The following is a 230,686-nucleotide window of genomic DNA, read 5'->3' as shown; positions in this document are numbered from 1 at the left end:
TCGACAGATCGCGCGAGTCGAAAAAGCGTTCCAGCAGGTTCAGAAAGCGGCTGCGGTCGAAAACGTCGTCCTTCTCGGCCTTGCCCAGATCACGGTCAAACCCCTCCCAGGACACTTCGCACCTGCGGTAGGGCGTGAAGGCGTCCAGTTCGGACTTGATACGGAACCGGGACACGCCGGTCAGGGTGATCAGATAGCGGCCATCCTCAGTCTCGGAGAATTGCGTGACGCGACCGGCGCAACCGATCCGATGCAGCTTTGTGTCATCGCTTAGCGAGGGGTTCGGCTGAACCATTCCGATCAGCCGCTCCTTTGTTTTCAAGGCATCGTCAAGCATCTGCAGGTAGCGCGGCTCGAAGATGTGCAACGGCAGTCGCGACCGAGGCAGCAGCAGCGCCCCGGGCAGTGGAAACACGGATATCGTATCCGGCAAGTCGGCGGGATGAATCATAGACCCGAGTCTAGCTCTGATCCGAAATTAGGCAAATATCATCGAGCTGAGTTTGCGCCGGCCGTTCAGAACAATTGGATCGTTGGGCTTGAGCGCGTCGAAGATCGTGAACAACTGCGTTTTGGCAGCGCCCTCGTTCCACTCACGATCGCGGCGGAACAGCTCCAACAGCTGTGTCACGGCCTCTTCTACATCGCCATTGGCATGCAGGGCCTGCGCCAGATCGAACCGAGCCTGATGATTGTCGGGATCGGCCTCAACCGCTGCGGTCAACTCGGCCACCGGGCCCGCATCCGCCGCCTGCTTGGCCAGCTCCAACTGGGCATGGGCAGCTTCGAGTTCCGGAGTGCTTGAGATTTCGGCAGGCGCACCGTTCAGGATTGCCTCGGCCTGTTCCAGATCGCCCGAGGCAATATGCGCGCGCACCAGACCACCATAGGCAGCGGCATGGTTGGGGTCCTCGCCCAGAATCGCGGCAAAGGTTTGCGCCGCATCTACGGCTGCACCTTCTGCCAGCATTTCCTCGGCCGCCTGCACGGCGTCCTCCAGTTGACCACCGGGGCTTTCGCCACCTGCCGCCTCGATCACGCGGTCGATAAAGGCCTTGATCTCGGACCCCGGCAAAGCGCCTTGAAAGCCGTCCACCGGCTGACCCTTGAAGAACGCATAGACGGTCGGAATCGACTGAATGCGCATCTGAGACGCGATCATTTGCGCCTCATCTACGTTGATTTTGACCATTTTGACCGCGCCTTTTGCCGCGGTCACCGCCTCTTCAAGCGCGGGCCCAAGCGTCTTGCAAGGCCCACACCAAGGTGCCCAGAAATCTACGATCACCGGAATTTCCTGCGACGCCTCGACAACATCCTCCATAAAGGTGGCTTCGCTGCTGTCCTTGATCAGATCGGTGGCTGAGGTGCTTTCCGCGCCGCTCAGAAGGTCCATGGCATTCACTCTCCGGTTCAAACGTGCGCCCTATATGCAGTCCCTTGCTGCAGAAACCAAGAGCCGAGTTGCAAGTCTAAAGGTCGAAACTGGCGAAAACGGGGGCGTGGTCGCTTGGTTTTTCCCACCCGCGCGCATCGCGCAGGACACGGCTGGAATGCCCCGCGTTCGAGATATCCGGCGTGGCCCAAACGTGATCCAGTCGCCGGCCCTTGTCAGCAGCGTCCCAATCGCGCGCCCGGTAGGACCACCAACTATAAAGCTGCCCTTCAGGGATGTCCTGCCGGGTGATATCGATCCAACCGCCCGCATCTTGTGTTTCAGCCAATGCCTCAACCTCGATCGGCGTGTGTGAGACGACCTTGAGCAGTTGTTTGTGCGACCACACATCATCCTCGCGCGGGGCGATGTTCAGATCACCAACTAGAATGGATTTCTCGGGCTTCTCAGTGTGGAACCAGTCGCGCATATCTCTGAGATAGTCGAGCTTTTGCCCGAACTTCTCGTTCACCTCACGATCCGGTACATCCCCGCCTGCTGGGACGTAGAAGTTTTGGATGGTGACGCCATTTTCCAACCGCGCGGCGATGTGACGAGCATGGCCGAGACCGGCAAAATCCTTGTCGCCGACCTCTTCCATCGGGACGCGCGACAGAATGGCGACACCGTTGTATCCCTTCTGCCCACGGGCCACCATGTGAGTATAACCCAGCTCAGCAAACCCTTCGGTCGGAATCTTTTCAACCGGAGACTTGCATTCCTGCAAACACAGCACATCCGGAGCCTCTTCCTGCAGCAATTTCAGCACGATAGGCTCGCGCAGGCGGACCGAGTTGATGTTCCAGGTGGCAAGGGTGAAGGGCATAATAGGGGAATCCTTTGTCGAAGCCGGGCTTGGCGTGGCACGGCGTTGGGCGCCACGAGAACAGGCCATAAACGGCTAGGGTTCGTCAATGACTGCTATGCAGGCGATACGAGCTTTTGATGCGCTCAGTACGCGTCGCCGAAATAGACGAAACTCATTTTGTTGCCATCAAGGTCTCGGACGTAAGCTCCATAGAAGTCAGGGCCATATTGCGGGCGTGGTCCCGGCTCCCCTTCGTTGGTTCCGCCAGCAGAGAGAGCCGCCGCATGGGCTGCCTGCACTTCTTCTTCGCTTTCGCACAGCAAACCGACCATATTCCCATTGCCTGGCGTTGCTGCTTCCTTGTTGTACGGCGGAGCGACCCAAATCCGCCCACCACCGCGCAGACCATAGCAAAACCCATGGGGCATGAATTCCATGACCACCGTTCCACCAATCAGGGGCAAGACGGCATCGAAGTAATCCCTCGCCTTTGCTACATCGTTTGAACCGATCATCACGTAATTTAGGGACATAGTATACCTCGCGAAAAATATGGAACATATCGGGAACAAATGACATTCCGTCGACCGTAGTGCAACCCCTGAATTGCGGAGATCGCAAAAGGACCCATACCTCAGACACTGGTTCAACTGACGCATCTTGCCGATTGAACAAACATTTTCTGAGCGGGTAGTGATAGGCAGCCCAACGCCGGGGCATGAGCGATTGTGGACACGCTCAACGAAAAAAAGCCGGGCCATCTGGCCCGGCAGTCCAACAGGGAGGTACATGTCATTACCCGGACATGCACGGGTTGGGAGTAACCTAATTATGACTTCAGCGTATCACTTTGATCCAAATCAATCCACCTCGGATCAAGATACCAGTCGATATCCACCTGACTCTGTGACCAAAAGGCGAGCATTTGACGGATCAGGCTCGATTTTCTGACGCAGGCGGTAGATGTGCGTCTCGAGCGTGTGGGTCGTCACACCCGCGTTATAGCCCCAGACCTCATGTAGCAGGACGTCGCGCGCCACTACGCCATCGGTCGAGCGGTAGAGGAACTTAAGGATGTTGGTTTCCTTCTCGGTCAGACGGATTTTCCGGTCTTCCTCGGTGATCAGCATCTTCATTGCAGGCTTGAACGTGTAGGGGCCAAGTACGAATACGGCGTCCTCGGATTGCTCGTGCTGACGCAACTGCGCGCGGATGCGGGCCAGCAGAACCGGGAATTTGAACGGCTTGGGGACATAGTCATTGGCACCGGCATCAAGACCCAGGATCGTGTCGGCGTCACTGTCATGGCCCGTCAACATAAGGATCGGGCTTTTGACGCCCTGCTTGCGCATCAGGCGGCACAGCTCTCGTCCGTCCGTGTCGGGAAGACCCACATCCAGAATCACGAGGTCATAGATCGCTTCGCGCGCGCGCTCCATCGCGGACGCTCCATCAGAGGCTTCGAACACGTCGAAATCCTCAGTCATCACAAGTTGCTCGCTGAGCGCCTCGCGCAGGTCCTCGTCATCATCCACTAATAGGATTTTCTTGAGCTGAGCCATTCTTGGGTCCTCCAAAGCCTTTCCCATCACTTGCGTGTGGAATATGCAATCAACAAGATTTACTGCAACCGTCTCACGCCTTCGTGTCAGACGCAGCGGAAATGTTTCACAATTCCAGCCGAAAGCGCTAGGAAAAGGGTCGAACGTTATAGGGTAACATAGATGAGTCTCATCCCCGATATCACCGAATTGCTGGCGCGCGCGCGGGCTGACCTGCGGATGGGCGTGCCAATCGCGCTGGTGGATGACAATGGCGGCAGCGTTCTGGCCATCTCGGCCGAAACCATCACGCCCCAGAGACTGGCAGATCTGCGCAGTTTGGGTGGGGCACCTGTTGTGGCCATCACCGGGCGACGGGCGGAAACGCTGAAAGCGCGCGCTTACGATGGCGATCTGGCGCGGGTGTTGATCCCTGCAGATGCAGACATGGCATGGGTTCAGGCCGTGGCGGACCCATCGGACGATCTGAATGCGCCGATGAAAGGCCCCCTGATGACCGAGAGGCAAGGCAATGCCAATCTGCACCGCATTGCTATCGCGCTGGCCAAATCCGCCCGATTGCTGCCTGCCGCCGTGGTGCTGCCGGTCGAAGACGGTCGTAATTTCGTGGCAACCCACGGTTTGACTTGCATAGATCACTCCCGGGCCGCGCCGCATCTGGCAGATCGCAGCGCCCTGCACCCGGTTGTCGCCGCGCGCTTGCCGATGGAGGTGTCCGAGGCCGGTCGGTTGCACGTTTTCCGCCCTGAAGACGGCGGGGAAGAGCACTACGCGGTCGAGGTCGGGCGACCGGATCGCAGCAAGCCCGTCTTGGCTCGGCTTCATTCGGCGTGTTTTACAGGCGACATCATGGGCAGTCTGAAATGCGACTGCGGCCCTCAGCTGCGCGGCGCGCTAGCTCAGATGGGTGCCGAGGGAGCCGGAGTGTTGCTCTATCTGAACCAGGAAGGGCGCGGAATCGGGCTGGCCAACAAGATGCGCGCTTATTTCCTGCAAGATCAGGGCTTTGACACGGTCGAAGCCAACCACCGCCTTGGGTTTGAAGACGATGAGCGCGATTTCCGCCTCGGGTCGGATATTCTGAAATCGCTGGGCTTCAGCTCGGTCCGGTTGCTGACCAACAATCCCGCGAAGATCGCCATGATGGAGCGCACGGGGATCGCCGTCGCCGAGCGGGTTCCGCTGAAAGTCGGGGAAACCGCCCATAACCGCGGATATCTTGAGACCAAGGCCGTGAAGTCCGGGCATTTGCTGTGACACCCGAAGATTTGGTGCTGACCCCGCGGGGCGTTCGGTTCCGGGGACGGTCCTTTCCCTGCTCAATCGGGAAAGGCGGGCGGAGCACCGCCAAACGCGAAGGCGATGGCGCCACGCCGGTCGGCGTCCATCGCATCGTCGGAATGCTCTACCGCGCGGATCGGATCTCGGCGCCTGCGTCATGGGCCCTTCCGATCGGCCCGCAAGACCTGTGGTCGGACGAATCGAACGACAGCCGCTACAACCGACTGGTCACTGCCCCCTACACGTTCAGCCATGAACGGCTGCGCCGCGCGGACCCTCTCTATGACTTGGTGTTGTTGACCGATTGGAACTGGCCGAATGCGGTGCCGGACAAGGGCTCGGCAATCTTTCTTCACCAATGGCGGCGACCGGGTTATCCGACCGAGGGCTGTGTCGCCTTCCGTCGCGACCACCTGCGCTGGATAGCCGAGCGGATCACGCCCGGCACCCGCCTGATCATTCCTGAGGTCTGACCCGTTCGCCAAAGATGGCCGAGCCGACGCGCACATGGGTGGCCCCCAGCGCTATCGCCTGTTCGAAATCGCCGCTCATACCCATCGAAAGACCCTCGAGGTCATTGCGGGCAGCAATCTTCGCCAGCAAGGCAAAATGCAGCGCGGGTTCTTCCTCGACCGGCGGGATGCACATCAGACCGCGTATGGGCAGGTCCAGCGCCCGGCATTCTGCAATGAACCCATCCGCAACTGCAGGAAGGATACCGGCCTTCTGTTCCTCTTCCCCCGTATTGACCTGAATGAAGAGGTCCGGACAGGACCCAAGCTCCTGCGCCAACCGTGCCAGAGTTTTCGCCAGTTTCGGGCGATCGACCGAGTGGATAGCGTCACAAAGCTCCATCGCCTGACGGGCTTTGTTGGTTTGCAGCGGGCCGATGAGGTGAAGATCAACGCCTTCGAATTGCTCCTTGAACGCGGGCCATTTACCGGCCGCTTCCTGCACGCGGTTCTCGCCAAAGCACCGGTGGCCCTGTTCCAGCACATCCTGCACACGCTCGTTTGGTTGCACTTTAGATACGGCGATCAGCTTCACCAACCCCGCAGCCCGCCCGGCTTTGGCTTCGGCTTTTGCGATACGGGCGGAAATCTCTGACAGCGACATAGCGATCCTTAAATCTGGTTTGCAGCGAGACAAACACCAAGTCGGCGCAAAAGAAAAGGGCGGGTCCGAAGACCCGCCCTAGAACCGTGTGGTTCAGATCAACTTAGAAGTTGAACTGGGCACCAAAGTCGGCGCGGACATAGCTGTCTGCTTCACCTTCTTTGATCTGGCCGATACCACCGCGCAGCGATACACCGCCGCCCAGGTCGTAGTGAGCGCCGATACCAACGTTGCGGGTATCGCCATCAGCCGAACCGTCACCGTAGACGAACTGGATGGTGGTCGCAGCGCCAACGTTGTAGGCAACCGACAAACCGTATGCAGTGCCGTCGGTGGCATCTACTTCGGTGTTATCGTCTGCAACAAACAGAGTACCTGCGAAGTCACCGAACTCAGCACCCAAGGTGAAAACGAGCAGGCTTGGGTCGTCGCCATCACCACCGTCGGTCTGACCGTAGGCCAGAGCGGCAGTAACGTTGTCGAAGGTGTAGGTCGCGCTGATGTCCCAACGGTCTGCGTCAGTGCTGACGATCGTTGCAGGAGCAGGATCAGCAGGAGGAACAGTACCAGTACCGGTGACTGTTGCCACAGTGGTGGCCGCTTGGTCGTAGGACGCGCCAAACGCGAAGTCACCAACAGCGTACTGGAAGAAGACGCCGTTTACGCCTTCGCCGGTCGAGCTGTACGCTGCGAAGCCATAGTCAACACCCGAGTACTGACCCAGGAATGTTTCCAGACCAACTTCGTAGCCGTAGTAGTTTGCAAGGTTGTCGAACGAACCGGCGATGTTGCCGGCGTCAACACGCAGACCACCGAAGATGACCGAGTAACGCGCGCCGTTCAGGGTTGCCTGATCCTCTGCGGCTTCACCCAGAGCATCGTCGTCGGCTTGCAGACGGATACGACCCTCGAAGCGGACACCAGCGTCGGTTTCAGCGATTGCGTCGATGTTCAGACGGAAGCGCGAAACCAAAATGGTGTCGTCAACGTCTTCATTGACACCTGACGCGAAGACGTCATCGGCAGTTCCATTGACACCGTCTGCACCAGGGCCGGTGAAGGTTTGGGTTTCAGTGCGGTCTTCCTGGTAACCAATACCAAAACGACCATAACCGCTGAAGTTCACTTCAGCTGCTGCAACGCCTGCGGTCGCTACCAGCGCCGTCGTTGCAAAGAGAACTTTTTTCATCTTGTTTCCCTCGGTTTCAAAAAGTTTTTCTACTCGACACATGCAAAGCATATGTCTCAGCACGGACATCGTTTCGCTCTTTTCCCCCCCTTTGTGCAAGGTTGGCCTAAATAACGGGACCGCATTGAAGTTGGATTGGTGCAAGGATGCCACAGTCCTGATCACCGCCCTGTAGCGCGGATATAGTGGGATTTGATAAGAATAGGCTTGTTGCGCAAAGGGTCCTTGGCTAGGAGTAGCTTCCAATGACCGCAATTATAGCGAAACAGGACCGACCAACGATGCGCTTGCCGACGACTTTGGGTTTGATCTTTCTGACTGCCACTCTTGCAGCATGCGGACAGAATCGCAGCGCCGTCACCAACCCGGATTTGCTGAGCACCGGCAGCACCCGCACGGAAGAGCGCGAACTGGATGATCCGGAACGTACAACCATCTGGGACGTCTTTGGCCCCAACAATGCCGAACAGACCACCAACGTGAACCGTTACCTATGGGCGGCGTCTCTGGATGTTCTGAATTTCCTGCCCGTGCAAGAGGTTGATCCCTTTACCGGTGTAATCGTAACGGGTTACGGCACCCCTCCGGGCGGTGGCCGGCAGTATCGCGCCACCGTGCATATAAGTGACCCGGCGCTTGCGGCGCGCTCCCTTTCGGTTGCGCTGCAGTCCAGCGGGGGCTCTCCGGTCAGCGCCGCAACCACCCGCGCGGTTGAGGATGCGATCCTCTCGCGCGCAAGACAGCTACGGATTGCAGACAACAAGTTCTAGCAACCCGATCAAAATCGCACTAAAGACCACGCCGGGTTCCTACCCGGCGTTTTCAGTTACGAAGGACCGCATGATGTCGCGCTACTCGGCCAGTGAAATCGAAGCAAAATGGCAAGAGGCCTGGGACAAGGCCGGAATCTTCACCGCCGACCACAAGGCGGACAAGCCGAAATACTACGTGCTTGAGATGTTCCCCTACCCGTCTGGCCGAATCCATATGGGTCACGTGCGCAACTACACGATGGGCGACGTGATCGCGCGGCACAAGCTGGCAACCGGCCATAACGTCCTGCATCCGATGGGGTGGGACGCGTTCGGGATGCCGGCCGAAAACGCCGCGATGGCGATTGGCGGCCACCCCAAAGACTGGACATACGGCAACATCGCCGACATGCGCGGGCAGATGAAGCCTCTGGGCCTGTCGATCGACTGGTCGCGGGAATTCGCCACCTGTGACCCCGAATATTATGGCCAGCAGCAGGCGCTGTTCCTCGATATGCTCGAGGCCGGTCTGGTCTACCGCAAGAACGCCGTCGTGAACTGGGACCCGGTCGATATGACCGTTCTGGCCAACGAGCAGGTCGAAAACGGGCGCGGCTGGCGCTCGGGCGCGCTGGTGGAACGGCGCGAGCTGACGCAATGGTTCTTCAAGATCTCGGACTATTCCGAGGAACTGCTGGACGCCCTGGACACGCTTGAAAACTGGCCCGCTAAAGTCCGCCTGATGCAGGAGAACTGGATCGGCAAGTCGCGTGGCCTGCAATTTGGCTTTGAACGCACCGATGGAGGTGAGCCGATCACCGTATACACGACTCGCCCCGACACCCTGCTGGGCGCGTCTTTTGTCGGTATCTCACCAGATCACCCGATTGCCAAACAGCTTGAGGCTGAAAACCCAGAAGTCGCTGAATTCGTTGCTGAATGCCGCAAAGGTGGCACCACAGAAGAGGCCATCGAGACTGCCGAGAAGCTGGGCTATGACACTGGCATCAAGGTCAAGCACCCTCTGGACCCGAACTGGGAACTGCCGGTCTGGATCGCAAACTTCATCCTGATGGATTACGGCACCGGCGCGATTTTCGCCTGCCCGGCCCATGACCAGCGCGATCTGGATTTCTGCCGCAAATACGGCCTGCCCGTGGTCGATACGTTCTTTGCGCTGGATGATGAGTCTCCGGTCGACAAGCTCGCATTCGTTCCGCCAAAAACCGAGAAAGTCCGCTGGGTCAACCATTTTGCGGGTCTGACCGAGGCAACCGGCGAAGAGGCCATCAACGCCACCGTCGATTTTGCCGAAAAGGCCGGTTGGGGCGAAGGTGTCACCAAATTCCGCCTGCGCGACTGGGGTCTTAGCCGCCAGCGCTACTGGGGCTGCCCGATTCCCGTGGTTCACTGCGAAAAATGCGGCACGGTGCCCGAGAAGAAAGAGAACCTGCCGATCGAGCTGCCGTATGATGACGGCAACGGCAAAGCAATCGACTTCTCGATCCCCGGCAATCCGCTCGACCGCCACCCCAGCTGGCGGGATACGCCCTGCCCGTCCTGTGGCGCTCCGGCCAAGCGTGAAACCGATACGATGGATACGTTCGTCGATTCGTCGTGGTACTACGCCCGTTTCACCGCTCCGCGCGCTCAAACCCCAACCGATTTGGCTGAGGCCGAGTACTGGATGAATGTCGACCAGTATATCGGCGGCATTGAGCATGCGATTCTGCACCTGCTCTATTCCCGCTTCTTCGCCCGTGCGATGCAGATCACCGGCCATCTGCCGAAAAAGGCCATCGAGCCGTTCAATGCACTGTTCACTCAGGGCATGGTAACGCATGAGATCTACCAGACGCGCGACGCCAATGGCCGCCCGGTCTATCACCTGCCCGAGGACGTGACCGACGGCAAATTGGCGGATGGCACCGAGGTCGAAATCATCCCTTCGGCCAAAATGTCGAAATCCAAGAAAAACGTCGTGGACCCAGTCAGCATCATCTCGGCCTTCGGCGCAGATACTGCCCGTTGGTTCGTCCTGTCCGATTCGCCGCCCGAGCGGGACGTGGAATGGACGGCCTCCGGCGCCGAGGCCGCGTTCAAGCACCTTAGCCGTGTCCATCGCATCGCGTCCGAGATCGCCGAGTCGGACATACCTGCCAACGGTGAAGACGAAACCCTGCTGCGCGAGATGCACAAAGCGATCCATGATGTGTCGGGTGGTGTCGAATCCTTTGGCTTCAACGCCTCGATCGCCAAGCTTTATGCCTTCACCAACACTCTGGCGAAGTCGAAAGCAGGGACCGAGGCCAAGCGCGAAGCCGCTAAGACTTTGGCACAGTTGATGTCGCCGATGACGCCGCACCTGTCCGAGGAACTATGGCAGCTGCTGGGTGGTGAGGGGCTTGTGGCAACTGCTGCTTGGCCGGTCGCGGATGAGGCGATGTTGGTCGATGATACGATCACCCTGCCGATCCAGATCAACGGCAAACGCCGCGCGGAAATCAGCGTGCCCAAGGATATGCCCAAGGATGAGGTTGAAAAAATCGCGCTCAGCACCGAAGCTGTGCAAAAGGCGTTGGAGGGAGCCGCGCCAAAGAAGGTGATTGTTGTCCCGGGCCGGATCGTGAATGTCGTCGTTTAACCGCAGAAATTTTTTGTTTGCCCAGCTGGCTGCCTGTTTTCTTGGGGCCGCCTGCGGGTTTGAACCGATCTATGCGCCCGGTGGGGCGGGCTCGGAACTCTTTGGCAAGGTAGAGGTATCGGCCCCGAACACGGTCGAGAGTTACCTGCTGGTTCAAAACCTCGAACAAAAGCTGGGGCGCAGCGCGACCTCAGGCAATGCCTACCGTCTGGATGTCCGTGTTGAGACCGCCGTCCAGGCTGCTGCGATCACGTCCACCAACGAAATCAACCGTTTGTCCATCGACGGGCGCGCCGAATACACGCTGAAATCGAATGAAACTGGTCAAATCCTGGCCTCGGGCGAAGTCACTGATTTCGTGGGCTATTCGGCAGCAGGCTCGACCGTTTCGACCCTTGCGGATGAGCGCGACGCCCGAGAGCGCCTGATGGTGATTCTGTCCGACCAGATCGTCAATCGACTCTATGCGACGCCGGGCCTGACCTCATGAAGTTGAGCCCGCGCGAGGCTGACGGGTATTTTGCCAGACCGGACGCGGACAAAACCGGGCTTCTGATCTACGGCGCCGACACGATGCGCGTGGCTTTGAAGCGCCAACAGGTGCTGACCGCGCTGCTTGGGGCAAATGCCGAAGAAGAGATGCGTCTGACCCGAATGCCTGGCAGCGATCTGCGCGGCGACCCGGCGCAATTGCTGGATGCGGTCAAAGCGGTTGGTTTTTTCCCCGGCCCGCGCGCGGTGTTCGTGGAAGAAGCAACCGATACCGCCGCGCCCTCGATCCTCGCCGCGCTTGAGGATTGGACCCCCGGAGATGCTCAGATCATCGTGACTGCGGGGCAATTGAAAGCCAGCTCGAAAATTCGCAAGGCCTTCGAATCGCACCCGGCGGCCTATGCGGTGGGCATTTATGACGATCCGCCCTCTCGGGCCGAGGTCGAACGGATTCTGACACAGGCCGGATTGCAGAACATCCCACGCGACGCGATGTCGGCGCTGGGAGAGTTGGCGGCCAGCCTCAGCCCCGGAGATTATACCCAAACGGTCGAGAAACTGTCGCTGTACAAACGCGGCGACGATAGCGAACTCAGCCTTGAAGACATCGAAGCCTGCGCGCCCCACTCGACCGAGGCCGCGCTGGATGATGTATTGAACGTGGTCGCCGAAGGCCGCGCCGGAGAAATAGGCCCGCTGATCCGTCGCCTGCAAGCGCAGGGCACCAACGGGGTGACGCTGTGTATCGGCGCGACCCGGCATTTCCGAACGCTTTATGCCTGTGCCTCCGACCCCGGTGGGGCGGCGCAAGGGATCGGCAAGTTGCGCCCGCCCGTCTATGGGAAACGACGCGACCGTATTTTGCGACAGGCTCAAGGGTGGGGTGCGCCAAAGCTACAGACGGCACTGACAGTGCTGACAGATACCGACCTGTCGCTACGCTCGGCCGGACAAACGGCGCCTGCGATGGCCTTGGTCGAACGCGCGATGATCCGGCTGGCGATGCTGGCCCGGTCGCGTTAGCGGTTCAACCAGTCGCCCGCAGCCCGTCCGGCCCAGCGCCCCGTCGCCAGACAGGCCGTGAGAAGGTAGCCTCCGGTGGGTGCCTCCCAATCCAACATCTCACCGGCACAGAATACACCGGGCATCGCAGTTAGCATCAGGTCGTCGGTCATGGCAGCGCGTGGGATTCCTCCGGCGGTTGAGATCGCCTCATCAATCGGGCGCAATCCTGCGTGGCATATCGGCAGGGCCTTGATCAACGTGGCCATCTCGTCGGGTGCGTCTGGAAGGGGGCGGGCGAACTCCATCAGCAACGCAGTTCGCACCGGTCCAAGTTTCAGAGCTTTGCGCAGGTGATTGGACAAGCTCATCTTGCCGCGAGGTTTTGCCAGACGCGCGGCTACTTCTGAGGTCGACAGGTCAGGCATCAAATCGATCGTCAGGGGCGCACCCTCTCGCACGGGCTTGCAGATGGAGTAGACGCCCCCGCCTTCCAACCCGCGGGCGGAGATCACCGCCTCGCCCCTCGTGCGCTGGGGTCCAGCTTGCAGCGCGACCCCTTTGATCGGCGCGCCGAAATGCGCGGTCATGTGATCCGACCAATCGACCAAAAGCCCAGCATTTGCAGGTGCAAACGGTGCGGGTTGCACGCCTTTCTCTGCCAGCCATGGAGCCCAGGCCCCGTCCGAGCCCAACCGCGCCCAGCTGGCCCCGCCCATGGCAAGCACGGTTGCGTCTGGCTGCAAGCGCTGCGGGCCATCCGGAGTATCAAACACCAGCGCTTCCCCCTCCCAACCGGTCCATCGCCAGCGGGTTCGGATCTCGACACCGCGATCAGCCAGACGCGCCAGCCATGCACGCAGCAAGGGTGAGGCTTTCATAACGGTTGGAAAAACACGGCCTGTTGAGCCGGTGAAAAGCTTTTGCCCCATTTCGCGCGCCCAGTTCTGTACGGCCTGCGCGTCGAACTCGGTCAGCATCGGGCGCAACCAGTCTGAGGCTTCATCATAGGATTGGATCAGGGTCTCGAACGGCTTATCCTTGGTCAGGTTCAAACCCGACTTGCCGGCCATCAGAAACTTGCGCGCGACCGAGGGCTTGGCCTCGGCCACCAGAACCGAGTGACCGGCAAGGGCAAGCTGCTCGGCCGCCATCAACCCGGCCGGTCCTGCCCCGATCACCACTGCCTGCGCCATCTTCGCCCTCTTGCCTTCGCCGCCCGCAGGCGCATCATTCCCAACCATGACGATCAGCGATCCGATCTGCCCGCTTTGCGACCGCCCCATTCCCGATGGCGGCGGCAGCCTGCATCATCTGATCCCAAAACTCAAAGGAGGCAAGGGCGGACCTACCGTTCTGCTGCACCAGATCTGCCACAAAGAGGTTCACGCCACCCTGTCAGAGGCAGAGCTGGCGCGCAGCTTCAACACGGTCGAGGCTCTGCGCGCCCATCCAAGGCTTGCGAAATTCCTAAGTTGGGTGCGCAAACGCCCGCCCGGTTTCCGTTCGAAAGTTCCGGGCAAACGGCGCGGGCGCTGATCAGCTAGGCAGAACCGGATCGCCAAACGCATCCGAAAGCGCGGAGGGCAGACCCTCGACCTCGATCCCCTGATAATCGGGAACAGGCGCAAATTGGGCTCCTTGCACATGCTGGAACTCGAGCGTTGTGTAGGGTCGTTTCCAGAGCCATTCGCGATTCTCGACCGCCCAAAGGTCAGGATCAGGCGGAGCCTCTTGCGTGAAGGTATAGAAATGCAGGTCAAACCCATAGGCCGCCACATCCTGCATCGACAGAAGCTTCATACCCTGAGCACGACAGAACGCATCCTCGGCGGCGATATCACCTGTGCGCAAGGTGATCTGACCCACGCGCGCCTCGGCGAACGGGGCCGCAGGGTCGGCGGCATTTTCCGGGCGGTTGCCTTCAAAATCGTGCTGCAAAAGCTCGATCACAAAGCCCTCGGGGTCGCTCAGATGCGCCATATACCCAATATCGAGGAATTGACGCGGCTCACTGACAGCATAACCTTTGGCCCGCAGCGTATTTGCCGCCAGATCGACATCGGGCAAAGTGATCCCGATCTTCCAATAGCGATGCCCCTGATCGTGGGAATACCCCCTGCCCCCTTGTAGCAGCAGTAGATCAGCATCTTCACCGGCGTATCCTACACGCCGGGATTCACCGATTTCCTGCACCGACATACCCAAAACATCCCGATAGAACCCGGCCAGTCGAGCCGGATCAGCGACGCGCAGTCTGACTGCGGACAGTCTCAGCGACAAAGCTCTGCAATCCCCGCTGCGATCTCAGGTTTGGCCGCCAGGCTGTCGGCCACCAGCGCGCGCGCCGTCGGCATCAAATCGTCCGGCGAGGCGATGCGATCCACCAGACCGAACGCAAAAGCCTCCTCAGCCGAGATCTTTTGGCCCGACATCAGAATCAGCTTGGTGCGCGCCGGACCGATCAATGCGGCCATGCGCTTGGGGTCGGAAGGTTGTGGCAGAAAACCCAGCTTCATCACCGGATAGAAGAACTTGGCCGAAGGCACCGCGATTCGAAGATCGCAGGCCAAGGCCATGCCGTTTGCACCGCCCGCCAGCGTTCCGTTCAGTGCCGCAACGGTCAGGCAGGGCAGCGCCGCGATTGCACCCGACAACCGCTCCCAGACGTCCGAGGTTGCAAGCCCCGCGCGGGCTTCCTCCAGATCAGCACCAGCGCTGAAGACCTTGCCAGCGCCGGTCAGGATCAGGGCGCGCGCCTCGGTTGCGGCCTCGGCGATTTCGGCCAGTTCGGTCAGCATCGCGCCTGTCAGTGCGTTGGCCTTGCCCGGATTGTTTATCGTGACGGTCCACAACCCGTCTTCCTTAGTCAGTTCAATCACGTCAGACCGATCCTTCGGCGAATGTCGTCCTGGCGCAGGGAAATCTCGGCCCCTAAATATTCGTCGGCGTCCGAAGAACACATCCACAGCAGTGCCTTTGCGGGCCAATCCGCCGGGATGTGAACATCCCAGTCCAGCTGGCTGACGGGGTTGATGCCGCTGGCCTTGATGACGCGCTGCATATCGGTTGCCACTGTTCCTGGCGACAGACCCATGGCGCGGATGCCGTTGTGAGCCTCTTCCAGATGCAGACATTCCGTCAGCATTTTCGCGCCGGCTTTCGAGGCGCAATAGTGGCTCCAGGCCTCAACCGGGTTCGAGGCAGCGCCTGAGGAGACGGTCAGAACGGTCCCACCGCCCGCCGCCCGCATCACCGGCAGAGCGGCACGCATTCCGTAGAAAACACCCTTCAGGTTAATATCTATGGCCTGGCTCCACGCACTGACATCGGCATTTGACAGGTGAAAGATCGGCTCGATCACACCGGCGTTGCCGATCAGAACGTCCAAACCGCCGAAACGCGCGACGCAATCGGCCACCGCCTGTTCGACCTGCCCGAAATCGCTGACGTCGCAGGCCAGTGCCATCGCATTGTCGCCCAAAGCGGCCGCAAGCGCGTCAATCTGATCATGACTACGGGCCACCAGCGCGACATTCGCCCCCGCTGCGGCAAACACGCGCGCGGCCTCGGCACCGATTCCGCGGCTGGCCCCTGTTATGAGTACTGTTTTTCCCTGCATTTAACGCTCCTCACGTCTTGGGCTGACCTTTGGCTACAGGCGTAACGCGGAAACGGGGAAAGGGTCCAGCCCTTGCCCCCTTGACGATGCCTGCCACAAGCCCGACCATGCGCGCAAATTGATCAAGAAGGGTTACCTTATGTCTGTTTTCATCCGCCGCAGCTGTGGCGCCGCTCTGGCCTATGCCGTCGCAACTCAAGGTGCATATGCCGACCTGACTGCAAATGACGTCTGGAACGACTGGCAAGAGTATTTCCGGTCCGTAGGTTACACGGTCGAGGGCGAACCCAGCAGCGCTGGCGATGTCATGACCATCAACGATATGACCCTGTCCATGGACTTCCCCGAAGAGGACGGACAGTTCCAGATGACCATGCCCGAGGTCACACTGACCGAAAACGGCGATGGCACCGTCAACGTCGGCTTCCCTGGTAGCTTTCCGATGGTCATTTCGGGCGGCGTCGAAGATGAAAAGTTCACAGCAAACCTGACCTACAGCCAGACAGATTTGGAAATGGTTGTGTCAGGTGATCCGTCCGACATGACCTATGACTACTCGGCAGCAGCCCTCGGGATTGTGTTGGATTCGATCGAGGGCGGAGACGAGCCAATTCCCGAAGATGCGTTGGAAGGCGGTATCGAATTTAAGGATATGGCTGGCACATCGCGCATGCTGATCGGCGACAATCGCGAGATCACGCAGACCCTAGACGCCGACCAAATGGCCTATAAGTTCAGCTTCAAAGACCCTGAAACCGGGGAGTCGGGGTTGATTGATGGGGTACTGAACGGCCTGACATCCAGCGGCGACAGTGTCCTGCCTTCTGGGTTTGATCTGGCCGACCCGCAGGCACTCTATGACGCAGGCTTCGCCTTTTCCGGCATGGTCGCCTATGGCTCGGGCAAGACAGACATCAGCGGCGTCAGCGAAGGTGAGCAATTCACCATGGCAAGCTCGTCACAAGGTGGCCGGCTTGAGGCCAGCGTAGATGGCGAACGTGTGGCCTATGACCTTGAACAGAATGACGCGAAACTGGCAGTGACCACCGGTGACCTGCCCTTCCCGATTGAGATCGCAATGGCGAAGGCGGGTCTGAACCTGGACATCCCAGTGCAAGAATCGGAGGAAGCTGCGCCCTTTGCCTTTGGCCTGAACCTGACCGATTTCACCATGTCTGACGTCCTTTGGAGCATTTTCGACCCGGCGGGCAACCTACCGCGCGATCCAGCCACCATTTCGCTGGACACGACCGGCACGGCGAAAGTTCTGTTGAACATCTTCGATCCGGAACAAGCTGCTGCGCTTGAAGAAGAAGGCGAAGTCCCTGCCGAGCTGCACTCGCTGAAAATCAACGAATTGCTGGTCTCGATGGTTGGCGCGCGCTTGACCGGGGATGGTGATTTCACGTTGGACAACGAGAACCTCGACGAATTCGGCATGCCCATTCCGACGGGCGTTGCGAACCTGCAATTGGTTGGGGCCAACGCGCTGATCGACAAACTGATCGGCATGGGCCTAATGTCCGACAACGACGCCTTGGGTGCGCGTATGATGATGGGCATGATGGCTGTTCCGGGCGATGAACCCGACACGCTGAATTCGACAATCGAGTTCACTGAAGACGGTCAGATTAAGGCCAATGGTCAGCGCATTAAGTGAAGATATCCGGGAGGGCCGCAGGTGATCGGCCCTCCCACACAATACCGTCAGGGTCTTGCGAGAGGCGCGGTGCAAGGCTAGGTCCTTGGCAACACATCCGGAGGCCGCATGACCCGCACACCAGAAGAAATCAGCCAGCAATTGCTTGACGCCGCAAACCTCGCCGGGGCCGAGGCGGCAGATGCCATCGTGATCGACGGATCCTCCGTTTCGGTCGAGGTACGTGGCGGCGCGCTGGAACATGCGGAACGCTCAGAGGGCACCGATCTGGGGCTGCGGGTGTTTCTGGGAAAGCAGCAGGCCATTGTTTCAAGCTCTGACAGCCGTCCCGAAACGCTGACGGCCATGGTCGAACGGGCTGTTGCCATGGCGCGCGAAGCGCCTGAGGACCCTTTCACCGGTCTGGCGGCCAGCGAGGAATTGACCAACAGCTGGGATCTCGACGCGCTTGAGCTGTTTGATCCCTCCCCCGAACCCACCGCCGAAGCGCTGATGCAAGATGCGCTGGCGGCTGAGGCTGCCGCTTTGGCTGTATCCGGTGTATCGCAAGTCTCAGATGCGGCGGCAGGTTATGGCACACATCGGGTGCATCTGGCGGCCACCAACGGCTTCTCGGGCGGGTATGCGCGCAGCAGCCGGTCAACATCCTGCGTTGCGATCTCGGGCAAAGGCACCGGGATGGAGCGGGACTATGACGGCGACAGCCGCACCTTCCAAGCCGACCTGCGGGACGCCAAGGAGATCGGGCGGAAGGCCGGGGAACGCGCGGTCGAACAGGTTGGCGCGCGCCAGCCCGCAACGGGCAGTTTTCCGGTACTGTTTGACGAGCGCATTTCATCCTCACTGATCGGGCACTTACTGGCCGCCAGCAACGGCGCAGCGATCGCGCGAGGGGCGTCGTGGCTGCAAGATTGTCTGGGCGAACAGGTATTGCCCGAGCATCTGTCGTTGATCGAAGACCCGCACCGCCCACGTATCTCAGGCTCGCGCCCATTTGACGCCGAAGGGCTGGCAACGCGCCGCCGGGCAATTGTCGAGAACGGAGTGCTGACCGGCTGGACGCTGGATCTAGCCAGCGCCCGTAAGCTTGGCATGAGCTCAACGGGCAATGCAGCGCGCGGTGTCTCGGGGCCGCCATCGCCAAGCAACTGGAACCTCAGCTTGACCCAGGGCACCCAAAGCCGCGCCGACCTGGTGCGCGATATGGGTACCGGGTTGCTGGTGACCTCGATGATCGGATCGACGATCAATCCCAATACCGGGGATTACTCGCGCGGGGCCTCTGGCTTTTGGGTCGAGAATGGCGAAATCACGCATCCGGTCAATGAATGCACCATCGCGGGCAACCTGCGCGACATGCTGAAACGGATCATCCCGGCCAATGACGCGCGCCCTTATTTGTCGCGCGTTGTGCCCTCGGTGCTGATCGAAGGGATGACCCTTGCCGGCAACTGACCTGCCACTCCTGATTGAAGCCGCACGCAAGGCCGGAGAGATCGCAACCCGTTTCTCGGGCGCGCAGGCCCAGCGTTGGGACAAGCCAGACGGTGCCGGACCGGTGACCGAGGCCGATCTGGCCGTCAACGACATGCTCGAACGGATGCTGCCGACGGCGCGGCCCGACTATGGCTGGCTCAGCGAAGAGACCGAGGATAGCCCGGAGCGCCTGTCGCGGGACCGCGCCTTCATTATCGACCCGATTGACGGCACCCGCAGCTTTGCCGAAGGCTCGCGCACCTGGGCACATTCGTTGGCCGTTGCTGAGCACGGAGAAGTCACCGCAGCTGTGATCTACCTGCCCCTTCGCGACCTGTTCTATGCGGCGGCGAAAGGTCAGGGCGCCACCCTGAACGGTGCGCCAATCCGCGCCTCGGAGGCTTCGACGCTTGGGGCTGCCACAATTCTTGCTGCCAAGCCCAACATGAACAGCCACCATTGGCGCGGTGGCGAGGTGCCGGAGTTTGACCGTGCCTATCGCCCGTCGCTGGCGTATCGCATGGCCCTGGTCGGTGAGGGGCGTTTTGACGGCATGTTGACCCTGCGACCCAGTTGGGAATGGGATATCGCGGCGGGCGACCTGATCATTCGCGAGGCCGGAGGGGTCTGCACTGATCGCGCAGGCCAGCCCCTGCGGTTCAACAACGCGCAGCCACGGCTAAACGGCGTTCTCGCCGCGGCGCAGGATATCCACAACCAGCTTTCGTCCCGGCTTGATCCGAACGGCCCTGGCATCGCCCCATGAGCAAACCGCGATCTCTGAGCCTTGCGGCCTACCGGGTCCTGTCCTGGGGGGGTGCGCAGCAAAGCATCCGACCGGATCAGCCCCGCCCGGACGGAGAGCTTGTCTGGGTTCACATCGCAACCCGCGACCGCCTGCGTGCGATCAGTGACTTTTGCCTCAGACTACAACAGGCCCGACCCGGCCTGTCGATTCTGCTGAGCACCCCGCCCGAGATCGACCTGAGCCGCTGGACCAGAAGCCCCTTTCCCATGGTCAACCTACCCGCCGAACAAACCGGCGCGGCGCGGGCTTTTCTGGACCATTGGAAACCCGATCTGGGTCTTTGGGTCGGAGGGGGATTGATGCCCAGCATCATCACCCGCGCGGAAGAGCGCAAAATCCCGATGCTTCTGATCGAGGCGCAGTTGGATGTCGTCTTGTCCCGCAATGCGCGGTGGTTGCCGGATATCAGCAGATATACGTTCGATTGCTTCGAACATATCCTCACCTCCACCGACGAAACGGCCCGCCAGATCCGACGGATGGGGGTTGCCTCCTCCAAAGTTCGCAAAGCGCCCCCACTGCAGTTCAGCCCGAATCCTCAACCCTGGCCCGAGGACGAATTGATCGAGACCAACCACGCCCTTGCCGGACGTCCGGTCTGGCTGGCGGCGCGGGTTCAGGCGAAAGAGTTCATCTCGGTCCTCAGTGCCCATCGGCAGGCTCTGCGCATTCTGCCGCGTTTGGCGTTGATCCTGCACGTGGCAGACCGGGCCGAGGCCGCGCCGCTGCAGCGACGGCTTGAAACCATGGACTTGCGCTGTTCCAATTGGGATGACGGCGGCCCTATCGAGGACACGACGCAGGTGATTGTCAGCTCTGAGCCCGAAGATCTTGGCCTTTGGCAACGCGTTTCACCGGTGTCCTTCATGGCCAGCTCGCTGGAACGCGGCGCGGGCGGGCAGGACCCGCTGGATGCTGTCGCGCTGGGATCGGCGGTTATCTATGGCCCTCATATCGACATCTATCAGTCGGTTTATGCCCGCCTTGCCGAGGCCGGTGCCGCCCATCCGGTCAAAACCGCGACCGAGCTTGGAGATGCGATCGTCGCCCTTCTTGCGCCGGATCGCGCAGCGGGGATGGCACTGGCGGGATGGCAGGCCATCACCGAAGGGGCCCCTCAGGCCGAGCGGCTAGTCGACATGCTGCAGGACCTTCTGGACCAGCGGAGTAAGCACGATGCGCGCCCCTGACTTCTGGAACTCGGACCCCGCGCGCCCGGCGCTGCGTGCCCGGCTGCTCAGCCCATTGGGGCGGCTTTACGCAGCGGCGACGGCGCGCCGGGTCAGCTCTGATCCCGGACTGAAGCCAGGAGTGCCAGTTATCTGCATCGGCAACCTGAATGCTGGCGGAACCGGCAAGACCCCCACGGTGATCTGGGTGCTAGAACAGCTGCGCAACGCCTGGCATGAGCCGTATGTCGTCACGCGTGGTCATGGTGGATCGCTGGAAGGCCCGGTGCGGGTTGACCCCACCAAACACAGCGCCGCGCAGGTCGGGGATGAGCCGCTTCTGCTGGCCATGTTCGCCGAGGTCTGGGTTTCCAAGGACCGTGCCGCAGGCGCGCGCGCCGCGGCCGAGGCGGGCGCAAGCGTGATCGTTCTGGATGATGGCTTCCAAAATCCGGCGGTGGCGAAGGATTTCTCGATCATCGTAGTGGATGCCCAGCGTGGGTTCGGCAACGGCCTGTGCCTGCCAGCCGGTCCCCTGCGCGAACCCGTAGAGGTCGGCTTGAAACGCGCTGATCTGGTTCTGTCATTGGGCGATGCACAAGCGCAAGGAAGCTTCGTGGCGCAATGGGACCACAAGCTATCAGTGCCTCATGCAACGGGCGTTGTCGCGCCGTTGCAAACCGGTATGGACTGGGCTGGATCGCGGGTTCTGGCCTTTGCTGGGATCGGCCACCCTGAGAAGTTCTTTCAAACCCTGCGCCAGCAAGGGGTCGAACTTTTGCGTGCCGAGGCACTCGACGATCATCAACCGCTAACCCCGGCTCTGATGACCCGGCTTGAAAACGAGGCCCGCCTGCTTGGCGCTCAGATGGTTACAACGGAAAAAGACGCAGTGCGCTTACCGCAAGCTTTTCGCAACAAGGTCGTCACCCTGCCCGTCCGGCTGCAAGTGAACGACCCCGAGCGGGTCAAAGAGATGATCCTGAAAGCGGCCCCATCTCCTAAGTGACGGAAATGGTCGGCCCGAGAACAGGCCGACCAATAGGCAATTAGCTGCCCAATTCGTCTTCGATCAGTTTCTTGAAGTCCTCATAGGACTGGTTCGAAACCTTCTTGCCGTTCACAACAAAGGACGGGGTGCCCGTCACGTCATCACGCTCGGCATTTTCCTGATACCACGCCACCAGAGTCTGGGCGCGCGTGCCGTCCTGCAGGCAGGCCTCAAGTTGGTCATTGTCGATACCCGCCAGACGGCCGATCTTGCGCAGCTCGTCCACGATCTCGGTTGGACCACCTGCTTGGGTCCATTCGGACTGGCCCTGATAGATCAGATCGGTAATGCCAAAAAACTTCTCAGGCCCTGCGCAGCGCGCAACCATCGACGCCCACAGGCCATAGCGGTCAAAGTAGACCTCACGATAGATGAACTTGACCTTGCCGGTGTCGATAAAGTCCTTCTTCAGCTGTTTATAGGCGCCCTGATGGAAGGTGGCGCAATGTGGACAGGTATATGAGGCATATTCGATGATCTCGACCGGCGCGTCCTCGGCGCCCTGCACCATTTCGATGATCGTAGAGGTGTCCAGGTTGGCCTCTTGCGCGATGGCGCTGCCGACCAGAGGATTGACGGAGGTCGTGTTGGAAGCTGTCATCCAATACCCACCAGCGGCCACGGCGACAGCCGCACAAATTACGGTTGCAATACGGCTCATTCTCAGCCCTTTCTCAGCGTTTCTGCTTGGATAAAACGTTGCGGCCCAGACGTTCAAGAGCCGCACGCAAATCTTCATCATGGACATCCTGCGAGACTCTGCCCGCTTCGGCCATGATTTCAGGTTTGATCTCTGGTTTCGCTTGTTTCGGCTTGTGCTCGAAACTGGCTTGCCCCTCGGCAAATCCGGTCGGAGCGGTCTGGGTGATGCGCACACGGCTGATCGCGTTGTAGCCGTAAACGGCGTTCACCTTCCCGCGCAGTTGTTCTTTCTGCATTTCCAGCATTGGGGCCTGTGGCCCGGTTGTCAGCACAGTCAGGGTCGCCCCCATTCCGTTCCTGCCATAGCCCACATTCACGGGTCTTGCGATGGCGGCAGTGTCCTGGCCCACGATCTCAGCCCAGTGAGTCAGAAGGCGCGAAACCGCAAAGCCCCGGCTTTCGCCGGCGCGCCTGATCTGATCGTTCAGCAATGTCGCGGTGCGTTTGAACCCGCGGGTCGAAGAACGTCTGCGCTGCATCTGGTTTCCAACTCCTGCACCGCTATTGTAGTAGGCAGGCCAGCAGGCGCCAGCGAAACCCGACAGTGAGATAGATAAAACTTGCGTGACAGCCCCGAATTTAACCTGAGCGCTGAATTGCTCGACTGGTATGACCGCCACGCGCGTGAGATGCCATGGCGTGTCGGCCCTGCCGATCGCGCCGCAGGCGTGGTGCCGGACCCTTACCGGGTCTGGCTGTCCGAGGTCATGCTGCAACAGACAACCGTCGCCGCTGTGCGGGACTATTTCACCCGCTTCACCACGCGCTGGCCGACCGTGCAGGCGCTGGCCGCAGCCCCCGATGATCAGGTCATGGGGGAATGGGCGGGCCTCGGATACTACGCCCGCGCCCGCAATCTGCTGAAGTGCGCCCGTGTTGTCGCGGAGAAGCACGACGGACAGTTCCCCGACACCCATGACGCGTTGTTGGAGCTGCCGGGGATCGGCCCCTACACCGCCGCCGCGATCTCGGCCATTGCGTTTGACCGGCCCGAAACCGTCTTGGATGGCAATGTCGAGCGGGTGATGGCACGGCTTTTCGATATTCACGACCCGTTGCCCGGATCAAAACCTGTTCTGAAAGAGAAAGCGGCTGCGCTGACACCGCAGCTGCGCCCCGGAGACTACGCCCAGGCCGTGATGGATCTGGGAGCCACAATCTGCACACCCAAATCCCCAGCCTGCGGAATCTGCCCCGTGCAAACCCCCTGCCTTGCCCGCGCTGCAGGCACGCAGCCGGAGCTGCCGAAGAAGACCCCCAAAAAGCCGAAACCTTCGCGATTCGGCCATGTCTACATCGCGCAACACCCAAACGGAGCGTTCCTGCTGGAACGCCGCCCCGACAAGGGTCTGCTGGGTGGTATGTTGGGATGGCCCGGCTCGGATTGGTCCGAGACCCCGCCCGAGGCCCCTCCGTTTTCGGCAGAGTGGCGCGCGTTGAACGGCGAGGTACGCCATACGTTCACGCATTTCCATCTGGTGCTGCGAATCTGGACCGCGCCGCTGCCCGATGGCACCGAACCCGACGGGCTGACCCTATTGCCCAAGCATGACTTCAAACCCAGCGACCTGCCTACGGTGATGCGAAAAGCCTACGACCTTTGGCGGGGGCAATAAGCCCGCTGGGCAAGCCCGATCCGTCCGGCTAGGGTGCATCTGCCTATTCGGAGCATCTAGGATGATCGCGACTCAAACCCTCTCGCGCTGGCAAGCCGCCCTGCCCTATTGGGTGTCCTTCTTGCTGATCCCGCTGATCTGGGCAACGGCCTTTGCAGGGGGGTGGTGGGTTTTGCTGATCCCCCTCTCCACATGGTGGGCCTTTGCGGTTCTGGACCGCCTGATCGGCCTCAACCTGCAAAACGCCGACACTGAAACCCCGGATGATGCGCTGCATTGGTATATCCTGCTGACCAAGCTCTGGGCGCCTGTCCAATTCCTCACGCTGTTTGGCCTGATCTGGTACGCAACCCATAGCGATCACCTGTCGAGTTGGTCGAAGATCGGGCTGTTCTTCGGTATGGGCGTCATTTCGGGCACGATCGGGATCAACTACAGCCACGAGCTGATGCACCAGAAATCCCGCTCTGAGCGTTGGCTGGGCGATATCCTTCTCGCGATGGTCCTCTATTCTCATTTCCGGTCCGAGCATCTGCTGGTCCACCACCGTCATGTCGGCACCCCACGCGACCCGGTCACGGCGCGCTACAACGAAGGCTTCCACCGCTTCTACCCTCGTGTCCTGAGGCAATGCCTGATCTCGGCCTTCCGGGCCGAACGCGACAAGCTGGCCCGCAAGGATCGTCCGTGGACTGACCGTTCGAACCCGTTCTGGTGCTACTGGGCGCTGCAAGGCGGCATGCTCGCTCTCGCCGCCCTGATCGGAGGATGGCCCGGCCTCGCCCTGTTCCTGCTGCAAGCGGGCGTCGCAATCTGGCAGTTAGAGCTGGTCAACTACGTGGAACACTACGGGCTGACCCGAAAACACTTGGGCGAGGGAAAATACGAACACGTTCTGCCACGGCACTCCTGGAATGCCTCGCAAAAGGCGTCGAACTGGCTGCTCATCAACCTGCAGCGACACTCGGACCACCACTACAAACCCAATCGACGCTTCCCGCTGCTGCAGAACCACGCGCAGGAAGACGCACCGCAACTGCCCTACGGCTACCCGGTCATGACCGTCGCCGCGATGATCCCGCCCTTTTGGCGCCGCGTCATGAACCCTCGCGTCCGCGCCTGGCGGCGGCACTACTACCCCGAGATCACCGACTGGCACCCCTACAACAAAGCACTGAACCCAGGCCCAAGGGCGTGACAGCAGCGCGCACCGAGCGCTGCCCGGCCCAACTGGAGGGGCTGCATCTTTGATGCTGCCCAAACAGGCGGGAGCCGTTCACAAAACCCAGATATCCATAGGGGTTTCAACTCCGCGAACGGTCTGGCCCTGGCGTTTCTGAAACCCATCCATCAATGCTCCGCCATTCGGATTCTCGCGCAATGCCTGCTCCCGCAACGCGTCACTGACCACGATCCGGGCGTTAAAATCACGGGTCATCGCCTCCAACTTGGCCGAGACATTCACTGCATCTCCAATCACAGCAAATTCCAACCGGTTGGCCCCGATATCCCCCAGAACGACCGAACCAAAATGCACGCCGATCCCGACATGGATATCATGCTCTCCCGCATGAAGCCGTTCCTGGTTCCAATCGTCGATGACGCCAACCATCGCGCGCGCGCAGCCCAGCGCATTGCTTGCGTCCAAAGGCGTTGCGACCGGAGTGCCAAAAGTCGCCATCAGCCCGTCACCCAGATATTTGTCCAACGTGCCATGGTGACGGAACACTTCGGCCTCCATCCGAGCATGAAACCCGCGCAACACCTCGATCACCTCATAGGGGTCCCGTCCGGCCGCAAATTTCGTAAAGCCCACAATGTCTATGAACAGCACCGCGATGTCCGCCTTGCGCACCTGCTTTAGCGGCTCGTCATTCTGGCTGAGCTCATCGACCACATTGGGCGAGAAGTAACGCGACAGATTCGCCCGCTCCCGCTCCAAACCCGCGTTGCTCATCAACAAGCGATTTAGCCGTCGCATCGACACGCCAAGCGTCACCGCGACCATGACAAACACGATCACCTGCTGAATGCGCTGCGGGATGTCAAAACTGTTTGGGTCTAGCAACTCCGCCACGTCCGGATAGCCCTGCAAAGCCGCCGCCACCTTCTGGCTGATCCCCGGAATCGGCGTGGCCACCCACCAGGCGATGATCCAACCCGCCGTCCAGATCAGGGCCGTCCAGGAGCCAATCGCGACAACCGTGCGCCACGAATAGGCCAGCGTACCTGCGGCCAGAATAATGAAGAAATATTGAAAGTTGTCGAACCGGTACTGCATGGCCAGCGGCCGCACATCATCGCTGAACGGGTTCGGAACAATCATCCCAAGCGTCATGATCAGAAGATCGACAAAGATCAGCAACAGCTCGGTTCGCGATTGCCCAACCCGCCCTGCGCGCCGGATCAACCAACCATTGGCGCAGATGAGAAGCAGGATGAAATGATACCACAGGACCTCCCATTGCGGGTTCAAAAAGATCAACAAAACCCCAGTCAAGGCCATGGCGATCCAGCGTGCGCGGACGGCCAGTTCAAGGCCCTCCTGCTTGTGCCGTTGCATTGCGGCTTCGGTGTATTTGTTGTCCAGATCCACAACATCCGGCTGTGTGACGGCGAACCGTTCCAGTCTGGATGGGCTGGCAGTTATCTCGCTCATGACAGAAACCTCTGAGGCGGTGCTGGCGACGCGCCCATGCAATCACCTATGACCGGAAAACAAAAGACCCCGCCGAGAACGGCGGGGCAAGGCGTAGTGCCTTGTGTCAGGCCACAGGCACCGGCGGTTTTCGTGATATCAGTTGTGCATCTCGGCCCGGATCTGCTGGCGCAGAACGTCGATCGGCACCGTTTTGCCATCGCGCTTGAAGCACCAATAGGTCCAGCCGTTGCAGGAGGGGGCGTTCTCAAGATGTGCGCCAACCTGATGGATCGAGCCTTTGACGTTGTCGCCAACCAACGTTCCATCCGCGCGAACCTTGGCTTTATGGCGCTGGTTCATCGAGTAAAGCTCTTCGCCCGGGCGCAGCATCCCACGTTCGACCAGTTGACCGAAAGGAACACGCGGTTCGGCGCGTTTGCTAGCGCTGACCTCCAGCGCCTCGCGGTCGAACTTACGCACCTTCGAGATGCGCTTCTCAGCCACTTTACGATAGCTTTCCTCGCGCTCGATGCCGATGAACTCACGGCCCAGCATCTTGGCGACAGCCCCTGTTGTGCCTGTGCCAAAAAACGGATCCAAAATCACATCACCCGGATTGGTCGAGCCAATCAGAACGCGGTGCAGCAGAGACTCGGGCTTCTGTGTCGGATGCGCCTTGTCGCCGTTTTCGTCCTTGAGGCGCTCATGCCCGGTGCAGATCGGCAGAACCCAGTCACTGCGCATCTGTACGCCCTCGTTCAGCGCTTTCAGAGCTTCGTAGTTGAACGTGTATTTCGCGCCTTCGCGCTTCGACGCCCAGATCATCGTTTCATGCGCATTGGTGAACCGCTTGCCGCGGAAATTCGGCATCGGGTTCGACTTGCGCCATACGACGTCGTTCAGAATCCAATATCCCGCATCCTGCAGGGCCGAGCCCACGCGGAAAATGTTGTGGTACGAGCCAATCACCCAGATCGCGCCGTTCGGCTTGAGCAGACGATGCGCCGCCTTCAACCACTCACGCGTGAACTGGTCATAAGCACCGAAGCTTGAGAATTGATCCCAGTGATCGTCGACCGCATCCACCTGGCTGTTATCGGGGCGATGCAACTGGCCTTTTAGCTGCAAATTATAGGGCGGATCCGCAAAGATCAGATCAACCGACGCCTCGGGGAGACTGTTCATCACATCGATGCAGTCCCCAGATAGAATCGTGTTTAAAGGGAGCGCTTTTGCGCCCTTTTTGGTGGTCGTTGTCATATCACTGCCTCAAGTATCCACGGCGCTTTTGCGCTCATTTGGTTGAGACAAGGATGAGTCAAAGACGATTCGCCGTCAATTTCTTTTTTGAATCAGCGACTTACGATTTACTCTTGATACAAGATATTGTGTACCGTCTTGAACGAACGCCTATGATGTGGGGTCACGCCAAGATTTTGCAGCGCCTCACGGTGCTGTTTTGTCGGATATCCGGCGTTTGCCTCCCAGCCGTAGCCGGGATGCTGTTGCGCTAAATCCACCATCAGCAGATCGCGCCAGTTTTTCGCGATGATCGAAGCCGCCGCAATCGACACAGATTTGCCATCCCCCTTGATCACGGCCTCGGACGGGATCTGCAGGTCATTGGGAATCATATTCCCGTCGATCAGAAGGTAATCGGGTGTCGGATCCAGCGCCTGCACCGCGCGCACCATGGCCAGATGCGAGGCGCGCAGGATATTGAGCTCATCGATCTCGGCGACCGAGGCCTCTGCCACGGCGATCTCGGCCCGGTCTCGCAACTCTGCCTCCAAAGCTGTGCGTCGCTTGAGCGAGAGCTTCTTGGAATCGTTCAGCCCCTCGGGAATATCGTCTGGGTTCAGGATCACGGCAGCCGCAACCACGGGTCCGGCCAACGGGCCGCGCCCGACCTCATCCACGCCTGCAACCCGGACGTAGCCCCGCGCGTGCAGCCCCTGTTCAAGTTCAAAAGTCGGTTTTGTCATCCCTTCGGAAAACCGCGTTTTCACAGCCGCCGCAACAAAAAAAGAGAGGGCAGCTTGCGCCACCCTCTCTCAGCGCGGTGCTGTTTCGCACCGCTCCTGCTCGACCGTGTTACTTGTAAACGACGCGGTATCCGTGATGGCGCAGGCATGCAGGTTCATATGCCCGCTTTACCTTGTTGCCATTCCAGAACCCGACCTTGCACTCTTGCGGCAGGCTGTTGGTATGTTTGTAGTGTTTGTTGAGGCAATTTGTTCCCAGCAGCGGACGCTGCCCGTAATTGTCATGCTGGCGCAGGCAGCGTTGTGGCAGGTCATAGCGTGCCACGTGTCTGGGCAAAGGCTTTACCTTGGGATGCTTGACCTGAGGCGCAGTTTGCACGTGGTTGTATTGCCGCGCGGCTTTCTCACGATCCTTGCGCTTTTCCTTGCTATAGTAATGCACCCCTGCGCCAATGATCGCGATCGCGGCCAGCCCCCCGAGGATATCCCCCGTATCCGCAGCACGCGCCTTTGAGGCCGATACGCCGGTAATCGCCATAGCCGTCGCGATGATCAGAGCGATGAATTTCTTGTGCATGATGCCTGTCCTTTCCGAGATTTTTGGCGACCCCGTGATGGACCGCGTCTTTGATGCCTCAACACTGGGTCCACCCCCCTCAGACAAGCAATATCGGCCCCGTGTTATTGGATATCAGGTGCCGCAAACCCCTTTGGACATTGAATATCAGCCCAAGCCATGCGCAGGATGCAGCTTATGAAACAGATCTTCTCTTCTCTGGTCGCAGCTGCGCTGATATCGGTGGCCCCGGTGGCGTTGGCCGCGGAATGTTATGCCGACTACAAGGCCAAACAGGACAACCCGCTGCGTCTACACTACGGCGTGATGCAGGTGTCGTCCTGCGACAAGGGGCAGGCAACGAGTGAAGTCGCCCAGCGCCTTAGCGGTTCTGGGTGGACCCTGCTGAATGTCCAGTCCGTCTTCGGGCCGGAAGGGTTGGATCAAAGGAAGGCCAATGCCGGACAATTCTATCTCCGTTTCTGAGGCGCGACGCTCGGGCGTGCGTCTTGTCGTTCTGGGCATTGCCGCCATTGTCGTGATCCTGATCACCGCCGCGCTGTTCCTGTTCTGGACACTGCCCGATGCCAATGCCTTCAATGCCCGTGTGGAACGGCTTTTTGTCGAGGCGGATCTGACCTCACAAACCGAAATTCGGTTGCTTGAGATTCTGGCCCAATCGGGAACGGCCTTTGCCGATACGCTGTCCAGCTACCGCATGGTAATCTATGTGCTGCTGGTCTTTGCCTGCGCAATGATGATCTCGGCCTTGGTGTTTCTGGTGATGCTGGCGTTGCTGAACCGGCGCATGGCACAGATCGAACGCACCGGCATCCAGGTGACATCCCTGCTGATCAGCCGCGAAGAGAACACCGTCTACCTCAACAACATGGATTTCAAACTGACCCCCGCGGCGATGGAGACCCTCTCGGTTCTGGCAGAATCCCGGTTGGATGATGAGGTCCTGTCAGGCGCGCAGATCGAGGCGACGATCTCGGGTCGCGATGCCGCCGATTGTGACGAGGCCGCAGGCGCCACCCGAATAAAACGGCTGCGCGACGCCTTGGGCAATCAGATGGTCAGTGAGTTGCTGGTCAAAAACATCGCCAAAAAGGGCTATATGCTTTCGATCGAAAAAGACGTCATCCAGATGGTTTAGAATCCGCGCCCCTCTTGGAATGCCCGGCCAAAACGCCCATTCTATAGAGACCCCGGGCAAGGGAGGGATGGCGATGAACGTCCACACCACACCAAAATCCAACGGTTATGACATCTCAGTCGAACATCTGTCCGACAGGATCGCGATTTTTCGCGATGGCCTTCTTTTGGCCGAAAGCCAGAATGCCAAGGTGATGTATGAAACCCGGCTGCCGCCGACGATCTACGTCCCTCGTTCGGATGTTTGCGTCGACCTGAGCGGTGAAACCGGCCTGCAAACCTTTTGCCCCTTCAAAGGAACCGCGACCTATCACGATATCAACCTGCCCGGAGATCGCCTGGCCAATTCGGTATGGGCCTATGACGACGCCCTGCCAGAGAGCGCTGCAATTCGGGGACATATTGGGTTCATGCCCAGTGCCTATACGGATATCGACCTCGGCAAGAACCAACTGCGTGACACCGAAGACACCAATATCAGCGGCCCGCTGATTGACTGGCTGATGCGTGGGGCGTCCCTGTCGGATACACCAGAAGCGTTCACCAAGGCGTTGGCCGAAAAGATGCTGGAACACGGGATAGCGATCCAACGCCTCAGCATTCTTGCATGGTCCTTGCATCCCCTAATCGCCGGCAAACACTTCATCTGGGAAAAGGGCGAGGATGAGATCCTGACCCGCGCGCCCACCTATGAAATCTACGACCACCCTGCGTTCATCAACAGCCCGTTGCGCCACGTCTCGAACGGATTGGGCGGCGTGCGCCAAAGGGTAAATGACGAAAACCCGCATAACAGCTTTCCCATCATCGAGGATTTACGGGCCAAAGGGGCCACGGACTATGTCGCCATGCCGCTGCCTTTCTCGGACGGTCGAACAAACGTGCTAACGCTCAGCTGCGATCATCCCGATGGGTTCACGACAGAGAACTTAGGGCTGGTGTTCGAATGCTCTGCCGTGATCGCCCGTTTTTACGAGGTGTTTATGCAGCGCGAAAACGCACAGGTTCTGCTGGAAACCTATGTTGGCAAACGCTCAGGCGCGCGCGTGCTGGGCGGAGAGATCCGACGCGGCGACGGGGATGAGATTGATGCGGCCATCATGTTCTGCGATTTGCGCAACTCGACCAGCCTGGAAGAAAGTCTTAGCCGGGATGCCTATATCAATCTGCTGAATGAGTTCTTTGAGACGGTCTCGGGTATCGTGGACGAAAACGGGGGCGAGGTTCTGAAATTCATAGGCGACGCCGTTCTGGCCGTTTTCCCAGCGGGTGCGGAACCCGCGCAGGCCCGCGCGAATGCCCAACAGGCGGCAACAGAAATCGTCGAAAAACTCGCCGAACTGCGTTCAGCGGATCCTGATATCCACTGCGACTGCTCAATCGGCGTGTCCTATGGCCGGGTGACCTATGGCAATGTCGGCTCGCGCGAACGGTTGGATTTCACCGTTATCGGACAAGCCGCCAACGTCGCTGCACGTCTGGGTGAGCATAGTAAATCGACCGGGTACCGCATTGTCGTCTCGCAAGACATTGAGCCCGCATGCTGCAATGCAATCCCCCTCGGCGATATCAAACTGCGCAACGTGTCCCAGCCAGTCACGTGTTTTGCCCTGCGAACGGCGGCTGATGTTGAGGTCGGTGGTCCAGCTTAACCTTGGCGGTTTGTCAAACTCGCTGTGTTTGATCTGCTTCGGCAAAATGGTGTGCATAGTAAGCTGGGACCCGTCCCGCCACCCTGTCGATTGGCGCAAAATGTACAATTTTTAGACCGTGCCCAACAAGATCAAAGCGGTCTGCGCCGGTGATATGGTGCTTTGCAGTTCCGCGATCTGACTGCGGGCCAGATACGTGTCCGTCAGTTTCTGAATGGCTTCAGCCTCAGTGAATTGGGCCAGATCATCCGATCCAGTTAAGGCTGACAAACGGTCCTTGAACACCTCAAGCTGCCTGTCCAGATTGAGCTGCGAAAACGAGGATGGCAGGCCAAGTGCAGTCTCCATCATGCTGCGCAAGGGTGGCAAGCCCATCAAATCGAACCATTTCGTATTCGCGCTGCTGGCACCGGCAGCCAGTTCATCAAGCGCATGTTGCGCGTAGAGGGAAATCCGCATTGTCTCATTCGTCTCACCCACGGAAACTTCGAAACGGGACACCAGATTGTCTTCGGCGATCTGCTCCATATTCGTGATCAGTCCGGTCTTGCGCACCTCTCCGGGGCCAAAACCGAAGGCTTGAGAAAACTCGCGATACCGCTTGTCGGACAATCGGTTGGACAGGGCATCATCGGCTCTGGTTCCATCCTCCAAAATCTTTTGGATAAAGAACCGATTGTTGATGTCCTCTCCCAACCCGAAGGCGCCCAAGGCCACCTGTAGCAACCGGCGATCCGACACCAGATCTTCGGCGGATTGAACCTTGCTTATGTTTTCCAGAAAATACTGCCTGTCCCTCTGGTTGACGCTGGAGTTCGTAAAGCTCTCCAGCTGCGCCTCATAGGTCCGCTGCAAAAAACGCCAGCCGACAATACCGCCAGAGGGTATGACAGGCTGGAACGTCATTGTCGGTACGCCATCAGCCGCTCTTCCCGTGGCAACAAAGAGCGGAGGGACTTGAGGCATTTATAGTATTGCTCGGCCACCAGTGCTTCGGTCGCCTCGCTCAGAGCACGACGACTGTCTGAATCCGTGAACACCTGGCTTAGTTCCTCAACCCGGCGCAGCAATTTCTGGCGCGCCTGATCAGGCTCCATATCACCAGACAGCACTAATTGAGCAGCGTAGCAAACGCGGCGTACGGGCGTTGTGACTTCGTCCGGGTGGATCGCATCGCGCAGTCGCAAAACGTTGGCTTGCGGTGTCATGATCGAAAACCGGCTGCGGCGGTCTCCATTTTCGATCACTACACCATTGATCAACACACGCTCTTTCGGGGCAAGTTTCAGGACCAGGCCACTCATCCGGCGGCCCTCATGTGTCGTAGACCCCGCAGAACGGCCATGTTGATCTCCAGCAAAGGTTCTACCGTCGCGGTGTTCCCCAAAACCTGTGCGCTGTGCTGCTCCGTAAATTCGGCCAGGTAGAAAATCCGCGCGCGCAAATCCTTCGGCAGCGAGTTGTCCGAGTCCGCCACGCCGGTCGCCAGCACTGTCCACAACCGCCGATTTTCATGCAGTGCCTGAACAAATCCGGAAAAATCCGTCGCCTTCCGGGCTGCTGCTGCTTTGAGCCGATGCGTGATTTTCGAGATCGCCTCATACTCCGTATCCCGCGGCGTGCGGGTCGGAGCGGCAGATTGCGCATAGGCGCGTTGAGCGTAGCTTTGCGGTGTCACTTGAAATCCTTCCAATAGTCCGTCTTCAGGCAGTCAGGACCGGGGCGTGGTGTTCACGCCCCGACCGGGTTCCGAGTTTAACGGAACAGAGACAGGATCGACTGCGGCGCTTGGTTGGCAATCGACAGCGACTGGGTGGCCAGCTGCTGTTGCACCTGCAGCGCCTGCAAACGGGCCGAGGTTTCTTCCATATTGGCGTCCACCAGAGAGCCGATGCCCGATTTGAACGAGTCCGACAGGTTCGAGATGAACTCTTTTTGTGTCTCGATTCGACCCTGCGCCGAGCCAAAGGAAGCCGAGGCGTCGATCGCTGTGTCGATCAGACCCTCAATGGTACCCAAAGCAGCCAGTGCCCCTGCGTCGGTCGAAACGTCGATCGAATCCAGAGCACCAAGACCCCCCGCACCGGCATTTGTGAATTGGGCCGCGATGGTCACATCACGGTCGGCATCAGCACCAGCCGTTGCAGTACCGGTCACAAAACTCAGGGTTCCCGGGCTGCCGGAGTCATAGTCGATCGCGACACCCGTGATGCCCAAAGAGTCGATCTTATTCTTCAGACCTACGGCGACGATCGCATCCGTGTAAGCGGCATCATAGGTACCCGAGGGATCGAGATCAGAGTCTTGAACGGTATAGGTCGCAACCTGATCACCCACCGCAATCGAAATCTTGTCGCCCGCTTCGAAGTTGTCGGTCGAGCTGTCGATCACGATGTCACCGCTGCCACCAGTCTTATCCATGGTGAAACCAGCAGTGTCGTTGTCAGTTGTCACGTTGTCCGAACCTGCCAGAACACCCTTGGCGGTGTAGCCACCAACCGAAAGATCCTGAGCAGCGACGCTGATCGAAGACGCGGTCACGTCACCCGCCGCATCACGATCCAGAGACGCCAGTATCGACGCCGGGCCCGACGACCCGTTCACCAGGTTCAGACCGTTGAACTGAGCCGCACCAACAACAGATTCGATCTGATCCTTAAGCGCGCTCACGTCAGCGTTGATCTTGGCACGATCCACGTTGTCTTCCTGCGCCCCAACGATCTTTTCCTTCATCTGGGTCAGAAGGTCGGTGACAGTTTCAGACGCGTTCCGCGCAACGGCTACCGTCGATTCACCCAGCGAGAGGCTGTCTTTAATCGCGTTGAAGCCTTTGACGTCCGATTCCATTACTTTGGAAATCGCCCAGACGGCCGAGTTGTCTTTTGCTGTTGCGACATCCTTGCCGGTGGAGATCGCGTTCTGGGTCATCTCGAGGTTTTTGTTGACCGATTTCAGGGTCTGCAGCGCAACCATCGCGCCGTTATTTGTCAGAATACTGGACATAGTTCCATCCTTTTGCGTTAGGGCTTCAGCGCCCAAGATCACCCCGCCAGACAAGCGGGCTTTGGTGTCTTTCTGACCTGTGCGATGCGCCGTCCGGCCCGTCGCGCCACCCGCTGTTTCAGGTGCAGAACCACCTTTGACCTTGATCCCCTAACGGAGTGCTAAAGCGGCCCAACTCGAAATTTCAGATTTGAATCAACTCTGGTCCTATGCGCGTTTTTCCAACTTTGCCTGACCTCGTACTGTAAAACCATTGCGCTGCCCGTCGGCCCCATAGGTGCTGAATTCCTGCCGGACGCGACGCAACTCGGCCATGCGGGTGGCAACCGCGCGAATCCCCTCGGCCGCGCTGTTCAGCAGCGCCTGATTCCGCTCCACCTTTTGATGGACGCGAAGCAGATCATCGCTGCTGAGCACCTGAAGATCGTTGATCGCACCGATCAGTTTCTCTTTTTCAGGGATCATATGATTGAGACGCTCAAGATCACCGTCCACAAGCGCGGCGCGCTCAAGATCAAGAACCTCTTCCAGTGATTTGATCAGAAGATTGGGTTCATGTGTCATCGGAATTCTCCATCAAGGATTGGAACAGAAGTTCGGACAGGCCAACGCCACCGGATTGCGCCATTTGCCGGGCCTGTTGCTGCACAAGAAAGGACGAGAACTGGTCCTCTCCGGCGCCGCCACCGAACGAATCGCGTGCTTTTCCCAAGCCTGCAGATTTCAGCATTTCGACCAGAAACGCCGCCTCAAGCTCAACCGCGGCGGCTTGCAGGCGGTCATGGGTTGAGGGCGGCGGCGGCATCGACTGGAGGGGAGGGATTTTCATCGGCTTCTCCGAAAATTGCATCGAACTTTCTTGATCAAAGACGAAAGCGGTTAAAATAAACGTAACCTCCTTTGGGCAGTTTGACCGTCAACCACGACGGAGCCGGAGCAAAATGCCTAACCCTCTTACGCTGATGACACCCACGCAAAACACGGCCACGAAACCGGGGACGCGCGAAACCACATCGGAGACGTCCACGCGCTTTCAGGATGTTCTTGAGGAAGAAACGCCGCAGCCTGAAGTCGAGGTAGCAGCCGAGGATGAAACCGCCATTGCACGGGACATTGTGCCGGAGGATTCTGCCCTAGAAGAGGTTCTTGCAGACCCTCTGCCAACCCAGCCTGACGCTCCTGAGGAACACGTGTTTGGGGACTTGGCCGCACTGCCAGTGCCGAGCGAGACGCAGGTAACGCAAGGGTCTGAAACTGTACCTATTCAATCGAAACTCGAGGGTGCAGAAGCACCTAAGACCGACTCTGGCGCAATGCATAAGGTTTCAGTTGCTTCACCGCAGCGGCTTGAGGTCGAAAACAAGCACAATTCACCTGTTCAGCCACAACCCAACACCGTCCAAACGGTCTCAACCAAAGCCTCAGACGGTCACGTCCTGTCTGCGAAGCCGATTGCGGGGCAGCCTGTTCCAACTGAGAGGGCACAAACCTTGGCTGTGATGCAACCTACTGAACCGGCCGCTGCCCCCCAGAACAATGCAGTGACAACTGCGCCTCAGCCCTCCAAACCCACACCAACTCTCGCGCAGATGCAGGTGATGGCGTCTGTGCGGAACGCAGATTCCGAAACTGCCACAGAGATCCGCGAAACTGACGGCGTGATTGCCACGCGCGAAGAGCCCTTGTTTCAGAACGTCCGCGACACGGCTTCGGTTGCGCATCCAGCCACACAGGCTGCCAAGGCTGAAATCACCCGAACCATCGCCGGGCAGATGGCGGCAGCGATTCAGGTTCGCGCGGGTTCCGGTACGATCGAGATTGCACTCAGCCCCGAGGAACTGGGGCGGGTCTCCATTACGCTCAACGGTCGCGAGGATGGGATGGTTCTGACCATAGCCGCCGAGCGCCCCGAAACACTGGACCTGATGCGCCGACATCTCGCCGTTTTGGAGGCTGAACTCCTAAGCCTTGGATATGGCGACATTTCGTTTGATCTAAGCACATCGGACGATGCGCAGGATGATACTGCAACCCCGAAGGCAAGCGACTATGGTCCTTCCCATTCGAATGAACTGGATTCGCCAAACGCTCCAATCATTCCCCGAAACCTCTCGGGTCGTGGCATTGATATGAGGCTTTGACCAATGATCACTCCTACAAGTACCGCCCAGGCTGCGGCACAGGCCCCGACTTCGACCGCATCGAAGGCGTCCAAGCTGACCTCGGATTTTGAGACCTTTCTGCTGATGTTGACCGCACAAGCGCGAAACCAGGACCCGCTGGAGCCTATGGATTCCTCGGAATACGCCTCTCAATTGGCTCAGTTTTCGATGGTTGAACAGCAGGTTCAGACCAATGATCTGCTGTCTTCCCTAAGCACGGCGCTGGGCGGGCAAAAGCTGAGTGAGCTGTCCAATTGGGTGGGCGTTGATGTTCGATCAGCTTCGGCTTTTCGATTCGAGAACCAGCCGGTCACTCTGTTTGCTCAGGCCGATGCAACAAGCGATGAAGCCATCATGGTGATCCGCAATGAAACCGGCACCGTGATTGACCGCATTCCCGTCAATCACACAGACACCGAATTTCTCTGGGCCGGAACCGACGTTTCGGGCAATCCGCTAAGCCAGGGCACGTATTCCGCTACGTTGGAGAGCTACAAGGATGACGAGCTGTTGTCGCAACGTCTGGCCGCCAGCTACCACCGCGTGGTTGAGGCGCAAATTGCTGATGGGACGGTGCATCTGTCCCTGCAAAGCGGCGCCATTGTGCGCTCGGATGAGGTGACGGCGATCCGAACGGGTGCTTGATCTGATCGGGCTGGCAGTCCAAACCTTGGCAAATCACGATTCCCTTGCTGAGCGGTACGTCCCCTGCCCCATGTCAACGCGCCTCTACCAGACCTGATTGACCAGCTGCGCACGCGCGGGCTGATCACGGGGCCCGTGCAGTTCGAACCTCTGTTTGGGGGTAGAACCAATCTGGTGTGGAAAGTTCTGGGGGAAAGTGGCGACACGGTATTGAAGCTCTACCGAACCAAACTGCGCAACCCGATGTTCCGCAATGACGCCCAACTCGAAGCGCTGTGTCTGCGCGCATTTGAGCAAGAAGGGTTCGTGCCCCGATTGCAGGCAACAGGGCAGCATAAGGGCGACGCCTGGGTTCTGTACGATCACGCGCCGGGTCGCCCGTGGGAAAGTGACACGGCTCAGGTCGCCTCTTTGCTGCGCAGATTGCATTGCGCGACGGTCGATTTGCCGCTGCCTACAGGACGGAACGGCAGCGCTGACTTGGCCCACCACGGGGCCGAGCTTTTGGCGTTATGTTCCTCGGACTTTAAAGATCGCGTCACCGCGATGCGGCCTAAGGACCCTGTGCCGCCAACAAAAAGAACGTGTCTGATCCACGGCGACCCTGTGGCCGGGAACATTCTGGTGGATGGCTCCAACCTGACCCTGATCGACTGGCAATGCCCGGCAATTGGCGATCCCTGCGAGGATCTGGCCCTGTTCCTATCGCCTGCCATGCAGCACCTCTATCGCGGCGCGCCACTGAACCCAGATGAGCACGCGCAGTTCCTAACCGCGTATGGCGAGCACGAAACAGTTGCCCGCTACGAAGCATTGCGTCCGTGGTATGCATGGCGAATGGCGGCCTATTGCCTGTGGCGGTTTGAGAACGGATCAACAGACTATGAAAAGGGCCTGCAGCTTGAGCTAAAGGCCCTTGAGGACCACGCTATTTCTGAATGACGGCGTCTTCCCAGGCCGTCAGAAATTTCTTGCGCTTGAGCGTGTCGAGATACGTCAGTAAAGCAGGTTCCAGCGTAATTACCGCGCTTTCTTGCACCTGCAGTGACGTGAGCAAGGGCAAAGGTGCCAGCTCAGGCCCTGCAACGATCAGATGGCGGACAAACGCCTCGGCGGCGGCAGGATATTGCGTGTTTTTCACCACCATCGCCGTTCGCATCATGGTGGTCTGAAAATCGCTGGGCAGAATGACCTCGAGCGCTTCTTTGCCGTCGACCCGCGCCGTTGCGTAGCTGCCAAGCACGTTATAAGCGACCGCGATTGAACCGCTTGTCAGATCGTCAATCATGTCGCCCGAGCAGCAATATAGACGCAGGTCCAGTCCGCCCATGACCTCCATCAGACGCCAAAAGGTCTCAGACGCGCGGGCATCTTGCGTCGCAAACAAATAACCCAAGCCGGATTGCCGGATATCATAGGTGCCGACCTTACCACGGAAGGCTTCGGGGCGCGCGCGCAGGGCCTCGATCAGTTCCTGCCGGGTTTGCGGAACGGGATACCCTGCGAAGGCCGCACGGTTGATGACGATGGCCGCCGGTTCCTGGGTAAAAGCAAACAGGCTGTCATGCCACTGGGCCCAATCCGAACCGGGCAAATTATCAAGCGGCATTGCAAACCCATCATTGGCAAGTTTCAGCTGCAGATCCATCGCGCTGGAAATGACAATATCAAACGCCTCAGGCGCAGCCCGCACACGCGCATCCAGATCGGCGGTTCCCGTCACCAGATACTCGACGGAGACATCTGGATTTTGCGTCAGGAACCCCTCGATCAACGGCGCGAAAAGCGCAGTGTCGGTGCTAGAGATGATACGCAAACGCGGACCATCAGCGGCAGCGTTGAACACCCGCTGGTCTTCCCACTCCTCTGCCGTGCAGGCCGAGGCCAGAAGCGTGACGATCAAAGCAATAAGGTAACGCATGCGCCTGCGCCTTTCCGGTTGGTCAGGATCAGATCGCCACCATGAGCCTTTGCGACATCCTGAACGATGGTCAGGCCAAGCCCTGAGCCAATGGTCCCGGCCGCATTCTTACCGCGCTCGAACCGCCGGGTGAGCGTGTCAATTTCACTTGGTGGAAAGCCCGGCCCCTGATCCCGTACGCTGATCTGGGCTTGCGCCCCTTGCGAGACCTCGATCTCGACTACGCTTTCGGCAGGGGCATATTTTAGCGCGTTGTCGACCATGTTGCGTACCGCATTCTGGATCAGGATCGGATCGCCCGAATAGGTCACAACAGGGTCCCCGACCAAGGTCAGGGAAAGGTCCTTCATCTCGGCAATGGGTGTGAGGCGCTGAACCAGATCGCGGACGAGAGCGACTAGATCAATCTCTTCCCGCTCCAGATGATCGGCGCGAAAGGTGATCATCGCGTGATCCAGCAATTGCCCCGCCGCCCGAGAACTTTCGTCAATCGCCCGTACCATCGAGCGCAAAGCCTCTCGATTTTCTTCCTTTTCAACGCGTTGCAACGTCGCGTCCGCATAGGACCGAACCGTTGCCAATGGCGTCCGAACCCGGTGCGCCGCCTCGGCTATAAAATCCTCGGACTGGCTGAGCGACTGATCCAAACGCCCCATCAAAGAGTTCAACGACGACACAAGCGGGGCCATTTCCCGTGGCACCGGCTTTCTGAACGGGCTGAGGTCCTGAGGGCCACGGCGAGTCACCGACGTCGTCAGCTTGTTTAACTGTCCGATTGTGGCTGACGTTGCCCAGAACGATAACCCGGCGACCAGCGCGAAGAAGCCGATCCCCAGATACGCCGCGTTTCGTGAAATCTGCCTGAGGGTTTCGGCCAATGCGTCTTGCGTTTGACCAAGGGCTACTTCGACTTCGGTCCGGGTTCCCAAACCCACGAGAGTGCGACTGGCGCTGACCTGGCGAATGGTCTCTCCGCGCACCTCGCCCGATTGAAAAGTCCATTCGCCATTGGGCGTTCCATTCGTGGCTGAAAGATCGTCGTAGCCGGACAACAGTTCTCCGTCCTGAAAGATGGCGTAAAACACCCGATCATCCGACGGCGTACTTAGCATCGAGAAGGCGGCGTAGGGGATGTCGACCTCAAGCTCTCCGTCCCGCAGAGCGACGGCATCGAGGATCGAGGTGACGGAGGCACCAAGGATATTGTCCTGCCCTTGCTGCGCGACGCGAGCGGCATAACTGCGCACCGTAAAGAACAAAAGCAACGCCAGAATGGCCGCGCCGCCAATCAGGGTCAGCACCAGACGATTACGAAGAGATCCTGAAACCGCGGGGCTAGCTGACATGATCCAGCCTGTAGCCCAGGCCACGCAACGTGGTAATTTTCAACTCCGAACGCTCGAGATGTTTGCGCAGGCGGGCGACATACACCTCGATAGCATTGTCCGAGACATCGTCATCGTAAGAAAACAGCCTGTCCGCCAGTTTTTGTTTCGAGAACACCTGACCGGGCGCATTGATGAAGAACTCCAACAGGCGCAGTTCCCGGTTGCGCAGCGACAGCGTCTCACCGCCGACAATCAGGTGACCGGCAACCGGGTCGAAAACGATACCGCCGATCTCGATCGTCGTTTTGGCGATCCCGGATTTGCGGCGCAAAACGGCGCGGCAGCGGGCCTCGAGCTCTGCGTGATCGAAGGGTTTGGTGACGTAGTCGTCGGCCCCCAGATCCAGCGACCCGATTCGATCCGAGACTTGGCTGCGCGCGGTCAAAACGATGACAGGTGTGTCCAGATGACTTGCACGGTGGCGTTTGAGGAAATCGCGCCCATCCCCATCGGGCAGCATGATGTCCAACAGGATCAGGTCATATTCCTCAGCCTCGACAAACGCGGTCGCATCGTCCAAAGTTGCAGCATGATCAACGACATGGCCGTCCAGTCGCATCCGCGAACCGATAGCGTTCGCGAGGTCCATATTGTCTTCGACCAGCAGGAATTTCATAGGGCGTTCGCAGTATTTTCGCGCATGAAAGGTTGATGTCAGGTTGATGTGTTTTCTTGATCTCAATCTGTGCCGCCAAGCGGCCAGTTGTCAAATGGGAGGACATCATGACAACTTTCAAACTGGGCCGTCGCGCCCTGATCTCGGCTGTGGCCGCTGTTGGTCTTGCGGGACCTGTTCTGGCTGACGGCCATGAAGTCGTGGACAGCATCCACTTCCTGATCCCCGGCGGCGCAGGCGGCGGTTGGGACGGCACTGCACGCGGCACCGGCGAGGCGCTGACCAAGGCAGGGCTTGTGGGCACAGCGTCCTATGAGAACATGTCGGGTGGCGGCGGCGGTAAAGCCATTGGCTATCTGATCGAGAACGCCGACAGCAACCATGGCACGCTGATGGTGAACTCGACCCCCATCGTGATCCGCTCACTGACGGGTGTTTTCCCGCACAACTTCCGCGACCTGACGCTGGTCTCGGGCACAATCGGCGACTACGCGGCCATTGTTGTCGGTAAGGACAGCCCGATCAATTCGATGGCGGACCTGCTGGCCGCCTACGACGCGGACCCGGGTGCAACAGCAATCGGCGGCGGCTCGGTTCCGGGCGGTATGGACCATCTGGTTGCGGCCATGGTGATGGAAGCAGCGGGTAAGGACGCGCTTGGCGTCAAGTACATTCCTTATGACGCAGGCGGCAAAGCCATGGCAGCCTTGCTGTCGGGTGAGATCGCAGCGCTTTCCACCGGCTTCTCGGAAGCGGTTGATCTGGCCAATGCAGGCGAGGTGAAAATCATCGGTGTGACTGCGGATGAGCGTGTAGACGCAGCGCCCGACGCACAGACCATGAAGGAACAGGGCATCGACACCACCTTCGTCAACTGGCGCGGTTTCTTCGCAGCGCCCGGCCTGCCCGAAGACAAGCTGGCCGCTTACCAAGACGCCATCGCCAAGATGTATGACACCCCCGAGTGGGAAGAAGTACGCGCGCGCAATGGTTGGGTGAACATCCACAACTCGGGCGACGATTTCTCGACCTTCCTCGAGCAGCAAGAGCAGCAGATCAGCGATCTGATGAAAAAACTGGGCTTCCTCTAACCACCACTCACGGCAGAGCGGCCCGCCCGCTCTGCCACAATCAACAAAAACACGAGGGAGGGGATGTCATGGCGCTGGATCGCTGGATCGCGCTTGTTTTGCTTGGGGTCTGTCTGGCCTATGGCTACGCCGCCTGGTTTACGATGGATGGCAGCCTGCCCCCCTTCATGCAGCGCAACCCTATTTGGCCAAGCACCTTCCCCAAAGTGCTGTCTGTTCTGGGCATCATCGCCTGCACGATCATCCTGCTGGGCTTCGAAAAATCCGAGCCGAAAGCGGCGGATATCGACTACCGACGTCTGGGTGACTACCACCTTGATCAAGCTTTGATGCTATTGGCCCTGATGGTGATTTATGCCCTGTGCCTGCGGCCCGTCGGCTTTCTGATCTCGACTTCTGCCTTCCTGATCCTTGGCTCCTTCATTCTGGGCGAGCGCAAGTGGCACATCATGCTGCCGGTTGCATTCATCGCCACAGGCGCGGTCTGGTATCTGGTTCAGGAAGTCCTGGGCATCTACATGCGCCCCCTGCCGGGCATTTTCGGAGGCTGACATGCTTGAAGGACTTCTGATCGGCCTGCAAACGGCATTCTCAATTCAAAACCTGCTGATGGTCATTGCTGGCTGTCTGATCGGCACCTTCATCGGCATGCTTCCGGGCCTCGGCCCGATGTCGATCATCGCGATCATGATCCCAGTTGCGATTTCTATGGGCGATCCGTCAGCGGCGTTGATCCTGCTGGCAGGCGTCTACTACGGCGCGATTTTCGGAGGCTCGACTTCGTCCATTCTGCTGAACGCACCGGGGGTTGCGGGCACGGTTGCCTCCAGCTTTGATGGCTACCCGATGGCGCGGCAAGGCAAGGCGGGTAAGGCGCTGACCATCGCGGCCATTGCCAGCTTCGCGGGCGGCACGCTTGGCGCCATTCTGTTGATGGTCTTCGCGCCAGCACTGTCCTCGGTCGCACTGCTGTTCCATTCGGCAGAGTACTTCGCCCTAATGGTTGTAGGACTGTCCGCAATCGCGGCATTTGCGGGATCGGGTCAGGTCGCCAAAGCAATGATCATGACGATCCTCGGCCTGATCATGGCAACCGTGGGCGAAGGCGCTTTGTTCAACCTGCCCCGCTTCACCATGGGGATCATGGACCTGCAATCAGGCTTCGGCTTCATTACGCTGGCCATGGCCATGTTCGCCCTACCCGAGGCGCTGTTTCTCGTCCTGAAGCCCAAAGACCTGAAAGGCGACGACGGAGAGATCAAGGACCTGCGCATCACCAAGGATGAGGCAAAAGCAATTGCCCCAGTCATTGGCCGTCAGTCCGTTCAGGGCTTTTTCATCGGCGTATTGCCTGGGGCTGGGGCGACAATTGCCAGCTTCCTTGGCTACGCGGTCGAACGCAATATTGCACCGAAGCAGGAACAGGAAGAGTTTGGCAAAGGCTCGATCAAAGGTCTGGCCGCACCGGAATCTGCCAACAACGCGGCCTGTACCGGGTCATTCGTACCACTGCTAACGCTGGGCATCCCGGGGTCGGGCACAACGGCCATCCTGCTAGGTGCATTGATCGCGCTGAACGTGACACCCGGCCCGCGCCTGATGGTGGATGAGCCTCAGATCTTCTGGGCCGTCATCATGTCGATGTTCATCGGCAATCTGGTGCTGCTGATCCTGAACCTGCCGCTGATCCCCTACATCGCCAAAGTGCTGGCCGTACCGCGCAATTTCCTGATCCCGTTCATCCTGTTCTTCACCCTGATGGGCGCCTATATCGGCCAGAACAACGCGACCGAGCTACTGCTCCTCGTGGGTTTCGGCATCTGCGCCACCGCGTTGAAATTCGCGGACTACCCCCTCGCCCCGCTTCTGATCGGGTTCATCCTTGGCGGGATGATGGAGGACAACTTTGCCCGCTCGATGCAGCTCTATGACGGGATCGCCTTCATTTGGGAGCGCCCGATGACTCTCGGCCTGCTGGTGATCGCCGTCCTTCTGGTGCTGCTGCCGAGCTACCGCGCGCGCCGTGCGCGGGCACGGGCTGCGGGGATTGCGGATGGGGACTGACCCTCTGGCCGGCATTCGCGTTCTGGATCTGACGAACGTGCTTGCCGGCCCCTATTGCTGCTATCAACTCGCATTAATGGGCGCCGAGGTGATCAAGGTCGAACGCCCCGGCTCGGGCGATCTAGCCCGTGTTTTGGGCGCTGACCCTGATCGCAACAAAGCTGGCATGGGGATCAGCTTTCTGGCGCAGAATGCTGCTAAGAAATCCATCACGCTGGATATGAAACATGAGCACGGCAAAGCGCTGCTGAAAAAGCTTGTCCGCACCGCCGATGTTCTGGTCGAGAATTTCAGGCCCGGCGTTATGGATCGATTGGGTCTGGGCTATGAAACCCTGAAAGCTGAAAACCCGCGACTAATCTACTGCGCGATCAGTGGCTTTGGGCAGAACGGACCCCGCCGCGATGATCCCGCTTATGACCAGATCGTTCAAGGGGTCAGCGGTGTCATGTCGATCACCGGCGCGCCAGATACGGCGCCCTACCGCGTTGGCTACCCACTGGCGGATACGGTCGGTGGCCTGACCGCAGCATTCGCCATCTCATCCGCCCTGAACGCGACCCCACGTGGCGCGTTTCTGGATGTTGCTATGACCGACGCGGTTATTTCTACGATGGGTTGGGTCGTCTCGAACCACCTGATCGGTGGCGTTACGCCTGCCGCGCATGGGAACGAAAACACAACCTCGGCCCCCTCGGGCACCTTTGCTACTGCAGACAGTCCGATCAACATTGCCGCCAACCGCGATGAACAATGGCAGGCGCTTGCTCAGCATCTGGGCCGGGACGACCTGCTGGACGATCCAGCCTACACAACACGAGAGGATCGCAAGACCAACCGTCACGCCTTGCGCGCGGAATTGGAGCACACGCTGACCACGCGACCGGCAAAGGAATGGGTTCGAGAGTTGAATGATATTGGAGTGCCCACCGGGCAGGTTCTAACCGTCTCCGATGCGCTCGACGACCCGCAATTATCTGGGCGGGGTTTGATCGGTACGCTGGACATTCACGGTGAAGACCTACAGCTCGCTGGCAGCCCTATTGTCATGGACGGCGCGCGCAGACATCCTGGGACTGCACCGCCGGAATTGGGCGCAGACAATTCCGCAATCTGGTCTGAACTCGGGCTGTCGCAGGATGAGATCGATGCCTTGAAAAAGGGGGGCATCATATGAGCGATGTATCCGATTGGTGGCAAACCTCGATCATCGACATGGAGCCTGGCCGGATACACCTGCGCGGAGAGCCAATCCAGGATTTGATCGGCAATTTGAGTTTCGTCGAAATGATCTGGTTCATGCTGCGCGGCGAGAAACCGACCGCAGCACAAGCTCGTTTGTTCGAAGCCGCTTTGGTTGCGGCCGTTGATCACGGCCCGCAAGCGCCCTCAATCGCTGCCGCCAGAATGGCCGTAACCTGCGGTCTGCCCCTGAACAACGCGATGGCCAGCGCAGTCAACATGCTGGGCGATGTGCATGGCGGGGCCGGAGAGCAGGCGGTGCAGCTCTATCACTTTGTTGCAGGGCATTCGGGCGATTTGGGGCAAGCGTTGGACGCATGGATCACCACTCACGGAAAGATCCTGCCGGGCTTTGGCCATCGCTTTCACACCCCGACCGATCCGCGCGCCCCGCGCCTGATGGCGCTGGTCGCCGAAGCCGTCGATCAAGGGGCATGCAGCGGTGATTTCATGCGGATCGGGCAGGCGATTGAGACCGAGCTGGCCCGTCGCAAAGGCAAACCCGTCCCCATGAATATCGATGGCGCGACGGCCGTGATCTATGCCGAGCTAGGCTTTGCCCCACCATTGGCGCGCGGGTTGTTTTGCTTGTCCCGTTCTGTCGGCATCCTGACTCACGCATGGGAGCAGATGGAGCAAGGTGGCCGCAACAAGGGACCGACCCCGCCCGCCTATCGCTGGACCTATGTGGACCCCAAAACCAAGACCTAAACGCCCAGTCCTTCGGTCGACAGATCATCAAGTCGCGGCATCAGGTGCAATAGTTCCTTGGCGTAGTCCGTCTGCGGGTTGGCGAACAGGGCATCGGTCTCTTGGATCTCGACCATCTGCCCTGCCTTCATCACGGCAACGCGGTCGCACATCTGCCGCACGACCGGCAGGTCGTGGCTGATGAACAGCATCGTCAGGCCCAGGTGTTCTTGCAGGTCCTTCAGGATGTTCAGGATTTGCGCCTGGATCGAGACGTCCAGCGCGCTGGTCGGCTCATCGCAGATCAGAAACCGAGGCTGCGTCGCCAAGGCGCGCGCGATGGAGATACGCTGACGCTGCCCGCCCGAGAACTCATGCGGGTATTTCAGGCCCGCTTCCGAACCCAGACCCACCTGATCCAACAGCTCATCCACCCGACGTTTGACGTCTGAACCGCTCATGAGGCGGTGATGACGGATCGGTTCTGCCACGATCTCGTCCACGCGCATTCTGGGGTTCAGCGAGGAATAGGGATCCTGAAAGATCATCTGGATGTTCTTGCGGTACGCGTCCTGCACAGCTTTGTCGCCCAGATCGCTGACCAACTGCCCGTCAAACGTGATCGAGCCGCCATCGACCGGGTACAAGCCAGCAATCATCCGCGCCACGGTGGACTTGCCCGAGCCGGACTCACCCACCACGCCGAACACCTCGCCCGCACGGATATCAAAGCTCACGTCATCGACCGCGGTGAAATAGGTCCGATCCCAAGGCAAAAGACCGCGACGTTGCAGGAAGCGTTTGGTCAGGTTGCGGATTTCGAACACGGGCTTGGACGTGTCATTGTCCACTTTCGGCCAATGGCGCGCCATATCCTCGATCGCGAAGCGCGTCTCACGCCCGCCATAGCTAATCTGCGGGAACCGGTGCAGTTTGAGCGTCGGCCGTGGCACCGCCGCGATTAGAGACCGCGTGTATTCGTGTTGTGGCTGTCCCATCACCTGCGTGGTTGTTCCGGTTTCGACAACCTTGCCAGCATACATGACGGTCACGCGGTCGGTTGTGTCGGCGATGACACCCATGTCATGGGTGATCAGAATGACGCCGACTTGCCGTTCCCGCGCCAATTCCTTGATCAGGTCCAGAATCTGCGCCTGCACCGAGACATCCAGCGCCGTGGTCGGCTCATCCGCTATGATCACATCCGGTTCGGTACACAGCGCCAAGGCGATCACCACCCGTTGGCGCATCCCGCCCGAGAATTGGTGCGGATATTGGTCCAGACGCGTATCAGGATCTGGGATACCCACCCGGTCGATCAGGTCGCGGGCGCGTTGATTGGCCTCGGCGTCGGTGCAACCCAGATGGGCCAGGATGGTTTCGGTCAGCTGCTCTCGGACCGTGAACAAAGGGTTCAGAGAGGTCAGCGGGTCCTGAAAGATCATCGAGATCTTCTTGCCGCGCAGGCCGCGCATCGCCTCGGCATCAAGGCCACTGATCTGTTCTCCGCCCAGCTTGATCTGGCCGCTGGCGATCCGTCCGGGACGTTCCAGCAGCCCCATGACAGCCGCGCCGATGGTGGATTTGCCTGCACCGGATTCGCCCACCAAACCGTGGATTTCACCCGGCTCGACGGACAGGTCTGCGTGATCCACCGCAGTGAACAGCTTGCGGCGGGTCGGGAATTCGACGGTGAGGTCTTGGATGGTCAGAAGGCTCATGAAATCACCGCAGTTTTGGGTTCAGCGCATCGCGCAGCCAGTCGCCCAGCAGGTTCACGGACAGAGCGAGGGCCAGAAGGGTGCAGGCAGGGAAGAACAGAATCCACCACTCTCCTGAGAACAGGAACCCCTGCCCGATACGGATCAGCGTGCCCAGCGAAGGCTGGGTTGGAGGCGCACCTACACCAAGGAAGCTCAGCGTCGCCTCGGCGATGATGGCCAATGCCAGCGAGATGGTCGCGATGACCAGAACCGGGCTGAGGACATTAGGCAGGATGTGACGGAACATGATCGGGATCGAACCGCGACCGATCAGCCGCGCCGCCTGCACGTATTCCTTGTTCTTCTCGACCAGAGCAGCCCCGCGGACGACGCGCGCAAACTGCACCCAGTCTGACAAGGCGATGGCGATGATCAAAACGTAGATTGCCATCTCATCGCGATATTCCGGCGGGGTCACGCCTTTGGCGATGCCAAAGATCAGCATAGCGACCAGAATGGCTGGAAAGGTCAGCTGAACGTCGGCGATCCGCATGATCAACGTCTCGACCCAGCCGCCAAAATAGGCCGCGACCAGCCCCAGAACGACTCCGATGATCAGAGCCAGCAATACGGCGGCAGCCCCCACGAACAAGGAAATGCGCAGCCCGTAGAGTATGGTCGAGAACACATCCCGGCCCTGATCATCCGTGCCCAGCAGGAAGGTCTCCTGCGTAAACGCATTCGGTGTGCCCGGCGGTGTGAAGCCGTTCATCAGGTTCAAAGTCGCCGGATCGAATGGATTGTAAGGCGCGATCAAGGGCGCGAAAATGGCACAAAACACAAGGATCAGCACAACGGCCGAGGCGATGACAGCCACGGGCGAATGCCGGAATGACCAAGCGAAATCGCTGTCCCACGCTTTTGCAAAGCGCGACTTGGAGGCGGGTTGCGGGGTTTCGATCGTTTCGGTCATGTGGCCCTCGCGTCGACACGCAGGCGCGGGTCAATGGCATAGTAGAGAAGATCGACGATCAGGTTGATCGTCACGAACATTACCGAGATCAGCATCAAATAGGCGGCCATGACGGGAATATCGACGAACTGGATCGCGTTGATGAACAGCAGTCCGACGCCGGGCCATTGGAACACGGTCTCAGTGATGATGGCAAAAGCGATGATCGAGCCCAATTGCAGACCTGTGATCGTAATCACCGGCACCAGCGTGTTTTTCAGCGCGTGGCGGAAGTTGATCACCCTGTCCGAAAGCCCTCGGGCGCGGGCGAAACGGACGTAGTCGGCGCGCAGGACCTCAAGCATCTCTGACCGCACCAGACGCATGATCAAGGTCATCTGATACAGGCCCAGCGTAATCGCGGGCAGGATCAGTGCCTTCAGGCCCGAGGTGGTCAGAAACCCAGTTGACCAGCCTCCGATCATGACTGTCTCACCCCTGCCGAAACTGGGTAAGAGGTCAAGTTCGACCGAGAAGATGTAGATCAGCAATATCCCGATCAGGAAGGTAGGCAGAGAGACCCCGATCAGACTGACTGTCATGATGATATTCGCCGCCACCCCTTGTCGTCGGATCGCGGTGAAGACGCCCAGCGCAATGCCCATGGTGATGGCGAGAAAGCCTGAAACGAAGGCAAGCTCCAACGTCGCGGGCGCACGTTCAGCGATGATGGTCGAGACCGGACGGCCCTGACGGTAGGACACTCCGAAATTGCCCTGAACCGCGCCTTGCAGGAACTTGGCGTATTGCACGATGAATGGCTGATCGAGACCCAGTTCCGTCCTCAGTCGGTCGATATCGGCCTGTGTGCGTTCCTGACCCAGCATGTTGTCGATCGGATCGCCGACAAAACGAAACATCGAGAACGCGACCAGACCCACGACCAGCAAAACGATCACGGATTGGAACATCCTTCGAACAATATATGCGAACATTCAGAATCCCCGGTTGATCGGCCTGTCTAAGCCGCGTCTGACCAAATGGTCAAGATACCGCTAACGAAACAGGGGCCAGAACGACCCGGCCCCTTGAACAGCGTTGTCAGTTTACGGTCACCCACCGCAGGATGAAGAAGTTATCCGGGCGTTGGGTCAGCTCGATATTGCTGCGCGTCCCCCAGACCAGAGGTTGCACATACATCGGGACATAGACCTGCTCATCCTGAATGATGCTGGTGACCTCGTCCAGCATGGCCTGACGGGCGCCTTCGTCCAGCTCGGACTGAATCTGCGGCAGCAGTTCATCGACACGCGCGTTCGAGAAGCCTCCGAAATTCCAGCTGCCCAGCTTTTTCTCTTCGTTGGGTGTCGCGACCAGAAAGCGCACGGGGTGTTCGGCGTCGAACGTGCCCGGGCTCCAGCCCAGCAGGTACATGTCGTAATTGTCTTCGCGCAGCTCTGGCCAGTAGTTGCGCACCGGCATCGCGTCCAGTTCGGCTGTTAGGCCGATCTGCGCGAGCATGCTGACAATCGCCTGACAGACGGCCTCGTCATTCAGATAGCGGTCATTGGGGCATTTGAGGCCGAACGAGAATCCATCCGCGTATCCAGCTTCGGCCAACAAGGCCTTTGCGGCCTCGACATCGTATGCGGGGCGCTCTGCATTGGCCGCCGAGTAACCGCTCATGGCAGGGCTTACGAGCTGTGAGGCCGCCTCGGCATTGCCGCGCATGATCGTGGCGAGGATGGCATCGACATTCACCGCATGCGCCACGGCCTGGCGCACACGCGCATCCCGGAACGGGTTGGGTTTGCCAGCATCGTCGGTGTATTTCAGAGCCTCGGCCTGATGATCAAAGCCCAGCATGATCACGCGGGCCTCAATCCCCTGAATGACCTCGACCTCGTCATTGCCCTGAAGGCGCGCCACGTCCTGAATCGGAACGGGCTCAATCATATCTACATCGCCGGACAGCAAGGCCGCGACAGCGGTAGCAGAGTTCTGGATCGGGTTGAATTCGGCGCGGGCAATGTTGTGCTCTGCCTCACCCCACCAATCTTCAAAAGGCTCCAGAACAGTGCGCAGACCGGGCTCACGCGCGGTGATCTGAAACGCGCCGGTGCCGTTGGCGTTCAGCGTCGCGTAATTCCCGGTTTCCTTGTCGGGCAGAGCCGCCTCATTCGCCTCAGCCCAGCCCTGATCCATGATCATCCAGTTTGCGATGGACGACGGGAACAACGGGTTGGGTGCAGTGGTCATGAAATCGACGGTGTAGTCATCGACCACCTTGACCTCGCTGATCGGTGCAAACCAGCTGCGGGTATCCGAAACTTCGTCCGAGGCGCGTTGATAGCTGAACAGAACGTCCTGCGCGTCGAATGTGCTGCCATCGTGAAACGTCACGCCCTCGCGCAGGGCGAACCGCCAGCCTTCGCCGTCTCCAATCGGTTCCCAACTGGTGGCCAAAGCAGGCTCAACGCTCATGTCCTTGCCGCGGCGGACCAGCCCTTCGTAGACATTGTTGAGGAAGCCAAGAACAGCAGCCGAATTGACGGCATGCGGGTCCATGGTCTGTGGATCGGTGGTCGAGGCCCATTTGAACTCGGCTGCCTGAGCAGCGCTTGCGGCCAAAAAGGCCAAACCGATGGCTGTTGCCTTGAAGGTCATGGCGATACCTCTCTGTTTTGGGTGAACAGTCGTGAAACACCAAATGACAGGGCGCTGGTCTGCGCCCTGCCCTGTCTTGGATCCTGAACCTTAGTTCATGGTGAAGTATTTGATCTTCGGCGAATCTTCCGGCTCAACAATTGTGCCGACATTCGACCTCATACCCCAGTTCAGCACCTGATGGTGAATCGGGATATACAGCTGATCGTCCTGCACCACCTGCCAGATTTCGGCGATCTGGGCGTCGCGCTTCGGAAGGTCCGTTTCAGAGGCCAGCCCCTGGATCTTGGCGTCCAACTCTGGGTTGTTGTAGCGGGTCGCATTCCACGAGCCGTATTTCTCACCCTTGGTGTGCACCAGGAAGTTGAAGATATACTCGGAATCGTAGGTCGGAACGCCCCAGCCCAGCATGTAGAAGTCGGTCTCGAGGTTCGAGAGCAGCGGGAAATGCTGCGCCTTGGGTTTGGCATCCAGATTCACGGTGACACCAATCTGCGCCAGCATGCCAACGGCAGCCTGACAGATCGCTTCGTCGTTGACATAGCGGTCGTTGGGGCAGTTCAGCGTGATCGAGAACCCATCCGGATATCCGGCCTCGGCCATCAGCGCCTTGGCCCCTTCGATATCGGTCGTGGAGGAACTGTCCATGCCCTCATCCCAACCGTTCACGAAAGGCGGTGCGATCATGCCAGCAGGGGCCGATTGGCCGCGCATAACGACCTGCTTGATGGCATCCCGGTTGATGGCCTTGGACATGGCCTGACGCACTCGTACGTCGGCCAGCGGGTTCTTCCCGTCCACATTGTCCGAGCCCAGATCCGCATCACCCATGTTCATGCCGAAGAAGATCACCCGGTTCTGAGGCGCAGTCCGTACGTCCAGGCCATCGGTATCCGCAACGCGGGCCAGATCCTGAACGGGGACGTCCTGAATGAAATCGACCTCCCCCGACAGCAAAGCAGCAACCCGGGTCGCGGCGTTCTGGATCGGGGTATAGATGATCTCGGTCACTTCCAGGGGGAACTCATCCTTGCCCCAGTAGTTCTCGTTCGCGGTCAGGACGGTTTTCACGTCCGGTTCACGGCTGACCAGCTTGTACGGGCCAGTACCGTTTGCGTTCTTGGCGGCAAATGTATCCTCGCCTCCTTCATAGTCCTGCACCTTCACGGCGTTGTTCGCCTCGGCCCAGGCCTTGTCCATCATAAACATGTTGGTCAGGTTGTTAGGCATGATCGGGTTCGGACCGTCGGTTTCGATCTCAACCGTGTATTTGTCCGGCGCGCGCACCTCTTTGACCGAGGCGAGCAACTCTTTGTAGTCGGAATCCGGCGTCATCGCGCGGTTGAGCGAGAAGACAACGTCTTCGCTGTCGAACTCAGCGCCGTCATGGAAGGTCACGCCTTCACGCAGTTTGAACACCCATACGTTCGGGTTTTCCTCAGACGGGGCCCACTCGGTCGCCAGCGACGGCACAAGCGCCCCGGAATGGTCGCGCATCACCAGCGTTTCCATGATCTGATGCGCCATGGCCGAGGTCGGACCCTCGTTCTGGGCATGCGGGTCCATCGTCAGCGAGTCGCCCGCGCGTGCCCAGCGCAGCGTTTCCGCAGAGGCAGTACCAGCCAAAAGGGCCATGGCACTGGCTGCGACCAGCAAGTGTTTCACTTTCATTGTAATCTCCCCAATTCTTTTTTAACCCGCTCGGATGGCGGGTGATCAACGAAGCGCGATCAACGTGCCCTTGATAATCCAAATCATTCTGAAACTTGCAATGCCTAATTGGGGTGCTGGACCTTAGGGGAACCTGCCAGATTTTAGCCGTTTGGCCGGATTTCGCTGGTCCTTTGACGATCGAGTTGCATACCCTAACTCTTTCTTCGAGACTCGGTTCGCGGTAAAAAAACGTAGCCGCATCAGGCTGGACATCGTGTCGGGGACATTGATTTGAAACAGACAAACCGCAAACCGCCCAACCCGAGGCGAGAGCTTCAGAGCGTGCGCAACCAGAGCGTATCGTTTCTGGGTGTCGCGTTTCTATTCAGCATCTTCGTCAACCTGCTGATGCTGACCGGGCCGCTGTTTATGCTGCAGGTCTATGACCGGGTTCTCAGTTCGCGCTCGGTCGAGACGCTTACGGCGCTGTTTCTGCTGGTCGGGCTGCTCTACGGCCTAATGGCCATGCTGGACTACGCACGCGGCCGGATTGTGGCGCGGTTCGGGGCCAAGTTCCAATCCTCGCTGGACGAGAGGGTTTTTGACGGAACCATTCGGCGGGCACTGTATCCACAGATCCGCTCGGCACCAGCAACGGCCTTGCGCGATCTGGAGGCCGTTCGGTCGCTTTGCGCGTCGCCTGTTTTCCTCGCCGTTATGGATATCCCGTGGACGCCTGTTTTCCTGGCCGCGATCTTCCTGTTTCACCCGTTGCTCGGCTGGCTGGCGGTTGCTGGTGGTAGCTTGCTGATCGTCATCGCCTTGCTCAACCAGATCCTGACCAAACAGAAAGTGGCCGAGGCGCAGGTTGCCTCAGGCCGGGCCAATGCCTTTGCGGAACAAGCGCGGCAAGCCGCCGAAGTTGTACGGTCGCAAGGCATGCAGGGCGACGTTGCGCAGCGCTGGTTGACACAGCGCAGCAGCGCCTTGTCACAGAGCATCTCGGCCAGCGACTGGACCGGCAGTTTCACGTCTTTGACCAAATCGCTGCGCCTGTTCCTGCAATCCGCGATGTTGGCGCTTGGCGCTTGGCTGGTGTTGCGCAACGAGATGACAGCAGGGGCCATGATCGCAGGTTCGATCTTGCTGGGCCGCGCTTTGGCACCTGTGGAAATGGCGGTGGGCCAATGGGGGCTGATCGAAAACGCGCGAACCGCATGGTCTCGTCTTGGCACCTTCCTCGATGAAACCCCTCCCGAGCAGGCCAAAACCAAGCTGCCGGTGCCCGAGGCGCGTCTCGTCGCAAAAGGGCTGACGGTCATTCCGCCCGGCGTTCAAAAGCCAACCCTGCGCAATGCCTCGCTGCTATTGGAACCCGGCAAGGCGCTGGGTGTGATCGGCAAAAGTGGCTCGGGCAAGACAACTCTGGCCAAGGCGCTTTTGGGTCTGCTGACCCCCGCAGCGGGTGAGATTCGCTTGGGTGGCGCGACACTGGACCAATATGCCGCAGATGATCTGGGCCACTACATCGGTTACCTGCCGCAGCAGGTCACACTGTTCAACGGAACGGTAACTGAGAACATCGCCCGGATGTCGCAACAACCCGATGACGCCGCTGTTGTCGCCGCCGCCAAAAAGGCCAACGCACATGAGCTGATTATGTCTTTGGAGAAGGGTTACGACACCTTTCTAGAAGGCAATGACAGCCAGTTGTCCGGCGGTCAGAAACAACGGATCGCGCTTGCCCGGGCGCTATATGGTGATCCTGTTCTGCTGATCCTGGACGAACCGAACTCGGCCCTGGATGCCGACGGCACTGAAGCGCTGAACCGCGCGGTGCGCAGCCTCAAGAAAAGTGGCAAGGCCGCGATTATCATGACGCACCGCCCGCAAGCGATTTCGGAATGTGATGACCTGATTGTGGTCGAGAAAGGCCAGATCGTCAAAGCAGGCAGCCGGGACGAGGTTCTGGGTTCGATGGTCCAGAATGCCGGTGCGATCAAACGACACCTCAATAAAGTGGGTGAGAAATGAGCAACCCTCCTGCGCGCCGCAGTTGGCGCATAACCTTCCCCGCAACTGTGGGCTTTTTTGCGCTGCTCATCCTTGTTGTGGGCATCGGCATCTGGAGCGTTCGAACCCAACTGGCCGGTGCGATCATCTCACAAGGCGTGATCGAGGTGCAAAGCAACCGTCAGGTGGTAGAGCATCCCGATGGCGGGGTCGTCGGTGAGATTTTTGTGCGCGATGGGGATCTGGTGGAAAGCGGTGAACTTCTGCTGCGTCTGGATGATACGTTTCTGGCTTCGGAAAAGACTGTGGTCGAGACGCAATTGTTCGAACTGCTCAGCCGTCAGGCCCGGCTGGAAGCGGAACGCGATGGCGCCACCTCCGAGGAGTTGGCAGCAAAACTGCGCGAGGTTCAAGATCGGGAATCTATCAGTCCCAACCTCATCGCTGGTCAGCAGCGCTTGTTTGACGCCCGCGCAGAAACTCTGGCGCAGAAAACCGAACAGTTAAATCGGCAAAAGACCCAAATCGAAAGCGAGATTGACGGTACGCAAGCACAACTGACCGCAGCGCGCGCACAGGTTGAGCTAATCAGTGAAGAATTGAAGGATCAGGAAAACCTGCTGGAGCGCGGCCTGACACAAGCCAGCCGTGTTTCTGCCCTGCAACGGGAAGAGGCCAACCTGACCGGTGCCATCGGGCGGCTCGAGGCGACCATCGCCCGGCTCAAAGGGCAGATCGCCTCGACCGAAATCCAGATATTGGAGCTGAACGCGGCCCGCCGGGAAGAAGCGATCACAACGCTGCGTGACGCACAGACGCGCATCGCCGAGCTTGCTGAACGACGCCTCTCGCTGACCGAGCGCCTTTCGCGTCTGGATATTCGCGCGCCCGTTTCTGGAACCGTTTATGACAGTCAGGTTTTCGCCCTGCAGTCGGTCATCCAACCGGCTGAACAGATGATGTATGTGGTGCCTCAGGATACGCCGCTTCTAGTGGCAGCCAAGGTCGATGCGATCCATGTGGACCAGCTGTTTCGTGGGCAAGAGGTCGCCCTGCGCTTTCCCAGTTTCAACCAGCGGGAAACCCCGGAACTGGATGGCCATGTTATCAATGTCTCAGCGGACACATTCACCGACGAGGGCACAGGCTTTACCTTCTATCGGGCTGAACTGGTCCCTGATGACGGTCAGCTGGATCGCCTGAATGGGCAAACTCTTCTGCCGGGCATGCCGGTCGAGGCAATGATCAAAACGGATGAGCGTACCCCGCTGTCCTACCTGACCAAGCCGCTGACCGACTACTTCACGCGGGCGTTCCGGGAGTAACACATCGCGCCTGGGGCAACCTGTCCCAGGGTCGTGACTTGCAATCCCATCTGATTTAGTATACCGCCGCATACAAAGAAGATCCGGGCGTCAGATCCATGTCTGAGACCGGGACCTCAAGCACCTTCTAACGCCAATACGTCGGGATAGCCATGAGCCTGTATACAGATTACCTTGCCGAGATCGAAACACGCAAAGAGCAGGGGTTGAACCCCAAACCCGTCGACGACGGTGCCCTGACAAAAGAGATCATCGACCAGATCCGCGACTCTCAAAACGAACACCGCGCGGACTCGCTGCATTTCTTCATCTACAATACCCTGCCTGGCACAACCAGCGCCGCGGGTGAGAAGGCAGCGTTTCTGAAAGAGATCATTCTGGGTCAGGCCGATGTCGAAGAAATCTCGCAGGATTTCGCATTCGAGCTGCTGTCGCACATGAAAGGCGGCCCTTCGGTTAAGGTTCTGCTGGATCTGGCATTGGGCGACGATGCGACAATTACGGGCAAGGCGGCTGAGGAACTGAAGACTCAGGTGTTCCTCTATGACGCGGATACAGACCGGCTGAAAGCTGCGCTCGATGCAGGCAATGCGGTCGCGAAAGATATCCTTGAAAGCTACGCCAAAGCCGAGTTCTTCACCAAACTGCCCGACATCGACGAAGAGATCGAAGTCGTCACTTATGTCGCCGCCGAGGGTGACATCTCGACCGACCTGCTGTCGCCTGGCAATCAGGCACACTCGCGCGCGGACCGTGAATTGCACGGTAAATGCCTGATATCCGAGACCGCACAACAAGAGATCGAAGCGCTGAAGCTGAAGCATCCTGGCAAGCGCGTCATGCTGATCGCTGAAAAAGGCACCATGGGTGTGGGCTCGTCCCGTATGTCGGGTGTGAACAACGTGGCGCTATGGACCGGCAAACAAGCCAGCCCCTATGTGCCCTTCGTCAACTACGCCCCCATCGTTGCAGGCACCAACGGCATTTCGCCGATCTTCCTGACCACCGTCGGCGTGACCGGCGGCATCGGGTTGGACCTGAAGAACTGGGTCAAAAAGGTAGATGAGGATGGCAACGCAATCCTCAACAATGACGGCAACCCGATCCTGGAAGAGAAGTACTCGGTCGCCACTGGTACGGTTCTGAAGATCAACACCAAAGACCACAAACTGCTGAGCGAAGATGGCGAAGAGCTGGTCGACGTGAACTCGTCCTTCACGCCGCAAAAGGTTGAATTCATGAAGGCAGGCGGTTCCTACGCCATCGTCTTTGGTAAGAAACTGCAGACATTCGCAGCCGAGGCACTGGGCGTCGAAGCGCCGCTGGTCTTTGCTCCGTCGAAAGAAATCAGCCACGAGGGCCAGGGCCTGACAGCGGTTGAAAAGATCTTCAACAAGAACGCCGTTGGAACCACACCCGGCAAAACTCTGCATGCCGGATCGGACGTGCGCGTCAAGGTCAACATCGTCGGCTCACAGGACACAACCGGCCTGATGACCATGCAAGAGCTTGAGTCGATGGCGGCAACCGTTGTCTCACCCATCGTCGATGGGGCGTATCAGTCCGGCTGTCACACGGCCTCTGTGTGGGATGCGAAGGCGCAAGCCAACACCCCCCGCCTGATGAAGTTCATGAATGACTTCGGCCTCGTCACCGGGCGTGACCCGAAGGGCGTCTACCATTCGATGACCGACGTGATCCACAAGGTGTTGAACGACATCACCGTGGATGACTGGTCGGTCATCATCGGCGGCGACAGCCACACTCGTATGTCCAAAGGCGTGGCCTTCGGGGCCGACTCGGGCACTGTTGCTTTGGCGCTGGCCACAGGTGAGGCCTCGATGCCGATCCCTGAATCGGTCAAGGTGACCTTCAAAGGCAAAATGGCCGAGCATATGGATTTCCGCGACGTAGTGCATGCCACTCAGGCGCAAATGCTGGAACAGCATGGCGACAACGTGTTCCAAGGCCGCGTGATCGAGGTTCACATCGGCACGCTGCTGGCCGACCAAGCCTTTACCTTCACCGACTGGACTGCCGAGATGAAGGCCAAGGCTTCGGTCTGTATTTCGAATGACGAGACCTTGATCGGTTCGCTGGAACTGGCCAAGTCGCGCATCCAGATCATGATCGACAAAGGCATGGAGCATGAGAACGGCATGCTGCAAAAGCTGATCAACATCGCCGATGCGCGCATTGCCGAGATCAAGTCGGGCGAAAAGCCAGCGCTGCGCCCCGATGACAACGCAAAATATTTCGCCGAGGTTGTCGTCGATCTGGACCAGATCGTTGAACCGATGATCGCCGACCCGGATGTCAACAACGCCGACGTCTCGAAACGCTATACCCACGACACGATCCGCCCGATCTCGTACTACAATGCCGAAAAGCATGTGGATCTGGGCTTTGTCGGGTCCTGTATGGTGCATAAGGGCGACATCAAGATCGTGGCCCAGATGCTGAAGAACCTTGAAAAGGAAACCGGTAAGGTCGAGTTTCAGGCCCCGCTGGTCGTGGCAGCCCCGACTTACAACATCATCGACGAGTTGAAGGAAGAAGGCGACTGGGAAGTGCTTGAGAAATACTCAGGCTTCGAATTCGATGACCTGTTCCCGAAAGAAAAGGCGCGGACTGAGTACGAGAACATCCTGTATCTCGAACGTCCCGGCTGTAACCTGTGCATGGGCAACCAGGAAAAGGCCGCCAAGGGCGACACGGTTCTGGCCACCTCGACCCGCCTGTTCCAGGGCCGCGTCGTGGCAGATGCGCCAGACAAGAAGGGTGAATCGCTGCTGGCCTCGACCCCGGTTGTTGTCCTGTCGGCCATTCTGGGCCGGACGCCCACGATCGAGGAATACAAAGCCTCGGTTGAAGGGATCGACCTGACCAAGTTCGCCCCGCCGGTTGCGAAAAACCCGGCCACTCAATCGGCGCATTTCTAACGACGCATTTGACACGTTTTTCCTGCGCGCGGCCGTTTATCGGTCGCGCGCAGTGGTTTTTTTGGGGGCGAAGCTAGCGCAGTTCGGCCTCGGTATTGCCACCGTCGACTGTGATGACGTGTCCCGTGGTACGCTCCATCAAGGCCAGATTGACAAAAGCCTCGGCGACATGATGCGCCTCAACCTCGCGGCCCAGAAGGTTGCCGCCCATATAGACCTCTTCGCTGACCCCACGCGCGGCGGCGCGTTCCTTGATGAACGCATCCGTCAGCAGACCCGAACGTATCTTGTCGGCATTGACCCCGTTGACCCGAATACCAGACCCCGCCAGTTCCAGCGCCAGTTGCCGCATCAGGAACATCGTGGCGGCTTTGGGGGTTCCATAGGCCCCAAGGTTGCGACCAGGATTGACCGCCTGTTTTGAGATATTGAACAGAATCTGTCCACCCCGCCCCTGATCCTGCATCAGCTTGGCAGCGGCGGTGGCAAAGGCCTTATGCGCGAAAAAGTTCAACTCGAAAGCCGCGCGGAAGGCTTCATCCGCCAGCTCGACCAGAGCGCCCCCTGTGGCCGTACCCGCATTGGACACCAGAATATCTAGCCCCCCGAAGGCGGTGACCGCAGCGGTCATCGCGGTTTCGGCAGCGTCAGCTTGCGTGATGTCGAGCGCGCAGGCCGCATGCCAGCGACCCAACTGGGATAGGGCGGCATCCAGAGCCGCTTGATCCCGGTCCACCAGAACGACATTCGCCCCTTTGGCGGCGAAGGCTTTGGCGGTAGCCAGACCAATCGCGCCTGCCCCTCCGGTCACCATGACGACCCGGCCCTGAAACGGCGGAGGGGTGCCTTTGCCCAACTTTGCTTGCTCCAACGACCAATATTCGCAATCGAACATGTCCTTTTCACCGATGGGATAGAACCCGCCCCCATCTTCTGCGACAGCGCGCACGCGGATGTTCTGTTCAGCAAGATCAGCCGAGGCTGAGGCCGCCTTAGCGTTCACCCCAATCCCCAGCACGCCGATCCCTTCGATCCACGCATGTTTGGGATCAGGGGTCAGCATGGTCTTGGGTTCCGCGGCCTGAGGGGCCTGACGGTCGAAATAGGCGCGGTAATCCACAGCGAAGGCTTCGACCTTGGCCTTGATGCTCTCTCGGTCGGTTAGGTCCGCCTGTTTCAGCACCAGCGGCCAGCCCTTGGTACGCAGCACGTGATCCGGTGAGGCCATGCCGCGAGTCGCCAGCGCGTCCACATCGCCGCGCGCCATAAACGCATGTGTCGCGGGGCCATTTCTCAGATCAAAGACAGGCATCGGACTGTCCTGATCCGCAGTGACCTCAGCGATCACGCCACGCAAGACGGGCAACATGTCCAGCCCGTTGGCAGGCAGACGTTCACCAATTGGCGTCAGGTCTGTCAGGCCGAGATAGTCCGCGACCTCATTGGTATGCTGAACGATCTTGTCATAGCTTTCCTGCGCGGTGGCGCCAAAGGCGAAATGACCATGTTTAAGGAGCAGCAGCCCTTCAACATCAGGGTTGGCGTCGTACACATCCGCCGCTGCTTTCGCGAGGCTAAAACCGGGCATGATGTAAGGCACGATCCCCAGCCGGTCGCCGAAAATCTCGCGACAGACCTCCTCGGCATTGGGCAAGTCGGCGAGGATCAGAAACGGCGTCGCGTGGGTGTGATCGACGTATTTGTGTGGCAGGAAGGCATGCAGCAGCGTTTCCACTGACGGGTTGGGCGAGGCCGAATTCAGCAGGCTTGAGCGCTGATAGTTCACCATGTCTTCATCCGACAGCTTATCGAGCGCGCGCAGCTTCAACAGCGGCTCTTGCCAGACACCGGGCAGTCCGGGCGCTTCGATCGTGTCCAGATCCCAGCCCGAGCCCTTGACGTGCAGAACCGGCCGCATCTCGCCGAACAGATCGGGGCGCTCTAGCTTGACCGAGGTATTGCCACCGCCATGCATCAGCAGATCCGGGTTCTGACCGATGAGGCGCGAAGTGTAGACCCGCTCTGACAATTCCTGATCAGCCGGATCGGCGCCGGCAGCCGCACGCCAGTCTGCGGCGGCCTGCGCCTTATACATGTTTTCGATCATGTCTTTGGTATCCTTGTCGTTCTGCGCTCAGGCGGCTTGGCCAACCTTTTCAGGGAACATGGCCGCCAGACCTTCGGCACTGGCGTCACAAACGCCCCGCTCGGTGATCAAACCGGTGACCAGACGGTTCGGCGTAACATCAAAGGCCGGGTTGCCCACAGCCGAGCCATCGGGGACGACACAGACCTCTCCAATGCCGTCCTCTGTCATGCCAAACACGTGCGAGATTTCGCGGTCCGAACGGTCCTCGATCGGGATCTCGGCGACACCGTCCCGCAGCGTCCAATCGATGGTGGGTGAGGGCAAGGCCACATAAAACGGCACATTGTTGTCATGCGCGGCCAGAGCTTTCAGATAGGTGCCAATCTTGTTGCAAACATCACCGGTCGAGGTTGTTCGATCCGTCCCGGTGATCACCAGATCGACCAGACCATGCTGCATCAGGTGACCGCCTGCATTGTCGACGATGTATTGATGGCTGATGCCATGTTCTCCCAGCTCCCAAGAGGTCAAGGCCCCTTGGTTCCGGGGGCGCGTTTCATCAACCCAGACATGGATCGGCAAGCCAGCGTTATGCGCCTGATACATCGGGCTGGTCGCAGTGCCCCAATCTACGGTGGCCAGCCACCCGGCATTGCAATGGGTCAACAATCGCACCGGCTCACCCGCTGGTTTGCGGGCAGCGATGTCGCGGATCAAAGCGAGCCCGTGTTCTCCGATCCGGCGATTGATCTCAATATCCTCTTCGCAGATCTCGTCCGCCAGCGCCCAGGCTGCGGCGGCACGTTGATCGGGCGGCAGAGGCAGCAGGGCCTCCCGGCAGCGCTGCAACGCCCAGTTCAGGTTCACCGCCGTTGGGCGGGTCGCGTTCAGCACCGAGGCTGAATGTTCAAAACTCTGATCAGACGGGTCCCGAGACATCGCCTCCGCCATACCATAAGCAGCGGTCGCCCCGATCAGAGGTGCACCACGCACCCACATCTCGCGGATCGCGGCCTCAAACTCGGCCAGAGAGGACAGGATGGCGATCCGGAAATCATGCGGCAGCCAGCGCTGGTCGATGATCCTGACCTCGCCGCTTTCAGCGTCGCGCCAGATCGAGTGGTAGTGAACACCGCCTATCTTCATCTTCTGCCCTCCGGTCGGGTTTCATGGGGTTTGCCACACGTTCCAGTATTTTCACGCAGGCCTCAAGCTCCGATGGGTTGTTTCCGCACGGCTATTACAAGCGGATTACAGATCGGCCAGTCCCATAGCGGCATAGGCTGGCGGCATCAGGGCTCGCCGCCACCGGCCCAAAGGAAAGCGCCGGGCGGTCTCGGACATGACCTGTGGCAATCCGCTGGTCTGGCCCAGCGCCAACCGCGCCAGGGCCCGGCCGCTATAGGTGCCCATGGCGACTCCGTTGCCATGATAGGCAAAGCCCGCGAACATCCCTGCCTGACCCGGAACCGGCCCGACAAAAGGCACCAGATCGCGCGACATGCATACCATGCCCGACCAGATATGAGTGACGTCCACCTCGGACCACGCCGGGAACATACGCTTGAAGTCGCGCTGCACCTGCATGCGGATCGCCGCCTCGGCTTTGGGTGAGGACTGCAGCCCGCCCCGCATGCCAAACAGGAACCGACCATCCGGCATCAGGCGGAAATAGTGCAAAAGATTACGCGTATCGTAGGACATCTGATCCGAGGTCCAACCCTGCGCCGCCTTCTCGTCCGGTGTCAGAGGACGAGTGACCAGCACCGTGGATTGGGCAGGCATGTAGCGCGCCGACATCCAGGACGGGATATCTTCGCTGGAGTACCCATTGGTGCAGACCAACACCTTGTCGGCTCGGATTTGGCCTTTTGGTGTTTGTATAGCAAAGCCTGACGCAGTCTTCTCAATGCTCAGAACGGGGCTGTTCTGAAAAAACAATGCGCCTTTGGCCTGCGCGGCTTGAGTTAGGCCAAAAAGGTATTTCCGAGGATTCAGGCCGAACCCAACTGGAGTTGTGTATCCACCGTGAAATGGCCCGTTCAGACCTAGACCAGATAAATCAACGGCTTCATGCAGTATGCCCTTCTCATCGGCATTGCGCCTCAGCGCCTCCATCGCTCGGCGGGAATGGGCCAGTTGCGTCTCACCTTTTGAATGCCGATCCACATCGATCCCGTAGCGGTTCAGAAGGCTTTCAACGAGTTGCACCGCGTCGCTTTCAGCCTCGAAATAGGCTTGCGCCGAAGCCTCACTATAGCGACGACACATGGCCTTGTAGCTGAGTTTTGATCCCCCCAGACAACAGAACCCACCATTGCGTCCCGAAGCCCCCCAACCGGGTGTTTCGGCTTCACACACTGCGACGGACACGGCGGCATCCGCCAGATGCAGTGCAGCCGAAGCTCCGGTGAAGCCGCCGCCGATGATGGCAACATCCACCTGCAAATCACCCTGCTGTTCAGGCCAGTCGGGGGCGGCGATCGTTTCGTCCCACCAGCACCCCTGCCTTGGCCCATCACCATATGTGTAGTCTGGAAATATCCGTTTCATTCGGCGCGCACGGCGGCCATCTCATCCTGCTTTTGCCGCATCATGGCGCGTTTGGTCACCAATGAGGCGGTGATGACGCCGATCGTCACAACCGCGATCATGAGGGTCGACAGCGCGTTAATCTCAGGGCTGACACCAAGCCGCACGGCCGAGAAAATCTTGATCGGCAAGGTCGTGGCAGACGGACCCGAAGTAAAGGACGCGATCACCAGATCATCCAGCGACAGAGTAAAGGCCAGCAGCCAGCCCGAGATCACCGCCGGCGCGATGATCGGCAGGGTCACCAGACGAAACGCTTGCGCGGGTGAGCAGCCAAGGTCCAAGGCGGCCTCTTCCAGCGATTGGTCAAAGGTCACAAGGCGCGAGGAGACAACCACCGACACAAAGCACATCGAGAATGTCGTATGGGCCAGAACGATGGTCAGGATCCCCCGGTCCAATCCGATGCCGATGAAGAGCAGCAACAGCGACAGACCTGTGATCACCTCGGGCATGACCAGCGGCGCATAGATCATTCCCGAGAACAGGGTGCGGCCAAAGAAGCGCCCTCCGCGTACCAGGACATAGGCCGCGGCGGTGCCCAGAATGGTTGCCAATGTCGATGAGAACACCGCCACCCGGATCGTCACCCATGCCGCGTCCAGAAACGCTTCGTTCTGAGCCAGCTCTCCGTACCATTTGGTTGAGAATCCGGCCCAGACAGTCACCAGTTTGCTTTCGTTGAAGCTGAAGATGATCAGGATAATCATCGGGATGTACAGGAACGCAAACCCCAGTGTCAGGGAAACCGTATTGAACCAGCTTAACCTGTTCATTTCTCAGCCTCCGCCTGTTTCTGCTGATTGCGCTGGAACAGCACAATCGGCACCACGAGGATCAGCAGCAGAACCACCGCCACCGCGCTTGCGACCGGCCAGTCACGGTTTGAGAAGAACTCCTCCCACAGGACCTTGCCGATCATCAGGGTGCCCGAGCCGCCCAGAAGCGAGGGGATCACGAACTCACCGATCACCGGGATCATCACCAGGAAACAGCCCGCAATTATACCGGGGCGCGACAAGGGTATTGTCACCAGCCAGAATGCCTGCAGGCGCGAGCACCCCAGATCCTCGGCGGCTTCGATCAGCGACTCGTCCATGCGCTCCAACGAGGAATAGATCGGCAGGATCATGAACGGCAGATAGGTATAGACGATCCCGATATAGACCGCGGTATTGGTGTTCAGAATCGTCAGTGGAGTCGAGATGATACCCGTCCACAGCAGCAGCTGATTCAGATACCCTTCGTTCGACAGGATCCCCATCCACGCGTAAACGCGGATCAGGAATGAGGTCCAGAACGGCAGGATCACCAGCATCATCAGTGTCGGGCGCCATTCGGCCGGTGCGCGCGCCATGCCATAGGCAATCGGGTATCCCACCAGCAGCGTGAAAAAAGTTGAGATCACAGCGATCTTCAGGCTGGAGAGGTAGGCCTTCCAATACAGGTCATCCTCGGTCAACCAGACGAAATTCTCAAAATCCAGCTGGCTGAAGAAATCCTTGATCCCGGCCCAACCCTGCGACAGGTCCAAGGTCGGCGTGTACGGCGGGATCGCCAGTTCCGTGTCCGAGAGCGAGATTTTTAGGACAATGAAAAACGGCACCAAAAACAGCGCCAACAGCCAGACATAAGGAACTGCGATCAGCAGCGCGCGGCGCATCAGCTTGCCAACAGGACCGCAGCCGTCGCTGTCCAGGACAGCCAGACCGGGTCTTCCCATGTGAATGACCGACGCGAGATGCGGCGAGTATTGGCCGTTTGCGCCTTGATGATCGTGCCGTTCGGCAGTTCGACATGATAGGTCGAGAGGTTGCCCAGATAAGCGATATCCAACACCTTGCCCTGCACGGCATTGATTGCCTCGGCAGGGCGGTCGGTTGAGATCGTCACCTTCTCGGGTCGGATCGCCAGATGGCAGGCCTGACCCTCCGAGAAGCCGTTCGCCGAGGTTGCCGTCAGCGGAGCCTGCCCTTCGGCCCAGTCGATCCGATAGGTTTCCTCACCATTCGCGGTGGCGTGGCCTTCGATGATGTTTACGTCGCCGATAAAGTCAGCGACATAGACCGAGTTCGGGTTTTCATAGATGCGATCGGGCGTGGCGACCTGCATCAAGCGACCTTGATCCATTACCGCCACGCGGCTGGCGACGGTCATGGCTTCCTCCTGATCGTGGGTAACGATCACAAAAGTCGTGCCGGTCTTCTCCTGAATATCCATCAGTTCGAACTGCGTGTCCTGTCGCAGTTTCTTGTCCAACGCACCCAGAGGTTCGTCCAAGAGCAACAGCTTAGGCGCCTTCGCCAGCGACCTCGCCAGCGCGACCCGTTGCCGTTGACCGCCCGAGATCTGATGTGGCTTACGGCGCGCGAATTGCTCGAGCCGGGTCAGGCGTAGCATCTCTTCCACCCGATCCTCAAGGTCATGCTTGGGCATGTTGTCCCGGCGCAGACCAAAGGCGATGTTTTCCCAGATGCTGAGATGCGGAAACAGCGCGTAGGACTGGAACATCATGTTCACCGCCCGCTTGTTGGGCGGGATCGGGTCAATGTCCTGACCGCCCAGAATGATGTGCCCTTCTGTCGGCGTTTCGAATCCTGCCAGCATCCGCATCATCGTGGTCTTGCCGCAACCCGACGGACCGAGCAGGGCAAAGAATTCTTTCTCGAAAATGTCCAGAGACAGATTGTCTATGGCCGTGAAATCTCCAAACCGTTTGGTGACATTCTGGAATTGGATCAAGGGTTTCGCCTGCGGGTCATCCCACGGCGCAAAGACGTCAGAGTTCAAAACGGCCCCCGTTCGACAATCTGGAAGTGGGCGCAAGGCGATACCCGCCGCCTTGCGCGAAATCGGATCAGGTTCCCGATTTGATCTTGGTCCACATACGGGTCACAACCCGCTGTGTTTTTGCCGGGTAAGGCGTCGTGATGTAGAGGTTCTGCATCGTCGCATCATCCGGATAGATCGCCGGATCACCGATCACGTCTTCCTCAAGGAACTCTTGCGAGGCCTTGTTGCCGTTTGCGTAGTACACATAGTTCGACGCCGCCGCCATGTTGTTGGCATCAAGGATGAAGTTCAGGAACTTATGCGCGCCTTCCGGGTTCGGAGCGTCCGCCGGAATAGCCATCTGGTCGAACCACATAAGCGAGCCTTCGGCGAAGGGGTGGTATTCGATCTCAACGCCGTTGTCGGCCTCGGCCGCACGGTCACGGGCCTGCAGAATGTCACCCGACCAACCAACTGCCACGCAGATATCGCCATTGGCCAGCGCGTTGATGTATTCCGAGCTGTGGAATTTCTGGATATAAGGGCGCACGCCGGTCAGTACTTCCTCGACCTTCTTGATGACGTCCGGGTCATGGCTGTCCGGGTCCTCACCCAGATATTGCAATGTCATCGGGATCATTTCGGCGGGAGCATCCAAGAAATGCACTCCGCACTCGGCCAGTTTCTCCATATTTTCGGGTTTCAGCACCAAGTCCATGCTGTTCAGCGCAACGTCATCCCCCAGCGCTTCTTTGACTTTGCCGACATTCACACCAATGCCAGTGGTGCCCCACATGTAGTTGATCGAATAAGCATTGTTCGGGTCGTATCCGGCAGTACGCTCTTGGATGACATCCCACAGGTTGCCAGCATTGGACAGCTGAGCTGTATCCAGTTCCCGGAACGCTCCGGCCTGAATCTGGCGCTGAAGGAACGTACCCGAGGGCACCACGACATCATAGCCCGACCCACCGGCCAGCATCTTGGTCTCCAGCAACTCGTTGCTGTCGAACACGTCGTAGATCAGGGTCAGCCCTGTCTCTTCCTCGAACTTCGTTAGAAGCTCCTCGTCGATATAGTCCGACCAGTTATAGACTCGCACCTCTTCGGCGAAGGCCGCCGAAGTCCCCAATGCGAGAACCGCTGTCAGTGTCAGCGTCTTGAACATCATTTTTGTTCTCCCTGCGATTATGGTGGGTATTGTCCCGTTTTTTTGGATTTGATCAAGTTTTGCGTTTTTCGACTTTCTGAACTATGGTTCCAAAAGGTCAACAGCCCGGCAAGTCGGCACCCATCGAGACAAGGCAAACCAATTGGATTTGATCAAAAATAAGGCATCTAAGCCCAATATTGACGCCGGGAAACGGCCCGCGCACGAACAGGTCTACCACACCCTGAAATCCATGATCATGTTCGGCGAGCTGGTACCAGGTCAGCCCGTCACTATTCAGGGCCTGACTGATTCGCTCGGCGTCGGCATGACCCCCGTGCGTGAGGCGATTCGTCGTCTGATCTCGGACGGCGCATTGGTGTTTCAGGGCAATCGCAGGGTCAGTGTGCCCCTGTTGTCCAGCGGTGATGTTGAGCAAGTGATCTTCGCCAGAATTGCCATAGAATCAGAGCTTTCAAGGCGATCCACCGCCAAAATGTCCACCAGCGACATTGATCAACTGGAATCAATCGACCAGCAATTGGACCAGATGATCGCGGATGGTGACGTTCATGGCTACCTGCATCTCAACCACAGATTCCACGAAACGCTATATGCACATGCCAATGCGCCCGTTCTGAGCGATCTGGCCGAGCGTCTGTGGCTCCGATTCGGGCCATCCTTGCGTGTGGTCTGCGGCCGCTTCGGCACTCAAAGCCTGCCTGATCGCCATAAGGACATCATCGCAGGGCTGCGCGCCGGGGATGCGGAAAACGTGGCGAAAGCGACCGCTCAGGATATCGAGCAAGGCATGGAACTGATGATCGACGCTGCCCCGGACATCTAGCAAACACCGATTCGATTGACAGGAAATAATTTGATCATATTGTGACTCGCAACCACCGTTGCAGGAGTCTTTCGGATGTCCACGATCACAAACCACATGCCCACCGCGGAATTGCAGGCGCTGGACGCCGCCCACCACATGCACCCGTTCTCCGCCAACGGAGCGCTGGGTAAAGAGGGCGCGCGCGTTATCACCCGCGCCAATGGCGTCTATCTGACAGACAGCGAAGGCGAACAGATCCTGGACGCGATGGCCGGCCTGTGGTGCGTGAATATCGGCTACGGGCGCGATGAGCTGGCCGACGCCGCCGCCCGCCAAATGCGCGAGCTTCCGTACTACAACACCTTCTTCAAAACGACCCACGTGCCTGCAATTGCACTGGCCAACAAACTGGCCGAGCTTGCCCCAGGCGATCTGAACCACGTGTTCTTCGCCGCTGGCGGGTCCGAGGCGAACGACACCAACATCCGTCTGGTGCGCACTTATTGGGCCGAAAAAGGCCAGCCCGACAAGAACATCATCATCAGCCGGCACAATGCATATCATGGCTCGTCAGTGGGCTCCGCTTCGTTGGGCGGAATGGCCGGAATGCACGCACAGGGCGGTATTCCGATCCCGAACATCCACCATATCAATCAACCCAACTGGTGGGCCGAAGGCGGTGACATGACGCCCGAAGAGTTCGGCCTCGCCCGCGCACGCGAGTTGGAGGATGCCATCCAAGAACTCGGCGAAGACCGCGTCGCGGCCTTTATCGCCGAGCCCGTACAAGGCGCAGGTGGTGTTATCGTTGCGCCCGAAACCTATTGGCCCGAAATCCAGCGCATCTGCGACAAATACGACATCCTGCTGATCGCCGATGAAGTGATCTGTGGCTTTGGCCGTACTGGCAACTGGTTCGGATCGCAAACCGTTGGCATCAAACCGCATATCATGACCATCGCCAAGGGCCTCAGCTCGGGCTATGCCCCCATCGGCGGGTCAATCGTCAACGACGAAATCGCCGAGGTGATCGGCGGCACCGAGTTTAACCATGGCTACACCTATTCCGGCCACCCGGTCGCAGCGGCTGTGGCGCTGGAAAACCTGCGCATCCTCGAAGAGGAAAAGATCGTCGAGCATGTCCGCGACGTAGCAGCCCCCTACCTGAAACTGAAATGGGAGGCGCTGGCCGATCACCCGTTGGTGGGCGAGGCCAAGATCGTCGGCATGATGGCGTCGATCGCGCTGACCCCCGACAAAGCCAGCCGCGCCAAATTCGCCTCGGCCCCCGGCACGGTGGGCTATATCTGCCGCGACCGCTGCTTTGCCAACAACCTGATCATGCGGCATGTCGGCGACCGGATGATCATCTCTCCGCCTCTGATCCTTACTACTGCGGACATCGACGAGATGTTCGTGCGCATCCACAAGTCCCTGGACGAAGCACAAGCCGAGATCATCGCGCAGGGTCTGATGAAAGCGGCCTCCTGATCCGCCCTTCATCTGGCTGAAAATATCCCGGTGGAGACGCCGACAGGCGGCGGGGGCAGAGCCCTTAGCCCGCTCGTTAGTTGCACTTTCAGTTGTGGTCGACAAGTTATCACCGCTGATTGCGATCCCTTTGGCATTGCCCAAGCACTAACATCAAAATCGGCCCAAGGCGGCCATTTGCGTCGGCCGCATCGAAAGTCGGCTTATAGCCCAGGGCGGACCTTTGTCTTACTATTGGAGTCGCAGGAGCAACGAAGAACCACATACCTACCTACACAATCCGGCGTCGAAAACGGCCATCATTGCGCTTCGCAGGTGAGCAATATCTTCGTCCACTGAAGCGGAGTGATCGTATTTAAGTGACGGCAATACCTCGACCCGGATCGTTCCGCTTTTGGGCAAGTGTTTGTCGCGCGGCATGCTTTTGTAGGATGCGTGAATTACGACGGGTCGTGTTGTTCGGCCGTTGGTGCGCGCTACTATTATAGCTCCTGCCTTGAACTTGCCGAGGCTTCCGGAGTTAGTGCGCGTACCCTCTGGGAAAAGCACGACATAACGGCGCGCGGGCATGGCTTGAACAAAAGCAGTGAGTGTTTCGATCGCCACATTGCCACTTTTCCAGTCAATCTTCACCGGCCCTACACACTTGATTCCGTCGCGTTGGATAACCGCGTCGCAAAGTTCCTTTTTGGCGGCGAAGGTGATCCACTTGGCGTCGGACACCACGTCAATCAGAGTGAAACCATCCAGGTGGCTGCGGCGGTTGATCACGATAATTGTGGAACGTCACAGATCTTTGACTTAATCGATGGCCAAAACCTCAAGGAATGATTGCATCACGTCATTCATGTCTGACCCAAACATCAAGCATTTCTGACCCAAAACACCTATCGACCATACGTAAGCACTGCTGCCAATACTTCAAACTTCCTCAAATCGTCGGAAGGCCAAGGCAATTAAACCGGCGATGGCCATGTAAACCAACGCAAGCAACAGCAGGGGCTCGTAGACCACAAATGTGTCTGCTCGAACCCGGGACGAAACCGCATATATCTCGACCACTGTGATCGTTGCTACGAGTGGCGTTGCTTTGAGCTGCAAGATGGTTTCTCCGCCCAAGGTGGGCAGAACATTGCGTACGGCTTGGGGTAGCCAGATCCGGCGGAACATTGTGAAACGTGGCATCCCGAAAGACTTTGCAGCCTCCAACTGGCCTTTTGCCACACCAGAGAACGCGCCACGCATGACCTCGCCCTCATATCCCGCAAAGGACAGTGTCAGCGCTAGGACGGCGTAGGGCCAAGCCTGACGCAGGTAGGGCCAAAGCTCAGACGACCGTATCCAGGGAAACTGCGGAAATAACGAACCAAGCCCGTAGTATAGCAACCAGATCTGCAACAGCAGCGGTGTGCCTCGAATTATCGTGCAGAAAACCCGGGCGGGCGTAGCCAAGTACCACGGACCCACTGCCTGCGCCAATCCTAGAGGCACAGCCATTAGAAAGCCTAATACGGTTGTGACCACCAAGAGCCAGATTGTGGTCCAGAGACCTTGCAACGCCAAAGGGGCATATTTTGGAATCCAATCCCAACGCAACGAGAACGCACACCAGATCACCAATGCTGCAAACAGCAACATCATGACGATACGGTGCGGTTGCATAAGAGCTTTTACAGTGATCATGCCGAGCCACCCTTCAACGAAGGTTGACCACGCCGCGCCCATTTCTCAATGCGCGCAAAAACGACCCCTGAGAAAAGAGTCACCATCAGGTATAAGAAACCTGCAGCCAAAAAGAAGGTGAAGTAGGCGCGAGTACTGCTGGCCGCCTGTCGTGTTTCCAGCGTCAACTCACTGAACCCGACGACAGCGAGCAAGGCCGTGTCCTTGGTGGCGATAAGCCAAAGATTGGCCAGCCCGGGCACCGCAAATCCCATCATTGCTGGTATGGTCACCCGACGCATGATCATGAAAGCGGGCATTCCATAGGACTTCGCCGCCTCGATCTGCCCGACGGGCACCGCCTTTATGGCGCCTCGCAGAACCTCGGTGGCATAGGCCCCTTGTACAACGCCCAGCACCCAAATACCGGCGGCCACACCGTTGATCTCAACCCGGCCGCCTCCGACCGCCTCAGAGATCTTGTTGATGATATCACTGCCGACATAATAGAGGATCAGGATCAGCACCAGTTCAGGCACAGCCCTGATCACTGTTGTGTAGATGGCAAGAAGGTCACGCGTGACCTTCCCGCCGTAGAGTTTTCCGTAGGCCCCGAACAGCCCGATAACCAGCCCCATTCCAAATGCGCCGAAGGCGATTTGCAGGGAATTGGCAAGCCCGCGCAACAGGTTGCCACCCCAACTAGACAGCGACAACAACTCCATGCTGGTGCCAAGGCCCAGTGTCTCTAACAGTCCGGTCACAGCAACGCCCTAGTAGATGCTGGTGGTGAAATAACCCGAGGTGATTTTCTCGTGGGTCCCATCCGCCAAGATCGCAGCGATCCCTTTGTTAAGCGCTTCAAGAAGTTCGGTGTCGCCCTTACGCACACCTGCACCGACGCCACGGCCCAAGATTGCGGGGTCATCCTCGACAGCACCTTTGATTTCGCAACAGCTGCCATTGTCCGAATTCACAAAATCCGCCATAGCGATGCTGTCGGCCTGAGTAGCATCGATGCGACCCGCGAAAAGGTCTTGGTTGGCCTCATCCTGAGTCTGATAGACTTTCAGTTCGGAATCCTTGAAGTATTCCTGGGCATAGGCTTGGTGGATGGTCGAGGCTTGGATCCCGATGATCTTACCTGCGAGGGATTCTGCGGTGGGCTCGATATCCATCGACTTGTCTGCCACGATCACTGCGGGTGTGTTGTAATAGGCATCACTGAAGTCGATAGTCTTCAGCCGTTCTTCGGTGATCGACATCGACGCCATGATCGCGTCGATCTGCTGGCCGGTCAGCGATGGAATGATACCGTCCCAGGCGACAGGGGTGATCACGCAGTCAAGCTCGGCTGCGGCGCAGACGGCATTGATCACCTCGATCTCCCATCCGACCCAATTGCCCGAGCTGTCGGGTGACGCAAATGGGGGATAGGGTTCGGCGGCGATACCGATCTTGACTTGTTCAGCTGCGGCAGCGCCTGCAGTTAGAACGGCTGCGGCTGTTGCTGCAGTCAGAAGTGCTTTCAGTTTCATTAGGAGTCTCCCGGTTGGTTTTATTTGGTGTTTTGATGCTATCCGACGGATCTGAGGAATTGCTTCAGCCGTTCTGATTGTGGATTTCCAAAGAGGTCGGCAGGTGGTCCCTGCTCTTCAATGCGCCCCTGGTAGAGGTAGACGACATGGTTCGCCACTTCGCGCGCGAACTTCATCTCATGAGTAACCAATAACATGGTTCGCCCTTCGGCAGCCAGATCACGGATCACCGTCAGCACTTCGCCCACGAGTTCCGGATCCAGTGCGGATGTTGGCTCGTCAAAGAGCATGGCGGAAGGATCAACCGCCAGTGCCCGAGCAATAGCGGCCCTCTGCTGTTGGCCCCCGGATAAATATGCTGGGAAGGTGTCCTCCTTGCCGCCCAGGCCAACCCTGACCAGCAATTCGCGCGCGCGTTCGATCGCCTCGGGTTTGGGCACCTTCAACACATGTACCGGAACCTCGATTACATTCTCAAGAAGAGTGCGGTGGGTCCACAGGTTGAATTGCTGGAACACCATCGCCAGCTTTGTCCGAATGCGCTCTATCTGCTTTTGGCTGGCCGGGCTTCCATCCGCCCGCATGGCCACTTCCTCGCCTCCGATTACGATTTTGCCGGAGGTCGGTGTTTCAAGGAAATTGATGCATCGCAGCATGGTCGACTTGCCAGACCCCGAGCCACCAATGATCGCTACGACATCGCCCTGATGTGCAGTGAGGTCTACGCCTTTTAGCACCTCGAGATTTCCAAAAGACTTATGCAAGTCTTCAACGCGGATCGCCTCTCGGCGCGTATCCGGTCGTTCAGCGACTGCGTCAGCGGCGGCTGTGTCCATTTTTCTTTGACCCCAACTTTCTGATTGCAGTAAGCCGTGAGCATAGTAATTATGCAAGTGTATAATTACGGCATCCGCAAAAAAGGACCAATCGTGAGCGAAGACCGCAAGAAATTTAAGCGTGAGTCGGCCGAAGCCAGACAGCACGCACTGATTCTCGCGACGCTTGATTTGGTGGCGGAGCAGGGCGTCCGCGGCGCCACAGTGCGGGGAATCGCAGACCGCGCAGATGTGACGCAGGGGCTCATCCGCCATTATTTCAACTCCAAGGAGGAGCTGATCGTCGCGGCGTATGAGCACCACATGAACTCGATGACAGATCAGACATTCGCGCCCGCGAACGAAGTCGAAGCCAGCGCCCAAGCCAAGTTGGCAGCTTTCGTGAAGGCGTCGTTGACGCCCCCGGTTGTCGACCCCCGTGCTATCGCTCTTTGGGCCAGTTTTTTGAACAAAGTTCAGCAGGACCAGCAAATGAAGGCGACCCACGAACGAACATACGGCTATTTTCGGGACCAACTTGAAGGGTTGATCGCGGCCTCGCTGAAAGAAGCGAACCGCTCGGCATCGCCTGTCCAATTGCGGCAGCTGGCTATCGCTTGCAACGCGGTCATCGACGGTCTGTGGCTGGAAGGCGGCGCCTTGCCCGATGCCTTTGAGCAGGGTGAACTGGTTGAAATCGGGCTGCAATCCGTTTCCGCCATTATCGATTTGGATCTAACGCAGGAGAGCGAGCCCCTATGAGGTTGACAGCAATTACTGACCGGCTGGCCGGATTGGGTGGCGGCAAGTGGGAAGTACACTTGAAGGCGCGCGCAATGGTTGAGGCAGGCGCCGATCTGGTGGAAATGACAATCGGCGAGCCGGACGTGCCAACGCCACAAGAGCTATGCGACGCCGCTGCCTTGGCGTTGCAGGCGGGCCGTACCGGCTATTCCAACGGCCGCGGAGAGGCCGGGCTTTGCGCAGCCTTGGCAGAGTCGTATACAAAAAGCCGCGGCCGGCAGTTCTTGCCCGAGAACATTCTCTGTTTTCCCGGCACACAGACCGCGCTTTATACGGTGATGCAAGGCGTCGCCGAAGCCGGTTCCGAAGTGTTGGTCGGTGACCCGATGTATGCCACATACGAGGGCGTGATCCGCGCATCAGGAGCCGAACCCGTGCCGGTGCCACTCCGCCCTGAAAACGGTTTCCGGTTGCAGGCCGAAGATATTGCCGAGCGCATCACCCCGCGCAGCCGCGCTATACTTCTGACGACTCCACATAATCCGACAGGCGCGATCCTGACCGCTGAAGATGTACGGAAAATTGGCGAACTTGCGATCAAGCACGACCTCTGGATCATCTCGGACGAAGTGTACGAGCATCTGGTGTTTGAAGGAGCAGAATTTGTATCTCCGCTTTCGGACCCGGACCTGGCCGATAGGGTCATCGCCGTGTCGTCGATTTCCAAATCTCACGCAGCCCCTGGCTTCCGCAGCGGTTGGTGCGTTGGCCCAGCCGCGTTCTGTACTGCGTTACTACCCGTCTCGGAAACGATGCTGTTTGGCAACCAGCCCTTTATCGCAGACATGACTGAAAAAGCTGTGCGACACGGATCTTCGGTCGCTGCAGGCATGGCATCGCGTTTTGCAGCCCGCGCCGGTGTTCTGGAACGCCGCCTTCATAGTGAAACGCCTCTGACCGTCCACCAACCGGATGCGGGCATGTTTGCGCTGGTCAACGTATCGGGCATTGGGATGGATGGTGACACCTATGCCTGGGATCTGCTGGAACACGGCGTTTCGGTGATGCCCGGCTCGGCCTTTGGTGAAAGCCTCAAAGACTGGGTTCGGGTCGCCCTCACCATCGACGACAGCCAATTCGCGACGGCGCTGGACCGCATCGTCGCCCACGCAAACCTCAGCAAACGGAATGTTGCATGACCAACCAAACAGTGGGCGAGGCACTGGTCGCCGAGTTGAAGCAAAGGGGCGTGTCTTGCGTGTTCGGTATTCCCGGCGTGCACACCGTTGAGCTTTATCGCGGGCTTGCCGCCTCGGGCATTCAGCATGTGACCCCAAGGCACGAGCAAGGTGCAGGTTTTATGGCTGACGGCTATGCGCGCGTTTCAGGCAAGCCGGGCGTTGCCTTTGTCATAACAGGACCCGGCCTGACAAATACGCTGACGCCGATGGCGCAGGCCCGTGCGGATTCCGTTCCGATGCTGGTGGTTTCCGGCGTCAACGAAAAGAGCACTCTTCACAAGGGTCTTGGCCATTTGCATGAACTGCCCGACCAACATGCGCTGGCCAAATCTGTAGCGCTGGTGTCCGAACATGTAGACCAGCCCGGTGATCTGAGTGCTGCATTGGATCGCACGTTTGCCCCCTATTCCACTGGACGACCGGGTCCCACCCATATCCAAATTCCGCTGGATGTGGCGGGACTGGTCGCGGAAAGCGCCCTGACTTCGAAAGACCATCCCCATCAGGCACTGGACAGTGACTTAGTCCAACAAGCTGCAGTCCGGCTGTCAGCCGCGCGAAAAGTCGTCATCTTGGCGGGGGGCGGAGCGAAAACGACCGGAGAAGATCTACAAATTCTCGCTGAGCGCCTCGATGCGCCTGTCGTACAAACCGTAAATGCGCGCGGTATGATGCATGGGCACCCACTGACTGTTCCCGCTAGTCCAAGCTTGAAAACCGTCCGGGCATTGATCGAAGAAGCCGATTGCGTCCTCGCTTTGGGGACCGAGTTGGGCCCAACGGACTATGACATGTATGCCACCGGAGATATGGCCTCTATGTCAGGGCTCATACGAGTGGATATTTGCCCGGATCAATTGACCCGTCACGAAGCTGCAATAGCCATAGAGGGTCGCACCGGTCAGGTTGTTTCGTCTTTGCTGTCGGCATTGCCCGGAAAATCCAACCGACGAGATGGAAAGGATCGCGCTGAAAGAACCCGCGCTGCGGCGTTTGAAGAGATAGGTTCGGACTACCGCGCTCAAGTCGGGATTCTCGCGGCCATGCGCGCCGCAGTCCCGAATGCGCTCATGATCGGAGATTCCACTCAGCCGATTTATGCGGGCAATCTCTACTATGATCACGACCGTCCCGGTGGTTGGTTCAATGCGGCCACAGGGTACGGAGCGCTTGGCTACGGTATTCCCGCCGCCATCGGTGCCGCGATAGCCGACCCTGAGGCGTCCGTGATTTGCATCGCCGGGGACGGTGGTGCCCAATTCTCACTGCCCGAGATCATGGCCGCAGTGGAGCAAAACCTGCGTATTACCTTTGTTCTTTGGAACAATCATGGCTATGGCGAAATCGCCACGTCCATGGAGGGCGTGGGCGTCGAGGTGATCGGTTGCGACCCAACCCCACCTGACTTTGCTGCCACTGCTGCCTCGTTTGGCGTCCCCTACAAACGCGTTCGGCAAGATCCAACAGCTGTTGCCGCTGCACTGACAGAAGCCGATGCCCAAAACGGCCCCTCTATTCTGGAAATTAATGCTGCCGGGCGCCGCTCGGATCAGGAGTGACTCATGCGAAACCCGACCTTTGAATTTACCCGTGCCATAACGCGCAAGCCTGCCTCGACCATTGCAGACGGCCTGCGTGCCGAGGATATAGGCAATCCCAGCCTCCAGGGTATGCTGGCTGCGCATTCGGCCTACGTCAGCGCTCTGCGGAGCACCGGAGCAGAAATTATCGAGCTAGACCCGCTGGAAGCGTACCCGGACGCCCAATTCGTCGAGGACACTGCGCTATGCCTGCCGCAAGGTGCCATCCTGATGCGCCCTGGCGCGCCCTCCCGCCTGGGTGAGGTGACAGAAATTTCGTCGACGATCCGTGCCTGCTACGACGACGTCCGCAAGATCAAAGGCCCCGGCCATGTCGAAGGCGGCGACATCTTGGTGACCGGAAAGGAAATCCTCGTCGGCCGCTCGGATCGAACCGACGCTGCAGGCGTGGCCGAACTGGCAGAAATCGCCAATGAGTGGGGCCATGCTTTGCGCGAGGTGTTCACGCCTGAAGGCGTGTTGCATTTCAAGACCGATTGTTCGCTGATGGATGCCGAAACCATCCTTTCAACCAAGCGCCTGGATGCGTCCGGGTGTTTTGAAGGCTACCGGGTTCTGCATGTTGCCGACGGGGAGGAAGCGGCGGCCAATGCAATACGTTTCAACAATCTGGTACTCATGGCGGCTGGTTTTCCGCGCACTGCAGATGTTTTGGACAAGGCTGGGTACGAGGTGGTCCAAATCGACAACACCGATTGCGCCAAGTTGGATGGCGGCATGTCATGCCTGTCTCTGAGGTTTTGATGGTAGCGAAGGATCATCAGGCAAAATAACCGAGTTCAGCTGGAGTGCCGAGGCTGTCCGCATGCGCGCCGCACCTGCTTCCGTCCAGCCAACGAGCGCAAAAGAGCAGTCCGCGCCGCCCAAACACCCTAAACACGATTAGCATGCAATCGCGTTTTTCGCCTTAGCGCTCGGCTAAGTGCGAGAGCACCAAGGTATTTGGCCCAAGCTGGCTAGTGCGAGGCAATACCAAACAATAGTGCAATCGACAGCTTGGCAGCGCCCCCCTCCCCTACCTCAACCGCTCAAGCAAACGAATGGACGCATAGCCATCTGGCAGCAGTCCTTGAGCCAGCTGGTAGGCCCGCACCGCATTCACCGTATTCGGCCCGGTGCGCCCATCTATGCCCTGAGTATCAAACCCGGCCTGCGTCAACCGCGTTTGCAATTCCTTTTTCTCGGTAAAACTCAGCACCCGGTCGCCACGCGGCCAACTGGCCTGAAACGGAGCATCTCCACTCAGACGATCCGACAGGTGACCGATCCCGATCACATAGGCATCCGCACCGTTGTACGCCTCAATCACACTGAAATTGTCGAAGATCATAAGCGCCACGCCCTGCCCGCCTGCGGGAAGCAAGATCGCAGCTTGACCGTGGTCTCGCACCGGTTTGCCATCCAGCCCGACCACACCAAGTGCCGCCCAGTCAGACGGCATCAGAGTGTAATCCCTCTTGGCCGTCGCATAGTCGAACCCCTCGGGCAGACGCACCTCGACGCCCCAGGGCTGCCCCTTGGTCCACCCATGCCGGGCAAGATAAGCTGCAGCCGAGGCCAGCGCATCTGTCGGATCTTCGGACCAGATGTCGCGTCGCCCATCGCCATCGAAATCAACCGCGTGATCCAGATACGAGGTCGGCATGAATTGCGTATGCCCCATGGCGCCAGCCCAACTGCCAACCATACGACCCGCACTTACATCCCCGGCCTGAATGATCCGCAAAGCAGCAATCAACTGGGTCTCGAAAAACGAAGCTCGACGGGCATCAAAGGCCAATGTCGCCAGCGAGCGAATCGTTTGGTTGCTGCCACGATAGGACCCAAAGGAGGTCTCAAGGCCCCAAATGGCGGTCACGACCTCTTTCTCGACGCCATATTGCGCCTCGATCTGCCGCAGGACTTTCCGATGTCGGTCCAAACCCACGCGACCATTAGCGATACGCGTGTCCGAGACGGCCGCGTCGAGATACTCCCAGATCGGCTTTGAGAACTCTGCTTGATTGCGATCCCGTTTGATGACCATTTGGTCATAGCTAAGCCCGGCCAGTGCGTGATCCAATGTCTGCTGAGTGATCCCCTGCGCAACCGCCCGCCGCTGAAACGCGCCAAGCCATGCCTGAAAGCGGGCATTGCCTTCTACCGACACCCGAACGACCTCAGCCGAAGGTCGCGGCACCGGCCGGAGGGAGACCACCACATCCGCCGAAGCCAGTTGAATCGTATTGTCCAAAAGTCGATTTTCTGACCTTTTGGAAGTTTCTGCTAAACCTGCCTGCATCATGGATGCCCACAATGCGGCGGTCATGACGCCGCCTATGCATTTACGCATTCCGTTATTTCCTGATTACTGCTCTGGCGCAGAATAGCGCAAAATGGGCGGTTTTCAAAGCACGCAGACCGGTTCTGCCGATAGGGTCATCCGAGGATTTTCTGGCCGTTCTGCCAGACGGCCAGCAGATCCCCCTCAGGACCGATATGCAAGACATGTGCCAGCGCGCCTTTGACCAGACGTCCGATCTGGCGATTGCCGATCAAGTTCGCGGGCACAAGGCTGGCCATCTGCAGGGCCTTAGCAAACGGCACATCGACCTGCGTGGTAAGATTCCGCGCCGCCTGCAACAATTCCAGATGCGCGCCGGCCAATGTTCCGTCGGCCAGCGTTAGCCGATTGTCCTCCCGGTGGATTTCGCGGCCATTGAGCTCAAACACGCAGATATCCGACCCTGCCGTCGCCATGGCATCGCTGACCAGAAAAATCTCACCGGGTCCTTTCTTGGCATTCAGCGCATTGCGGATCATGGCGGGATGCACATGGATCATGTCCGCAATCAATCCCGCCGAGAAATTCCCCTCTGCCAACGCCGCGCCAACGGTTCCCGGCGCGCGTCCTTGCATCTGGCTTTGCGCATTGAACAGATGCGTTACACAGCGCGCACCAGCTTCGGCGGCAGAAACGCAGACCTCATAGCTGGCGTCCGTGTGCCCCAAAGAAACCAGCACACCCGCCGCCGTCAGCGCTTTAATCTGGGTGTTCGTAACGCTTTCGGGTGCCAGCGTCACTTTAAGCGCCGGCAGTTGAGCTGCGGCTTCAAGCAGACCCGCAACATCCGCATCTTCCATCGGACGGATAAAGGCGGCGTCATGCGCGCCTTTACGGGTCACGGCCAGATGCGGGCCTTCCAGATGCAGGCCAACGATCCCCGGAACGCCTTGCCGCACGGCCTTAATCGCGGCCGAGATGGCGTTTGCGGTGACCTCGGGCGAATCCGTGATCAAGGTCGGCAGGATCGAGGTCGCCCCGATCTGCGCATGAGCCCCAGCCATGATCTGCAGCGCGTCAACATCCGGCTGGTTGTTGAACATCACCCCGCCACCACCATTGACCTGCAGATCGACGAAACCCGGCGCGAGAAGTCCACCCTCCAGCGTGACAAGCACATGCCCAGAGCCAAGTTCCGACATGGGAATGACGCCATCAACCAGCCCACCCCGATGCAACAGCGCGTGGTCTTTCACGATGCCGTCCGGCGTCAGAATATCCGCTCCGATGAGGGCGTGGGTCGTCTCCGTCATACCGTCTCCGTCACCTTCTTGAGGTGCCGGGGGGCATCCGGGTCAATACCGCGCGAGGCGGCGAAAACCTCGACCATGGAGTAAAACGAAACGATCAGGCTCAGCGCGTCGGTCAATGGGTGCAAGGTGCGGATATGGTCCACTGGCGACGCAGATTTGACCTTGATCGTGGTCGCAAAAACGCGGGCCCCTTTGGCGCTGATCGCGTCGGCGACCTCGGACAACGCGGGTTCCGCAGCATCGGCAGCAGCAAAGCTGAGGACAGGAAACCCTTCTTCGACAATCGAGACCGGCCCATGCAGCACTTCGGCCGAAGAATAGCTCTCCGCGTGCAATTGGCAGGTCTCTTTGAACTTCAATGCGGCCTCGTTGGACATGGCGAGCACCTGCCCGCGCCCCAAGGTGAACAGCGACGGGTTCGCCCCAATCGCAACCCGTACCTCAGGCCAGTCGATACGCGCAGCTTGCGCCAGCCGTTCTGGCAAATCGCGAATGGCCGCCAAAAGCGCCTCATCCCGCGCCCATTCGGCCAACACCCACAGGCCAGCCACAGCCGAGGACACAAATGTCTTGGTCGCGGCCACACTTAGTTCGGGGCCTGCCTGTATATCAATCGTATGGGCGCAGGAAGCCGCCAATGGAGAGGCCGCGTCATTTGTCAACCCGATGGTCAGTGCGCCATCACGATCCGCGCTACGTACCATCGCAAGGATATCCGGGCTTTGCCCGGACTGGGACACGGCCAGACACAGGCTGTTTTGCAGCCGGAGCGGCGCATTGTAGATCGACGCGACAGAAGGGCCGACCGAGGCCACCGGCAGGCCCAACAGGATTTCCGACGCGTATTTGAGATAGGTGCAGACATGATCCGACGACCCGCGCGCCACGCTCGTCAGAAAGGCGGGATCGAGGGTCCGGGCGACCTCGGCCGTGGACGCGATGTCCTTTTGACCTCGACTGAGCAGCCGTTCGACCGCTTCGGGTATCTCATCGATTTCCCGGCGCATCCGGGTGATCTGCTGTTGCATATGCTTTCCTAGCTGTTTGCAAGGCGCAGTTCGGCCACGAAATCGTAGGCGTCACCGCGATAGACAGAGCGGGTGAATTCCACCACCCGTCGATTGGACAGGAACGAGGTCCGCACGATCCGCAGCCCGGCCACGCCTGGCTCGACCCCCAGAACGGCGGCATCGTTGGCCTCAAGGTTGATCGCTGAAATCCGCTGCATGGCGCGCACCGGGCGGTTGCCGTCGCGTTCCAGCACCTCGTAGAGCGAGGATGTTACGCCTTCGGGATGCGGCAGGATATCGACCGGCAGGGCCGCGTGCTCAATCGCCATCGGCCTGTCATTGGCCATGCGCAGGCGCGACAGCCGCGCCACCTCTTCGCCCGAGGACAGGGCCAGTGCCATAACCTCTTCCGGTGAGGGTGTGTGGATGCCCCTGTCCAGCCACTCGCTGGTGGAATCCAATCCGCGGCGGGTCATGTCTTCGGTAAAAGAGGTCAGCAGAGACAGCGATTGTTCGACCCGAGGCGTTCCGTCCGCTACGAAACTGCCCGAGCCCTGACGCTGCACGATGATGCCACGCTCGACCAGATCCTGCAGCGCGCGCCGGACGGTGACACGGGACAGGCCGGTCAGATGGGCCATCTCGCGCTCGCCTGGCAGCGGGGCGCTTTCGGCCAGAACTCCGGCCTCAATGCTTTGCTCAAGTCGCTTGCGCAACCGTACATAAAGGGGGCCTGTTGCCTCCTGCAGCCAATCCGCGGGTTTCAGGAATGTCTCGATCGTGTCGTTCATCAGCCCGCCCCTACCTTTGCCCCCTCGGCCAATTGGCGCGCCAATATCAAAGCGCCGTCAAGCGGTGAGCCCTTGGCCTCGGTCAGGCAGGCCTGCATGTGTGGGGGCAGATACCCCGCATAGTGCGGTGCGACCCCGCCGATCATACAGATGGGCGATCCGTCGGTGTGACCAAAGGCGCGCAACCCCTGCGCCAGATAGTCGGCCCCGCCTAGCATCAGATCCCGCGCCACGGAATCGCCACCAGCCGCAGCTGCGATGATCTCGGGGGCGAGGACTGCGAAATCCGAGGGGTTCGCCTGGCCAACAAACGCAACGATCTGCATCGGGTCGTCGTCGTAGTCTGCGCTGATTTTTCTGGTCAGTGCACTGTGCGGTTGAATGTCGTCCATTGCCAATAGAACGCGTTGCAGCAGCTGAACGCCTAACCAATTGCCCGAGGCCTGATCACCGATCAAAGCCCCGTAGCCGCCAATAAACTGCGTTCGCCCATCGGCCTGACGGGCCAGGAAGGACCCCGTTCCAACGCCGATCACAGAACCGTCCCGCGCGCCCAACGCGCCCACAACCGCCGATCTGCGATCATCTTCGACCTCGACAATCCGCGAGGGAAGGCTGCGCGCAACCTCAGACGCCGCAACGGCATCCGTCACCCCAGCCAGCCCCGCGTAGGTCGGAATCTCGGCCAGATGTGCTCGGGGCAATTGCGCTCTATCGGCCAAGGCCTGCAGCCCCTCATCGAGGGTACGCAGCGCTTTCTGACGATCCGAGAAGGCATTGGCACTACCCAATGTCACCTCGACCCGACCGTCAGGTGTGACCATCGCGAACCGGCACTTTGTGCCACCGCCGTCGATTGCAATCAGGTATTGGAAGGACTCATCCATATAGATACCTTTAAGATACCTTTTGCAGAAAAAAAAGACCTCAGCTTATAGAAACTGAGAATTATTGGCTATATCAGGGGTTTTTTGCATATTTTCTCTACGAGAGGTAGACAAAAGGTATTATATAGGTATTACTCTCATCTGGGGAGGAATCAAATGCTGCCGCAAACCGAAATGCTGCGCGACGAGGTCGAAGGGCTGGACCTGCGACCGGATGTCGACATCCTAGGCTATCTGCTTGAGGCGCAGAAGGCAGCATTGGGTGGGCTTGACGGTTGCTTGGATGCCCTCTCAGAGGGGGCTGCTATTCTTACGGATAAGGTGCGTCAGGGCGGCAAGATTTACTACGCTGCGGCCGGTTCCTCGGGCCTGATGGGGCTGGCGGACGGGGCTGAATTATCTGGAACCTTTGGCCTTTCGCCTGAGTCCATGGCGATCTGCATGGCAGGCGGGGTACCACAGGGCGCGACGATGCCCGGTCATACCGAAGATGATGAAACTGCGGCGCAAACTGCGGCGGCCAAGGTACAACCGAGTGACGCTGTAATCGCCCTTTCCGCCAGTGGCAGCACGCCCTATGCCGTCGAATTCGCCCGTCATGCGCGCGCGCAGGGTGCCAAGGTCATCGGGATCGCCAACAACTCAGAGGCCCCGCTGTTCGACTACGTGGATTGCGCCGTCCACCTGAACACGCCACCCGAACCCATTGCAGGCTCAACGCGCCTCGGGGCCGCGACGGCGCAGAAAGTGGCTCTGAATATGATGTCCACGCTGATGGGCATTCGCCTTGGGCATGTGCATGACGGGATGATGATCAACGTCATCGCCGACAACCACAAACTGCGCCAACGCGCCGAAGGGATCGTTGGAAAAATCGCCGGGGTCTCGGCAGAGCAGGCCAGTGATGCACTGACCCGCGCGTCCGGCAACGTGAAACAGGCGATCCTTCTGGCCGCAGGCGCTGACAGCCCGGACCGGGCCAAGGCGCTTTTAGCGCAATCCGATGGTCACCTGCGCCCAGCGCTGAAACAACTTTAAAACCAAACAAAATACCAAGGGAGAAAAAACCATGAAGAAAGTAACACTAAGCGCCGTTTTGCTGGCGTCGTCGGCCCTTGCAGGCGCTGCATATGCCGAAACGGTCCTGACCATCGAAAGCTGGCGCAATGACGATCTGGCGCTCTGGCAGGAAAAGATCATCCCCGCTTTTGAGGCGCAGAACCCGGATATCAAGATCCGCTTCACACCCTCGGCCCCCGCCGAATACAACGCGGCCCTGAACGCCAAACTGGATGCCGGGTCGGCCGGAGATCTGATCACCTGCCGTCCGTTTGACACTTCGCTTGGTCTTTATGAGGCCGGTCACCTGACGGATCTGTCCGATCTGGGCGGAATGGCCAATTTCTCGGACGTGGCGAAATCTGCGTGGCAGACCGATGACGGAGCGGCGACCTTCTGCGTTCCCATGGCCTCGGTTATTCACGGCTTCATCTACAACAAAGACGCCTTCAATGAGCTGGGCATCGACGTGCCCACAACCGAGGCTGAGTTCTTCGCGGCGCTCGACAAGATCAAAGAGGACGGCACCTATATCCCGATGGCCATGGGCACCAATGACCAGTGGGAAGCGGCCACCATGGGCTACAACAACATCGGCCCGAACTACTGGAAAGGTGAAGAGGGGCGTCTGGCGCTGATCGAAGGCTCGCAGAAGCTGACGGATGAAGCCTGGGTTGCACCCTATCGCCAATTGGCGAAATGGGGTGAGTACATGGGCGACGGGTTCGAAGCCCAGACTTATCCGGACAGCCAGAACCTGTTCACTCTGGGCCGCGCAGCCGTCTATCCGGCGGGCAGCTGGGAGATCAGCGGTTTCAACAATCTGGCCGATTTCGAAATGGGTGCGTTTAAGCCTCCGGTCCAGAATGCGGGCGATGAGTGCTATATCTCGGACCACACCGATATCGCCATCGGCCTGAACGCCGCCTCGCCCAACGCCGAGGCCGCGCGCACCTTCCTGGATTGGGTCGGCTCGGAAGAGTTCGCGACTATCTACGCCAACGCTCTGCCCGGCTTCTTCTCGCTGTCGAGCTTTGACGTTGCGATGGAGGACCCGCTGGCGCAGGAGTTCGTAAGCTGGCGTGGCGAGTGTGGCTCGACCATCCGCTCGACCTATCAGATCCTGTCGCGCGGCACGCCGAACCTTGAGAACGAGACCTGGAACGCCTCAGCTCAGGTCATCAAGGGCGAAGAAAGCCCCGAGGACGCCGGGCAGCGCCTGCAGGATGGCCTCGCCTCCTGGTACGCACCACACCAATAACCACTCACGAAACCAACGGGTCCGGCCTTCGGGCCGGACCCACTCAGAACAGTCGAGGCATAAGATGGGCAACAGCCGGATCAAATGGCACATAGTGGTGTTCCTTGCGCCCGCCGTGCTGGTTTACACCGCCGTGATGATCCTGCCGCTTTTCAACACGCTGCGGCTGGCGCTTTACACCGAGGTTGATCAATCCCGCGTCTTTGTCGGGCTGGACAATTTCCGCACCCTGTTTGGCGATCCTTTGTGGTCGGGTGCATTCTGGAATGCGTTAGGTAACAATTTCTGGTTCTTTTTCATTCACATGCTGGTGCAAAACCCCATCGGCATCGCTCTAGCCGCTATGCTCAGCCATCCGCGGCTGAGGTTTGCGGCCTTCTACCGCTCGGCCATTTTCATTCCGACAATCCTGTCTTTCGTGATCGTCGGTTTTGCCTGGAAACTGATCCTGTCGCCGATCTGGGGTATTGCACCGGACATGCTAGCCGCTGTTGGACTGAAATCCCTCTATGCTCCGTGGTTGGGGAAAGAGGAGTATGCCCTGACCACCCTGGCGCTTGTGTCGGTCTGGCAGTTCGTCGGCATCCCGATGATGCTGATCTATGCCGCCCTGCTGTCGATCCCCGAAGAGATCCTTGAGGCCGCCGAGGTCGAAGGCATCACCGGTATGGCCGCCTTCTGGAAGATCAAACTGCCGCTGATCCTGCCGTCGATCGGCATCATCTCGATCCTGACCTTCGTGGGGAATTTCAACGCGTTTGACCTGATCTATGCCGCCCAAGGCGCGCTGGCGGGGCCCGATTTCTCAACCGATATTCTGGGCACCTTCATGTACCGCACCTTCTTCGGGTTCCAGTTGCAGTTGGGCGATCCACATATGGGCTCGGCCATTGCGACGGGCATGTTTGCGATCATCCTGACCGGCGTCTGCGTCTATTTGTTCCTGATCCAGACCCGAATCCGCCGGTATCAGTTCTGAGGGTGGTAAGATGAACAAAGCCCGCAGAAACCCGTTCAATATCGCCGCCATGCATGGCGCGCTGATCCTGTACACCCTGATCGCGCTGTTCCCGGTCTTCGTGATCGTGATCAACAGCTTCAAGTCCCGCAAAGCGATCTTTCGTGAGCCGCTGGCCCTGCCGGATGCCGAGACATTCTCGATGATCGGCTATCAGACAGTGATGAAACAGGGGGATTTCTTCCTCTACTTCCAGAACTCGATGATCGTTACGGTGGTGTCGCTGTTCTTCATCCTGCTGTTCGGCGCAATGGCGGCCTTTGCGCTGAGCGAGTACCGCTTTCGCGGCAATACCCTGATGGGCCTCTATCTGGCCTTGGGTATCATGATCCCGATCCGTATCGGCACGGTCGCCATCCTTGAGATGATGGTCGCAACCGGGCTGGTGAACACGCTGATGGCGCTGATCCTTGTCTACACCGCGCAGGGTCTGCCACTGGCCGTCTTTATCCTGTCCGAGTTCATGCGGCAGGTCAGCGACGATCTGAAAAACGCGGGGCGCATTGATGGCCTCAGCGAATACACGATTTTCTTCCGGCTGGTTCTGCCGCTCGTACGGCCAGCGATGGCGACAGTTGCGGTGTTCAACATGATCCCGATCTGGAACGATCTGTGGTTCCCACTGATTCTCGCCCCGGCCGAGGAAACCAAGACGCTCACACTGGGCAGTCAGGTCTTCATCGGGCAGTTCGTCACCGACTGGAACGCGGTTCTGTCCGCGCTCAGCATGGCGATCCTGCCGGTCATGGTTCTCTATGTCATCTTCTCGCGGCAATTGATCCGCGGCATCACCTCGGGGGCGGTCAAATGATCCGAGTCCTTATCGCAGGTCTGGGCAATATGGGCCTCAGCCACGCGCTGGCGCATCACCACCATCCCGACGCGCAGATTGTTGGGTTGGTCAATCGCTCGGGCCAGGTCGATCAGTCGGAGTTGCAGGGCTATCCCGCCTTCTCGGACTTCCACACCGCTCTGGCCGAGACCGCACCTGATCTGGTGGTCATCGCGACCTATTCCGACAGCCACGCCGACTATGCCTGCGCCGCGATGGAGGCGGGCGCGCATGTGTTTGTCGAGAAACCTCTGGCCACCACGGTCGAGGATGCGCGCCGTGTTGTCGCCAAAGCGGTCGAGACGGGGCGCAAGCTGGTGATCGGCTATATCCTGCGCCACCACCCCTCGTGGATGCGTTTGATCACTGAGGCGCGCGATCTGGGCGGACCCTACGTGTTCCGCCTGAACCTCAACCAGCAATCCACCGGCCCGACATGGGAGACGCATAAGGCGCTGATGCAGACCACCTCACCCATCGTCGATTGTGGCGTCCACTATGTGGATGTGATGTGCCAAATCACCGACGCCCTGCCCGTTCGGGTCAATGGCATGGGCCTACGCCTGTCGGACGAGATCGCACCGGATATGTATAATTACGGCCAGTTCCAGGTGGTGTTCGAGGACGGTTCGGTCGGCTGGTACGAGGCCGGATGGGGCCCGATGATGTCCGAAACCGCGTTCTTCGTGAAAGACATCGTCTCGCCCAATGGGGCCGTTTCGATCACCGAGGGCAACAAGGGTGCCTCGGACGATGTGGACGGACACACCAAAGTGGGCGGCATTCTGGTGCATCGCCCGGATGGGGACAGTCTGATCGAAATGGACGGCGAACCGGGCCATCAGGAGCTGTGCGATGCAGAGCAAGCCTACATGCTGCGCGCCATCGCCGAGGATATCGACCTGACCCGCCACATGAGCGATGCGGTGCAATCCCTGCGGATCTGCCTGGCGGCCGATGAGAGCATTCGAACCGGGCAGCCGGTTGACTTGAAGGAGGCGTGACGTGACCGCCCTGAAGCTGAGCAACGTGTGTAAATCCTTCGGGCCAGTTGAGGTGCTGAAGAACATCGACCTGACCGTCGAGGAGAACGAATTCGTGGTCTTTGTCGGCCCCTCAGGCTGCGGGAAATCGACCTTGCTGCGGGTGATTGCGGGGCTGGAGGATGCGACCTCGGGCACGGTTGAAATCGACGGCGAACAGGTCAACACAGTGCCCCCGGCGAAACGGGGGCTTGCGATGGTGTTCCAGTCCTACGCGCTCTATCCGCATCTCACGGTGCGTGGAAATATGGCGCTGGGGCTGAAACAGGCAGGGCACCCGAAGGATGAAATCTCGCGCCGCATTTCCGAGGCCAGCCGGATGCTGTCGCTTGAGGACTATCTGGAGCGTCGCCCCGCCGAGCTGTCAGGCGGCCAGCGGCAACGCGTCGCCATCGGGCGGGCGATTGTGCGCAACCCGAAACTGTTCCTGTTTGATGAACCGCTATCCAATCTAGATGCTGCCCTGCGCCTGAACACGAGGGTTGAGATCGCCAATCTGCACCGACAGATTGACGCCAGCATGATCTACGTGACCCATGATCAGACCGAGGCGATGACACTTGCCGACAAGATCGTGGTTCTGCGGGACGGGCGCGTGGAGCAGATCGGCAGCCCGATGGACCTCTACAACAACCCCGCCAACCGCTTTGTGGCCGAGTTCATCGGCTCCCCCGCCATGAATTTTGTCCCAGCGGATATGATCGGCGGCCCGAAGGGCACCTATTTCGGCATCCGCCCGGAATATGCCACCCATTCTGAAACCGGGGCACTATCCGGCACCGTGGTGCATGTGGAAAACTTGGGTGCGGATACGAATATCATGGTCGATATCGGAACCGGAAAACCCTTCACCATCCGCGCCTTCGGTCAACACAGGGTTGAGCCGGGCGCACAGACCGGGATCGCGTTCGATCAGGCCAACGTCCTCGCCTTTGGCGAGGACGGGCAGAGACTTTAGGGTCAGGACCCCTTAATCTTGCGCCACTGGTTTGACTGATTTTGGTTCTGACAAGGCGCTTCCCTGCAGGAATAGTGGTTCTATTTCAAAGGGAAGCAACGCAGTTCAGAAGCAAAATCAGACAAATCCTTCGGACGCGTGAACCGCTGCAAAGCAGCGGCTTTGATCGCTTGGAATTGACGCCGCCAGTCCCGGCGCGATCAAAACCACTGCTTTTTTGCCGTTCACGCGCCCGTGGTGCAAGATGAAGGGGTCCTGACCCTAGCGCTACGCGTCTTCACCAAGCTCTTTGACGGCGGCCAAGAGGCGCGCGATTTCCTGTTCCGTGTTGTAGTGGCAGAAGGAAATGCGGATGCAGTCCGATAGTCCCAATGGCCCCAGCACATTGCCCGAGTAGTGGTCGGCCTTGCGCGTGTGGGTCCGGATGCCCTGCTGGTTCAGCGTCTCGACCACATCTTCGGATGCCTTGCCTTTGACCACAATCGACACCAGCCCCTCACGCGCTGGGTTGTCGGCCCCGGCAAGAATGGTGACGTGATCCATATCGCGCAGACCCGGCAGATTGCCGGTGCCGTTGATGGCTGTATCGGTGAGGTGCGTCTCGTAGGCATGAATGGCACGACCCGCAGCCTCGATCCGCGCGCGCGGGTCGGTCTCGTCCGATACTTCCCCACCCAGCCAGTCGAAATAGGACACAACATCCGAGACCGTTGCATAGGAACCTGTGTCGCGGGTGCCGAACTCCCACCCTGTCGCGGGGGCGTCGATCAGCATGTCATGCGGCGTATGGGTCAGCCTGTCAGAGATCCACGCAATCCCGTATCCGTGGCGCGAGAACACTTTGTAAGGTGAGATCGCATAGCCATCGACGTTGTACGCATCTAGATCGAGCTGCCCATGGGCCGCATGCTGGATGCCGTCGACAATGATCATGCAATCCGGCGCAACCGCCCGGATCGCGGCCGAGATCGCAGCTACATCCATACCCATGCCGGAAACAGGCGAGGCATGCAGGATCGTCGCCACCGCCACATCCGGGGTCATCAGTGCGGTGTAGTCCTCTGCCGTGACCAGACCGGTATCGTTGTCATGCGGCACGTTCACATAGTCGAGCCCTGCAATCTCGGCCCAGCGGCGCGCGGCGCTACGGGTGGCCGGATGCTCAATGGAGGACCCGATCACTTTGGCCCCTTTGGGTGCGGCCAGACAGGCGGTACGGATCAAGCGGAACAACAGCTCGGTGCCGCTTTCGCCGGCAAAGAACTGGCCGCCTGAGGCGTTCATAAACACGCCCAGATCCTGTTTGGCCTGGTTGATCACATTCTGCGTGCCCTGCCCCGCAGGGTTGATACGGCCCGGATTGTCCGGGATCGCCGCATAAAAAGCCGAGGTCTCAGCCACCGATTTCAACGTCAGGGCGCCGCCTGCATTCTCAAAGAAAATGCGTTCGCCCTGAAACGGGCACGTGTCGACATGAGCGAACCTTTCACGAATGGCATCAATAAGCGCGGGGTTGTCTTGGATCATGGGTCAGTCCTGTGGAAAGTCGATGCGTTCGGACAGCATGCACAGACGTGCCGAACAGATCGAATTCAAACACCGGATTTGTCCCTATGACAAGAAAAAGGGCCGGCTAAAACAACCGGCCCTTCCGCGTCAGTTGAACCGAGGGATCAGTTCGAACCGGCGTTCAGCTTTTCATTCTGCTCGCGCAGCGTGTCCGAGATGATGGCGTACCACTCGCCGGACTGGCGCATCTCGTTCAGACCTTTGTTCATCATCGCGATGTATTCGCGGGCAAACGGGTTCGAACGGTGGGCCATGAAGCTCATCGACGAGAGAGTCGAAACATAGGGGTTCTCGACGATATCGTCCGATGTCAAACCCATGTCATTCATGGTCGAGGCAAACAGCTCAACCTCGAATGCAGCAACGTCTGCTGTGCCGGTGAGAACGGCGTCCAGGCACTCACGCGCCGAGTTCGGATGAATCAGGTTCAGGTTTTTGCCGTTCAGGCCAACTTCTTCCAGAACAACCATGCTCCAACCCGCCATACGGCAAAGGGTTGCGCCTTCGAGATCCGAAAACTCTGTTGCGGCGGCGTATTCGCTTTCGGGCAGCGTGAAGAAGCCACCAACAACGTCGTAGATCGGAACAGACGCCACGAACTGCGTGCAGCGGGCTTCGGTTGCCTCAGACCACTCGTAAGAGCGGTTTGTACAATCGGGCAGCGTCCAGGCAATCGAGATGTCGAATGCGCCCAGCGGCAGCAGAGTGTCCAAGTGCGAAGACCAGTCATCCACGAAGCTGACCGAGAAGTCGCGGCTATTGCCGGCACGCTGCAGGCTGGTTGTCGCCAGACGGGTCATGATGCCGCCGCCGCTCAGGGATTCTGTTGTAAACGGCTCCCAGCCGTTGCCCGCAACCAGTTTGATCGGTGGTGCATAGACGTTCGAACGTTTCACGCTGGCCGCACGCTGTTCTTCCGCCGCGATGATTTCCTGCGCCGACTGACCGTTGGGCAGGCTGCCATCCTCACACGGCAGAGCCAGGACCAGGCCGGGCTCTAGCGAATTGGGGTTGGTGATCTCGTTGCGGTTCGCGTTGAAGATCGGCTGATAGTTCGATGTGCCATAGGCTGCGATCGCGATGGTTGCCATCGTGTCGCCGTCCTGCACGGTGTAGTTTGAACAGGCTTCCTGCGCTGCTGCAACACCTGCGGAGAGTGTGAGGACGGCGGTTGCCGTCATCACTTTGGTATTGAGTTTTTCTCTTAGCATTTTTTATTCCTCCCATAAGTTGGAATGTGGAGATGAGGTTTCAGTTGATTGCGTCTAGCAGTCTTTCGTTATGCTCATTCAGGCTATCCGAGATGATGGCGTACCATTCCCCGGTTTCACGCATTTCGTTCAGGCCCTTGTTCATCAGGGCAAGGTATCTTTGACCCTGAGGATTGGACCGGTGAGTGATGAAGCGAAGGGACGACAGCGTCGAGACATAGGGGTTCTCGACTAGGTCGTTGGCATTCAGGCCCATTTCGCTCATGGCGTCTGCGAACAGCTGCAATTCGAACGTGGCGATGTCGGCTGTTCCAGTGATGACCGCATCCAGGCATTCCCGTGCGGTGGCGGGCTGCACAACCGTCATGGTGTCGTCGCGCAGCAAACCTTCTTGCTCCAGATCGTGCAAAGGCCAGCCTTCCATACGGCAGATCGTGGCGCCGTGCAGGTCGTCAAAGCTGGTGGCTCCGGCGTATTTGCCCTCGGGCACGCTGTAGAAACCGAACACGATGTCGTAGACTGGGGCCGAGGCGTGGAACTGCGTGCAGCGGACCTCGGTCTCCCATGACCATTCATAGCTGCGGTTGGTGCAGTCGGGGATATTCCAGGCCATCGACACATCGAACGCGCCCAGCGGCAGCAGGGTTTCGATATGCGAGTTCCAGTCATCCACGAAGCTGATCGAGAATTGCTCGTTATTGCCACCACGCTGCAGCGTTGTGGTGCCCAGACGGGTGATGAACCCGCCACCGTTCAGGGTTTCATCCGCGAACGGAGCCCAGCCATTGCCGGTCACCAGTTTGATCGGCCGTTTGAACGCACTGCTCTGCGCAGAGTTTGCAAAACGCTCCTGCTGCGCCGCGATGATGTCGCTTGCGCTCTGACCGTTTGGCAGGTTTCCGTCCTCACAAGGCAGGACCAGAGACAGCCCAGGATCCAGCGCGTTAGGGTTGCTGATCGCATCGCGGTTCGCGTTGAAGATGGGCTGGTAGTTGGACGTGCCATACGCGGTCAGCGCGATGGACGCCATGGTATCGCCGTCCTGCACGGTATAATTCGTACAGGCTTGTTGGGCGGCAGCGGCTCCGGCACTGACCGTCAATACGGCAGCGGTTGTCAACGCAACATTATGGAGCGTGAAGTTGGGCATTCGGTGTTTTCTCCAGATAAAATTTGAGATGGCTTTTCAGTTTTCTCAGCCGTTTTCCATTTGATAGCGAAGAGCGGATGACACGATGTCTCGCCATTCGCCGGATTGCTGCATGATCGCCAGACCCTTGTTGAGCGTTTCCAGAATCGCTTCTCCGTCCGGGTTGTCCTTGTGCGTCATGACATTCAGCGACTTGATCGCCGCCAAATTCGGGTTCTCGACTATGCGGTGTTCGTAGCCAAGCCGACCGATGGCTCCGTCGGCCAGGTGCGCTTCGATTGCGACAATGTCGGCCTCGCCCGTCATCACTGCTTCAAAGCACTCGTCCGGCGATTCCGGGCGCAGCAAGGTGATGATCGGCTCGTACAGACTGACCGCATCCATATGTGACAGCGACCAACCTTCGGGGCGGCAGATCGTCGTTCCGGCGAAATCAGCGTAGCTGAGCGCTTCGACATAGCTTGTGCCTTCGCGGGCGAAGAACGTGTCGACCACTTCGTAGAACGGGTTCGAGAAGTTGTAGGTCTCACAGCGGTTGCGGTCGTTTTCGGACAGCGCCGCAGGTTCTTCGCAATTCGGACGCGACCAGGGGAACGTGCCATCGAACGCAAGCGTCGGCATCAACAGATCCAGATGCGAGTTCCAGTCGTTGACGAACTGAATCTTGTAGGCCTGTTCGGGCGCGGCGCGCAGCATCGCGGTTTCCACCAGATGCGTATAGAGGCCACGGTGCGGCAGTGCTTCGTCGGTGAAGGGCTGATAGTCACCGCCGGTGATCAATAGCACCTGACGGTCGCGCACTTCTGGGCGTTCGCCCGTTCCGGCATCGCGGATCAGGGCGGCACCTTCGGCGCGTGCGGCCTCGATTTCCTCACGCGCGGCGGCCTTGGCTTCAACCACGGCCTGTTCACTGACCTGCTTGGCCTCGGCTTCGGCGGCGGCTACACGGGCTTCGGCCTCTGCGATTGCCTGTTCTGCACGCTCTTCGGCTGCTTTGACCAGCTCGGCTGCCATTTCGGCGGCCAGACGCTCGGCCTCGGTATCAGCCAGAACCGGAGTGCGACCGATATCTTCAAGGCAGGGCATTGCCAGCACGTCACCGACCCGAATGATGTTCGGATTGGATCCAATCACATCGCGGTTGGCGTCAAAAATGATGCGGAAATCTTCCGTCGCATAGACCTGAATCGCCAGCTCTCGCAGACTGTCACCGCGCTGAATCTCGTAGTTCGAGCACGCCTCTTGCGCCGATGCTGCACCTGTCGCCGCCGCCAGGGCCAGGCTCGATATGATCAATGTGTTTTTCATGGGTCCCGTTGCTTTGCCTTATTATTGTTTCGCAAGTTTCACGACTGCGATTGAGAGGTTGTCTTGATCAGGGTTGTTCTTCGCCAGCACCGCCTGCTGCAGCGCTTCTGCGATTTCTTGCGCCAATGCCTGAGAATGGCTGCCTACAACCGCTTGAAGCTCGTCATCGGTCAGGGTCTGCAGGCCGTCACTGCCGAGGATGAGGATATCCGCAGCCGTCACGGCCAGCGGATCTTCCGGGCAATCCACTTTGGGAATTGCGCCCCCCATGATGACCGAGGTCAGCTGATTGCGGTCCGGATGAGCCCGCGCCTGCGCTTCGGTCAGCGTACCGTCGGCAACCTGCGCGTCGATCATCGGCGCCATCGAGTGGTCTTCGTTGATCTGCATCAGCGCGCCGTCCCGAAACAGGTAGAGCGGGCTGTCGCCAATCGAAATCCAGAACAGACGCTGCCCCAACAGTAAGGTGCCCAGCAAGGTGGACCCCATGTTGCAGCCTTCGCCCTGTTCTTCATTGCGGTTCGAAATCAATGCGTTGGCCTGCATGGCCGCCAATGGCAGTGCATCTATCGCCGCGCGTTCTGACAGAGTGTCGCTTTCCAGCTCCGCGTCCAACGCCTCGCGCCAAGCGGCGACGACAAGGCTTGAGGCGACCTCACCGGCCTCATGCCCGCCCATACCGTCGGCAATCACCACATAGCCTGCATCCGCTGCGTCGAACATACGCGCAGCGATGGCATCCTCCTGCGTGTCCCGCTGACCCTGATTCAGGATCAGCGCGACGTCATATGCCGGAGTCGCGAGCATCTATCAGGAATCCCGCCAATCAAAACCTTCGTCGCAGAAGGCCATGAAACGGATCGAGGTTTCGCTGATGCGGATCAGGTCGCCATTGGAAAGCGCCACGGTGCTGAGAACCGGCTTGCCATTCAGGCGCACCAGATTGGCCTTGCCGCCATGACCCAGATAGCATTTGCGATCTTCCGGGTCATAAGCAATCACGGCGTGGTTGCTGCGCGAGATTCCAGTGTCGCCGAAATCCAGCTGGATGGCCTGATCATCATTGCGTCCGATCTGCATCAGACCTTCGGTCAGGGTGATGCTGGACCCACGGCCAGGGCCTTGGGTGACAACCAGCCAACCCACAGGGAAGGTCTCCTGCGCGGCTTCGGTCTTGGCGACCGGCTCGGCGGTTTCGATCAGGTCCTGAACGTGGGTATCTGCACGTTCGAAGCCCAGGAAAGTGGTCTTCACACGCGAACGGCGGTCCTCGGCTGGGGCCGGGGCCGGGGCCGGAGTTGGCACTGGAGTCGGTGTTGGCGCAACCGCTGCGGCCTGCACTTCGGGTTCGGGCTGCGGTTCGGCGGCTTCCGCCACCGGCTCCTGAACTTCGATCTCAGGCTCGACCGGAGCGGAGGTTGCTTCCGGAGTAGGCTCGACCGCGACCGGTTCGATCGCTTCGGGCTCTGCCACTTCGACCTCATCCTGAACCGACGCTTCGACCCGCTCGTCTTCGGACAGATGCAGGGTCACGATCTGCTCGTCAGCTTCCGGCTCGTCAATCGCTGCTTCCTCGGCCACCTCTTCAGTCACCGGAGCCTCTTCTGCGAAGATCGACGTCTCTTCCTCGGTGTCCTCGGCCACGTCTTCGGCATCCGAAAACTCTGGCATCTCGCCTTCGGCGGTCAGCTCATCCTCTTCGTCATAAGTTTCTTCATACGCCTCAGAGGCCAGATTGCCGCCGCCCAGCGCCGCGCGCAGCGCGTTAAAATCCGCAATCGGTTCGGGCTTTTCCTCGGTCGGGGCTGCTGCCTCAGTCGTTTCTTCTTCTTTGGCTTTGCCGGCACCTTCTAGAAGCCGGCTGAGAGGGCTTTTGTATTTGAACATGGTGTCGACACCTTCAACTTGTTGGCACACAATTCTGTGCCGTTTCGCTACCCGCACCGCGACTGTCCGCGCTGCGGTCTTCAATCTTGAAACCAGGAAACTTTTTACCTTTCTGCGCCGGGCCGGATCCCGTCAGGGTGGCTTTCTTTCGAGGGCCACCCTCAGCAAACACACGCTGGCAGATTACGTTCGAACCGGTCTGATCACTCCTGCGCAAGAGGCATGGTTGCGTTGGCATCGGCACCGTTGCGCGATACCGCAAACTGCGCCTGAGGCTGCTCGCCAGACACCAGTTCCGCCAGAACCGCATCGAGGCTTTCCGGTCCTTCGAACGCAAGACCCGTTTCGGCCTCGCTGACCAGCACATCCCCTGTTTGCAAGCTGCCCGACGCGCCCTCGGGCACCTCTGTCACAACTGTCTGCCAGCCACCGGCCCCATTGCCATTGACGCTAAAGCCGTAGCCGTTTTCCAACCCGATCGTGCGGAATGCAGGTAGCGCCAGCAATCCGTTCTGCGCCCGTGTCTCTCCCAGAGGACGGTAGCGCGCGGCCACGCGCAGATACCCGTCGGGATCCACCTGCAGGTTCTCAAGCACCTGTGCCGCAAACGAGGCATCGTCGCGCACCGGCTTGCCGTTCAAGGTAAAGATGGTGGCCCCGCGCTGAACCCAGTCGCCGATCACCGACATATCCTGATTGGCATCCACACCCGTGATCGAGAACATATTGCCGGTCGAGGCGCGACGGCGGGACGTGTCAAACGGAACCTCAACATCCCAATGAGAGAACGCCACCTGAGCCTCGGCCAGATTGACCGGAGCTGCAGGGACCTCAGACTCAGGCGCGGTCACTTCGGGCGCGACCGCCGTTTCTTCGGGCGCGGCTGCGGTTTCTTCAGGCGTTGCTTCTTCGGTCACCGTTTCTGCGGGGGCTGCTTCTGTGGCAACCGTCTCCGCAGTTTCAACCGGCTCCTGCTCGACAGGCTGCACTGCAGCGCTGACTTGTTCCAGTTCCTGTGAAGGCTCTTCAGTTTGGGCCGGTTCGACCGCCGCTGTTTCGGATTCCACCGCTGCGGTTGCGGGTTCCGCCGCCTCCGTCGCAGGGGCCACCGCCGCTGCTGTCTCGACCTTGTCCGCATCACCGGATATCATCACATACCCACCTGCGGCCAGAGCGATGGCCACAACTGCCACGCCAGCCAACAACTTGCCATTGCCGCTCGATCCGCTTTTGACTACCGTATCAACGGCAACCGCCGGTTCTTCGCGAGGCGAGAGCTTGGAAAGATCCTCTTCGGCCTTGTCCTCATTGCCCATGACAATGTCGGAATTGCCCGCCAACAAAGCGGTCACAACCGCCTCGGCATTTTCGCTTTCAGCCTTGATCCGAGCTTTCTCGGCCTCTTTGTCTTCACGGTCCATGCCGACGATGACCGAAACCGGACGATAGGCGAATGTATCGAACATCACCCCCGGCCCGCGGAACATGCGCAACCAGTCCAGCGCCGATTGCAGGCGGTCGGTGGCATGAACTTCCATCGCCTTGTCGATCGCTTCCAGGAATCCTTCGGGATAACCCTCAAACCGTCCGGTCAGCGGGGTGTAGGGATCTTCCTGTCCGTTGTTGAACGCGTTCAGGCGGCTTTGGCCATCAATCGGACGCTCACCGCTGATCGCGTGATACAGCGTTGCCGCCAGCACATAGAGATCGCTACTGGGGCCTTGCTCAGCGCCACGCACGTAGAATTCATGCGGCGAGTAGCCATCCTTGATCACCCGCAACGTCAACAGCGCCGCCGACTTGTTCGCCGCCTGCTCGCGCGCAGCGCCAAAGTCGATCAGAACCGGATCGCCATTCTCGTCGATCAGGATGTTGTCGGGGGAAATGTCTCGGTGCAGCATGCCGCTTTGATGGATGAACGAGACCGCCGACAGCATCTTTTCTGTCACCTGCACGATAAAGTCATGGCCGCTTTCGTTCTCGGGCTTGTCCATGTAGTCCAGCAGGTCGCACCCGCGGATCAGGTCCATGGCGATATAGGCGGTGTTGTTGTCCTCAAACACCTGATGCACATCGACGATGTTGGGATGCACCAGCCGCGCGTGGTTGCGCGCTTCCTGAATAAAGAGATCCACAATCGCGCGCAGGTCTTCGGAGTAGGAGGGATCAGCGGCTTCGACCAGGTCCCCATCGCGACGGCAGAGCGCGCCAGGGAAACATTCCTTTATCACCACGTCCCGCTCCAGGCTGTCACGGGCCAGATAGGTGATTCCGAAGCCGCCATTGCTGAGATAGCTCAGGATTTCATACTGCCCCCGCAGGAGCTTGGCTCCTGGTTGCAGACCTTCAATTTTTGGTTCGTCGTGCGATGCACCGACAGCCTGGTTATGGCTCATTTCAATCCGCCCGTATTTCTCAAATCGCGGTACAAAAAACTGGGCAATCAGCCCGCGAACTCATAACCAAAAACAACCGCAGGACACTTAAGTCCGGTTAGACGTTTCAAATTTGACTTTATTGGGGCCGCCTCATGGCTTCACTATGGATCGTTTTTTCTTCAAATCAACATATAGTGTTGATCCCATTTTGCTATCATAGATGTGGTAATTTCACATATATAATTCGAAAACTGAACCGACCAAAACAAGCGGTTGGTCTACGAATTCGAAACAATAAGGAATCGTTTTGGACAGGCCTCGAATCGCCGCAGTGCAGCTCAATTCCAGGTGGCGCGCGTCAGGTTCCGGTCTTGGACTGCTCGGTCGCCACAGTGCTACCAGCCCAGGCGAGGTTGTCGCTCAGCTGCGCCAGAATGCTGATGGCGTCACGCAAAGGTGCGTCGCCGCTTTCGAATTGCAGCAGAAGAAGAAGGTCGGTGGCCTTTTCGAACTCACCGGGAATCCAGTCCGCATCGGGGTCGATCTCACCGCCCTGTTCCAGACGTTCGGCAAAGTCTTCGACGATTTCCTGACAGCTTTGCAGGAACGCGGGCGGTTCGATATCCGAGGATTCACGCAGGTCCTCATAGATGCTGGCAATCGCGGCCAGCCAGTCTTCGAGGATCGGGTTGTTCAACGGTGGCAGGGCCGATCCGAGCGCAGCTTGAACCGAAGGGCTTTCGGTCTCCGGCTCTGGCTCGGGGACAGCGAGGGTTTCCAGAAATGGCTGAAAAAGCTCGGCGATGTCTTTTCGGGCTGCGTTCAGGTCATGCATCCGACGAGCGGAAGCCGCCTCAAGCACCTTCTCGGCCAGATTCTGACCGCCGCAGTTTTCCCACAGATCAAAATCTGGTTCAGGCTCTTGCGCCATAGCTTTCACGGCGACAGGCGTACCGATTGGAACCACGGCGTTGAAAAGGCCTTCTTTTTCCTTGTTCAACCGGGCAAGCACGCGGTCCAGAGCATCACGGACGTGAGGCAAATCGGTATGGGTAACGGCCAGCAGACTGTTGTCACGCAATTCCTGCGGTACCTGTGCCCAGAGATGGCGCTCGGTCTCTCGCCAGGCATTCGTGCCATTTGTACACCAGATGGCGCAGTCCACGAAGCGCAGCAGGTCGAGCGTTGGCTTGTAGGTCTCATCCAACGCGCCCGAGCCGGGCAGGTCGAACAGAGAAATCTCACGCAGCGCGGGCGTGTTCAATCCGACCGAAATGAAATCAGGCTTATCTTCCGCCGCTTTCTCTAACACGATCCCTGAATAGGTCTTGGGCTCCTTGTCCCACCAGCCGACGGTGGTTTCCGGTGCGTCCGCATAGGCAACGATCACAAGGGGCAGCTTCAGATGCTGTGGACCGGTGGGCAGAATGTCCGCCCCAGCCAGCATATTGGCGAGGCTGGATTTGCCCGCGCCGAATTCCCCGGCAAAACCGATATTGACCGCATTGGACAGACGCTCAGCATGGGCCACAGCCTTCGCACGCATATCCTCCAGCGCCGAATCCATTGGCAGGGTTTCGGTTGCGTTCAGAAAGCGCTCAAGTTGCCTGACGTCCTGTTCGGTTCCGGGAAATTCGATCATTCCGCTGCCTTTGCTTGTCCTTCATCCGCGCGCACCGGGCCGAACACCGTTTCCAGTTCATCGGCGATGCGACGGGCCCGGTCGAACGCATCCTGCGCTTCGGCCTGAGCATTAGTTTCACCCGATCCGGTCCGGTGTTCAAGATAGCCGCCCAACAGCGCCACGTAGTGGTCCAGAACCGTTTTCAGCCGCTCCATCAGGTTTTCACGCGCCGTGTCGATCAGATCATCCCCAATCAGTTCGAATTCCTGCACGATCATCCGCTCTGCGCGTGTGACGACGCTTTTGCGCGAAATCAGGCGCGACAGCCAGTTCACCCGCAACTCCACCGTAATACCGCGGGTCAGCGCCGTCGTGTCCGGACGGAACCACCGCACCGCGCTGGTGTTCATGCGGTTGTCGACGGGGTCCTGCCATCCGGGCAAGGCGCGCAGGGCCGCGTTGGCCTGCATGTCGATCGCATAAAGCTCGCTCAACATGCGCTGGCGAACGACCTGCGTGGCCCCCTGGATCAACTCCCGCATCCGGTCGCGCAGAGGGGTAAAGTTCAGCTCGGTCTCAGCGCCTTTGGCCAACAGAGGCGAATTGCCATCCGGGCCACGCACCACGGCCGAGACCGCCTCAGCCACCGTGTCATCCATGACGCCGCGCAGATTTGCCAGCACGTCATCCATGTCGCGCGTCATCACCTCGGTCTTCTCGGCGACAAGCGCCCTGAGTTCACCAAGCGTCTTGTTGTTTTCGTCCAGATCGACTGTTGCCGAGCCATCCTCGGACTCCAGCGCGCGCAGCTCGGCCTGCGACCGTTCCAATTCGCCCTGCGCGAAGCTGTTCAAATGCTGCCACGCCATCCGCAGCTGTTCGCTGCGAGGGCCATCGGCCAAGGCCTGTGTCACGTGCCGCCGCAGATCCGGCAGGCCCGAGGCGATCATGGCAGCAAAGCGCAACACGCCTTCACGGCTGATTGGGCCGGGGCCTTGCTTGATCTCTTCCACACCGTCCAGATACTGCTTCATCTGCTCGGGATGGGCGCGCAGCCAGGCCAGAACGTCATCGTGATTGACGCCGGTCTCATCCCCGGTCAGCGCATAATGCGCCCATTGGGCACTGCCCATCAGCACGTCAATGTCCGAGTTCCCCAGCGCTTGTTCTAGGCCGTCCAGAACATCACTGCGCACCTTGCCGGCGTCCTCGGCCCCGCCGCCCAGCTCATCCACGCGGTTGATGAAGACGACGATCTGGCCCAGTTCCAGCGCCTGCATCAGGCGGAACAGCTTCAGATCAGCGCGCGACAAGGCCTGATGCGCGGACAGAACCACCACAAAGAAATCGGATTCCTTGAGGTACTGGCGCGAGATTTCCTCGCGGATCAGCAGCGGGTCGTTCACGCCCGGCGTATCGGTAACGGTCAGCGGAAACGGGAAATGGCCAATGTCGAAATAGACCTCGGCCTTACGGGTGATATCGCTGTAAAGACCCCGATCCGAGCCAGGGTCGTGGGTTTCGCTATCGCTCGGATCATCGCCCGCGCAGACATAGCGGGCCAGATCGTCCGAGTTCAGGTCTTCCAGATCGTGGTGCTGACCCAACAATTGTTCGTAACTGTCGCCCAGACGCAGACGGGCGCGGGTTTTCATCGCCTCGACCTGCTCTTCGATCATCTCGCGCTTATAGCTGTCCTCTTCATCAGGGAACATGTTGCGCAGCTCTTCACCCTCGGCGATCAAGGCCTGCCACTGGTGATTGTCGAAGAAGTGGAACTCTGCCCCTTCGGTGCGACCCGAAGGATGGCCGAAATGCATATCGGTGATCACCGTCGTCCACGGGTTCACATCCGAGGGCAGGTATTCTGCCTGCCCCGTGAAGCCATTGATCAAACGCGATTTTCCCGCCTTGATCTGCCCAACAAAGGCGATCGACGGCTTCAACCCCGAAAGGTCTCCGACAATGCGCGAGATGAACTGACGGGTTTCGTCATTGCTCGTCTCGTTCATGTCTTCGGCGATGCGAATAAGCTCGCGGCGACTGGTCTCACTCATAACTTTTTACCCTGGTAACAAGAAACACTGGTTTGAATTGATGGAAAATTTGAAGGATCGGGAGGCACTCATGAGTCACCCCCGGAAAGTTTGGTCCACAGGCCAACAACGGCACCCAGCTTGCGCGCGTCATGCACGGCAATTGCGGTCTGCTCTTGATCCTGCACCACCGCCACGGCAGCCCCCTTGCCCCCAGAAGGACGCATGACAATCAGCTGAGGTTGCTGCAGCTCGGACTGGCTATCCTCGTTCCATCCGGTCAAATCCGCCATGAAACACGCCAGAAGATCAGCATCGGGGCTCAATGCCGCGTCCCCTTCGAACTGAGGATCACCCCCGTCGATCAGGCCACGCGCCTGCGCGAAACGCTCAGAGCTGTCAAAGAACCCCCGCGCGGCCGACGCCATATCCGATACCTGAGACGCAGGCTCTTCAACATCCGGTACAACCGAAACAATCGGCTCGGCCGGGAGTTCGATCCGGGCACAGGCCGTTTCGATTTCGCCAAGTGTGACACCGACGTCATCGGCCTCAAGCTCGGCATCGGGTTTCAGCGAGACAAACTCCAGCGGCGCGGGCGCGTCGGCGATGTCCGACACCAGCTGCGCAAGTTTGCCGATCAGCCCTTCGCGTGGTTCGGTTTCAAAATCCGGCACCATACCCGACCGGACGCGGAACACATCGGTCACGCGGGCATTGCTAACCTCGATCGCCAGCACGTCGCCGTTGGCCGCGGTGAACTCCAACCGGCGCGGCAGAACGGTACCGCGAATTGCGCGCAGAACACCCGCTCGGCGCGCAACCGAGGTCTCGCCCTCGACCGTGACGGCAGGCGACAAACGTGCAACCGAGGACCGCCCGATATTGTCGAGCATGTCGAGTATGTTCGTATCCATCATACCGTGACCCCCTCTGGTCCCGTTCAGACTGCGGCCGCAACCGGCCCTAAGCTGAGATGTGATTTGGTAAGCGCCAACCCTGCATTCGCGCTGTTGCTGCAGATGTAGCAGACCACATGTTCGGGATATTCCCGGGTCCGCTGGAAAATGATCAACCTTTCGCCGGAAAACACCGCGATTTCCCCAAATCCCGGTGTTTCAGATGTATCCCCGCCTGCTTCACGCAACATGGCTTCAAAGGCCACGACCCCGCGCCCCTGAAACAGGTTCGCCGCGGCCAAAGCCAGCGTGTCCAGCACGTCCGAGGCATCAGGGTCCTTAACGCTGGTACCCAGCAACATACCCGTTTCCATGTCGACATACCCGGCTGCAACGCAGTCGGGTATCGTCTCCATCGCCGCGGTCAGAGCAACTTGAATAGACATCTAAACCCTGACCTTCTTCATGTCTTGTCGGCGTCGGCTACAGAACATGCCATTCTGCCCCTCTGTGTTCCCCGGCTTTGGGAATGGACCTGATCGCCTCTTTGGCCTGAGTTTCGATATGCTCAAGGGCAATCTGGTCGAACTCAGCCAGGAATGCCAAAAACGCGCGTTGAAGCCCCTCGGCATCTGTGGGCAGATCCCCTGCGGCGGCAAGCTCTCGCCACATTGCGGCTGCGCTGGGAAGCTCACCTGCGGGGATGTCCAGCAGCCCTTCCGTTGCATCTTCCTCAACCTCTTCCGGTTCGGGCTGCGGCATCAGTCGCACTTCAACCAGACCGTTGGTTTCGGGCTCCGGTTCAAAGTCGTCGTCATCGCTTCCCGACTGTTCCGCCATCAATGCCGTGATCGACGAGACCGAAACCTCGATCCCGGGCGCATCCGACTGGTCTTCTGTGGCCTCCGTCGGCACAACCTCGGGTGTGTTGGACAAGGTCTTGTTGAGCGATTCCAGAAGGTCTTCAGATTCCTCAGCCTCAGGCGCTGCCTCAGCCACATCATTTGAGGGCCTGGGTGTTTCATCCTCTTCGGCAAAGACATTCTCATCTTCGTCTTCCGCACCCGAGAATTCGAACACGTCTAGGTCCGCCTCGTTATCAGCGAAAGAGGAGAGGTCCAGCGGGTCTTTGGGTTCTTCTCTGAACTGGGCGCGCAGCTGGTCCTCTTCCGTCTCGGCGGGTTGAGGGTCCGGCGTCGGGACCATTTCGGCGCGCAGACGCTCGGCCTCGTCCGCGTTGATCCGCTCCCGCTCTACCTCGTCCGAGCGGCGTTCGACGCGGGACGGGCGCACTGGGAAATTGGTGACCACGCTACTGTCCTGATCTGCGACCTCCGGGGTCTCCGAAGGAACCGGATCCACCAGCTGCAGCGGGGCGACCTCAGCGGTCTCGTCCTTGCGCTTGGGCCGGGTCGGGCGCACCAGCGGGCCGTCAGACTGGCTCTTGTCAATTTGGTACCGCGACAGATGGCCGGCGCGGGTGTCCATGATCTGCTCGGTGATCCCAAGGAAGCAGTCGATCATCTTGCCGCCACCGCTACGCGCCCACATCTCGGGGTCGCCGGTCTTATCACGCGCGGTAATCGCATCGCGCGCGGAAAACAGGATTGAGCGGTTGAACAGATGCCCCGCCTCGCGGTTGACCCGCCGCAGAACTTTTTGCCGATCCTTCTGACCCAGCGCATCCGCGCGCGTAATCAGCAGGATCGAATTGTTCTGCAACCGTTCGGGCAGAGAGACCCATGTCGCACGTTCAGTTTCCCGCCAGGCCTGCGTCGCATGGGTACACCACAGAACGCCATTGGCCTGTCCGACAGCGCGCTGCCAAACATCGGTCGAGATTTTGGGGTCCGAGATACCGGGCGTGTCGATCAGATCCACTGCCTCAAGAATATCGGCCTCAAGGAAAATTCGAATGAACTGCGCGTCGTTGACACCCACACTCTCAAGCTGATCCAGCGAGATATCTTCGGTGCTGCCATCATGACGTTTGACGTAAGCCGAGCGGTTGCCATAGCTGAACCAGACCGGCGGCAGCTGGGTTGCGGTGACTTGCGTCGGCAAGGCCTGCTTGCGCAGCAGAAAGTTCATAAGCGTCGATTTACCGGCGCTGAACTCGCCCATGAGGGCGAAAACCGGCTTACGGCGCGACCACTGCTCGATACGCTCCCATGCCTTGGGGGTGATGAAACGGTTTTGGATGTCTTTTGCCATTTTTCTACTTACGCCGCTTCGTTGCTTAGATCTTTGAGGATGCTGCCCAGAATCTCGTCACGGGATTTCTGCAATTGCAGACCCGCCATCAGCGCCGGATTCTGCCCTGCATCCTTCTCGGCCGTGGCGGAGATATTCAGCAGGGTTTCCTTCTGCTCGCGCAGGAAGTCGGTCAGGACGGCCCGCACGTTTTCAAGCACGGCGGCGACCTGATTTTCCTCGATATCCTTGGTGATCGAGTTCGCTTCGGACGCGATCAGACGGGTGTAATCGGATGCATAAGCCTCGAACCCTTTACGCCGCTGCCACCAGCGCCGCCACCATGTGCTTTGAAGGTCCAGCGCGATGGTGCGACCGATCCCAAGCGGGGGCGGTACACGGGGCACAATCGGGGCTTCGATGTTGAACTCACCCAAATGATTGCCAAGCAGTTTCTGATAGAGCGCCTCGACATCCGCCGCCGCAGCCGAATAGAGAGCCCCAGCTTCCTTGCGCATCGAACGGGCAAAGCTGAAATAGGCCGCTTTCTGCAGCGTCCTCAGACCCGCAGGGTCATACTGCCACGTCCCCTGTTCACCATTCTGTTCCAGATGCGAAATCAGAGAGTCGGTGGCCCGTTTGACAAAACTCGTCTCGGCCGAGTTCAAACGCTCCAGCACCTTGTCGCGCAGCTTGGCGGTCAGGTCGGCGGCCTTTTTGTCATACTCGGCGGACACGGCGGCAATCGCGTCCTCGGGCGACGCGCCGTCAAGATCACGGACGACGCCCTCACCCCCGGACAGAGTCTTTGCAACTGCGGTGGCGCGAATCTGGCTCGCGATGTTGCGCGCCCGGTGGCGCACGCGGTCCAGCAATCTGGCCCCTGCCCCTTCGGCGATGCGTTCGTTCATTGCCAACAGCAGGTCGGGCAGGCCCGAAAGCGCCCAGATCTTATCCAGTGACGGCGCCTGATCTCCGAACCCTGCAGCTAGGTAGAAAGTGTTCAGGGCCTCACGCGACTCCTCGGTCAGGATTTCGGGGTTGCCGGTCAAGGCGGCCTCGGCCCACAGGGCGCTGCCGAACACGACACTTGTGTTAGCGTCGATGTTGTTCTGTTTCAGCGTGTCCTGGATCCGGTCGCGGATCTCGGGCACCTGGTTCACCGGATCAGCCAGCTCGTCGATACGGTTCACGAACAGGACGATCTGACGGTTTTCGAACTGGGCGATGATCCGCATCAGCGCCATATCCATCGTGGTCAGCGCCTGGCTTGCAGCCAGCACGACAACACAAACCTCGGACCCGCGCAGGCTGCGCAGCGTGATCTGCTCGCGCACCATGAAGGTATCGTTCACACCGGGCGTGTCACAGAGCTTCAGCGCAATCGGGTATTGCGGGATGTCCATGTAAAGCTCGGCCGATTTGGTTACATCGGCGAACCGTCCGGTTTTGGGGTCGATATCCGGATCGTCCTCATCGCCCAGACAAACGTAGCGCTGGATCAGCTCTTCATCGAAATAGTCGTACTGGTGGCTTTGACCCAGAATCAGGTCGAAATGCTTGCCAAGACGTTCTTCGGATTTGGCTTTCATCTCACCGATCTGACGGCGGATATCGTCCATTTCGTCATCCGCACCGGCGCGGTTGGCCAGCTCGCCCAGACGGCCGCCGCCCACCATCAGGTTGTCCCATTCTTCCTGCTCGAAGAAGGTGAACTTGGACTTGGTGTCGCCGGGCGGACGCGTGTTGATGTTCAGCGTCGTAACCACCGAGGTCCACGGGTTCACATCTGACGGTAGCAACGCAGGGCGGCCTGCCAGAATATTTACGATCGAGGACTTGCCAGCCTTGACCTGCCCCACCATCGTCACGCTGGCGGTGAAGTTCTCCATCCGCGTCTTGAGCGTCGCCAGACGCGCCGAGGAGCGCGCATCCGCCACCTCTGTCAGTTGGTCTATCTGCGATGTCAACGACGTCATCGCCGACGTCATCGGCATCAGAGCTTCATTGCCCACAGACAAAAGGTGGTCATTGCGCGCCATGTTCAGCCTCCGGTTCCTGTTGCCGCGATCCGGTGCGCGTGGTCCGCGCCTTGAGCCGGGATCCCGGTCAGGGTGTCGATACGGGCGATCAGGTTCAGGGCGTTGCCCAAAATCTCGGCCTCGGCCCGTGGTGTAATGGTTTCATAGCCTTCGGAATCTGCCAGAACCTCGATCGAGCTGAAGCGGTCGCCGTTTTCAAGGCAGGCAACGCGACGCCCGGTTGGAAAGCCATCGGACTTGCTGGCGGGCAGCGGCATCCGCGCGTTTGCCAGCAGATAGTGCTGGCCCGAATGGGTGCGCAGTGAAATTCCAAAGCCGGTATTGGGGTAGTCACGGTTCAGGGTTTTGAGTTCACCCAGAAAACTCTCACGTGCAAAGATGACGGCATCCTGCTCGTGGGCAGCGGAGTTGTTCAGATCGGTCACAGCAATGAACCTCGAGACTGGAGTTGAGCAAAAAACTCGTAAAGGTGCCTAAGTGGCAGAAAAGACTCATTAACTCCTACGCGACCAAGAAGCCCGTTCAAGGCGGTGTTAATTTGACGCGAATAAGATATTTTGGCGTTTCAAATGTGGCGCCATTAAGGCGCGTGATTCATAAGAATGCCTCAACCCCTACGTGTATGGGGTTCTCTTTCAAAAACATCTATCTCGCGACGAACCGCATAGTTCGCAAATTGGCAACGTTGGCGGACTATACCGCAGCGCTTGGCAAACACCAGCGAATCGCAATGGCGTTTTGTTCAAGCGCAAAAACTTGCCATTGGGTGGATTTTACCCCTCGCGCTGGCGGAAAAGCTTTGCTATCCAGCGCTCCAGTCCGACGCAAAAGCGTCCGGTTGCGGGTGTGGCGAAATTGGTAGACGCACCAGATTTAGGTTCTGGCGCCGCAAGGCGTGGGGGTTCAAGTCCCTCCACCCGCACCACTGATATCCATAGGTTATAATTTTAGCGTTTCAGCTCGTACGCTCAGCTAGGCTATACCTGCGAAACCAGAGGCCAGCCACTTAGTTTCGCGATCCGAACCATTTGCGGTAAATCTCGTCATAGGTGCCATCTTCGCGCAAAGCCAGCAGCGCCTGATTGACCTCTTCCACCAAGGGTGATCCCGTCGGGAAGGCTATGCCGTAGTTTTCGCGCAGGAAGATCCCTCCGGTCATCGTGGCGATCCGACGACCCTCATGGGCGGCGAAATAGGACAGGACAGGGGCGTCAAACACGACGGCGTTCAGGTCTTCGGCTTTGAAGGCCTCCAACAAATCGTCAAGGCCCGGATAAGCCACGAATTCAATCTCGCGACGGTTGAGGAAACTGGCGGCTGTTGATCCCTCGATCGTGCCGACATTTTTGCCGTAAAGATCATTGACCGAGTTCACATTTCCGGTGATCGCATCCACCGTCATGACACTGGTGATCCGGGCGGTGAAGACCGAAACAATGAACAGAGACGACACCACCAGTATGACGCCCAAAATCCGACCAAAAGGCGTGCGCGGCATCCTCTCTTCAAAGCCGCCATTGACGACCAGATTCAGCGCCCACCAAAAGGATGGAAACCACGCCTCGTTCAATTTCCGGTCGAAATAGGGCTGCGCGCGACGTTCGAACCCCCACATCAGCATGCCGCCGCCCAAAAGGATGGCAAAGGCCAGGCCGATGGCAAAGAACAGCTCGGCCGACAGCAGCGCTTGCAGCAGTGACGGCTTGCGCGCTGAATCCGAGGGCACCATGATTTGCAACCCGGCCTCAAAGATCGGCTGGCTGAAATCCATCTGCGTCTCGCGTAGTGCAGTGATCGAGATATTTGCGATCGCCAGATCCGCTGTACCATCCTGAACGGCCCCCAGCATGTCACCGAAAGCCTCGACCCGGGTGACGGAGTACTCCCACTCCAGCGACTCGGCGAGGGCCGCCAGCAGATCCATAGAAAAACCAGCCTCGGCACCGTCCTCAACATAGGAAAACGGTGGGCGGGTCACCGTGGTGACGTTCAAGGTTTGGGCCAGGCTTTGCTGTGCGAGAACGGCGAAAGTCAGGCTGATCAATGCGTAAAAGGCGCGTTTCATGGTCAAATTACCTGTTTCGCCGCCCTGTAGCGCGATTGAGGTCAAAACAGCAAGGTCACCGCAGGGTAAAGCACCATGTTTTATTGGCGTCTCAACTCGACACATCGTGGGAATTACCGGGGGAATCTGGCGGATTGGGGTTGGCAATCCGGCCAATTCGTTGAATCTGTGCGGTAACCTGAACGAAAACCCAACCCCGAGGCCCGAAATGACGGACGCAGTTCAATTGACAGCGGATTTGATCCGTTGCCCATCGGTCACACCCGTTGAAGGGGGAGCTTTGGTCTTACTGGAAAATCTGCTGTCAGATGCGGGGTTTGACTGCACGCGGGTGGATCGCGGTGGCATCTGCAATCTGTTCGCCCGTTGGGGTGACAAAGGGCACGCGCGCAGCTTTGGTTTCAACGGCCATACCGACGTTGTTCCGGTGGGCGACGAGGCCGCATGGACCAAGCCCCCCTTCGGGGCCGAGGTGCATGACGGCGCCATGTTCGGACGCGGCACAACCGATATGAAATCCGGAGTCGCGGCCTTTGCCGCCGCAGCTATTGATTTCGTGCGCGATACGCCACCCGACGGGGCCATCATCCTGACCATTACCGGGGATGAGGAAGGCGATGCGCTGGACGGCACAACGGCCCTGCTGGACTATATGGATCAATCGGAAGAGCGGATGTCGGTCTGTCTGGTAGGCGAGCCGACCTGTCCGAACCATATGGGCGAGATGATCAAGATCGGTCGTCGCGGCTCAATGACCGCATGGTTTACAGTGACCGGGGTGCAGGGGCATTCGGCCTATCCGCATCGGGCGAAGAACCCTCTGCCGGCGATGGCGCGGCTGATGGATCGGCTCGCCAGTCATGAGTTGGATCAGGGTAGCGACCATTTCGATGCCTCCACGCTGGCCGTTGTGACAATCGACACCGGCAACGCCGCGACCAACGTGATCCCGGCGCAATGCAGTGGGGCGGTGAATATCCGCTTTAACGACTTGCATTCCGGGGCTGCCCTTAGCGATTGGTTGCTGCAGGAGGCCGATCAGGTGGCGCAGGATTTCGGCGTTGAGATTGAGACACGGATCAAGATCTCGGGCGAAAGCTTTCTGACCCCTCCGGGCGAGCTGTCCGATCTGGTGTCTAGCGCCGTCAAAGCCGAGACCGGCATCACGCCCGAGCTATCGACCACGGGCGGAACGTCCGACGCGCGGTTCGTCAAGAACCACTGTCCGGTGGTCGAGTTCGGGCTGGTCGGACGAACCATGCATCAGGTGGATGAATGCGTCGAGGTGGCTCAGATCGAGCAACTCAAGGCGATTTATACCCGCATCCTGAAAGACTACTTCGCCTGACTGGCTCAGGGGGCTGCGATTTTAGTCATGACGCCGTCGCACCACCGTGCTAGGCCAAACCCATGACTCGCATCCCCACCAAGCAAGAGGTCCTGGATTGGATCTCGGCGAACCCCACCCTGACCTCGAAACGCGATATCGCCAAGGCCTTTGGCATCAAGGGCGCGGATCGGATTGATCTGAAACGCATCCTCAAAGAGCTTGAGGCCGAAGGGCATCTGGAAAAGCGCAAGCGCAGTTATCGCGACCCGGACCGTCTACCTCCGGTCAGCGTGCTGCAGGTGAAGGCCCCCAATGAGGATGGCGACCTGTTCGCGCGGCCATTGGAATGGCATGGGGAAGGGGTTGAGCCGATTGTTCTGCTGATCACTCGCGCCAGCGACCCTGCCTTGGGCGAAGGCGACCGGATTCTGGCCCGTCTGACCGTGGTGCAGGAAGAAGACCACAATTACGAGGCCCGCCTGATCCGCCGTATCGGGACCAATCCGCGCAAAATTGTGGGCCTGTTCCGCAAAGGGGCCGAGGGTGGGCGGATCGTGCCCATCGACAAAGCCAGCCAGACCGAATGGCAAGTGCCCGAAGGTGCGGTGCATGGGGCGAAAGATGGTGAGCTGGTCGAGGCCGAACAGGCCGGACCCAAATCCCGCATGGGCTTGCCCCGCGCCCGCATTGTCGAACGTTTGGGCGACCCGTCCGCGCCCAAGGCCGTGTCGCTGATCGCGATACATCAACACGGCATCCCCGACGACTTCCCCGACAAGGTCATCGCCGAAGCTGACAAGGCCAAACCCGTTGGCCTGAAGGGTCGCGAAGACTTGCGGGACATGCCGCTGCTGACCATCGACCCCTCGGATGCGCGCGACCATGATGACGCCTGCTACGCCCATGCCGATGACGACCCCAAGAATCCCGGCGGTCATGTGATCTGGGTCGCGATTGCCGACGTTGCGGCCTATGTACAGCCCGGCACCGCGTTGGACCGCGAGGCACGCAAACGCGGCAACTCCAGCTATTTCCCGGATCGCGTGGTACCGATGCTGCCGGATCGCCTGTCCGGTGATCTGTGTTCCCTGCACGAAGGTGTCCCGCGCGCCTGTATCGCCGTGCGGATGCAGATCGACGCCGAGGGCAACAAGATCGGCCACCGCTTTGTGCGCGGCCTGATGCGCTCAGCCGCGTCGCTGCACTATGCCGAGGTGCAGGAGGCCGTCGACGGCTCCCCCAACGACCGGACCGGTCCTCTGTTGGAGACGGTTTTGAAGCCGCTCTACGGCGCCTATGCCGCGCTGAAAACCGCGCGCGCAGCGCGGCAACCGCTGGAATTGGACCTGCCCGAACGCAAGATCGTCCTCAGCGACACGGGAGAGGTCACCAGCGTCGCCTTCCGCGACCGTTTGGATGCGCATAAGCTGATCGAAGAATTCATGATCCTCGCCAACGTCGCCGCCGCTGAAACGCTGATTGCGAAACGTCGGCCCCTGCTGTTCCGCGTCCATGAGGAACCCGCGCCTGAAAAGCTGGAAAGCTTGCGCGAAACGGCCCAAGCTGCGGGCCTGAACCTTGCCAAGGGGCAGGTTCTGCAAACCCGCCACCTAAACGCCCTGCTGAACGCGGCGGCAGGCACCGAAGATGCGGAACTGATCAACCTGACGACCCTGCGGTCGATGGCGCAGGCCTATTACAATCCCGAAAACTTCGGTCATTTCGGGCTGGCACTACGGAACTACGCGCATTTCACCTCGCCTATTCGTCGCTATGCTGACCTGATCGTCCACCGCGCGCTGATCTCGGGCCATGGCTGGGGTGATGACGGTCTGACCGAGGATGAAATCGCCCGGCTGGACGAAACCGCGACCCATATCTCTGACACCGAGCGGCGCTCAATGATGGCCGAGCGCGACACGACTGACCGCTATCTGGCGGCCTATCTCAGCGAACGTGTGGGCAATGAGTTCACGGGCCGGATCAGCGGCATCGCGCGCTTTGGGGCCTTCGTAAAAATGGACGAAACCGGCGCGGATGGGCTGGTGCCTGTCCGCTCACTGGGGCGTGAGTTCTTCCATTTCGACCGCGAGGCGGGAACCCTCATGGGCTCGGATACCGGTCTGATCATAGCAATAGGCCAACGTGTCACCGTGCGATTGACCGAGGCGAAACCGGTCACGGGCGGCTTGGAATTGGAGTTGCTCTCCACCGACGATCAGGCCCTGCCCCGTGGACGCGGGCCGAAGGGACGCGCAACCAGACGCAAGGCGGTCAGCACCAAGCGCAAGAAGGACAAGATCAAGCGTAAGGTCGAACGAAAACGGCGTCAGCGCTAGCCTTTGTCCGCAGGTTGCGACGACCCCTTTGCAAAGACAAGCAAGTCACGCATGCGGTCGTTCAGGTGGGGTTCAATCTTTTGCCGCGCCCGGGCGATCCGCGCGCTTTCCTCCAACTTGCAGGATAGGGCGTCGATATCCACACCGTTTCGCCTCAGCCAATGCTGCAGCGCCTGCTGATCAAGCAGGCGGTGTTGCTGTCGAAACTCTGATACTGCATGCACAAGGTCTTCGCCCGGAACGGGTTGCCCGGAGCGCTGGTCCAGCGCAAGAGCCAGTGCGTCGATCTCTGCGGCAAGGCGCAGCGCGTCGAACCGATCACCTGAGGCAGTCTCGCATCGCGCAAGGGCCTCGGGATCGTTAATTGGGTTATGTGACAGCACACCTGTCAGAAGGGTTTCGAACGCATCCGTATGCCGAAACTCGAACGCTGGCGCGTCGGGTAGCGTGTCGTTCAGCCAGTCGCTCTCCACGCGCAGCAAACAAGCCTGAGCATCCCGGTTTTTCTGATCAATTCGACCTTCGGGCAGCCATAGCTCAAGGCGATCTGCGGCGGCCGGGTCCAAAGCTGCACAGTCCTCCAGTAGGCTGTTAAAGCTGCGATCGGGATAGAACCTGCGACGGGCGGCTGCGACAAGTGCGTCCGCCATCCGCCGCTCAACAACCTGCGCGGCGACGGCGGCATCCAGCGTCCAGCGGATGTTCACCAGTGGCTCGGACAGGTTGGCAAAACCGACCTCTTCGGGCGCATGGATCAGCGCGACCTCATCATCAGCTTCAAGCCGGAAATGGGCGAACGCGTCAAAGATCTCTCCGACCCCGATCATGCCAAAACTGCCAAGCTCACACGCACGCAGGGCTCCGATCGAGGCGGCACCATAGACGGGGATGCCTTCAGACAGGGCCCACAGGATTTCCTTGTGGTAGACGGCGGGCAAGGCCTCGAAATAGCCATCCAGCAGGATGATGGCACGCGGGCGGGCAAGCGCCGCCTTCAGCAGATCGCCCTGCGCTGCAGGCCCAAGGCGCCGGATCGGCAACCGGTCTTCCACACCGGTTGGGTGCGGCAGGGAAGGACCGGTGAAAAGGATGATATCACCTTGGCTCATGACACATTCCGCGCACGCGCTCCGGGGCGGTATCCGGGCGCGTAGGATGTACCTTCAAGCCCCGGTGCAATAACCCGTATGACCGTCGCGGGCAGGTCGGGTACCGAAAGATCAACGGCGACCGGCACATCAAGTCCGGCTCGTTCAAGCGCGGCCAGCATGCAATCAAGGCTATCACGAGGGGAGCGGACCTGATGCAACGGTACATTGTCGAACCGGTGCGGCGTGTCCGCCTCAACAACCTCCGCGCGCTGCGACCGGAGCGTCTCCGCATTGCGCCGCACTTCATAGTAGTCGCGCGTCCGATCATCCCGCGCGCCCGAAATGAGGGTCAGCCGACTTTGCGCCGCTTCGGTCAGGGCACGAGACAAGGCGATGCCCCGCGCCGGGTGGCACCCTGCCCCCGAGGCCGCCTGCAAGCCACGTCTCGTGTCATCCTGACGGTCGATGATCGTCACAAAGAAGGCTGGAATTCCAAGGTCCGATGTCACGTCCCAGATCGCACAGGCCACGCCTGCGGCGTTGAACCTGTCAAGAAGCGCTTTGCAAGTCGGGTCTGTGACGGAGTGCAGATCGACCCGGCAAGACGCCGTGATGCTGGGGTTGCGCTTCCATAAGGTCACCGCATCACGCTCCAGCGTTTCGGCCAGAGCCTGACAGGTAGCCTCATCAACGCTGCTGCCTGAGGCGAGGCCGGTCGACGACATCAGAAAACACCCCAACCCGGGCTGCAGGGGCAGCGTGTAATCCATATGGACCAGCTCGTAAGGAACCCAGACCGAATGGCCATCTGAAAGCGCCTTGCCCTCGGCCCAAAGCACGGGTTTGCCGCGCGAAATGGGGTGACCTGAAATCCGAGGCAGACTCTCAAGATCAATCACGTTTTCCGACTTCGCCAAGTCTTCGGCGCTTGCCAGACGCAGGGGCAAGACCGGAGTTTCTGCGCAGCTGAGCTCGACCGCCTCCATCAAGGCCGAAACCTTTGCATCCGCGACGGTCGCGCCTTTGCCTTGCGTCACGGCCAGAGACCGCGCATTCGGGCGATGCGCGGCGTAGACGGGAATGCCGATGCAATCCAGGCCGGTCAGTTCAGCCAGCCGGGTGACGCCCAGGCGTTTCATATGGGGCAAGACGCGGTCCAGAACTTGTACGGACGGAACCGCGTGGGCAGGCGCTCGGTGCTGGTCTTCCCCCTCCTGCCCCATGTCTGTCTGCGGGGCTGATCCTAGCTGCGTGTGAATTTGTGCCTCTGTTTCAGCCCGTCGATATTGACCAGATAGCAGGTGCCTTCGGGTTCGAACTTATCAGGCGGAAGGAAGTCTTTGGGCGGGATGGTGGCAAGGTTTACACCACATTCCAGAAGCTCGCGCACCAAGGCCCAACCCTTGTCGTTCTGGTACTTCTCAGGATCAACCTGATAGGCTTTGTTGTCCCAGACCTCACGCGGGATATGCAGCACTGTGCCATCATCGCTTGCAATAATCAGGTCGTGTCTAAAGTTCTCAATATCGCTTTCGGACATTATGTCTCCTCCACTCAATACAGGCACGTTCACTACAGCAAATCGAACCCGGTGCCGCAAGCTTTCCCTCGGGCCGGAGCAATCTTGCGCAAATGAGCCGTGTTAGAGGAATCCAGAATAGCGTGCAGCGTCGATCAACGCGGCGATGCGCTGTTTGATCAGGGGCACGTCATCCGTGCCAGTCAGGGTGACAATATCTGCCACGACATTGCGCAGCGTCTCGGGCAGGTTCTGCTGGCTGCTGTCCAGAAGGCGCGCGCATAGCTTTGGCACCTCGGAGAGGTCTTTCTGCGTCTGGCTGGATGCGATCAAAGGCAACAGCGCGGACCATTCAAACGGATAAGCGATCGAGGTCTTCTCGAACTGAACCATCGCGTCGCGGGCCAGCTTGCACGCGGTACTGTCTGCGCTGCGCTGCCATGCCTCCCAGGACAGGTTGGCGGTCGCCAATGCAATATACTCATGCATCTGTAGTTCCCGCGCTAACGCGATGCTTTCATGAGACAGGCGCGTGGCCTCGGATGGATTGTGCATGCGCCGGTGGACGAGGGACAAATAAGTCATGCAGCGCAACTCGATCTTGCGGTGACCGGATTTGCGCGCGGCCTCCAAACCTGCGCTCATCGCCTCTTGTGCCTGAGGCAGGCGGATACTGTGCAGATTGACGAACCCAAGGATAAACAGGGCCGAGGCAACAATGGCGAGATTGCCGGTCTCCTCGGCCGCAGACACATAGTTCGATGCGGTTGCGATCGTGTCCTCGGTCGGAACATAGCGCAACATTCTTAGGTCACGCAGTACCAGTTGATCGAAATACTCGGCGCGTTGTTCGGCCGTCATGCTACCCACATCCTGCGCAAGCCCGGACGCCAGTCGAGACATCGCCTCGCCATCCCCGCTCCAGTAGTGAACGTTGAGCGTATTAAGCTGGATGTCGATCCATTCCCGCAGCAGCTCGGCGTCGTCCCGCCACGCGGTTTGATCCAGAGCAGCCTCGGCGGCGGCAAGTTCGGCCAGTGATCCCGCGCGATCCTGTTGCAAGGCATTGCCGGTCAGACGGTGTAACCGAGCCGTTTTCCGCGGGTTGTCTTGAACCAACCCTACGGCCTCACGATAAGCCGCAACCGCGCCGTCAAGGTCGTGAACCAAGGTCAAGACGGTGCCAAGCTGTTCCAACAGATCGGCACGCTCGGGCAGAGTGCCAGGGTGCAACCCGTCCGAAAGGGTGACCTGTTCCAGATGGTTCAACGCGGATTTGAAATAGGCCGTGGCCTCTGTATTTGCATAGCGCGAACTTGCCTGCTCCGCCGCCTGCTGGAAGCACCGTGTTGCTTCCGCATGGTTGGCGGACAAACCCCAATGGCTGCCCAGAACATGGGCGGGCGTGATTTTGCGAAACCGCGCACCAAGTACAGCCGCAATACGCGCATGCACCATTGCACGCACGGATCGCAGCATGGTCTCATACGCTGCATCGCGCATCAGGGCGTGACGGAATGAGTATCTGCGAGCCGCAGCCGGGGCGGGAACAATAATCTGCGCCGATACCAACGTGTTTAAATGAGCCGACAGCGCATGATCGGATTCATCAATCACGGCAGACAGAACGTCGAAGGAAAAATCCCGACCAATGGCCGCAGCCGTCTGCAGTATCCGGCGGGATTCGGGGTGACGATCAAGGCGGGCGACCAACAACTCGTTCAGCGTGGTCGGTACCGCCGTCTCATCAATCGAGGTGCCGCCCCCATCGGTTCGGTCAAAGACCCCGGTTTCAATGAACGACTTGGAAAGCTCCTCGGCAAAAAGCGGCACCCCGTCGGACCGATCCGCGATCAATTCCAGCACCGGCATCGGCACCGGTTTCAGATCGTAGACATGTGCCGCAATCTCACCGATTTCCTCGTTGGACAGCCGGGTCAGTTCGATGCGCGTATTGACCTCCCACGCGGTTTGAAACGCGGGCCTGCAGGTCAGCAGCAGCATGACCTGCTCATCTTTGAACGTCTCAAGCAGCCGTCCCAATAGCTCTTTGGTGGTCGGGTCGATCCAGTGAAGGTCCTCGAAGACAACCAGCACTTTCTTGTCGCGCACATACCATTCGAACAGGGCAATCAGCGCCTGAAACGTCATCTCTTTCCGGCCCAGCGCATCAAGCGGCAGCGTGGTGTCGCGCGCGTGTTCGCGAAACTGCATCAAGGCATCCGCCAATGAAGCTGTCTTGCCCGGGTCCAGGGTTGTAGCCGAAAAAATCTGTTCCAGCCGCTGGGCCGTGTCCCCTGCCGAAAGCTGCCCCCCGCCCAAAACCATAGACCAGATCTGGTTCAGTACCGGATATAAGGCGTCATTGGTATGAAACGGCGAGCATTGAAAGCGCAGAACGTCGCCCTCTGCCTCAAGCACATGCGATACGAACTCTTCCACCAGTCGGGACTTTCCGATCCCCGGCTCACCAGAAATGAGCGTCGACCGCGGTACGCCCTGCTCGACCCGCTCCCAGGCACTGTCCAACTGGGCCAGTTCAACCTTGCGATTGATGATCGGCAGCTTTTCTTTTGACCGACGCTTGAAATCGGGGGTGGGGCCGTCCGTTGCGCCTTCGACGCGCCAGATACGTACCTCGCCGCGGAAGCCTTTCAATTTGTGATTTCCCAGATCGGTCAGATCGAATTTGCCTTCAACAATCTTCTTGGTTTCATCCGAAATCGCCAAGGTGCCCGGTTTTGCCATCAACTGAATTCGCGCGGCCAGGTTGGGCGCGCGCCCAACGGCCTGATCTTCTTCGATGTATGAGTTGCGGATCAGGTCCCCAACAACGACATTGCCTGTTGCGATGCCAATGCGGCAATTCAGCTTAACCCCATGTGGCCGGCCCAGAAAATGCATCGAGTCGGCGATGCTCAGCCCTGATCGGACCGCACGCTCGGCGTCATGATCATAGGCCTGCGGCCAGCCGAAATAGGCCAGAACGCCATCGCCCAGATATTGCGCGACAAAGCCGCCATATTCCTCGACGATCTCGGTCACGGCGCTTTTGTAGCTGGTCAACAGGGTCGAAAGCTCTTCTGCATCCAGTTGTTCGGACAATTGGGTCGAGCCGACAAGATCCGTGAACACCACTGACAGCTGCCGCCGCTGTTGCGGCGCGACAGAATGGCTGCGATCCGCCTTTTCCGCAAAAGGTCCGTTTGCCAAGTCCGATGCCTGCCCGCTGCGCAGCAAGGCAATCGCATTTAACAACTGACGGCGATGGCCAACCGATGCGATCCCCATATCCCTGAGGTCTTCTGCAGTGATCGTCGGCAGCAGGCTACCATCCACATCATGGTCATGAAACGCCGTGACGTAGCGCTCCATTCCAAGCGCGCGCAGCCAATCGTCGAGATCAATTGCCATCGTGTTGTTTCACCATTCACCCTACCAACGGGCACTTGCGACACGACTGAAACACACCAATCGCCCGCCTGAAGCGCTGCAATCTGAAAGAGAGCGCAAAAAACAATTATCATCATGATACCGATTCCACTATCCTCGGAATCGCAACATTATCAAGGGGAAGAACGTCGTCGTGCCCAACTCAAGAAATTTGCTTATCGTCGGAACCGGCAATGTCGCCAACGCGCTTGCGCGCCGGTTTTCTGCAACGGATCATGTGGTTCATATCGGTTCGCGAGATACCGGACGTGGGGTCGAGGCCGCGGATCGGCATGGTATTAAAGGCGGCCTTGCAGCCGCTCTAGTTCAACACGCCGAGGTTGTGTTCATCGCCGTACCGTTCACGGCGTTGGATGATACATTGGAAGCTTTGGGATCACTGGAAGGCAAGGTGGTGGTCGACTGCACTAACCCTCTGACCGATGACTACATGGCTCTGACCCTGGGGCATTCCACGTCCGCAGGCGAGGTCTGCCAAGCGAAGCTGCCGGGCGTCCCGGTCGTCAAAGCCTTCAACGCGATCTTCGCGGATGTCGTTGACTCGGATCCGACCTATGGCGGCATCCGCCCTCAAGTATTCCTTGCCGGGGATGACGCTGGGGCAAAAGAAACGGTGGCCGAGCTGGTGCGTGCAATCAACTACGACCCGGTAGATAGCGGAGCGATGCTGAGTGCGCGGTATCTGGAACCTCTGGCCGAGTTGATCATTCAGATGGCCTATGTTCAGGGCGAAGGCACGCGGATCACGCCCGTCATACTGCGCTCCGACGCATAGTCGCGCTTGAATACGCAGAGAAGCAGGCAGGCTCGGACGCTCTGCCTGCTTCAAAGGCCCATTGCAAAAGCGGCATACGCCGCGCATCTGGGCCGGAACTTCGGATAGCCGCTCGTTGACTTCCGACGTGATAGCCTCATTGACCGTGTCACCCGCCATACGGTTCTTCCCAGCTTCGCAAAACTCTTTCGATCAGAAGGAATAAAGGCTTTCTGCGACATAGCAGCAGCACAGGGTGGCAGTACTTGTCTGTCCACCGAGGTCGGTCGAAATATAGTCCTGATTTCCTCCTCAGCTAAGTACTGCTTGGGTGTCTTTCGTTTGACACCTCTGACCAGCTTTTCAGCCGCACTCTTCGATGCGAGATTTCTGGGACATATCAGAACAGTCCATCGCGCAATATTGGCCCAAACGGCAAGCCGTTCCGTCTCAATAGAAAGAGTGGAGCCTTTTGGACAGTTGTCAGCTATGCGGACTTAGCTGTCGTTGAGCTATTCAACTACGCAGATCGGAAAGTCGCCCGGATTTCGCCTACCACCCTTGTCCAAACAAATATCATCGTACATAAACTGGTGAAACTTCTGATCCGCCATAAATGACGATACTGCAACTAAAACTAATATTTGAGATTATCCACTTTTTCATAGTTTATTGCTAGCAGGGCACATCGAAATCGCAAGTCGCAAAATCGAGTGCAAATCTTCAAAGACCCTGACGTTCAAGTTATCTGCTTTGGGCTCGCTGCCGAAATTCAATTCGGTTCTCCGTCACGTAGATCTGCAACTCGTCGCCAATTTCATCAAAAAAAGGAACGTTATGCCGGTTGCCTGCGTTGCAAAAGCCCTGAGTTCCAATTCCTGCAAACATGCGAGCAGATCGAATGCGTTTGAAACGCGTTTATCTACGATGGTAGAAAACCGACCCACGTGCCCAAAGAAAATGACTGAAACATGGTCATTCGATCGCACTGATAGTGCGATTGGCCCTGAAAGCTGGTTCAACTCATCAAGCGTCGCCTTCCACCAAAGGTTTGGGTGCTGCTCTGACCAGCCGGGGTGTTGCGGAGACGTTGTAGTCCCCATTGAGGACGTCGCGAAAATTCGATCAAACAAGCTTGACCGCCGATGTCCTGGTATCAATCACGAGATACATTCAAACCCTGTGCCCACGGAAACAAACAGAACTTGCCTGGCTATTGATCTTTTTAGCGCGCGCAAAGAATATGTAAAAGTAAGATAAGATCAAAGCGGCTGTGATCCGCAGGCAGACTGGCATGACCAAAATCAAGAATATGGAAGAGTTCGCGGCGCTCAGCGGAATATCGCGGCCCACGGTGTCCAAATACTTCCACGACCCCGATAGCGTTCGCCCAACGACGAGGGCGCGCATCGAAGAGGCGCTGGAGCGGTTTGACTATCGCCCGAATATCTATGCAGTGAACCAGAACCGGAAGCTGACCAAGAATATCGGCATCGTCGTGCCCTATCTGGCTGATCCGTTCTTTGCCGAAATCGCTCGGTATCTCGAACAGAGCTGTATCGCAGCCGGGTATCGGCCTTTCCTTTTCAGCGCTCACGGGGAACAAAAGCTGGAAAACGAAATTCTGGACGGTTTGCAATCCCTGAAACCTGCGGGTGTCTTGTTGGCGCCTTTGGGGCGTATCTCTGACAAGTCAGCGATCGAGAAATTCTGCGCCAGTGTGCCGACGGTTCTGTTCGACAGTAACCTCGACGGTTTGGGCGCGGCGTTTATCGGGTCAGACAATTTCAGCTTTGTGTCTCAGACCGTGGAATACATGACCCGCACGGGCGAGCCGCCCTCGTTCTTCGAAATGCGGACACCTGCAAACCCCAATGCCAACAAGCGACGGAAGGCCTATGTCGAGGTGATGGAGCGCCTGGGCTTTGAGCCGCATGTGATCAAAATCGAAGGCACGGGCTGGGCCTTTGAGGAGATTGGTCGACAAGGTGCGCTCAAGGTTTTGGATGAACGCAAGTTACGCACGGATTCGGTTTTGTGCAGCAATGACCGATTGGCGATCGGCTTTCTGGCGGCCTGTTTTGAGCAGGGGATTCGCGTCGGGCGGAAAGAGGATTGTGCGCTGCGAGTGGCCTCAAACGACGACCATCCTTTTGCGAAATTCACATGCCCCTCCCTGACAACCGCGGCGCATGATTATGACAACGTGGCGGCCCGAAGTGTCGAAACGCTTTTCGAACTCATTGAAAACGGAGGGAAATTTGAGAAGCGGACAGAAACCCTCTTCCCGGCCCGATTGGTTCTCAGGGAATCCGCATAACGTCAAAAATTAACGCGCGTAAAGTTTTTATTGACGCCGCGACAAATCTTGAACTAGTCTTTCTGCACAGCATCCAAGCTCAGGGAGGACAGGGATGTACTTGAAACACGCACTTCGTGCGGCGACAGCTTTGACGTTCGTCGCGACGGCCGCGGCCCACGCACAATCCATCACGATCGCCACAGTAAACAACGGCGACATGATCCGGATGCAGGGCTATACCGACAAATTCACCGAAGCGACGGGTATCGACGTCGAGTGGGTGACGCTGGAAGAAAACGTACTGCGCCAGCGCGTGACGACTGACATCACCACCAAAGGTGGTCAGTTCGACATCATGACCATTGGTATGTACGAGACCCCGATTTGGGGCGCAAATGGCTGGTTGGTTCCGCTGGACGGGATGTCAGCTGAATATGACGTCGACGATCTTCTGCCTGCGATGGCTGGCGGTCTGAGCCACGAAGGCACGCTATACGCTGCTCCGTTCTATGGCGAAAGCTCGATGATCATGTACCGCACCGACCTGATGGAACAGGCTGGTCTGGAAATGCCCGAAGCCCCCACATGGCAGTTCATCCGCGAAGCGGCAGCGGCCATGACCGACCGAGACAATGACATCAACGGGATCTGCCTGCGCGGAAAGGCCGGTTGGGGTGAAGGCGGTGCCTTTATCACTGTGACCGGAAACTCATTCGGCGCGCGCTGGTTTGATGAAAACTGGAAGCCCCAGTTCGATCAGCCCGAGTGGAAAGAAGCTCTGACCTTCTTCGTCGACATGATGAATGAATCCGGTCCGGCAGGCTATGCGACCAACGGGTTTAACGAGAACCTGTCTCTGTTCCAGCAAGGCAAATGCGGCATGTGGATCGACGCCACCGTTGCCGCGTCCTTTGTGACCAATCCCGATGACTCGACTGTTGCGGACAAGGTCGGCTTTGCTCTGGCTCCGAATTCGGAAGGCGTGGACAAGCGCGCCAACTGGCTGTGGGCGTGGGCTTTGGCGATCCCTGCAGGTACACAACAGGAAGACGCCGCTAAGCAGTTCATCGAATGGGCGACCTCAAAGGACTACATCGAGTTGGTGGCTGAAAACGAAGGCTGGGCCAACGTCCCGCCGGGCGCGCGAACCTCGCTATACGAGAATCCGAACTACGTGGATGTTCCGTTCGCGAAAATGACGCTGGAATCGATCCTTGCGGCTGATCCGCAGAACTGCTGCGCACAACCTACGCCCTATACCGGCATCCAGTTTGTCGCGATCCCTGAATTTGCTGGCATTGCCACTCAGGTGAGCCAGGAATTCTCAGCAGTCTATGCCGGACAGCAAACGGTGGATGAGGCGCTGGCTAAAGCGCAGGCCTTCACCGCCGAAGAAATGGAAGCCGCAGGGTACTGAGGCATCCTCCCACGCGGGCGGGCAGAGAACTGCCCCCCGCTCACCCCTTCCACAACCCACATTTTTCTCGCAGGCTAAGCTACGCCTGAACAGAGAGGGTTTGCGTAATGGCTACTCAACACTCCCGATCCGTCGCGCGCCTGATGATGGCACCCGCAGTGGTCCTGCTGCTTGGCTGGATGCTCGTGCCCCTGACGATGACGCTGTATTTTTCCTTCAAGAAATACCTGCCCCTGCGCGGTGGGGATCTGGGCTGGGTCGGCTTCGACAACTACGTCCGGTTCGTATCATCCAGCTCCTTCTGGCCCGCGGTTCAAGCAACGCTTGTGATCGTCGGAGGGGTTCTGGTCATCACCGTTATCCTGGGCATCCTTCTGGCGATGCTTCTGGACCAGCCGATGTGGGGCCAAGGGGTTGTCCGTATTCTCGTGATCGCGCCCTTCTTCGTTATGCCGACCGTGTCTGCGCTGGTCTGGAAGAACATGTTCATGGATCCGGTGAACGGCCTGTTGGCCCATCTGTGGCGCTTTTTTGGGGCTGAGCCGATCTCGTGGCTTTCTGAGGCGTCGATGACCTCGATCATTATGATCGTTTCTTGGCAGTGGCTGCCCTTTGCGACGCTGATCCTGTTGACCGCGATCCAATCGCTGGACAGTGAGCAGTTGGAAGCGGCTGAGATGGATGGTGCGCCGGTCCTGAAACGGTTCTACCACATCATCCTGCCGCATCTGAGCCGCGCGATCACCATCGTGATCCTGATCCAGACAATCTTCCTTTTGTCGATCTTCGCCGAGATCTTCGTGACCACCGGCGGCGCATTCGGCACCCGTACACTCACCTACCTGATCTTCCAGCGCGTACTGGAGAGCCAGAATGTTGGCCTCGGATCAGCCGGAGGTGTCTACGCAATCATCTTAGCCAACATCGTTGCGATCTTCCTGATGCGCATCGTCGGCAAGAATCTGGACGCGTGAGGAGGTAAGATCATGGCCCGCGCTGTCACAACCCGCCGCAAATCGCTGAATACCGCCCTCGCTTGGGCCGTTGGTTTGCTGATCTTTTTCCCGATACTCTGGACCATCCTGACCAGCTTCAAGACTGAGGCACAGGCGATCGCCAGCCCACCGTTGTTCCTGAACTTCAACTGGACGCTGGAAAACTACGCCATCGTGCAGGAACGGTCCGACTATATGCGGTTCCTATGGAATTCGGTCATCATAGCCGGGGGCTCGACCATTCTGGGCGTCATCATCGCCGTCCCCGCCGCATGGGCGATGGCCTTCGTTCCGTCCAAGCGCACCAAGGACATTCTGCTTTGGATGCTGTCGACCAAGATGTTGCCTGCGGTCGGCGTTCTCTACCCAATCTACCTGCTGTTCATTCGGTTGGGCCTGCTGGATACGCGCGGAGGGCTGGTCGTCGTCCTGATGCTCATCAACCTGCCGATCATCGTCTGGATGCTGTACACCTATTTCCGCGAAATTCCGGGTGAAATTCTGGAAGCTGCACGGATGGACGGGGCGACATTGAAAGAAGAAATCCTCTACGTCCTGACGCCAATGGCCATCCCCGGCATCGCTTCGACCGTGCTGCTGAACTTCATTCTGGCTTGGAACGAGGCGTTCTGGACCCTCAACCTCACTGCCGTCGACGCGGCACCGCTAACAGCGTTCATCGCCAGCTATTCCAGCCCCGAAGGCCTGTTCTTTGCCAAGCTCAGCGCGGCCTCGACCATGGCGATTGCGCCAATCCTGATCCTCGGCTGGTTCAGCCAGAAACAACTTGTCCGCGGCCTGACCTTCGGCGCTGTGAAATAAGGAACACGACACATGGGACGTATTCAACTCAAGTCCGTGACCAAAAGCTTTGGCGACGTACAGGTCATTCCACCGCTGGACCTGACCATCGAAGATGGCGAGTTCACCGTCTTCGTCGGCCCCTCGGGATGCGGTAAGTCCACGCTGTTGCGCCTGATCGCAGGGTTGGAGGATATCACCTCGGGCTCCATAGACATCGACGGCGCGGACGCCACCGATGTGCCCCCCGCGAAACGAGGGCTGGCGATGGTGTTCCAGTCCTATGCGCTCTACCCCCATATGACCGTGCGCAAGAACATCGCCTTTCCCCTTCGGATGGCGAAGCTGGATCAGGCCGAGATCGACAAGCGAGTCGAAGGTGCGGCCAGCGTCCTGAACCTGACCGACTATCTGGACCGCCGCCCAGGCCAGCTGTCTGGCGGCCAACGTCAGCGGGTCGCCATCGGGCGCGCTATTGTGCGCGAACCAGCGGCGTTTCTGTTTGATGAGCCGCTGTCGAACCTCGACGCGGCGCTACGCGTTGGCATGCGGTTAGAGATCAGCGAGCTGCACGAACGCCTGGCGACCACTATGATCTATGTGACCCACGATCAGGTCGAAGCCATGACCATGGCTGACAAGATCGTCGTCCTTCAGGCCGGAGTGATCGAACAGGTCGGCAGCCCGCTGGAGCTGTATCGCACACCTCGAAACCTGTTTGTCGCGGGCTTCATCGGCTCCCCCAAGATGAACTTCATCGAGGGTGAAGAGGCCGCGAAACATGGCGCGAAAACCATCGGCATCCGCCCGGAACATATTACTGTTTCGGAAACTGAAGGCGAATGGTCCGGGGTTGTCAGCGTCTCGGAGCATTTGGGTTCAGACACCTTCTTCCATGTCCACGACACCGGATTGGCCGAGACGATCACGGTTCGCGCCGATGGCGAGGTTGGGTTCCGTCACGGGGATCGTATTCACCTGACGCCACGGGCCGACGTCATCCACCGTTTCGATGAAAAAGGACTGCGGATCGAATGACCCGTCTGAATGGCAAAATCGCTCTGATCACCGGTGCCGCGCGCGGCATCGGGCTGGCCTTTGCCAAATCCTATGTCGCGGAAGGCGCACGTGTTGCCATCGCGGATATCAACATCGAACGCGCCCAACGGGCCGCAGCCGAGATCGGCGCGTCCGCCATGGCCGTCGAAATGAACGTGACAAACCAGCAGAGTATCGACGACGCCATCACCCGCACGGCATCGCATTTCGGCCCGATCGACATATTGATCAACAATGCAGCGATCTTCACCGCTGCCCCGATTGTCGAGATTGAGCGCGCCGACTATGAGCGTGTCTTTGACATCAACGTCGCGGGTGCCCTATTCACCATGCAAGCCGTCGCGCGCCATATGATTGCGCATTGCACCAAAGGCCGGATCATCAATATGGCGTCTCAAGCCGGGCGGCGCGGTGAACCGCTGGTCGCCGTTTATTGTGCCAGCAAGGCCGCGATCATTTCCCTGACCCAATCTGCGGGCCTGAACCTGATCTCGCACGGGATCAACGTGAACGCGATCGCGCCAGGTGTGGTGGATGGCGAACACTGGGACGGCGTCGATGCGTTCTTTGCCAAACACGAAGGCAAACCGCCGGGACAGAAGAAACGCGAAGTGGCCGCTGCCGTTCCCTATGGCCGCATGGGCCGGGCCGAAGACTTGACAGGCATGGCAGTGTTTCTCGCCTCGGACGAGGCAAAATACATCGTTGCACAAACCTACAATGTCGACGGTGGAAATTGGATGAGCTGATGAACCCAGTGGCACACTCAAACCCTCTGATTCAGCTGCGGCAAGACAGGCTTGCAGACCTGCCAGCGACTGTCAGCACCCCTAGCTATCAGCGTTCAGAGCTGACGCCGGGCATAGTTCATATCGGCCTTGGAAATTTCCACCGCGCCCATCAGGCTTGGTACATCCACCAGCTCTTGCAGCAGGGCCAAGCCTACGATTGGGGTATTATCGGAGCCGGAGTACGCAGCTATGACGCTGAGATGCGTGAGAGGCTGTTGGCGCAGGATTGCCTGACCACGTTGATCGAGTTGGATCCACAAGGAATATCGGCAGAGGTCATAGGCCCGATGATCGACTATCTGCCAATTGAGGCAGGTAACGCAGCACTCATCCGCCGGATGGCGGATCCGTCTATCCGAATTGTTTCCCTGACCGTAACCGAGGGCGGCTACTTTCTGGATGCCAACACCGGCGTGTTCAACTTGGATCATGAAGACATAAGGTACGACGCGAAGAACCCGCACGAGCCACGCACAGTATTCGGTGCGATGGTCGAGGCATACAGGCAAAGGCGTGAGAATGGTTTGGAACCGTTTACCGCGCTGAGCTGCGACAATCTTCAGGGCAACGGCGCAATACTAAAAACCTGCATTGTTGGTTTGGCGCGTCTGGTCGACACGGAGCTGGCCGACTGGATCGCCCAAAAGGGCGCATTCCCGAACTCGATGGTGGATTGCATCGTGCCCGCAACGACTGAGCAGGTCATTTCGCAATGTCGGGCGCTTGGAATCGACGATCGCGCTCCGGTCTCGCATGAGAATTTTCGGCAATGGGTCGTCGAAGATGATTTCTGTGCTGGGCGGCCGCCCCTTGAACAAGCTGGGGTCACGATGACCCACGATGTTCACGGATATGAAATGATGAAACTGCGCATTCTGAACGGAGGTCACCAGCTGCTTGCCAATATTGGGGAAATTCTGAACGTACCGACGATTTCAGACTGCATGCAGGATCCGGACATCGTTGCGTTTTTCAAGAAGGTTCAGACAGAAGAGATCTTGCCCTATGTCGAAGCCGTTCCAGGCACCACGGCAATTGAATATCTTGGATTGGTTGAAAAGCGATTTGCAAACAGCACCATCCGCGACACGACACGTCGCGTGGCATTTGATGGGTCTTCACGACATCCGGGGTTCTTGCTGCCGTCGTTGCGCGATGCCCTTGCCTCAGGCCGATCTCTGACTGGTTTGGCACTGGCCGAAGCGTTCTGGTGCCGGATGTGCGCAGGCGTTCGCGAAGACGGCTCGGAAATTGCGCCAAACGACCCCCAATGGGAGCATTTGCAAAACACCGCTCGGGCCTCCAAGGCCAATCCGAGATTGTGGATCGAGCAAAGCCAGTATTATGGTGAGCTAGCTGGTAACACGCGGTTTGCAGAAGCTTTTTCCGCTTGCCTGTCCATAATCTGGCAAGTTGGTTGCCGAGCAGCGGTAACCGACTATGCCACCTCATAGGCAAAGCGACACTAATCGTGACACGCAATGGGCGTAAACTTCCCTACCCCTCATTAAGCGGAACCGTAGTTGCACTCAGTTCAATTCGGCCAGAAAAGAGTTGGCTTTTTCCAGATGCTTCTCTTTTGTTTCCAGCGGCATCCTATCGCCTGTACGACACATCATGGCCCAACGCGGATTTTTTGAAAGCGTGTCTTTGTGTTTGAAAATGAAGCGCCAATACAAGCCGTCCCAAGTCTCGGCCCATTCGCCTTTGCCCCAATGGCTCATCTTCCGAATGTAGTTTGATCCGGAAAAATAAGGCTTGGTCGTGATCAGCCCGCCATCCGCGTTTTGACTCATTGCGTAGACATTTGGAACCATGACCCAATCGTAGCTGTCCACGAACATTTCCATGAACCACCGATAGACGTCGTCTGGTTTGATTTCACACAAGAACATAAACCCGCCGAGGACCATCAGCCTTTCGATGTGGTGACAGTAGCTAGTCTGCAGGATCCGCCTGATCGTATCGTCAATCGGGTCTATCCCTGTTGTGCCGTCATAGAAAGAGGAAGGCATTGGTCGGTTGTGACGCCAATGATTAGTTGTGCGCATACGCACGCCCAAGTCCTCATAGGTGGCGCGCATGAACTCTCTCCACCCTATGATCTGACGGATAAACCCCTCTACAGAGTTGAGGGGCGTATTCTTACGCTGGGCATGGTCCAGAGTTGCGTCAATGACTTGCTGTGGCGTGATCAAGCCAATGTTCAATGCAGGTGTGAGGACAGCATGCCAAAGCCAGCTTTCGCCCTCAACAATCGCATCCTCAAAGTCACCGAACCGGTCGAAACGCCGTTCCAAAAACTGGTGAAGCCACGCCAGTGCAGCCGCGTGCGAAGTTGGATAATAAAGGGTATCGAGATGTCCGCGCGCGTCGGGAAATTCAGACAGAACATTGTCTTTCGCCGCTTGGTCCACACTGTCGTGCTGCGGCCAGTCAATCCAAGGCAAGCTTTGTAGCAGGGCTTTTGGAACCTTTTTGCGATTGTCTTCGTCGAAACTCCATTGGCCGCCCAAGGGCTGATCGTTCTCAAGCAAAATGTTCAATCGGCGTCGCTGGCTTTTGTAGTATTCCGCCATAAACCAACGTTTGCGTCCGGCAGACCAGGCCTGATTGCTGGCACGTGTGTTCAGAAAGCCGGGCGAAGGAAGGAATTCGATCGCAATTCCTGTTGCTTGCGATGCCTCACTCAAACGCTTTTCAACGGCTGAATCGACGGGATCAGCCATCACGACCCGAGAAATCTGATCCAGAGAAAGCCGCTCGAACAAATGCAGGCACGCTTTGGTCGAGGGCTCATACTCGAAGAGGTCCACATCAAAACCCTTGATCTCGAGCTCTTGGCGATACCTGGCCATGCTCGCCCTATGGAGCCAGAGCTTCTGCTTGTGCATTTTGGCGGGATACTGTGGGTCTCCGAAGAACAACGGATCTTCAAACAAGATCACCTTTTGCAGCGGCATCTCAAATGCGGGGTGTTCTGCAAAAATTTGATTTGGAAGCACAATTGCGGCGTATGTCACGGCGTTTTCCCGGTTTGGTTTACACGGCTAAGAGGTCAGATTCAGGGCCAGCAATATGGACGGGATCTTCTTCTTGAAGCCAAAAAACCCTGCTTTGGCGTACGGCCACGCATGCGCATCGTAAGGGCGCATCAGACGATGCAGATGAATGCCCGCCTCGATCAGCTTTGGTTCGGCACGGTCCAAGCGCACTCGTGTCGGACCGATAGGACAATAGGGTGTGACAATCGTATCAACATTGTTTGTTTGGGCGGCCTTGATCAGAGGCTCGGACCAATCATCCTTGGCTTGTTCAATCTCTCCAAACGGCAAAAGTGCGCTGTTCATTGCGTGTTTGACAAAAGCTGATGGCAAGTCTCCTACCTTGCCCCGCGAACGACCATGTGTGGCCAGCAGGCCGACCGCAGCCACGGGGCGCAATGATTTGATATCTGCAGCAGACATGTCTTCCTCTGTCATCAGCAACAGATATGGCTTTGAGAGGGGTTTTTCTGACTGCGGGCGGATTTCGATGCGCGGATGATCTGTTGCTTCAAGCAGCGGCTCAGCGACGTTGGCCAAGCCTTGGGGCTGAAACCGTCCATCGGTGTATTTCGCGATATTGTCGGCGCGCGCGAGATAGGTTTTTCCCTTTGTGTGTAGACCCGCCACCCAACGCCAACTTAGTGTATTTGATGCCGGATCGCCGTCGACGAGGTGACGCATGAAGACGTCTGCGCCCAGTTCCCAAGGGAGTCTGAGCGTGAAAATCCAAATGGAGGCCACCCACATCCTCACGTGGTTATGAAGATACCCCGTCGCGTTTAACTCGCGCATCCAGAAATCAAAACACTCGATACCAGTACGGCCTGACACAGCATCCCTATACGCCGCATTCAATGTTGCATCGTTTTCCAAACGCTCCAATTGTGCCACCAAGTTTCTTTGGTAGCTAAACCAAACACTTGGCCGTTGCTCCAACCAGCCTTTGAAATACGTGCGCCAAAACACTTCGTGAATGAACTTGTCGGCAACCTTTTCACCATGTGCGGACAGAACGCCTGACAGAACCTCTTCCTCAGTTATCAATCGGTGTCGCAGCCAGGGTGAGAGAGTAGATACATTGCCGCGTCGGTCGGGGCCAAAGTCATAATTTCGGCTTTGCGCATAGTCGCGTCCAGCGCGGGGCACAAATTGCTCCAGACGCTTCATGCCTGCGGCGCGCGTAGGTTCGAACTGCAGCTGTTCAAAAGCCTTACCCACTACAGGAACCTCCAAAGTCATGCAGCAGCCTTGCAGCGTTTCGAGCAGTATTTAACGTCATCCCAGACCTTCTCCCATTTCTTGCGCCACACGAAGGGACGTTGGCAGACCGGACAGATCTTTTGCGGCAAATCCGCCTTCTTGCGCATTTTCACGTGAGGTCTCCGAACGGTAGGTCAAGTTGAGCCGCATTCCGCGGTGTTCTGGATTTTCTTTTACGAGAGCGTTCAGCCTTTCGGCTTGCGTGTTTGGTGGCGATTGCGTGCGCTCGATCGCGAAATTCGGGCCCGCGCCTCACCGCCCAAACCTTTTCTCGCGCAGCCTTTGCCGCCGCCAGATGGTCAAAGACGCGCATAGGGTATTCTCGGTCAAGCACCGCGTCTGCATTGTCCGCGTTCCATGGGTCATGCAGATGTGCATCCGGTATTTCTGCAAGTTCCGGCACCCACCGACGAATGAATATGCCGTTCGGATCCTGATCCAGGCCTTGTTTGACGGGGTTGTAAATACGGATGGTGTTGATGCCGGTTGTGCCAGATTGCATCTGGACCTGACTCCAATGGATACCGGGCTCATAGTCGGTGAACATTCTGGCCAGGTGCAGGCCCGGTGAACGCCAATGCAGCCACAAATGATAGCTCGCAACTGCCATCACCATGGCTCGCATGCGGAAATTCAACCAACCTGTCGCGCGCAGAGATCGCATGCAGGCGTCCAAGAAAGGATACCCTGTCTCACCTGTTGACCAGGCTTGCAAAAGCGCCGCGTCCGGTTCCTTGGGGCGTAAGCCATCATAGAGCGGGTGAAGGTTTTCGAACTCTATTTGCGGTTCGTCCTCCAGCTTTTGAATGAAATGACAATGCCAGTGCAAACGCGCTGAAAAGGATCGCATCGATTTCTGCCATTTCCCTGCGCCCACGGGAAGCGTGCGCCGCGCATTTTCTGTCTGTTGCGCAATTTCGCGAACGGAGATCGCGCCCCATGCAATGTAGGGAGACAGCCGCGAACATGCCGTCGCACCACTCAAGGGGCTGGACATTGCACGTTGGTAGTCAATGCTCCTTTTGTTCAGAAAGCTGTTCAAAAGCCCCAGCCCCACTTGACGCCCACCTTTCTGCCGACCCGTACATACGGCCCCTGCAAGGCCAAGATCTTTGCTGCATGGGAGCGCGCCAAGCTCTATTGGCAATGGTGCAAGCTGCGGTGCTTTTTCTGTAGGTTGCGACATCTGCGCATCCCAATGGTTCGCCCAGCCGTCTCGCGACTTCAGTCGGCGGATAACACCGTGGTTCTGAATCTCATGCCAAGGGACACCTGCGTCGCGACACCAAGCCGCGACATCTCGATCCCTCCGATAGGTCCAATCGTTGCCCGTCTCCTCGTGAGACCATAAGGCCTCCAGAAAACCTTGTTTTTTCAGTTCCGTAAGTGTCTCAATCGCCGTCCCGATACGAACAACCAGTGGCTGACCTAATTGAGCAGTTGCCTCCCGCAATTCCACAAGTGTTTCAGAAACAAAACTCCATTGCCGTTCTGAGGCATCAGGCTGCAGCCACAGTTCAGGTTCAACAACATAGAGCGGCAATACGGGGCCAACCCTGGCTGCATGTGCCAAAGCCGCATGATCCAAAACACGTAGATCTCGCTTGAACCAGACGACTTGCAAATCCGTACACCCCACCCAAGTCATTCATTGAGTGATTACGCGTCATGGAATGCAACGGATCAGAAAAAGTACTGTCTTTGCAGAATGATCGCGACGTCTTTGCCTGCATGTCGGCGACTGCAAGTAGTGCCCGCTTGTGCGCTTTTCCTCAGTTTAATCGCTGGCAATAAAGCGCGACAAAATCGCTCTCTACCAGACATGGAAGGACGGCTTAGCCCGCGCCCGCAACCTAACTTACTCCACAATCTTGCGGGTGTAACGAATGTCAGTTTTGGCGGGTCGCATTGCAGCGATTTAGGTTGTTGGCCAACGACAGGAAAAGGCCGCGCGTATCGGCCAACGGACCAGAAAATTCCCCCTAGTTTTTTCGCCAAATGGCAGTCAGTTGAGAATATCCGCTATTGCACCGATCAGGTTCAGAACTTCGTTCGTTCGTCGATCTACCTCGTAGACATAGTTTCCGGCCCGCACATAGTATCCGTTTCTTTTCAGACCATATCTGTAGGGATTGTTGATGCGCACATAGCCATCGTAGATGTAATCCCCAGCTCGGTATCGTTTGACTTGTCCGGGGGGGACGCACGGAACTGCTTTTTTGGCCAAGCCCGGTGGGCAATGTCCTGCTTTTGATTTCACTAGAACAGGCTGCATAGCATTGTGCGACCCAACAGTCTTTCTAAGATCAAGAGACTGGACGTCAAAACTCGCACTCGCAACCGGCCCGGTTTGCATTACGAACACCGTCGCTGTGATTGCAAAAGCCGTTTTCATCCTTTTGCCTCCTTTAACTGCGTTTTCCATTTATGATCCCCGTCGGGATTTGGCCAATACAATAGGCGGAGACTGGCTTACCGCTGAAGTCTACCACTATGACGCGATGGTTCGGTGGCACGACAGACTCAGCTAACGACCTTTCAAACCGTCAAGTTGGAATGAGGTAATTGAAGAGGCGCACGACCGGACAAATCGTTTGTTCTTATTTCGTAAACAACATTAACCGAACGTGAACAGTGTATTCGCAGTGGGTTCAAACAACTTTAGGCATACTGACCAAGTTGGATCGAACGAGACGTATATCGTTTGACGAAAACAAGGGGAACAAAATGGTCAAGCCTGCCTTTATGACTGAAGATCGCAGCACTGAAATTGCGATGCGGACCTCTAGCGAATCTGCTGAAGAGCGCCTGCAAACCACGATGAATTCGAGCAATAGTCGCTTCCCTCCTATTGAAAACGCACTGACAGAGATCATAAAAAACAAGCGGCTATCCGAGGCTCACCAGAACGTCTGAAGACAAATCAGTTGACCCCCCCGACAATTCTCGATTATCGTCCTAAACATCGGAATTGTAACATAAATCCCGCTCCAACTCGGGGCGGGATTTTCTTGTTGTGCATCGCAATCATCAAGAGTTTGCGCCTAGCAGGCCGACTGGGTCGACCTGCCAGCTTAGTATCCGAAAGGCTTATCGACGCTCCAGCTTTCAGTTCATCCTGAAGTGTGGAGGCTGGCGATGGCCGGGAAGCCTCAGGTCACAGTCCCAGCAGGGCTTTGACCTGTTCCTCAACTGCATCGGTGACAGGCTTGTTGGCAGCGGCTTCCAGGGCCTCACGTTCAGCCAGATCTTGCTCTTCAACAAGTTCTGTCAGCTCTTCCACCTCTTCAACAGCTTCGTTGTATTCAATGGCTGCCTGTCTCTCGTCATTCAAAGTCTGGGCTTCATCAATCGAAGCGTCCAATTCGGCTTGGGCTTCTTCTAGCTGCGCTTCGATATCCGGATCGCTACCGCCCGCGTCCTCCAAAGCCTGTTCAAGCTCTGCGACCGTATCCCGGTTGGTTTGAACCTCGCCCAATGCGACTTCCAAGTCATCCTCGATTTCTTGAACTGTCCGATCTGGTTCTTCCAACCCCTCAAGGAGCTCCAACTGTTCTTCCAGTTCCTCGCGCAAGGGCTCTCCGGCCAGCACAGTGTCGCGGTACGTGGCAATTCGGCCAACCCGCGAATTGGGCGCAGCATTGGCGAGGGCCGTTGGACTTGCATTGGCCGCGTTCAGTGCGCCCAACTCGGACGGGTGTGCACCAAGCAGCGCAGCCATACGATTACCTTTGGTGCGGGAAACGGGACGCTTGGACTCTTCTACAATGACAGTCTGACGAACCGTTTTTTGCACCTTGGCCTTCTGCGTTCGAAGGGTTGTCGTGGCAACCCTTGAGGTGGTTGCTGTTTTGCGAGTTTTGCCATTCCCGTTGAACAGTTCTTTCAGAGAGAACCCGCCGCCTTTTTTCGTACCGGACCGAGCAGACTGAGACTTTGTTTTCCCTTGCCCGAATATCCCGACTCTGGTGCCGCCACGGCTTTTGTCGGCCCCGTTGCTACGGCCACCATTTCCAGCCGAGCTGTTGTCTCCGCGATCTCCCTGAGCGCCGTTGCCATTGCCGCCGCTGTTTCCATTGCCACCGCCGTTACCGTTGCCATTTCCACCGCTGTTGCCGTTTCCGCCGCCGTTACCACCACCGTTTCCGCCGCCACCACCGTTTCCGCCGCCATTGCCGTTTCCACCGCCATTGCCGCCACCATTACCGTTGCCTGGTTTGGCATAAGCAAAATCAGGAGCTGCGACGGTGGCTACAATGGCCGTTGACCCCAACAAGGCAATCGCAATCGTCGAAGCTTTAAGCAGTCCGCACTTGGTGGTTTTCATCTTCAATCTCCTCAAAACCTACAGCAACGACAATCAGCGTGCTGAGGTTGACCACAGTGTTTCGGCAGTCTGACTCGCAGTCGAATCAAAGCCCTTGCCATTGATTTAACTTGAGGTCGCTTGAACGCAGGGCTAACTGCTTGTTCATCATCGGTTCATGTCTGGCCTAGTAGTCTTCAATGAAGGTGTTTGAGGGTGTTATGCAGGCCAAAGCGTTTTTTCTGGTTGCAGCTTTGCTAACCGCCTTGTCCGGGGGACAAGCGGCGGCAGATGCACGCGAACTCAAACAGTCTGAACTGCGCATGGCGACGTTGTCAGGCAGTGCGATACGGCTGAACCGTGTCATCAAAGGTGTGAAGAAAGCTTACGGCGGAACCCCTGTTGATGCGCGCGCATTCAAAACAGACAAGATCTACTATCGTATTCTGGTCAAAAAGCCGGGCGGAAAGATCGTCAGCGTGATCGTGAACGCCGAAACCGGCACAGTCGTCTCGAACCGCTCAAGTACCGGTCGCGAGATTTCAGAAGCCGCACGCAATTCGACCAAATCCCAAAGCAACAACGGTCAGAGTGCCTCTGCCACCCGTGGAAACAGTGCAGGCCGAAGCAATGCTGGCGGCAACGGCAACGGCGGCGGTAACGGTGGCGGCAATGGCGGCGGTAACGGTGGCGGCAATGGCGGCGGCAACGGGGGCGGCAATGGCGGCGGCAACGGGGGCGGCAATGGCGGCGGCAACGGTGGCGGCAACGGTGGCGGCAATGGCGGCGGCAACGGTGGCGGCAATGGCGGCGGCAACGGTGGCGGCAACGGTGGCGGCAACGGTGGCGGCAAAAATTAGAGTTAAGATCGCGCTGATTTAGCTGTAGTCTCTGGATATGCGAATACTCCTTGCTGAAGACGAACCCCAGCTTTGTGAGCAAGTCAAAAAGCTATTGGGTGCGGAAGGTCGCGTGGTCGACGTGGCTAACAATGGCACAGATGCCCTGCATCTGGGGTCGACTGAACCGTACGACATGATCATCCTCGACATCGGCCTGCCTGAGCGTGACGGCATTTCGGTCCTTCGCGAATGGCGCAGCGCGGGCGTCACGACACCTGTTTTGATCCTGACTGCCAGAGATGGCTGGAGCGAACGCGTCGACGGCCTAGATGCCGGCGCGGATGACTATATGACCAAGCCGTTCCACATGCCTGAATTGGCGGCACGGGTACGGGCCATCTTGCGACGTCAGAGCGGTCAGTTGAACCCCGTGATAGAGATGGGAGAGGTTTCTCTGGATACGCGGAATGGTCGGGTCACCGTTGGGGGCATACCTGTCGACTTGACCGCGCAGGAAATCGCCGTTCTGACCTATCTGGCGCACAACATCGGTCGGATGGTGTCGCGTACTGAGTTGTCTGAACACATCTACGAATATGACGGCGACCGAGATTCCAACACGATTGCGGTTTTTGTGACCCGCCTGCGCAAAAAACTGGGCTCCGATTTGATCACAACCGTCCGGGGTCGCGGCTATATGATTGACTCCGCCTAATGCTCTCGTTGCGCCAACGGGCCTTACTCGGTGGTATTGCTTCGGGAGCGTTGTCCGTAGGGGTCGGTACGCTGATGGTGTTTTCCTACATCAATACGCGCGTTTTGGAGCAGTTCGACGCAACGTTACAAGACCGGCACACGCAGGTTGTTGTTGGCCTAAGCGCCACCACTGATGACCCTGAAACCCTGCGGCAGTTGGTATTCGACCCGGCCTATAGCAAGCCATATTCGGGGCGGTATTGGCAAGTAACGGACAGTACCGGCGCCATCTATACGTCTGCTTCACTCTTCGATGAAACAATCGCCGAACCTCCGCGCGGAAATGACGAAACAATTATCTGGAACACCTCCGGTCCAGATAGCGAAGCCATTCGTAGCGTCTATCAAAGAATCACGTTCGAAGACGGAACGGAGTGGGGCGTAACTGTCGCCGAAAGCAGGAGCGAACTGATCAACGAACGCAGCGCTGCACAAAGATACCTTCTCCCGGTTTTTGGATTGGTTGGTTTGATCGGAGTGGCAAGTTCTCTTTTGTTGATGTCCGCCATTGTTGGACCGCTCCGGAAGTTGCGCGCCGATGTCGCTCATCGCTGGGATCGAGGCGATGAGCTGACTCCCGAGGACTACCCGGAGGAGGTTTCTCCCTTGGTGGAAGATCTCAACAAACTGCTGCATCGAAACCGCGAGATTGTCTCAGGTTCGAGAAGACAAGCGGCAGATCTGGCGCATGCCCTCAAAACACCGACGGCTATCTTGCGGAACGAATTGGCAGAACTCGCAGACGCCGGCGCACACACGGAGCCTGCGGAAGAAGCCCTAACCCGAATTGACGCCCAGCTTAGCCGTTCACTCGCACGCATGCGCGCATCAAACACAGGCGAGTTAACGCATTCCAGGACAGATCTTTCGAATTCGGTCGAACGGCTGTCCCGGCTGTTCTCGGTGATGGCCGAACGCGAGGGGAAGACGCTTGTTTCGTATTGCGAGGCTGGTCTTCACGTTCGAATGGACCCCCAGGACATTGAGGAAGTGATCGGAAACCTCCTCGACAACGCCCTCAAGTGGAGCCAGACAACATTCCAAATCACTGCGCGGCGAACGGATAGCGGCATCGAAATTCGCGTCGAGGACGACGGACCCGGAATCCCAGAGGATGCCCGGCTTGAAGTCCTGCGTTCCGGCGGTCGACTCGATACCTCAGTAAAAGGAACAGGGTTGGGGCTGCCTATTTCCGTTGATTTATTGGCCGCCTACGGTGGAACGCTGGAACTTGGGACATCGAAGCGCCTGGGGGGCTTGGCCTGTAAGGTGAATATTGGGCGCGAGACACATAGCCAATAGATGAGCAAAGTGGCGACGGTGTCCTACCACGTCGCCACACGGCGCCAAGACAGCCGTGGACAGTGTATTGATATGATGCAGTACTAAACTCCCTTTGCCTAAATGGTCCGCCGCGCAGAAAACCTGCGCGACGGGCACCTCATTTAATCGACGATCTCGCTGTAGTCCCCGCGGACTTGAACCATCACTGATACGTCACCAGAGTCTCGGTTGCGCCAGAACCAGCCATGTTCACCGGTAAAGGCCGCTTCGATGGTGCCTTCGGCACCGGTCGATCCACGCCCTTTCTCATAGGTGATCGACTCACCGCCACCGTGGCCATGCAGGTCGAAGTTCACCCGGCCGCCTGTCACGACCATACGGTACTCAACCGTCGCGCCTTCTTCCATGACCAGCTTCCATTCAGTCGACTCTCCGGGCGTTAGTATGAAGCTGGTTTCATCCTGCCAGACCTCGGCCTCTTGCGCATGAGCCGACCCGACAAAGAGGCCAAGGACGTCGTTCAGCAAGCTCGACTGATCCTGGCTTTCGAGTTTGCGGTCTGCTTCGGCCTCGTCTGCAAGTTGCGATTTAATCTCGCCCATCTCTTGCAGCCCGAGCACGCGGCCAACGCCGGTCGGGTCGATCCCGTATTCTGCTGGCAGAACCACCGTGACAAGGATCGCGACGGCAGACGCACCTGCAATGACGGTCGAGCGGATAAGCTGAGCCGAGCTTGGCAGTTCTTCAAGACTTGGTCTTTCTGTGTTGAACATTTTCTGAACTCCGTTACGCGGCAACAAAATAGCCGGTCATCTGATAGCCCATCAGAATGAACCCGAGGGTCATCATGATGACGTTTACGCTGTAAGCTTGCTGGAAGAAGTACGGGCTTTTGCGCCAGAACCCCATAACGATAAGGATGATCGCAAGGGCCGTAAGCTGGCCAAGTTCCACACCCACGTTGAACGCCAACAGATTGGCAAGAAGCCCTTCCGGAGCGATATCGTAGTCGAGGATTTTGGTCGCCAGACCCATGCCGTGGAACAGGCCAAAGATCAGCGTCGCGACTTTGGTATTCGGCTGAAACCCCAACCAGCGCTGGAACGCACCAAGATTGTCGAGCGCCTTGTAGACAACCGAAAGGCCGATAATGGCGTCGACGATATATGCGTTTACGCCCCAGCCAAACCAAACGCCCAACAGCATTGTTGTCGAGTGTCCGATCGCGAAGAGGCTGACATAGATGCCGACATCTTTGGCTCGATAGAGAAAGAACACGACGCCAAGCAGGAATAGGATGTGATCGTAGCCTGTGACCATGTGTTTTGCGCCAAGATACATGAAGGGGATGATGTTCACGCCCCAGATTTCTTGGATGTAGCCCGCATCGCCTTCAGTGACGTTATGAGCCAGCACCTGAGACGTGCTCAGTGCCAGATTGGTTATAATGAGGGCCAGCAGGAGCGTCGCGCGCCTGTCTAGACCCCGTGAGATTAGATTCATGGATGTTCTCCGTTGTTATGTGATGTCGAAAACCCCGAATGGGGCGACGTCACACGCGCGGAGGCCGGTCTATACCGTAGTTCTTGGTTGGGCCGTCCGGCACTCGGTCGAACGCCCTGTCATCTGAGAGCGAGGCCAGTGACAGCGCATTTTCCGGTTCCGGTATCACCATTTGGCTGTGGTCGTGATCTGCACCATCATGACTGTGCCCGTGCATCGCCCACAACAAATCTTCTTCAAAGCCATGGGTATGCCCGTGCTCTGCAATGATCTGCAAATGCTCCTGCACGGTTTCAATCACTGTCGGAGCATGGCCCACGTTTGGCTGAAGCGACCAAAAGATCAAAGACAGGCAGATCAAAGCTGCCATCGCATTCTGCGTATATCTTTGAACTGCTCTCACGTTTTCAGTGCCTCTGCGGCGTTTCTATATCCCCCCCCAAGGGTTATCTCGACTTGTATGTCAAAACCACCAAAAGTCGCAAGCCATCCAGCACGATCAGCGCGGCAGAAACGTGCCTAAGAGCCTCTGCGGTCCGTTTGGCGCCCAGGGTCGGTTGGCAGTAGCTCTATTGAACAACCAAGAAACCTTCCAACGAAGTAACAGCAGTTCCTTCAAGGATGACGCGGTTGCCATCCGCTTCACAAGCAATGACTCCGCCTCGCGCAGAAAGCTGACGAGCCAACAAATGTTTTTTCTCCAGTCTCCGAGACCAGTATGGCGTCAAACAGCAATGTGAAACGCCTGATACGGAATCTTCTGGCACACCATTTGCCGGGGCAAAGAACCGTGAAACGAAATCAAATTCCCCTGTCCCTTGCGCCGATATGATCACTGCGGGTAACGGTAGTTTTGCCAAAGCGGCAAAATCCGGAGCACAGCTCAGAATATCATTTTCGCTCTCAAAAACAGCCAGATAGTGCTTTGCAGCCAATAAAGCTGAAGGCTTCTTCCCAAGTGCTTCGATCAGACCCGTGGGGGCATCGACCACCTCTGGCACAAGTGCGGGCATATCCAGACGCAATCCGTTTTCCCCACGTCGAACAATCATCCGGGCGGATTTGGAATGGAAGGTGACCGCATCCAACCCGACCTCGAGATTGGAGAATACGATGTGAGCGGCCGCTAGGGTCGCGTGTCCGATCATATCCACCTCGCGCGTTGGGGTGAACCAACGTATGTCGAATTCGGAATGCTCTGCGCGGTTGCGCGCATTTGCTCGAGGAACAAAAAACACCGTTTCAGATTGGTTCAGCTCACTCGCGATGGATTGCATGATCGGTACAGGCAGCCATTGATCCAGTGGGCAAACGCCAGCAGGGTTTCCGCTGAGCGTGCGGTCTGAAAAGGCATCGACGATAAAGGTTCGAAGTTTCATCTCTAGCCGTCTACATTCGGGCGCGGGACTGTGAACGCCCCATCGTTTTCGATGGCAAAGGCGGCACGAAGAACCGTGCTTTCTTCGAAATACCTGCCAACCAGCTGCAAGCCTATCGGCAATCCTTCCGAGTGCATTGCACAGGGCATCGTCAGAGCAGGATGGCCGGACATGTTGAAGAAGGTGGTAAAGCGCGTGATGGCATTGCCAACTGCTTCTTCCACACCGTCACGGGTTGTCTTCACAGTTCCCAGCTTTTGCGCAATTTCCGGCGTCGCCGGCGTCAGGATCAGATCGACCTCATCAAACAACGCGTTGGTCTCTTGCCGATAGAGTTCTACGAAGCGCTTGGCCCGAATGTAGTGTTCCGCCAGGAGCGTCTGTCCCAGCGCTAATCCGGCGCGAAAATCCTGCCCATAAAGCTCACCCCGGTCTTGCAAATAGGCCGAATGCGCGCTCAGAGCTTCCGGCATCTGAACGGTGAGAGACACGGCGCGGCTATGTTCAAGATCCGGAAATGTCACAGGAACAAAGGCCGCGCCTTTCGCAGTCACAAAGCGCTTTACATCTTCCAATGCTGTCAAGATTTCCGGATCGGTTCGCTCGAAGTAAAAATTGGTCGGAATGCCGATGCGCAACCCAGAGATATCGCCGTCGAGCGCTGCGGCATAGTCTTCGACCGCAAGGTTTTGCGAACCCGGATCGCGCGGATCGTAGCCCGCAATGATCCCGAGTAAATCAGCGCAATCTGTGACGTCCCGAGTCATTATGCCCACATGATCTAACGTCCAGCAATACGGCACCACACCCGTCGTCGGCACTCGGCCAATGGTTGGTTTCAGTCCGACTAGTCCGTTCAACGCTGCTGGAGCTCGCACTGAGCCGCCAGTGTCCGTACCTAGGCTGGCAGGGACCAAGCCGAAGGCCACCGCTGCCGCTGATCCGCTGGACGATCCTCCGGCCAGTCGGCTTGGGTCATAGGCGTTCACGCAAGTTCCATAGACCTCATTCTCGCCGGTTGCGCCGTAAGCAAACTCATGAAGATTGGTCTTGCCCAGGCTCAGCGCGTTTACCTCTCGCATACGGGCGATGACAAAGGCGTCCTCCGATGCAATTCTGTCATGAAACACGCGCGATCCCGCTGATGTCAGAACCCCTTCGATGTCGAAAAGATCTTTGGATGCGTATGGAATACCCGCAAAACGCGACCGCTCCAGATCGTCGCGCGTGAGGGTTTCGGCCACCTGGCGCGCAGATTTATCTGTCACGGTGATAAAGGCTTTAGATCGGTCATTGTGCCTTGCAATCCGCTCGGCAAAAACCGCGACGAGTTCAGTTGGCGTTATGTCACCGGCATCGAGCCTGGATTTCAGACCGCGGACAGTGTCAAACGCTATTTCATTTGTCATCTGTCTATCGCTTCTGAACAGTCAGGGCCGGAGGTATTGTGCCAAGGTCGATCTTGCGAAGGACCTCCAACTCGTCCAACAACTCCTGAAATCCGGTAATGATGCCTAATTTCGGGTCTACAAGTTCGTCTATTTCCGCATCGCTCCAGTCGTGCGAGGCCATCTGATTGCAGATACCTGTCAGAGTCTCTTTTTTCAGTTTTTGCATGTTACCCATCCACGCAGGTTCCGATGAATCCTCCGGCGCGCCAAGACGCGCGCCGCACTCGTGCGTCACAGTTGCGATAGTTCAACCATTTGGCAATCTGCTGCCCTGACCGATACCACCGTCTGTAGGCCTATTTACTAAGCAGGATCTCACGCGGATAGTTGGTGATGTAGTCAAACCCGGTTTCCGTCACGACCACCGAGTCACCAATCCGACCTGCAGTGACACCATCGACCGAAATGCCGCCGTCGACCGCAAAGGTCATGCCCGGCTGCAGAACTGTCTTGTCTCCGGCTTTCAGCTCCGGCGCTTCCAGATATGCAACACCGATGGATCGACCGGTACGGTAGCCGGTTTCAAAACCACGCTCTTGATAGACTTCGTTGGCGGCTGCAGCGACGTCTTCGGCCAGAACGCCCGGGCGGATCGCGTGGATCGCGGCTTGCTGTGCGTCGATCGCAGCCTGCTGCACCTCGCGGTCCAGGTCTTTCACTTCACCGATGTGGAACATACGGTCGAAGCCCAGCTTGTACTGTTTGAACTGCGCCATGTTGCAGAAGCAGAAATAGACGGGATCAAACTTTTCATAGGCTTTTACACCGGCGCGACCATGCACCATCGAGGTATTCTTGCCGCTTTGAACAATCTGCAGGTTGTGGATCATGGGCGAGACGAAGCTGTCCCAACCCTTGTCGGTCAGGAAAGTGGCCGCCTTGCGCGAACCTGCATCAATTACCGCCAGCGCGCTCTCGTATTCCTGTGCGCCTTCTTTCAAGGAATTATGCGCCGCAAGCATCATCGCGCCAGCGATCTCTCCAGCCTGTTTCATCACTTCTATTTCGAAGGGTGACTTGATGGTCCGCATCGCGCCCAGTACCGGAGAGATATCCTTGAGAGGAACGCCCGGATAAGTCTCGTCCAGATGATTGCGGACAATTGCAGGGATCGAACCCTTTTCAACCCAGATCTCGGATGGGCTCTCGCCCAAAGCACCGGCCAGCGCGCGGCCCCATGTGCGTTGTCCGATATCTTCCCAGGTGCGCACGTCTTCGACCCATGTCATCGCACCGACCATCTCCGACTCCATCAGCGGTGTGATGACGACTGGCGAGTCATCCGCGTCCACCACCAACATCGTTGGGCGCCCGAACTCGATCCCCAGGTAACCCCAGAAACCTGCCAGATAGGCCATTGAGCTTTCATCCGTAAACACTGCCTTTTGAATGCCTGCATCCTTCATGCGGCTCTGAAGCTCAGTCGTTCTTTGTTTTGCGTGTTCAAGCATGTGCCTTTTTCCTTCGAGAAAAGCCAACGGCATGACACCAAAACCGATGGCAGGGTTGAACTTCAGGCCGTCCTGTCATTGTCGCCTGGGCGGCCATTTCAATTTTCAATTTCAACGCCGCCCGCCTTCCACGCGGGCGGCGTTTTCGCGCCTCAGTTTAGGAGACCCGGCAAGAAAAGAGCGACCGGCGGCACGAAGGTAACAACGAAGACCATCGGCAGGTGACCCAACAGCAGGAACTTCAAGGTCGGGCCGACATAGGTTGACAGGGGTTGTCGTGTGACGCCCCCGGCCATGTAAAGCAGCGGTGCACAGGGCGGAGAGATGTTGCCCAATCCCAGGTTTGTACCGACAATGGCAGCGAAATGGATCGGATCCAAACCAATCTTCTGCGTTACCGGCAGCAGGATAATCGCAGCCAGAACGCCACCCGAAACGTCGTCGATGATCATGCCCATGATCAGCAACAGCAGATTGATCAACAACAGGATGACAATCTTGTTTTCCGATATGGTCAGCAACAGATCGGCAAACTGTGTCGGCACCTTGGCCAAAACCATACCGCGGCTCATGACGAACAGGAAAAACAGAACCATCAGGATCGCGCCAGTCAGACGTGCGGCTTCGACTGTTGAGGCAAACAGTTTGTCGAACGGCAGCGTACGGTAGATCAACAGACCAACGGCCAGAGTATAAACCAGCGCCATCGACCCTGCTTCGGTCGGAGTGGCGATGCCGCTGTAGATGCCACCCAAAATGATCACCGGCATGATGATCGCAAGGCTTGCACGTTTACCGGTTTGGCCGATTTCTTTCACGGTGCCCGAGAACGACAGTTTTTCAGCGACCGTGATCGTCGTGTTGTTGCGCAGAAACCAGAAGTTCAACGCGCAATAGGTCGCGGCAAGCAGGATCCCGGGGCCCATGGTTGCAAGAAAACACTTGGCCACTGACTCGCGGATCGCAATCGCGAAGACAATCATTGGAATGCTGGGTGGGATCATCAGAGCCAGAACAGAAGAAACAGCCACTAGCGCAGTTGCATGGCCCGGCGGATACCCTTCCTTGATCATGCGCGGGACCATGATTTTCCCGATGGCCGCAATCGCAGCAGAGGCCGATCCCGAAATCGCGCCAAACAACGCACAAGTCACAACAGTAACTGCGCCAAGCCCGCCCTTGGTGCGTCCGACGAAGGAATTAACGAAATCCAGGAGTCGCTCGGATATCCCCGAAGCGCCCATCAGGGTGCCCGACAGGATAAACAGCGGAATGGCAAGAAGCGAGAAGGCACTGACCTGCGAATAGCCGAACCCGGCATGAAACGAGATGTCTGTGCCCTGTAAAGTGCCAAAGACAAGCGCGCCGATGCCGAAGGCAAAGCCGACGGGCACCTCGATCAGCAGCAGGACAATGACAATTGCGATGGCGACGAAAAACAGCGTCATGTCATTCTCCCCCTTTCCCGGTGATCAGGGCGCGGGCTTCGAGGAAAATCTGCAGCAGCATGTAGAAACCCATCAGCACGAAGCCGAAGACCATGCTGAGATCCCACATGTATTTTGGGAATTTCATGTACGAGCTTTTGCGGTTCAGGTTGATGTTGAACTGCGCAAAATCCCAAGCATATTTGGCAAAGACGACCAGTGCGACCAGGCACAGGATTGATCCGAACAAACGGAGGGCAAGCAATGTCTTTCGATTTCGAAAGACCAGCGACATCACTCCACCTTCGATGTGGTCACGCTCGCGCGAGCAGTACGCCATTCCGATGAAGTAGATCCACAAGGCCATCATCGGCGCCAGCTCTTCGATACCGAGAAACGGAGACGAAATGACATATCGCATGAACACCTGCGCGGCCATGACCAGGCCAAGGGCAAGCATTGCGAAAAACATGATGACGCGCATCAGCCACGCAACTTTGGCTTCCAGCGAGTACATGCGATCCAGGCCGCGATAGACAGGCAGTTCGCGATCCTCTGGCGCAGGCACCGGTATGATCGGCGATGGCACCAGAACATCGTCCAGACTGTCTGTGTGCAAGATATCCTTGGTCATTTTCCCTCCCATCCCCAAAAGGAAACACGCGCAAAGTTTGGTTTGCGCGTGTTCGTAAGTGGCGCTATTCCACGCCGGCCGCCTGCTTGATGGCACCCATCACTTCTGTGCCGATGATCTCCTCCATGTAGGGGTATTCAACTGCGACAACCTTGGCACGATAAGCGTCCAGCTGCTCGGGGGTCAGTTCGATGACTTCGATCCCGGCAGCTTCGATCTGCTCGAACCATTTGGGGCTTTCAGACTCGGCGTTTTCCCAGGCCCAGGTGACGGCTTCATTGGCGGCCTCTTTCACCCAGCCCTGCTGTTCCTCTGTCAGGCCATCAAACCAAGCTTTGTGGGCAGTCCAGAAGGTGTGTTCAAAGTTCTCGCGCGTGAAGACGTAAGCGCTCAGCACGTCCTTGAACAACAGAACTTCGGATGGCGGCGAGTAAGCCCGACCGTCAATCGCACCGGTCTGCAATGCTGTATGAACCTCGGAGAATGCCATCGGAACGGCCGAAAAGCCGGTTGCCTTGTAGCGCTCGATCGCCATGGGCATACCCGGAACGCGCATCTTGAAACCTTCTGCATCGGCCGGGAAGTCTACGGGAACGTCAACGCCTTTGCGCACAACGAAACCGGTGAAGTCAGTTGGGATCGTACCCAGCAACTCCATGCCCAGGTCGTTCATGATGTCGTTGTAGACTTCGTTCATTGTCGAACCGGGACCGTAGACTTCCTTGCCCGACTCCCAGTCGTTGGCGACATAGCCCAGAACGGACACGTCCCAGCGCGGATCAAGCTCGGAATGGTTCCACGACATGGTCATCTGAACAGCGCCTTGAGCGACCTGCTCAACGATCGATGTCCAATCACCAAGATCACCGCCGGGGTGATAAGAAACCGACATGGTTCCACCAGAAAGCTCGTCCAGCCGTTCGATGAACTGTTCGGAGACTTTGTGGAAGATGTGTTCCTGATCCATGACGTGGCCCAGAATGATGTCCTGAGCCGATACACTGGACACGGCGAACCCGGCAAAGCCGAGCGCGGCAGCCCCAGTTTTCAGAAATTTTGACACCTGCATTTACGAAGGTACCTCCCTTTGATCGAATCTCGGCCTGTGCTTGAGGAACCCCAATCAGGCTGGCGGGACAGTTGACCTGTATACAGCTTAATGTCAATGATCAACTTTAGTCGCTATTTTCACATAAAAATGAGGTAGGTGCATGCATGTAATGAGAATTGATCCAGGATCCATGTTCGATGAGGGCCGCCACAAACGGGCAAAAATAGGATTCGTTTTACTCGCGACCGAGCAGACAATCGAAGACGATATGATGGAACTGATACCAGAAGGCGTCGGTGCACATTTCACCCGGGTGGCCATTCCAGACAGCATCACAGTTGACAGTCTGACCGGAGTCGGGTCCGACCTGGCACGCGCCGCGTCGACCTTGTTGCCAGATGGTAGTCTGGATGTGATCAGCTATGCCTGCACGTCCGGCAGTTTGGTCCTGGGCGAAGACACCGTATTTCGCGAACTGCGCAAAGGCGCACCCAACGCAATCGCGACCTCTTTGATCACCTCTGCCATTCGCGCCTTAAAAGCACTTTCGGCAGAAAAGATCGCGGTGTGTACACCTTACCTTGAAGACGTGAATCAGAAAGAAAAACAGTATCTTGAAGAACGAGGCCTCCACGTCACGAGGATACGCGGTCTGAACCTGAAAAAAGACAGCGACATGATCCGTGTGCGCCCGGACGTGATCGAACAGTTGGCCCATTCGGTCGATTCTCGGACGGCCGATGCCGTGTTTATTAGCTGCGGTGCGTTGCGGTCACTCGAAGTTATTGAACGGCTCGAAGACACCCTGAACAAACCTGTAATTTGCTCCAATCAAGCCATGGCCTGGGATGTCTTGCGTAAAGCGGGTGTTGATGACCAAATTACTGGGTACGGTCGGTTGTTGAGAGACTACTGATTGGTAGTCTAAGACAGCAAAGAGCACCCAGAGGGATCAGAAACGTGTCTATCGCAGATTCAGGAATTGCGACGCCCTCAAAGGCAACCGTAGACGAGATCCAAGAACAAATCTTGGAGCGCATCTGCTTCGCGCACTACCCTCCGGGCACTCAACTGAAAGAGGCTGCGCTTGCCACAGAATTCGGTGTCAGCAGAACCCCCGTCAGAGATGCCATCGCGCGCATCGGGCATCTTGGATTAGTAGAGACGCGCAATGGTGTCGGCACCGTTGTCATCGAGCTTTCAGCAGAACGTGTCCGCCATCTTTACGAAATGAGGATGGAGCTTGCACAGTTGATCGGAACCTTGTCGCCGATCACTGTCACAAAATTTCACCGCGAAGAAGCGCGTTCGATCCATGAAAAAGCCGTCGCGTTGCGCGAGCAGCTGGACTCTCAAGAATACGTAAAACTGAACCAACGACTACAGACCCTGATCACATCTCTGATCGGAAACCACTCTCTGCGCGAATTCTGGAACCAGGCATATTTCCAGTCGTCCAGCGTCTGGCATCGTATGGAACAGATTGTTGGCATAATTGCCTACGACTCATTGGTGCGAGAGACCTCTGATTTGGCCAACGCACTGGAGCGTGAAGACATCGCCGCTGTCGGATTTTTGCAGAGAGTCTACATCGGATATGCTTTTCAACTGATTGAGACACATCTTTTGAAGCGACAAGAAGAACGTGAGTTTTGAGTCGATTGCTCAATGCTCGTTGGAATTTTCTTAGAATTTCAGAAAAATTGGTTTCGGCAGATCACCTGGCCTTTCCCATTGGCACAACCGCATTCTGGTTAGATTTCGAACCATTAGGAGCAAACGCTTCTGTTCGCCTAGAATTAAACCTTGGACATCAACGCAAACAAGAACTTCACAGCCCGGGTGTTTTGTGAAGCGACTTTCAGTAGAGTTGCACGCTACCCTACGCTTCTCGACAGACCCTCAGAAAGCGGCGTTTATCATACGCACGCAGAATGATTGTGACGCCCCCTATTCGGCCATTGCAACTTCTCGCGGCATGTCAGCTCAGAGCCTCAGCGCAATTTCTATCACTCTGACTACCTTGCAAAAAAGGTTGCAGCCAAAGCTTCTAATGACGACACCCAATCCTCGGTTGCGCACTGACCCCTACAACTAGCGTTGTTTTCATTGACACATTGCCTTGCATGCGATCCGCTGAGCTACGTCATCTGTTTTAACGCAAGGATTTGAAGTCATGCCAGAATCGCTCAATCTGCATAAATTTGAAAACCTAAGTCCTTTCCAAATCAAAGACGAACTTATCAAGTTGGCGCAAAAAGAGGCGCGGCAGATGGCTTTGCCATATCTAAATGCCGGTCGAGGGAACCCAAACTGGATCGCCACCAATGCGCGTGAGGCATTTTTCCTTTTGGGGCAGTTCGCCATGACAGAAGCTCAGCGCCATCGGAATGAGCCGGAGGTCGGTCTGGCTGGGATGCCGCAAGGGCCAGGCTGCTATGACCGACTAAAAAAGTATTGCGCCAAATCGGTTGAAGGAAACGGCCCTCCTGGTGCGGAGACTTTGGTGGCGGTCGTTGATTTTGCGATTGAGAAATTTGGATTTACGCCAGACGATTTCGTGCTTGAGTTGACCGATGGCATTGTCGGTGACCATTACCCGATGCCCGACCGTTGCATGGAGCACAACGAAGCGATTGTGCATGAATACGTTATGTGGGCTATGTGCGCGGGGCACCGACCGGATGCGAAGTTCGATATCTACGCGGTCGAGGGTGGAACCGCAGCGATGTGTTATATCTTCAAAGCGCTCAAGAACCAGAGATTGCTGAATGCCGGTGACACGATTGCGTTGGGTACACCGATTTTCACACCCTATCTGGAGATGCCGGTCCTTGAAGATTATGGGCTGAACACTGTGGATGTATCTTCGAAAGAAGAGGACCACTTCCAACTGAACGACGAAGATTTCGAAATTCTGTCCGACCCAAAAGTCAAAGCACTCTTTCTGGTTAACCCGGGCAATCCGTCTTCAGTCGCTATGAGCCCCGAGGTCTCAGCTCGGCTTGTCGAGTTCGTAAAGACCCGCCGCCCCGACCTGATCATTTTGACTGACGATGTTTACGGGACCTTCGTTCCAAACTTTCAATCGATCTTGGGGCATCTACCTGAGAACACCATCGGGGTTTATTCCTACTCCAAGTATTTTGGTTGCACAGGGTGGCGTTTAGGCGCGATTTTAGTGGCTGAGAATAACATCTTCGACAAGATGATTGCGGATGCTCCGGACGAAACCAAAGCCGTCGTCAACGCGCGCTACGAAACGCTGACGCCTGACCCATCCTCGTTCAAGTTCATCGACCGGATCGTCGCCGACAGCCGCGATGTTGCGCTGAACCACACTGCGGGTCTGTCGCTGCCACAACAGGTGATGATGACCTTGTTTTCACTGGTCGAGCTTATGGACGAAGAGAAGGCCTATCAGAAATTCTGCTGGGGTATTCTGAAACATCGCTTTGACGAGTTGGTCGACGGGATGGGTATAGAGGTTCCCGACAACCCGCTGTTCGACAAATACTACGGTATTATCGACTTTGAGTTCTGGCTTCGCAAATACGTGGGCGAAGAGGTGGTCGAGTGGATAAAGGAGAACGTTCACCCGCTGGATATTTCCTTCAAACTGGCGCAGGACCACGGGATCGTACTGCTCAATGGATCGGGCTTTGACGCGCCCAACTGGTCGGCGCGGGTATCGTTCGCCAATTTGGATGATAGTGCTTACCGCCAGATCGGAAGAGCGGTGCGCGCAGTGGCCACTGGCTACGTGCAGGCCTATCGTGCCTCGAAAGGACTGCCTTTGCACGGTTGAGACCTAGCAACAGCCTTGAGCATCTGATCAGCATGATGATTGATACACATGCTGATCTCAACCTTCCAAGCCAGGATTCCGGTTGTTGTGCGGCCTGTCCTACGGAACAAAAGCCACAACCAACGGCCCCCAGAGTGTCAGGAAGATATTGGCCACGGCATAGGTCATGGTGAAGGCAGGTGTGGGTGTCGAGTTCCCGGCTTTTTCCAAGAGTGTCGCAAAACCGGGATTGCCCGAGCGTGATCCGGTCACGACCGCACAGGCCTCAACCGGGTTCTTGATACGCAGGGCGAAGTAGTTGATCGGGAACTGCACGATCATGGGCATCAATGTAACCACAACACCCAAAAGCAGAAGTATGATCCCATATTCCTGAATTGCCTCTAGTGCAGGTTTGCCTGCATTTAGGCCAACAACACCAACAAATACAGCTAAACCAAAGCTCTGAAGGAAATTCGCGGCCCCACGGTTAATACCGCCGATCTTGGGTTGCCGGATGCGCAAATAGCCGATGATCAAACCTGTAACGAGGCAACCGAGGCCGGACCCCAAAGCCACCTTCGTTCCTGCGATGACAAAACTGATCTCTCCGATCAGATAGCCGATGGCCACACCGATTCCCAATGCAATGAAATTGGTTACCGAGGCCGAAGGCGGCACATAGCCCGCAACCTTGGCAACTCGGTTCAAGTCGTCCTTGTGACCGACAATACTGATCTCGTCACCTGCGTGGATCTCAGTATTGTGCAGGACGGGGACATCATGGCCCATGCGAGTGATCTTTGAGATATGAACACCGCGCCTTTGATCTGCCGTCAGAGCTTCGCGCAGTTCTGCCAAGGTTTTACCGGTCAGTTTGCGGTTGGTGACCACGACGTTGCGACGTTCCTCCACAACCGTCAGTTCAGGGGGATACTCTCCGATTTCACCACTGGCGCTCCCCTCGAACTGGGTCAAAGTCGCGACGAGGCCGGAGACGACCACCGTGTCTCCGGCATTGACTATCGTTTCGGGGGTCGGATCCACAGGAGCGCCATCGTGGAGCAATCGTTCTACGATCAGATCGCCATCATAGCCGCTTTCGATGTCCTTGACGGACTTTCCGGCAATGCTTGCATCGCCATTTACCTGATAGGCCCGGGCGTCAAACCGGTTCATGGGAAGGAATTCTCCTTCCTCTAGTTTAGGGCCACCGCCGCCGAGTTTCTGAGCCAACTTAATCGCTTCTTGCCGCAGATCGACACGCATGATGATGGGAATGATGCTAACTGCCAATATCGGGCCGATTGAGCCGAAGATGTAAGTAACCGAGTATCCTACGGCGATGTTGGTTTTCAGTTTTTCCGCCTCATCAGCGGCGAGCCCAAGCAGATCGATGGCGTTTCCAGCGGTGCCAATGATTGCAGATTGTGTCAGGCCGCCAGCGGCCAACCCCGCAGCCAGCCCTTTGTCCAAGCCCGCCAACCGAGCAACGACGATAACAAAAAACAACCCCCAGAGGGTCATCATAAACGCGGCCAGTAACTTGGTCAGCGCAGTTCGGTTCAAGGCCGCAAAAAACTGAGGCCCCCCATTGTAACCGACCATGAATATGAAGAGGGAAAAGAATACATTCTGAACATCGGTACTAAGGTTGATCCCACCGATCTGGCCAATGAAGACGGCCACCAACAAAGTGCCAGCGATGCCCCCCAATTCGAACTTGCCGACCCGAAACTTTCCGACGCCGTATCCAAGACCCAGACAAAGAAACAATGCCATGATCGGGAAGGCGCGAAGCTGTTCTGTAATCAATTCCATTGTGAAATCTCCCGGGTGCTAACGCTGGTCCGTTAGCCTCAAGATACAGCGCCTTACTGTATTGAAAACAAAAAAATTTAGACAATCGATCACGTGCGGACTCTATGAAACCATTCCGATCAATTTCTATTAGTGTCCGGGTGAACTTGAAATCTAAAAACAACTTTCAGAATGTAGGTCACGCCTTCCCTCTTTGCCTTTTGGGGAATGAGCCTTTGCCATTTCGATGGAGAAGCCAAGCGTGCGCTGCAAGACCATCTCGGCTGGTAAGGAAAACAAAAACAGAGTGGCCATCCAGAATGGCGAAAGCGCGAAGGGGCGACGATGCAGCTGCAATATCGAAACCAGCGCGAAAACATCCAATGCAAGCGCGAAAGCACTGAGGATATTGACCGCCAAAACCTGTCCTAGAAATCGGATCAAAGCGGCCAGCAACAACAAGGCAATCGTAGGTATCTGAGAGCCCACTTCTTTTGGACGGCCGCTCAGAACGCTCATGCCGGCCAAACCAAAAATCAGCAGAACATAGATGTATCCGTGCGACCCGTAAGCCGGACTAAGCCAGCTTTGTGCAAGCCATTGCAAAGGCTGCGCTGCAAGAATTGCGGAGGCGGTTGCGAAGGCGCACCATGCCAAGTTATCTGCGGTCAAACGGTTCATGCCGCCAGATGTGACTGGCGAATACGCATTTCCCCTGCCCAAGATGTGCAGATTTTGATGAGACACTCTTAAGTGAGGTCTTTGTCGCTTTTCTCAGTCCTCAGCACACTGCGCGTATTGCCTCATGCCATGTAGGCTCTGCAATCACTTCTTACGCGCGCCGGACTTCAGGCGTCAGCCCTGGATGCGATCATTGGAACATTGTGTTCTGCAGCGCATCAAAGGTGGTCAACTAGCGGGCACCTGTAGAAAACTTGACGGCTACCGGGTTCGCACCTTTTGCGCGCAGTTCCGCCACATGCTCACCCGGTTTGAGTGCGTCGACCCAGGCATCCAGATCTTTCGCGACCTTTTTACCGTCCAGATACCATTCAACAGGTTTTACTGTTGTTCGCCCTGTGAATGTGCCCCAGAGGTGTAGCGGTCTGTCTGCGCGCACCACCTGACCCTCCAAGGGATGAATGATGGCAAGCTCGGGCGAGACCACAGGTAGCTTAACTGGCTTGGTGTCGGCCGTCGCGGTGGAATAACCGTCATGCGCCAGAACCCTGATTCTGACTTTGTCTGCTGGGATGATGGCTGGGTCAATCTCCACAGTGTTGCCCGTCACGCCAACCGTCAGGCCGTTCCAGCGTTCGCCATCAGCGGACCATTGCAGCCAGACATCAGGGGCATAGCCTCGTTTGGCTCCATTCGTTTTCCAGGAAACCTTTAGACCAGATTTGCCAATACTGGCTTCTGCCGATGCTACTTGGATGGGCCGCGCCGGGCGTTTGCGTTCCCAAAGGGTCGTATCACCCTGGCAAATTCGAATTGCAGTTCCAAGGTCGACATCACCCATTGCTGCTATGAAGTTGTAGGGCGGTTCAGCCGGATCCTTTTTGCCGCCTCCGCCGCAACCGCAGCCATCACCATTGGCGTCGTGCGTATCCATTGTAAAGACCGGCGCGAATGAGATTACCTCGTCGTTGTCGCCGATCAATTGGATGACAAGATCAGTGCGCGCGCCAGACATCCGTAGGGGCCGCGTTGGAACCCGCACGAGGCTCGCGACCGATGCTTGCATGTCTTTGTCAATCGCTCCGACAATCGTCACGAATGGACGTATCTGGTCTTCCCGGTCGACTTCCATGTCACCTGCCCCTGTCGCATTGCCGCCAGAGACGCCCGTTGCCAGTGCGACAGGGTCAAATTCGGCACGGTTCAGCATGTAGTTATGCGTAAAGATCGAAACCCAACGCGGGCCGCAATAGCCCATCAGATCCTCGCTGTTGGCCGGTCGATGTATAGTCCCGTCATTTGTGTCGAGACCGTATTCGCCGATACTCGCATCCGAATAGACTGTATTGCCGCTGGAATTGGTTGTTGTCATACCGGCATCGTAGGGCTCGTACAGCGGATAGCTCGCGTTCGGTGTGCCAACCGCACCGCATGGGGCATGCGGCAGGCCCGCCTGATGGCCCAATTCATGCGCGAGCGTGACCGGATTGTTGGACAGGCCAGCACCGTTGCCGCCGCTGGCACATCCTGTGTTGCCATGCGAGCGCGGGATCGCCGCATTCACCAGGCCATAGTAAAGCCAGTCGCCCTGATTGCCGTCATTTGTGCGCGCATTGGCCACGAAATTCAGGATTGGTGTCCAGTTGGGATCGCATCCGCCTGCCGGGAACATGTTATTTGTCAGCCCCTGCGTTGTGGTCTGACTGTCGATGATACGCACGTTGGGTGTACTGCCCACCGGGAAGACCCGAAGCGCAAAACTGGTGTCAGCGGCCACCTGTGCTGCGTTAGGTGCTAGCAACGTAATATTCGCTCCACCACCCATTGGTGGGCCTTGATAGCCGATCGTGACGGCTGCAACGCGCAACTCTTGCTCAAGGTCGACATCGACAAGCTGTTGGGCTGTATCACTACCGCCATAGCAATCATCTGGCGAAGAGACGGTGATCGAAAGACGCAATAGCCCTGTCATAACATTGGCCGGGATGATGAAGTTCAAAGTTGCGTCGATATCGCGGCGCTCTGCGTCATAGCTGGAGAAACTGTCCTGGGCCGTCATCGGGGCGTTGAACGGCGGGATGTTGGCCACCGTGGACCAAACTCCGCCAAGCCGGCGTTCCACTTGAAGTGTGCCGCCGACATTGCCGAGCTGCCCGTTGTCGAAACTCGGATCTTGTCCGCTACGCAAATAAGTCCGAACCCAGGCCGATTTATTGGCCACCAGTTGCAACGAGTTGTCTGGGCCCCGATCGGCGGGATCCGTCAGATGCTGGGCGGCACGATAGTACTGGATCGCCTGCGTTACCTCTATCCCGTCAATGGACAGGTCCGGCGGGCTCTGGAAAACGAGGTCCAGACCCTGACTGACGGTAGCCGGTTTGCATTGCCCGGTCGCTACGATTTCTACACGTACCTTTGTCGTCTGATTGAAATCGGTTTGATCAAAGTCCCAACGCCCCAGATCAGGGGCTGGTGCAATCTGTGCAATGACAGCACCGGTTTCGGTGTTCACGATGCGAACTGTCACAGTGTCTGCGGCACAGACTTTCCAGCGGATTTTGAGGACCTCGCCAGGCAACAGACAGTCGTCATTTTGATGCCCTTTGACGATGAACTTGAGGATATCAGCGCTTGTTCCTTCGAACTCAGCCAACATCTTTCCGCTTATGCGGTAGTCCAGAAAACGATTACAGACGTTGATGGTCTGAGCAGGCGGGATGATCGTCAATCCGCACCCCGCACTGGTGGGCACGACCACGCAGATGCGTTTGTCCGACCACGAGGTCGGCTCCACGATCGGGCCGGGATTCATCGTTCCATGCTGAGTGAACTGCACTTTCCCAGCTATATCGCCAAAGCCGCATCCGCAAATAGCGACAGTATCACCAGGGCAAGCGCGCTCGGGGTTGATCTCGGTCACAGTGTAACAGTCGATACTGCACCAGTTCCGATAGGCATCTGTGATGCAATCCAAAATGGGCTGACGGACACAGAGGTGGCAGCAAGGCACCTGGCCGCAGTGGGCCTGATCGGTGCAGATACACAGCACGTATTCTAACAAATCAATAAAGTGCCGCTCTGAATGAGGCTTTTTGCAGATCAGGTTGACAGCTGCTTCGTGTAGCGCAGTTAACACTTGGAAACGACATAGTTGCTCCAACAGCGCACCCACATATTTGACCATTGTTGGTCGGTGACCGCAGGACACATGCATGGCTGCGAATGCCATAAGGCTAATATCTTCGTCGGCGATCAGGGATTTTCCCGTCGGACAGACATGGTCGGAACAGCAGGCCGACTTATGTTTGGATTTGACCGGTTTGCAGTCGTCGTCGTTGCAGTCTTCGTCAAATATACCCTGCAACACGCCGCCAGCATCCTCGCCGGACGCGCCGTTACAGCTGCAACCCTTTGGCGACGTGGCGCAAAGTGCATTTAGCACATCCACATATCGCCCCTTGGCAGCAATGTTTCCGTTCAGAACATGCCATGCGTCATCAAGCGCATTGCCGAAGATCGCAAGCGTCGGTCGAACGCACTCAGAGAGGTCCACGCGCTTTCGCTGCAACCGACCGGCATCGGCAAGCTCAAATGCTTCCTCTATGTCATCCAAGATACTGTCTGGCAAAAACGGCTTGTCGGGTGCAACCCAGCTTAACGGGCGGTTCAGGTGGCAGATGAGCTCTTCTGCCGGAACAGCAACATCGAAATTGATGCCTTCGCTGCAGGAACAATCTTCTACCTTGAGCCGGGCCTTGTGAATGCGCCTTCCATCGCGATCGCGCAGCTTCATCCGAAGTTCCATGGGGCCTTCGCATCGGCATTCCTCAGGAATTTTCGACGGATCTACTGTGAGCACAAATCGGCCATCAGCGGCCGTCAATACACACCCCAAGTCGATCTTACAGTCATGTCGCTGGTGCCAGGCGCTGCCAAAAACGGCGCGAATCTTGACCAATAGTCCGTGTACCGGCTGACCGATTTCCTTCTGAATGACACGACCAAAAACAAATTGAAATTGACTAGGCATAGCTGAAACAAGCCTCCGATTTAAATATGAACTTCTGCTGATTTCACTTGGGAATTGCGCCAAAAAGGGCGCTTTGCACCAATGGCGACCAAGTGTGATATGCAAATTTCAAATAGGGTTAATGTTAATAAAATATGCTATTATTCTGCGCCAAAATCCCCAAAATGTCAATCAAATGCCGCCCCCGGCGGCGCTCTGGGCGGCATTTGGAACCGTGGGCACGGCACCCTTTCTGAACGGTGACAGATGTGGAATGTCGCTCAGCTCTAAGGTGAAGGTCGCGTTTTTGGGGCAATTATACCGCGCATGCAGCCCAAAACACCGACGGCCCTTTGCGGCAGTTCGTCCAACCTTCAAGTTGCTGCGGCGGCAGGCGCAACAACAGACATTAGTGCGAGGGCGTGAACTATGAGCAGGCAATGACCTGGGCGCGGACTAAGCCGAGGATCGACTATTTCGCTCTTACACCGCTTTGTATTCTGGAAGTTTGGACAAGGCAGATTTCAAGGCGTCGCCCCAACCTTCCGATATCGTTCGAAAGTACTGATCGTCATTCTCAAACCTGGACCTCGTGCCAGCCTCAAGGCTGTCTTCATCGTAAAGCAGTAGATCCAACGGTGCCCCAACAGACAAGTTTGCCTTGATCGTGGAATCGAAGCTGACGAGCAAGAGTTTCACGGTCTCTGGAAAGCTCATTTCGGGATCGTAGGCACGCACCAGAATTGGGCGGCCGTATTTTGTCTCTCCGATCTGAAAGAATGGGGTGTCGTCGCCTGCCTCGATAAAGTTGCCTTCGGGGTAGATAAGGAACAATCGAGACGGCCCACCCTTAATCTGCCCACCCAGAATGAGTGTCGCGTGAAAGGCGCTGTCAGCTTGTTGCCCAGACCGGGCGTGCTCTTCGATGACATCGTTCAGTGTAGCCGCCACCAGTTGCGCGACCTGAAACATTGTCGGCGCTTCCAGAATCGAGGGAGAACGATCTTCCGGCGCCTTTGTACGCTCCTCAAGCAGGCTTACTGTGGCCTGAGTGGTTGCCAGGTTGCCTGCGGTCAGCAGAGTGATCGACCGCTCACCTTCCACCGTCCAGTTGAACATCTTGTTGAAGGTCGAAATGTTATCGACGCCTGCATTCGTCCGCGTATCGGACATGAACACCAGTCCGCGGTTCAGCCGCATGCCCACAGCATAGGTCATTAAGTTCTCCGTTACTGCTGTGCGACTTGCAACTGTACTGTCAATTGCTCGCCCGCTGTCCCAATTCGGTTCCCTATTACCGGCGCAGCTTGGGCATAGTCCAGACCGGTTGCGACGCGTACGTAACGATGATCAGGCGAGATCCCGTTGGAAACGTCAAATCCCACCCATCCGAGCCCGTCCAAATGCACTTCGGCCCAGGCATGGGTCGCGTCCTGCAGCTCCGTTTCGTTCATCATCAGGTAACCCGAAACATAGCGAGCTGGCAGTCCGATCTGTCGAGCGCAGGTAATGAAGATATGCGCATGGTCCTGGCACACGCCGCACCCAGCCGCGAGGGCCTCTTCAGCACTCCAACCCGGATGCGAACTTCCAACTTCATAGGTGACCCGAGATCGAATTCTTTCGGACAAGGCGTGCATCTGTTGAAGCGGTTCGCCTTCAGGCAGCGCGCCGATCACGTCGGCAACCCCTTTTCCTGGCGTTGTCTGAGGCGTGCTCCGATTAAAAAGCCACAGCGGTGTCGACCCTTCGTGGCGTCCCAGGACACCATGTGTGTCTTCCACCGCCACAACGCCTTCGGATATCAAGGAAATGCTTTGGGTATTTGCTTCGAAACTGATCAATTCCACTGTGTTGCGGTGGTAGTCTTCAAAGCTCAGCTCTTTGACCCCTCCGATAACTTCAGTGCTCCAGCGTTCAATGGTCTGGTTGCGAAATGACTTTGGCGTTTTTCTAAGCTGCTGAAGTCCAAAGGGGACCGGCGCGTCGAAATCGTATCGTGTCTCATGGCGAATGTGCAGTTTCATGGGCTACTCATAGAACCGGTAGTCAATCTCGATCTGGCGACTTAAGTTGCCGAGATCTTTCAGAAAATCCTGAATGTATTCATGAAGCCCCAACTCAAAGATATCAGATATCTTCTGGTCCAGATATTTCTCGTACAGTGCATTTGATGCGGCGCATGACGGCCCCGCAAAGCCATAGTCTTTCTTCAGGTAGGACAGGTTTTCTTGAATCTTTCTACAACAAAAGTGAAGACTGCGGGGCATCCGCTCATCCAAGATCAAAAACTCAGCAATGTCAGACGGTCTTGTTTTCTGACCGTGTGTCATCCGATAGCCGCCACCAGCACCGACGGAACGAAGGATGCTTTCCCACTGGATGTTGTCCAGGGACGAGCCGACTGAGAACGCCGTGGGCAATAGAACGTAGTACTTCACGTCCAAGATGCGCCCCGTGTTGTCGGCCCGTTCGACAAAAGTGCCGATGCGAGTGAAATCGAAGATATCATTGCGCAGCATGGTACCCAAAGTGGCGCCACGGACCAATGCGGCCTGGTGGCGAATAAGCTCCAGCATGGTCGGCAAGTCGCGCTCATTCACGCGGCGCTTCATCGCCTCGTCAATTTGCATCCAACTTGCGTTTACCGCGCTCCAAACATCGTGTGTCAGTGCGGTTCGAACAAGGCGTGCGTTGTTCCTTGCCTGTTTAATGACCGACTTGATTGAGGATGGGTTGTCGGCATCGCGCAACACCCAATCCACAGCGTTGTCTTTTGAAATGTCATCGTACTTGGCGTGGTATCCATCCAAAACGCCCGCCGTTTTCAGTACAGAGCCCCATTCTTCGGCAGAGTTCTTGGATCGCGTCAAAGCCATCCTCTGGCCTGTTTCAAGCAGCCTCGCCGTGTTTTCCGCCCGTTCGAGGTAGCGGGACATCCAGAACAACCCGCCAGCAGTTTTTCCCAGCATGGTTAGTCCTCCAGAACCCAAGTGTCTTTGGTCCCGCCGCCCTGACTTGAGTTCACGACGAGCGATCCTTTCTTCAGCGCCACGCGTGTCAAACCGCCGGGCGTGATGTTAACCCCATCTGGGGACACCAAAACAAAGGGGCGCAGATCAACGTGCCTGGGTGCGAGCCCCGAGCGTGCAAAAATTGGAACCGTCGAAAGCGACAAAGTCGGCTGAGCAATATAGTTCCCGGGTCTCTTCTTCAGCTTTTCACGGAAAGCTGAAATCTCTTTCTTGCTGGCCGTAGGGCCAATCAACATACCGTAACCGCCAGACCCATGTACTTCCTTGACCACGAGGTCGGACAGGTTGTCCAGCACATAGGATAGGGACTCTGGATCGCTGCAACGCCAGGTGGGTACATTTTGAAGCAGGGGTTTTTCGCCCGTGTAGAATTCAACGATTTCAGGCATGTAGGAGTAGATTGCCTTATCATCCGCGATACCTGTGCCCGGAGCGTTCGCAATAGTGATGCCCCCCGCGCGGTAGACATCCAGGATGCCAGGAACGCCCAGCGCGCTATCAGGGTTGAAATTCAGCGGGTCTAAGAAATCGTCATCGACCCGTCGATACAGTACGTCGATAGGCTTGTAGCCGCGAGTAGTGCGCATACAAACGCGGCCGTCGACAACCCTCAGGTCGTGCCCTTCGACCAATTCCACAGCCATCTGATCCGCAAGAAACGCGTGTTCGTAATAGGCTGAGTTGTAGATACCGGGGGTCAAAACCGCGACCGTGGGTTCTCCCCCTGCACAGGCCGGTGCGCAGGCTGCAAGAGATCGCCTCAAATTTCGCGGGTAGTCGGAAACGTTTCGTACATTTGTGGCGCTGAAGAGCTCAGGGAACATCTTTAGCATCGTTTCCCGGTTCTCCAGCATATAGCTGACACCGGATGGCGTGCGCGCGTTGTCCTCAAGCACAAAGAACTCATCTGGTCCGGTTCGCACCAGGTCAACACCGACGATATGCGTATAAACCTGACCGGGCGGCGAGACGCCAAGCATTTGCGGCAGGAACGCTTCGTTCCCGGCGATCATCTCGGCCGGTACACGTCCGGCCCTAACGATTTCTTGGCGGTGGTAGATATCGTGAAGAAAGGCATTTATTGCCCGCACCCTTTGTTCGATACCGCGTTCCAGCCGCTGCCACTCTCGTGCGGAAATGACGCGCGGCACGATATCAAACGGTATCAACCGTTCCTCTGCTTCCGCTTTTCCGTAGACATTAAAGGTTATGCCCGTCAGCCTGAAGACTTCCTCAGCCTCGCGCTGCTTAGCTCTTAGCCGTGATACATCTTCCGCATCAAACCAACGACCGATCTCTTCGTATGGACCTCTGAGCGATCCATCGCTGTTGAACATTTCATCAAAATACTCACTCATGCGAGAAGTTTGACGATCAATTCGGGGTTTTCAAGTCATTCGGTCCTTTTTGGTAAGCACTTCTGGAAGAAACGCCTATTTTTCAAGCGAGTTGGTGCATCCACCAATTTGAACAACACCGCTGGTTTTTTAGTTCGAATTCATGCGGCTTTGTTGCACAAATCGAGGAGAAGGCTTGCTCCCGCTTTCCCCTGACAGACTTATCCTTCGGGCTCTGCGACGAATGCGAGACCCCTTGGGATCAAACACTTGATCGGCGAACATTTGGCTGGATTTCGATCCCGCGGCTGATACCTTGCCCTTGCATCGGTTTTTAGCTGCACAACAAATGTACGAAAAGTCTATTGGAGCACACTTTTGGTCATTCCTTTTCACGTTCGGGAAATGCTTCAACGCATTAAAGCGCGTTTTGACGCCGATCAGATACCCCAGCAGATGGCGCCGAGCGACGCGGAGTTTTCAACACTGCGCCCCTCCCGCAAGCCGACCAAAGAGATGGTCGAACGCTTTTGGGGCAAATTGAAGCCCACAGCCAGCGCAGACGATCAAGCACAGATCGCGGATCCGGCGACCATCGAAGACGCCGAAATCTACGGTGCCAATATCGAGAATTTCATCGGGACGGTTAAGCTGCCTGTCGGGGTTATTGGCCCCTTGCGCTTAAACGGGATGAACGCAAATGGCGATTTCCATGTCCCCCTCGCGACCACCGAGGCCGCGCTGGTCGCGTCTTACGCCCGGGGCGCTTACGCCGCCACCCGTTCAGGCGGTGTCAGCACTGCCGTTCTGTACGAAGGTGTGCTCCGTACACCAGCCTTTGTATTTGAGAGCCTGCTAAAGGCTGGGCAATTCGTTGATTGGGTGGTGACAAATGTCGACATGCTCCAATCTGCGGCTGAAGCGACGACCCGTCATGGCAAGCTTGTCTCACTGGAGCCGTTCATTGACACCAACGTCGTTTTCCTGATTTGCCGATATACCACAGGGGATGCGGCGGGTCAGAACATGGTTACCATCGCCACCGACGCTTTGTGCCATGCCGTCGCAGATAGCTGCCCTGTCGCGATTGAAAACTGGTATGTCGAAGGTAATTTCTCGGGCGACAAAAAGGCCTCGGCTTTAGGGTTGGTGACGGGGCGCGGGCGGAAGGTCAGCGCTTCGGTCACGCTTCCAGCTGAGATTGTCGAGAAGACGCTGGGAACCACGGTCGAGGCCATGCTGGACTATGGGCGCGTCGCCAATCTGGGGGCACACTTGTCCGGCCAGTTTGGCGCGCAGGCACATTATGCAAACGGGCTGGCGGCGTTCTATATTGCAACCGGACAGGACGCGGCCTGCGTTGCCGAAAGCGCAATGGGCGTCACGCGCATGGAACCTAGAGGCGACGATCTGTTCTGCTCGGTGACACTTCCTAACATCCTTGTCGGCTCGGTCGGTGGCGGGACCGGTTTGCCCAGCCAGACAGCGGCGCTGAATATACTTGGTCTCAAAGGCAACGGATGTGGCACGGCTTTGGCCGAGGTGGCCGCAGCCACATGCCTGTGCGGCGAAATCTCCATCGTCGCCGCGATCGCAGCGGGCCATTTCACCCGCGCCCATGAAAGCCTGGCCCGCCACAGATGAGCATTCAGAACCGATTCTGGATTTACCAGTCCGAGCGTTTTCCGCTGAAGAAAACCGTCCCTCTGCTGCTGGTGTTTTCCTCGGCCAGTATCTGCGTGTCCGCTCGTCTGGCCGACCGCCCCCTGCCCGAGTGGCCCGCCTTTGCCGCCGGTTTTGTGCTGGCCATGGCGTTGTTCTTCCAGATGCGGGTCTGCGATGAGTTCAAGGACGCCGAGGATGACCGGCGGTACAGGCCGGACAGGCCGATCCCACGCGGATTGGTCTCACCAGGCGAAGTCCTGAGCCTGGGATTGCTCACCATCCCATTGGCGCTTGCTGCGGCATGGTTCTGGCACCCTCCCGTTTTGTGGCTGTTGGGTGCGGTCTGGATCTGGCTCGCAGCAATGACGGTTGAATTCGGCGTTCCGGTTTGGCTGAAGGCCCGACCGGTTCTGTACCTGCTTAGCCATATGGCAATCATGCCCTTGATTGACCTGTTGCTGACGGGTCTCGAGTGGAAGCCAGCAGGTGGGGCTGCGCCCTCGCTTTGGCTGTTCCTGGCACTGTCTTTTGTGAATGGCTGCGTCCTTGAGATCGGGCGCAAACTATGGGCGCCGGAAAACGAAATCGCCGGGGTCGATACCTATTCCGGCCTTTGGGGGCCGCGTCTGGCTGGGCGTATCTGGATCGGCTGCGTTCTGGTGTCTTACGCCCTACTTGTCGGCACAGGCAGCGCCACCGGAGTCGGCTGGTCAACCGCGCTGATCGGTGCGTTGGCGCTAGTGCCCTGCGGACTTGCCGCCCTCCGCTACACTCAGACACCCACCGCAAGAGCCCAACAAAGGATGGACACCGTATCCGGCCTATGGGTGTTCCTCTGCTATGCTACGGCTGGTTTTCTACCCTTCCTGATCGGAGCCGTTGCATGAGTTTCATCATTGCCCAAACGGGTGCCACCGATGTCTCGGTTGTCGGTGGGAAAGCAGCGGCCCTTTCGCATCTGGCGCAACACCGGTTTTCCCAGCCCGCGTTCTTCGTCATCACCAACGATGCATTTCGCATGGGGCAATCAGGACCTATCGCGCGAGAGGGCCTTAAATCGGCTGTAACCGCCGCGATTGAAACACTCGGACCCGGACCTTACGCGGTGCGGAGCTCTGGCAGGTCCGAAGATGGTGTGGACCACAGCCATGCAGGACAGTTCGAAACGGTCCTGAACGTTACCGGCAAGGACGTGATCGCAGCGGCCAAGCAGGTCTGGCGATCCGGTTTCTCAGCCACGATTGAGACTTATCGGGCGGTCAAATCCGGCGGCGAGGCCGAAGCCCCTGCGATCATCGTGCAACGAATGATCGATGCCAAAGCGGCCGGTGTCGCCTTTTCCGCCGACCCGGTCAGTGGTCGGCGCAATGTGGTCGTGATCTCGGCCATTGATGGGCTTGCAGAGCAGCTTGTGTCAGGGGAAGCGGACGGAGAAGACTGGATCATCGGCTCGGATGGCGTGCCGGAAAGCGCTCCGGGCACCCCCACGTATTTGACCCTGCCCGAGGCACAATCCATTGCTGCCCTCGCCCGGAAGGCCGAGGCGCTGTTCGGTTCCCCTCAAGACATCGAATGGGCGATTGATGCGCAAGGGCTGCATATTCTGCAGGCCCGACCGATCACCACGACCCTGCGCCCAGCGCCGCTTGCAGATCAGACCCTGACCATTTTCGACAATTCCAATATCGTCGAAAGCTATCCAGGGATCGTCAGCCCGCTGACTTATTCCTTTGCTCTGCATGTGTATTCTCAGGTCTATCGCGCTTTCGTCAGGCTATTGGGCGTGTCCCGGCACACGATTGCCCGGAACCCAACCGTGTTTGACAATTTGCTGGGCCGGGTGGACGGGCGCGCCTATTACAATCTGATCAACTGGTATCGCGCGCTGGCGCTGCTGCCCGGGTTTTCGTTGAACCGCGACTACATGGAAACGATGATGGGCGTTTCTGAACCGATGCCACGTGAGGTTACGGATGCTCTTGCCCCGCCGCCCACCACCGGCTGGCGCAAGCTTGTGGAATACGCGAAACTGTCAAAAGTTGCGGGCGGTCTGATCTGGCAAGCCATCCGACTGCCACGGACCCGGCGTGATTTTTATCGCAGGTTGAACGACATCCTGCGGGCGGGGCTGGATGTGGATGCCTCGAATGCGACCGAACTTGCCGCTGAGTATCGTCTCATTGAAAGCACGCTGCTGGATCGGTGGGATGCGCCGCTGATCAACGATTTCCTATGTATGATTGCCTTTGGTGGCTCACGCAACCTACTGCAAAAGTGGCTGGGCGAGGACGGGTTGACCCTGCACAATGACCTCATGATTGGGCAAGGCGATATCGTTTCAGCGGAGCCCGCGCAACGCATTGCCCGGATGGGAGAGCTGGTCCGGCAGGCAGGTCTTGCCGAGCCGTTAAAGGCCAGTGCGCATCTGTCGGTTTTGTCCGGACACCCCCAGATCGTAGCTGAGGTTGATGCCTATCTTGAGAAGTTCGGCGACCGGTGTACGGAGGAACTCAAACTGGAAAGCGTTCCGCTGCGCGACGACCCGACCAGCCTGTTGCTGGCGATCGCAGCGAGCGCAGAACGTCCGCCGTCCTTGCGTCAGGAAGGTGTTGAGCCGGACTGGCAGGCGCTGTTTCCGTCAAATCCCCTAAAACGGCATTTGGCCAAATGGATTTTGGTCTGGACCAAAGCGCGCGTCCGCGACCGGGAAAACCTGCGCTTTGAGCGCACGCGTATTTTTGGCTACGCCCGGCGTGTGTTTTTAGGCATCGGTCGGGAATTCGCCGCCCGCGACCTGCTGTCCTCACCCAAGCATATATTCTTCCTGACAACACATGAAGTCCTCGGAGCGGTTGAGGGCTTTAGCCTGTCACCTGACCTGAAGGGCATCGTTGCGCGGCGCAAACGCGAGGATGACGCCTCCTCCCGACGCCCCGACCCGCCCGAACGTATCGAAATCCGTGGTCCCGCTATCGCACCGATCTGGTCAGAAGATGTGGAAGCCGAGGCAGATACGGCACGAGTGAAACACGGCACGGGTTGTTCCGCAGGACAGATCAAAGCGCGCGCGCGTGTGATCCGTGACCCGCGCAACGAAGCCCTGAACCCCGGAGACATTCTGGTCGCCCGCCACACCGACCCGGGCTGGATTGCCGTGTTCTCGAACGCCTCCGCCATCGTCGTTGAACGAGGGTCGCTGTTGTCACATTCGGCCATTGTCGCGCGCGAGTTGGGCATCCCTTGCGTTGTCGGCCTGAAAGGCGCCACGCACTGGATCGAAGATGGCGAGATGATCCGTGTAGACGGGGCAAGCGGCGCAGTGGAGCGGTGCGATGGGTAGCAGCGAGATCGAGACAAAAGCGGATTTCGACCATATCCGCTATGCCCAACTGTGGGAGGACGCAGATGTCCTCACCTCAGCCTTGGGTGAGTGCGCGGGCAAGACCTTGGTGTCCATCTGCTCAGCCGGGGACAATGCGCTGGCGATGCTGACACTCGATCCTGCGCGTGTCGTGGTTCTGGACCTGTCGCCAGCTCAGATCGCCTGCCTCAAGCTTCGGATCGCGGCCTATCAGGTGCTGACCCATCCCGAATTCATCGAACTCACAGGTTCACGCGCAAGTACGCGACGGGGTGCCCTGCTGAACCGGGTTTTAGAGGCCGCCGATGCTGAGACGCGCGCCTTCTGGAAGGCGCTGGCCCCGGAGGTTGAAAAACATGGTATCGGCGGCGTCGGCAAGTTCGAGCGCTATTTCCGCATCTTTCGAACCTGGCTGTTGCCGCTTGTGCATTCTCGCAGAACCATCGACGCAGTGTTCACCCCCCGCTCGCCGACAGAGCGCCAGACATTTTTTGACACGCGGTTCAACACGGTTCGATGGCGGCTGTTGCTGAACCTCTTCTTCTCGCGTTTCGTCATGGGGCGCATGGGTCGGGACAGTGCGTTCTTCGACCATGTCGAAGGTAGCCCCGCCCAACATGTCGCCCGCCGTATCCGTCATGCAGGGGTCACAACTGATCCCTCGCAAAACCCTTATTTGCACTGGATTCTCAAAGGCGATCATGGCGACGCGCTGCCGATGGCCTGGCGGCCCGAACACTATGAGACGATCCGATCCCGGTTGGATCGCCTGGACATCCGCCTCGGATCGCTCGAGGCTTTTGTATCGACTGGTGAGAAAGCAAGCGGTTTCAACCTGTCCGACATCTTTGAATACATGTCCCCCGAGACCTTCCCGCAGGTCTACGGCTCTATCCTGACTGCGGCCGAGCCAAACGCCCGATTGGTCTATTGGAACATGATGGCGCCCCGTCGGGTTCCGCCGGAATACTTAAACCGTGCCAAAACCCTGACTGACATCGAAACCCAGCAGAAAGCCCGCGACATGGCGTTTTTCTATTCAGATTTCGTCGTCGAAGAGGTTCAGCCGTGACTGTTCTTGGGCAGATCCTGTTGGCGGCGGGCTCCGTGGTCGCATTGATCGGCGTCATGATGGTCATACGGCATCTGGCCAAAACCGCCGGGTTGAGTTCCGAAGTACAGCGCAAACTGATGCATGTCAGTACCGGCCTCTTTGCACTGCTTTTACCTTGGCTCTTTCCCGATCGTTGGCCGGTTTACATGCTGATTGCAGCCACAATACTGGTGATGCTGGTGCTCCGCCTCCCCCGTTTCTCTTCGGGTCTGGGTGCGACTCTGCATGGGGTAGAGCGTACGTCCTACGGTGACTTTCTACTCGCCTTGTCGGTTGGGCTTTGCTTCTTGCTGGCTGGGGAAAACACACTGTTCTATATCCTGCCAATCGCCGTTTTGACACTGGCGGATGCCGCCGCTGCGCTGGCCGGGACCACCTATGGAACCAAACGCTACGTGGTGGAGGATGGCGACAAGAGCTTGGAAGGCTCAGTCGTGTTTTTTGTCGTAACGCTGCTGGTTGCGATCATTTGCTTCTTGTTCATGTCAAAACTCCCGCCATCTAACATCATGATGTTATGCCTTATGGTCGCGGGTTTTGGCACATTGGTCGAAGCACAAAGTTGGCGCGGGTTTGACAACCTGTTCCTGCCGCTTGGCTTATTTGTTTTTCTAAACGGCCACTACCACAGCTCTTTGGCGGAGCTCGCCCTGTTGGCTGCTCTGTTCTTTGCTGCTCTTGCCAGTTTCGGCGTGGTGGGAACCAAGCTGGGCCTGACCAAACATGCGACCCGTGTTTATGTTGTTGCGGTTTTTTTGCTGCTGGCCGCCGCAAAATTGCAGAATACGGTGCTACCGATCATGGTTCTGGCCGCGCACGGATGGGCGCGCACCGCTTCGCCTTGTGACAGCAAGTACCCCGATCTGGATATCATCGCCGCCTTGGGTCTTTTGGGGTTTGGTTGGCTTGCGATGGGTCATGCAACGGGATGGGATGCGATTTCCTTTTTTGGCCTAAGTGTAATGGGGCTGGCCATGGGGCATATTGCAGTGGCGCTGGGTTCCAAGGCTGTTGCGATACTGCTTGCCGCGAGTGCCCTGTTTCTTATTCGGATTTGGGCTGTTTCCCAGAATTCCGATCCGTCAAACTGGGCCGAACCTCTGACGGCTTTGGCCCTGTTGTCACTCCTTTGCACAGCCGCAGTGCCGTTGGCCCAACCACACTGGTTCGAAAAAGACAGAGTGTTTAGACTCACGCTGTTGGCCCTCGCCCTGCCCTTGTTTTACTACGTTTGGAGCGTTGCCGGATCGCTTGGTGCAGGTGTTGTTTCATGACCAAAGAGACCATCAAAACAGCAGATGCAAAACTGACCGTCTACCTGAACGGCCCGAACTGGGAGGGCGCGCCGACCGCAACTTTCGGTGATTTTTCCTGCAAAACACCTGAGGCCGGTGCTGAGATTCTGCGCGAAGGGATCGAGCGGGTGCAAGACGCGGGCCTGGACCGCATTATTGGGCCGATGTCGGGCGATACGTGGCACAGCTACCGGTTCGTCTCGGACAGCGATGGGTCTGCTCCGTTCCTGATGGAGCCCAGCAACAAACCCCATGAGCCCGAGGTTTTCCGGTCAGTGGGGTTTGCAGAGATCAGCCGGTATTTCTCGGCCCGAGTACCGCTGCAGGCCGCTGCTGCGACCGCACTGCCGGATAGCGGCAGCTTCGTGGTGGAGGCCTGGGACGGAACGGACCCCGAGGCCCTGTTTCGTCAGGTCTTTGAACTCTCAACCCGGGCGTTTTCAAACAACGCGTTCTACAAGCCGATATCTGAGGCCGATTTTCTGGCCATGTATATGCCGGTCGTGCCGATGATGAAGCGCGACCTGATCCTGTTTGCGCGCCGCAACGACGGAACCCTAGCCGGGTTTTTGTTCGGCATACCCAACTATGCCGAAGGCCCCAATCCGACATCCGCCATCCTCAAGACCTACGCCAGTCTCGAACCGGGGGCCGGGCGGCATCTGGCCCACAGGTTTCACAAGACGGCCTTCAGCTTGGGATACGACACGGCAATTCATGCGCTGATCCATGATGACAACACCTCGGCGGACCGCAGCGCTGCCGAAGGCGCAACGATCTTCCGGCGCTATACCCTGCTTGGGCGCAAGCTGAATGGCTGACCTGTTGTCCCATTTCGCCGCTGCGGTTGAGCGGGTTCCGAACCAGACCGCCATCGTGGACGGCAAAGGGCGCCAGATCAGTTTTCAGGCCCTCCACAAACGGGTTCAGCAATTGGCGGGTCGGTGGCAAGACAGAGGCATCCAACCGGGGGATCGGGTGCTGTTGGCAATGCCGGTCAACGCGGACCTCTATGCCAGTCTGGCCGCCCTGTGGTCCCTTGGTGCCACCGTTGTCTTGCCGGAACCAGCCATGGGACTGGCTGGTCTGCGCCATGCCATTCGGACCACCAAACCAAAAGCATTCTGCGCGGCGGGCGCGTATTCTTTGCTGAAGTTTCTGGTTCCCAGCCTTTGGACCCTTCCCGTCCTCACGCCCGGAGAAAGCCACATCACCCCGAAAGTGCACAAGGTGCAACCGGATGATATCGCCCTGATCTCCTTCACCTCCGGCACGACTGGTAAGCCCAAAGCCATTCCACGCTCGCACGCGTTTCTGATGGCACAGCACGACGCCATCGCACCCCTCCTCCACAGCGACAAGGCCGAACGCGACCTGGTCGCCTTTCCAGTGTTCACCCTGATCAATCTGGCGGCTGGGCGCACAAGTGTTTTACCCAATTGGAAGCTCAGCAAACTGGACCGCCTATCATCCACGCAATTGGAACGGTGGATTCAGGCGCAGAACGTCACCCGGGTCCTGATCCCGCCATCGCTGTGCGAAAAGCTGGTTCGATCCGAGGACACTGGGCCGTTGCACACGGTATTCACCGGCGGTGGCCCGGTGTTTCCAAACCTGGTGGAGACATTGAGAAGCCGGCACAGGCTGTCGGTTGTGTGCGTCTACGGCTCGACCGAAGCTGAACCAATCGCGCATCTCAATGCCCTCGACATCTCGGAGGAGGATTACCGCGACATGGCTTCTGGAAGGGGGCTGCTCGTGGGCTATCCGGTCCCTGATATCACGCTCCGCATTCGCGACAACGAGATTCAGGTCGCCGGCGCACATGTGAATGAAGGGTATTTGGACCCAAATCACTCACGGCAAAACAAAGTCCAGGAAGGTGACATTGTTTGGCACCGGACTGGTGACGCGGGCACGCTGGATGATGACGGACGTTTGTGGCTTTGGGGGCGTATCGGATCCGAAATTGAAGTCGCGTCAGGTACGCTTTTCCCCTTTGCGATCGAAGTCGCTGCACAGCAATGGCAGGGCGTGGATCGATGCGCTTTTGTCACAACGAAAGTAGGCCCCACACTCTGCGTCCAAGGAACACAAAAGTACCTCGAGGATTGGAAGCGTTCTGCGCTTGGGTTTGGCGTTCCCAATGTGGTTTCGATTGAGAGCATCCCTATGGACAAGCGCCATGCCTCCAAAGTCGATCGCGCGAAACTGGAAAGCAGCCTGACAACTTAGGGACGATACGGCTCAACAATCCCTGCGTGCTTCACCTTTCAACCCTTCTTGCGAACGGTTGAAATACCCATCAACCACATACAAAACAAACAGGCGACAAGCCGTCCGATGGGCAAAGAGCTACCATCGAACAAGCGCGAATTGAAGCGTCCACAAACATTTGCCAACCCTTGCAGATGAGCTGAACAAGCCAACTTGAGGCAGGTTGGTGTCGGCGACCGATCTGTTCTAGCAGTCCGAGCTTTTGTCGGGAAAAGTACACAAATTCCGCCAACCGAATAGCTTTATGCTCTACAAGGTCGCCAAGGTTGATATGCGACTCGAATTGCGAGATTTACAACCATTGGGTTTTTGTTGGCGTCATATCGAACCGTGAAGATCGCTTAGGCCGGTTATAGTTGACAGGATCTCTGGTTGAGTGGTCAAACGGCCTGTGTCTCCAACACAATTTCACTTGGTTCTGTCTTGCATCAGGCGTTCACCGTACTTGCAGAGAACGGCCGCCGTGAGCGCAAGACGGCTATTGCTGGGATAGCCAAGTACGGCAGCTTAGCGCAAAAGCAGATTTTGCAAAAGCCAACTAAGGGCCGATAGCAGCCCTTTTCCTACTTCACACAATAACGGCTTTGAAGCATGATAATTCTTCTTAAGAAGTGGTCTAGATCCTCATTCCGCCACAAGCGCGACGACGGCTTCGTGGGGCTGGGAATGAGGGTGATTGGCCAAACGTCGTTTGTTGAATGATCCACGATACATCAACGCGAACACGGGCGGGGTGAAATAGAAGGATACAACAGTCGACAACAGTACCCCTCCGGCGATGGCCACGGCGAATGGCGGCCAAAATGCTCCACCGCCTATGATCAGGGGTAGGAACCCACCAAAGGTCGTGACCGTTGTCGAGATGATATGCCGACTTGAACCGGTCACAACACGCGCCATGGCTGCTCGATCGCCTTGGCTTGCGTCAACGTCTTGTTGCAACCCAGTCAGAATTATGATCGCCGCGTTGATCGAAACTCCAATCGAGCCGATAACTCCGATGATCGCCGTTATTCCGAACGGGAATTGCATAACGGCCAGCGATAGCATGGAAAGCCCTGCAGACAATACGCACACGACCAAGGTCACGAGCGTCAGTCGGAACGAGTTGAAGGTCAGAACGATGGTCGCGATGGAGAGTGTGACAATCAAACCAACAGAGGCAAGCAGATTGCCTACAGTATTGGATCGGGCATCACTGTCACCGCCCAAGGACATAGAATAGCCTTGTGGTAACACAAATCCGGACGCATCAAGCGCCTCCAGTACGTCCTGCAATGCCTCTTCGGGTAAAACACCGGGGACGATAAACGCCTGTATGGTGTTTTCGCGCACGCCATCCGTTCGGGTTATAACGCTCTCCGCTGGTTCGATCACCGGTGTGGCCAGTTCAGACAGCGGCACAGCAGGGAAAACACTAGTGGCGGATATGGCGGCGGCATTGGGCAGCAGGATGGGCATACTGACAATGGCGCTTAGGTCTGATCGCACCTCGTCACCAAGACGAACTCGCACCGGCAACTGTTCAGTCCCTTCGATCAGTGATCCTCCGGTGACGCCAACAAGTGCCGTGTCCAACTGATCGGCTATGTCGGCCACGTCCAATCCCAGCAGACGGGCTTTGACCTCATCAATCTCGAACCGGATTTGAGGATTGCCGCCGTTCACGCTGGCGCGCGCCTGCGTCACCAGGTCGAGATTGGCCATAACTGAACGCACCTCGTCGCCCAGATCGCGCAAAACCGTGATGTCCTGGCCCTGAATTTTTACTTCAACTGGTGCGTCGACCGGAGGGCCCTGCACGAGACTACGAATGATGATCTGCGCGTCAGGAAAGCCGGTATCCAAACGACCCTGCAGGGCTCCGACAAGGCGGGCTGCGTCGTCGGCCGTGTCGGTCGTGATCATGGCCTGTGCAAAACCGGGCTCGCGTGAACGGTTGCCAACGATGTTGTAGTAGAATGCAGGGCCGGATTCTCCGACTGTCCAGTAGACACTTTTGACCCCATCATCTGCCAGCAGCATCTCATCGATCTGGCGGGCGGTTGCTTCGGTGGTGGCAATTGATGTTCCACCCGGCATGTCGACCTCGATATAGAATTGGTTGCGGTCGACGCCCGGGAAGAATTGCGCGGTCAGCGTTGGAAAGGCCGCAAAGCCAAGCACGGGCAAGACCAGTGCCAACGCGATGGATCGCACCGGATTAGTGACTGACAATCGAATTGAGGCCTCGAACATTCGGGCAAGCGGCGGGATGCTGATACCGCGGCTCAGCATTCCTGCGTCGGGGCGGTCGGACAGTACCCAGCCCGCAATCGCGGGGGTCACCGTCAAAGCGACAACTAGTGACCAGACAAGCATAAGCACCACGGCGATAGCGATAGCACCAACAAAGTCGCCGGCGGGGCCAGGCAGCAAGATCATCGGCGTGAAGGCGAGCGCCGTTGTTACAGTCGACGCCAGCAGAGGCGCAGCCAACCGGCGAACAGCATCTCGCACGGCTGAAAGTCTCTCCATCCCATCCTGCAAACGACGACGAATTTCATCCGTCATCACGATGGCTGCGTCAACGAGCAGACCGAGGGCAACAATCAGGCCCGTCACGGACATCTGGTGAATTGGCAATCCAATCATGTTCATCGTCGCCAGAGTTGCCAATGAAACAACCGGTAATACCAAAGCCACAATCGCGGCCGCCCGAACCCCCAAAGTGACAAATAAGACTGCCACAACTAGCGCCACACCAATGGTCATGTTGATCCCAACCTCGGACAAACGATCCGTTGTGTACTGGCTTTGATCAAACAGCAGTATTTCCTGCATGCCCAAAGGTACCGCTGCGGCGCCGGCCTCAAGCTCATCCCGTAGAAAGCCTGTCCAGCGGTCGATCTGCACGCCGTCCTGCGCCAGAATCCCCACCAAAACGGAGGGCTTTCCGTTGGCAAACGCGATTGAGGACTGCGGTTCGCGTGCGCCCCGGTCTACGCTGGCGATATCTCCGAGCTGCACCACGGCACCGTCAGCGTTTTCACGCAGGACGATGCTTCGAACGCGATCCAAACTCTCAATTTCTCCGCTGACGCCTATGGTCAGGTCGACATCAGATTGCAGCCGCCCAGACTGAACCTTTCCATCTGCTTCGGCGATCCGCTGGGAAATCTCGGCAGCGCCAAGCCCAATCGCAGCGGCCTTGTCCATATCGACACTTACGAGCACCTCTTCTTCCGGCTGACCGAAATAGTCGACGGCTCGTGTCGCAGGTATCGCACGCAATCTGTCACCCAGTGCTTCAGCATGACGAGACAGCAAGGTTAACGGAAAGTCGGGGTCCTCGGCCGCAACTGCAATGACCGCGGAATAGGCAGCAATACCCTCGGCATCAAACTCTGGCGGCAAAACTCCTGCCGGGAAGTTCTGGCGCGCATCTTCGACGGCATCCCGAGCCTCGGCCCAAACCTGCTCAATGGTGGCTTCGTCTAGCGTTTCCAGCAATTCTACCGAAACGACAGATACGCCCGAACGGGATACGGAACTGATCTCATCCACCTCGGCGATCTTTCGCAGCTCTTCTTCGATTTCTGCGGTCACCAGTGCTTCAACCCGTTCTGGGTCTGCACCCGGGAACTGTGTCGTTACAGTCGCGAAGAGGTTGGTGATAGTTGGGTCTTCTTGCCGCCCCAGCGAAAGGAACGAAGACAGTCCTGCAGACACAAGCACCAAAATGATCAGAGCAACCAGCCGGGGGTGGCGAAAGGTAAGGGTTTCCATCAGATCGCTCCGTTACTCGACAGTGTTGAAGGCGACGCGCTGACCAACGCTGACTCGCTGCGGCCCCTGATCGATCAGGACGGTGCCTTCCGGAAACGCGCCGCGCACAAAGACGCGGTCATCTTCGGCATGCAGCACTTCGACCGTCGCCAGGCGCACAGTCTTTTGCGCGTCGGCAACCAGCAGTGTCCATTGCCCGCGCGTTCCTTCCTTCAGCGATGTTGTCGGCACCCAGGTTCCCGCACTTTGGACAGGATCGAGCACATGAACACGTGCGGTTTGTCCGAAAGCAACATCGGGAGCGTTCTTCAGATCGAACAGCGCGGTGCGGGTTCGGGTCACCGGGTCAATATCGGGTCGCAAAGTTGTAAGCTCAGCCTGATAGCTTTGAGCTGCTATTTCGATCTCAACATCTGTTAGCAGCGCCGGATCAACATCGAGAGGGATACCGATCCGAACCTGCGGCGACACGACCTCGACCATACCCAGAACCAGCTCACCCGAGCGCAGGGTTTCACCGCCGTCCACGTGTCGCGCGGTTATTTGACCGGCAAATGGGGCCTCGATGCTGGATTTCTCAATCCGAACGGTCACATCGCGCAAGGCCGCATCCAGCTCACCAATTCTGGATAACAATTCATCTTGCTGAGAAACGGCTTCGTCCAAACGGGCTTGACTGGTAAAGCCTTGTTCGATGAGTTTCGCGTTTCGCTCGACCGTCTTTCTTGCAAATTCAAGCTGGGCTGCAATGGCGTCACGCGATGCTGTCAGACGGTCGCGTTCGACCTCCAGCAGTGCGATGTCCAGTGTCGCAAGAAGTTGACCCTTGGCAACCTCGTCACCTTCATCCACCAGAATTTGATCGAGCGTCCCGTTCAGTTCGAAAGAGATATCTGCCGAACGTTGAGGTTCGACCTGCCCGATGAACACACGGTCGACTGTGTAAGCGCTCTCGGATGTTATCGGCGTCACGGATACCGGGGTCACAGCGGCGGCATCAGGTGCGGGCACCGCCTCTGCTCTACGGGTGAGCTCGGAAGCGCCAAAGTAAACGGCGGCCGCTGCAACGGCTATAAAACTGACGGTCACTCCCAGACGCACAGTGCCGCGCAACACACGTGCAAATAGGCTCGGTTTGGTCGCTTCAGTAGATGGATTTGCAGGATTCGGCATTTGGGGACCTCATCAAGTTAGTGTCTCTAACATATGTTAGAAGTTCTCACTTTGACAAGAGATACGTGATCTGGCACATGTTGGATCATGAGCAGCATCGAAAAAAATCATCAGACAAGCAGTCAAACGGCGGGTCTTTCCGTCAGCAAGAAAGCCTATCATCACGGTGATCTCCGCGCTGCACTGATCGAAGCAACCCGACAGTTGGTCGAAGAAAAAGGTCCGGACAGTTTTTCCGTATCCGAGGCCTGCAGACGCGCGGGCGTATCAACCGCGGCACCTTACAAGCACTTCAAAGACAAGACAGAAATGCTGGTTGCCACTGTCCTTGAGGGAATGGAGCGGCACAGAGACAATATGCTTGCCGCGCTGGAAGGCGTTCCTGAAGGATCTCCCGAGCGCATCACTGCCATAGGGATGGAGTATATTGCTTTCGCGTTAAATGAGCCGGGGATTTTCAGGCTGAAATTTGGCGGCTTCACAGACCGCATCGCGGATCCGCGGCTGGAGGAAGGCGGCCAGCAAAGCTTCGGGATTCTTTTGACTGAGGTCGCAAAATGTCTGGGCGAGCCGGGAATCACAGACGAAGTTCGCCGTCGTGGTTTTTTGTTGTGGAGTTTCGTGCACGGGCTGTCCTTCATTCTGCACGACAAAGGGCTTGCCGAGAAAGGCGAAGAGTTTGATCTTCATACCCTCCTTGAGGACGTTTCGGAAAGAATGCTGAGTTAAGCGTTCTCAAGCCAAAGCGAACGCAACTGACAATTGATGGCGGACAAACAAAATCAGTACATCGCCTACGCCTATACTACTGCTTGGGTTCAAGAAAATGACACTTACAGAAAGCGCATGTCAGTTCTACCGCCAAGGTACTTTTGCAGCTGATGCCAAGCTCACGGAGTCGCTGTTCAGGACGACAACGCCAATTACAAAAATGTCCGTACGCCGGAGATTCACATCAGATATTAACTGTCACCTTCCTGCAAATTTACGCACCACTTGAAACGCAATGCAATTGGCGGCTTACGTTGTAGATCAGTTCTAAGGTCGGCTATGCTTTGTTGCATTGCCTGAGTTTCTCTCTACCCACATCATGGGTTTTTACGCTTATTACAGAACCTCCCATAGGCGAGCAAGAAAACGGCTGGCGAAAGAGTAGACACAAATCATTTGAAAGAACGCGGGACAAATCGCCTGGGACTGCCACTTTGGCGGGGGAAGTAGTGTTTAATTTAACACTTGCCCTGCTTGGCCCACGCTCAGCTTTCCGCCTTTAGCCACCTCAACATAGACACCCATGTCCATATGACCCATCAACTTCCGAATTAGATAGGGTATCTTCAAGTCCCGCTCGGCCGTATCCGGGTTCACCTCGGTGGCTGCACACCTTTTCGTACGTGAGAGTATCTTTAACTCGACATCGCCGAATCTAAGAACTGATCCAACTGCGTCCAGCTCAGAAAACGGGGGTAAGCCTTCTATCTCAATATTCGCCCGGAAGCGTGTTGGGTGGATTTCCGCGTTCAGTTGTTCACCCAATTTCTCCACAGACGTCAGATTCAATACGGATATCGCATTCATCATTTTAGGTGAGACGACAGACACATCTGTAAACCGATGAGGAGCAGACGAAACGAAATTTGGCGGTTCGGGATCTTTTAAATCGATCTCTGAAGACAGGAAACCTGCCGCATTCATCCGATCTTCTGGTGCTTGCATATTAAAGCTGTGTGTTTTGCCGCTTGCTTTGATCTTTAGAGTTTGGGTCTCAATATCAAAATTCGTCTTAACACCTGCCAGTGCGGCCTCTTTCAACAGAACAACAAAGCGATCTTTCGGCAGTGGCTGAGGGTTCTGCGCATCGAAACCGGAGTTGTAGCGCGCGAATCCGAACAAACGATCTCCAGGAATCCCCTCTCCTGCTCGCAGCTTTACGGTTTGCATGGGCTCGGCACTCAAACCTTTAATTGGGTACCGGTTCAATCTGACGATAGAGAGCATGTTCATACGTCTGCACCTGACCAAACGAGTTTTACACGATCCTGCGTGGTCCGTGCTGTTTGACGCTATCTCCAATTCTCCAAGGTATCGACCAAATAATCTGTGAGTGTCTCAAAAGCGTGTTCGCTTAACCTGCTGGACACATCATTGCAGCGGTACGGGATGTACCATTTTGGATCAACAGGGCCTCAAAAATCCTAACTGTCAAAAATACATGCGCATCAACGAAAACAAGTAAATTAAATTAAATCAATAACTAAAAAGCGATGTCGACGACCTTCTTTGACTATTTGAGGTACGAACCTCAAAAATTTCTGGACTTGAGGTGCGTACCTCAAATAGCCTTGGAAGTATGCCGCGATTCGCACATCCTCGATTGACGGCGCAAAAAGGGAGGAATGGATGACTTACACAAAACTGGCCTCGGCCAGCGCAATAGTCCTTGCCGCTACTACTCTTTCCACCAAGGCAAATGCTGAAGATCTGACGCTTTGTTGGGCTGCATGGGACCCGGCCAACGCGCTCGTTGAGCTATCGAAAGAATTCGAAGCAGAATCCGGCCATACGATGAACTTCGAATTTGTTCCCTGGCCAAATTTCGCGGACCGGATGCTGAACGAGCTGAACTCTGGCGGTAAGCTCTGCGACCTGCTGATTGGTGACAGCCAATGGATCGGTGGTGGCGCTGAGAATGGTCATTATGTCCAGCTGAACGAGTTCTTCGATGCTGAAGGCATCAGCATGGACGATTTCGCACCGGCCACTGTCTACGCGTACTCGACGTGGCCTAAGGGCACACCAAACTACTACGCGCTGCCTGCGATGGGCGATGCAAACGGCTGGTTCTATCGCAAGGACTGGTTCGAGAACCCAGACATCCAGGCCGCTTACAAAGAGGCTACGGGTCAGGACCTGCGTGAACCTCAGTCTCAGAAAGAGTTGTTGCAGATCGCTCAGTTCTTCCAAGGTCGTGAGATCGACGGCAAGACCGTCTATGGGGCAGCAATCTTTACCGAGCGCGGCTCGGAAGGGATCACCATGGGTGTGACCGGAGCGCTGTATCCTTGGGGCTTCAAATACGAAAACACCCCGGGCTCATATGACATGGAAGGCGCCGTAAACTCACCCGAAGCGGTTGAAGCTCTGGAGTTCTACAAGGAATTCTACGAAACGGCGACGCCTCCGGGGTACACCAATTCGTACATGGGTGAGAGCCTGGACGCCTTTAAATCCGGTCAGGTCGCCATGGCGATGAACTGGTTTGCGTTCTTCCCAGGTCTTTATGCCGACCCCAATACCGGCGGTGACAAGATCGACTTCTTCGTGAACCCACCCCAAAATCAGGCAGGTTCGACACTGGGTGGACAAGGTATCTCTGTTGTCAGCTACTCTGACAAACAGGATGCCGCACTTGAGTACATCAAGTGGTTCGCGCAGCCAGAAGTGCAAGCCAAATGGTGGGAGCTTGGAGGATACTCCGCGCATAACTCGGTGCTAGAAGATCCTGGTTTCGTAGACAGCCAACCGTTTGCCGGTGACTTCCTGGAAGCAATGGGCGGTGTGCAGGATTTCTGGCAAGAGCCTGCCTATGCTGAGCTTCTGCTGGCAATGCAGAAACGCATCCACGACTACGTGGTTGCTGACCAAGGTACAGCTCAGGAAGCGTTGGATCTTCTGATCGAAGATTGGACGGAAGTCTTCGAAGACGAAGGCAAGCTGTAATCCGGACACAGGCCGGAGCGGGTGCAATCCCGCTCCACCTTCACCCGTGAGTCCTACACCAACAAGAACTGGCAAAGAGATGTCTGACAGGACCGTAGATCGCGTTGCGCAGGCAACGCCCGAGCGAGTTGCGCGAAAAATCCGAGGATTATCCGACCGCGCGATCGCCTGGATATTCATCTCCCCAACGATTTTTCTATTGCTGGCGATCAACATCTTTCCGTTGATTTGGACCATCCAACTGAGCTTTACCAACTACAAGGCCAATCGGATCGGGCGCGAAGTCAAAGATGTCGGTCTCAGGAATTACGAGCGTATCCTGACGGACTCGGACACCTGGCTGAACATGCAGGCGACGGCGCATTTCCTGTTCTGGACGATCTTTTTCCAGGTCCTGATCGGGTTTGCTCTGGCGTGGCTGATCAACAAGAAATTCAAGGGCAACGATCTTTGGACCACAATTATCGTGTTGCCGATGATGCTGTCTCCGGCGGTTGTCGGGAACTTCTGGAAGTTCCTGTACCAGCCTCAGATCGGCCTGTTTAACTACATCGTGTCCTGGTTTACCGGCAAGGACCCATCGAGCTTTGAAATGCTGGGATCCGTCACGTTGGCCCCATGGGCGATTGTGATTGTCGACACCTGGATGTGGACCCCCTTCGTAATGCTGATCTGTCTGGCCGGTCTACGCAGTATTCCCGACTACATCTACGAGGCGGCTGAGATCGACAGGGCCAGCAAGCTACGACAGTTCTTTACGATTACCATCCCGATGGTGCTGCCGTTCCTGATGCTCGCTGTGCTGTTTCGAGGGATCGAGAACTTCAAGATGTTCGACCTGGTGGTTCAGCTCACCGGTGGTGGGCCGGGGTCTGTGACGGAACTCACTTCGATTAACCTGAAACGCGAAGCCTTTGAAAAATGGCGTACGGGCTATGCGTCAGCCTATGCGATCATCCTTTTCGTCACCGTGTTCGGCCTTGCGTCGATCTACGTCAAAGCCCTGAACAAGGTGAAACAGAGATGAGCAGTTTTTCCGTCACAGAACCTTCGAACCGGTCCAAATGGATCGCAGGCTTCCTAGTCATCACTTATGCGTTGATCACGATGATCCCGCTGGTATGGATCTTGCTGACCGGCTTCAAATCCCCAGCCGACGCGATCAGCTATCCGCCCAAAGTGGTCTTTGACCCAACACTTGAAGGCTACGTCAACCTCTTCACCACGCGCACACGGCAAACGCAGGAGTTTCTAGAAGCCAACCCGCCACAGAACTGGGCCGATGAGATCGTCCGCCAGTACGACATGGTGATCGTCGGGCCATCCAAGTTCGGCGAGCGCTTTATGAATTCAGTTATCATCGGATTTGGCTCGACTTTCTTGAGTATCTTCCTTGGCACCTTGGCCGCCTATGCGTTCAGCAGGTTCAAGGTCCCGCTCAAGGATGACCTTTTGTTCTTCATCCTGAGTACGAGGATGATGCCCCCAGTCGCTGTCGCCATCCCAATCTTCCTGATGTTCAGAAACCTTGGATTGAGCGATACGCATCTGGGAATGATCCTGCTGTATACGGGCGTAAATATCTCCTTGGCGGTCTGGTTGCTAAAAGGTTTCATCGACGAAATCCCAAGAGAGTACGAAGAAGCCGCCCTCATAGATGGCTACACGAGGTTTCAGGCCTTCTACAAAGTGGTGCTGCCGCAAGCCGCCACAGGCATCGCGTCAACTGCGATCTTCTGCCTGATCTTCGCCTGGAATGAATACGCGTTTGCCGTGCTGCTGACATCCGCGAATGCACAGACTGCACCTCCGTTCATTCCGACCATTATCGGTATTGGCGGCTTGGACTGGCCTGCTGTGGCAGCAGGTGCCACGATCTTCCTGATCCCCGTCATGATTTTCACCATCCTGATGCGCAAACATTTGCTGCGAGGGATCACATTCGGAGCCGTACGCAAATGAGCGAATTTCTTTCCGGATTACTACGGCTCCGCCGCGGCCCATGGGAGATGGTTGCAACCATCCTGATCGCACTGGGTGTCTTCATGCTGATGCAACCCTTTGTCCTTTGGGCTTTCACCTATTCCTTCATCGTTACGCTGATCGGAACCGTCATGTTCATCATCGTCAGCCATTTCCCGGAGTAGAAATGGCCCAGATCGTAGTCAAAAACGTAAAGAAGATGTTCGGCGATTTCACGGCTGTCCGCGAAAGCTCGTTCACGATCGAGGATGGAGAGTTTTTCATGCTGCTGGGGCCATCCGGCTGCGGAAAGACGACAACATTACGGATGATCGCAGGGTTGGAGCTTCCAACGTCGGGTGAGATTTATCTGGACGGCGAAGAGATCAGCCAGCGGCCGCCATCAGAGCGAGACATTGCCTTCGTGTTCCAGATGTTCGCGCTGTATCCCCACATGAACGTGCGCAAGAATATCAGCTATCCCCTGATATCGCAGGGCATGCCGCGAGCCGCCGTAAAGGCCAAAGTCGAGGAAGTCGCGGGCATCTTGGGGATCAAAGACATCCTCGATAGCCCGGTAGGTGGACTGTCGGGCGGCGACAGGCAGCGCGTGGCGCTCGGGCGCGCAATTGTTCGTGAACCCAAGGCGTTCATGATGGACGAACCTCTTGGCGCCCTGGATGCCGAGTTTCGTGAGCACATGGCCGAAGAACTACGCGCGCTTCATGATCGCATGGGCGCAACTACTGTGTACGTCACACATGATCAACTGGAGGCCATGCAAATGGGCGACAAGATCGTGGTGATGAATAATGCTGTGATTGAGCAATTCGGCACACCTCAGGAAATCTACGACAAACCAGCGACAATGTTCGTTGCGGATTTTATCGGGTCTCCCTCTATGAACTTCCTGCCTTTTCAAGGAAAGGTCGAGCCTGGCTCAGAAATGGTTCGACTGAATGGCCATGACGAAGCCGTGCCCAAACTGATGGAAGGGGCGGAAGGTGACTTGGTTTTCGGCGTACGCCCCGAGCATGTTTTTCTGTCAGACGACAGCGCTTACCGGGCCAAGGTCCTGGCGGCAGAATATCTGGGAACTACCCAGATCGTGACGCTGCAAAGCCCGAACGGAGAGCTGAAAGCTCGAATTGATGCACGCGAAACCGTTAATCCCGGCGAGACGGTGGGATTGGAGTTCCGCTCTCCCGCAGTAACGCTATTTGAAGAGTCTACCGGGCGTGCTTTGAGATCCGCTCTGAACGACGAGGTACTAAGCAATGGCTGAAGTCGTGTTGGAGAATATCTCGAAATCATTCGGCAACGTCAAAGCGGTAGATGATATCTCAATGACGATCCCCAACGGGGCCTTTGTGGTTTTGTTGGGCCCGACTGGTGCGGGGAAAACAACGACGCTGAGATTGATATCCGGGCTTGAGAAACTGGATTCAGGAACGGTGCGCATTGCCGGGCGTGACGTTGGAATTGAGACACCTGCCCAGCGCGATGTGGCGATGGTCTTCCAGCAATACTCGCTGTACCCGCATATGACGGTGCGCGAGAACCTGTCTTTCCCTCTGCGGTCGCCGATCCTGAAGACGCCAGAGGATGAGATCGCAAGGAAGGTCAACGAAGTCTCAGAAATCCTCCAGATCCCGCACAAGCTGGACAACAAAGCCACCGAACTGTCAGGCGGCGAAATGCAGCGTGTGTCGATCGGACGGGCGCTGGTGCGCGATCCGCAGATCTTCCTAATGGACGAACCGCTCAGCTCTTTGGACGCCAAGCTACGGGCGGATCTGCGGGTCGAGTTGAAGAGGATTCAGGCCGATCTGGGGTCAACCTTGCTCTACGTGACCCACGATCAGGTCGAAGCCATGACAATGGCGACGCATATCGGCGTTTTGGAAAACGGCCGATTGGTTCAGTACGGAACACCCCGGGATATCTATGAAAACCCGGGCAGTGTTTACGTTGCCAGCAGGTTGGGTTTGCCACGGATCAACATCCTGCCGTCTGAGTTGTTCGGAGGCGATCACAAAGGCCCGCAGATTGGTCTTCGCCCGGAAAACATCATTGAAGGCGAAGGTAGTGAAGCGCGTGTGATACGCGCCGAGCATCTGGGCGATCAAACACGGCTGCACCTGGACCTGAATGGTCACCCGGTTGTGACCTTGATTGATGTCCATCAGGACTACCCATCTGGAAAGATTATAAAAATCCGTCCTAACAACCCGTTGTATTTTGACGCGTCCGGCGCGCGCGTGAATTAAGGAGCAAAAGCATGGCCCAGTTCCTCAACACAAAAGAAACTTTGGTGACAGAGGCGATAGACGGCCTTCTGGCTTCCTCTGGCGGTCAGCTTACCCGGCTGGACGGCTATCCGCATATCAAGGTTGTTTACCGGTCGGATTGGGACAAGTCGAAGGTCGCCCTGGTATCCGGAGGGGGATCTGGTCACGAACCCGCCCATGCAGGTTTCGTTGGCGCCGGCATGCTGACAGCCGCGGTCTGCGGAGAAGTGTTCGCCTCACCTTCGGTCGAGGCGGTTTTGGCGGGCATTCTTGCGGTTACGGGTGAAGCTGGATGCCTGCTGATCGTCAAGAATTATACCGGTGACCGGCTGAATTTTGGGTTGGCGGCGGAGCGCGCCCGCGCACTGGGTCGCAAGGTTGAAATGGTCGTCGTCGACGATGACATCGCCTTGCCCGACCTTCCGCAACCACGTGGCGTGGCGGGTACGTTGTTCGTTCACAAAATCGCCGGAGCGCTTGCTGAAAGCGGTGCTGACCTAGACACCGTCACTGCCACCGCAAGAAACACCATAGCAAAGGTTGTCAGCATCGGTATGAGCCTGGACACCTGCACCGTTCCGGGATCTCCGAAAGAAGACAGGATCGCACCCGGGAAGGCAGAGCTTGGCTTGGGCATCCACGGAGAGCCCGGTGTACAGCAAGTCGAGTTCTCAAACGCGGTATCGGCCATGTCCACCGTGGTGGAGAAGCTGAAGCAAAGGGTTGGGTCTGGGGACTGCGTAGCATTGGTTAACAACCTCGGCTCAACAACTCCGCTGGAAATGGCTGTCCTAACGCATGCGTTGTTCGAAACTGGTATCGCCCACCATATCATTGGCCCGGCACCCATGATGACATCGCTGGATATGCACGGGTTTTCGGTTTCCATTCTGCCCGTGGATCAAGACGATTTGTCGGCCCTTACAGCGCCCGTTGATCTGGCCGCGTGGCCCGGGGTCAATTCCATTGACCCGATCAAAGTTGCACCATTGCCTGATGGCCTAACCCCGATCGATCCAATTCCTTCGAACAATCCCGCAACAAAGGAAACGATCACCCGGTTATCTGAACTGCTCATCAACGCAGAGAAGAACCTGAACGAGCTGGACGCGAAATCCGGAGATGGCGATACAGGAAGTACATTGGCGACTGCCGCAAGAGCATTGCAAGGTAGCCTCGACCGGATGCCGCTGGCTGACCTGACACAGCTGTTTCCGGCGTTGGGCAACGAACTGAGTCAAACAATGGGTGGTTCTTCCGGTGTGATCCTTGCGATCTTCTTCAACGCAGCCGGGGATGCCTGCGCAAGCGGAGCCTCCGTGCCTAAATCCCTTGTCGAGGGCCTAAATCGTGTCAGCCAGGTTGGGGGTGCCAAGGTCGGTGACCGGACAATGATTGACGCCCTGGCACCGGCGCTTGCCGCACTGCCATCTGGTCTGACGCATGCGGCCGAGGCTGCCCGCGAAGGCGCGAACAACACCGCGAATATTCGTCGTGCGAAGGCGGGCCGGGCAGCCTATGTTCCCGAAGAAAACCTAGTTGGACATAACGATCCCGGTGCTGAGGCTGTTGCTTTGTTGTTTGAAGGCTTGGCGCGGGAGATTGAGGGCTGAAGAACACGTGGAAGACCAAAAACAAAAACTAGAATTGGTGAAAAAGCCAACCGTCAACGACCTCGCGCGCGTCGCGGGTGTCAGTCTGGCGACTGTTGACCGCGTCTTGAACAGACGCCCCGGCGTGCGGGCCGTAACCGTACAGAAAGTACAAAAGGCAATTGATGAGCTGGGCTATGTGCGCGACACCGCTGCGGCCAACCTCGCGCGAAACCGGGTTTACAACTTCCTCTTTGTTCTGCCGGACACTGACAACGAGTTTGTGGAGGCAATCAGCAGTCAGATAGCAGAACAATCCCGTGACCAATTTATCGAGCGGACCCGCATTGCGATTAAGAAGGTCGCTCCGTTCGAGCCGCAAGATATCGTTAACATTTTGGATGCTGTGGACAGTTTGGATGTAGACGGAGTCGCCGTTTTTGGGCCCGAAACGCCTTCTGTCCGCGATGCTGTCAAAAGGCTCAGGGACAAAGGCGTTCCGGTGGTTGCCTTGGTGTCTGACTTGCCGAGTTCCGAGCGAGACCACTTTGTGGGAATCGATAACGTTTCGGCAGGACGTACCGCCGCTCAGCTGATGGGGCGGTTTGTCCATCGCGACGGCAAGGTCTTGGTTCTTACAGGATCCCGTTTGGCGCGTGACCACCTGGAGCGTCGCCAAGGCTTTGACATTGTCGTGGCCGAGGAATTTCCGCACCTCCAAGTCGTAGCGTCTGTCGAAGGCCGGGATGACCCGGATCTGATCTACAAGATGATGCCCGAAATCTTTGAAACCTACCCGGATCTGGTCGGTATTTACTCGTCAGCAGCGGGCAATGCGGGCCTGATACAATTTCTTTCAGAGAACAGGTTCAGCAAAGATCTGGTGATCATAGCGCATGAGCTTACACCGCTCAGTCGTGAGGCGCTTAGGCTTGGCACATTTGACGCCATAATCTCGCAGGATACCGGGCATATTGTTCGTTCTGCCGTCCGTCTACTGCGCGCTACTAAGGACAAGGTTCCATTCAACAAAGCGCAGGAACGTATCCGTATCGACATCTATCTGAAGGAAAATTTACCGCCATAGAGGCTTAGGTTTTGGGGAGGAAATTTTATGAAGACGATCAAAGGTCCAGCTTTGTTTCTTGCGCAATTTGCGGGGGACGAAGCACCGTTCAATTCGTGGGACGCGATCACCAAATGGGCGGCTGATTGTGGATACAAAGGCGTTCAGGTCCCCAGTTGGGATGGCCGGTTATTCGACCTTGAACAGGCCGCGTCCAGCACCGGCTATTGCGATGACTTCAAAGGCGAAGCCAGGGAGAATGGCGTCGAAGTCACCGAACTTTCAACGCATCTTCAGGGCCAGCTTGTGGCCGTTCACCCAGCTTATGACAGTGCGTTTGATGGCTTTGCAGCCGAAAGCGTTCGGGGGAACCCGAAAGCCCGGCAAGAATGGGCGGTAGACCAGGTCAAAAAGGCACTGTCAGCGTCAAAAAACCTGGGTATTTCCGCACATGCAACATTCTCTGGCGCGCTAGCATGGCCCTATGTCTATCCTTGGCCGCAACGCCCTGCCGGCTTGATTGAAACGGCGTTTGATGAGCTTGCGCGTCGTTGGGTGCCAATCCTTGATCACGCCGAAGACTGCGGCGTTGATGTTTGCTATGAAATCCACCCCGGAGAGGACCTCCACGATGGTGTGACGTACGAGATGTTTCTGGAACGGACGGGAAATCACCCACGGGCCTGCATGCTATACGACCCGTCACACTACGTGCTGCAATGTCTCGACTATCTGGACAATATCGACATCTACAAAGATCGGATCAGGATGTTCCATGTTAAAGATGCCGAGTTCAACCCGACCGGGCGGCAGGGTGTTTATTCCGGATATCAAAGCTGGGTTGATCGGGCCGGGCGGTTCCGGTCGCTTGGTGATGGCCAAGTGGACTTCGGTGCGGTCTTCTCAAAAATGGCCGCGAATGACTTTGATGGCTGGGCTGTGGTCGAATGGGAATGCTGTCTCAAGCACCCCGAGGATGGCGCGCGCGAGGGCGCGCAGTTCGTGTCCGACCACATCATTCGCGTGACCGAGAAAGCCTTTGATGATTTCGCCGATAGTGGCGCTGACGAAGCCGCCAATCGTAAAATGCTGGGGATTGAGTGATGGTCACAGGACGCAATGAAGAAACGTCAGGACGTATTCGCCTTGGCATGGTTGGCGGCGGAAATGACGCCTTTATAGGGGGCGTTCATCGCATCGCCGCGCGACTGGACGACAAGTTCGAGCTGGTTGCCGGTGCTTTGTCTTCGACGCCAGAGAAATCCATTGAAAGTGGTCAAGCGCTGGGCCTCGAACGGGTCTATGAAGACTTCAAGCAAATGGCGATCCGCGAAGCCCGGCTGAAATCCGGGATCGAGGCGGTCTCAATCGTCACGCCAAATCACGTCCACTATGCAGCCGCGCGTGAGTTCCTGAAACGCGGTATTCATGTCATTTGTGACAAGCCACTCACCTCGACCCTTGCTGATGCAAAAAAACTGGTCAAAGCGGCGGAGAGCGCGAATGCGCTTTTCATTTTGACCCACAACTACACGGGCTATCCGATGGTTCGGCACGCGCGTGAAATGATTGCCAACGGTGATATTGGCAAGATCCGCGTGGTTCAGGTTGAGTACCCGCAGGACTGGCTGACCGAGCAGCAGGATTTCAAACAAGCGGAGTGGCGAACCGATCCTGAACGCTCTGGCGCTGGTGGATCAACCGGCGACATCGGAACCCACGCTTACAACCTCGCTTGCTTTGTAACTGGACTTAAGGCGGAAAGCCTGGCGGCGGACTTGCAGGCCTTTGTGCCGGGGCGCAAAGTCGATGACAACGCCCACGTCTTGCTTCGCTTCGAAGGTGGAGCGCGTGGTATGCTGTGGTCTTCTCAGGTGGCTCCCGGAAATGAAAACGCACTTCGTTTGCGGGTCTACGGCGAAAAAGGTGGGCTGGAGTGGGCCCAGGAAGATCCCAATTACCTTTGGTTCACGCCATACAACGAACCCAAGCGACTGATCACTCGAAATGGAGCTGGAGCTGGTGATGCTGCCAATCGGTTGAGCAGAGTCCCTCCGGGCCATCCCGAGGGATATCTTGAAGGTTTCGCCAATATCTATGGAGAGGCTGCTGAGGCAATCCAAGCTTTCCGGAATGGTATTTCACCTGATGCGTCGGTTGTTTATCCAACGGTTCATGATGGACTCAATGGTGTTGAGTTTGTAGCCGCATGTGTGCAGAGTTCTTCAAGGAATGCGGCTTGGGTCAGCTTAACTTAAATCCTGGTTGCGGGCGTAGGGCATGTATCTTGGAAGGCATCGTGGGTATCTACCAAAAACCGAAGCGCACAACCTATTAATGAACACTCCGGAACAACGAACCGCGAGCGTCGCTGAACCGGTGTCATGTGAAGCGATCTTCGGTTGCGTGATGACCGTTCATTGGAACGAGTACAAAAGGCTACTTAGCGTGCAAAGCCGTCCTTCAATTTTCGGGCCTCGCTAACTCAGCATCCTAACGCAGATGCGGCAACCAGCCTGTTCTTTTTGAAAACAACGTGTTCTCGCGCAAAGAGTAGCAGCGCGGCCTGCACCGCCGCACTTGTTTTGGATCAGCGGGATTTGGACAAGCCAAACACCCCTAGCCATCAGCGGCAAGACGCTGCCTTCCCCCTCGGGCAACCCTACTAGACAACACCGTTTCCTCGGCTGCACATGCGAGCCGTACCTTTATTGTCGAACAGCATTGCCTCGCCTCCATCCGCGTTCGCCATACGGCTCATCAGCAGGAACAGGCACCTTCGGCGTATGATCTGCAAATCAGCCCTGATTTTCCAAAAGAAAGTCAGGATCAATGAAATCGGTCTAGGTGCAGGGTGAAGGAACTGACACAAGCATGGCAAGGTACTCTCGCTGGTGGTGGAACTAAGTGTCGCCTTGCATAGGGGGAATTGGCGGACTGAGGAGCAACTGTTTTCTGCAAATATATGTTAAGCAGTGATAAAAAGTTGGACTAAAAAATACTCTACTGAATATTCCACACTAGGAATGGAAACTGGCATTTCTAAGCCAAAGTCTGGGGTTTAATGAAAGGCCCGGTAAGATATATAAAACCGTCACTTCTACAGAGTGTAACGAACACATTCTTCGAAGCGTTTCGAACTTGCTGATGACGACAATGCGGAACAAATTGCCATCGGATGCTGAGCAATCAAGGACCGTACAGATCCCAAATCGAACTTCCAAAGTTGAGCCCCGCAAGTCCCGAGGTGCGAACGGCTCAGTTAGTGAAGCTCAAAGCAAAAGTATGATTTTGCAGGTAGCGACATAGGTCGTTCCTTGCGCAATTCAGTTAAATCAAAGGTAATTCAGTTTCTTGGTGACCCAGAATAAAATTTCTGCCAACACCGAAATTGCGCCTGCTTCCTCGGTGATAACCAAGCCCGTACCTGATGCACCCAGTTTGGTCACCCTTGCACTCTGATCTTCCGGAATTTCTGCAACAACGATGAAGTCCGCCGCGCCAATCAACTCACGCAGTGACGGAAGCCCACTTCTGGCATCCAACGCCCCTTCGCTGGTAGCGGGTGGTATGTCCGAAATCGTGGTATCAAACTCCGCTCCAGGCATACTACGCAGTGCAACTCGAATAGTGTCGCCAACGGATATGTTTTGCAGACTACTCAAAGGAAGTGTCGCAACCAGAACCCTGTCGCCCGGTACAACAAAATTGATTGCTCCTTGCAGAGTCGATACCCGGTTCCCCGGGCGCAGGGTCAGGCCTGTAACCATGCCATCTGCAGGTGCGCGTACAACTGTTTGCTCCAATGCCCAACGCGCTTGAATCAGCAAATTCTCTACTTCGGCAACGCCAACGTCGACCCCATCCACTTGGGCGGCAATACGCCGTTCAAGACCCGCCTTCCGCGCGTTTGCGGCGCGCAAGCCCGCCTCAAGTTGCTCTATCGTTGAAACGGCTTCCTGAAGCTGGAACTCAGTGGACGCTCCCCGTTCGGTGAGACGGATAATATCATCGCGACGCGCCACACCAAAATCCAGTTGCGCGGACAGTGAGGCGATGTCAGCCTCAGCCGCCTCAAGGTCGTGACCCAGTTGATCTGCCTCAGATTGGGCTGAGGCCAGCGACGCTTCAAGTCGAGCGACCTCGGCTGCGAATTCCGTATCATCTATCCGGAAAAGAACATCCCCCTTTGATACTAGCTCATTGGGCTCTGCTGCGACTTCTGTCACTGGTCCTGCAACATTTGGGGCAATGCTGATCACTGCGCCTTGGACCGAAACCGTACCGCTTGGTGTCGTGTGGTTCAGCGCGCCGATAACCACCAATGCAATCACGACACCACCGCCATAGATGAAGGTCTTTGAAACCGCGTTCCAAGGCAACAGGCGGAGTTTGGAAAATACCAACCATGCCAGGCCAAAATACAGCGCCAGAACGATTAGCATATCAGATACTCCACTGAATTCATTGGACCAGGAACCGAAGCATCTGAGCTTACTAAAGACGCACAAGACCAGATTCGGCCTATTGGGCCACTATACAGTCTCAAGTAGCGTATCTGAAAGAGTGTGCTCTGAAAGGGCTCCTGGTGCACCAATCGCGACAAGCCTGGTTTCGGGTTTACGCTCACCCCACACTTCATCCCGCGCGATGTCTATGCGTTTGCCGACGACCTGAACAAGAATCCGATGATCCGGATCTTCCTCACTGAAGACAAAACCCTTGAGACGATAGACATCACCGGGAAGCGACCGAATAGCGCTTCGGAGAGAAGAGAGGCTTATCGGGCGTTCCGCTTTCATCATAGTTGTCGAAAAGCCGTCTGAATGATCAGCGTGGTGGCAGCCACAGTCGGGGCCATGTTTATGATGCTCTGGTAATTCTGTTTCCAGTTGTTCTGAGGCAAAGCGGCCGACTGAAAGAAGTATGTCCAAAGGGACGTTCGCATTGACAGCTTCGACCAAACGATAGCGACGAAAGCGAGACCCGAGCCAATCATGCACCTTCTGAACCGTAGCCCTGTCGACAAGATCAACCTTGTTCAAAATAACCATGTCCGAGAACGCAATTTGACGGAGCTTCAGTTCCATTTGTTCCGGCGCGGCAAATAGTTGTTCCGCATCGACCAGGCACATAAGGCTGTCCAAGCGGATCATGTCCCGAAACTTTTGATCTGTGAATGTCATCGCAATTGATGACGGGTCCGACACTCCGCTTGCTTCAAGGACGATATATTCCGGTTTCTCAGGCCGGGCGAGAACGGCCTCTACCGTTTCGATCAGGTCGTCTCGGATCGAGCAGCACACGCAGCCATTCGCTAGACTCATCACATCATCTTCGAGGCCGACCACCAAGTCGGCATCGACGTTGATGGATCCAAAGTCATTCACCAGGACTGCCACTCGCAATCCGTGATTGCCGGTGAGGATGCGGTTTAGAAGCGTTGTCTTACCGGCTCCTAGAAAGCCGGTAAGGATCGTTACGGGGATTGCGGATGACGACCCAAATTCGATCATGTCGTTACTCCGCCTTCTTCTTTCGGTTCGGGATGACGTCATCGACCTTAATGACGAAATCGCTGGGCCATTCTGGATCAGGAGCCCGGAATACATCAGCTGGGTAGTATTCTTTGGGATCGATCTCCATGTCTCGGTACTTCTGATCTTGCTGTTCGGCACGTGATGACCGCGGTGCTGGCGGCTTGATTTCATCCGGCAGCGTGATCTTGCCTTCTGCTTCCATCTTGCCCAATTCGCGGAAGGGGGCGACAGATCCAGACTTTCCGGGAAGCGTCGCCTTCCGATACCAGATTGCATCCTTGGTTACGTTGACAACGGCGACATCCAAACCCCAGGCGAACAACCCATCATAGTGCGCTCGGATTCCCGCCAACATCTCAGCATCGATATCCTCGTCTTGCGTATAGTGGGTTACCATTGCAAGCCTTGGGCGCGCCTCAGCCATCATCTTACCGACCGCATAGTGCGAAGTATGGTGCGTATCGATCGTGTAGTTGAACAGCTCTTGCGGCAAACCGTATTTGTAGGTCATCAACTGACCGATATCCTGTCCGGACATTTCGGTCACAAACACATCCACGCCTTTTCCGTATTCAAGGCTCAGTTCATCAGGGCGGCCATCGCCGGTCCAAACAAAGCTCAGGCCATTCCAATCCAGCCGATACCCCACAGCTCCGTCCTTGGCGTGGCTACGAGGCCAGGACCGAACAGTCACGCCATCTTCGTCATAAACGATGCCACCTTCCTGGCGGAAATCGAATTCGTTGACCTCAATCTCATAGCCGTCCCCAATCGGGAATACATCAAAGGCCTCCAGATGCCATTTGAGCATTTGCTGCATGCCTTTAACCATTCCGGCCGTGCCAAGCTCGGGTGTCCGACCTGATGGACCGTGAATGCGAAGCGGTGTATATCCACCAGACCAAGCCCGGAACGGGTAGATGTATGGGATGTCGGCATAGTGATCGACATGCAGGTGCGTTATGAAGATGTCGTTGATCAACTGACCCGGAACCTGCATCCCGATAATGTTGCGGACACAACCGGATCCGAAGTCGAAGAAGAACCTCTTTCCGTTGCCCAACTCGACCATAATACAGGTGCCAGCCTGATCTTCTCTCGGAGGAAATGGGGTGGAACCGCAGAATGAAATCCGCATTTCGTCGGGGCCGAGCTCTTCGGACAGCGGGAAGTAGTTCGCGTTCGAACCAGTCATGTATTTTGTGGGGCGGAAATACTCCGGCAGCGTGATACCGCCCGCAGGTCTGCCGCCGTAAGGGTTCTTTAGGCTTTCGCCTGGTGGTCCATCTCCGGGGTGCGCCTGTGCAGCTCCAGTACCGTAGCTAACGGCACCGGTTGCGACCGCGCCTGCTGCCAGCCCCTGCATAACGTGTCGCCGGGAAGGGTTTTCGATGTCGTCAGATTGCTGGTTCGGGTCGTTTTTCAGATCTTTGCCGTTGTCTTCTTTTGTCATGGCCATGCCCTCAATTGGAAATGTTGCGAGGATCGCGCTTCACCATCCGGCGAAGTTCGTTCACGAGTTCAGATTTTATGTGGGCCCATTCCGCGCGCTCTGAGGCTGTGATCGATACATCATCCAGCAACTCGGAAGCTTTCTTCAGGTCTTCGACGACCTCCTTGAGCAACGCATCCGTTTCGATACGCGCTGACAGCGCATCGGACAGTTCTGGAATCTCTTCTGTCAGGTCCACTGCCACTGGATAAATCCCGGCTCCCACTATCTATTCTCACATCGAGATGAGTGTGGTTGACCGTGCAGGCCAAGTGAGTCACCGTGAGTTGGGGGTGAGTTTGCCTTGAACAAAGCTAATGAATTGCCGATAGATCAACATGTTGAGCAGCCGTCGCCGGATCTTGTCCGGGAAGCGCTCGAGCGCGTTGTATCGAGCGACGAGTTCCAAGCTTCACCCCGCCTCCAACAGTTTCTTACATACGTAGTCGAGGAAGCTATCGCGGGCCGTGGTCCCCAGATCCGAGGCAAAGCTATTGCTGTAGAGGTCTATGGGCGACGCATTGATGGCAGTGGCGGCCAAAACCTCGTTCGCGTCGAAGCCAGGCGGCTGCGTCGGCTATTGCGCGAGTTTTACGAAGATCAATGGGACGGCGAAGGGGTTCGCATTTTTGTTGATCCTGGCGGATACAAGCCGCGGTTTTCATACGAGCCTACAAGTGAAGACGGCGTATCAAATGCATGGAACGGCGATGAGCCCAGCGGGCGTCGGCGTTCGCTGCGACCGCTGCCAGTTGGATTGGGGGTCCTCGCAGTAGTCGTTGTGCTTGGCATCTGGACGAGCCAAAAAAACACAGAAGTACCGCCAACGGCTCAATCCATTGAACAAGCTGAACGTGCAGCACTTGGTGAACAATCTTTGACAAGACTTCAGGCGGCCAACCTTGCAGATCAAGCCCGAGGCATGTTTTTTCCCGTTTTTGACGTCAAACGCCAGCAAATCGCACTGGGAATGTTCCAGCATGCAGCCGAGCTCGACCCAGCACTCTCCGATGGCTATGCGGGATCGGCACAGGTTTTGGCAACTCTGGCCATGCTGTCCCCGGATGAAGCGCAAAGAGAAGATCTCTTAGGTCAAGCTTCGGAACTATCTGAAAAGGCCCTTGAATTGTCCCCTGCTGATGCGTGGGCAAATGGCGCAAATGGTTGGGTGTTGGCTGTCTATAACCAGCCAAACGAGGCTTTAAAATACGCCCGAATGTCCGTCGAATTGAGACCGAAGGACGGCCATATTCTCGATCTTGTAGGGATCACTGCCATAGTTGCCAATGCCCCGGAACTTGCTGCCGAAGTCAGTAACCCGGAGAGACCCAGATCAGGATCCGGTAGGTTTGGTGCGAGAAACATCTGGGGCGTATCGCAACTCATGCTCGGGAATTACGAGAGTGTTGTCGAAGCCTTTCAAGGGGCCCCAGCTGCCGGAGCGCCGGTTAGCGCTCCTTCGCTCTTATTCCAAGCCGTCGCGCAAGATCAGTTGGGAAACACGGAAGAAGCACAACGGCTCGTTGTTCAAATGCGCAAAACGTGGCCCGAGTTTCCGTCTGAGTTTCTCGCTTACAGGATATTCAACAACGACAACGCTACACGGAATTTGATACTGGAAACACTTAGCAAGTTTTGACAAACGGCCGATCAAAACGACAATGATGTGCGTCTAGAAGAGGACGTTTAAACCAATTATGGAGGTTGCCTAGTAATAAACCTTAATCCTCACTTTGATTGACCGATGTCGGCCCAAAAGAGACTTTCACGGTGGTTTTTTGCTGTGGTGTTTGCAAACCCACACAGCCGCCGTTCGCCGCACCTGCTCGTATTGGATAGTGGCCACCGCCTTAAGTGCGGCCAAAGCAGCCGTCGAAAGCATGACACCTAAGAACCAATCGAACCCGCAATTTTGCATTCGTGACTGGACTTTGAAAGCTCGCAAAACGCAAAAACCAGAGTTTTCAATGTAGCTTCGAACCTTTGCCGTATTAAGTTTTCGTATAGACCTGACTTGACGGCTAGGTTGACTGAACGATCCAACGACTCGCTATTTTGAAGATGTTGCGAGAACTTGGTCCGAGATCCAGTCGAACACAAGCCTGGGTCCTCGGCCCGAGTTGGTATGGCTCCGTGACATCACATAACCGGCATCGCTGAAAACGAGATCGTCCGTAACGGTCACAAGGGAACCCTTGCTGAGCAGATCATCAATCAATCCAATCCAGCCTAATGCAACGCCTTCACCTGACAAAGCGGCCTGGGTGACCATGTCGTAGTTGTTGAAACTAATGTAATTTTTCTTTCTTTCGCCCGTTACGCCTAAGCTATCAAACCATCCTTGCCAGGTTTGCCACGCCGCGGTTGCGGGTTTTGACAGACTCAAGAGTTGAACATTGAGCAAGTCTGAAGGATTTTGGATTGGCCCGATCTTCTCTAACAGCTGAGGACTGCAAACGGCAGCGACAACTTCTTCCAAGACTAGTATTTCATCAGGTTTGATCTGGTCCTTGGGCGCAACATGAATACGAATGTCGCAATCGGTATCATTCAGACTGGGTGGCACATTTGAAGCCAAAATCTGAAATTCAATTTCATCCCCGATTTCCTCTCGGAGGTAACCAAGACGAGGCAGCAACCAGAATGTTGAGAACGCGAAATCGGCTGAGATTCGAACGCTGGGTCTAGTTTTGCGTTCCAGCAAAGAGTTTACCGCATAGTTCATCTGCGTCATCGCTGGTCTGACCACGTTCAAAAGCCTAAAACCCTCGTGTGTCAGTGAGACACCCCGGTGCTCCCTTTTGAAGAGGACGACACCCAGATCAACCTCCAAACCTTTTATCCGTTGCGAGATAGAGGACTGGGTCAGCCCGAGAGCGTCTCCCGCACTCGTAAAGTTTCCATGTTTTGCGACCATTTCGAACGCATAGAGCGCAACGAGGTTCCGGCTTAGATTGGTATTAACTCTGTTAATGTCATCCATAACTACTCAGCTACTGCAAAAGAAAGAAGAATTATACCAAAAACTATGCCAGTGGGCGCGAGTGCAGCCCTGTGAAAGAAACACGGGAGCCAACGATAACAAATTGGAGCCGCGGCTACAGAAGCGGACAGCCATCCGAACAACGAAACTCAAATGCGTATGCAGGCTCAAAGAATCGAATAATTTTAGAGATTTGTGATTCTCTGGACACGTTGAGGCTGACGACGCTTTTGTGTGCATCGTTGGGTTCACTGGTTTCCCGACAACTTGGGCTGTCGGGCCAAATCTAGCACACAATCTCACTAGAATATCAAAAACAGGGAGAAGTTGACTATGGCGATAAAGCCACCTCTTTCAGAGCTTCCAATTAAGACCGCTGATAACGGTTTTTATCGGGGGTTCAGTGTAAATGTCACAGTGATCAGTAAGATCATCATCAGTTTGCTGGTTGTCTGGTGTATCGTTTGGCCAACCCAGGCTGGCAGGATCCTTGGCGACTGGAACGCAGCTATTCTGGCTCAGTTTGCTGCTTGGTACATCTGGGTCGTAACCGGATTTGTTATCGTCTGTATTGGTTTGGCCATCTGGCCAGCCGCGGGACGTCTCAACCTGGGTGTCGAAGGTGAAAAGCCAGAGTTCTCGAATTTCTCCTGGTTTTCGATGATGTTTGGTGCAGGGATCGGGGTTGGGATGTTGACCTGGGCGGTTGCAGAACCCGTAGCCCACTTCAAGAACAATCCTTCGGTTATTCAGGGGGTCACTACAGCTCTGGATGCGGACAATGTGCGCACCGCCTACGTCTGGTCCTACCTGCATTGGGGATTGGGCGCTTGGGCGTGTTACGCGATTGCCGGTTTGGCATTGGCATTCTTCAGCTATCGCCGGGGGCTTCCGCTGACGATCCGCTCATCCTTGACACCGCTTTTTGGCAAAGCATTGTCAGGCAACCTTGGTCACCTGATTGATATCGTGGCCGTCGTTGCGACAATCCTCGGTGTGGCCCAGACATTAGGGTTTGGCGTTGAGCAATTTGTAGCGGGTCTGACCCGTATCGGCATTGGTGGATTGGCCAATGCAGATGGGTCTGCCACGACACTGGGCATCATCGTCGCCTTGCTGGTCATTATGGGTGCCTCGACGCTGTCGGCATTGTCCGGTGTGGGTAAAGGCATCAAGTGGCTGTCGAACATCAACATGGCGTTGTCGATCTTCCTACTGGGTTTCTTCATCCTGTTCGGAGCGACATTCTTTGGCGCCAAGGCCTTCTTTGTCGGTATCTGGGATTACTTGATCGCTTTGCCTTGGCTCAGCTTCAATGTTTACGCATCAGATGGCGTTGAGGGCTCCGAGGCTTTCCTATTAGCACAGTGGCAAGGCTGGTGGCCGGTGTTCTACTGGGCTTGGTGGATCGCGTTCGCACCCTTCGTCGGGTTGTTTCTGGCGCGCATTTCGCGCGGTCGCTCCATCCGTGAGTTTGTGCTGGGCGCAATGATCGTGCCGTCGCTGATGTGCTTTGTCTGGTTCGCGTGGGCCGGTGGTACAGCCATCGACCTGGAACTGAATGGCGGTGCGAATGGCGTGATTCTGGACGCAGCCAATGGTGACAAGATCTTTGCCATGACTACGTACATGCTCGCGCCAATAGCGGAATTCCTTGCCTGGGCAATGGCAGTAGTGATCGTGATCCTCTTGATGACATTCCTTGTAACTTCCGCTGACTCGGCAGTGTTAATCGTGAACACGATCAACGCTGCTGGAGACGAAGGGCCCAAGGCTCGCCCGCACATCATGTTCTGGGGTGCGGCGCTGGCATTGGTCGTTGGCGGTTTGCTAATCTCTGGTGGAACGGGAGCAATCCAGACAGCTATGGTAATCGGTGCATTACCTTTCTCCATCGTCATGGCGCTGATGTGCATTGCGTTGATCAAAGCTATCTGGAACGACGGGCGCCGCGAAGCTGCCGGCATCGCATCAACTATTGATCCAGAAACCTCGACGATGCCAGCCGAATAAAATTCGCATAGCCAACAGTGACCCTGGGACGTTCCTAGGGTCACAAATATGAAGGCAGCCCATACAGCAATCCATCAGAAGTGCAGGTTTTTGCACTGTGCGTTGACTGGTTGATCGACATCAAAAATGCGATTTTGAATGAACTTGGCTACGTCAGCTTTCGAGCACTACCAGCATTGATTCACTGTGTAGCATTTTGCACATTGAGCTCTTTCCAGACCTCGGAGGCAGCGCAACTTCGAACCATACAACGCTGCGTCGACCGGAACTCATCGCCACTTTCAGACATTTTTCAATACTTAAGGTCCTGCGTTGCAGCGTTCCCAAAACGGACCTTGGCTGGCTGCAGAGAAAGTACCGGGGTACGTTCAGATTTTTCAGATTATGACTGTTAGGACGCAAATTACTCACGTCTTTCAGACCACCCTCTTCTGAATGAAGTTGGCGCTTCGCCGTAGCGATTCTTGAAACGTGCTGTAAGTTGCGTCGCACTGCTAAAGCCGGTGGCTGCCGCGATCTCCGCGACCGCCATCTCGGTTTCGCTGAGCAATGCGTAAGCCCTTGAAACGCGCAGTTCTATATAAAACTGAACAGGCGAAGTTTCGACATACTTTTGGAAGAGACGCTCTAACTGGCGACGAGATATCTGCACCGCTTCTGCTATTTCAGAGATATCTAAAGGCTCTTCCAGGTTTTCTTGCATGATCTGCATCGCGTTGATGAGGTACTGGTTGCGGCTACCCAAAGCGACCGAAAAGGCTGATTTCTGGAGCGTTTTACTATTGTTGGACCGAAAGTGAATGCACATGTCCGAAACGATGACCGCCAGGTCATTTCCGAAATCGGATTCGATCATGTCCAACATCATGTCGGTTGCGGCATTTCCTCCGCCACATGTCATAAGCTCATTGTCGATCTCATACAGGTTTGACGATGGTTCCAAACCATCAAAATGTTCGATGAAAGCAGGGTGGTTTTCCCAATGCAATGTGAACCTTTTACCTGACAGAACTCCGGCCTTGGCAAGGGCGAAAGCCCCTGTGCAAATACCACCCAGATTACACCCAAAGGTTCTTTGGCGGCGGATCCACGACAGGACCTTGGGGTTCGTACTTTCTGCTGGTTCAATACCCGAGCAGACAAACAGCCGCGATGATCGTGGCAGATTGTGCAACGCAAAATCCGGCTTAATTTCAACCCCATTCGAACAAGAAACCGGTTCTCCATCTTCAGTGATCAGAAACCATTTATACAGTTCTTTGTTTGTAACCTGATTAGCGATCCTCAGAGGTTCCACTGCGGCGCTAAAAGCCAGCATGGTCAGCTTTGGCAGCAGCAGAAAATAGATTTCCTTGGCCGGCCCATCATAGTCAATGCGATAGCTGGCCGCGCCCTTTGGGACAAAGTTTCTCGGGTCCATATGCTCTCCTCCCAGTATCGACCAAGGCGGATGAAGGGCACCAACACCTCATTTGGTGTTGGTGCAGAAAGATTACGCACGCATCTGTGCAACAGGTTCGCCGCTTTCCTCCCAGGAGCGGACTTCATCTTCGCTTGCTTTAGGCGAAAAGAGCCCTGTCATGGCATAGAAGATACCGATGACCGGTGACAGCCAGCAAGCGAATGCAAGCGGAATATACAGCAGGTTTTCGAAGTTGCCGTCTGCGATACCCAAACCAAGCGCCGTGATGACAAACGCACCACCTGCATTCCACGGGATTAGAGGGGACACCAGTGTTCCGCCTTCCTCGACCGCCCGGGAAAGGTTCAGCGGGGAATAGCCCATCGCACGATAGACCGGTGCATACATCCGTCCAGGAAGCGCAATTGACAGATAGGGGTCACCTGCAACGGTGTTGGTCGCGACAGAGGTCAGGATGGCCGAGGTTTGAATGCCGGCAAACGTTTTCACCTTCGAGATGACAACTTTGATGATCGCCTGAAGGCAACCGACACGTTCAAGCGCTCCACCAAACCCCAGGGCAAGCAGCACCAGTGAAATCGTCCACATCATCGACTGAATACCTCCGCGGTTCAGCAGGGGATCGATCTCTGGAACCCCAGTATCGATCGAATAGCCGCTATTGGCGAAGGTGAACGTCTCATGCAGTCCAGCCCCCTGACAGAAGATAGCCATGATGCCGCCCGAAACGGCGCCTGCAAACAGTGACGGGATCGGAGGTTGTTTCATGACTGCCAGCACGATGACCAGAACGGCTGGAAACAGCATGATCGGCGAAATCCAGAACGCGTCATCCAGTGCCGTCGTGATTGCATGAATGCGGTCAAACGATACCTGTGACGTGTCAATCAGAGTGAAGCCAACGACAAAGTAGATCACGAGTGCAATCAGCATCGAAGGAACGGTGGTTGGAAGCATATTCCGAATGTGATCGAACAGATTGGTTCCTGTCACGGCTGGTGCCAAGTTCGTCGTGTCCGATAGAGGTGAGATCTTGTCTCCAAAGAATGCTCCGGAGACGACCGCCCCCGCTGTCCAATACATTGGAATACCGAACCCCGCACCGATCCCCATCAGCGCTAAACCGACAGTGCCTGTCGTTCCCCACGAAGTGCCCAATGAAACGGAGACAATGGAGCAAAGGACCATTCCAGCGGCGAGGAAAAGTTCAGGCGACAAAATCTTGAGACCGTAGTAGATCAGCGTTGGCACAGTTCCGCTCGCGATCCACACACCGATTATCATTCCCACTGTGATCAGAATCGAAACTGAAGGCAGTGAGATATTGATAACGTGGAAAACGCCCTCTTCGATATTGGGCCATTTGTGACCCAACATGAGGCCAACGATGCTGGTGATCGCGATCCCAAATGCCAACGGGATATGCGGGGTAAAGTCACCGAAATAGAATAATTGCAGCCCAAGCACACACAGAGTCAGCACTATTGGCGCAAGCGCCAGCAGCAAGCCGGGCTGTCGTATGTTGTCTTCATTCCCAGGCATATGAGTCTCCTCCTTTAGATTGGTCCAGAACCTTGTTGATCTGCGGAAGAAACCAAGTTTGGCGATGTGAGACTGTCGGTCAGAGCGTACATCTTGTTAAAATTTGCGACATTCGGGCGGCGGATTTTGGCGTCTTCGAATGAACTGAAGACTGACAATTGCGATCACGCCAAACAAATTACCTGCGTTTCGACCACCTCATCTTCATTGGGGCAACTAGCAAACTTTGCTCGAGTTGGAGTGGTTCTGTTAGTCATGGTCCTTTCCGTACCTTCACCCCATAGTCCCCGTGCTGCAGCACGGCGCATCGAACTTGTCGTTCGCAACGAGCGCAAAATCAAAGCCTGCCTGAACTCGCTAAATGCGAAAAAAACGGCCCGCCGTAATAGCTTTCTTGAGTTAGAGGCAGACCGAAGTAACTCCGTTCATTCCAGTATAAAAACAACGCGCAATGTGACGCAAAGATAGTGCCAACCGATGCCGCTGATCGAACTAAAACTTCAAGATTTTTGCGCGACAATATAGCGGCTTTGGAGGATTGAGGCTTGATCAGTCGTATAGAGGATATCGAAGCCTGCGGAGGCAATCTTCCTCTCAAGCACTGATCCAGACACAAAATGCACAAATGGGGCTTTACCAAGAGCCTGCATGATTGGGATCGCGACCCGACTGATCATCGTATACTTGAAACCACCGCTCTCAGGGGCGCAAACGGTTTTGGATATGAAAAACCCACCGGGTTTTGTAAGTGCGGAAATGTGCTCAAGCGCTTGGTCCAAATCGGGCATGAGATGAAGCAAATTGTGCGCCAGGACCGCATCGTAAGACCCTTCGTCAAGACCGTGCTCAAGAACTTCGGCCACCTTGAAAGTGACATTCTCCAATCCTTCTTTCGCACGCTTCTCATCGGCAATCTCGATCATGCCCGGAGCGAGATCCGTCGCGGTGATATGGGCAACATGCGGTGCAAGCAGCAGCGCTGTTGAACCCGTCCCGCACCCGATTTCCAGTACGTTGTCGTCCGCTTTCAGGTACGACTTCGTAAACTCGAGTGTTTTCAGATACCCTTCCATATTGCGGATTGGGTCTGCCGCGTACTTTTGCGAGATTTTGCTCCAGAACGCGGCATCTTTGGACAAAGCAGCCATTTCATTGCTCTCTTACAAGGTTGTTACCGCATCCTTTACGTCCAAACAATCATTTATGGAATTGCCACAATCTGCAGAACTGTTATGCATTAATGCATGAATTGGAACGCCATCAATTTCGACTGGAATCAAGTAAGGTCCTTTCTTGCGACAGCCGAAGAAGGATCGTTTTCCGCGGCGGCGCGCGTTCTTGAGCAAACTCAACCAACTGTCGGCCGTCAAGTTGCTGCACTGGAAACCGCGCTTGGCATCACCCTATTTGAAAGAGTCGGCAAGTCGCTTAATTTAACGACCGCTGGCGCCGAGCTTTTGTTGCATGTCAGAGAAATGGCGGATGTAGCAAACAGGATTTCACTTACTGCGACAAGCCAGTCGCAAGCTGTTGAAGGGCAAGTCAGGATTACTGCATCCGATGTGATGTCTGCCTATCAGCTGCCGCCGATACTGAAAAAAATCCGACTTGCGGCACCGCGACTAGAGATAGACATCGTTGCTGCAAATGACATTCGAGACATACAGCGACGTGAGGCTGATATCGCCATCCGACATGTACGCCCAACTCAGCCGGATCTGACAGCAAAGCTTGTCGCCGAGGCCAGAGCGCATTTTTACGCGGCACCTTCATACCTTGATCAGGTCGGACGGCCTAAAAATGAAAATGAACTTGCGAAATTGGACTTTGTCGGGTTCGGGGACATCGACACGATGATCGGCTTTCTCGATCCGGCGGGCATTCAGGTCACCCGAAGAAGCTTCAGGATTGGCTCACAAAGCGGGATAGTATCCTGGGAATTGGTGCGCCAAGGGTTTGGCATAAGTGTAATGTCGGATGATGTGGCTGCCTTAACGCCAGGTGTGGAGCGCGTGCTTCCCGACCGCGAGCCGTTTAAGTTCCCGATTTGGCTGGCGACGCACTCCGAATTACATACCGCACGAAGGATCAGGTTGGTGTTTGATCAACTGGCGGACCAACTTAGCGCAGGGACCATCAGGTAATCTGGGAGTTCGCTTTATGTCACAGGCTATTCCAACGCTTCACTTGCTATGCGGCAAAGTTGCTTCGGCGAGATACTCAGGAACCGCCCCACGTACAACGGCGTGAGCCCGTCCGACCCGCTGGAACCGGGCTACGGCGGCGGGCGTCGAGGACGTGCTAGCCCCGGAGGCCATTGAACTGGCCGTCGCCGTCGAGGACGAACTGGAAACGGTTGAAAAGAAGGTGCGAGAGCAAAGGGTTAAGACCCGGTGGGATCGGGTGCGCAACAGTGCTCGCAGCGTGTTCGTCATCGAGGAGCGGCAGGAGCCTGACGACAAGGTGGTGGTAAACACCAGCGACCCGAATGCTCTTATGGACATGATTCCAGAACTTGAAACCTTGCTGCGTGAAGCGCACTTGGGTCTCTCCTACGGCGGCATCGGTATCGCCATTCGCAAGGCGCGCTCGGCCTACCTCGCCGTCAAACGGTGCAACAAACAGGGCAACGACATTAACGCGAGGACGGCAAACCGACTAAGGACCCGACCCCCATCGTCAGCACCGGGGGCATCACGGCGAGCCATATGTTGGGTCCGCTCCACAAGGTCGCATATTTCCAGAGCGTAAGGCGCACGAATAGCGGCATAGCCCAGACGCCGGTGTTCACCCCCACCGGCCTCGCAAGCAAAATGGCCAAAACCGCAGGGGCGGCACTGCCAATCCTGAAGGGTGTGGTGGTGTTCCCGGCCATGCACGACGGCCAATTTCTGTTCGGCTCCGGATACCACGAACCCTCGGGACTGTGGCTGGAGACTGGCGAGCTTGACATCGAGGTGTGTGACGACCCCCACAAGGCCGTCACGTTCCTAGCCACGAGTAGCTGTGCGACTTCCCATTCGAAACGGGGGCGGACTTCGCCGCCGCCCTGATGCTGGCCATCTCCCTGTTGCATACCAAAACCGACCTCTACGGGTCGACAATTTCGCTCTTCGCTATGACAGCGCCCAGCGCTGGTATTGGCAAGTCCATCCTGCTTGATCGCGTCAACTGCACCGTCACAGACCAAATCGCCGCAATGACGTCGTTGCCCGAAGACCGGGAGGAACGTGAAAAGCTCATCACCAGTGTGACAATGGAAAGCGCGCCGCTGCTGGCCTTCGACAACGTCACCACCGGCTCGACCATCGGCAACAGCTACCGCGACCCACACCAACTGGTCACGCCCCGCATCTGGAATGCGCGGGTGTCGCAGCTTTCCAAGACCCACTCCGGGCCGACAGGCATAGTCGGTTGCCCTGACCGGAAACAACATCCTCTTGGCGGGCGACACGGCGTCCCGCGCCGTTAAAATCCGCCTCGTGCCACGCAGATTTTAGAATATGACCCTTCGCGACTTTAAGCATCCGGACATTCTGAAGTGGACTCGCGACAACCGGGGGCGAATCCTCGGCGCACTCGCCTGCATCGCCACCGCCAAAGTGCCCTCCGTAAAACCCACTAGCCGATTCCCTTATTGAGAAAGTGCAGTCGCCGGACCGGTGCTGAACGTGGGCGAAGCGCCGGACTTCTTCGTGCCGTGGGTCGAAGCCGGTGAGGCGGACGTCATGGGGAACGCACCAACCGGCCTGGACGACCTCCTGATGTCCGTAACCCTGATCGATGTCAACGGGATGATGCAGCCGCCCGAAGGTGACTGGGTCAAGGCAACTGCAATCATTGAACATGTCGATCCAAGAATTTTTGATAGGGCGTTTGCAGGGAACAAGAGGCCGTCCGCACAGGAATTGACCGGATGCCTGCGCCGCAACCGCGACCCCAAGGTCGACGACGCCTACACACTCCGCGCCAACCGCATGAACCTCGGGAATCGCGCAAAGCGACAGACCAGATGTCCGTTTCGAATGGAACGGACGAAAGATGCACCGGAAATCAGCGAAACCTCCCGCGTTTTCTACGTGAATCTGCTTCGGGGCGAAAATGAGGGGAAAAGTTAAGTTGTTAGTGTGAAGGGAATATCCAACGTGCTAACAAGTACGTCAAAGTCGTGTGTAGGATTTAAGTGAGATAATCTTAAAAGGCACTTTGAATATATAGTAGTAAACTAGAGGATGCAGGGTCAGAACACTTTGATACCCTTGGTCACACCCGCGCCAGCGGAAACCGCTTATGAACCGTCACGAACGGTGCAAACATGCCGCTTAAACGCACCGCAGCGATGTAGTCACGATAGAGGCGATGCCCCTCATAGTTGAGTTTCTGCGTGGTCAGCACGCGGCAGCGCAGATTGTCACTATGGTTTTGCGCAATCTGGACAAATACGGGCATTCCTGTGCGGTCTACGAAAACCGACGGGCACTACAACCTGCGCCATATACTCTCGCTCCGCATTCGTGAGAAAGCGCCGTGACCGGATACATTTCGGGGCAAACTGAAACGAGTGTATCCAGCAATAGGGTGTACAGTGCGACAGCAACGCTGACGTAAAGAGCGTGCGCGAGATGTGGCCTGCGTCATTCGACACGCGAAACCCAAAACCAATGGCGAGCAAGATACACAAAGGGAGCGACCTGGTACCAGCATGCAGTGAGGCTTCGTCGATCGAGAGGCAGGCGTCGGAGTGAGTTTTGTCAGGCCAAGCAAAATCCCGAAAATACAACCCAACCCCGACAAAATCACAGTGGCCAGTGGAGCGCGGCCTCGGCACGCCACGTCACCCCTCTCAAAAATTTCTCGATTTTTTCGTATTGCGTCTTGCGCAATTTTTTTTCGGAACACAGAACTTCAGACAACGGAAGGCTGACCGCGCATAGCAGTATGGCAGTAAGGTTTTCGGTGTTTCCTAGCGCCCTCGGCGGTCAGGTAGCCAAAAGCGGTGACGTCGAACGGCTGCTTCCATTGCTGGAGAAGACTGAACTTGTGCCTGCTACATAGCTTTCGTTCGTAGAATCTCTAAGGACGAAGATACAAATGCGTGATAGTTCCTGATTATGGCAACGAAACCTGCGCGAAATCGAACGCCCATCCCTTACGCGTTCCTTACGCGTTTGCGGTTATTGGTGTTCTTTTTGCTTCAATCTGTTTCGGCCTGGTTCCCTACTTCAGCCGCAGCCTGACCGAACAGGGCGTTGCACCCTATGCGGTCGCATTCTACCGCTACATTATTGCGGCTCTTCTTCTGCTTCCGGTTCTCATCGTGCACCGAAAAGCATGGCGAGAGATCACTTGGGGTCTTTCCGCTGGCACCGTAATCGGACTTGGTTGGATCGGATATGTAACGGCGTTGGAGAAGTTGCCCGCATCGACAGTGGGTGTGCTTTACATGACCTATCCGGTGTTCACCTTAGTTATTGCTTGGACTGTGTTTGGCGATGCACCCACGCGACGCGCCATGTTGGCCGCTGGTCTGATTGTGGTGGCAGCCGTCATAGCTGGCTCGCCTGCATCAGTGGCTGCGGAACATCTACCAACGCTGCTGCTATCCCTTGCCACCCCATTTGGGTTTGGCTTCGGAATTTGCGTCCTGGTACACAGGTTGTCACGGATCGCGCCGTTGGCACGTATCGCGTCAGTTTCTCTGGGGTCTGTACTGGGCCTCGCGCCGCTTATACTTGGTGCTGAGGTTGGAGAGCTTCTCCCAAGGGAACAGTCCGATTGGCTTTTCATTGTTGGTATTGGTCTGGTTACTGCTTTCGTGCCCCAGCTTATTTACACGATATGCTCACCTGTTATTGGGGCTTCCCAAACTGCGGTCGTCGGAAGCATCGAATTACCCACGATGTTTACAGTGGGATACCTTGCCTTTGGCGAAGCCATCTCTTTTCCTCAAGCTTTTGCATGTGCCTTAGTGCTGGGCGCAATCGCGATCACAAGAAGTAGAAAGACGCGCACCGTATCTACCGTGCTCGCAAAATCACCAAGGCGCTAGTATTGGGCTCGAAGACGACATACGCCGGCATTGACACAATGCCCATTTTCGGTTGGCTTGATTTGACTGGTCCAGTTTGATTGTGAGTGGATGACTGCTCTCTGGTCCATCGGGGCGAGAGTTTGCGATGCTTCTCATTTATTTCTTCTCGAAACGGTAAACGCCATCCCAATCAGCCGGAGCTTCAAACACAAAACTGCTGCAGCGATCGATAAAGACATCTACAAGAAGCTTGTTAGATGCGATTTCTCGATGCCTCTTTAAGGCATCTAATGCTTCAGTCCATTTTCCAGACTGATACAAGTCATAGCATGCACGCCAGTCTTCGAGTTCGCGTTTTTTGGCTGCGCTCACCAAAATACCACTCTCATCATCTTTTTCCGCTACCAGTTCAAAGATGCGACTAGGAAAACTAGTCCCGGCAGGCACGACAAAGTCAATTTCGCGCAGCACGAACTTGCTCTCGACATGAACGGCCACATCTGACGATACGAGAATTCTTGTACCGTAAACTTTATTCAACCCTTCCAGTCTGGAAGCAAAATTAACGGCAGCGCCGAGCGCAGTATATTGCAATCTTGAAAGAGACCCAACGTTACCGACCACTACGCGACCGGTGTGCAGGCCGAAACGTGTGTGCAACGGACGTAGTGGTAACGCTTCCTTATCAGAATTGAGTTTCGCCTCAGCCTGCAAACAAGCTAAAGCTGCTCGGCAAGCATGAACAGGGTGATCAGTATCATCGAGTGGAGCATTCCACAGAGCCATAATGGCATCGCCGATATACTTATCCACGGTACCCTGATTGCTGGATATCTCTTTTTCCATTGCTTCGAAATACTCGGACAAGGCAGGCATCAGAACTTCGGGTTCAAGCCCCTCGGTTTGGCGCGTAAAGCCTTTGAGGTCGGCGAACATAAGTGTCACGTCGCGCGACTCTCCCCCAACGCTAATTCTCTCTGCTTTTGAAAGGATAGAGCGCACCAGCTCCTTCGGTACGAACGCTCCGAAACTCGACAAACCAGCTTTCATACTCGCAACGGCAGCCCCGAGTTCGGCGACTTCCTGAATATTTGACTTCAGGTTCAAGTTCTCACTTAGCTCAAAGTTACTGACTTTTCTGGCTTCCGTTGCCACGCGCACGAGGTTTTTGCTCAATAGACGGGCGACAACAAAGGTAAATGAGACAGCCAGAACCAAAGCAAATACGCCGATTTGCATGGCGCGAGTGGTGTTTCTTTTTATTTCTCCGATAAACTCATCTTCCGGCACTATGAGCCCGAGCGTGGGTTGGGCACCGAAGACTTCAGGGATTGGCATCACAGATGCGATATAGTTTCGTTCATCGGATGCTGGAGCTAAGCGGAGAAATTCCTGCTGACTGGTTCGCCATTTATCGATGACACTGTCAATAATTTGGCTACTACCTTCAATTGACTCGTTCGTATTTGTACTCACGAAGCGCGGCTCTCCACCTTCGGACCGCGTGCTGGTGTACGAAAGCAGGCGACCTTCGCGATCTAGCATGAAAACCAAACCATGATCGCCAATCCTGATATCATCTAGGATTTGCGAAAGTGCCGATATTGTTATGTCGAGCGCAACGACGCCAAGCAATTTACCTTCGTCGTCAACCACGGTTTTTGAGAACGTTGCACCCAGACGCCCTGTACTCTCAAACTGATAAAGCGGCGAAACGTAAACGCCGCTTTGCTCCAACGCCCCTCGATACCAAGGGCGTGTTCGAGGGTCGTAGACAGTGGTTCCACTAAGAAATGGTATGGCCAGCGAACGACCATCCGACCAAAAGTAAGTCTCGACGCGCTCGCCAAATTGCTCGGAAATTACCCGTTGAACGCGATCTATGCCTTCCGGCACAGGCAAGGCGCTCGTACCAAAAGTTTTCCAATGTTTTGGGAGGTTAATATTCTGAAAAAAGTCTCCGGATTCTTCCTCGCCAAAATACAAGCCATAGTAGTGCTCATTGCCTTGCATCTGCGAATAGAGCACGTCCAAACCTGCACTTGAGCCAGCATAGTCCGTAAATTTAGAAAGAAAGACAGATGCAGAAGATACGACACTTCCCGCTCCGCGTATCACGGTTAGCATCTCATCGACTGACTGACTTCTGGCCTCCGCCATCCGCTCTTTCGCAGTACGAATGGCGAGCTCTTTGTTGCCAAAATAAAGAATGGCAACAAGCATGGTTGTTACGGCCAACGTGAGTAGCGTGAATAACGTCGCAACGCCGATATGGAGACGTACTTTCATACCCTCAATTAGTCAAAATGTAACAATAGAAGTCCAGTCGCTCGTTGCCTCACAAATGAGTATCTTGAGCACTTTGTTGTCTGAAGACACAAAGTACTGGCACTATTGTTCTTTCCTGGCTTCTTCGGCGTTTTTGGCTCGCCCAAACCGGACGCCACTCAAACCGAATTATTCTAAAAAACAGATAGTTATTGCTTGGTGCATTCACTTTCTGAAAACGGAGCGGGACATTTTGCCAACACCGCTCTTCAAGCCTAGTCATTCCGGAAATCCGAGTGGCCGACCCGAGCTGGACCCCGAGATGAGAAAGTTGCCTCAGTCGAAAGGCGAAACCGCTGTGAAACGCATGAACGATCCATTGTCGATGGATGAACTCTTCAATCGCATTGATGGGAACGGCGAATTTGTATCGAGAAAACTCTCTGGCACAAAACAATTCGCCTTGTTGGCTTTAGCTCAGGACCGAGCCTTCGGACGAGCAGATGGTGTCAGCATTACACATACCCACAGCGGAACTGTCGCATGAGCGTCAATCCAACACAGCGGCTAAAAGACATCAGAGTCAGCCTTCTAGAGAGATAGGCTCAAGAGAAGGTGATTGAGGCAATTCTTGATGACGACGAGTAGTCTCTGACCATCACGTAGCTGCTGTCAGATTTGGAGGCTTGGGTTTGTGCCTACGGGCCATGCGCCCGCGCACGTAAGGCCCCTCTATTTGACGACGCTGCATATCATCTTACAGCTACTGCGACCCTTTCCAAAAAATTGGGGGGACCTGCATATGTGGGTAGCATTTTCGACGCCCGAGGGTTCCGGCTTTTTCTCGGCGTTGCCAAGTATGAGGACGGCAACACCAGCGGGCTGCACATGGGGTCTCGCGTCTGTAGGCGTAGCATCTTATGCCTGCCCGGATCGGTCTAAATTGTTCAGTTCGGAGTTTCTAAAAACCATAGGGCGCTCATTCAGTTGTCGTTGAGCCTAGGCACCCGTATCAGAGACTCGGCGTTGACTGAAAGTAGCTATATTGGCGGAAGCTACGACGCGCCGAACTCGTACCCCCTCATTTACAATCGCAAACCCCATTCAAGACGCGCCGCACCTACCCGCTATCGCATGTGAATGTTTGAATTGTGACAGTTTTATGAAAGAGACGTGTGAAGCTTGCTGACGTTACGGAAAGCACTTCATCACTATCGTTGGTTGCTTGAGGGTTTCGTTGGGTGACACACCAAACCAACTAACCCCTCAAATTCAGTCGGAAAAACCAGAACGTTCTAAAAATATAAGCATGTCACCCACGGTCAGAGGATCGCATTGTGGCGAAATTGTGTCTACGATTTATCGTGAAACTTTCCGTTTCGGACCTAGAAACAAATCGTTTCGTCGTAAAACTGGGCGATACGGGGTTTCCCCAATTTTAACCAAACGGCTTTGATGTCACAGTAAATCAGACTACACACACCTGCACTCACTCACGGGTGAGAAAAAGGGGCTGGTCCTTACCCCCTTGACCAGCCCCTCACATCACCAACTTCCTAAAGATTTCAAAACAAAGACAGCTTTAGTGGAAATTCGTATTTTGCTGCTATCCACTCGCAGGTCGATTGAAGACGCCAAAACGCACAACCTTGTCCAACTCTGGTCTTGTGCGTAGCCTTTGGGGCCATGTGCAACCTCTACTCCAACACCATCCCTGCCACAGCGATGCGCCAACTGTGTGACGTGACCGTTGAATGTGACGGGTTGGGGAATGCGGAACCATTACCAGCCATCTATCCAAAGCCCTTAGCCTCTGTGGTCGGGAAAGGCGACGAAGGTAAGCGTGAGTTTGTCCCGCTGAGCTGGGGCTTTCGTACGACAAAGAAGTCAAAGAAAACTGGTGCTGTTATCCAACCGGGTGCCTGGAACAACGCATGTGATGACAAGGTTCGCTCAAACGGTTTGTGGAAACAGAGCTTTGAGGAGCGGCGTTGCCTCGTTCCGGTTGGTTCGTTCTGTGAGGCCCAAGGAAGAAACCCTGCCACCCACCACTCGTTCGCCCTGAAGGGCGATAAAGACCGCCCGCCACTTGCATTTGCGGGTATGTGGCAAACCTCGCGATACCAGGGCAAGGAAGGAGCTGAGGAGGTTGAAACCTACACCGTCATCACTACGGCAGCCAATGATCTGGCAAAGCCCATACACCCGCAGAGAATGCCCGTCATCCTCAAGCCAGAGGACTATGAGCAATGGATGGATGGCAACGCGGATGATGTATTTGAACTGGTGAAGCTCTACAATTCAGATGAAATGCGCATTGTTCGAGCTGGTGAGCGCGAGAAATCGGATCCCGCAGGAAAATAGCCGTGAAAATCGCGTCTCATAGGCAAACTGGCGTAGATGTCTGCTAAGAGCCCGAAGCGGAAGTTCAACTGACCTTTGGTTGCTGACGTGTTCCCCGTATAGCGAACTCGGCTAGAGCAATTCGGTTCGGTCGATACTAAACAGGTCTATCGCCTTTCACGGTCACACGTCGCCCTTTTCGCTCTGCGGGCCAATAGTCCCAGATAGCGCGATGCATACAACATCGGTTGTCCCAAAAGGCCATGTCGTTAATCGACCACCTGAACCGGATTTGATAGTTGATTTGCTCCGCATGCTCGAAAAGCATTTTGAGGATCGCATCGCTTTCCTTATCCGACATGCCCAAAATCTTTGTTGTAAATGTTCGGTTCACAAATAGCGACTTCCGGCCGGTTTCCGGATGAGTCCTAACGATCGGATGAACTGCTTCGGGACAGTCAATTTCGCTGTCTTTTTGCCCCCGGTCGCTATAGCGGCCTTTGTAGATATGCTCGGAACTATGAAGTGCAGATAACCCGTTGATCATGTCTTTTATCGGCTCCGAAAGATCATCGTAGGCCGCATACATATCACTGAACATGGTATCCCCGCCGCAGGGTGGTGCAATATGGATTTGCAGCATAGTTCCAAGGGGCGGCGTCTCGTCGCAAGAGACGTCAGAGTGCCAGAACTCGCCGTTTGCTACCTTGGAATTCTTAGTTGCATGTATTTCGAAAATCTCCGGATACCCGTCCATCGTTGGGGCTGCGGGGTGCGCATGAAGCGGTCCAAAGCGTTTACCAAATTCGATGTGCTGCGTAGGCGGTATTTCCTTCTGCTCTTTAAAGAACAGCACCTGGTAGGTGTGAAAGGCGTCGCAGATCTCCGCAAACTGATCGTCAGGTACAGGCTGGCTCAAATCGACTCCGTAGATCTCGACGCCAAGGTTTGGAGCGAAGGGTTTGGCAACGATGGAAGTATAGGCGTTGGATTTGGGAGCAACCATAAGCACCTCTGGGTTTGATTTCTTTGGGCATGCTATGCGCAAGGTACACACCAACAAAAATGAACAAAAACGAAATTTCTTTGACTAATTGGTGAAAAACATTCACATACCGATCACGGATTAGGCGGTAGAGAGGTTATCGGAATGAGCATTCGGTCACTGCGAACTCTAATAGCAGTTCATCGACATGGTAGCTTCCGTGCCGCGTCAGAGGCTGAGCATCTAACCCCCTCGGCGGTCAGTCACCAGATGCGGAATCTGGAGGTCACGTTGGGGCTCGAATTATTTGACCGATCATCCAAATCGCCCAAACTTACTCATACCGGGCTAACGTTCGTGGGAGAGGCTGTTGCGGTGGTGGCCGCATATGATGGTTTGGCGGAAAGGGTGAAGTCGAACAACGAACTCTTTGGTGAAATAACTTTGGGTGCCGTTCCAACGACCCTGACTGGACTAGTGCCGATTGCGCTAGCGAGACTAAAATCCGTGCATCCGGATATCCATGTACGGATTGTTCCAGGTTTGACTAATCAGCTTTTGCTACAGTTAGACCGCGGGCAGATTCAAGCGGCGATCATTTCCCGACCAGATGTTCTGCCAAACACGTTGGAATTCTCTGAAATTGTATCCGAAAAATTGGTACTGCTTGTCTCGGAAAACACCCAAGATGTACCTCCGAAAGAACTGCTTGGTGCGTCACCGTTTATTCGTTTTACGCGTGATGCGGTTGTAGGAAGGCAAATCGAGACTTGGCTGCAAAGAGAAGGCATTGAAGTCAAAGACGCTATGGAACTAGAGAGCCTTGAAGCAATCTCAAGTATGGTGGCCGCTGAACTTGGCGTTTCAATCATACCAGACAGCCGCTTAGCTGCATATGACCACTTGCGTCTTAAAAGGATCCCCCTTGAACAGAACGGACCTAGGCGCATTGTTGGTTTGGCAAGTATGACCCCATCGCCTCACACTAAAATGGTCGACGCAGTTACGGTGGCGCTATTGGAAGCAGCAGATAGCCAACGGGTTTATTCGTGAGTTGGCACTCCATTTGGTATCCACAAGATGTTTTCGAACACTTGAACTAAGAAAACTGGAAGTCAAAATTGGGCTTGGGCCAGTCACTGGCATGCAATTTGGAGAAAAACAGCTTCGAGCCTACAGAGAGCATTCATCCGATGTCGTTGTGCTGTTCTCCAAAGTATCTTTGACACTAGCCGCACGTTAAATTCAGGGATGTAGAGGCAACGTACGGCCGGAAGAACAGCATTGACGCTCTTAGTTTGCATTCTAGTCCGCTGGTTACCCTTGCAAAAAGCGGACTGCCTTTGTCATCTAACATTTTAACTTTACAGTCACTTGCGGTCCAAAAGTAAGGTACCCAAGTTGCTGGTTCGTCGGTAGTGAGTGACGTTGAACCAGTTTAGTCTGTACGGCTTTAAACGCTGTCTGAGTGGGGCCTCGCGTGCGCTAAACTATCCCCACCTCGGCCTCGCGAGGTTTCAGACGCCGCTTGAGGGGTTCCCGATGAACATAGTACCAGCCATCCAACCATCGCTGTCGGACGTCTTTTTCGAGCCCGAATTGACCATGAACTTCGACGTTTTCTGCCGATGAAACGTCCAAAAAAATCCACCTAAAGAATACCAGATTCTTATGCTTCGGGAGGTTAGGAGAAAAACGAATGGCGACTCGTGGTTATTGTCTGTGAAATTAAACAAGCTGGGTCTACCACGGTGATCAAACATGGGCATGCTTTTGCCACTGCGATGACTGCAGTAGAAATTGCGCCGCGCCGGTGGTTTCTTGGTTCGGTGTGCCGATAGAAAACTTTGAATGGACTGGTGATAAACCACGCACTTTTGAAAGCTCCAAAGTCGTTTTTAGGCACTTCTGTGGAACTTGCGGGTCACCAGTTGGGTTCGAAGCCGATCACTATCCAGGTGGTATGCACCTCTATGCTGCGTCGCTCGAAAGCCCGAAAAATTTCAAACCGTCTTTTCACGTCAACAACCAAAGCAAGTTGCCTTGGTTGCAAATGACTGATGATCTCGACGCGTTTGAAGGCACATTATTACAGACCCCAAACGACCCAGACGGATACGCCTGCGGGCCGCACCACTATTGTCGAATAGCATTGTCTCGCCCCCATCCGCGTTCGCCACGTGGCAGATCAGCAGGAACAGGTGCCTTCGGCGTCTGGTCTGCAAATCAGCCCTGATTTTCCCAAAAGGAAGTCAGGATCAATGAAATCGGTTTAGGTGCTAGATGAAGGAAGTGAGGCGAAAATGGCAAGGTTCTGTCGCTGGTGGCAGAACTATGTGTCGCCTTACAGTAAAACTGTCGGGCGACTCATAGTTTTGCCATTGGCACGCGGCCAAGTCATTGATTTTGAATCAACTGGATTTTCCTCGATGCACTAGTTTTGCCTTTTGCGACTCAAAGGTTTTCCATCGCGTTGGAGCAGAGTGATATCAGCCATTGGTCTCAGGTGCAGAGAAAGCCCAGAAAGAGCCCACAGCGGAAGTCTCTGATTTTGCGCTACGTGCGCACGCAGCATGAAAATCGTTGCATCTGCTAACCTCACAATATTGCGTGGCGGTGGAGAAACTGGCTATCCTGGGCCATTGGAGCATATTTGTTTCTAAGTCGCAGCGAGAAATGACGCACCTAGACGCGGATTGATGCGATGTCCGCGAAGCGGAGGTAGCTTCCTGCGGTTTCGTCACTACGACTGGCGACATGACGGGGGTTCTTCTGCTTGACGACAGTGCCAATACAAGCCTGCCTTTCACGCCCCGCCCGTCAGCCATTCAACGACCCTACGCACCTCCGCTCGGTACGCATGGCCGTCGCGCGTTTCGACAAAATATCCATGGGTTGGGGAGATATCCTCGTCAAATAGGCGGACCACACGACCTTCAGCAAGATCCTGGTCAATAAGCGGCAGCCAGCCGATCACCACGCCCTGTCCATCAGCAGCACCCCTTAGCAAGGTATTGGCGTCCTGAAAAATTGGCCCCCGCAGAGGCGAGTCAACCGCGACGTTCATCGCCGCAAACCAATCTAGCCACCCCCAGTGATTTCTTTGATGCAGCAGCGGCAAGCGCTTCAGATCGTCTGGATGGCAAATGGCGGGATGCGCCTCGATGAAGGCCTTGGATGCAATGGCTGCAGGGCTCAACTCTAGCAGTTTGGTTGCCTTAGGGTCCGATCCTTCGATGCGGTCCCATCGGATGACGATATCGACGGTCTCGTTGGCAAAGGCACCTGGTTCGATGGATGGCAGAAATTCGAGTTCGATATTCGGGTGAGCTTGCCAGAATTCGCTCATCCTTGGCATCAGCCAACGTGCCGTGAAAATCGGCCCCACAGCCAGACGCACGACCTTGCGCGTACCACGGTGGAGCGTTCGAACGGCATCATCAAGTATCCCGAATGCCTGGCCTGTGGCCTTTGCCAATCTTGCGCCATCCTCGGTCAGAGCGGCATCCCGTCCGCTGCGCACAAAAAGTTTCGTGCCCAACTGATCCTCAAGACCGCGGACGTGGTGGCTGATTGCGGTCGCAGTCACCGACAAATGCTCAGCCGCCGCTCGAAAACTACCGTGCTGAGCAGCGGCGTCAAAGGCGCGGAGGGCTGGTAACGAAGGTTTCATGACAATCATTCATTAGTTTTACTCATCCTTTGATGAAAAAGGTTCCTTTGTAAACTGGCCTTCTAGCTGCGAATGTTCAGCCAAGGAAACACAATACTCATGAGTTCATGGTTGAAGCCCGCCGCCGAGGTCGCAACGATCGCTTAAAGCAACCCACCGGGGACGAGGTGGTTCACCCCGTGTGGCCCGGTGTCCTTGGTGGACGCCTAAAACCGTTGTTGCCCGATGAGGTGAAGCTGGTTGAAGAAGCGGCGTTTTCGCTTTTGGCGACGCTGGGCCTGAGCCAGGCTATTTCGTCGATGATCGAAAAAGTCACCGAAGCCGGTGGTTCCTACACCAAGGAAGGGCGGTTGCTCTTTCCTGAGAAACTCGTCCGATGGGCGATTGATGGGGCTCAGCGTGGATTTACGCTTTGTGGTCAGACGCCCGACCGCGATCTGAAAATCGAAGGGTCTCGGGTCCATATGTCCACGGGCGGTGCGGCCCCCGGTGTGTTTGATCTGGACACGCATGCTTACCGCGACAGCACCTTGCAAGACCTTTACGATGCCGCCCGCATCGTGGACCGGATGCACAATATCCATCATTTCAGCCGATCTGTTGTTGCGCGCGACATTGAAGATAACGCGGCGATGGATCTCAACACGGCCTATGCCTGTTTGGCTGGGACGACCAAACATGTCTCGATCTCGATCACCGAGCCGCAGAATGTGCAGGCTATCGCAGACCTCTGCTATGCCATCGCCGGAAGCGAACAAGCCTTCCGCGAACGCCCCTTTATGACGGTCATGGTCTGTCATGTAGTGCCACCGATGCGCTTTGCCGAAGAAGCCTGCGAGGTGCTGGAACGTGCGGTACTGGCGGGCTTTCCCGTTCAGCTTATCAGCGCGGGTCAGGCTGGCGCGACCAGCCCTGCCACTGTCGCCGGTTCTCTTGTGCAGGCCGTGGCCGAGACCTTGGCGGGACTGGTCTTCGCGCGGTTGGTGGCTTCGGATGTCAAAGCGATCTTTGCACCCAAGCCACTCGTCGCGGATTTACGCACGGGCTCCATGAGCGGTGGCGGCGGTGAACAAGCCATTCTGATGGCAGGCGCGGCACAGATGGGACGGCATTGGAATTTGCCAACCAGTTCGATTGCCGGGATCACCGATGCCAAATGCCTCGATGCGCAATACGGAGCCGAGAAATCCCTTGCGGTGGCGATGGCAGCCCATGCCGGGTCCAATATTGTCACTCAGGCGGCGGGTATGATGTCGAGCCTGCTGGGCGTTAGCCACGCTGCCTATGTCAGTGACAACGATCTTCTGGGAAATATCCTGCGTACAATTCGAGGGATTGAGGCGACTCCGGAAAACATCGCAGCAGATGTCATCAAGGCCGTTTGCGAAGGGCCGGGGCATTACCTGGGTGAGCATCACACCTTCGGACGGATGAAATCGGACTATTTCTACCCCGAGATCGGTGACCGCCGGACGCCCCGCGAATGGGAGGAGGATGGCGCCAAGCCCATCGGGGATGTTGCGCGCGAGAAAACCCGCGAGATTCTGCGCAGCCACTTTCCGAAGCATATCTCTGATACATTGGACAATAAATTGCGTGCGAGCTTTGACATCCGCCTAACGCGGGCCGGATCTGGGCGGTCAGAATGAGTAATCTCCGCCTTAGCGAACAGGCCCGCGCGGCCCTCCCCTGTGGGGTCAGCCACGAACTGCGCTATCGTGTCCCGCATCCGATTTACATCGACAAGGCGCTGGGTGCTGAAAAGTGGGATATCGAAGGGCGCCGCTATATTGACTTCAAGATGGGTTCGGCCGCCCAATTGCTGGGCCACAGCCACCCTGCTGTGGTCGAGGCACTGCAAAAGCAAGCCGAACGGGCGATCTTTGCCGCCGATTGCCATGCGTTCGAGATCGAGTGGGCCGACTGGATCAACCGGCTTTACCCCTCGGCCGAACGCACCCGCTTTACCGCCTCGGGAAGCGAGGCCACGATGTTGGCATTGCGATTGGGGCGAGCCTATTCGGGCAAAGATCATGTGCTGCGGATTGATGGCCATTACCACGGCTGGCATGACCACGCGCTAAAGGGAACCAAACCGGGCAGCAACGCGCCGCCGTCACTGGGTGTGCCGGTACCCGTCACCGAACTGGTGCAGGTCTGCGCTGCCGATCCCGATGCGATGGCCAAAGCGCTGGAAGATGACCGGATTGGCACTGTGATATTCGAGGCCTCCGGTGCCAACTACGGCTCTGTGCCACTCGCCACCGAAACCCTGAAGGCGCTGCACGATATGGCCCGTGCTGCAGGCGTGGTGCTGATCTTTGACGAGATTATCACCGGCTTCCGCTGGTCCCCCGGTGGGCGGCAGGCGCGGGACGGGGTCGTGCCCGATCTGACCACGCTAGCCAAGATTGCTACGGGCGGTCTGCCCGGTGGCGCGGTCTGTGGTCGTGCGGACATCATGGAGTTGATGAACAACGCCACCGAACGCGACGGGATCGCCCCGGCGGTCAGCCACAAGGGCACGTTCAACGCCTCCCCCCTAATCGCAGCGGCTGCGTGTGCAGCCATGCCTTACCTCGCCGATGGAGCGGCGCAGGACCACGCGGACGCGATGGCCAAACGCATGCGCGACGGGATGAACGCCCGGATGGCGGAACAGGGCGTCAAGGGGCTAGCCTATGGCGATAGCTCGATCATCCATGTCTATTTCGGGCAGGACACGCTTGACGGGCTCAGCCCCATGCAAATCCGAGGCCTGTCCAAAGCGGTGGTCAACGGCTATCGGGACGGCATGCTTTCGCATGGGGTGGACATCATGTCCTATACCTCGGGTCTGACATCAGCCGCACATACCCCGGACCTGATTGACGAAGCGCTTGAGGCCTTTGCCAAGACCCTCACGGACATGACACGCGAGGGAATACTGACATGAACCTCCCCTCTCAGGCCCGCACCGTGATCATAGGTGGTGGTGTAATTGGTTGTTCGATTGCCTATCATCTGGCCCGCGAGGGTCGGAAAGACATCGTGCTGCTGGAACGCTCCAAGCTGACCTCGGGTACCACCTGGCATGCGGCTGGTCTGGTGCGGCGACTGCGGCCTTCAGCGACGCTGACGAAACTGATCAACTATTCCATCGACCTTTATGGCGAGTTGGAAGTCGAGACTGGACAGGCCACAGGCTGGACGCAGACCGGATCGCTGACGCTGGCCACTAATCCCGACCGTCTGACAAACATCAAACGTCAGGTCTCGCTAGGTCGGGCTTTTGGACTTGAGGCCGAAGTGGTCGATGCTGCGCGCGCGAAAGAGCTTTGGCCGCTGATTGAAACCGACGATGTGATCGGAGCGGTCTGGTCGCCTGCTGATGGGCGGGTGAATCCGTCGGATGTGGCGCTGGCCCTGTCCAAGGGCGCCCGGGCGCGGGGTGTGCAGATATGCGAGGATACGCGCGTCACGGGCCTTCAAAAGAAAGGCGGGCGCATTTCGGGTGTTGAGATCGGCGCGGATTTGATCGAAGCCGACGAGGTGGTGATTGCCTCTGGCCTATGGTCGCGCGAGGTGGCAGCGATGGCGGGTGCGCACATGCCGCTTTATGCCTGCGAACATTTCTACATCCTGACCAAACCGCTGGCCGAAGTGCAGGCCCTGGGCAAAGGCTCGCATCTGCCCACACTGAACGATCAGGATGCCTACCTTTATGCCCGCGATGACGTTGAAGGGCTGCTGGTCGGCTCATTTGAGCCACACGCCAAGGGCATCTCGACTAAAGACCTGCCCGCCGACTTTTCATTTGATCTGCTCGACGAGGATTGGGACCATTTCATGCCTATGATGGAAAACGCCCTGCGGCGCATCCCGGCGCTTGAGAAAGCCGAAGTGCGTATGCTGCTGAACGGGCCGGAAAGCTTCACGCTCGACAGCCAGTTCATGTTGGGAGAAAGCCCCGAAGTGCCCGGGCTGTTCCTGATGGGCGGCATGAACTCCACCGGGATCGCGCTTGCGGGCGGCGCGGGCAAGGCGATGGCCGAATGGATCATCGCCGGCGAACCGACAATGGAACTGAACGAGGCCGATATCCGTCGGTTCAGTCCAGAGATGAACGTGCTGGGCGCTTTAGAGGCACGTATTCCAGAAGTGCTGGGCCGCCATTATGACAATCCTTATCCGGGGCGTTCGATGGGCACCGCACGAGGCCAGCGTCGGTCGCCGATCCATACCGGTCTGGTGGCCGCTGGCGCGCAGTTTGAAGGGCGCGGCGGCTGGGAGCGGGCGGTGCACTTTGGTGGCGCGGACGCACATCTGCCGCTGACCTTCGGTGCACCGCAATGGCGCGACACGGTGGGACACGAGGTTGCGGCCTGCCGGAGAGGGGCGGCCATTCTGGATCAATCGGCCTTTGGCAAGATCATGGTGCAGGGGCCGGATGCTTGCGTCTTCCTCAACCACCTTTGCACCGCGCAAATGGACATCGCCGAGGGGCGCATTGCCTACACTCAAATCCTGAATTCGCGCGGTGGCGTCGAAAGCGACCTGACCGTTCAGCGCCATGGGCCTGAGACCTATCTGATGATCGTCGGCGCAGGCGAGGTTGTGCGCGACATGAAACGGATGCGCGACACTAAGGGCGAATTCCGGGTCGAATTCACAGATGTCACCAGCGGCTATGCCATCATCGGCCTGGCCGGGGCAAAGGCTCGGGAGGTCTTGCAAGCCACCAGCAGCAGCCCTCTGCCCGCCATCAAACGCTTTGGCTTTGCGCCGGTTGAGATTGGCCTCGCCTGCGGCTGGGCTGGCTGGCTGAGCTTTACCGGTGAGGAAGGCTACGAACTCTACATCCCCTCCGACATGGCCATGGCCGCGCATGAGGCATTGGTTAATGCCGGAGCCACACATGCCGGGCTTTACGCCAGCGGCAGCTTACGTATCGAAAGCGGCTTTCGCGCCCTTGGCCACGAATTGACCCCCGGCACCACACCGCATGAAGCCGGGCTGGGCGCGTTCTACGCCACAGGCACCGGGTTTGTCGGGGAAGACGCGTTGAAAGATCATGTGCCCAAACGGCGCATCGTTTCTCTGCTCTTTGATGATCCAAATGCGATCCCGATACATGACGAACCGATCTACTTTGACGGGCAGGTTGTCGGGCAGATCACTTCGGCCGCGTGGAGCTACCGCTTTGACCGCTCGGTTGCACTCGCGATGATCAACGCACCACTGGACCGGCTCTCCGCCGAAGACACCGTGCCGGGGTTTGAGGTTGAAATCGCCTGCGACCGTTTCACAGCTCAAGTTTCCTTCAAACCCGCGAAGGAGGTGTTCTGATGTCAGACACGCTCCGCACCACCCGCGTTGCCATCATCGGTGGCGGGATCATGGGTGTTGCGGCCCAATACCAGCTTGCCGAAGCGGGTTGGACCGATACCATCCTGTTCGAAAAAGCCGAATTGACCAGTGGCTCGACCTGGCATGCAGCCGGGCAGATTGCCCATGCGGTGGGCAGCCGGGTCATGGGTTGGATCAACAAGACTTCGATTGACACCTACAAGAAGGTCGAACAGGAAACCGGCCAAAGCATAAGTTGGCACGAGGTTGGCGGTTTCCGCATCGCCACCACCGATGATGAGGTCGACTGGATGAAGTCGATCATGGGCGTGGGCAAATTGCTTGACCTGCCGATGGAGCTTGTCGGGCCAGAAGCTGTGGCCAAGGGCAACCCATTCTACAAGGTTGATGACGTTAAGGCAGCGATTCAGACCTTTGAAGACGGGCATATCGATCCCTCCAGCGTGGCCATGGCACTGGCCACCGCAACGCGCGCGCGAGGGGCCAAGATCGAACGACACAATCAGGTACTGGGAGCCAGTCGCAAGGGTGACATGTGGCTGCTGCGGACAGAAAAGGGGGACGTGCTGGCTGAACATGTGATTATCGCTGCGGGGTCCTATGCCAATCAGGTGGGGGAATGGTTCGGGCTGACAATCCCCTCGGTCAGTTGCTTGCACCACTATCTTGTCACCGACACGGTGCCGGAATTTCTCGACCGCCCCGAACTGCCAGTGATGCGGGACAACGCCTTTGGCGGCTACATCCGGCAGGAACAGAAATCCGGCCTGATTGGCATCTACGAAGGCCATGTCTGCCCCACTGTTTGGGAAATGCCGCAAGGCGCGCCCTGGGCGGCAGAGAATGAGCTCTTTGAGGCGGATTACGATTCCATCGGAGACTACCTGATGGTCGCCTTAGACAAGATGCCCATTCTCGCAGACCTCGGCATCAAGCGCGTTGTGCGCGGTGCGATCACGCATACGCCGGATGGTGGAATGCTCGTCGGCCCCTCTGGCGCGCCGAATGTCTGGCTCTCATGCGGTTCATCCATCGGGCTCGCATGGGGTGGCGGCGCGGGCAAGGTGCTGGCCGACTGGATGGTGCATGGAGAAAGCGAGATCAACACACGCGGCTTTGACCCGCGCCGGTACGGCAAATTCGCCGACGATAGTTTCATCGTGGAACGCACCAAGGACGAATTCATGCGTCGCCACGATACGCCCTGCCCAGGCAAGCAATTCCACAGTCTGCGTCCCCTGAATCGGCATCCTCTTTATGATCGGCTGGCCGCCAAGGGCGCAGTCTTTGGTGAGATCGCGGGCTGGGAACGCCCGCGCTATTTCGGTGAGGTGGGTGAGGTCGAACAGATCGGCTGGGGTCACCAAAACTGGCACGAGAATGCCATCCGCGAAGCCAAGGCCACGCGAGAAGCGGCGGGTGTGATTGACCTCTGCGCCTTTGCCCAGTTCGAGATTACTGGCAAGCACGCGGGCGCGTTGCTCGACCGCCTGTCGGCCAATAAAATCCCGGCGCGCGATGGGCGGATGAGCCTGAACCACCTGCTGACAGAAGAGGGCCGGTTCGAGACCGAGATCACGATCTGGCGCATCGCCGAAGACCGCTTTTTCACCGGTTCACCCATCGCCCGGTCGAACCCGGATTTCGATTGGATCAAGAGCCATATCCGCCAGTGCGAAGACGTTCAGATGATCAACCGCTCGCAGGATTGGGGCATGCTCGCGCTATCTGGTCCAGCCTCGCGCAAGATCATGGCAGAGCTGACGGATGTGGATCTGTCAAACGCTAGTTTCCCGTGGCTCTCGGGCAAAGAAGTCGCGATAGCAGGCTTGCCCTGCTACATGCTGCGGGTGTCCTTTGTTGGTGAACTTGGTTGGGAACTGCACGCGCCGCTGGATCAAATCGGGGCGATCTACGATGCCCTGTTCGAAGCGGGCGAAAAGCATGGGCTGGTCGATCTGGGCAGCTACGCATTCAACGGCCTGCGCATGGAAAAAGCCTATCGCGCAAGCGGTGAGTTAACGACGGATATCGGCCCGTTCGATGTCGGGCTGGAACGTTTCGTCGTGACCGAGAACCGCGACTTTGTGGGCCGTACAGCGTTGATGGAGCGCGGTCCGACGTGGGAATTGCTTTATGCGGAACTGCATTCCGATGACATCGACATCCACGGCGGCGAACCCGTCCTACTAGAGGGTAAGCTCGTGGGCCTGACGACATCGGGTGGGTACGGCTATAGCATCGGCAAGTCACTTGGTTGGCTCTTTGTCCGCAAGGGCACGCCGCATGACGGGCTCAAGGTGCAGATCCTGAACCGCGAGATTGCGACGACCGTGTATCCCGATGCGCTGTTCGACCCACAGAACCTGCACCCGAGATCGGAGGCCTAGTGACCGCCATGCGCAGACATCCGCTTTCAGGAGAACAGACATGACCACGATCAATGGCGGCGAAGCCGTCTATCGCGTTTTGAAAGCCAATGGCATCGATACGGTGTTCGGCCTCTTGGGCGGCTCAATGCTCGAACTTTACGATGCGATGTACGAAGGCGGTGAGATTGCCTATGTCGGCGCCCGCGACGAACGCGCGGCAGGCCATATGGCCGATGCCTGGGCACGTACTACTGGCAAGCCGGGGGTCGTGCTGGGTGCGCAAGCCGGACCCGGTGTGGTCAATATCGTGACAGCGGTGGCCGAGGCGCAGTTGGCCTATTCGCCGCTTGTGGTGATCGCAGGGGCCATCACCCGCGCCGATCAGGCCAAGGATACGTTCCAGGAGGTCGATCAGGTCGCCCTGTTCGCCCCGATCTCCAAACGCTCCGTCATGGTCACTGATCCGGCCCGGTTGGCGCCCATGCTGGAAGACGCGATCCGGCTGGCCAACACGGGTCGACGCGGCCCTGTTGTTCTGCACGTGCCCCGCGATCTGTTTTCCGCAGATGTCCCGGCCATTGACCCCAAGCCATTGCAAATTGCCCGACCAGGCCCCGCCGCGGCGGATGATGTGGTTGCGATTGCCGAATTGGTGTCGAATGCCGAACGTCCCGTGATTTTCGCAGGCGGTGGTTTCAAATGGGGCGCTGGACGCGACGCGTTGACGACCTTGGCTGAAACGCTGGAAGTCCCCGTCGTCGCCTCGACCGGCCATGCGGATGTGATGCGCCACCGCCATCCGTGGTTCGCAGGTCAAGCCGGTCCGCGTGGCAACCGCGTCGCCTCGCGCCTGACGAAAGAGGCGGATGTGATGGTCGTGCTGGGCGCGCGCCTTGGCTTTAACTCCACCTTCCACAGCAACGATTATGTGGGGGCAGAGACCCGCATCGCCCATGTCGATATCGAAGGTTCTGCCGTGGGTCGCTATTTCCCGGCTGAGATCGCCGCGCAAGGTGATGCCCGGCTGACCGCCGAGGCGCTGACCGCTGCCGCGTCAAAGCCCAATTGCGACGCATGGCGCGACAGCTTCCGGGCAGATATGGACAGCCTTTGGGCTGAGAGGGCCGAGGAAGCCGCGATTGAGACGCTGCCGATGCACCCCCGCCGCGCGTTGGCCGAGATCCGCGATGCCCTGCCCGATAATGCCATTGTCACTCTCGACACCGGCAATACCTGTCTGCAAGCCGCCGACCGTCTGGCGCATTACGCGCCGATGTCGCTGATCACGCCGCTTGATTTCGGGCTGGTGGGCTTTGGCATGTCCGCTGCCATCGGTGCCAAGGCCGCCGCGCCCGACCGCCCGGTTGTCGCGTTGATGGGCGACGGTGCGGTTGGCTACACGATGATCGAAATCCAGACGGCCATATCGCACAAACTGCCTTTCATTCTGATCGTCCTCGACAACGAGGCATGGGGCGCGGAAAAAGCCTATCAACAGGAATTCTACGGCGGTCGCCTGCTGGGCGCTGAAATCCAATCTCCGCGCTATGACAAATTCGCCGAACTCTGCGGCGGCAAAGGTATCTGGGTCGATGGCCCAGGCGGTATGGGGCCTGCCCTGAAAGAGGCCCTAGCAAACGGTGAGACCACCGTCATTCAGGCAAAAACTGACCCCGGCGCACTGATGACCCTGCGCAAGGATCTGTTCAAAGCTCCAAAGGAGGATTGATCATATGACGACTTGGGACACTGTGATCATCGGTGCTGGAAATGCGGCCTTTTGCGCCGCACATGCGGCTCGGGAAAAAGGCGCAAGCGTTTTGATGCTGGAATGCGCCCCAGAGGCGGAGAATGGTGGCAACTCTCGATACACCGCTGGTGCGATCCGCTTTGCCTATACGGGGTCGAAGACATCCGCGCCCTTTGCCCTGACCTGAGCGAAGACCAGATCGCCATCACCGATTTTGGCACCTATACCGAAGAACAATTTTTCGACGACATGTTTCGCGTCACGCGTTTCCGCACCGACCCTGCCCTGTGCGAGCGATTGGTGCGGTCATCGAGGGAGACCATGCACTGGATGCGCGGCAAGGGCATCCGGTTTCTACCCATCTATGGGCGTCAGGCTTTTAAGGTGGATGGACGGTTCAAGTTTTGGGGCGGGCTGACACTGGAAAGCTGGGGCGGTGGTCCGGGCCTAGTTGATGCCCATACCGCGATCGCCAAAGCCTCTGGCATTGAAATCCGCTATGACACCCGCGCTGTGGTAATCCTGACAGACGGCCATGCGGTGACGGGCGTCAAGGTCCGCCACAAGGGGCAACTTGAGGACATCAGCGCCAAATCCGTTGTCGTGGCAGCGGGTGGCTTTCAAGCCAGCCCCGAGATGCGCACCCGCTATCTGGGTCCCGGATGGGAGATGGCGCGCGTGCGAGGTTACCGCTTTAACACCGGCGAAGGCATCAAAATGGCGATAGATATCGGTGCTTCGACCTATGGGAACTGGTCTGGCTGCCATGCTGTTGGCTGGGACTACAACGCACCCGAATTTGGAGATCTTGATGTCGGCGACGGCTTTCAGAAACACTCCTACTTGCTTGAATGACCGCTCTGCAGGCAAAGTCACCATTCAATCAAAGGTCGGGTTTATGAATTCCGGAAGCGATGCGCGCGCGCTCGTAAATACGTGAAAGAAGTGCTCCTAAAAGGTTGAGCCAGGTCA

The 230,686-nt window shown here is 57.2% G+C and carries 198 protein-coding genes, 1 tRNA gene and 1 pseudogene (1 of these 200 cut by a window edge); 95 read left to right on the top strand and 105 right to left on the bottom strand.

What is annotated here, in order from left to right; all coding sequences use genetic code 11:
• The 5 genes from ACR0NO_RS09380 to ACR0NO_RS09360 all read right to left on the bottom strand — a co-directional run.
• Positions 1-451, bottom strand: the 5' portion of a protein-coding gene (locus tag ACR0NO_RS09380; protein ID WP_170552397.1) for an LON peptidase substrate-binding domain-containing protein. The gene continues 191 nt to the left of window position 1, outside the view; only the first 451 of its 642 coding nucleotides appear in the window; it begins with the start codon at positions 449-451; the stop codon falls past the left edge of the window.
• 27 nt (positions 452-478) lie between these two features.
• A complete protein-coding gene (trxA, locus tag ACR0NO_RS09375) occupies positions 479-1,396 on the bottom strand; it encodes a thioredoxin (protein WP_480723761.1) in 918 nt (305 codons plus the stop codon).
• Between the two features lie 76 nt (positions 1,397-1,472).
• On the bottom strand, positions 1,473-2,261 hold the full coding sequence (locus ACR0NO_RS09370; protein ID WP_480723760.1) for an exodeoxyribonuclease III: 789 nt from the start codon (positions 2,259-2,261) through the stop codon (positions 1,473-1,475).
• Positions 2,262-2,386: 125 nt separating this feature from the next.
• A complete protein-coding gene (locus ACR0NO_RS09365) occupies positions 2,387-2,776 on the bottom strand; it encodes a VOC family protein (RefSeq protein ID WP_480723759.1) in 390 nt (129 codons plus the stop codon).
• Positions 2,777-3,118: 342 nt separating this feature from the next.
• Complete coding sequence (locus ACR0NO_RS09360; RefSeq protein ID WP_170375588.1) at positions 3,119-3,805, bottom strand: response regulator transcription factor; 687 nt, start codon at positions 3,803-3,805, stop codon at positions 3,119-3,121.
• A gap of 162 nt (positions 3,806-3,967) precedes the next feature.
• On the opposite strand from ACR0NO_RS09360, the gene ribA reads away from it, so the two are divergent.
• Positions 3,968-5,062 carry a GTP cyclohydrolase II gene (gene ribA / locus ACR0NO_RS09355; RefSeq protein ID WP_170666096.1) on the top strand — a complete coding sequence of 365 codons (1,095 nt, stop codon included), beginning with the start codon at positions 3,968-3,970 and terminating at the stop codon, positions 5,060-5,062.
• Positions 5,059-5,559 (top strand): L,D-transpeptidase family protein, encoded by a 501-nt coding sequence (locus ACR0NO_RS09350; protein WP_480723758.1) that lies wholly within the window; start codon positions 5,059-5,061, stop codon positions 5,557-5,559. The genes ribA and ACR0NO_RS09350 overlap by 4 nt, the downstream gene beginning before the upstream one ends.
• Here ACR0NO_RS09350 and ACR0NO_RS09345 read toward each other — a convergent pair.
• Both ACR0NO_RS09345 and ACR0NO_RS09340 read right to left on the bottom strand, forming a co-directional pair.
• Positions 5,543-6,202: a YggS family pyridoxal phosphate-dependent enzyme gene (locus ACR0NO_RS09345; protein WP_480723757.1), complete on the bottom strand. Its 660-nt coding sequence runs from the start codon at positions 6,200-6,202 to the stop codon at positions 5,543-5,545. The two genes, ACR0NO_RS09350 and ACR0NO_RS09345, sit on opposite strands and share 17 nt — an antisense overlap.
• 103 nt (positions 6,203-6,305) lie before the next feature.
• Positions 6,306-7,391, bottom strand: coding sequence for a porin (locus ACR0NO_RS09340; RefSeq protein WP_480723756.1), 1,086 nt, complete (start codon positions 7,389-7,391; stop codon positions 6,306-6,308).
• Positions 7,392-7,672: 281 nt separating this feature from the next.
• On the opposite strand from ACR0NO_RS09340, the gene ACR0NO_RS09335 reads away from it, so the two are divergent.
• The 4 genes from ACR0NO_RS09335 to holA all read left to right on the top strand — a co-directional run bounded on the left by ACR0NO_RS09335 (position 7,673) and on the right by holA (position 12,302).
• The gene (locus tag ACR0NO_RS09335; protein ID WP_480723838.1) at positions 7,673-8,161 is read left to right on the top strand and encodes a DUF3576 domain-containing protein; all 489 of its coding nucleotides are present in this window, start codon (positions 7,673-7,675) and stop codon (positions 8,159-8,161) included.
• A gap of 73 nt (positions 8,162-8,234) precedes the next feature.
• Positions 8,235-10,787 (top strand): leucine--tRNA ligase, encoded by a 2,553-nt coding sequence (gene leuS / locus ACR0NO_RS09330; protein ID WP_480723755.1) that lies wholly within the window; start codon positions 8,235-8,237, stop codon positions 10,785-10,787.
• Positions 10,774-11,277, top strand: a complete 504-nt coding sequence (gene lptE / locus ACR0NO_RS09325; RefSeq protein WP_480723754.1) for an LPS assembly lipoprotein LptE — start codon at positions 10,774-10,776, stop codon at positions 11,275-11,277. Before leuS ends, lptE begins: the two co-directional genes overlap by 14 nt.
• Entirely contained in the window at positions 11,274-12,302 is a 1,029-nt protein-coding gene (holA, locus tag ACR0NO_RS09320) for a DNA polymerase III subunit delta (RefSeq protein WP_480723753.1), read from the top strand. The genes lptE and holA overlap by 4 nt, the downstream gene beginning before the upstream one ends.
• Here holA and ACR0NO_RS09315 read toward each other — a convergent pair.
• Positions 12,299-13,477: a TIGR03862 family flavoprotein gene (locus tag ACR0NO_RS09315; protein ID WP_480723752.1), complete on the bottom strand. Its 1,179-nt coding sequence runs from the start codon at positions 13,475-13,477 to the stop codon at positions 12,299-12,301. The two genes, holA and ACR0NO_RS09315, sit on opposite strands and share 4 nt — an antisense overlap.
• Before the next feature lie 46 nt (positions 13,478-13,523).
• On the opposite strand from ACR0NO_RS09315, the gene ACR0NO_RS09310 reads away from it, so the two are divergent.
• A complete protein-coding gene (locus ACR0NO_RS09310) occupies positions 13,524-13,820 on the top strand; it encodes an HNH endonuclease (protein ID WP_480723751.1) in 297 nt (98 codons plus the stop codon).
• Here ACR0NO_RS09310 and ACR0NO_RS09305 read toward each other — a convergent pair whose 3' ends face one another.
• Genes ACR0NO_RS09305 through ACR0NO_RS09295 form a run of 3 tightly spaced genes read right to left on the bottom strand, consistent with a single transcriptional unit; the run spans position 13,821 to position 15,903 of the window.
• Positions 13,821-14,564, bottom strand: a complete 744-nt coding sequence (locus ACR0NO_RS09305) for a VOC family protein (protein WP_480723750.1) — start codon at positions 14,562-14,564, stop codon at positions 13,821-13,823. It abuts the gene before it with no gap.
• The gene (locus tag ACR0NO_RS09300; RefSeq protein ID WP_480723749.1) at positions 14,555-15,163 is read right to left on the bottom strand and encodes an enoyl-CoA hydratase/isomerase family protein; all 609 of its coding nucleotides are present in this window, start codon (positions 15,161-15,163) and stop codon (positions 14,555-14,557) included. Before ACR0NO_RS09300 ends, ACR0NO_RS09305 begins: the two co-directional genes overlap by 10 nt.
• Positions 15,160-15,903, bottom strand: a complete 744-nt coding sequence (locus ACR0NO_RS09295; RefSeq protein ID WP_170666109.1) for an SDR family oxidoreductase — start codon at positions 15,901-15,903, stop codon at positions 15,160-15,162. Before ACR0NO_RS09295 ends, ACR0NO_RS09300 begins: the two co-directional genes overlap by 4 nt.
• 139 nt (positions 15,904-16,042) lie before the next feature.
• Here ACR0NO_RS09295 and ACR0NO_RS09290 point away from each other — a divergent pair, with 139 nt between their 5' ends.
• The 5 genes from ACR0NO_RS09290 (at position 16,043) to lpxK (ending at position 22,025) form a co-directional block, all read left to right on the top strand.
• A complete protein-coding gene (locus tag ACR0NO_RS09290; protein WP_480723748.1) occupies positions 16,043-17,563 on the top strand; it encodes a DUF2125 domain-containing protein in 1,521 nt (506 codons plus the stop codon).
• A 108-nt stretch (positions 17,564-17,671) separates the two neighbouring features.
• Positions 17,672-19,018, top strand: coding sequence for a TldD/PmbA family protein (locus ACR0NO_RS09285; protein WP_480723747.1), 1,347 nt, complete (start codon positions 17,672-17,674; stop codon positions 19,016-19,018).
• Positions 19,005-19,805, top strand: a complete 801-nt coding sequence (locus tag ACR0NO_RS09280; protein ID WP_480723746.1) for an inositol monophosphatase family protein — start codon at positions 19,005-19,007, stop codon at positions 19,803-19,805. Before ACR0NO_RS09285 ends, ACR0NO_RS09280 begins: the two co-directional genes overlap by 14 nt.
• On the top strand, positions 19,802-21,037 hold the full coding sequence (locus ACR0NO_RS09275; RefSeq protein ID WP_480723745.1) for a 3-deoxy-D-manno-octulosonic acid transferase: 1,236 nt from the start codon (positions 19,802-19,804) through the stop codon (positions 21,035-21,037). The genes ACR0NO_RS09280 and ACR0NO_RS09275 overlap by 4 nt, the downstream gene beginning before the upstream one ends.
• Complete coding sequence (lpxK, locus tag ACR0NO_RS09270; RefSeq protein WP_480723744.1) at positions 21,024-22,025, top strand: tetraacyldisaccharide 4'-kinase; 1,002 nt, start codon at positions 21,024-21,026, stop codon at positions 22,023-22,025. Before ACR0NO_RS09275 ends, lpxK begins: the two co-directional genes overlap by 14 nt.
• Positions 22,026-22,065: 40 nt before the next feature.
• Here lpxK and ACR0NO_RS09265 read toward each other — a convergent pair whose 3' ends face one another.
• Together ACR0NO_RS09265 and ACR0NO_RS09260 are read right to left on the bottom strand one after the other, a co-directional pair.
• Complete coding sequence (locus tag ACR0NO_RS09265) at positions 22,066-22,728, bottom strand: DsbA family protein (protein ID WP_480723743.1); 663 nt, start codon at positions 22,726-22,728, stop codon at positions 22,066-22,068.
• Positions 22,729-22,741: 13 nt separating this feature from the next.
• A complete protein-coding gene (locus ACR0NO_RS09260) occupies positions 22,742-23,248 on the bottom strand; it encodes a DciA family protein (protein WP_170642621.1) in 507 nt (168 codons plus the stop codon).
• 81 nt (positions 23,249-23,329) lie between these two features.
• Here ACR0NO_RS09260 and mutY point away from each other — a divergent pair, with 81 nt between their 5' ends.
• Positions 23,330-24,385 carry an A/G-specific adenine glycosylase gene (gene mutY, locus ACR0NO_RS09255; protein WP_480723742.1) on the top strand — a complete coding sequence of 352 codons (1,056 nt, stop codon included), beginning with the start codon at positions 23,330-23,332 and terminating at the stop codon, positions 24,383-24,385.
• 61 nt (positions 24,386-24,446) lie between these two features.
• Entirely contained in the window at positions 24,447-25,583 is a 1,137-nt protein-coding gene (locus tag ACR0NO_RS09250) for an alkane 1-monooxygenase (RefSeq protein ID WP_480723741.1), read from the top strand.
• 78 nt (positions 25,584-25,661) lie between these two features.
• Here the strand turns inward: ACR0NO_RS09250 and ACR0NO_RS09245 are convergent, their stop codons facing one another.
• The 4 genes from ACR0NO_RS09245 to ACR0NO_RS09230 form a co-directional block, all read right to left on the bottom strand.
• A complete protein-coding gene (locus ACR0NO_RS09245) occupies positions 25,662-27,044 on the bottom strand; it encodes an adenylate/guanylate cyclase domain-containing protein (RefSeq protein ID WP_480723740.1) in 1,383 nt (460 codons plus the stop codon).
• Between the two features lie 138 nt (positions 27,045-27,182).
• Positions 27,183-28,286, bottom strand: coding sequence for a site-specific DNA-methyltransferase (locus ACR0NO_RS09240; protein ID WP_170471442.1), 1,104 nt, complete (start codon positions 28,284-28,286; stop codon positions 27,183-27,185).
• 107 nt (positions 28,287-28,393) lie between these two features.
• On the bottom strand, positions 28,394-29,011 hold the full coding sequence (locus ACR0NO_RS09235) for a ribonuclease HII (RefSeq protein ID WP_480723739.1): 618 nt from the start codon (positions 29,009-29,011) through the stop codon (positions 28,394-28,396).
• 109 nt (positions 29,012-29,120) lie between these two features.
• Entirely contained in the window at positions 29,121-29,588 is a 468-nt protein-coding gene (locus tag ACR0NO_RS09230; RefSeq protein ID WP_480723738.1) for a hypothetical protein, read from the bottom strand.
• Between the two features lie 177 nt (positions 29,589-29,765).
• Here ACR0NO_RS09230 and ACR0NO_RS09225 point away from each other — a divergent pair, with 177 nt between their 5' ends.
• The 3 genes from ACR0NO_RS09225 to ACR0NO_RS09215 all read left to right on the top strand — a co-directional run bounded on the left by ACR0NO_RS09225 (position 29,766) and on the right by ACR0NO_RS09215 (position 32,377).
• Positions 29,766-30,053, top strand: a complete 288-nt coding sequence (locus ACR0NO_RS09225) for a hypothetical protein (RefSeq protein ID WP_170483167.1) — start codon at positions 29,766-29,768, stop codon at positions 30,051-30,053.
• Positions 30,025-30,726, top strand: coding sequence for a winged helix-turn-helix domain-containing protein (locus ACR0NO_RS09220; protein ID WP_480723737.1), 702 nt, complete (start codon positions 30,025-30,027; stop codon positions 30,724-30,726). Before ACR0NO_RS09225 ends, ACR0NO_RS09220 begins: the two co-directional genes overlap by 29 nt.
• A 73-nt stretch (positions 30,727-30,799) precedes the next feature.
• On the top strand, positions 30,800-32,377 hold the full coding sequence (locus tag ACR0NO_RS09215) for a DUF427 domain-containing protein (RefSeq protein ID WP_480723736.1): 1,578 nt from the start codon (positions 30,800-30,802) through the stop codon (positions 32,375-32,377).
• Positions 32,378-32,488: 111 nt separating this feature from the next.
• On the opposite strand, the gene ACR0NO_RS09210 is transcribed toward ACR0NO_RS09215, so the two are convergent.
• The 6 genes from ACR0NO_RS09210 to ACR0NO_RS09185 form a co-directional block, all read right to left on the bottom strand.
• On the bottom strand, positions 32,489-33,283 hold the full coding sequence (locus ACR0NO_RS09210) for a DUF1217 domain-containing protein (protein ID WP_480723735.1): 795 nt from the start codon (positions 33,281-33,283) through the stop codon (positions 32,489-32,491).
• A complete protein-coding gene (flbT, locus tag ACR0NO_RS09205; protein ID WP_480723734.1) occupies positions 33,280-33,681 on the bottom strand; it encodes a flagellar biosynthesis repressor FlbT in 402 nt (133 codons plus the stop codon). Before flbT ends, ACR0NO_RS09210 begins: the two co-directional genes overlap by 4 nt.
• Positions 33,678-34,055 (bottom strand): flagellar biosynthesis regulator FlaF, encoded by a 378-nt coding sequence (flaF, locus tag ACR0NO_RS09200; RefSeq protein WP_170483159.1) that lies wholly within the window; start codon positions 34,053-34,055, stop codon positions 33,678-33,680. Before flaF ends, flbT begins: the two co-directional genes overlap by 4 nt.
• A 77-nt stretch (positions 34,056-34,132) precedes the next feature.
• Positions 34,133-35,380, bottom strand: coding sequence for a flagellin N-terminal helical domain-containing protein (locus ACR0NO_RS09195; protein WP_170460017.1), 1,248 nt, complete (start codon positions 35,378-35,380; stop codon positions 34,133-34,135).
• 207 nt (positions 35,381-35,587) lie between these two features.
• The gene (locus ACR0NO_RS09190) at positions 35,588-35,944 is read right to left on the bottom strand and encodes a flagellar biosynthesis protein FlgN (protein WP_480723733.1); all 357 of its coding nucleotides are present in this window, start codon (positions 35,942-35,944) and stop codon (positions 35,588-35,590) included.
• Positions 35,934-36,209 (bottom strand): rod-binding protein, encoded by a 276-nt coding sequence (locus tag ACR0NO_RS09185; RefSeq protein ID WP_480723732.1) that lies wholly within the window; start codon positions 36,207-36,209, stop codon positions 35,934-35,936. The genes ACR0NO_RS09190 and ACR0NO_RS09185 overlap by 11 nt, the downstream gene beginning before the upstream one ends.
• Positions 36,210-36,321: 112 nt before the next feature.
• Between ACR0NO_RS09185 and ACR0NO_RS09180 the strand changes: the two genes are divergently transcribed.
• From ACR0NO_RS09180 to ACR0NO_RS09170, 3 genes are all read left to right on the top strand, one after another.
• Positions 36,322-37,521 (top strand): flagellar hook-length control protein FliK, encoded by a 1,200-nt coding sequence (locus tag ACR0NO_RS09180; protein WP_480723731.1) that lies wholly within the window; start codon positions 36,322-36,324, stop codon positions 37,519-37,521.
• A gap of 3 nt (positions 37,522-37,524) precedes the next feature.
• A complete protein-coding gene (locus tag ACR0NO_RS09175; RefSeq protein ID WP_480723730.1) occupies positions 37,525-38,187 on the top strand; it encodes a flagellar hook capping FlgD N-terminal domain-containing protein in 663 nt (220 codons plus the stop codon).
• A gap of 135 nt (positions 38,188-38,322) precedes the next feature.
• Positions 38,323-39,129, top strand: coding sequence for a phosphotransferase enzyme family protein (locus ACR0NO_RS09170; RefSeq protein WP_480723729.1), 807 nt, complete (start codon positions 38,323-38,325; stop codon positions 39,127-39,129).
• On the opposite strand, the gene ACR0NO_RS09165 is transcribed toward ACR0NO_RS09170, so the two are convergent.
• The 3 genes from ACR0NO_RS09165 to ACR0NO_RS09155 are packed head-to-tail and all read right to left on the bottom strand — an operon-like array spanning position 39,116 to position 42,112.
• The gene (locus tag ACR0NO_RS09165; protein WP_170638188.1) at positions 39,116-40,108 is read right to left on the bottom strand and encodes an ABC transporter substrate-binding protein; all 993 of its coding nucleotides are present in this window, start codon (positions 40,106-40,108) and stop codon (positions 39,116-39,118) included. The two genes, ACR0NO_RS09170 and ACR0NO_RS09165, sit on opposite strands and share 14 nt — an antisense overlap.
• Positions 40,087-41,454, bottom strand: coding sequence for a sensor histidine kinase (locus ACR0NO_RS09160; RefSeq protein WP_480723728.1), 1,368 nt, complete (start codon positions 41,452-41,454; stop codon positions 40,087-40,089). The genes ACR0NO_RS09165 and ACR0NO_RS09160 overlap by 22 nt, the downstream gene beginning before the upstream one ends.
• Positions 41,444-42,112: a response regulator transcription factor gene (locus ACR0NO_RS09155; protein ID WP_170690727.1), complete on the bottom strand. Its 669-nt coding sequence runs from the start codon at positions 42,110-42,112 to the stop codon at positions 41,444-41,446. The genes ACR0NO_RS09160 and ACR0NO_RS09155 overlap by 11 nt, the downstream gene beginning before the upstream one ends.
• A 107-nt stretch (positions 42,113-42,219) precedes the next feature.
• Between ACR0NO_RS09155 and ACR0NO_RS09150 the strand changes: the two genes are divergently transcribed.
• The 5 genes from ACR0NO_RS09150 to ACR0NO_RS09130 all read left to right on the top strand — a co-directional run bounded on the left by ACR0NO_RS09150 (position 42,220) and on the right by ACR0NO_RS09130 (position 47,220).
• The gene (locus ACR0NO_RS09150) at positions 42,220-43,203 is read left to right on the top strand and encodes a Bug family tripartite tricarboxylate transporter substrate binding protein (protein ID WP_480723727.1); all 984 of its coding nucleotides are present in this window, start codon (positions 42,220-42,222) and stop codon (positions 43,201-43,203) included.
• 68 nt (positions 43,204-43,271) lie between these two features.
• Positions 43,272-43,754, top strand: coding sequence for a tripartite tricarboxylate transporter TctB family protein (locus ACR0NO_RS09145; RefSeq protein ID WP_170460001.1), 483 nt, complete (start codon positions 43,272-43,274; stop codon positions 43,752-43,754).
• Between the two features lies 1 nt (position 43,755).
• Positions 43,756-45,267, top strand: coding sequence for a tripartite tricarboxylate transporter permease (locus ACR0NO_RS09140; RefSeq protein ID WP_170471470.1), 1,512 nt, complete (start codon positions 43,756-43,758; stop codon positions 45,265-45,267).
• Positions 45,257-46,444, top strand: a complete 1,188-nt coding sequence (locus ACR0NO_RS09135; RefSeq protein ID WP_480723726.1) for a CaiB/BaiF CoA transferase family protein — start codon at positions 45,257-45,259, stop codon at positions 46,442-46,444. Before ACR0NO_RS09140 ends, ACR0NO_RS09135 begins: the two co-directional genes overlap by 11 nt.
• Positions 46,441-47,220 carry a citryl-CoA lyase gene (locus ACR0NO_RS09130; RefSeq protein WP_480723725.1) on the top strand — a complete coding sequence of 260 codons (780 nt, stop codon included), beginning with the start codon at positions 46,441-46,443 and terminating at the stop codon, positions 47,218-47,220. The genes ACR0NO_RS09135 and ACR0NO_RS09130 overlap by 4 nt, the downstream gene beginning before the upstream one ends.
• On the opposite strand, the gene ACR0NO_RS09125 is transcribed toward ACR0NO_RS09130, so the two are convergent.
• From ACR0NO_RS09125 to ACR0NO_RS09105, 5 genes are all read right to left on the bottom strand, one after another.
• Positions 47,217-48,920, bottom strand: a complete 1,704-nt coding sequence (locus ACR0NO_RS09125) for an ABC transporter ATP-binding protein (protein ID WP_480723724.1) — start codon at positions 48,918-48,920, stop codon at positions 47,217-47,219. The two genes, ACR0NO_RS09130 and ACR0NO_RS09125, sit on opposite strands and share 4 nt — an antisense overlap.
• 4 nt (positions 48,921-48,924) lie before the next feature.
• The gene (locus ACR0NO_RS09120) at positions 48,925-49,875 is read right to left on the bottom strand and encodes an ABC transporter permease (protein ID WP_209253049.1); all 951 of its coding nucleotides are present in this window, start codon (positions 49,873-49,875) and stop codon (positions 48,925-48,927) included.
• Positions 49,872-50,849 (bottom strand): ABC transporter permease, encoded by a 978-nt coding sequence (locus ACR0NO_RS09115; protein WP_170483132.1) that lies wholly within the window; start codon positions 50,847-50,849, stop codon positions 49,872-49,874. Before ACR0NO_RS09115 ends, ACR0NO_RS09120 begins: the two co-directional genes overlap by 4 nt.
• 106 nt (positions 50,850-50,955) lie before the next feature.
• Positions 50,956-52,521 (bottom strand): ABC transporter substrate-binding protein, encoded by a 1,566-nt coding sequence (locus ACR0NO_RS09110; protein ID WP_480723723.1) that lies wholly within the window; start codon positions 52,519-52,521, stop codon positions 50,956-50,958.
• A 90-nt stretch (positions 52,522-52,611) separates the two neighbouring features.
• Positions 52,612-54,192: an ABC transporter substrate-binding protein gene (locus ACR0NO_RS09105; RefSeq protein WP_480723722.1), complete on the bottom strand. Its 1,581-nt coding sequence runs from the start codon at positions 54,190-54,192 to the stop codon at positions 52,612-52,614.
• Between the two features lie 273 nt (positions 54,193-54,465).
• On the opposite strand from ACR0NO_RS09105, the gene ACR0NO_RS09100 reads away from it, so the two are divergent.
• From ACR0NO_RS09100 to ACR0NO_RS09090, 3 genes are all read left to right on the top strand, one after another.
• Positions 54,466-56,208: a type I secretion system permease/ATPase gene (locus ACR0NO_RS09100; RefSeq protein ID WP_480723721.1), complete on the top strand. Its 1,743-nt coding sequence runs from the start codon at positions 54,466-54,468 to the stop codon at positions 56,206-56,208.
• Positions 56,205-57,512 (top strand): HlyD family type I secretion periplasmic adaptor subunit, encoded by a 1,308-nt coding sequence (locus tag ACR0NO_RS09095; RefSeq protein WP_170678075.1) that lies wholly within the window; start codon positions 56,205-56,207, stop codon positions 57,510-57,512. The genes ACR0NO_RS09100 and ACR0NO_RS09095 overlap by 4 nt, the downstream gene beginning before the upstream one ends.
• Before the next feature lie 152 nt (positions 57,513-57,664).
• A complete protein-coding gene (locus ACR0NO_RS09090) occupies positions 57,665-60,454 on the top strand; it encodes a bifunctional aconitate hydratase 2/2-methylisocitrate dehydratase (RefSeq protein WP_480723720.1) in 2,790 nt (929 codons plus the stop codon).
• 73 nt (positions 60,455-60,527) lie between these two features.
• Here ACR0NO_RS09090 and ACR0NO_RS09085 read toward each other — a convergent pair whose 3' ends face one another.
• The 7 genes from ACR0NO_RS09085 to ACR0NO_RS09055 all read right to left on the bottom strand — a co-directional run bounded on the left by ACR0NO_RS09085 (position 60,528) and on the right by ACR0NO_RS09055 (position 69,078).
• Positions 60,528-62,561, bottom strand: coding sequence for a bifunctional aldolase/short-chain dehydrogenase (locus tag ACR0NO_RS09085; protein WP_480723719.1), 2,034 nt, complete (start codon positions 62,559-62,561; stop codon positions 60,528-60,530).
• Between the two features lie 27 nt (positions 62,562-62,588).
• A complete protein-coding gene (mtnA, locus tag ACR0NO_RS09080; RefSeq protein WP_480723718.1) occupies positions 62,589-63,689 on the bottom strand; it encodes an S-methyl-5-thioribose-1-phosphate isomerase in 1,101 nt (366 codons plus the stop codon).
• A gap of 105 nt (positions 63,690-63,794) precedes the next feature.
• Positions 63,795-65,096 (bottom strand): NAD(P)/FAD-dependent oxidoreductase, encoded by a 1,302-nt coding sequence (locus tag ACR0NO_RS09075; protein ID WP_480723717.1) that lies wholly within the window; start codon positions 65,094-65,096, stop codon positions 63,795-63,797.
• Positions 65,093-65,911 carry an ABC transporter permease gene (locus tag ACR0NO_RS09070; protein ID WP_170375678.1) on the bottom strand — a complete coding sequence of 273 codons (819 nt, stop codon included), beginning with the start codon at positions 65,909-65,911 and terminating at the stop codon, positions 65,093-65,095. The genes ACR0NO_RS09075 and ACR0NO_RS09070 overlap by 4 nt, the downstream gene beginning before the upstream one ends.
• Complete coding sequence (locus tag ACR0NO_RS09065; protein WP_170552611.1) at positions 65,908-66,798, bottom strand: ABC transporter permease subunit; 891 nt, start codon at positions 66,796-66,798, stop codon at positions 65,908-65,910. The genes ACR0NO_RS09070 and ACR0NO_RS09065 overlap by 4 nt, the downstream gene beginning before the upstream one ends.
• Positions 66,798-67,925, bottom strand: coding sequence for an ABC transporter ATP-binding protein (locus ACR0NO_RS09060; protein WP_170375680.1), 1,128 nt, complete (start codon positions 67,923-67,925; stop codon positions 66,798-66,800). The genes ACR0NO_RS09065 and ACR0NO_RS09060 overlap by 1 nt, the downstream gene beginning before the upstream one ends.
• 67 nt (positions 67,926-67,992) lie before the next feature.
• Positions 67,993-69,078: a polyamine ABC transporter substrate-binding protein gene (locus tag ACR0NO_RS09055; protein WP_170375682.1), complete on the bottom strand. Its 1,086-nt coding sequence runs from the start codon at positions 69,076-69,078 to the stop codon at positions 67,993-67,995.
• A gap of 142 nt (positions 69,079-69,220) precedes the next feature.
• Here ACR0NO_RS09055 and ACR0NO_RS09050 point away from each other — a divergent pair, with 142 nt between their 5' ends.
• Together ACR0NO_RS09050 and ACR0NO_RS09045 are read left to right on the top strand one after the other, a co-directional pair.
• Positions 69,221-69,904, top strand: coding sequence for a GntR family transcriptional regulator (locus tag ACR0NO_RS09050; RefSeq protein ID WP_480723716.1), 684 nt, complete (start codon positions 69,221-69,223; stop codon positions 69,902-69,904).
• A gap of 75 nt (positions 69,905-69,979) precedes the next feature.
• Positions 69,980-71,377: an aspartate aminotransferase family protein gene (locus ACR0NO_RS09045; protein ID WP_480723715.1), complete on the top strand. Its 1,398-nt coding sequence runs from the start codon at positions 69,980-69,982 to the stop codon at positions 71,375-71,377.
• A gap of 267 nt (positions 71,378-71,644) precedes the next feature.
• Here ACR0NO_RS09045 and ACR0NO_RS09040 read toward each other — a convergent pair whose 3' ends face one another.
• The 5 genes from ACR0NO_RS09040 to ACR0NO_RS09020 all read right to left on the bottom strand — a co-directional run bounded on the left by ACR0NO_RS09040 (position 71,645) and on the right by ACR0NO_RS09020 (position 75,413).
• Complete coding sequence (locus ACR0NO_RS09040; RefSeq protein WP_480723714.1) at positions 71,645-72,148, bottom strand: lysophospholipid acyltransferase family protein; 504 nt, start codon at positions 72,146-72,148, stop codon at positions 71,645-71,647.
• A gap of 150 nt (positions 72,149-72,298) precedes the next feature.
• Complete coding sequence (locus tag ACR0NO_RS09035; RefSeq protein ID WP_170552219.1) at positions 72,299-73,060, bottom strand: ABC transporter permease; 762 nt, start codon at positions 73,058-73,060, stop codon at positions 72,299-72,301.
• Positions 73,057-73,803, bottom strand: coding sequence for an ABC transporter permease subunit (locus tag ACR0NO_RS09030; RefSeq protein WP_170552217.1), 747 nt, complete (start codon positions 73,801-73,803; stop codon positions 73,057-73,059). The genes ACR0NO_RS09035 and ACR0NO_RS09030 overlap by 4 nt, the downstream gene beginning before the upstream one ends.
• 9 nt (positions 73,804-73,812) lie before the next feature.
• Positions 73,813-74,577, bottom strand: a complete 765-nt coding sequence (locus ACR0NO_RS09025; protein ID WP_480723713.1) for a transporter substrate-binding domain-containing protein — start codon at positions 74,575-74,577, stop codon at positions 73,813-73,815.
• A 38-nt stretch (positions 74,578-74,615) separates the two neighbouring features.
• Entirely contained in the window at positions 74,616-75,413 is a 798-nt protein-coding gene (locus ACR0NO_RS09020; RefSeq protein ID WP_425085476.1) for an ABC transporter ATP-binding protein, read from the bottom strand.
• A gap of 93 nt (positions 75,414-75,506) precedes the next feature.
• Here ACR0NO_RS09020 and ACR0NO_RS09015 point away from each other — a divergent pair, with 93 nt between their 5' ends.
• Genes ACR0NO_RS09015 through ACR0NO_RS09000 form a run of 4 tightly spaced genes read left to right on the top strand, consistent with a single transcriptional unit; the run spans position 75,507 to position 79,722 of the window.
• Positions 75,507-76,154 carry a TetR/AcrR family transcriptional regulator gene (locus ACR0NO_RS09015; protein ID WP_480723712.1) on the top strand — a complete coding sequence of 216 codons (648 nt, stop codon included), beginning with the start codon at positions 75,507-75,509 and terminating at the stop codon, positions 76,152-76,154.
• Positions 76,151-77,335, top strand: a complete 1,185-nt coding sequence (locus ACR0NO_RS09010) for a pyridoxal phosphate-dependent aminotransferase (RefSeq protein WP_480723711.1) — start codon at positions 76,151-76,153, stop codon at positions 77,333-77,335. Before ACR0NO_RS09015 ends, ACR0NO_RS09010 begins: the two co-directional genes overlap by 4 nt.
• Positions 77,332-78,936, top strand: a complete 1,605-nt coding sequence (locus ACR0NO_RS09005; RefSeq protein WP_480723710.1) for a 5-guanidino-2-oxopentanoate decarboxylase — start codon at positions 77,332-77,334, stop codon at positions 78,934-78,936. The genes ACR0NO_RS09010 and ACR0NO_RS09005 overlap by 4 nt, the downstream gene beginning before the upstream one ends.
• A 3-nt stretch (positions 78,937-78,939) precedes the next feature.
• Positions 78,940-79,722, top strand: coding sequence for an arginine deiminase family protein (locus tag ACR0NO_RS09000; RefSeq protein WP_480723709.1), 783 nt, complete (start codon positions 78,940-78,942; stop codon positions 79,720-79,722).
• Positions 79,723-79,993: 271 nt separating this feature from the next.
• Here ACR0NO_RS09000 and ACR0NO_RS08995 read toward each other — a convergent pair whose 3' ends face one another.
• The 5 genes from ACR0NO_RS08995 to ACR0NO_RS08975 form a co-directional block, all read right to left on the bottom strand.
• A complete protein-coding gene (locus ACR0NO_RS08995; RefSeq protein WP_480723708.1) occupies positions 79,994-81,310 on the bottom strand; it encodes a lytic murein transglycosylase in 1,317 nt (438 codons plus the stop codon).
• An 86-nt stretch (positions 81,311-81,396) separates the two neighbouring features.
• Positions 81,397-82,554 carry an N-acetylglucosamine-6-phosphate deacetylase gene (nagA, locus tag ACR0NO_RS08990; protein ID WP_480723707.1) on the bottom strand — a complete coding sequence of 386 codons (1,158 nt, stop codon included), beginning with the start codon at positions 82,552-82,554 and terminating at the stop codon, positions 81,397-81,399.
• Positions 82,551-83,582: an SIS domain-containing protein gene (locus ACR0NO_RS08985; protein WP_480723706.1), complete on the bottom strand. Its 1,032-nt coding sequence runs from the start codon at positions 83,580-83,582 to the stop codon at positions 82,551-82,553. The genes nagA and ACR0NO_RS08985 overlap by 4 nt, the downstream gene beginning before the upstream one ends.
• An 8-nt stretch (positions 83,583-83,590) precedes the next feature.
• A complete protein-coding gene (locus ACR0NO_RS08980) occupies positions 83,591-84,355 on the bottom strand; it encodes a GntR family transcriptional regulator (RefSeq protein WP_480723705.1) in 765 nt (254 codons plus the stop codon).
• Positions 84,355-85,242 (bottom strand): glucosamine kinase nucleotide-binding domain-containing protein, encoded by an 888-nt coding sequence (locus tag ACR0NO_RS08975; protein ID WP_480723704.1) that lies wholly within the window; start codon positions 85,240-85,242, stop codon positions 84,355-84,357. Before ACR0NO_RS08975 ends, ACR0NO_RS08980 begins: the two co-directional genes overlap by 1 nt.
• Positions 85,243-85,398: 156 nt before the next feature.
• Between ACR0NO_RS08975 and ACR0NO_RS08970 the strand changes: the two genes are divergently transcribed.
• The 6 genes from ACR0NO_RS08970 to ACR0NO_RS08945 all read left to right on the top strand — a co-directional run bounded on the left by ACR0NO_RS08970 (position 85,399) and on the right by ACR0NO_RS08945 (position 91,413).
• Complete coding sequence (locus tag ACR0NO_RS08970) at positions 85,399-86,280, top strand: N-acetylmuramic acid 6-phosphate etherase (RefSeq protein ID WP_480723703.1); 882 nt, start codon at positions 85,399-85,401, stop codon at positions 86,278-86,280.
• 31 nt (positions 86,281-86,311) lie between these two features.
• Positions 86,312-87,562 (top strand): ABC transporter substrate-binding protein, encoded by a 1,251-nt coding sequence (locus ACR0NO_RS08965; RefSeq protein ID WP_480723702.1) that lies wholly within the window; start codon positions 86,312-86,314, stop codon positions 87,560-87,562.
• 64 nt (positions 87,563-87,626) lie between these two features.
• Positions 87,627-88,541 (top strand): carbohydrate ABC transporter permease, encoded by a 915-nt coding sequence (locus ACR0NO_RS08960; RefSeq protein ID WP_480723701.1) that lies wholly within the window; start codon positions 87,627-87,629, stop codon positions 88,539-88,541.
• 10 nt (positions 88,542-88,551) lie between these two features.
• Positions 88,552-89,391 carry a carbohydrate ABC transporter permease gene (locus ACR0NO_RS08955; RefSeq protein WP_170375704.1) on the top strand — a complete coding sequence of 280 codons (840 nt, stop codon included), beginning with the start codon at positions 88,552-88,554 and terminating at the stop codon, positions 89,389-89,391.
• Entirely contained in the window at positions 89,388-90,416 is a 1,029-nt protein-coding gene (locus tag ACR0NO_RS08950; protein WP_480723700.1) for a Gfo/Idh/MocA family protein, read from the top strand. The genes ACR0NO_RS08955 and ACR0NO_RS08950 overlap by 4 nt, the downstream gene beginning before the upstream one ends.
• Position 90,417: 1 nt before the next feature.
• On the top strand, positions 90,418-91,413 hold the full coding sequence (locus tag ACR0NO_RS08945) for an ABC transporter ATP-binding protein (protein ID WP_170666183.1): 996 nt from the start codon (positions 90,418-90,420) through the stop codon (positions 91,411-91,413).
• A gap of 267 nt (positions 91,414-91,680) precedes the next feature.
• On the opposite strand, the gene ACR0NO_RS08940 is transcribed toward ACR0NO_RS08945, so the two are convergent.
• From ACR0NO_RS08940 to ACR0NO_RS08875, 14 genes are all read right to left on the bottom strand, one after another.
• A complete protein-coding gene (locus ACR0NO_RS08940) occupies positions 91,681-92,940 on the bottom strand; it encodes an aminotransferase class V-fold PLP-dependent enzyme (protein ID WP_480723699.1) in 1,260 nt (419 codons plus the stop codon).
• Positions 92,941-93,086: 146 nt separating this feature from the next.
• Complete coding sequence (locus tag ACR0NO_RS08935; RefSeq protein WP_480723698.1) at positions 93,087-94,193, bottom strand: LysM peptidoglycan-binding domain-containing protein; 1,107 nt, start codon at positions 94,191-94,193, stop codon at positions 93,087-93,089.
• 40 nt (positions 94,194-94,233) lie between these two features.
• The gene (locus tag ACR0NO_RS08930) at positions 94,234-95,343 is read right to left on the bottom strand and encodes a LysM peptidoglycan-binding domain-containing protein (RefSeq protein ID WP_170375715.1); all 1,110 of its coding nucleotides are present in this window, start codon (positions 95,341-95,343) and stop codon (positions 94,234-94,236) included.
• 45 nt (positions 95,344-95,388) lie between these two features.
• Complete coding sequence (locus ACR0NO_RS08925) at positions 95,389-96,651, bottom strand: transporter substrate-binding domain-containing protein (protein ID WP_170375717.1); 1,263 nt, start codon at positions 96,649-96,651, stop codon at positions 95,389-95,391.
• Between the two features lie 21 nt (positions 96,652-96,672).
• The gene (locus ACR0NO_RS08920; protein ID WP_480723697.1) at positions 96,673-97,458 is read right to left on the bottom strand and encodes a PP2C family protein-serine/threonine phosphatase; all 786 of its coding nucleotides are present in this window, start codon (positions 97,456-97,458) and stop codon (positions 96,673-96,675) included.
• A 3-nt stretch (positions 97,459-97,461) separates the two neighbouring features.
• A complete protein-coding gene (locus ACR0NO_RS08915; RefSeq protein ID WP_480723696.1) occupies positions 97,462-98,538 on the bottom strand; it encodes an FHA domain-containing protein in 1,077 nt (358 codons plus the stop codon).
• Between the two features lie 203 nt (positions 98,539-98,741).
• Positions 98,742-100,934 carry a protein kinase domain-containing protein gene (locus ACR0NO_RS08910; protein ID WP_480723695.1) on the bottom strand — a complete coding sequence of 731 codons (2,193 nt, stop codon included), beginning with the start codon at positions 100,932-100,934 and terminating at the stop codon, positions 98,742-98,744.
• Positions 100,935-101,274: 340 nt separating this feature from the next.
• Positions 101,275-102,558, bottom strand: coding sequence for a dynamin family protein (locus ACR0NO_RS08905; RefSeq protein ID WP_480723694.1), 1,284 nt, complete (start codon positions 102,556-102,558; stop codon positions 101,275-101,277).
• Complete coding sequence (locus ACR0NO_RS08900; protein ID WP_480723693.1) at positions 102,555-104,597, bottom strand: dynamin family protein; 2,043 nt, start codon at positions 104,595-104,597, stop codon at positions 102,555-102,557. Before ACR0NO_RS08900 ends, ACR0NO_RS08905 begins: the two co-directional genes overlap by 4 nt.
• Before the next feature lie 68 nt (positions 104,598-104,665).
• On the bottom strand, positions 104,666-105,496 hold the full coding sequence (locus tag ACR0NO_RS08895) for a hypothetical protein (protein WP_480723692.1): 831 nt from the start codon (positions 105,494-105,496) through the stop codon (positions 104,666-104,668).
• A 23-nt stretch (positions 105,497-105,519) separates the two neighbouring features.
• Complete coding sequence (locus ACR0NO_RS08890; RefSeq protein WP_480723691.1) at positions 105,520-105,921, bottom strand: hypothetical protein; 402 nt, start codon at positions 105,919-105,921, stop codon at positions 105,520-105,522.
• A 37-nt stretch (positions 105,922-105,958) separates the two neighbouring features.
• On the bottom strand, positions 105,959-107,689 hold the full coding sequence (locus ACR0NO_RS08885) for a dynamin family protein (RefSeq protein WP_480723690.1): 1,731 nt from the start codon (positions 107,687-107,689) through the stop codon (positions 105,959-105,961).
• Positions 107,690-107,697: 8 nt separating this feature from the next.
• The gene (locus ACR0NO_RS08880) at positions 107,698-109,710 is read right to left on the bottom strand and encodes a dynamin family protein (protein ID WP_170638089.1); all 2,013 of its coding nucleotides are present in this window, start codon (positions 109,708-109,710) and stop codon (positions 107,698-107,700) included.
• A 2-nt stretch (positions 109,711-109,712) separates the two neighbouring features.
• A complete protein-coding gene (locus ACR0NO_RS08875; protein ID WP_170638087.1) occupies positions 109,713-110,135 on the bottom strand; it encodes a hypothetical protein in 423 nt (140 codons plus the stop codon).
• A 415-nt stretch (positions 110,136-110,550) separates the two neighbouring features.
• Between ACR0NO_RS08875 and ACR0NO_RS08870 the strand changes: the two genes are divergently transcribed.
• Positions 110,551-110,635: transfer RNA gene (locus ACR0NO_RS08870), tRNA-Leu, on the top strand.
• An 81-nt stretch (positions 110,636-110,716) separates the two neighbouring features.
• Here the strand turns inward: ACR0NO_RS08870 and ACR0NO_RS08865 are convergent.
• On the bottom strand, positions 110,717-111,775 hold the full coding sequence (locus ACR0NO_RS08865; RefSeq protein WP_170638085.1) for a transporter substrate-binding domain-containing protein: 1,059 nt from the start codon (positions 111,773-111,775) through the stop codon (positions 110,717-110,719).
• 208 nt (positions 111,776-111,983) lie between these two features.
• Here ACR0NO_RS08865 and dapE point away from each other — a divergent pair, with 208 nt between their 5' ends.
• Positions 111,984-113,123 (top strand): succinyl-diaminopimelate desuccinylase, encoded by a 1,140-nt coding sequence (gene dapE / locus ACR0NO_RS08860; protein WP_170666209.1) that lies wholly within the window; start codon positions 111,984-111,986, stop codon positions 113,121-113,123.
• 62 nt (positions 113,124-113,185) lie between these two features.
• Positions 113,186-115,444: a ribonuclease R gene (rnr, locus tag ACR0NO_RS08855; RefSeq protein ID WP_480723689.1), complete on the top strand. Its 2,259-nt coding sequence runs from the start codon at positions 113,186-113,188 to the stop codon at positions 115,442-115,444.
• Here rnr and ACR0NO_RS08850 read toward each other — a convergent pair.
• From ACR0NO_RS08850 to ACR0NO_RS08835, 4 genes are all read right to left on the bottom strand, one after another.
• Positions 115,441-116,553, bottom strand: coding sequence for a TfuA-like protein (locus tag ACR0NO_RS08850; RefSeq protein WP_480723688.1), 1,113 nt, complete (start codon positions 116,551-116,553; stop codon positions 115,441-115,443). The two genes, rnr and ACR0NO_RS08850, sit on opposite strands and share 4 nt — an antisense overlap.
• Positions 116,550-117,758, bottom strand: coding sequence for a YcaO-like family protein (locus ACR0NO_RS08845; protein WP_480723687.1), 1,209 nt, complete (start codon positions 117,756-117,758; stop codon positions 116,550-116,552). The genes ACR0NO_RS08850 and ACR0NO_RS08845 overlap by 4 nt, the downstream gene beginning before the upstream one ends.
• A gap of 20 nt (positions 117,759-117,778) precedes the next feature.
• Positions 117,779-118,075, bottom strand: coding sequence for a hypothetical protein (locus ACR0NO_RS08840; RefSeq protein ID WP_419739375.1), 297 nt, complete (start codon positions 118,073-118,075; stop codon positions 117,779-117,781).
• A gap of 102 nt (positions 118,076-118,177) precedes the next feature.
• A complete protein-coding gene (locus tag ACR0NO_RS08835) occupies positions 118,178-121,468 on the bottom strand; it encodes an AAA family ATPase (RefSeq protein ID WP_480723686.1) in 3,291 nt (1,096 codons plus the stop codon).
• Positions 121,469-121,640: 172 nt separating this feature from the next.
• Between ACR0NO_RS08835 and ACR0NO_RS08830 the strand changes: the two genes are divergently transcribed.
• From ACR0NO_RS08830 to ACR0NO_RS08795, 8 genes are all read left to right on the top strand, one after another.
• The gene (locus ACR0NO_RS08830; protein WP_480723685.1) at positions 121,641-122,282 is read left to right on the top strand and encodes an NADPH-dependent F420 reductase; all 642 of its coding nucleotides are present in this window, start codon (positions 121,641-121,643) and stop codon (positions 122,280-122,282) included.
• A 1,273-nt stretch (positions 122,283-123,555) separates the two neighbouring features.
• Positions 123,556-124,581: a LacI family DNA-binding transcriptional regulator gene (locus ACR0NO_RS08825; protein ID WP_170552113.1), complete on the top strand. Its 1,026-nt coding sequence runs from the start codon at positions 123,556-123,558 to the stop codon at positions 124,579-124,581.
• Between the two features lie 94 nt (positions 124,582-124,675).
• Entirely contained in the window at positions 124,676-125,980 is a 1,305-nt protein-coding gene (locus ACR0NO_RS08820; RefSeq protein WP_170666220.1) for an ABC transporter substrate-binding protein, read from the top strand.
• A 107-nt stretch (positions 125,981-126,087) separates the two neighbouring features.
• Positions 126,088-126,954, top strand: coding sequence for a carbohydrate ABC transporter permease (locus tag ACR0NO_RS08815; protein ID WP_170375757.1), 867 nt, complete (start codon positions 126,088-126,090; stop codon positions 126,952-126,954).
• A gap of 12 nt (positions 126,955-126,966) precedes the next feature.
• Positions 126,967-127,797 carry a carbohydrate ABC transporter permease gene (locus tag ACR0NO_RS08810; protein WP_068333782.1) on the top strand — a complete coding sequence of 277 codons (831 nt, stop codon included), beginning with the start codon at positions 126,967-126,969 and terminating at the stop codon, positions 127,795-127,797.
• Between the two features lie 12 nt (positions 127,798-127,809).
• Positions 127,810-128,814 carry an ABC transporter ATP-binding protein gene (locus tag ACR0NO_RS08805; RefSeq protein ID WP_170552110.1) on the top strand — a complete coding sequence of 335 codons (1,005 nt, stop codon included), beginning with the start codon at positions 127,810-127,812 and terminating at the stop codon, positions 128,812-128,814.
• Entirely contained in the window at positions 128,811-129,584 is a 774-nt protein-coding gene (locus ACR0NO_RS08800; protein ID WP_480723683.1) for an L-iditol 2-dehydrogenase, read from the top strand. The genes ACR0NO_RS08805 and ACR0NO_RS08800 overlap by 4 nt, the downstream gene beginning before the upstream one ends.
• Positions 129,584-131,080: a mannitol dehydrogenase family protein gene (locus ACR0NO_RS08795; RefSeq protein WP_170666227.1), complete on the top strand. Its 1,497-nt coding sequence runs from the start codon at positions 129,584-129,586 to the stop codon at positions 131,078-131,080. Before ACR0NO_RS08800 ends, ACR0NO_RS08795 begins: the two co-directional genes overlap by 1 nt.
• Before the next feature lie 75 nt (positions 131,081-131,155).
• Here the strand turns inward: ACR0NO_RS08795 and ACR0NO_RS08790 are convergent, their stop codons facing one another.
• From ACR0NO_RS08790 to ACR0NO_RS08770, 5 genes are all read right to left on the bottom strand, one after another.
• The gene (locus ACR0NO_RS08790; RefSeq protein WP_480723682.1) at positions 131,156-132,649 is read right to left on the bottom strand and encodes a cryptochrome/photolyase family protein; all 1,494 of its coding nucleotides are present in this window, start codon (positions 132,647-132,649) and stop codon (positions 131,156-131,158) included.
• Between the two features lie 27 nt (positions 132,650-132,676).
• Positions 132,677-133,639, bottom strand: a complete 963-nt coding sequence (locus tag ACR0NO_RS08785; protein ID WP_480723681.1) for an FAD-binding domain-containing protein — start codon at positions 133,637-133,639, stop codon at positions 132,677-132,679.
• A gap of 269 nt (positions 133,640-133,908) precedes the next feature.
• Entirely contained in the window at positions 133,909-134,040 is a 132-nt protein-coding gene (locus ACR0NO_RS08780; RefSeq protein WP_170552600.1) for a DUF2256 domain-containing protein, read from the bottom strand.
• Positions 134,041-134,042: 2 nt separating this feature from the next.
• Positions 134,043-135,581 (bottom strand): cryptochrome/deoxyribodipyrimidine photo-lyase family protein, encoded by a 1,539-nt coding sequence (locus tag ACR0NO_RS08775; RefSeq protein WP_480723680.1) that lies wholly within the window; start codon positions 135,579-135,581, stop codon positions 134,043-134,045.
• A 357-nt stretch (positions 135,582-135,938) separates the two neighbouring features.
• Positions 135,939-136,358: a hypothetical protein gene (locus tag ACR0NO_RS08770; RefSeq protein WP_480723679.1), complete on the bottom strand. Its 420-nt coding sequence runs from the start codon at positions 136,356-136,358 to the stop codon at positions 135,939-135,941.
• Between the two features lie 302 nt (positions 136,359-136,660).
• Between ACR0NO_RS08770 and ACR0NO_RS08765 the strand changes: the two genes are divergently transcribed.
• Positions 136,661-136,849: a hypothetical protein gene (locus tag ACR0NO_RS08765; RefSeq protein WP_170375770.1), complete on the top strand. Its 189-nt coding sequence runs from the start codon at positions 136,661-136,663 to the stop codon at positions 136,847-136,849.
• Positions 136,850-137,090: 241 nt separating this feature from the next.
• On the opposite strand, the gene ACR0NO_RS08760 is transcribed toward ACR0NO_RS08765, so the two are convergent.
• Complete coding sequence (locus ACR0NO_RS08760) at positions 137,091-138,260, bottom strand: hypothetical protein (RefSeq protein WP_480723678.1); 1,170 nt, start codon at positions 138,258-138,260, stop codon at positions 137,091-137,093.
• Positions 138,261-138,439: 179 nt separating this feature from the next.
• Here ACR0NO_RS08760 and ACR0NO_RS08755 point away from each other — a divergent pair, with 179 nt between their 5' ends.
• The 3 genes from ACR0NO_RS08755 to ACR0NO_RS08745 are packed head-to-tail and all read left to right on the top strand — an operon-like array spanning position 138,440 to position 141,139.
• Complete coding sequence (locus ACR0NO_RS08755) at positions 138,440-139,099, top strand: PepSY domain-containing protein (RefSeq protein ID WP_480723677.1); 660 nt, start codon at positions 138,440-138,442, stop codon at positions 139,097-139,099.
• Between the two features lie 37 nt (positions 139,100-139,136).
• Positions 139,137-139,796: a response regulator transcription factor gene (locus ACR0NO_RS08750; protein ID WP_480723676.1), complete on the top strand. Its 660-nt coding sequence runs from the start codon at positions 139,137-139,139 to the stop codon at positions 139,794-139,796.
• On the top strand, positions 139,796-141,139 hold the full coding sequence (locus ACR0NO_RS08745) for a sensor histidine kinase (RefSeq protein WP_480723675.1): 1,344 nt from the start codon (positions 139,796-139,798) through the stop codon (positions 141,137-141,139). Before ACR0NO_RS08750 ends, ACR0NO_RS08745 begins: the two co-directional genes overlap by 1 nt.
• 143 nt (positions 141,140-141,282) lie before the next feature.
• Here the strand turns inward: ACR0NO_RS08745 and ACR0NO_RS08740 are convergent, their stop codons facing one another.
• The 10 genes from ACR0NO_RS08740 to dctP all read right to left on the bottom strand — a co-directional run bounded on the left by ACR0NO_RS08740 (position 141,283) and on the right by dctP (position 150,035).
• Positions 141,283-141,894, bottom strand: a complete 612-nt coding sequence (locus ACR0NO_RS08740; protein ID WP_480723674.1) for a transmembrane anchor protein — start codon at positions 141,892-141,894, stop codon at positions 141,283-141,285.
• Between the two features lie 13 nt (positions 141,895-141,907).
• Entirely contained in the window at positions 141,908-142,624 is a 717-nt protein-coding gene (locus tag ACR0NO_RS08735; RefSeq protein WP_480723673.1) for a HupE/UreJ family protein, read from the bottom strand.
• 49 nt (positions 142,625-142,673) lie between these two features.
• Positions 142,674-142,994, bottom strand: coding sequence for a hypothetical protein (locus tag ACR0NO_RS08730; protein WP_170552080.1), 321 nt, complete (start codon positions 142,992-142,994; stop codon positions 142,674-142,676).
• A 199-nt stretch (positions 142,995-143,193) separates the two neighbouring features.
• Positions 143,194-144,003, bottom strand: coding sequence for a PhzF family phenazine biosynthesis protein (locus tag ACR0NO_RS08725; RefSeq protein ID WP_480723672.1), 810 nt, complete (start codon positions 144,001-144,003; stop codon positions 143,194-143,196).
• A gap of 2 nt (positions 144,004-144,005) precedes the next feature.
• Positions 144,006-145,412 (bottom strand): amidase, encoded by a 1,407-nt coding sequence (locus ACR0NO_RS08720; RefSeq protein WP_480723671.1) that lies wholly within the window; start codon positions 145,410-145,412, stop codon positions 144,006-144,008.
• Between the two features lie 4 nt (positions 145,413-145,416).
• A complete protein-coding gene (locus ACR0NO_RS08715) occupies positions 145,417-145,620 on the bottom strand; it encodes a hypothetical protein (RefSeq protein WP_170471590.1) in 204 nt (67 codons plus the stop codon).
• Positions 145,621-145,750: 130 nt separating this feature from the next.
• Positions 145,751-146,905: a M24 family metallopeptidase gene (locus ACR0NO_RS08710; RefSeq protein ID WP_170471592.1), complete on the bottom strand. Its 1,155-nt coding sequence runs from the start codon at positions 146,903-146,905 to the stop codon at positions 145,751-145,753.
• Between the two features lie 152 nt (positions 146,906-147,057).
• Positions 147,058-148,353 carry a TRAP transporter large permease gene (locus ACR0NO_RS08705; RefSeq protein WP_480563510.1) on the bottom strand — a complete coding sequence of 432 codons (1,296 nt, stop codon included), beginning with the start codon at positions 148,351-148,353 and terminating at the stop codon, positions 147,058-147,060.
• Position 148,354: 1 nt separating this feature from the next.
• On the bottom strand, positions 148,355-148,966 hold the full coding sequence (locus ACR0NO_RS08700) for a TRAP transporter small permease (protein ID WP_480723670.1): 612 nt from the start codon (positions 148,964-148,966) through the stop codon (positions 148,355-148,357).
• Between the two features lie 64 nt (positions 148,967-149,030).
• The gene (dctP, locus tag ACR0NO_RS08695) at positions 149,031-150,035 is read right to left on the bottom strand and encodes a TRAP transporter substrate-binding protein DctP (protein ID WP_480723669.1); all 1,005 of its coding nucleotides are present in this window, start codon (positions 150,033-150,035) and stop codon (positions 149,031-149,033) included.
• A 172-nt stretch (positions 150,036-150,207) separates the two neighbouring features.
• Here dctP and ACR0NO_RS08690 point away from each other — a divergent pair, with 172 nt between their 5' ends.
• The 3 genes from ACR0NO_RS08690 (at position 150,208) to ACR0NO_RS08680 (ending at position 153,825) form a co-directional block, all read left to right on the top strand.
• Positions 150,208-150,933 (top strand): maleate cis-trans isomerase family protein, encoded by a 726-nt coding sequence (locus tag ACR0NO_RS08690; protein ID WP_480723668.1) that lies wholly within the window; start codon positions 150,208-150,210, stop codon positions 150,931-150,933.
• A 44-nt stretch (positions 150,934-150,977) separates the two neighbouring features.
• On the top strand, positions 150,978-151,673 hold the full coding sequence (locus ACR0NO_RS08685; RefSeq protein ID WP_480723667.1) for a GntR family transcriptional regulator: 696 nt from the start codon (positions 150,978-150,980) through the stop codon (positions 151,671-151,673).
• Positions 151,674-152,193: 520 nt separating this feature from the next.
• Complete coding sequence (locus ACR0NO_RS08680; protein WP_480723666.1) at positions 152,194-153,825, top strand: bifunctional aspartate transaminase/aspartate 4-decarboxylase; 1,632 nt, start codon at positions 152,194-152,196, stop codon at positions 153,823-153,825.
• Between the two features lie 99 nt (positions 153,826-153,924).
• Here ACR0NO_RS08680 and aspT read toward each other — a convergent pair whose 3' ends face one another.
• From aspT to ACR0NO_RS08665, 3 genes are all read right to left on the bottom strand, one after another.
• Positions 153,925-155,625, bottom strand: coding sequence for an aspartate-alanine antiporter (aspT, locus tag ACR0NO_RS08675; protein WP_170666258.1), 1,701 nt, complete (start codon positions 155,623-155,625; stop codon positions 153,925-153,927).
• Positions 155,626-155,778: 153 nt separating this feature from the next.
• Positions 155,779-156,285 carry a hypothetical protein gene (locus ACR0NO_RS08670; protein ID WP_170666260.1) on the bottom strand — a complete coding sequence of 169 codons (507 nt, stop codon included), beginning with the start codon at positions 156,283-156,285 and terminating at the stop codon, positions 155,779-155,781.
• Between the two features lie 232 nt (positions 156,286-156,517).
• Positions 156,518-159,898 carry a hypothetical protein gene (locus ACR0NO_RS08665; RefSeq protein WP_480723665.1) on the bottom strand — a complete coding sequence of 1,127 codons (3,381 nt, stop codon included), beginning with the start codon at positions 159,896-159,898 and terminating at the stop codon, positions 156,518-156,520.
• 57 nt (positions 159,899-159,955) lie between these two features.
• Between ACR0NO_RS08665 and ACR0NO_RS08660 the strand changes: the two genes are divergently transcribed.
• Positions 159,956-160,246, top strand: a complete 291-nt coding sequence (locus tag ACR0NO_RS08660) for a hypothetical protein (protein ID WP_480723664.1) — start codon at positions 159,956-159,958, stop codon at positions 160,244-160,246.
• A gap of 531 nt (positions 160,247-160,777) precedes the next feature.
• Here the strand turns inward: ACR0NO_RS08660 and ACR0NO_RS08655 are convergent.
• From ACR0NO_RS08655 to ACR0NO_RS08640, 4 genes are read right to left on the bottom strand one after another with little or no spacing between them, the layout of a single operon-like run.
• On the bottom strand, positions 160,778-161,512 hold the full coding sequence (locus ACR0NO_RS08655) for a proteasome-type protease (RefSeq protein WP_170678193.1): 735 nt from the start codon (positions 161,510-161,512) through the stop codon (positions 160,778-160,780).
• 11 nt (positions 161,513-161,523) lie between these two features.
• Positions 161,524-162,321 (bottom strand): transglutaminase-like domain-containing protein, encoded by a 798-nt coding sequence (locus ACR0NO_RS08650; protein WP_170678195.1) that lies wholly within the window; start codon positions 162,319-162,321, stop codon positions 161,524-161,526.
• A 3-nt stretch (positions 162,322-162,324) separates the two neighbouring features.
• Positions 162,325-163,266: an alpha-E domain-containing protein gene (locus ACR0NO_RS08645; protein ID WP_480723663.1), complete on the bottom strand. Its 942-nt coding sequence runs from the start codon at positions 163,264-163,266 to the stop codon at positions 162,325-162,327.
• A gap of 2 nt (positions 163,267-163,268) precedes the next feature.
• On the bottom strand, positions 163,269-164,687 hold the full coding sequence (locus tag ACR0NO_RS08640) for a circularly permuted type 2 ATP-grasp protein (protein ID WP_480723662.1): 1,419 nt from the start codon (positions 164,685-164,687) through the stop codon (positions 163,269-163,271).
• A 435-nt stretch (positions 164,688-165,122) separates the two neighbouring features.
• Between ACR0NO_RS08640 and ACR0NO_RS08635 the strand changes: the two genes are divergently transcribed.
• Genes ACR0NO_RS08635 through ACR0NO_RS08605 form a run of 7 tightly spaced genes read left to right on the top strand, consistent with a single transcriptional unit; the run spans position 165,123 to position 174,336 of the window.
• Positions 165,123-166,310, top strand: coding sequence for a hydroxymethylglutaryl-CoA reductase (locus tag ACR0NO_RS08635; protein ID WP_480723661.1), 1,188 nt, complete (start codon positions 165,123-165,125; stop codon positions 166,308-166,310).
• Complete coding sequence (locus tag ACR0NO_RS08630; protein WP_480723660.1) at positions 166,307-167,218, top strand: UbiA family prenyltransferase; 912 nt, start codon at positions 166,307-166,309, stop codon at positions 167,216-167,218. Before ACR0NO_RS08635 ends, ACR0NO_RS08630 begins: the two co-directional genes overlap by 4 nt.
• Complete coding sequence (locus ACR0NO_RS08625; RefSeq protein WP_480723659.1) at positions 167,215-169,671, top strand: PEP/pyruvate-binding domain-containing protein; 2,457 nt, start codon at positions 167,215-167,217, stop codon at positions 169,669-169,671. Before ACR0NO_RS08630 ends, ACR0NO_RS08625 begins: the two co-directional genes overlap by 4 nt.
• Positions 169,664-170,764 (top strand): BtaA family protein, encoded by a 1,101-nt coding sequence (locus tag ACR0NO_RS08620; RefSeq protein ID WP_480723658.1) that lies wholly within the window; start codon positions 169,664-169,666, stop codon positions 170,762-170,764. Before ACR0NO_RS08625 ends, ACR0NO_RS08620 begins: the two co-directional genes overlap by 8 nt.
• Positions 170,761-172,080 (top strand): hypothetical protein, encoded by a 1,320-nt coding sequence (locus ACR0NO_RS08615; RefSeq protein ID WP_480723657.1) that lies wholly within the window; start codon positions 170,761-170,763, stop codon positions 172,078-172,080. The genes ACR0NO_RS08620 and ACR0NO_RS08615 overlap by 4 nt, the downstream gene beginning before the upstream one ends.
• Positions 172,077-172,922 (top strand): hypothetical protein, encoded by an 846-nt coding sequence (locus tag ACR0NO_RS08610; RefSeq protein ID WP_480723656.1) that lies wholly within the window; start codon positions 172,077-172,079, stop codon positions 172,920-172,922. Before ACR0NO_RS08615 ends, ACR0NO_RS08610 begins: the two co-directional genes overlap by 4 nt.
• On the top strand, positions 172,915-174,336 hold the full coding sequence (locus tag ACR0NO_RS08605; protein ID WP_480723655.1) for an AMP-binding protein: 1,422 nt from the start codon (positions 172,915-172,917) through the stop codon (positions 174,334-174,336). The genes ACR0NO_RS08610 and ACR0NO_RS08605 overlap by 8 nt, the downstream gene beginning before the upstream one ends.
• A 666-nt stretch (positions 174,337-175,002) precedes the next feature.
• On the opposite strand, the gene ACR0NO_RS08600 is transcribed toward ACR0NO_RS08605, so the two are convergent.
• Together ACR0NO_RS08600 and ACR0NO_RS08595 are read right to left on the bottom strand one after the other, a co-directional pair.
• Entirely contained in the window at positions 175,003-178,146 is a 3,144-nt protein-coding gene (locus tag ACR0NO_RS08600; RefSeq protein WP_480723654.1) for an efflux RND transporter permease subunit, read from the bottom strand.
• 12 nt (positions 178,147-178,158) lie between these two features.
• Entirely contained in the window at positions 178,159-179,319 is a 1,161-nt protein-coding gene (locus tag ACR0NO_RS08595) for an efflux RND transporter periplasmic adaptor subunit (protein ID WP_480723653.1), read from the bottom strand.
• 87 nt (positions 179,320-179,406) lie between these two features.
• Here ACR0NO_RS08595 and ACR0NO_RS08590 point away from each other — a divergent pair, with 87 nt between their 5' ends.
• Entirely contained in the window at positions 179,407-180,048 is a 642-nt protein-coding gene (locus tag ACR0NO_RS08590) for a TetR/AcrR family transcriptional regulator (RefSeq protein ID WP_480723652.1), read from the top strand.
• 495 nt (positions 180,049-180,543) lie between these two features.
• Here the strand turns inward: ACR0NO_RS08590 and ACR0NO_RS08585 are convergent, their stop codons facing one another.
• Positions 180,544-181,323: an MOSC domain-containing protein gene (locus ACR0NO_RS08585; RefSeq protein WP_170666283.1), complete on the bottom strand. Its 780-nt coding sequence runs from the start codon at positions 181,321-181,323 to the stop codon at positions 180,544-180,546.
• Positions 181,324-181,719: 396 nt separating this feature from the next.
• Here ACR0NO_RS08585 and ACR0NO_RS08580 point away from each other — a divergent pair, with 396 nt between their 5' ends.
• From ACR0NO_RS08580 to ACR0NO_RS08535, 10 genes are all read left to right on the top strand, one after another.
• Positions 181,720-183,039, top strand: a complete 1,320-nt coding sequence (locus ACR0NO_RS08580) for an ABC transporter substrate-binding protein (protein ID WP_170375848.1) — start codon at positions 181,720-181,722, stop codon at positions 183,037-183,039.
• A 79-nt stretch (positions 183,040-183,118) separates the two neighbouring features.
• Positions 183,119-184,066 (top strand): carbohydrate ABC transporter permease, encoded by a 948-nt coding sequence (locus ACR0NO_RS08575; protein ID WP_155150124.1) that lies wholly within the window; start codon positions 183,119-183,121, stop codon positions 184,064-184,066.
• On the top strand, positions 184,063-185,001 hold the full coding sequence (locus tag ACR0NO_RS08570; protein ID WP_010442361.1) for a carbohydrate ABC transporter permease: 939 nt from the start codon (positions 184,063-184,065) through the stop codon (positions 184,999-185,001). The genes ACR0NO_RS08575 and ACR0NO_RS08570 overlap by 4 nt, the downstream gene beginning before the upstream one ends.
• Positions 184,998-185,186, top strand: a complete 189-nt coding sequence (locus ACR0NO_RS08565) for a hypothetical protein (protein WP_480723651.1) — start codon at positions 184,998-185,000, stop codon at positions 185,184-185,186. The genes ACR0NO_RS08570 and ACR0NO_RS08565 overlap by 4 nt, the downstream gene beginning before the upstream one ends.
• A 2-nt stretch (positions 185,187-185,188) precedes the next feature.
• Positions 185,189-186,286, top strand: a complete 1,098-nt coding sequence (locus ACR0NO_RS08560; RefSeq protein ID WP_480723650.1) for an ABC transporter ATP-binding protein — start codon at positions 185,189-185,191, stop codon at positions 186,284-186,286.
• Complete coding sequence (locus tag ACR0NO_RS08555; RefSeq protein WP_480723649.1) at positions 186,279-187,271, top strand: ABC transporter ATP-binding protein; 993 nt, start codon at positions 186,279-186,281, stop codon at positions 187,269-187,271. Before ACR0NO_RS08560 ends, ACR0NO_RS08555 begins: the two co-directional genes overlap by 8 nt.
• An 11-nt stretch (positions 187,272-187,282) precedes the next feature.
• Positions 187,283-188,905 carry a dihydroxyacetone kinase subunit DhaK gene (locus tag ACR0NO_RS08550; RefSeq protein WP_480723648.1) on the top strand — a complete coding sequence of 541 codons (1,623 nt, stop codon included), beginning with the start codon at positions 187,283-187,285 and terminating at the stop codon, positions 188,903-188,905.
• The gene (locus ACR0NO_RS08545) at positions 188,850-189,971 is read left to right on the top strand and encodes a LacI family DNA-binding transcriptional regulator (RefSeq protein WP_480723647.1); all 1,122 of its coding nucleotides are present in this window, start codon (positions 188,850-188,852) and stop codon (positions 189,969-189,971) included. Before ACR0NO_RS08550 ends, ACR0NO_RS08545 begins: the two co-directional genes overlap by 56 nt.
• A 27-nt stretch (positions 189,972-189,998) precedes the next feature.
• The gene (locus ACR0NO_RS08540; protein WP_480723646.1) at positions 189,999-191,054 is read left to right on the top strand and encodes a sugar phosphate isomerase/epimerase family protein; all 1,056 of its coding nucleotides are present in this window, start codon (positions 189,999-190,001) and stop codon (positions 191,052-191,054) included.
• Entirely contained in the window at positions 191,054-192,208 is a 1,155-nt protein-coding gene (locus tag ACR0NO_RS08535) for a Gfo/Idh/MocA family protein (protein WP_480723645.1), read from the top strand. Before ACR0NO_RS08540 ends, ACR0NO_RS08535 begins: the two co-directional genes overlap by 1 nt.
• A 1,077-nt stretch (positions 192,209-193,285) precedes the next feature.
• Here ACR0NO_RS08535 and ACR0NO_RS08530 read toward each other — a convergent pair.
• The 4 genes from ACR0NO_RS08530 to ACR0NO_RS08515 form a co-directional block, all read right to left on the bottom strand.
• The gene (locus tag ACR0NO_RS08530; protein ID WP_170691667.1) at positions 193,286-194,395 is read right to left on the bottom strand and encodes an HlyD family secretion protein; all 1,110 of its coding nucleotides are present in this window, start codon (positions 194,393-194,395) and stop codon (positions 193,286-193,288) included.
• 90 nt (positions 194,396-194,485) lie between these two features.
• Positions 194,486-195,466, bottom strand: a complete 981-nt coding sequence (locus ACR0NO_RS08525) for a CobW family GTP-binding protein (RefSeq protein ID WP_480723644.1) — start codon at positions 195,464-195,466, stop codon at positions 194,486-194,488.
• Between the two features lie 4 nt (positions 195,467-195,470).
• Positions 195,471-196,943 (bottom strand): guanitoxin biosynthesis MBL fold metallo-hydrolase GntH, encoded by a 1,473-nt coding sequence (gene gntH, locus ACR0NO_RS08520; protein ID WP_480723643.1) that lies wholly within the window; start codon positions 196,941-196,943, stop codon positions 195,471-195,473.
• 10 nt (positions 196,944-196,953) lie between these two features.
• Entirely contained in the window at positions 196,954-197,187 is a 234-nt protein-coding gene (locus ACR0NO_RS08515) for a hypothetical protein (protein ID WP_480723642.1), read from the bottom strand.
• Positions 197,188-197,286: 99 nt separating this feature from the next.
• Here ACR0NO_RS08515 and ACR0NO_RS08510 point away from each other — a divergent pair, with 99 nt between their 5' ends.
• Positions 197,287-198,621, top strand: coding sequence for a tetratricopeptide repeat protein (locus ACR0NO_RS08510; RefSeq protein ID WP_480723641.1), 1,335 nt, complete (start codon positions 197,287-197,289; stop codon positions 198,619-198,621).
• A 411-nt stretch (positions 198,622-199,032) separates the two neighbouring features.
• Here the strand turns inward: ACR0NO_RS08510 and ACR0NO_RS08505 are convergent, their stop codons facing one another.
• On the bottom strand, positions 199,033-199,965 hold the full coding sequence (locus ACR0NO_RS08505; protein WP_480723640.1) for a LysR family transcriptional regulator: 933 nt from the start codon (positions 199,963-199,965) through the stop codon (positions 199,033-199,035).
• A gap of 333 nt (positions 199,966-200,298) precedes the next feature.
• On the opposite strand from ACR0NO_RS08505, the gene ACR0NO_RS08500 reads away from it, so the two are divergent.
• Positions 200,299-201,978, top strand: coding sequence for a BCCT family transporter (locus tag ACR0NO_RS08500; RefSeq protein ID WP_170666318.1), 1,680 nt, complete (start codon positions 200,299-200,301; stop codon positions 201,976-201,978).
• Between the two features lie 403 nt (positions 201,979-202,381).
• Here the strand turns inward: ACR0NO_RS08500 and ACR0NO_RS08495 are convergent, their stop codons facing one another.
• From ACR0NO_RS08495 to ACR0NO_RS08485, 3 genes are all read right to left on the bottom strand, one after another.
• Positions 202,382-203,398, bottom strand: coding sequence for a GlxA family transcriptional regulator (locus tag ACR0NO_RS08495; RefSeq protein WP_480723639.1), 1,017 nt, complete (start codon positions 203,396-203,398; stop codon positions 202,382-202,384).
• Positions 203,399-203,470: 72 nt separating this feature from the next.
• Positions 203,471-204,943: a Na+/H+ antiporter NhaC gene (nhaC, locus tag ACR0NO_RS08490; RefSeq protein WP_480723638.1), complete on the bottom strand. Its 1,473-nt coding sequence runs from the start codon at positions 204,941-204,943 to the stop codon at positions 203,471-203,473.
• A gap of 500 nt (positions 204,944-205,443) precedes the next feature.
• Positions 205,444-206,091 carry a class I SAM-dependent methyltransferase gene (locus ACR0NO_RS08485; protein ID WP_480723637.1) on the bottom strand — a complete coding sequence of 216 codons (648 nt, stop codon included), beginning with the start codon at positions 206,089-206,091 and terminating at the stop codon, positions 205,444-205,446.
• A 96-nt stretch (positions 206,092-206,187) separates the two neighbouring features.
• Here ACR0NO_RS08485 and ACR0NO_RS08480 point away from each other — a divergent pair, with 96 nt between their 5' ends.
• The 4 genes from ACR0NO_RS08480 (at position 206,188) to ACR0NO_RS08465 (ending at position 209,061) form a co-directional block, all read left to right on the top strand.
• The gene (locus ACR0NO_RS08480) at positions 206,188-207,087 is read left to right on the top strand and encodes a LysR family transcriptional regulator (RefSeq protein WP_480723636.1); all 900 of its coding nucleotides are present in this window, start codon (positions 206,188-206,190) and stop codon (positions 207,085-207,087) included.
• Between the two features lie 154 nt (positions 207,088-207,241).
• On the top strand, positions 207,242-207,694 hold the full coding sequence (locus ACR0NO_RS08475) for a hypothetical protein (RefSeq protein ID WP_480723635.1): 453 nt from the start codon (positions 207,242-207,244) through the stop codon (positions 207,692-207,694).
• A gap of 301 nt (positions 207,695-207,995) precedes the next feature.
• Positions 207,996-208,415 (top strand): hypothetical protein, encoded by a 420-nt coding sequence (locus ACR0NO_RS08470; protein ID WP_170551948.1) that lies wholly within the window; start codon positions 207,996-207,998, stop codon positions 208,413-208,415.
• Positions 208,416-208,605: 190 nt separating this feature from the next.
• A complete protein-coding gene (locus tag ACR0NO_RS08465; RefSeq protein WP_480723634.1) occupies positions 208,606-209,061 on the top strand; it encodes a hypothetical protein in 456 nt (151 codons plus the stop codon).
• Positions 209,062-209,206: 145 nt separating this feature from the next.
• Here ACR0NO_RS08465 and ACR0NO_RS08460 read toward each other — a convergent pair whose 3' ends face one another.
• Entirely contained in the window at positions 209,207-209,392 is a 186-nt protein-coding gene (locus ACR0NO_RS08460) for a hypothetical protein (RefSeq protein WP_480723633.1), read from the bottom strand.
• Positions 209,393-210,038: 646 nt separating this feature from the next.
• Here ACR0NO_RS08460 and ACR0NO_RS08455 point away from each other — a divergent pair.
• Positions 210,039-210,992 carry a DMT family transporter gene (locus ACR0NO_RS08455; RefSeq protein ID WP_480723632.1) on the top strand — a complete coding sequence of 318 codons (954 nt, stop codon included), beginning with the start codon at positions 210,039-210,041 and terminating at the stop codon, positions 210,990-210,992.
• Positions 210,993-211,130: 138 nt separating this feature from the next.
• Here ACR0NO_RS08455 and ACR0NO_RS08450 read toward each other — a convergent pair whose 3' ends face one another.
• Positions 211,131-213,197: an adenylate/guanylate cyclase domain-containing protein gene (locus ACR0NO_RS08450; protein ID WP_480723631.1), complete on the bottom strand. Its 2,067-nt coding sequence runs from the start codon at positions 213,195-213,197 to the stop codon at positions 211,131-211,133.
• On the opposite strand from ACR0NO_RS08450, the gene ACR0NO_RS08445 reads away from it, so the two are divergent.
• Both ACR0NO_RS08445 and ACR0NO_RS08440 read left to right on the top strand, forming a co-directional pair.
• Entirely contained in the window at positions 213,184-213,789 is a 606-nt protein-coding gene (locus tag ACR0NO_RS08445) for a hypothetical protein (protein WP_480723630.1), read from the top strand. The two genes, ACR0NO_RS08450 and ACR0NO_RS08445, sit on opposite strands and share 14 nt — an antisense overlap.
• 1,139 nt (positions 213,790-214,928) lie before the next feature.
• Complete coding sequence (locus ACR0NO_RS08440) at positions 214,929-215,606, top strand: SOS response-associated peptidase (protein WP_480723629.1); 678 nt, start codon at positions 214,929-214,931, stop codon at positions 215,604-215,606.
• Between the two features lie 136 nt (positions 215,607-215,742).
• On the opposite strand, the gene ACR0NO_RS08435 is transcribed toward ACR0NO_RS08440, so the two are convergent.
• Positions 215,743-216,591 carry a TauD/TfdA dioxygenase family protein gene (locus ACR0NO_RS08435; RefSeq protein ID WP_480723628.1) on the bottom strand — a complete coding sequence of 283 codons (849 nt, stop codon included), beginning with the start codon at positions 216,589-216,591 and terminating at the stop codon, positions 215,743-215,745.
• 144 nt (positions 216,592-216,735) lie between these two features.
• Here ACR0NO_RS08435 and ACR0NO_RS08430 point away from each other — a divergent pair, with 144 nt between their 5' ends.
• Both ACR0NO_RS08430 and ACR0NO_RS08425 read left to right on the top strand, forming a co-directional pair.
• On the top strand, positions 216,736-217,623 hold the full coding sequence (locus ACR0NO_RS08430; protein ID WP_480723627.1) for a LysR family transcriptional regulator: 888 nt from the start codon (positions 216,736-216,738) through the stop codon (positions 217,621-217,623).
• Between the two features lie 721 nt (positions 217,624-218,344).
• Positions 218,345-218,806, top strand: a pseudogene (locus tag ACR0NO_RS08425) (GFA family protein); the annotation flags it as partial.
• A gap of 570 nt (positions 218,807-219,376) precedes the next feature.
• Here ACR0NO_RS08425 and ACR0NO_RS08420 read toward each other — a convergent pair.
• A complete protein-coding gene (locus ACR0NO_RS08420; RefSeq protein ID WP_480723626.1) occupies positions 219,377-220,243 on the bottom strand; it encodes a LysR substrate-binding domain-containing protein in 867 nt (288 codons plus the stop codon).
• A 107-nt stretch (positions 220,244-220,350) separates the two neighbouring features.
• On the opposite strand from ACR0NO_RS08420, the gene ACR0NO_RS08415 reads away from it, so the two are divergent.
• The 7 genes from ACR0NO_RS08415 (at position 220,351) to ACR0NO_RS08385 (ending at position 230,569) form a co-directional block, all read left to right on the top strand.
• The gene (locus ACR0NO_RS08415; protein ID WP_480723625.1) at positions 220,351-221,892 is read left to right on the top strand and encodes a trimethylamine methyltransferase family protein; all 1,542 of its coding nucleotides are present in this window, start codon (positions 220,351-220,353) and stop codon (positions 221,890-221,892) included.
• A complete protein-coding gene (locus tag ACR0NO_RS08410; protein WP_480723624.1) occupies positions 221,889-223,178 on the top strand; it encodes an aspartate aminotransferase family protein in 1,290 nt (429 codons plus the stop codon). The genes ACR0NO_RS08415 and ACR0NO_RS08410 overlap by 4 nt, the downstream gene beginning before the upstream one ends.
• Positions 223,175-225,571, top strand: coding sequence for a GcvT family protein (locus ACR0NO_RS08405; RefSeq protein ID WP_480723623.1), 2,397 nt, complete (start codon positions 223,175-223,177; stop codon positions 225,569-225,571). Before ACR0NO_RS08410 ends, ACR0NO_RS08405 begins: the two co-directional genes overlap by 4 nt.
• A complete protein-coding gene (locus tag ACR0NO_RS08400; protein WP_480723622.1) occupies positions 225,571-227,982 on the top strand; it encodes an FAD-dependent oxidoreductase in 2,412 nt (803 codons plus the stop codon). The genes ACR0NO_RS08405 and ACR0NO_RS08400 overlap by 1 nt, the downstream gene beginning before the upstream one ends.
• Positions 227,983-228,022: 40 nt before the next feature.
• Positions 228,023-229,693 (top strand): thiamine pyrophosphate-binding protein, encoded by a 1,671-nt coding sequence (locus tag ACR0NO_RS08395; protein ID WP_480723621.1) that lies wholly within the window; start codon positions 228,023-228,025, stop codon positions 229,691-229,693.
• A gap of 4 nt (positions 229,694-229,697) precedes the next feature.
• Entirely contained in the window at positions 229,698-229,901 is a 204-nt protein-coding gene (locus ACR0NO_RS08390) for an FAD-binding protein (RefSeq protein ID WP_480668533.1), read from the top strand.
• 62 nt (positions 229,902-229,963) lie between these two features.
• Positions 229,964-230,569 (top strand): FAD-binding protein, encoded by a 606-nt coding sequence (locus tag ACR0NO_RS08385; protein ID WP_480723620.1) that lies wholly within the window; start codon positions 229,964-229,966, stop codon positions 230,567-230,569.
• Positions 230,570-230,686: the final 117 nt, after the last annotated feature.

This window comes from Ruegeria sp. CL3, assembly GCF_056536505.1.
Note: the sequence above shows the minus strand (reverse complement) of the source record. Positions and strands in the feature narration are given on the sequence as shown.

Bases quoted from the DNA above. Each gene is read 5' to 3' on its own strand.
- trxA (WP_480723761.1), bottom strand. From the start codon at position 1,396: ATGGACCTTCTGAGCGGCGCGGAAAGCACCTCAGCCACCGATCTGATC.
- ACR0NO_RS09370 (WP_480723760.1), bottom strand. From the start codon at position 2,261: ATGCCCTTCACCCTTGCCACCTGGAACATCAACTCGGTCCGCCTGCGC.
- ACR0NO_RS09365 (WP_480723759.1), bottom strand. From the start codon at position 2,776: ATGTCCCTAAATTACGTGATGATCGGTTCAAACGATGTAGCAAAGGCG.
- ACR0NO_RS09360 (WP_170375588.1), bottom strand. From the start codon at position 3,805: ATGGCTCAGCTCAAGAAAATCCTATTAGTGGATGATGACGAGGACCTG.
- ribA (WP_170666096.1), top strand. From the start codon at position 3,968: ATGAGTCTCATCCCCGATATCACCGAATTGCTGGCGCGCGCGCGGGCT.
- ACR0NO_RS09345 (WP_480723757.1), bottom strand. From the start codon at position 6,202: ATGTCGCTGTCAGAGATTTCCGCCCGTATCGCAAAAGCCGAAGCCAAA.
- ACR0NO_RS09340 (WP_480723756.1), bottom strand. From the start codon at position 7,391: ATGAAAAAAGTTCTCTTTGCAACGACGGCGCTGGTAGCGACCGCAGGC.
- ACR0NO_RS09335 (WP_480723838.1), top strand. From the start codon at position 7,673: ATGCGCTTGCCGACGACTTTGGGTTTGATCTTTCTGACTGCCACTCTT.
- leuS (WP_480723755.1), top strand. From the start codon at position 8,235: ATGTCGCGCTACTCGGCCAGTGAAATCGAAGCAAAATGGCAAGAGGCC.
- lptE (WP_480723754.1), top strand. From the start codon at position 10,774: ATGTCGTCGTTTAACCGCAGAAATTTTTTGTTTGCCCAGCTGGCTGCC.
- holA (WP_480723753.1), top strand. From the start codon at position 11,274: ATGAAGTTGAGCCCGCGCGAGGCTGACGGGTATTTTGCCAGACCGGAC.
- ACR0NO_RS09315 (WP_480723752.1), bottom strand. From the start codon at position 13,477: ATGGCGCAGGCAGTGGTGATCGGGGCAGGACCGGCCGGGTTGATGGCG.
- ACR0NO_RS09310 (WP_480723751.1), top strand. From the start codon at position 13,524: ATGACGATCAGCGATCCGATCTGCCCGCTTTGCGACCGCCCCATTCCC.
- ACR0NO_RS09295 (WP_170666109.1), bottom strand. From the start codon at position 15,903: ATGCAGGGAAAAACAGTACTCATAACAGGGGCCAGCCGCGGAATCGGT.
- ACR0NO_RS09290 (WP_480723748.1), top strand. From the start codon at position 16,043: ATGTCTGTTTTCATCCGCCGCAGCTGTGGCGCCGCTCTGGCCTATGCC.
- ACR0NO_RS09285 (WP_480723747.1), top strand. From the start codon at position 17,672: ATGACCCGCACACCAGAAGAAATCAGCCAGCAATTGCTTGACGCCGCA.
- ACR0NO_RS09275 (WP_480723745.1), top strand. From the start codon at position 19,802: ATGAGCAAACCGCGATCTCTGAGCCTTGCGGCCTACCGGGTCCTGTCC.
- lpxK (WP_480723744.1), top strand. From the start codon at position 21,024: ATGCGCGCCCCTGACTTCTGGAACTCGGACCCCGCGCGCCCGGCGCTG.
- ACR0NO_RS09265 (WP_480723743.1), bottom strand. From the start codon at position 22,728: ATGAGCCGTATTGCAACCGTAATTTGTGCGGCTGTCGCCGTGGCCGCT.
- ACR0NO_RS09260 (WP_170642621.1), bottom strand. From the start codon at position 23,248: ATGCAGCGCAGACGTTCTTCGACCCGCGGGTTCAAACGCACCGCGACA.
- ACR0NO_RS09250 (WP_480723741.1), top strand. From the start codon at position 24,447: ATGATCGCGACTCAAACCCTCTCGCGCTGGCAAGCCGCCCTGCCCTAT.
- ACR0NO_RS09245 (WP_480723740.1), bottom strand. From the start codon at position 27,044: ATGAGCGAGATAACTGCCAGCCCATCCAGACTGGAACGGTTCGCCGTC.
- ACR0NO_RS09240 (WP_170471442.1), bottom strand. From the start codon at position 28,286: ATGACAACGACCACCAAAAAGGGCGCAAAAGCGCTCCCTTTAAACACG.
- ACR0NO_RS09235 (WP_480723739.1), bottom strand. From the start codon at position 29,011: ATGACAAAACCGACTTTTGAACTTGAACAGGGGCTGCACGCGCGGGGC.
- ACR0NO_RS09230 (WP_480723738.1), bottom strand. From the start codon at position 29,588: ATGCACAAGAAATTCATCGCTCTGATCATCGCGACGGCTATGGCGATT.
- ACR0NO_RS09225 (WP_170483167.1), top strand. From the start codon at position 29,766: ATGAAACAGATCTTCTCTTCTCTGGTCGCAGCTGCGCTGATATCGGTG.
- ACR0NO_RS09220 (WP_480723737.1), top strand. From the start codon at position 30,025: ATGCCGGACAATTCTATCTCCGTTTCTGAGGCGCGACGCTCGGGCGTG.
- ACR0NO_RS09215 (WP_480723736.1), top strand. From the start codon at position 30,800: ATGAACGTCCACACCACACCAAAATCCAACGGTTATGACATCTCAGTC.
- ACR0NO_RS09210 (WP_480723735.1), bottom strand. From the start codon at position 33,283: ATGACGTTCCAGCCTGTCATACCCTCTGGCGGTATTGTCGGCTGGCGT.
- flbT (WP_480723734.1), bottom strand. From the start codon at position 33,681: ATGAGTGGCCTGGTCCTGAAACTTGCCCCGAAAGAGCGTGTGTTGATC.
- ACR0NO_RS09195 (WP_170460017.1), bottom strand. From the start codon at position 35,380: ATGTCCAGTATTCTGACAAATAACGGCGCGATGGTTGCGCTGCAGACC.
- ACR0NO_RS09190 (WP_480723733.1), bottom strand. From the start codon at position 35,944: ATGACACATGAACCCAATCTTCTGATCAAATCACTGGAAGAGGTTCTT.
- ACR0NO_RS09185 (WP_480723732.1), bottom strand. From the start codon at position 36,209: ATGAAAATCCCTCCCCTCCAGTCGATGCCGCCGCCGCCCTCAACCCAT.
- ACR0NO_RS09180 (WP_480723731.1), top strand. From the start codon at position 36,322: ATGCCTAACCCTCTTACGCTGATGACACCCACGCAAAACACGGCCACG.
- ACR0NO_RS09175 (WP_480723730.1), top strand. From the start codon at position 37,525: ATGATCACTCCTACAAGTACCGCCCAGGCTGCGGCACAGGCCCCGACT.
- ACR0NO_RS09165 (WP_170638188.1), bottom strand. From the start codon at position 40,108: ATGCGTTACCTTATTGCTTTGATCGTCACGCTTCTGGCCTCGGCCTGC.
- ACR0NO_RS09160 (WP_480723728.1), bottom strand. From the start codon at position 41,454: ATGTCAGCTAGCCCCGCGGTTTCAGGATCTCTTCGTAATCGTCTGGTG.
- ACR0NO_RS09155 (WP_170690727.1), bottom strand. From the start codon at position 42,112: ATGAAATTCCTGCTGGTCGAAGACAATATGGACCTCGCGAACGCTATC.
- ACR0NO_RS09150 (WP_480723727.1), top strand. From the start codon at position 42,220: ATGACAACTTTCAAACTGGGCCGTCGCGCCCTGATCTCGGCTGTGGCC.
- ACR0NO_RS09145 (WP_170460001.1), top strand. From the start codon at position 43,272: ATGGCGCTGGATCGCTGGATCGCGCTTGTTTTGCTTGGGGTCTGTCTG.
- ACR0NO_RS09140 (WP_170471470.1), top strand. From the start codon at position 43,756: ATGCTTGAAGGACTTCTGATCGGCCTGCAAACGGCATTCTCAATTCAA.
- ACR0NO_RS09135 (WP_480723726.1), top strand. From the start codon at position 45,257: ATGGGGACTGACCCTCTGGCCGGCATTCGCGTTCTGGATCTGACGAAC.
- ACR0NO_RS09130 (WP_480723725.1), top strand. From the start codon at position 46,441: ATGAGCGATGTATCCGATTGGTGGCAAACCTCGATCATCGACATGGAG.
- ACR0NO_RS09125 (WP_480723724.1), bottom strand. From the start codon at position 48,920: ATGAGCCTTCTGACCATCCAAGACCTCACCGTCGAATTCCCGACCCGC.
- ACR0NO_RS09120 (WP_209253049.1), bottom strand. From the start codon at position 49,875: ATGACCGAAACGATCGAAACCCCGCAACCCGCCTCCAAGTCGCGCTTT.
- ACR0NO_RS09115 (WP_170483132.1), bottom strand. From the start codon at position 50,849: ATGTTCGCATATATTGTTCGAAGGATGTTCCAATCCGTGATCGTTTTG.
- ACR0NO_RS09110 (WP_480723723.1), bottom strand. From the start codon at position 52,521: ATGACCTTCAAGGCAACAGCCATCGGTTTGGCCTTTTTGGCCGCAAGC.
- ACR0NO_RS09105 (WP_480723722.1), bottom strand. From the start codon at position 54,192: ATGAAAGTGAAACACTTGCTGGTCGCAGCCAGTGCCATGGCCCTTTTG.
- ACR0NO_RS09095 (WP_170678075.1), top strand. From the start codon at position 56,205: ATGAGCAACCCTCCTGCGCGCCGCAGTTGGCGCATAACCTTCCCCGCA.
- ACR0NO_RS09090 (WP_480723720.1), top strand. From the start codon at position 57,665: ATGAGCCTGTATACAGATTACCTTGCCGAGATCGAAACACGCAAAGAG.
- ACR0NO_RS09085 (WP_480723719.1), bottom strand. From the start codon at position 62,561: ATGATCGAAAACATGTATAAGGCGCAGGCCGCCGCAGACTGGCGTGCG.
- mtnA (WP_480723718.1), bottom strand. From the start codon at position 63,689: ATGAAGATAGGCGGTGTTCACTACCACTCGATCTGGCGCGACGCTGAA.
- ACR0NO_RS09075 (WP_480723717.1), bottom strand. From the start codon at position 65,096: ATGAAACGGATATTTCCAGACTACACATATGGTGATGGGCCAAGGCAG.
- ACR0NO_RS09070 (WP_170375678.1), bottom strand. From the start codon at position 65,911: ATGAACAGGTTAAGCTGGTTCAATACGGTTTCCCTGACACTGGGGTTT.
- ACR0NO_RS09065 (WP_170552611.1), bottom strand. From the start codon at position 66,798: ATGCGCCGCGCGCTGCTGATCGCAGTTCCTTATGTCTGGCTGTTGGCG.
- ACR0NO_RS09055 (WP_170375682.1), bottom strand. From the start codon at position 69,078: ATGATGTTCAAGACGCTGACACTGACAGCGGTTCTCGCATTGGGGACT.
- ACR0NO_RS09045 (WP_480723715.1), top strand. From the start codon at position 69,980: ATGTCCACGATCACAAACCACATGCCCACCGCGGAATTGCAGGCGCTG.
- ACR0NO_RS09035 (WP_170552219.1), bottom strand. From the start codon at position 73,060: ATGATCACTGTAAAAGCTCTTATGCAACCGCACCGTATCGTCATGATG.
- ACR0NO_RS09025 (WP_480723713.1), bottom strand. From the start codon at position 74,577: ATGAAACTGAAAGCACTTCTGACTGCAGCAACAGCCGCAGCCGTTCTA.
- ACR0NO_RS09020 (WP_425085476.1), bottom strand. From the start codon at position 75,413: ATGGACACAGCCGCCGCTGACGCAGTCGCTGAACGACCGGATACGCGC.
- ACR0NO_RS09010 (WP_480723711.1), top strand. From the start codon at position 76,151: ATGAGGTTGACAGCAATTACTGACCGGCTGGCCGGATTGGGTGGCGGC.
- ACR0NO_RS09005 (WP_480723710.1), top strand. From the start codon at position 77,332: ATGACCAACCAAACAGTGGGCGAGGCACTGGTCGCCGAGTTGAAGCAA.
- ACR0NO_RS09000 (WP_480723709.1), top strand. From the start codon at position 78,940: ATGCGAAACCCGACCTTTGAATTTACCCGTGCCATAACGCGCAAGCCT.
- ACR0NO_RS08995 (WP_480723708.1), bottom strand. From the start codon at position 81,310: ATGCGTAAATGCATAGGCGGCGTCATGACCGCCGCATTGTGGGCATCC.
- nagA (WP_480723707.1), bottom strand. From the start codon at position 82,554: ATGACGGAGACGACCCACGCCCTCATCGGAGCGGATATTCTGACGCCG.
- ACR0NO_RS08985 (WP_480723706.1), bottom strand. From the start codon at position 83,582: ATGCAACAGCAGATCACCCGGATGCGCCGGGAAATCGATGAGATACCC.
- ACR0NO_RS08980 (WP_480723705.1), bottom strand. From the start codon at position 84,355: ATGAACGACACGATCGAGACATTCCTGAAACCCGCGGATTGGCTGCAG.
- ACR0NO_RS08975 (WP_480723704.1), bottom strand. From the start codon at position 85,242: ATGGATGAGTCCTTCCAATACCTGATTGCAATCGACGGCGGTGGCACA.
- ACR0NO_RS08970 (WP_480723703.1), top strand. From the start codon at position 85,399: ATGCTGCCGCAAACCGAAATGCTGCGCGACGAGGTCGAAGGGCTGGAC.
- ACR0NO_RS08965 (WP_480723702.1), top strand. From the start codon at position 86,312: ATGAAGAAAGTAACACTAAGCGCCGTTTTGCTGGCGTCGTCGGCCCTT.
- ACR0NO_RS08960 (WP_480723701.1), top strand. From the start codon at position 87,627: ATGGGCAACAGCCGGATCAAATGGCACATAGTGGTGTTCCTTGCGCCC.
- ACR0NO_RS08955 (WP_170375704.1), top strand. From the start codon at position 88,552: ATGAACAAAGCCCGCAGAAACCCGTTCAATATCGCCGCCATGCATGGC.
- ACR0NO_RS08950 (WP_480723700.1), top strand. From the start codon at position 89,388: ATGATCCGAGTCCTTATCGCAGGTCTGGGCAATATGGGCCTCAGCCAC.
- ACR0NO_RS08940 (WP_480723699.1), bottom strand. From the start codon at position 92,940: ATGATCCAAGACAACCCCGCGCTTATTGATGCCATTCGTGAAAGGTTC.
- ACR0NO_RS08935 (WP_480723698.1), bottom strand. From the start codon at position 94,193: ATGCTAAGAGAAAAACTCAATACCAAAGTGATGACGGCAACCGCCGTC.
- ACR0NO_RS08930 (WP_170375715.1), bottom strand. From the start codon at position 95,343: ATGCCCAACTTCACGCTCCATAATGTTGCGTTGACAACCGCTGCCGTA.
- ACR0NO_RS08925 (WP_170375717.1), bottom strand. From the start codon at position 96,651: ATGAAAAACACATTGATCATATCGAGCCTGGCCCTGGCGGCGGCGACA.
- ACR0NO_RS08920 (WP_480723697.1), bottom strand. From the start codon at position 97,458: ATGCTCGCGACTCCGGCATATGACGTCGCGCTGATCCTGAATCAGGGT.
- ACR0NO_RS08915 (WP_480723696.1), bottom strand. From the start codon at position 98,538: ATGTTCAAATACAAAAGCCCTCTCAGCCGGCTTCTAGAAGGTGCCGGC.
- ACR0NO_RS08910 (WP_480723695.1), bottom strand. From the start codon at position 100,934: ATGAGCCATAACCAGGCTGTCGGTGCATCGCACGACGAACCAAAAATT.
- ACR0NO_RS08905 (WP_480723694.1), bottom strand. From the start codon at position 102,558: ATGATCGAATTTCCCGGAACCGAACAGGACGTCAGGCAACTTGAGCGC.
- ACR0NO_RS08900 (WP_480723693.1), bottom strand. From the start codon at position 104,597: ATGAGTGAGACCAGTCGCCGCGAGCTTATTCGCATCGCCGAAGACATG.
- ACR0NO_RS08895 (WP_480723692.1), bottom strand. From the start codon at position 105,496: ATGATGGATACGAACATACTCGACATGCTCGACAATATCGGGCGGTCC.
- ACR0NO_RS08890 (WP_480723691.1), bottom strand. From the start codon at position 105,921: ATGTCTATTCAAGTTGCTCTGACCGCGGCGATGGAGACGATACCCGAC.
- ACR0NO_RS08885 (WP_480723690.1), bottom strand. From the start codon at position 107,689: ATGGCAAAAGACATCCAAAACCGTTTCATCACCCCCAAGGCATGGGAG.
- ACR0NO_RS08880 (WP_170638089.1), bottom strand. From the start codon at position 109,710: ATGGCGCGCAATGACCACCTTTTGTCTGTGGGCAATGAAGCTCTGATG.
- ACR0NO_RS08865 (WP_170638085.1), bottom strand. From the start codon at position 111,775: ATGAAACGCGCCTTTTACGCATTGATCAGCCTGACTTTCGCCGTTCTC.
- dapE (WP_170666209.1), top strand. From the start codon at position 111,984: ATGACGGACGCAGTTCAATTGACAGCGGATTTGATCCGTTGCCCATCG.
- rnr (WP_480723689.1), top strand. From the start codon at position 113,186: ATGACTCGCATCCCCACCAAGCAAGAGGTCCTGGATTGGATCTCGGCG.
- ACR0NO_RS08850 (WP_480723688.1), bottom strand. From the start codon at position 116,553: ATGAGCCAAGGTGATATCATCCTTTTCACCGGTCCTTCCCTGCCGCAC.
- ACR0NO_RS08845 (WP_480723687.1), bottom strand. From the start codon at position 117,758: ATGGGGCAGGAGGGGGAAGACCAGCACCGAGCGCCTGCCCACGCGGTT.
- ACR0NO_RS08840 (WP_419739375.1), bottom strand. From the start codon at position 118,075: ATGTCCGAAAGCGATATTGAGAACTTTAGACACGACCTGATTATTGCA.
- ACR0NO_RS08835 (WP_480723686.1), bottom strand. From the start codon at position 121,468: ATGGCAATTGATCTCGACGATTGGCTGCGCGCGCTTGGAATGGAGCGC.
- ACR0NO_RS08825 (WP_170552113.1), top strand. From the start codon at position 123,556: ATGACCAAAATCAAGAATATGGAAGAGTTCGCGGCGCTCAGCGGAATA.
- ACR0NO_RS08820 (WP_170666220.1), top strand. From the start codon at position 124,676: ATGTACTTGAAACACGCACTTCGTGCGGCGACAGCTTTGACGTTCGTC.
- ACR0NO_RS08815 (WP_170375757.1), top strand. From the start codon at position 126,088: ATGGCTACTCAACACTCCCGATCCGTCGCGCGCCTGATGATGGCACCC.
- ACR0NO_RS08810 (WP_068333782.1), top strand. From the start codon at position 126,967: ATGGCCCGCGCTGTCACAACCCGCCGCAAATCGCTGAATACCGCCCTC.
- ACR0NO_RS08805 (WP_170552110.1), top strand. From the start codon at position 127,810: ATGGGACGTATTCAACTCAAGTCCGTGACCAAAAGCTTTGGCGACGTA.
- ACR0NO_RS08800 (WP_480723683.1), top strand. From the start codon at position 128,811: ATGACCCGTCTGAATGGCAAAATCGCTCTGATCACCGGTGCCGCGCGC.
- ACR0NO_RS08795 (WP_170666227.1), top strand. From the start codon at position 129,584: ATGAACCCAGTGGCACACTCAAACCCTCTGATTCAGCTGCGGCAAGAC.
- ACR0NO_RS08780 (WP_170552600.1), bottom strand. From the start codon at position 134,040: ATGCGCAAGAAGGCGGATTTGCCGCAAAAGATCTGTCCGGTCTGCCAA.
- ACR0NO_RS08775 (WP_480723680.1), bottom strand. From the start codon at position 135,581: ATGACTTGGGTGGGGTGTACGGATTTGCAAGTCGTCTGGTTCAAGCGA.
- ACR0NO_RS08770 (WP_480723679.1), bottom strand. From the start codon at position 136,358: ATGGAAAACGCAGTTAAAGGAGGCAAAAGGATGAAAACGGCTTTTGCA.
- ACR0NO_RS08765 (WP_170375770.1), top strand. From the start codon at position 136,661: ATGGTCAAGCCTGCCTTTATGACTGAAGATCGCAGCACTGAAATTGCG.
- ACR0NO_RS08760 (WP_480723678.1), bottom strand. From the start codon at position 138,260: ATGAAAACCACCAAGTGCGGACTGCTTAAAGCTTCGACGATTGCGATT.
- ACR0NO_RS08755 (WP_480723677.1), top strand. From the start codon at position 138,440: ATGAAGGTGTTTGAGGGTGTTATGCAGGCCAAAGCGTTTTTTCTGGTT.
- ACR0NO_RS08750 (WP_480723676.1), top strand. From the start codon at position 139,137: ATGCGAATACTCCTTGCTGAAGACGAACCCCAGCTTTGTGAGCAAGTC.
- ACR0NO_RS08745 (WP_480723675.1), top strand. From the start codon at position 139,796: ATGCTCTCGTTGCGCCAACGGGCCTTACTCGGTGGTATTGCTTCGGGA.
- ACR0NO_RS08740 (WP_480723674.1), bottom strand. From the start codon at position 141,894: ATGTTCAACACAGAAAGACCAAGTCTTGAAGAACTGCCAAGCTCGGCT.
- ACR0NO_RS08735 (WP_480723673.1), bottom strand. From the start codon at position 142,624: ATGAATCTAATCTCACGGGGTCTAGACAGGCGCGCGACGCTCCTGCTG.
- ACR0NO_RS08730 (WP_170552080.1), bottom strand. From the start codon at position 142,994: ATGGCAGCTTTGATCTGCCTGTCTTTGATCTTTTGGTCGCTTCAGCCA.
- ACR0NO_RS08725 (WP_480723672.1), bottom strand. From the start codon at position 144,003: ATGAAACTTCGAACCTTTATCGTCGATGCCTTTTCAGACCGCACGCTC.
- ACR0NO_RS08720 (WP_480723671.1), bottom strand. From the start codon at position 145,412: ATGACAAATGAAATAGCGTTTGACACTGTCCGCGGTCTGAAATCCAGG.
- ACR0NO_RS08715 (WP_170471590.1), bottom strand. From the start codon at position 145,620: ATGCAAAAACTGAAAAAAGAGACTCTGACAGGTATCTGCAATCAGATG.
- ACR0NO_RS08710 (WP_170471592.1), bottom strand. From the start codon at position 146,905: ATGCTTGAACACGCAAAACAAAGAACGACTGAGCTTCAGAGCCGCATG.
- ACR0NO_RS08705 (WP_480563510.1), bottom strand. From the start codon at position 148,353: ATGACGCTGTTTTTCGTCGCCATCGCAATTGTCATTGTCCTGCTGCTG.
- ACR0NO_RS08700 (WP_480723670.1), bottom strand. From the start codon at position 148,966: ATGACCAAGGATATCTTGCACACAGACAGTCTGGACGATGTTCTGGTG.
- dctP (WP_480723669.1), bottom strand. From the start codon at position 150,035: ATGCAGGTGTCAAAATTTCTGAAAACTGGGGCTGCCGCGCTCGGCTTT.
- ACR0NO_RS08690 (WP_480723668.1), top strand. From the start codon at position 150,208: ATGTTCGATGAGGGCCGCCACAAACGGGCAAAAATAGGATTCGTTTTA.
- ACR0NO_RS08680 (WP_480723666.1), top strand. From the start codon at position 152,194: ATGCCAGAATCGCTCAATCTGCATAAATTTGAAAACCTAAGTCCTTTC.
- aspT (WP_170666258.1), bottom strand. From the start codon at position 155,625: ATGGAATTGATTACAGAACAGCTTCGCGCCTTCCCGATCATGGCATTG.
- ACR0NO_RS08670 (WP_170666260.1), bottom strand. From the start codon at position 156,285: ATGAACCGTTTGACCGCAGATAACTTGGCATGGTGCGCCTTCGCAACC.
- ACR0NO_RS08655 (WP_170678193.1), bottom strand. From the start codon at position 161,512: ATGACCTATGCTGTGGGCATGCGGCTGAACCGCGGACTGGTGTTCATG.
- ACR0NO_RS08650 (WP_170678195.1), bottom strand. From the start codon at position 162,321: ATGAAACTGCACATTCGCCATGAGACACGATACGATTTCGACGCGCCG.
- ACR0NO_RS08645 (WP_480723663.1), bottom strand. From the start codon at position 163,266: ATGCTGGGAAAAACTGCTGGCGGGTTGTTCTGGATGTCCCGCTACCTC.
- ACR0NO_RS08640 (WP_480723662.1), bottom strand. From the start codon at position 164,687: ATGAGTGAGTATTTTGATGAAATGTTCAACAGCGATGGATCGCTCAGA.
- ACR0NO_RS08635 (WP_480723661.1), top strand. From the start codon at position 165,123: ATGGCGCCGAGCGACGCGGAGTTTTCAACACTGCGCCCCTCCCGCAAG.
- ACR0NO_RS08630 (WP_480723660.1), top strand. From the start codon at position 166,307: ATGAGCATTCAGAACCGATTCTGGATTTACCAGTCCGAGCGTTTTCCG.
- ACR0NO_RS08625 (WP_480723659.1), top strand. From the start codon at position 167,215: ATGAGTTTCATCATTGCCCAAACGGGTGCCACCGATGTCTCGGTTGTC.
- ACR0NO_RS08620 (WP_480723658.1), top strand. From the start codon at position 169,664: ATGGGTAGCAGCGAGATCGAGACAAAAGCGGATTTCGACCATATCCGC.
- ACR0NO_RS08610 (WP_480723656.1), top strand. From the start codon at position 172,077: ATGACCAAAGAGACCATCAAAACAGCAGATGCAAAACTGACCGTCTAC.
- ACR0NO_RS08605 (WP_480723655.1), top strand. From the start codon at position 172,915: ATGGCTGACCTGTTGTCCCATTTCGCCGCTGCGGTTGAGCGGGTTCCG.
- ACR0NO_RS08600 (WP_480723654.1), bottom strand. From the start codon at position 178,146: ATGGAAACCCTTACCTTTCGCCACCCCCGGCTGGTTGCTCTGATCATT.
- ACR0NO_RS08595 (WP_480723653.1), bottom strand. From the start codon at position 179,319: ATGCCGAATCCTGCAAATCCATCTACTGAAGCGACCAAACCGAGCCTA.
- ACR0NO_RS08590 (WP_480723652.1), top strand. From the start codon at position 179,407: ATGAGCAGCATCGAAAAAAATCATCAGACAAGCAGTCAAACGGCGGGT.
- ACR0NO_RS08585 (WP_170666283.1), bottom strand. From the start codon at position 181,323: ATGAACATGCTCTCTATCGTCAGATTGAACCGGTACCCAATTAAAGGT.
- ACR0NO_RS08580 (WP_170375848.1), top strand. From the start codon at position 181,720: ATGACTTACACAAAACTGGCCTCGGCCAGCGCAATAGTCCTTGCCGCT.
- ACR0NO_RS08575 (WP_155150124.1), top strand. From the start codon at position 183,119: ATGTCTGACAGGACCGTAGATCGCGTTGCGCAGGCAACGCCCGAGCGA.
- ACR0NO_RS08570 (WP_010442361.1), top strand. From the start codon at position 184,063: ATGAGCAGTTTTTCCGTCACAGAACCTTCGAACCGGTCCAAATGGATC.
- ACR0NO_RS08565 (WP_480723651.1), top strand. From the start codon at position 184,998: ATGAGCGAATTTCTTTCCGGATTACTACGGCTCCGCCGCGGCCCATGG.
- ACR0NO_RS08560 (WP_480723650.1), top strand. From the start codon at position 185,189: ATGGCCCAGATCGTAGTCAAAAACGTAAAGAAGATGTTCGGCGATTTC.
- ACR0NO_RS08555 (WP_480723649.1), top strand. From the start codon at position 186,279: ATGGCTGAAGTCGTGTTGGAGAATATCTCGAAATCATTCGGCAACGTC.
- ACR0NO_RS08550 (WP_480723648.1), top strand. From the start codon at position 187,283: ATGGCCCAGTTCCTCAACACAAAAGAAACTTTGGTGACAGAGGCGATA.
- ACR0NO_RS08540 (WP_480723646.1), top strand. From the start codon at position 189,999: ATGAAGACGATCAAAGGTCCAGCTTTGTTTCTTGCGCAATTTGCGGGG.
- ACR0NO_RS08535 (WP_480723645.1), top strand. From the start codon at position 191,054: ATGGTCACAGGACGCAATGAAGAAACGTCAGGACGTATTCGCCTTGGC.
- ACR0NO_RS08530 (WP_170691667.1), bottom strand. From the start codon at position 194,395: ATGCTAATCGTTCTGGCGCTGTATTTTGGCCTGGCATGGTTGGTATTT.
- ACR0NO_RS08525 (WP_480723644.1), bottom strand. From the start codon at position 195,466: ATGATCGAATTTGGGTCGTCATCCGCAATCCCCGTAACGATCCTTACC.
- gntH (WP_480723643.1), bottom strand. From the start codon at position 196,943: ATGACAAAAGAAGACAACGGCAAAGATCTGAAAAACGACCCGAACCAG.
- ACR0NO_RS08505 (WP_480723640.1), bottom strand. From the start codon at position 199,965: ATGGATGACATTAACAGAGTTAATACCAATCTAAGCCGGAACCTCGTT.
- ACR0NO_RS08500 (WP_170666318.1), top strand. From the start codon at position 200,299: ATGGCGATAAAGCCACCTCTTTCAGAGCTTCCAATTAAGACCGCTGAT.
- ACR0NO_RS08495 (WP_480723639.1), bottom strand. From the start codon at position 203,398: ATGGACCCGAGAAACTTTGTCCCAAAGGGCGCGGCCAGCTATCGCATT.
- nhaC (WP_480723638.1), bottom strand. From the start codon at position 204,943: ATGCCTGGGAATGAAGACAACATACGACAGCCCGGCTTGCTGCTGGCG.
- ACR0NO_RS08485 (WP_480723637.1), bottom strand. From the start codon at position 206,091: ATGGCTGCTTTGTCCAAAGATGCCGCGTTCTGGAGCAAAATCTCGCAA.
- ACR0NO_RS08480 (WP_480723636.1), top strand. From the start codon at position 206,188: ATGAATTGGAACGCCATCAATTTCGACTGGAATCAAGTAAGGTCCTTT.
- ACR0NO_RS08470 (WP_170551948.1), top strand. From the start codon at position 207,996: ATGCTGGCCATCTCCCTGTTGCATACCAAAACCGACCTCTACGGGTCG.
- ACR0NO_RS08460 (WP_480723633.1), bottom strand. From the start codon at position 209,392: ATGCCCGTATTTGTCCAGATTGCGCAAAACCATAGTGACAATCTGCGC.
- ACR0NO_RS08445 (WP_480723630.1), top strand. From the start codon at position 213,184: ATGGCAACAAGCATGGTTGTTACGGCCAACGTGAGTAGCGTGAATAAC.
- ACR0NO_RS08450 (WP_480723631.1), bottom strand. From the start codon at position 213,197: ATGCTTGTTGCCATTCTTTATTTTGGCAACAAAGAGCTCGCCATTCGT.
- ACR0NO_RS08440 (WP_480723629.1), top strand. From the start codon at position 214,929: ATGTGCAACCTCTACTCCAACACCATCCCTGCCACAGCGATGCGCCAA.
- ACR0NO_RS08435 (WP_480723628.1), bottom strand. From the start codon at position 216,591: ATGGTTGCTCCCAAATCCAACGCCTATACTTCCATCGTTGCCAAACCC.
- ACR0NO_RS08430 (WP_480723627.1), top strand. From the start codon at position 216,736: ATGAGCATTCGGTCACTGCGAACTCTAATAGCAGTTCATCGACATGGT.
- ACR0NO_RS08420 (WP_480723626.1), bottom strand. From the start codon at position 220,243: ATGAAACCTTCGTTACCAGCCCTCCGCGCCTTTGACGCCGCTGCTCAG.
- ACR0NO_RS08415 (WP_480723625.1), top strand. From the start codon at position 220,351: ATGGTTGAAGCCCGCCGCCGAGGTCGCAACGATCGCTTAAAGCAACCC.
- ACR0NO_RS08410 (WP_480723624.1), top strand. From the start codon at position 221,889: ATGAGTAATCTCCGCCTTAGCGAACAGGCCCGCGCGGCCCTCCCCTGT.
- ACR0NO_RS08405 (WP_480723623.1), top strand. From the start codon at position 223,175: ATGAACCTCCCCTCTCAGGCCCGCACCGTGATCATAGGTGGTGGTGTA.
- ACR0NO_RS08400 (WP_480723622.1), top strand. From the start codon at position 225,571: ATGTCAGACACGCTCCGCACCACCCGCGTTGCCATCATCGGTGGCGGG.
- ACR0NO_RS08395 (WP_480723621.1), top strand. From the start codon at position 228,023: ATGACCACGATCAATGGCGGCGAAGCCGTCTATCGCGTTTTGAAAGCC.
- ACR0NO_RS08390 (WP_480668533.1), top strand. From the start codon at position 229,698: ATGACGACTTGGGACACTGTGATCATCGGTGCTGGAAATGCGGCCTTT.
- ACR0NO_RS08385 (WP_480723620.1), top strand. From the start codon at position 229,964: ATGTTTCGCGTCACGCGTTTCCGCACCGACCCTGCCCTGTGCGAGCGA.